Consider the following 223,996-nt stretch of genomic DNA (forward strand, 5'->3'; position numbering starts at 1 on the left):
AACTCACTCACAAACGATGATCGCGCAAAAACACCCCCGAAAGGCGGTCGCGCAAACCAAGTGTCGCGGGATGGAGCAGCCCGGTAGCTCGTCAGGCTCATAACCTGAAGGTCACAGGTTCAAATCCTGTTCCCGCAACCAATCCCCCGCAGCCCGTCTCCCGTCTGACGTATAAACAGCCCACTCGACTGTTTGCTTGACGGTTGAACCTCGTCAGCCTCATAGTCTGAAGGCTCGAGGTACACGTCGACGGTCCAAACCCTGCCCCCGAAACGAAAAAAGCCACCGAAAACCGCGCTAAAGCAGCTGCTTGATGGGGTTTTGTTTTCCCGCTCCGCACCTGCGTCGACAACATCGATGACCCGGAATCGCAGGCTCAAATCGGGTGTCCCGAAGCTCGCGGCCAGAGGCGACGCGAAGCAGTGGATAGAACGACGGCCCAAGGACAGCCGCAGGTGTCATCGCAGACCGTGAATCTGGGCGTTCAGACGGTGTAGCCGGTTGCCGCTCGGTCTGATCGTGGACAGTTGGCTTTTGCCGGGACCACCGGATGATAGCTTTGATGCGGCACTAGGTCCCTTACGCCACTTCAAGATGAGCAGAATGAAGGGTGCGAGGCGCACGGCAATGGGAAAGCCCTTCTTTACATTCGACAGTGCTTCTTTGCAGACAGGACGAAGCCGATGGGCGACATTCGGTCAAATTTTCTCTTGCCGGAAAAGCCCATGAGCCAATCCCGTCTCAATCTGATCGCCGGTTGCTGCGCCCAGGGGATGAAGAAGGTCCAGCTGGAGATGGGTGGCAAGAACCCGATGGTGGTCACGGCCAGGGCGGACATCGATCTCGCGGTCGGGGTCTGCCTGAACGGAAACTTCTTCTCGACCGGGCAGCGCTGCACCGCCTCGTCTCGACGGATCGTCGACGAGCGGGTCCAGCCGGAATTCACCGACAGGCTTGTCGCAGCGATGGGCACGCTGCGGATCGGCGACCCGCTGGACCCGGTTACGCAGATTGATCCGGTGGTTTCGGAAGTGCGGCTTTCGGGCAATCTGGACTATGTCCGGCTGGCGGGAGAGGAGGGATGCGAGGTCATCGGCGGGCGACACCTGAACCGCCCCGGCAGCTTCCAGGCGCCTGCCCTGTTTCTGGGGGCGCGCAACGATTTGCGCGTCGCGCGCGAGGAAAGACGGCCTGCACGTTCGCGGGACAGGTGATGGAAGATTTCGCCTTTCTGGGCCCGAAGGGCTGGCTGACGGGGACGGATGCGCTGCCGTATCAGCGGGATTGGCTGAACCGCTATGGCACAGCCCCTATCGGGGTGGCGCGCCCGGTCTCGACCGCCGAGGTCGCGCGAGTCATCGCGCTGGCACGAGCACATGGCCTGGCAGTGGTGCCTCAGGGCGGGAACACCGGGCTTTGCGGGGCGGCGGTGACAGAGGGCCGGGCGCTGATCCTGTCGCTGAACCGGATGGCGGCGATTGGGGCGGTCGATCTGGACGGCGGCGCGGTCGAGGTCGAGGCCGGGCTGGTGCTGGCCGACCTGCACGCACGGCTCGAAGGGTCAGGGCTGGTGTTTCCGTTGCATCTGGGGGCCGAAGGCTCGGCGCGGATCGGTGGGCTGATCGCCACCAACGCCGGGGGCTCGCAAGCCTTCCGCCACGGCACGATGGCCGATCTGGTGCTGGGGCTTCAGGTGGTGCTGCCTGACGGTACGATCTGGGACGGCAGGCGCGCGGTGCAGAAGGACAATGCGGGCTATGCGCTGCGGCGGCTCTTCGCCGGGTCAGAGGGGACGCTGGGCGTCATCACCCGCGCCGTCCTGCGGCTTGCCCCGGCGCCGCGCGACGAAGCGACGGCGCTGCTGGCGCTGCCTGACGCCGAGGCGCTGGTCGCCTTCGGTCGCCATCTGCGCGCGACGGCGGGCGAGTTCCTTGCCGCCGCCGAGTTCCTTTCCGATCAGGGCCTGGACTGGGTGTTGAAGCACCTGGCGCTGGACTGGCCGCTGGACAGCCGCGCGCCCTTCTATCTGCTCGTCGCGCTTTCCACGACCTCGGCGCAGGTCGCGCTGGACGACATCTTTGCCGAGGCGCTGGAGACCGGGATGGCGCAGGGGCTGGTGCTGGACGGGGCGATTGCCGCCTCGCTGGCGCAGCGGGCGGCCTTCTGGCGCCTGCGCGAAGAGCAGCCCGAGGGGCAGCGTCTGGAAGGTGTGCAGATCAAGCACGACATCTCGGTGCCGGTGGCGCGCATCCCGGACTTCCTGGCCCAAGGCGCGGCGCTCTGTGCGGCGCATCAGGCGGGCATCCGGATCAACCCGTTCGGCCATCTGGGCGACGGGAACATCCACTACAACATCTCGCCGCCGGAGGGCGCGGGCTTTGCGGGCGACATCGGCCAGCTCAGCCTGCACCTTTGCGCGCTGGCGCAGGACATGGGCGGCTCCTTCGCGGCTGAACACGGGCTGGGACGATCCAAGGTGGCGCTGGCCGACCGGCTTCGCAGCCCCGTAGAGCGGCGGTTGATGGCCGGGATCAAGGCAGCGCTGGACCCGGAAGCCCTGTTCAATCCGGGCGTGATCCTGCGCGATGCGAAAGAAAAACTTTCCTGAAGATCGACGATCTTTGTTTCAGCGGCTTCGGGTTGTCGGCCATACTCTGCAAGGCGCTCGCGGCAGCGCTGGAAGGAAAGAAGACCAAGATGACACGAAACGGCGGACAGCTTCTGGTGAAAAGCCTGCTGGCGCTCGGGGCCCGCAAAGGGTTCGGCGTGCCGGGGGAAAGCTATCTTGCGGTGCTGGACGCCCTGCATGACACGCAAGGTCGGCTCGACTTCGTGAACTGCCGGAACGAGGGTGGGGCGGCCTTCATGGCCGCGGCCTGGGGCAAGCTGACGGGCGAACCGGGGCTTTGCTTTGTCACACGGGGGCCAGGCGTCACCAATGCCTCGATCGGCATTCACACCGCGATGCAGGATTCGGCGCCGATGATCGTCTTCGTCGGTCAGGTCGGCACCGACATGAAGGGGCGCGAGGCCTTCCAGGAAATCGACTACCGCGCCGTGTTCGGCACGATGGCGAAATGGGCGGCCGAGATCGATCAGGTGGACCGCATTCCCGAGATCCTCGCCCGGGCCTGGGTGACGGCCACGACGGGCCGCCCCGGTCCGGTCGTCATCGCTCTTCCCGAGGACATGCTGACCAGCCCGACCGATGCCGCGCCCCTGACCGGACCGGCACGGATCGCCGAGGCGGCGGCCAAGCCCGAGGCGCTGGAGGACGCGCTGGGGGTACTGGCTGGAGCTCGGCGCCCGCTGATCCTGATGGGCGGCTGCAACTGGACCGCAGCAGGCCGGATCGCCTTGCAACGCTTTGCCGAGGCCTCAGACATTCCGGTGGTCGCGGCCTTCCGCTATCAGGACCAGGTGGACAACCACTCCCCCGTCTATGCCGGAGAGGCGGGGGTGGGCATGACCGCCAATGTGAAGCGGCTGATCCGCGAAGCGGACGTGATCCTTGCGGTCAATGTTCGCTTCGGCGAGATGACAACGGACGGCTACACGCTCCTGTCGGTCCCGGTTCCCTCGCAAAAGTTGATCCATGTGCATGGGTCGGACCGCGAGATCGGCAAGGTCTATCAACCGACTCTGGGCATCCATGCCGGGCCGAACGCCTTTGCGGCGGCGCTGCGTCCGGTGACCGGCAAGTGGAGCGCGTGGCGGGCAAAGGCGCGGACAGAATGGGAGGCGGGGTTCGATCTGGGCCCGCTGCCCTCGCCGGTGGACATGGGCGTGGTGACGGCCCATCTGCGCGATCTCCTGCCCGAGGACGTGATCCTGACCAACGGGGCGGGCAACTTCACCGTCTGGCCGAACAAGTTCTTCAAGTTTGGCCCCAAGGCCCGGCTCCTGGCGCCGCAGTCCGGGGCGATGGGCTATGGCCTGCCCGCTGCCGTGGCCGCCAGGATCGCCGATCCCGCGCGGACCGTGGTCTGCTTTGCGGGCGACGGCGATTTCCAGATGAACTGTCAGGAACTGGCGACCGCCGCCCAATATGGCGCGCAGCCCATCATCCTGCTCTTGAACAATGGCATCTACGGCACGATCCGCGCCCATCAGGAACGCGAGTTTCCCGGCCGCGTATCGGGCACCGACATGATCAACCCGGACTTCGTTGCCCTGGCCCGCGCCTACGGTTTCCATGCCGAGCGGGTGGAGACCACCGATGCCTTCCCGGCGGCGATGGCGCGCGCTTTGGCCTCGACCACGGGCGCGGTTCTTGAGTTGACCATCTCGCCCGAGGCGCTGACGCCACGGCAGACCCTTTCGCAGATGCGTGCCGCAGCCCTTTTCAGGAAAGACGCCAAATGACCCTTTCCATCCGCCTGGGGGCCGATATCGGCGGCACCTTCACCGACATTGCGCTGGAAGTCGGCGACCGGATCTTCTCGACCAAGGTCCTGACCAACTATTCGGCCCCCGAACAGGCGATTCTTGACGGGATGGATGCCGTCCTGGCCGAGGCAGGGCTTGGCTATGGCGAGCTTCAGATCGTCATCCACGGCACGACGCTGGCCACGAACGCGCTGATCGAACGGCGTGGCGCGAAGGTGGCTTTCCTCACCACCGAGGGGTTCCGTGACGTGATCGAGATGCGGACCGAAAGCCGGTTCGACCAATACGACCTGAACCTGCGTCTCCCGGCGCCGCTGGTTCCGCGCGAGGACCGCTTCCCGATCGGCGGCCGGATCGGGGCCTCGGGCGCCGAACTGGCCCCGCTTGACGAAGCCGCGCTGCGGGCGCTGGTCTCGGTCGTTTCGCAAGGCGGCTACGGGGCTGTGGCCATCGGCTTCATCCATTCCTATCTGAACCCCGACCACGAACGGCGCGCGCGCGATTTCCTGGCCACCTGCGGGCTACCGATCTCGATCTCGTCCGAGGTCTCGCCGCAGATGCGGGAGTATGAGCGCTTCAACACGGTCTGTGCCAATGCCTATGTCCGGCCGCAGATGGCGTCATATCTGGATCGGCTTCAGGAGCGGCTGAAAGAGCGGGGCGCACGATGCCCGGTCTTCATGATCCACTCCGGCGGTGGCCTGGTCAGCGTAGACACCGCTGCCGAGTTCCCGGTCCGGCTGGTGGAATCCGGCCCGGCGGGCGGGGCGATCTTTGCCGCCGACGTCGCCCGTCGTTTCGGGCTGGACAAGGTCGTGAGCTACGACATGGGTGGCACCACGGCGAAGATCTGCCTGATCGAGGATTACGCGCCGAAGACCGCCCGCAGCTTCGAGGTCGCGCGCACGACGCGATTTGCCAAGGGGTCGGGGATGCCGATTTCCATCCCGGTGATCGAGATGATCGAGATCGGCGCGGGGGGCGGCTCCCTCGCCTGGGTCGATCCGATGGGGCGCATCCAGACCGGGCCGGAATCGGCGGCGTCGGAACCGGGACCGGCCTGCTACCAGCGCGGCGGCACGCGGCCCGCGATCACCGACGCCGACCTGATCCTGTCGAAGCTCGACCCCGACAATTTCGCGGGCGGAGCGATCAAGCTCTCCACCGCCAACGCGGCTTCAGCCATCGCCGCCCATGTCGGCGACCGTCTGGGCCTTTCGCCGCAGTCTGCCGCCTTCGGCATCTGCGAGGTGGTGGACGAGAACATGGCCAACGCCGCCCGCGTCCACGCGGTCGAGAACGGCAAGAACATCTCGGACAACATCATGGTGGCCTTTGGCGGCGCGGCCCCGCTGCACGCGGCGCGGCTGTGCGAGAAGCTCGGGATCGACCAGTGCCTGGTGCCCCCCGGCGCAGGCGTTGGTTCGGCCATCGGCTTCCTGAAGGCGCCGTTCGGCTACGAGGCGCTGGCATCGCGGATCATCGGGCTGTCGGCCTTCGATCCGGCGGCGTTCAACGGGCTGGTCGACGGGCTGAAGGAAACCGCCAGGCGGTTCGTGGCGCAGGGCACTTCCGGCACCATCCTGTGCGAGACGGTCGCCTTCATGCGCTATCGCGGCCAGGGCTGGGAGATCCCGGTGCCGCTGCCCGACCGGCCGCTGACGGCGGCGGATGCCGGATTGATCCGCGACAGGTTCCGCACCGCCTATGCCCGCTTCTTCGGCCGCGCCATCGACGGTCTGGACGGCCAGGGCGCGGGGCTGGAGATCGAGATCGTCACTCTTTCGGTCAAGGCCGCCGACGAACGCTCCGCGCCGACCCCGGTCACGCTGACGACCGGCACCCGCTCGGCTCCCGCCGCGCAACTGCGTGACGTCTTCGACCCCGCCACTGGGGCCGATTTGCCGACCGCCATCGTCACGCGCGACAGTCTTGCAGCGGGCGACCGCGTTGCCGGACCGGCGATCGTCGTGGAGCGGGAAACCTCCACTGTCGTCACTTCGCCCTTCGACGTGGTCAAACAACCGGACGGCTCGCTGCTGATCCTGCGGAAAGGAGCGTGAGATGACCGACCAGACCCAGGAAATCCGGATGCAGGTGATGTGGAACCGCCTGATCTCGGTCGTCGAGGAACAGGCGATGACGCTCTTGCGCACCGCCTTCTCGACCTCCGTCCGCGAGGCGGGCGATCTATCGGCAGGCGTTTTCGATCCGCAGGGCCGGATGCTGGCGCAGGCCGTGACCGGCACCCCGGGACACGTCAACACCATGGCCGAGGCGGTCCTGCACTTCATCGCCGAGATCGGGCGGCAGAATATGTTCCCCGGCGACACCTATGTGACGAACGATCCCTGGAAGGGCACCGGCCACCTGCACGACATCACCATGGTCTCGCCCAGCTTCAAGGGCGACCGGCTCGTCGGCTTCTTCGCCTGCACCGCGCATGTCGTCGATGTGGGGGGCAGGGGCTTCGGGGCCGACGGCAAGTCGGTCTACGAGGAAGGCATCCAGATTCCGATCATGAAGTTCGCCGAGCGGGGCGTGGTGAATGCCGACCTGATCCGCATCCTGCGCGCCAACGTGCGCGAGGCGAACCAGGTGGTCGGCGACTTCTACTCGCTGGCCGCCTGCAATGACGTGGGGCACCAGCGCCTGATCGCGATGATGGAGGAGATCGGCCTGCCGAACCTCAATCAGTTGGGCGACTTCATCTTCTCGCGCACCCGTGCCGCCACGCTGGAGCGGATCGCCGCCCTGCCGCGCGGAGCCTGGGTCAATACCATGATCACCGACGGCTATGATCAGCCGGTGAAGCTGCAAGCGACGGTCGAGACCCGCGACGGCACGGTCAACGTGGACCTGACCGGCACCGACGGCATCAGCCGCTGGGGCATCAACGTACCGATCATCTACACCAAGGCCTATGCCTGCTATGCGATGAAATGTGTCGTGGCGCCGGATATCCCGAACAACTGGGCCTCCCTTGAGCCCTTCACCGTCTCGTCGCCAGAGAACATCCTGAACGCCCCGTTCCCGGCCCCGGTGTCACTGCGCCATGTCTTCGGCCACATGGTCCCCGACCTGGTGCTTGGGGCATTGGCGCAGGCGCTGCCGGGAAAGATCCTGGCAGAGGGTGCGGGGGCGCTCTGGAACATCCACATGTCGGTGAAGCCCACCACGCCCGGCGGGCAGCGGGCCGAGATCCTGATGTTCAACTCGGGCGGGATGGGCGCGCGGCCCGAGGCGGACGGACTGTCCGCGACCGCCTTCCCCTCGGGCGTGATGACCATGCCGATCGAGGCGACCGAGCACACCGGCCCGGTGGTGATCTGGCGCAAGGAACTGCGGCCCGACTCTGGCGGCGATGGCCAGTATCGCGGTGGGCTGGGCCAGATCATCGAGATCGAACCGGCGAAGGGCCACATGATGGACTTCTCGGCGATGTTCGACCGGATCGGCCCGGCCCCGCGCGGACGCGACGGCGGGCAGGCCGGGGCGAATGGCGTCGCCATGCTGGACGATGGCACGAAGCTGCGTCCGAAGGGCTGGCAGCACCTTCCCGAAGGCCGGCGGCTGGTGTTGCACCTGCCGGGCGGCGGTGGCTATGGCGATCCCGAAAACCGCAGCCCGGAGGCACGGGCCGACGATCTCTCGAAAGGCTATGTGACGAAATGAGCTATCTTGCATCCCGACTTGCCGCGGTGAAACCCTCGGCATCCATGGCGGCCTCGATGGCGGCCAAGGCCTTGCGCGCCAAGGGCTTCGACGTGATCGACCTTGGCCTCGGCGAACCTGATTTCCCGACGCCACCACATATCGCCGAGGCCGCGCACAAGGCGGCGCTGGCGGGCGAGACGCTCTATACCGCTGCCGCCGGAACCCCGGCCCTGCGCGCCGCAGTGGCCGAGAAGTTCCGCCGCGAGAACGGGCTGGACTATACGGCGGACGAGATCGTGGTGGCCAACGGCGCCAAGCAGATCATCTTCAACGCCCTGATGGCCACGGTGAACGAGGGCGACGAGTCGATCCTTCCCGCCCCCTATTTCGTCTCCTATCCCGAGATGGTGAAACTCTTCGGCGGGGTGCCGGTCAGCCCGGTCTGCGGGGCCGACACCGGGTTCCGGCTGACACCAGAGGTGCTGGGGGCCGCGATCACCCCGCGCACGAAATGGCTGTTCCTGAACACGCCGGGCAATCCCTCTGGCGCAGTCTATTCCAAAGCACAGTTGCAGGCGCTGGGGGCTGTGCTGGCCCGGCATCCGCAGGTGCTGATCCTGTCGGATGAAATCTACGAGCATATCCTGTTCGACGGGCGCGACTTCGTCAGCTTCGGCGCTGCCTGCCCCGAGTTGCGCGATCGCACGCTGATCGTGAACGGTGTCGCCAAGGCCTATGCGATGACCGGCTGGCGCGTGGGTTATGCGGCGGGGCCTGCGGCGCTCCTGAAAGCAATGTCCACGGTGCAAAGCCAGTCCGTCACCTCGGTCGCGGCGCCGATGCAGGCGGCGGCACTGGCCGCGCTGACCGGCCCGCAGGACTGCATTTCCCGTTTCCGCGAGGCTTTCGAACGGCGGCGCGATCTGGTGGTCGCGGGGGTGGCGAAGATTCCGGGTCTCAGCCTGCCTCCGCCGGAAGGGGCTTTCTACGCCTACATCGGCTGCGCCGGTCTGATCGGCAAGGTGACGCCCGATGGCAGGACGCTGGCGAATGACGCCGATGTCTCGGACTACCTGCTGAACCACGCCCATGTCGGATCGGTCCCCGGCGCGGCCTATGGCGTCTCGCCGTTCTTCCGCATCTCGACCGCGACTGCAGACGAAGTCCTGACCGAGGCCCTGTCCCGCATCGCCAAAGCCGTCGCCAATCTGAAGGACCCGACATGAGCCCGCGCTACGACACGATCCTCCTGACCGGCGCTGCCGGACGGCTTGGCACCGAACTTCGCCGGGCGCTGGCCCCGCTCTGCCGCCGCCTGCGCCTTGCAAGCCGTAACGGTATCGCCGACCTCGCCCCGAACGAGGAGTCGGTGGCCTTCGATCTGGCCGACATGGAGGCCGTCCTTGCCGCCTGCGAGGGCGTCGATGCCATCGTCCACTACGGCGGCGTACCGTTGGAGCGGCCCTGGCAGGACATTCTCGACAGCAATATCCGTGGCAGCTACCACATCTACGAAGGTGCGCGGAAACACGGGGTCAAGCGCGTCGTCTACGCCAGCTCGGTCCACGCGATCGGCTATCACAAGCTGGAAGACCACATCGACACCAACGCCCCCCACCGCCCCGACGGCCTCTATGGCCTGTCGAAATGCTTCGTCGAGGATCTGGGGCGGCTTTACTGGGACAAGTTCGGGATCGAGACGGTGGCCCTGCGCATCTTCTCCTCCTTTCCCGAACCGGCAGACCGGCGGCATCTGTGGTCCTGGCTGTCGTTTGAAGACTGCAACCGGCTGACCGTGGCCGCCCTGACCGCGCCGCGCGTGGGGTTCACCGTGTCCTTCGGCATATCGGACAATGCCATGAAGCCGGTCGACAACCGGCTGGCCGGACATCTGGGCTACGTGCCGCAGGACAATACCGAAGCGTTCCGCGCCGCGGTCGAGGCGAAGTTCCCGACCCCCGACCCGAAGGCTCCGGCGGTCCTGCACCTGGGCGGCTTCTTCGTCGAAATTGGGCACCCGGATGACGAGCCCGCGAAATGAAACCGTCCTATGACGTGGTGATCGTCGGCGGGGCCGTCATCGGCTCGTCTGTGGCCTATTTCCTGACGGCCAATCCGGATTTCACCGGATCCGTGCTGGTCGTCGAACGCGATCCGACCTATCGCTTCGCCTCGACCTCGCTGTCCTCCTCCTCGATCCGGGTGCAGTTCTCGAACCCGATCAACGTGAAGATCAGCCAGTTCGGCAGCGCCTTCATCAGGGACTTCGCCCGGACCATGCAGGTCGCGGACGAGGCGCCGCCGGACCTCAACTTCCACCAGGGTGGCTATCTGTTCCTTGCCGGAACCGAGGCGCAGGAACAGACCCTGCGCGAGAACCATGCGGTCCAGCGCGCCTGCGGGGCGGATGTGGTGCTCTGGGGGCAGGAAGAACTGGCCCGCGCCTTCCCGCACCTGAACGTGGATGACATCCGCCTCGCCAGCTATGGCCGCTCCGGCGAGGGTTGGTTCTCCAACACCGGGCTGATGAACGGCTTCAAGGCCAAGGCCCGCGAACTTGGCGCGGATTACGTCACCGACGAAGTCGTGGCCATCACCCGCGCGGGCGCGCGCGTCACCTCGGTCATGCTCAAATCCGGGGCGGTGATCGCGGCGGGCACGGTGGTCAACGCCTCCGGCCCCCGCGCCGGGCTGACCGCACGGATGGCGGGGCTCGATGTGCCGGTGGAACCCCGCAAGCGCACGCTCTTCGTCTTTGACTGCGCCGCGACGCCCGAGGGCAGCGCCGCGGTCAACCGGGGCCGCCTGCCGCTGATGATCGACCCCACGGGCGTCTTCTGCCGCCCCGAAGGACGCTTCTTCCTGTCGGGCGCCGCGCCCGAGGAGGACCCCGCGGTGGACTTTGATGATTTCGAGCCGCGCTGGGAGGAATTCGAGAACCTGGTCTGGCCCGCCCTCGCCATGCGCTCCCCCGCCTTCGAGGCGATCAAGGTGGTGAACCAGTGGGCGGGCCACTACGACTTCAACGCCTTCGACCACAACCTGATTGTCGGCCGTCACCCCGAGGTGCCGAACTTCGTCTACGCGAACGGTTTCTCCGGCCATGGCTTGCAGCAGGGTCCCGCCGCCGGGCGCGGCGTTGCCGAGCTGATCACCTACGGCCGCTACCGCACGCTCGACCTGTCCGAGGTCGGCTACGAGCGGGTCCTCGCGGGCCGTCCCTTCCTGGAAAAGGCAGTGATCTAGATCACCGCTTCCTCAAGGAAGGGTTTCCCGGCTGGGATGCGTTCATAGGCGAAGGGCGACAGGTCCAGCGTCTGGAACGCGCCATGCACGATCAGCTCGGCCACCGCGCGGCCCGTGGCGGGGGACTGCTGCAAGCCATGGCCGGAAAACCCGTTGGCGAACATGAAGTTGGTGACCTCCGGGTGGAAGCCGACGATGCCGTTGTGGTCGAGCATGTTCATCTCGTAGTGCCCGGTCCAACGGTTCACCACCTTCAGCGCGTCGAAATCCGGGATGCGGTGGTAGAGCGCGGGCCAGATCACATCGTCGAACTCCTGGTCGCGGGGGCCGAAATCCTCGTAATCCGCCGGACCATCGTCGCCGGGCGTGTTGCCACTCAGGAACAGCGGGCCTTCCGGACGGACGAAGGTGCCCGACAGGTCGATGACATTCGGCATCCGGCCGGGGATCGGGTTGGCGCTGGCGAAGACGAAGCTGTAGCGTTTGAACGGCGCCACCGGGATCGACAGGCCCGCCATCGCCGCCACCTGCTGCGCGCGCGGCCCCGCCGCATTGACCAGCACCCCGCAGGCGATCTCTTCCCCCGTCTCCAGCCGCACGCCCGCGACCCTGCCGCCCGCCAGCGTCAGTCCGGTCACGCGGTTGTCGATGTAGTCCACCCCCATCGCCCGCGCCGCCCGGCGGAAGCCGGTCAGAAGGCCCATCGAATCGAACCAGCCTTCCGCCCCGGCCCCCCAGGACCCTCCACCAAGATCGTCCACGTTCAGCCAGGGAAACCGCTCTTTCAAGGCGCCCGGCTCCAGGAACACCGTCTCGGCCCCCAGGTTGCGCTGCATCTCGACCCGGGCTTTCGCGGCCTCCACCCCTTCGGGCGAACAGCAGTAGAGATAGCCATGTTCCTTGAAGCCCAGGTCGGGCGCAGCCTCGCCCGGGAAGTAGGGCGCCATCCGTTCGGCGAAGCTGCGGATGACCTCCACCCCGAACTGGCTGATCTTCACGTTGATCGGGTTGGAATATTGCTGCCGGATCGCGCTGGTCGACAGCGCGGTCGACGAGAATTCGTAACTCGAATCACGCTCCACCACCAGGACCGACAGTCCCGACGGCCCCAGCCAGTAGGCCGTCGAGGACCCCACCGCCGCCCCGCCGACGATGACCACGTCATACGAGCGTCTCTTCGGCGCGAAATAGGGAGGGATCGGCATGACGGCTCTCGATTTCAGTTGTCAGTTGTATGATGACTGATAAGATGCCCCCGTGCAAGATACCAAAGAGGATGCAGATGCGGGGAACGGGGAAGGCGGATGTGTTCGCAATGCTGGCCCATCCGGTTGGCCATGCCAAAAGCCCGGGGGCGGTAAACCAGATGTTCGAGGATCGGGGGCTCGACAGCCTTATGGTCCCCGTCACCTGCGCGCCAGAGCGGTTCGACGCCCTCTGGGAAGGTCTGGACGCGATGCAGAACCTGCGCGGGGTTATCGTCTCGATCCCCTACAAGAGCCGTGTGATGGATAAGGTGGCGAAGGCCCATCCGCGCGCTGCGCGCGTCGGTGCCGCCAACGTGCTGCGCCGCCTGCCCGAGGGTGGTTGGGAGGCGGACAACTTCGACGGCTACGGCTTCATCATGGCGATGAAGGCAGCGGGTCATGTCATGGCGGGTAAAAGGGCGCTTCTGGTGGGCGGCGGCGGGGGAGGGTCCTCCATCGCGCATTGCCTTGCCGAAGAGGGGATAGCGGAGCTGACCATCGCCGACACCGACGGCCCGCGCGTCGCGGCGCTCGTGGCGGCTGTGCAGGCGAACTTTCCGGGCTGCCGGGCGAAGGTCGGCTCGGCCGATCCCGCCGGCATGGACATCGCAGTGAACGCCACGCCCATGGGCATGAAGCCCGACGACCCGCTTCCCATGCCGGTCGAAGCCATCGGCCCAGGCATGGTGATCTACGACATCATCATGGAGCCCGCCGAGACCCGACTGATGGCCGAGGCCCGGGCGCGCGGCGCCCATGCCCATGGCGGTCGCCCGATGATGGATGCCCAGATGCAGGCCTGGTCCGACTTCTTCGACTTCGAAAGGAAACACCGTGGCTGACACGCTGGCCCTGATCATCGGCGGCACCTCCGGCATCGGCCGCGCCATCGCCTTGCGCTTTGCCACCGAAGGGATGCGCGTGGTCGTCACCGGCCGCGATGCGGCGCGGGGCCGGGCGACCGCCGACGCCTGCCGCGCCGCCGGTGCGCCCGAGGCCACCTTCCTGCCGGTCGATGTCTCCGAGGAAGCCAGCGTCAAGGCCCTGTCCGCCGCCCTGCCCGAGGCCCCCGGCATCCTGGTGAACTGCGCAGGCATCCTGCAAAGCGGCAAGCGCGTGCTCGATCAACCGCTGGACGAGGACGAACGGCTCTGGCGCATCAACTATCGCGGCACGCTGATCGGCGCGCAGGTCTTTGGCCGCCGGATGGGCGAGGGTGGCGCTATCCTGAACATCGGTTCGCTGGCCTCTTTCGCGCCGCTGTCGCTCCCGGCCTATACTCCCGGCAAGCAGGCCGTGAAGGCCTTGACCGAAATCCTCGCCTGCGAACTTGGCCCGCGCGGCATCCGGGTCAATGCGCTCGCCCCCGGCTACACGCTGTCCGATGGCCTCAAGGCCCGGATCGCCGCCGGGGAACGCAACCCCGAGGCCATCGTTGCGACCACCGCGCTGCGCCGCTTCGTCCAGCCCGACGACGTGGCCGAGGCAGCACTGTTCCTCTGCTCGCCGCGCGCGGGCGCGATCACCGGCGTCACCCTACCCGTCGACGCCGGTTGGCTGGTCCAGGCCCCTTACGCGCAATATCTGCGCGGCAACCCGATCAAGGAACTGGCATGATTAAGCGCTTCGCCTTCGACACCCGCATCCATCACGGCGTGATCCACAACGGCACTATCTATCTGACCGGACAGGTCGGCACTCCCGGCACCTCCGCCGAGGCGCAGATGGCCGAGGTTCTGGCAAAGATCGATGGCCTGCTCGCCAAGGCCGGGACCGACAAGAGAAGGATTCTGCATGTGCAGATGTGGCTCGACGACATCCGCGACTTCGACGCGGTCAACCGGGTCTGGGATGCCTGGATGCCGATGGACCATGCCCCCGCCCGCTCCAGCGGTGAGGGGCGGATGGCCAAGCCGGGGATGCTGGTGGAGTTGATTGTGACGGCGGCCGTCTGATACACCCGCAGGAAGCAATGGAAGCCCTGCGATGAAGCGCCCCTCTCTCTCGACCGTGGTTTCTGAAAGCCTTCTGGGCAGCATCAGGGCCGGAGAACTGGCGCCGGGGGCGCAGCTGCCGACTGAATCCGAGTTGTGTGCGGTTTATTCGGTTAGCCGCACCGTCGTGCGCGAGGCAATCGCGCGGCTGCGTTCCGAAGGACTGGTGATCCCGCGGCAGGGCAAGGGGGTCTTCGTCTCGGAAGCGCCTCTGGCAAGCTTCTCCATTCCGACTTCCGACCTCGAGGCCTTGCCCCAGACCATCGCGCTTCTGGAATTGCGGTTGGGCGTCGAAGTCGAATCCGCCGGGCTTTGCGCCTTGCGCCGCAGCGACGCGGAAGCCGCGGCGATCCGGGTCGAGATGGAGCGGACGGACTCCGCCCGCCCCGACCCGGACGCCACCCGCGTCCACTATGACTACGACTTCCACCTCTCCATCGCCAAGGCCTGTGGCAACGAGCAAATCTTTGGTTTCCTTGGCTATCTGCGCGGACAGATCGCGCCGCGCCTGGCTTTGGGGTATCTTCTGGCCGCCGGGGTGAAGGACGACTACTTCGACCGTATCCATGGCGAGCATGAAGCCATCGTCGTGGCGATCGAAGCCCGGGACGAGGCCGCCGCCCGAGCCGCGATGCGCGCACATCTGTCAAACAGCCTTGAACGGTTGCGGGCATTGGCGCGTGCTGCAGGCCAGTTGGACGGAACGAAACGCCACCCGCATCGAGCCGCGTCCGAACCTGTCTGATCTCTTGCCCGCTGAGCGATTAGCGCCCGCCAGGCCTCCGGTCCGATCCGGATCGGATCCGTGCGTTACGAAAGCCAAGCTTTCGCTTGCCCGACATTTCTTCCTTTTTTGAATCCCCCCGCCAAGACATCCTCGCCACGAAGGAGAGACCATGACCGAAGTTCTCGTCACCGGAGCGACCAGCGGCATCGGCCGCGCAATGGCCCGGACGCTGCACGCGGCGGGCTATCGGGTCTTGGCGCTCGGGCGGAATGCGAAAGCCCTGGCCGAACTGGCGGCCGAAGGGATCGAGATCCTGGCGCTGGACCTTGCCGATCTCCGGGCGCTGTCCGCGTTGCAGGGCCGCCCGATCGACGTCCTGGTGAACAACGCCGGGATCATGCCGAAACCCGGTCCTTTTGCCGAAATGTCCGCTGTCGAGATCGACCAGACCCTCGCGGTCAATCTGGCTTCGGTCCTGCATCTGACGCAGGCGATCGTGCCCGGCATGATTGCGCGGGGCGCGGGGCATGTCGTCTTCACCGGCTCCACCGCAGCCCATGCGCCGGGCGCAAATTTCGCCGCCTATGCCGCCAGCAAGGCCGGCATTGCGGCTTTTGCCACGGCACTGCGCGCGGAAATCTCGCCCCATGGCATCCGCGTGACCGAACTGGTTCCCGGTCGGGTCGAAACCGGCCTTTACAGCGCCGTCCTTCCCGATTCCGCCCGGGGCGACATGTATGCCAATGGAAACTCCCTGCAACCGCAGGACCTGGCCGACGCGTTGCTGGCCGTCCTGTCGCTTCCGCCGCGCGCGACAGTCACCCGGCTGGACATCCTGCCGACCCGCCCCGTTCCCGCCATCCGGCTGAAGTGAGACCAAGATGAAAGACCTCAACATCGTTATCGTCGGCGGCGCGATGGGCTTCGGCGCGCTCATCGCGGAGATGGCCGTCGAGGCAGGCGCCAGGGGCGTTGGCATCATCGACATCGCCGATGCGACCGATGCCCTGGCCCCCGCCCGCGCCGGGGGGCTGAAGACCGCGCAGACACTGTGCGACATCCGCACCGCGCCTGCCTGCCAGGCCGCCTTCGACCGGATCGTGGCCGAACTGGGCCGCGTCGACACCCTGGTCAACTGCGCCGCGATCTATCCGCGCAAGCCGACGCTGGGCGTCACCGACGAGGAATGGGATGCCTCGAACGCGATCAACATCAAGGGCACCTATCACATGATGGTCGCGGCCATCGCCCATATGAGGACGCTGGATCCGGTGGCCCATGTCCGCGGACGCATCGTCAACATCACCTCGGTCGATGCCTTCAAGGCGCATCCGAAGAACATCCACTACGCCGCCACCAAGGCCGCAGTCGTGAGCCTTACCAAGTCCGTCGCCGACTATGTCGCGCCCGACGGCATCCTGGTCAACTCAGTCGCACCCGCCGGAATGGCCACCGAGAAGGCCCGGCAGTCGGGCTTCCTGGACGAGCTGGCCAAGGCAAGCCCCTTGGGCCGGGGCGCTCTGCCGCGTGAGATCGCCGAATGGGTCATCATGGCCGGCAGCCCGAAGAACACCTACATGACCGGAGAAAACATCATCGTTTCCGGTGGTTACATCTACGCCTGACCCAACCTCCTGACCCCGGCGGCAGACCGGGGCAAAGCCCGAACCGGCGCGGCAGGCCCGGATCGGGGTGGCCGACTGTTGCCTGCCATCACGCCAACCAGGGAGTGGCACCCATGAATTTCAAGACGACGACCGCCTTCGGGCTGGGGATGCTGGCGCTGTCGGCCGTTGCGGTCCAGGCCGATACCGGCGACACGCTGAAGACGGTGCAGGCCCGCGGCACGCTGAACTGCCCCGGCGACATCGGGTCCTACATGGGCTTTGCCGAAGTGGACGACCAGGGCAACTGGAAGGGCCTCGACATCGAGCTGTGCCGCGCGATGACCACGGCGATCTTCGGCGATCCGGCCAAGGCCAACATCGTCCCGATCGACTGGGCGCAGCGCTGGCCGTCCTTGCAGTCGGGCGACATCGACATCGTGATCAAGGCCTCCGGCGGCACCCGATCGCGCGACACCGAACTCGGGCTGCAATTCTCGATGTCCTACTACCTCGGGACCACCAAGGTCATGGCGCACAAGGAGCTGAACCTGGCCTCGCTGAAGGATGCCGAGGGCGGTTCGATCTGCGTGCCCGCCTCGACCTCGACCGAGCGGCAGGTCGCGTCCTATCTGGAAGCCAAGGGCATCAAGATGGAGATCGTCGCCATCGAGAAGAACGAAGAGGTGGAGGCCGCCTATTTCTCGGGCCGCTGCGACACCTATGCCCAGTGGGGGCCGGTCCTGGCTATCGCCGCCTCGCAGTCCGAGGCGCCCGACAGCCATGTCCTGCTGCCCGACGTTCTGGCACTGGAGCCGGAAGTGATGATCACCCGTCAGGGCGATGACAACTGGGTGGACATCGCCAACTGGACGCTGACCGCGCTGATCTATGCCGAACAGGAAGGCATCACCTCGGCCAATGTCGACGAGATCAAGGCCGCGCCGCCCTCGGCCGAAATCGGCAAGTTCCTCGGCGCGACGCCCGGCATGGGTGCGGGTCTCGGACTGGGCGACGACTGGGCCTACAACGTGATCAAGCAGGTCGGCAACTACTCGGAAATCTTCGAGCGCAGCCTTGGACAGGGCTCCCCCTACAAGATGCCGCGCGAGATGACCGCCCTGTGGAAGGACGGCGGCGTGCTGTTCCCGCTGGTGGTCGACTGATCAAGGTCGGGCCCGTGGCGGGTTGTGCCGCCGCGGGCCTCCCCAATCCCCGCTCCCCGTTCTTCGTCCAAGGGCAGACCGATGGCAGGATCAACCTTCTGGCGCAGCAAGTCCGTCCGGGGCATCGTCCTCCAGGGCGGCTTCCTGGCGCTGATCGCCGCCGTCGTGATCGGTGCCACCCTGACCGCGCGCGACACTCTGGCCGCGCAGGGGCTGACGTCGGGCTTCGGCTTCCTGCGGAAGGCGACAGGATGGGAGATGAACTTTTCCCTCCTCCCGACGACCACCAGCGATCCCTATTGGTGGTATCTGCTGATGGGCCTCATGAACACGCTCTTCATGGGGCTGGTCGGCTTGACCGGGGCCTCGGTCCTTGGCCTGATCGTGGGACTCATGCGGTCGGGCCGCAACCCCGCCGCCCGGCTCCTGGGCACGCTCTATATCGAGCTGTTCCGCAACCTGCCGCTGATCCTGCAACTCTTCTTCTGGTATGCGATGGCGAATGCGCTGCCTGCGCCCCGCCAGTCGCTGGAAATCGGCGGCGCGCTGGTCAATGCGCGGGGCATTTATCTGCCGGGTCTGGCCATCGGGCCGGGAACCGTCGCGCTTGCCCTACTGGCCGTGGCCTCGGGGGCCTGCCTTGCCGTCTGGGTTCTTGCCGCCCGCCGGTTCCGCCGGATGGAGCCGCAGGGCCAGCGCCGCCTCTCACTGGCCGCGCTGGGCGCCGGACTGGCCCTTGCCGCCGTAACGGTCCTTGCCGGACACGAACCCGGCACCGCCTGGACCTCCTGGCCCGCGCTCGCAGGGCTGAAGGTCGACGGCGGCTTCCGCATCCAGCCCGAGGTCTATGCCCTGGCCATCGCGATCATGACCTATGGCGCCGCCTATGTCGGAGAGATCGTCCGGGGCGGCTTCAAGGCGGTGGGTCGCGGCCAGATGGAAGCCGCCGCCGCCCTGGGCCTGTCGCCGTGGCAGGTCTTCTCCCGCGTGCGGATGCCGCTCGCCTTCCGCGCCATGCTGCCGATCCTGATCAACCAGTATGTCTGGCTGATCAAGGCTACCACGCTCGGCATCGCGGTCGGCTTCTCGGATTTCTTCATGGTGATCGCCTCGTCGATCAACCATTCCGGCCAGACCTTCGAATTCATCGCCATCCTGATGGGCGGCTTCCTTCTGATCAACTTCTCGCTGGCCGCGGTGCTGAACCGTCTGAACCGGGCCATCGCGCTGAAGGGCCATCAGACGACGGGTGTGCAATGACCAGTGCGGCGCGCTCCAGAACCGGACTCAAGCGCTGGCGCAAGGACTATTTCGGTTCACCCGGTGCCGCGCTGATGACGCTCTTCAGCCTCGCAGCGCTTGGGGCGATCCTGTGGGTACTGGTCGACTGGGGCCTGATCCGCGCCACCTTTGGCGCCGAGGGCAATCAGGAAACCTGCGCCGCCGGCGGCGGGGCCTGCTGGTCGGTGATTGCCGTGCGTTGGCGGGTGATCCTGTTCGGCATCTACCCATTCGAGGAACAGTGGCGCGCAGCCCTCGCCTGCGGCACCGTCGCGCTGGTGATCCTTCTGTCCTGCATCCCGAGGCTCTGGAGCTTCGGCCGCCTGGCCCTGATCTGGACCTTGGGGACGGCGCTCTTCTACGCGCTTATGCGCGGTGGCGTGCTGGGGCTGGCGCCAGTCAATGAACAGCAATGGGGCGGGCTGCCGCTGACGCTCTTCGTCTTCGTCGCCACCGGCGTGATCGGGATGCCGCTCGCCATCGGTCTCGCGCTGCTCAGGCGGTCGGACTATCCGGTCATCGCCCGCGTCTCCGGCTGGATCATCGACACGATCCGTTCGCTCCCCCTGCTCTCGATCCTCTTCACCTGCGCCATCGTGTTGCCGTTCATGCTGCCGGGCTTCCTGATCGGCGAGAAGCTCTACCGCGTTGTCTTCGGCGCCGCCCTGTTCTTCGCCGCCTATCAGGCCGAGATCATCCGTGGCGGCTTCCAGGGCATTCCGTCCGGCCAGGAAGAGGCGGCGAAGGCGCTGGGCCTGTCCTACTGGCAGCGCATGGGCCGCATCGTCCTGCCGCAGGCCTTCCGGCTGGCGCTTCCGGCCACGATCAACCAGTTCGTCATCGCCTTCATGGAAACCTCGCTGATCGTCGTCGTCGGCTTCATGGAACTGCTGGCGGCGGGTAACACCGCCTTCAAGACCGGCGACTGGAAGTTCGCCTATGCCGAGGTCTACGTCTTCATCGCCGCCATCTACTTCACCTTCGTCTTCGGCCTGTCGCGCTATGGTGCCTATCTCGAGGCCCGGATGAACACTGGCCACGCCAAGGACTGACCCATGGACCTGACCGCCCCCGCCATCGAGATCACGGGACTCGACAAGTTCTATGGCAGCTTCCACGCCCTGAAGGGCATCGACCTCTGCGTCGCGAAAGGCGAGAAGGTGGTGATCTGCGGCCCTTCGGGCTCGGGCAAGTCAACCCTCATCCGCTGCATCAACCAGCTTGAGGAACATGACAGCGGCGCGATCCGCGTCTTCGGCACCGCGCTGGACGACAGTCTCGCCTCGCTGGACGAGATCCGCCGCGAAGTCGGCATGGTCTTCCAGCAGTTCAACCTTTTCCCGCACATGACGGTGCTGGAAAACTGCACGCTGGCGCCGATGCTGGTGCGCAAGACCGCGCGGGCCGAGGCCGAGGCCATCGCCATGCGCTATCTGGAAAAGGTCCGCATCCCCGATCAGGCGCAGAAATATCCCGGCCAGCTGTCCGGCGGCCAGCAGCAGCGTGTGGCCATCGCCCGCGCCTTGTGCATGCAGCCCGAAATCCTGCTCTTCGACGAGCCCACCTCGGCGCTCGACCCCGAGATGATCGCCGAGGTGCTGGATGTCATGGTGACCCTGGCGCAGGAAGGCATGACCATGGTCTGCGTCACGCATGAGATGGGCTTCGCCCGCAAGGTCGCCGACCGGGTCATCTTCATGGACAAGGGCGAGATCGTCGAGGAGGCCGCGCCCGAGGCCTTCTTCACCGCCCCGAGAAGCGAACGGACACGACTTTTCCTGTCGCAGGTGCTGGGGCACTGACTTTTGCAGCGGGGGCCGGAATGCTAACGTCGGCGCGCCGACCTGTTCACGGATACCGAATGGCCCCGCGCGTCAAACTGCCGCCCTTGAACTCTCTGCGCGTGTTCCACGCGGTCGTGCGGCACCGCTCCCTGCGCGAGGCGGCTGACGAATTGCTCGTCTCGCCGCAGGCCATCGGCCAGCAGGTCCGCCTGCTGGAAGAAGCGCTCGGTGTCGTGCTGATGGAGCGCGACGGTCGCTCGATCCGCTTCACCGAAAAGGCGATCACCCTGTCCCACTACATCCAGGCCGGGTTCGAGGAGTTCGAGGAAGGCGTCCGCCGGGTGACCGCACCCCGCGAACGCGCCCGGATCAACCTCAACGTCAGCCCCTACTTCGGCACGCGCTACCTGATGCCGCGCCTTGCCGAATTCCGGACCGCCGTGCCCGAGGCCGAGATCGGCCTGACCACGATGATCGACCTGGTCGACCTCGAACGCGACCAGATCGACCTCGCCGTGCAATGGGGCTACGGCGACCGCAAGGACGCGCTGTCGCATCTCTTGCTGCGTGACCCCAAGGTCGTCTGCTGTCGCCCCGATATGGCCGAGAAGATCGCGTCGCCGTCCGATCTTCTGCGCTTCAACCTTTTGCAGCCGGCGCGATCCAAGCGCCTCTGGCCCGACATTCTTGCCTTTCTCGGTGTCGATATGCCTGAACTGGACCGCAGCCTGACCTTCGATGATGCCGCGACCATGCGGCGCGCGGCGCATCAGGGGCTGGGCATCGGTCTGATCTCGCGGCTGGATGCCGAAGAGGATATCGCCGCCGGAAAGCTGATCGCGCCGATCGGAATCGACGCGCTGGCAGAGATGCCGCCGGAAACCGTTCCCGGCTTCTATGTCATCACCACGAAAGCACGGCTCAGGGCGCGGCATGTCGCGGCGCTGCACCGTTGGCTTTTGGAACAGGACTGGCAGGCCTGAAACCCGCCAGTCCCGGCGTCACCCCAGTCGGTGAGAGGCGAGAGCTTCGAGAGCCTTCACCAGGCTGGAGTGATCCTGTTCGCGATCACAGGCGCTCATCAATTCCTGCGCCGTCGCGGTATTGGGCAGTGCGACCCCCAGCGACTTCGCGCTGTCCAGCGCAAGGGTAAGGTCCTTCTGATGCAACTTCAGCCGGAACCCCGGCGCGAAGCTTCGCTTGATCATGCGCTCCCCATGTACTTCAAGCACCCGGCTGGCGGCAAATCCTCCCATCAGGGCCTGCCGCACCCGTGCCGGATCGCAACCCGCTTTCGACGCAAAGACGAGGGCTTCCGAAACGGCCTCGATGGTCAACGCCACGATGATCTGGTTCGCCAGCTTGCAGGTCTGTCCCGCGCCGGTTGCACCCACCAGGGTGATGTTCTTTCCCATGATCTGAAACAGCGGCAGCGCCCGGTCGAAATCGGCCTCCGCACCGCCGACCATGATGGTCAGCGTTGCGTTTTCGGCGCCGACCTGTCCGCCGGACACCGGCGCATCGAGGTAGGAACCACCTTTTTGACCCACCGTATCGGCGAAGCGGCGCGTGGCGATCGGGCTGATCGTGCTCATGTCGATCACCAGGCTTCCGGGCCGAAGCCCGGCGAGAACGCCCCTGTCCCCCAGAAGGACCCGTTCCACATCCGGCGTGTCGGGCAGCATCAGGATGACGATCTCCGAAGCCTCCGCCACCTCTGCCGGAGCAGGCAGGACACGGGCTGCAATTCCCTCGGGAAGGGGGGAGCGGTTGAGCGTCGTTGCGATCTCATGCCCCGCGTTTGCAAGATGCCGGGCCATGGGTGATCCCATTACGCCCAGGCCGATAAAGCCGATCTTCATCTGTCCTCCGCTTGCGAGCGATAATCATATGATGTATGACAACTGATAGGTCAAAAGGAACGATCATGCAAGAACGAGAGAATGTCCTGAAGTCGATGGTCGCAGGGGGTCGGGCCGCCATTGGCCTCTGGTGCTCGCTCGGTTCCGCTCTGACGACCGAGATCGTGGCGGGATCGGGCGCCGACTGGATTCTGATCGACGGCGAGCATAGCCCGAATGATCTGCGGTCCGTCGTGGCCCAACTTCAGGCCGCAGCGGCGTTCCGCTGCGAGGCAGCCGTGCGCCTGCCGTCGGATGACCTTAACCTCATCAAACAGTTCATGGACGGCGGGGCCCGCAGCCTGATGATCCCGAACGTGAAAACCGCCGATCAGGCCCGTGGCATCGTCTCCGCGATGACTTACGCCCCGGGCGGCATCCGTGGCTTCTCTGTCGGCCATCGGGCGAATGCCTTTGGTCGGATCAAGGGCTACCACGCGAATGCCCGGAACCAGCAGCTTCTGGCCGCCCAGATCGAATGTGCGACCGGGGTGGCCAATGCTGCCGAGATTGCTGCGGTCGAAGGCGTCGATGTCCTGTTCGTCGGACCGGGCGATCTTTCCGCCAACCTTGGTGTGATGGGCAATCCGTCCGCGCCGCATGTGCAAGAGGCGATTGCTTCCGTCCTGGCTGCTGCAAAGGCGGCCGGCAAGGCAGCAGGCATACTCGCCCCCAATCCTGCGGATGCAGATCGGTATCTCGCGGCAGGCTTCACGATGGTGGCGGTTGGCTCCGACCTCGGCCTCCTGGCGCGCGGTTCGGATGACCTCGTGTCGCGTTTCAGAACATGGACGGGCCGCACCCTGCAAGCGCCCTTGGGATGAGCGCACTCCTGCCTGCGGGTCGCTCGCGCTGTTTCAACCTGCTCGGCACGGGCAGGGCATCGCGCCCGGCAGGTGGTCCAGGACGCATTCGGTCGGGGAATGCATGGATGGGTGGCAAGGTCAGAGCAACGTCAGGGGATCGTGCTCACGAAACTCTTACAAGGCCCGGCGGATTGGTGACAGCCCGCGCGATTCGCGGGAAATCCCCACTCGCGCGGCGAATGCAAAAGGCGCATGATCCGCCCCATGCGCAGCCTCGTCCTCCTCCTTGCGGTCCTGGCTTCCCCGGTCCTTGCCGGGTCCGAACCCTCGCGCCTGACCGCCGCCGCGCGGGATCAGGTCGGGGTGACGGTGACCTATGACCCGGCCTATGCGAAGCTGGGCTTTCCCGGCGGCGATGTGCCGCGCGACCGCGGTGTCTGCACCGACGTGGTGATCCGCGCCCTGCGCGACGGCTGGGGGATCGACCTGCAACTGGCGGTGAACCGCGACATGAAGGCCGACTTCGCGGCCTATCCTGCACTCTGGGGCCTGACGCAGACTGACCGCAACATCGACCACCGCCGGGTGCCGAACCTTGCCACGCTCTTTGCCCGCGTCGGTGCCGAGGTGCCGCTCCAGGAAGATCCCGCGCCCTATCTCCCCGGCGACATCGTCACCTGGAAGCTGCCCGGCAACCTCGACCATATCGGGATCGTTTCCGACCGCCGGGCTACCGACGGCACACCCCTGATCCTGCACAACATCGGTCGCGGCGCGCAGGAGGAAGACATCCTCTTCGCCTATCCGATGACCGGCCACTACCGGATCGGCAAGGAACAGGCGGACCGGCTGAAGGCGCTGCAGTAGCGCGCCCGACCCCTAAAATTGTCTAAAATCGTGCTTGCTCCTTGCGAAATACTCTCTGGGGGTCCGGGGGGGGAAGCGCCCCCGGCGGCTGGTCACAGGGCTTCGCGGTCACAGGTTAAGAAATCCTTTCCGCCCACGGGCAAGCCTTTGATATTGAGCATTTTTCCAGAAATGTCCACCGTGGACACCCTGCCCTAGAACCCCTCCTCCAGCCGCCCGACCAGCGCCGCCAGCATCCCCCGGCACCGCTCCACCTGCTCGACCGCAACGAATTCGTCCGGTTTGTGCCCCTGGGCCATCGACCCCGGCCCGCAGATCACCGTTGGCACCCCGAGCCGGGCGTCGAACAGCCCGCCCTCCGTCCCGAAGGCCACCTTGATCGTCCCGTTCGCCCCGGTCAGCCCCTTCACGAAGCGGACCACCCCGGCATCCGAGGGCGTCCCCAGCCCGGGGTAATCCCAGAGCCGCTCCACCCGGATCGCCGCCTCCGGGAACTCCCCCCGCAAGGGCGCGACGATGGCCTCCGCCTCCCCTTCCAGCCGCCGGATCAGCCCCGCCACGTCCTCCCCCGCGAGGCTGCGGATCTCGAAATCCAGCACCGCATGGTTCGGCACGATGTTGACCTGCACCCCGCCGGACATCTTCCCCACATGCAGGGTCGAATAGGGCACATCATAGTCCCCGTCCTTCAACCCGCTCGCCGCCACCTCGGCCTGCACCCGCCGCACCGCTCCCAGGAAATCCGCCCCCAGATGCAGGGCGTTCAAGGCCAGCGGAGCCAGCGCGGAATGACCCTCCCGCCCCACACAGGTCGCGCGCAGCGCCACCTTCCCCTTGTGCCCGGTCGCGACCTGCATGCCCGTCGGTTCTCCCACGATGCAGAAGCGCGGCTTCACCGGGGCGGCAGCGAGGAGGTCGATCAGCGACCGCACCCCCATGCAGCCGATCTCCTCGTCATAGGACAGCGCGAGGTGGAGCGGGACCTTCAAGGGGCGGCGGGCGGCATCCAGCATCGCCTCCACCGCGCAGGCGACGAAGCCCTTCATGTCCGCCGCCCCCCGGCCGTAGTAGCGCCCGTCCTCTTCAGTCAGGGCGAAGGGGGGCTTCGTCCAGGCCTGGCCCTCCACCGGTACCACGTCGGTATGGCCGGAGAGCATGACGCCCCCCGCCCCCTCCGGCCCGGTCGAAGCGAAGAGGTTCGCCTTGCCGCCCGCGGCATCGGGGACAAGCGTCACGGTAAGCCCCACGCCTTCCAGGAGGCCCTTCACATAGTCCATCAGGGCGATGTTCGGCTTGGAGCTGACGGTGTCGAAGGCCAGAAGCCGGTCCAGAATGTCGCGCATGTGTCACCTCTTTTCCCCCTGCTAGCGCGAAACCGGCGGGGCGGGAAGCTTTCCCGGCTTGTCGCTGGCACCGGGCTTTGCGATGGTCACGCGAGTTTTCCGAAAGCCCACCCATGCCCCGCCGCCTTGCCCTCATCCTTGCCCTTGGCCTGACCCCCGCCCAGGCGCAGGAGCCGAACCTCTCGCCTGAACTGCGGGCCTTGCCGGGCGGCGCGGCGAGCCAGCTTGTGCTGGCGCAGCGGTTGTTCCGCACCGCGACCGGAACCGGCGATCCGGTGCTGCTTCTCGCGGCGATCCGGCTGGCGCGGGGGGTGACGGTGCGCCCGGCGGTGGGCTGGGAGCGGGCGGCGGGTGACGAGGGAGAGGCGCCGCAGGTCGGCGGCCCGCCCGACCCGGGAAGCGCGGCTGCGCTGGCGATGCTGCAAGGCCTGGCGGTCGACGACCCGGATTTGCAGGACCTCGTCTACGATCTGGATGCGCAGCTGCCGCATGGCAGGCTGCCGGTGGCCACGGTCGCGAAGTCCGGCCTTGGCGGAGGGGCCGGGGAGGAGTGGCGGCTGCCCCTGTCTGGATCGGTCTCCGCCGAGATCGCGGTGATCGGCGATGACGGTTCCAAGCTGGGGCTAAGCGTGACCGACGAGAGCGGTGCGGTGGCCTGCGCCCGGCCCGCGACGACCGACCCGGCGCTGTGTCGCTTTACGCCTGCTCGAAACGGGTTCTTCCGGGTGCGGGTCAGAAACGAAGGTGCGGAGGCCACCGGCTACATGCTGATCGGAAACTGAAGCGGATGACTGCATTTGTCACATTTTACCACCTTCTCAAGCGCATGATCGCCTGCAATGATCCTGCCATTCCGGCCCAATCCGGGCTGGCCAACCGTTAGAGGCCCAGATGTCGCTCAAATCCCTTTCCCTGATCCTTGCCACCACTGCCGTCGCCGCGCTGACCCTTCCTGCCCTTGCCCAGGACAAGACCGGCACGAACGTCGGCGCTGCTGCCGAGGGCGCTGCCCCCGGTGCTGCCTCGACCATGGGGCTGGCGCAGGAGCTTTATGCGCTGGGAGTCGCCCAGGGCGATGCCGTCACGGTGCTGGCCGCCGCGAAGCTCGCCGCCTCGGTCGAGGTCACCTCGGCGGAAGCCGCCGCGCTGGACCCGGCGAAGGTGACGTTCGAGGAGGGGACGGATCAGACGACATTCCGCAAGAAGGCTGCCCCCGGCGCGCCGGCCGCCCCGGCACCGATGATGAATGACGGCAGCCCGCGTACTGCGTCGAAGGCCACCTTCTTCAACGCCGCGAACGAGGATGAGGGTGCCGCGGATGCCCCGGTCACGGCCGATGCGATGTTCGCCAAGGCCAAGGAACTGGCCGCGGACGACGAGGCCCTGCTGGGCCTGATCGACGATGCGATGGCCGAGACTGGCCGGGGCCGGATCGGCGGGGCGGTCGAGTGGTTGTCGCGCCTGCCCGCAGGCCAGACCGATGTCTGGGAAATCCCCTACTACGGCAATTCCTATGCCGAGATCGCCATTGTGGGCGACGGCGACGCGAACCTGGACGTGGCGGTGACGGACGAGAACGGCAACGTGATCTGCTATGATGTCAGCTGGTCGGACAAGCTGTACTGTGACTGGACCCCCGCCTGGGACGGGTATTTCTACGTTACTGTGCAAAACATGGGCGGGTCGCGGAACAGCTACTACCTGATGACGAATTGACCCGGCAGACGGGTCCATATCTGGGGGCCAGCGGCGAAAGTTGCTGGTCCCTGTCTTTCGGACGGCGCCCGGCATGACGCAGCGCATCGTGATCATGGGCGTTTCGGGCTGCGGAAAGTCCTCGGTCGGGGCGGCCCTGTCGGGCGCTCTGGGCATTCCCTACCGCGACGGCGACGACCTGCATCCGCCCGCCAATGTCGCTAAGATGCGCGTCGGCGAGGCGCTGACCGATGCCGACCGCTGGCCCTGGCTGGACCGCGTTGCGGGCGAGTTGGCCAGCGGGGCGCCGCTCATCATCGGCTGCTCGGCGCTGCGCCGATCCTATCGCGACCGGATCAGGGCGGGGGTGGGCGGGCCGGTCTGCTTTGTCCACCTGGCAGGCAGCCGCAATGTGATCTCGGCCCGGATGGCAGCGCGGTCGGGTCATTTCATGCCCGCGTCGCTTTTGGATAGCCAGTTCGCCACGCTGGAGCCGCCCGACCCCGATGAAGCGGCGATCACTGTCGACATCGACAAGTCGCTCGACCGGCTGGTGACAGATATCCTGCACCGGATGGGGCCGCGCAGCTCGGGCTGAACCTAGGGGGCGGCGAGCATCCGGTCGGCCGAAGCCTCGAACAGGCTGCGGGCGTAGGACGTGGTCATGCGGGCGGCGGCGAGGTCTGCGCGGGCCAGTTCCTCGACCGCCTTGCCATGCTGCATGACGAGGATGCGGTCGCACATATGGTCGATGACCGAAAGGTCGTGGCTGACCATCAGGAAGGTCAGGCCCCGTTCGGCCCGCAGGCGGTTCAGGAGATTCAGCACCTCGGCCTGGACCGAGGCATCCAGCGCGCTGGTCGGTTCGTCCAGCAGCAGGATCTTCGGTTGCAGCATCAGGGCGCGGGCGATGGCGACACGCTGGCGCTGGCCGCCCGACAGCTGGTGCGGGTAGCGGAAGCGGAAGCCGGGGGGCAGGCCCACGTCGACCAAAGCCTGCACCACGCGGGCGTCGCTGTCGCGCAACCCGTGGATCGCCAGCGGTTCCGAGAGGGTGCGGTCGATGGTGTGTCGGGGATGCAGGCTGGCGTAGGGGTCCTGGAAGACCATCTGCACCTGCGCGGCGAAGCCGGGCCCTCGCGGACTGGGAAGCGGCTGGCCAGCGATCCGGATCGTCCCTCCGGTGACGGGCGCGAGCCCGCAGATCGCGCGCAGGATGGTGGACTTGCCGGATCCGCTTTCGCCGACGAGGCCGTAGCTTTCGCATTCCTCCACCTTGAGGCTGACGCCCTCGACTGCGTGGACGAGGCGGCCCTGGGCGCGGAAGGTGACGGAGAGGTTGTCGATCTCGATCAGGCTCATTCCGCCCATGCCCCTGTTCGATCGAGCCCCGGCAACGGTTCCCGCGGGCCGCCGATGCGAGGCAGGCAGTTCAGCAGGCCGCGGGTATAGGGATGCTGGGCTTCCAGCAGCTTGCCTGCGGCGACTTCCTCGACGATGCGGCCCTTGTACATGACCAGCACCCGGTCGCAGAAGCGGGCGACAAGGCGCAGGTCGTGGCTGATGAAGATCAGGCTCATGTTGCGGTCGCGGACCAAGTTGTCGAGGATCGAGAGCACCTCGGCCTGCACGGTGACGTCAAGCGCGGAGGTCGGTTCGTCGGCGATCAGGAGGTCGGGTTCCGGGATCAGCATCATCGCGATCATCACCCGCTGGCCCATCCCGCCGGAAAGCTCGTGCGGATAGGCGCCCATCACCCGCTCGGGGTCGCGGATCTGCACGGCCTTCAGCGCGGCGAGCGCCTTGGCAGAGGCATCGGCCCGGCCCAGCCCGTCGCGCAGGCGCAGGCCCTCGGTCAGCTGGCGGCCCACGGTCATGACGGGATTCAGCGAGAACTTCGGGTCCTGCATGATCATGCCGATGCGCTTGCCGCGCAGGGCGCGCATGTCGCGCTCGGAGGCGGCCATCAGGTCCTGACCGTCGAAGGTCATCCGGTCGGCCTCGATGCGGCCCGGCGGGCGGATTAGGCGCAGGACGGCGCGGCCGGTCATCGTCTTGCCCGAGCCGCTTTCGCCGACGATCCCCAGCCGTTCGCGGTTCAGGGAGAAGGAGACGCCGCGCACGGCCTGGACGGGGCCGGTCTCGGTGTCGAAAGTCACGCGGAGGTTCTTGATGTCTAGAAGGCTCATCGCGAGGCACTCCTCGGATCAAGCACATCGCGGAGCCCGTCGCCGAGGAGGTTGAAGCCCAGCGAGACGATGAAGATGGCGAGGCCGGGCATGGTGGCGACCCACCATTGCTCGAACAGGAACTTGCGGCCGGAGGAGATCATCAGTCCCCATTCCGGCAGGGGCGGCTGCACGCCGAGGCCGAGGAAGCCGAGGCCCGCCGCGATCAGGATCACCCCCGCCATGTCCAGCGTGACGCGGATGATGACCGACGGCAGGCACATCGGCACGACATGACCCGCGATGATCCGCGGGGCAGAGGCGCCTTGCAGGCGGATGGCGGCGATGTAGTCGGAGTTGCGCACTGTCAGCGTCTCGGCCCGCGCGATCCGGGCATAGGGCGGCCAAGCGGTCAGCGCGATGGCGAGGACGGCGTTCTCGATGCCCGGGCCCAGGACGGCGACGAGGGCGAGGGCCAGGATCAGCCGGGGGAAGGCGAGGAAGATGTCGGTCAGGCGCATGAGCACCGCGTCGATCCAGCCGCCGAAATAGCCCGAGACGGTGCCGACCAGAAGACCGAGGACCGGGGCGGTCACGGCGACGAGTGCGATGATGTAAAGCGTGATCCGCGCGCCGTGGATGATCCGGCTCAGGATGTCGCGCCCGAAATCGTCGGTGCCAAGCAGGTAGCCGGGAGTGCCGGGCGGCTTCAGCCGGTTGCCGAGGTTCTGCACGAAGGGATCATGCGGCGCGATCCAGGGGGCGAGCAGCGCGACAACCAACAGCAGCCCCACGATGACCAGCCCCGCCATCGCCAGCCGGTTCCTGCGGATGCGCAGCGCGGCTAGCCAGAGCTGCCCCAGTCTGGCTTGCCGCCGCGATGCGGGGTTCGGGTCGGAGAGCCAGGCGCGCAGCGTCGTCATGTCCGCGCCCTGGGGTCGACAAGGCGGTAGAGGAGGTCGGAGGCCATGTTCAGTGTGACGAAGGCCACGCCCACGACCACGGTGCCACCCAGCACGGCAGGCATGTCGGCGGCGAAGAGCGCATCGGTGATGTAGCTGCCAAGGCCGGGCCAGGCGAAGATCGTCTCGGTCAGGACTGACCCCTCCAGCAGGTAGGCGTAGGACAGGGCGATGACGGTGATCAGCGGCACCAGCACGTTCTTCATGGCATGGACCCAGATCACCCGGCTTTCCGGCATCCCCTTCACCCGGGCGGTGGTGATGTATTCCTGCCCAAGCTCGTTCATCATGAAGCTGCGGGTCATCCGGCTGATGTAGGCCATCGAGACATAGCCCAGAAGGCCCGCAGGCAGGATGATGTGGCTGAGAGCGTTGGCGAAGACATCCCAGGCACCGTTCAGCGCAGAATCGATCAGGATCATGCCGGTGTAGGGTTTCAGGGTGAACTCCATCATCATGTCGTAGGTCGGGTCCAGCCGACCGGGACCGGCAACCCAGTCGAGCTGGCCGTAGAAGACCAGAAGCCCGATCAGCCCCAGCCAGAAGACCGGCATCGAATAGCCCATCAGGCCGACGACGCGGACGATCTGGTCGGCGATGCTGCCGGGGCGCGTGGCGGCGAGGACTCCGGCCGGGACGCCGACAAGGGTGCCGAAGATCGTGCCCAGTGTCGCAAGCTCCAGCGTCGCGGGGAAATAGCGCGCGATTTCGCTGGCGATATCCTGGCCGGTGCGGATCGACCGGCCGAGATCGCCCTGCACGGCGTCGCGGACATAGATCAGGAACTGCTGCCACATCGGCAGGTCGAGGCCCAGCTTGTCACGGACCGCCTGTATCTGCGCCTCGGTCGCGCGTTCGCCGACGATGCTGAGCACCGGGTCGATGGGCACGACGCGGCCGATCAGGAAGGTAACAAGAAGCAGGCCCAGAAGGGTGATGGCAAGCGTCAGAAGGCCAAGCCCGATCTGGCCCGACAGGGTCAGCAGGCGGTTCTTACGCGCGGGGGAGGGGAGACCGGACATGCGGTAAAGGGCCGCCCCCGAAGGGACGGCCCAATCGCCTACTTGGTCACGGTCCAGTAGGAGGCAGAGTCGGTCGCGCCACCGGCGTAGAAGCCCGAGACATTGGCGCGCATCCCGTCCTGCCGGGCCTGCTGGAACATCAGCACGAAGGCGGAATTGTCACGCACCTTGCGCTGAATGTCGCCATACATCTCTGCCCGTTTGGCGCTGTCCTTCTCGACCACGGCGGCCTCGGTCTCGGCGTTCAGCTCGGCACCCGGGTCCCAGGCGGTCCGCCAGGCGAGGTAGCCCGTGGCATTCGCCTCGTCGCTGTTGTCGGGGTTCAGCGCGAAGGTCGAGGCGTTGGTATGCGGGTCGGGATAGTCAGGCCCCCAGGTCTGCAGCGTGATGTCATGCAGACGCCCGCGATAGGTGGCAAGACCCTGCGCCCCGTCGCCCACGTCGAGAACCAGGTTGATGCCGATCTGGGCGAAGGTGTTCTGGATCGAGGTGGCGATGTCCATCCGTTCCTGGTTGTTGCGGACGGTGAAGCCGATCTCGATAGGAAGCGTCAGCCCGGATTCGGCCATCAGCGCCTTGGCCTTCTCGATATCGAGCGAGTAGGGGTTCTCGTCGATGGAGCCGAGGAAGCCCTTGGGCAGGAAGTTCTGGTGCACGACCCAGAGGCCCTTGAGGATGCTGTCCTGCATGCCCGTGTAGTCTATGGCCCAGCGCATCGCTTCCTGGACCTTCGGGTTCGCCAGTTCCGCTTTCTTCTGGTTCAGCGCGAGATAATAGACCTGCCCGCCCACGTCGGACTGGATCTTCACGTCGGCATTGCCCGAAAGGCCTTCGAGGTCGGTCGGCGTCAGCTCGCGCGCGATGTCGATGTCGCCCTTTTCCAGCAGCAGGCGTTCGGTCGCGCCTTCGGGGATATGCTGCATGAAGACGTTCTTGATCTTGGCGTCGCCGCGCCAGTGGCCCTGACGGGCTTCCAGCACATAGCCTTCGTTCGGCTTGAACGACTTCAGCACATAGGCCCCGGTCCCGGCGCTGTTGGCCTTCAGCCAGGCATTGCCCATGTCGCCGTCGACCTCGTTCGCCATGACGGTCTTCATGTCGACGATATTCGCCACGCCCGCCGTCAGGCAGTTGTAGACGAAGGAGGGCGCATAAGCCTTGTCGGTCTTCAGTGTGACGGTGTCGCCCTCGAAGGTGATCATCTGGTCGACGTTTTCCGGCGTCAGCCCGAACTGGGTCAGGATGAAGGCCGGGGTCTTGTTCAGCTTGACGACGCGGCGCAGCGAGCCCGCAGCATCCTCGGCGGTCAGGGGGTTTCCGGACGAGAAGGTGATCCCGGACTTGATCTTGAACGTGTAGGTCATGCCGTCATCGGCCACCGACCAGCTTTCGGCGAGACCCGGCACCAGCTCTCCCGGCTTGGCGGGGTCAAGCTCGACCAGCGTGTCATAGGTATTGTTGTTCAGGTCCACGCCCGAGAACTCGAAGGCCTCGTGCGGGTCGATCGACACGATGTCGTCGATGGCATCGGCGACAACCAGCGTGTCGGCCGGAGTCTCTGCCATCAGCGCCATCGGCGAGGTGCCCATCATCAGCACCGCCAAGGCCGCGGCACGGGCAAATCCTTGCTTCAGCTGCATAATCCATCTCCCTGTTCTTTTGTGATCGCGGAGTCGGTCTCACCGCTTCCTTGACCAACAGGACAAATCTGCCGCACGACTGTCAACCGAAATCCCCTCGGCCTGCGGGAAAGCTTGATCCGGCGGCAGACGGGCCTGGCAGCCCGGGTTTCCGGGCCGGTTCGATACTGCCGTGGCCATGCCCTGCCGCAGAGGCTTGCAAGAGCGCGAGACCGTCGCGAGGACGGTGCGCGTGATCGCTGTCTAGATCAGGCCTTCCTTGCGGAACAACGCCTTGAGGTCGGTCTCGGGGCGCGCGCCGAAATGGGAAATCACCTCGGCGGCGGCGACGCAGCCCATGCGGCCCGCGGTAGCAAGCGGCTGGCCGGTCGCGAGGCCATAAAGGAACCCCGCGGCGAACTGGTCGCCCGCGCCGGTGGCATCCACCGGCACGACGCGGCGGACGGGGACCACGGCCTGTTCCTCGCCCCGTACGACGATCACGTCATGGCCCGACCGGGTGCAGACCACCAGCCCCGCATCCGCCGCCGCCTGCTCCAGCGCGGCGGAAAGGTCGGTCTGGTAGAGCGAGGCCCATTCGTGTTCGTTGCCGATCACATAGTCCAGCGACTTCACCAGCCGCCGGAAATCGCCCCGGTGCCGGTCGACGCAGAACGGATCGGAAAGCGCGATCCCGGCCTTGCCGCCCGCCTTGTGGCACAGGTCGACCGCGCGTTCGAAGGCCTGCATCCCTTTCGACTTGTCGTAAAGATAACCTTCCAGGAACAGGATCTCGGCGCTGCCGGCGACGCTGTCGGACACGTCATCGGGGCCAAGCTCGGAGGAAATGCCGAGGTAGGTGTTCATCGACCGCTCCCCGTCCGGCGAGACGAAGATCATCGACCGCGAGGTCGGCAGCTCGCCCCCCGGCACCGGCGGGTTGACGAAATCGGTGCCCTCCTGCGCCATGGTCTGCGCGTAAAACCGCCCAAGCGCATCATCGTGCACCCGGCCGATGAAGGCGGTCGTCAGGCCCAGATTGCCCAGCCCCGCCAGCGTGTTCGCCACCGATCCGCCCGGGGCCTGCTGACGGTTGGTCATCGCGCCGTACAGCAACTCGCCCCGCTCACGTTCGACCAGCTGCATGATGCCCTTCTGGATGCCCATCAGGTCCAGGAAACTGTCGTCGGCGGACGAGAACACGTCGACGATGGCATTGCCGATGCCGACGACCTGGTAGGACTTCATGCGGTCTTCTCCGGGTAAAGGCACCAGTCCCGGATCGGGCAGATGCCGCATTTGGGTTTGCGCGCGACGCAGATATACCGGCCATGCAGGATAAGCCAGTGATGCGCATGGCCCTGGTATTCGACCGGCACGTTGTCCTCGATCGCGCGCTCCACCGCCACCTCGTCACGGCCCGGGCAGATGCCGGTGCGGTTGCCGACGCGGAAGATATGGGTGTCCACCGCCTGCGCCGGATGGTGGAACCACATGTTCAGTACCACGTTCGCCGTCTTGCGCCCCACCCCCGGCAGCGTCACCAGCGCCGCACGGGAGGACGGTACCTCGCCCCCGAAGTCCTCGATCAGCAGGCGCGACAGCTTGATGACGTTCTTCGCCTTGTTGCGATAGAGACCGATGGTGCGGATGTGCTCGATCAGGCCCTCCTCGCCCAGGGCCAGCATCTTCTCCGGCGTGTCGGCGATCTGGAACAGCTTGCGGGTCGCCTTGTTCACCCCCGCATCGGTGGCCTGCGCCGACAGCGCCACCGCGACCAGCAGGGTGAAGGCATTCACATGCTCCAGTTCACCTTTCGGATGCGGCTCGATCTCGGCGAACCGGGCGAAGATCTGTTTCAGCGTGGCATAGGGAAGCTGCGCGGTCATCCGGCCTTTGCAGCACGAAACCGGCGAAGCGACAAGCCGCAGGAAACGGGTCGCGGACGCGACGAGGGGCGGCTACATCGGAACGGACGCTCGACGAGCAGCCCCGAGGATACCCAGATGACCGATCTTTCCCCCGCCTACCACTACCAGGTGATCGCCCGCGCCCTGGCCGTCATCGACAGCGAGGGCCCGGCGCTCACGCTGGATGATCTGGCGCAGCGGATGAACATGAGCCCGGCGCATTTCCAGCGCATCTTCAGTCAATGGGTCGGTGTCAGCCCGAAGCGCTATCAGCAGTATCTGACCCTGGGCCATGCCCGGCGGCTCTTGTCCGAGCGCCACACGATGCTTGGCACGGCGCTGGAGACGGGCCTGTCCGGCACAGGTCGGCTGCACGACCTGTTCCTGACCTGGGAGGCAATGTCTCCCGGCGACTATGCCAGGGGTGGGGCGGGGCTGGAAATCAGATGGGGCTGGTTCGAAAGCCCCTTCGGCCCGACCCTTGTGATGGCGACCGAGAAGGGCATCTGCGGCATGGGGTTTGCCGACGAAATGGGGGCCGATGCCGCGATGGAAGACCTCGTGAGCCGGTGGCCAAAAGCGTCCTTTGTCGAGGACCCGGTGGCGATCCGGCCCATGGTTGACGCGGCTTTCGGCGGGCAGACCGCCCACCTGCACCTGATCGGAGCCCCGTTCCAGATCAAGGTCTGGGAGGCCCTGCTCACGATCCCGACCGGCCATGTCACCACCTATTCCGACATCGCGGGGGCCATCGGCCACGCCTCGGCGCATCGTGCGGTGGGAACGGCCGTTGGCCGCAACCCGATATCATTCCTGATCCCCTGTCATCGGGCGCTCCGCCGCGACGGCGGCCTCGGCGGCTATCACTGGGGCCTGCCCAGAAAGCGCGCCATGCTGGCCTGGGAGGCCGCTCGCACGGAAGTGTAGTGCGCGGAACCCTGCCGAAGCCTTGGGGAACCCGCAGCCTCTCGACGACGTTCATGTATTGTGGCACGGGTCTGAGCGCGAGGCCCGAACGGGCGAACTTTTGAGGCGAGAGCAAACATGATGATGAAGACCCCCCTTATTCTGGCTGCGACCGGAACGCTGTTCCTCACCGCCTGTGTCGATCCCAATGCCTATCCGAACGACCCGAACGCGCGCCAGCGCAATGGCGCAGTGATCGGCGGGCTGGTGGGTGCGGTGACGGGTGCCGCAGTGTCGGGCGACGGCGACGAGCTGAAGGGCGCCATCATCGGTGGCGCGCTGGGTGCGGGCACCGGCGCAATCATCGGTGCCGACCTTGACCGTCAGGCCGCCGAACTGCGCGGTTCGCTCAGCTCGAACATCTCGGTCACGAACACCGGCGAATACCTGATCGTGAACATGCCGCAGGATCTGCTTTTCGCGACCGACAGCGCCTCGGTCCGGCCCGATCTGCGCGCCGACCTGAACACCGTCGCCTCCAGCCTGCTGAAATATCCGAACAGCCGGATCGAGGTGATCGGCCATACCGACAACACCGGCTCCGCCGCCTACAACCAGGACCTGTCGCAGCGCCGCGCCGTGTCGGTGGCCAGCGTGCTCCGCGAAAGCGGCGTGCCGGGCGGCCGCATCGCGGCCTATGGCCGGGGCGAGGACCAACCGATCGCGTCGAACCTGACGGCGGAGGGCCGCGCCAAGAACCGCCGTGTCGAGATCATCATCCGCCCGATCAAGTAATCGCTTTCACATTCCGGAAGGGGCCAGCCGCGGCTGGCCCTTTTTCATTGTGATCCCCGCCAGATCGGTCATATTTCCAGACCAATAGCGGGGTTGTCATGCCGTTCCTGAAAGTCACGCCCGAAAAACTGTCGAACTCCGTCGTCCGTCAGATCGAGCAGCTGATCCTGCGCGGCGTCCTGCGTCCGGGCGAGAGGCTGCCCTCGGAGCGCGACCTCGCCGACAAGCTGGGCGTCTCGCGCCCCTCCTTGCGCGATGCCATCGCCGACCTTGCCGAGCGTGGCCTGCTGGTCAGCCGGGCGGGGTCCGGCATCTTCGTGGCCGAAGTGCTGGGCTCGGCCTTCTCCCCCGCGCTGACGCAGCTTTTCTCCACTCACGATGAGGCGGTCTTCGACTACATCAGCTTCCGGCGCGACATCGAGGGGCTAGCGGCGGAACGGGCGGCGAGCTTCGGGTCCGAAACCGACCTGAAGCTGATCGACACCATCTTCGGCAAGATGGAACTGGCGCACCAGAAGCGCGACCCCTCGGACGAGGCGCAGCTGGATGCGGAATTCCACATGGCGATCATCGAGGCGAGCCATAACGTCATCATGCTGCACATGCTGCGGTCGATGTTCGAGCTGCTGCGGCAGGGGGTGTTCTACAACCGGCAGGTCATGTTCAGGAACCGGATGACCCGCGACCAGCTTCTTGACCAGCACCGGGCGATCAACGCCACGATCCAAACGCGCGACCCGGCGGCGGCACGGGCGGCGGTGGGCGCGCATATGGCCTATGTGGAGCAGGCCTTCCACGACCAGATGCGCGCCGAAAAGCACGAATCCATTGCCCGGCAGCGGCTGGAGCAGGAGGCGAGCCGCTAGCCTTTCAGCGGAAGGTGCAGTTCGGTGATCAGGTCTTCGGGCGCGGTGTCCATCGGCGTGTTCAGATAGACCTCGAAGGAGGGAGCGTCGGCCGGTTCCTCTCCCGACTGAGGCAGCCAGAGGCCGAACAGCTCGTCATAGGCGGCGGGCAGGCCGGCATAGGGGCCCTTGTAGGTCAGCACCGCCTGCCGTCCTCCGGGCAGCGTGACCTCCTCCAGCGGTGCGGACAGGTCGGCCTGGCCCCTGATCTCGAACCCGGCATGGCTGCGCAAGTCCGGTTCGGCCACCGACTGCGGATCGTCGTAAAAGACGGCGATCATCCGGCCCGCGCTGCCGACCAAGTCGCGGCTGGCCATGACGGCAGACAGCTTCTCGAAGGCGCGCGCGATCTCGAAATAGGCGCCCTTGTGCGGCAGGGCGGCAAGGCGGGTCGGGGCTTCGGTGCGGATGGCGATGGGGTGCATGGGGTCTCTCCTCGGTGGGATGTTGCGGACGAAGGGGCGAAGCTCGCCCCGCTTGCGGAAGGCGGTGGGCGACATGAGGAACGCTTCCGCAAAGCAGCGCTTGAAGCTTGGCACGCTCTCCATCCCGACCGAGGCGGCGATGGCGGCCAGCGGCTGGTCGGTCATCGCCAGCAGGTAGGACGCCCGCTGCATCCTGATCCGGCGCACGGCCTGGGCCAACGTCTCGCCCGTCATCGCGCGGAACACCCGGTGCCAGTGGAACCGGCTCATCGCCGCCACATCGGACAGCGCGTCCAGCGACAGGTCCCCGGCGGGGTTGTCGTGGATGTGGTCAAGCACCCGCAAGAGCCGCTTTTCGTTCGCATTCGTCATGTGCCTTTCCCTTCGCCGGGCCACCCTTGCACGACCCCGCCACACAAATCTTGCCGAGTTGCATCACGCTCTGCCCACGGGCATATAAGGGCGGTCCCGTAAAGGAAGCGCCATGCAATACCTCGAATTCGAAAAACCCCTCGCCGACATAGAAGGCAAGGCGGAAGAGCTTCGCGCCATGGCGAAGACCGGCGGCGGCGTGGATATGTCCAAGGAGGCCGAGGCGCTGGACCGCAAGGCGGATGCGGCGCTGCGCGATCTCTACAAGAACCTGACGGCCTGGCAGAAATGCCAGGTGGCCCGCCACCCGGACCGGCCGCATTGCCAGGATTACATCGAGGCGCTTTTTACCGAATACACTGCTCTGGCGGGGGATCGCGCCTTTGCCGACGACCATGCGGTGATGGGGGGCCTCGCGCGGTTCAACGACCATCCGGTGATGGTGATCGGGCACGAGAAGGGCAACGACACCAAGTCCCGCATCCAGCGCAATTTCGGCATGGCGCGGCCCGAGGGGTACAGGAAGGCGATCCGGCTGATGGACATGGCCGACCGCTTCCGTCTGCCGGTGATCACCCTGATCGACACGGCAGGCGCCTATCCCGGCAAGGGCGCCGAGGAGCGCGGCCAGGCCGAGGCCATCGCCCGGTCGACCGAGAAATGCCTCGCCATCGGGGTGCCGCTGATCAGCGTCGTGATCGGCGAGGGCGGGTCGGGCGGGGCTGTCGCCTTCGCGACAGCGAACCGGGTCGCGATGCTGGAGCATTCGATCTATTCGGTGATCAGCCCCGAAGGCTGCGCCTCGATCCTGTGGAAGGACGCCGAGAAGATGCGCGAGGCGGCCGAGGCCCTGCGGCTGACGGCGCAGGACCTGCAGAAGCTGGGCGTGATCGACCGGATCGTGAAGGAACCCCTCGGTGGGGCGCAGCGGTCCCCTCGCGAGGCGGTCGAGGCGGTGGGCAAGGCGATCGAGGCGATGCTGGGCGAACTGTCGGGCAAGAAGCCCGAGGCGCTGGTCAGGGACCGGCGGCAGAAGTTCCTCGACATGGGATCGAAGGGGCTGGCGGCGTGAACCCTTGGGCGATCGTCGCCATCGCCGGGCTGATGGAAACCGGCTGGGCGCTGGGGTTGAAATATTCCGACGGGTTCACGAAGCTGATGCCTTCGGTGGTGACGGTCGTGCTGGCGCTGGGGTCGTTCTACCTGCTCGCGGTCGCGATGAAGTCCTTGCCCGTCGGCACCGCCTATGCGGTCTGGGTCGGGATCGGGGCCATCGGCACGGCGGTCGCGGCGGTGTTCCTGTTTCAGGAGCCGGTCAACCTGATGCGCGTCGCAGGCGTGCTCCTGATCCTCGCCGGGATCGTGGCGCTGAAATTCGCATGATGCGCTGGCTTGCCCTGGCCGTGACGCTGGCCGCTCCGGTCCAGGCGGGGACGCTGGAGGGGCGGCTCGTCACCTTCACGGTGGAAACCTGGGACGACCGCGAGGCCCCCCTGCTGGTCGCGCGGGGGCGGACGGTGGTGGTGGGCAAGGGCGTCGAGTTCGGGCTGGGGCCGGAGGGGTTCACCGGGGGTCTCGACGTGGTGCCGGTCGCGGTGGAGATCGGGCCGACGCGGATCGAGCTGAGCTATCCGCAGGGCATCGGGCGGTTCTACGAGGCGAAGTTCAACGGCTACGTCCTGAGGTTCGAGACTGACTGTGCGCTGTTCGAGAAGGTCGCCATCGACCCGGCGGGGACGACGATGCAGGGGGTCGAGGTCTGGGCGGAGACCGGGGCGCTTTATATCGACGTCGCGGGGCTGGGCTATGGGCCGGACTCGACGCTCGCGCTGGAGCTTCAGGTCGCCGACTGTCCGCTGAGCTGATCTGTCCACGGTGGACAAATCCTGGAAATCAAGCAAAAACAATTAGTTATCTGATTTCATTAGGGATTTGGAAACCTTCGCCCCGCCCTGACCGATCCCTCCTCGTTCGACTTCGTCTTCTCGTCCGTGGCGAGGAAGCAACGAAGTCTGCGACGAGCCTCCGCTTCACCACATCGTCTGCGCCGCCCGGCCCGGCCAGTCGGCGTCGTAGGCCTTGCCGTCGATCCGGCCCTCGGTGATCTCGCGCAGCATGTCGCCCACCGTGGGCAGGCCCGCCGACTGGTCTCCGCCGGTCCAGAGCGCCGAGCGGATCAGCGCGCGGGCGCATTGGGAATAGACCTCGGCGATGTCGATCACGATCACCGTGCGCGGTTCCTTGCCATCGCGGGCGAAGCGCGCGCGCAGGGCGGCATCGGCGGTCAGGCGCGCGGTGCCATTGACGCGCAGTGCATTCAGCGCGCCGGGGATCAGGAACATCAGGCTGACCCGCCCGTCGCGGAGGATGTTGCGCAGCGAGTCGATGCGGTTGTTGCCGAGCCAGTCGGGCAACGCCAGCGTCTGCGGATCGAGCACCGCGGCCACCGACCCCTCGTCGCCGCGCGGGCTGCCGTCGGTGCCTTCCGGGCCGACCGTCGACAGGACGCAGAAGCGGGACCTGTCCACCCAGGCGCGATAGGCCGGGGTGAGGCGGTTCGTGACCTTGACGGTCGCAGCCTCGCCCGGCTGGCCGTACTGCGCGTGAAGGTCTTCGAGCGTGGTGATCCAGTCCATGCGGTGCCCCCTTTGTCGGCCGCGGGGATATAAGGAACGTTTCGGGTCAGGCTTTCGGCTTCCTTGGCTTCTTCGGTTTCGGGGCCGGAAGGTCCGCGGCGATGGCGCGGAGGGCGGGGATCAGGCGGTCGGGCTCGTCCAGCAGGCTGTCGGCGGCAATCCAGTCCTTCGCGCCGGGGAAGGGCGCCTCGCGCGGGCAGTCGGGCAGGGCGGCCAGCCCGCCGGGCGTGGGCTTCAGCCAGAGCCGGTCGTCGCCGATGACCGCCACCACCTTGCCGTCGAGGTAGAGGACATATTCCCCCATCATCCGGCGGTGCGTCAGCGGCAGGGCCGACAGGCAGTCGAGCACAGGGGCAAGGCTTTCGGCGCGACTGCCCATCAGGCCTTGAACCCGGCCTCGGCCATCAGTCGGTTGGAGTGGTCTTCGACCTTGGATTCCAGACGAGTCATGAACTCGGCCACCGGCAGGCCGGGCGCGATGGGATCCAGGAATTCCACCACCGCAAGGCCGGGTTTGCGCAGGATGCCGCGCTTGGGCCAGAACAGCCCGACGTTGGCGGCAACGGGATGGCAGGGCTGGGCGAGCTGTTCGTAAAGCAGCCCGGTGCCCACCTTGTAGGCCTTTGTCGCGCCGGGGGCGACGCGCGTGCCTTGCGGATAGATGATCAGCTGTCCCGGTTCCGCGGCGCCCGCCGCCACGTCGGCCTTCATCCGGGCGATGGCCGCGCCGCGCTTGCCCCGGTCAACGGGGACGCAGCCGATCCGCAGCGCGTATTGGCCGAGGAAGGGGGCAAACATCAGCTCGCGCTTCATGATGAACTTGCCCGCCGGGACGGCGTTGAAGATCAGGATGATGTCGAGGAAGCTCTGGTGCTTGGCGGCGATCAGCGCCTCGCCAGCCGGGGGGGTGCCGCGAACCTCGGATTTCAGGCCGGTCAGGACGCGGAGCGAGAAGATCACCCAACGGCAGAAGGTCTTGCAGGCGACGCGCGCGCCGTGGCGGGACACGAGCGCCCAGGGGGCGAAGACCACGGCGATGACGGCCATCGCCAGATACATCTGGATGATGAACACCAGCGACAGAAACCAGCGGATCGGGGTCATGTCAGCTCTTTGAGTTTCTGGAAGGCGGCGCGGCGGGTGGCGAGGAAGGCCACGATAGCAGCGAGGGGGGGCAGGGCAAAGGGCCAGAGCCAGCCGGTGCCGGAAAACCCGAGGCCGGTCAGGAACCCCCCGGCGGCATCGGCGGCGGGTAGTGCGGCGACGCCGACCAGCCCGGCGGCGGCGCCCACGGCGGCCCCGGTCAGGGTGCGCAGCGTGAAGCGGCGGACGAAGGCGCGGGCGATGTAGCTGTCCTTGGCGCCGACAAGGCGCAGGACGCGGATCACCTCGGCATTGGTCGCCAGCGCGGCACGGGCGGCAAGGGTGATCATCGCGGCCATCGTCGCCCCGATCAGCGCGATGGAGAGGACGCCGAGCAGGCGGATGCGGGAGGCCGCTTCGGCCAAGGGGCGGCGCCAGCGGGTGTGGTCGTCGAGGACCGCGCCGGGGGCCTCGGCCGTCAGGCGCTGTTTCAGGCCTTCGGCATCATAGGGCGGGTCGGCCTCGACCACCTCGATCAGGCGGGGGATCGGCAGGGCCTCGATGGGCAGGCCGGGGCCGAACCAGGGTTCGAGAAGCTTCTTCGTCTCGGCATCGTCGATCAGCCGGTAGCTGGCGATGCCGGGGGTGGTGGCGAGCGTGGCGAGGATCGCGTCGGTCTGGATCTGCACCTGTTCCACCGGGGCCGACAGCCGGATGGTGGCGGTCTTCGCCAGTGCCTCGGACCAGCGGGTCGCCAGGCGGCCGGAGGCGAGGGAGAGGGCAAGCGCGAAGACGCAGAGGAAGGTCATCGCGCCGGCGGTGAAGGTGGTGAGCCAGGCGGTGGGGCCGGAGGGCGGGACGACTTCAAGCGCGCGGGTGGCGGGGCTGGCGGGTTTGGCCTTGGGGAACTTCACAGGTCAGCCCCCGCAAGCTGGACGCGGTGTTTGGCGATGCGCAGCACACGCGCCTGAATCTGCGCCTTGGCCTGGCGGATCAGGTTCAGGTCGTGGGTGGCAACGAGGATGGTCTTGCCCATCTTGTTCAGCTCGACCAGCAGGGTGAGGATGCGGAGCGACATCTCCCAGTCGACGTTGCCGGTGGGCTCGTCCGCGAGGATCACGTCGGGGTCGACGATGACGGCGCGGGCCAGGGCGGCGCGCTGGCGTTCGCCGCCCGACATCTGCGGCGGCAGCGCGTCGGCGAGGTGCTTCAGGCCGACCCAGGACAGAAGATCGTCCATGTCCTGCGCATCGCTCTCGCGGTCGGAGACGGTGAAGGGCAGCGCCATGTTGGCGGCCAGCGTCATGTGGTCGAGGAACTTGCAGTCCTGGTGCACGATGCCGATCCGGCGGCGGGTGCGGGCCACGTCATCGCGGGAAAGCTTCGTCACGTCGTTGTCGAAGAGGGTGACGCGGCCTGAGCTGGGAAGCAGCTCGGCATAGGCGAGCTTCAGGAAGGTCGACTTGCCCGCGCCCGAGGGGCCGGTCAGGAAGTGGAACGACCCCGGCGCCAGCTTGAGCGAGACATCCGACAGAAGCTCGCCCCCGCCATAGCTGTAGGCCACGTTTTCAAAGCTGATCACGCTCATTCCTCGCTGCCCCGGCCCGATGGTACGGTCGGCGCACTGCCGCCGCCACTGCGCTTTCCATCGCACAGGGTGAAACGATTGCACAAGGGCACGCGACAAACCCTTGGAACGACTGGAATTTGGGATTACAACTTGGCCGAGCAGCCGGAAAACAGGCGTTGAGGGACGAAAATGCGGTTGGTTTGCCCGAACTGTGAGGCGAAATACGAGGTCCCCGAGGACGCGATCCCGGAAACCGGGCGCGACGTGCAATGCGCGAATTGCGGCCATGCCTGGTATCAGATGCGCCCGCGCGCCGGGGGGGCGGAACCGGCGGTGCCGCCGGTCGTACCACCTGCGGCGGTTGAAGAGAGTGTGCCGGAGCCCGCGCCCGTGATCGAGCCGGAGCCCGTGATCGAGCCGGAGCCTGAGCCCGCTGCCGAGGTGGTGGCCGAGGTTGTTGCGGAAGTCCCGGTCGTGGCTGAGGACGTGGTGGCTGAGGTGGCAAGCGAACCATCGGTCGCGGCGGAGGAGGTTGCGCCGGAGACGGTCGAGGCGGCGGCGGAAGAAAGCGCGGCGGTGGTCGAAGCGGCTGTGGAAACGGTCGCCGAGGCGGAAGCCCCGGCCGTGGAGGCCGAAGTCGCGGCGGCGGTAAGCGAGACAGTCGAAGGGGCGGATGCCGAGGAGGTATCCGAGGACGGGCAGGCCGAAGTCGGGGCACCGGTCCTGGGCGCTGCGGCCGCGCCTGCGGCCTATGCGGTGGACGAATCCGTGCTTGCCATCCTGCGCGAGGAGGCCGAGCGCGAAGCCCGGGCCCGACGCGCGGAAGCGGCGAAACCGCTGGAAACCCAGACCGACCTTGGCATCGAGGCGGCTATTCCGGCCGCGGTGAAGGCGCCCATGCCTGCTGTCCCGGCTGCCGTCGATACGGAGAGCGAGGACAAGCTGGCCGCCCGGCGCACGCGGCTGCCGGATGTCGAGGAGATCAACTCGACCCTGCGCCCGGCAGAGGCGGCGGCAGAAGAGAGCGAGGGCGCCGATCCGCTGCCCGTCGTCGCCGAGCGGCGGAGCAGTTTCCGCAGCGGCTTCCTTCTGGTGCTGACGGTCGCGATCCTGGGCTCGGCGATCTATGGTGCGGCGGATTCGCTGGCGCAGGCCGTGCCCGCGCTGGCCGGGCCGCTGAAGGCCTATGTCGGCTTCGTCGACAGCCTGCGCCTGCATCTGGACGGGCTGATGCAGAGCGCGACCGTCGCGATCAACGGCGACTGACGGCCCAAATCGGCTTGCCCCTGACCGGGCGGGCCTTTATCCCTTGCGGCCAAGCCAATTCCCGCAAGGAGCCGCCATGACCAACCAGCGTTTCGACAAGTCGAAGCTTCCCAGCCGCCATGTCACCGAAGGCCCGGCGCGCGCCCCGCATCGCAGCTATTTCTACGCGATGGGGATCACCGAGGAAGAGATCCACCAGCCCTGGGTGGGCGTGGCGACCTGCTGGAACGAGGCGGCCCCCTGCAACATCGCGCTGAACCGTCAGGCGCAGATCGTGAAGCAGGGCGTGAAGAAGGGCGGCGGCACCCCGCGTGAGTTCACGACGATCACCGTGACCGACGGCATCGCGATGGGACATGAGGGGATGCGCTCGTCCCTGGCGTCGCGGGATGCCATCGCCGACACGGTGGAGCTGACGATGCGCGGGCATTGCTATGACGCCATCGTCGGGCTGGCGGGCTGCGACAAGTCGCTGCCGGGGATGATGATGGCGATGGTGCGGCTGAACGTGCCGTCAGTCTTCATCTATGGCGGGTCGATCCTGCCGGGTCGCTACAACGGCCAGGACCTGACTGTGCAGGATATGTTCGAGGCAGTGGGCAAGCACCAGGCCGGGAACCTGTCGGATGCGGAACTGGAGATCATGGAGCGTGTCGCCTGCCCGTCCTCTGGCGCCTGCGGTGCGCAGTATACGGCGAACACCATGGCCTGCGTGTCCGAGGCGATCGGGCTGGCGCTGCTGAATTCCTCCTCTGCCCCCGCACCCTATGAAAGCCGCGACCAGTATGGCGAGGCGTCGGGTGTGGCGGTGATGAACCTGATCGAGAAGAACATCCGTGCGCGGGATATCGTGACGCTGAAGGCGCTGGAGAACGCGGCGCGGGTTGTAGGCTGCACCGGCGGGTCGACCAATGCTGCCTTGCACCTGCCGGCGCTGGCGAACGAGGCGGGGATCGACTTTGACCTGTTCGACGTGGCCAAGATCATGAAGGATACGCCCTATTTCGTCGACCTGCGACCCGGCGGGAAATACGTCGCCAAGGACCTGCATGAGGTGGGCGGCGTGGCTGTCGTGATGAAGGAACTGGCGCGCGAGGGGCTTTTGCACCTCGACTGCATCACCGCGAGTGGCAAGACCCTGGGCGAAAGCCTGGACGAAATCCGCGGTGAGGCGGATGGCCGGGTGATCTACCACATCAACTCGCCCATCACCAAGACCGGCGGCGTCGTCAGCCTGAAGGGCAACCTCGCGCCCGACGGGGCCATCGTGAAGGTCGCCGGGATGACCGAGGCCGAGCAGGTGTTCTCCGGCCCCGCCCGCGTCTTCGAATGCGAGGAAGACGCGTTCGAGGCGGTGAAGAGCCGCGGCTACAAGGAAGGCGAGGTCATCGTCATCCGCAACGAGGGCCCGGCGGGAGGGCCCGGAATGCGCGAGATGCTGGCGACCACGGCGGCCCTCTCTGGTCAGGGCATGGGCAAGAAGGTGGCGCTGATCACCGATGGCCGCTTCTCTGGCGCGACGCGGGGCTTCTGCGTCGGCCACGTCGGGCCGGAGGCGGCGCATGGCGGGCCGATTGCTCTTCTCAAGAACGGCGACGTGATCAGCCTGAACGCGCTGACCGGCGAGCTGTCGGTGGCGCTGTCGGACGAGGAACTGGCCAGGCGCAAGGCCGAATGGAAAGGGCCGCGCAGGACTCAATACACCTCTGGCGCGGTGCACAAGTTCGCGAAACTGGTCGGCGGCGCGCGCTGGGGGGCGGTGACGCATCCGGGGGCGAAGGCGGAAAGCCACGTCTACATGGACCAGTAAGGCCGATGGCCAGCCGCATCGCCCGCGCCGTGCAGGGCTGGCATCAACGCCGGACCGAAGCGCGCTGGGCACGGCTGGCCGAGACGGCGCCGGAGCTGGAAAGCCATGAGCTGCGCGCCTTGCGGTCCGAGGCGCGGGGGATGCGGCGGCAGCTGGACCGGGTGATGCAGGCGGCGGATGCGCGACTGGCGGTGCCACCCTTGAGCGCGGGCCTGGCGCAGATGCCGCTGGGCACCGACTGGTCCTGGCGCCCCGACCTCTGGCGCGGGGCGCTGCCCGACCCCGGTGCTGTGGCCTCCACCGATCGCACGGCGCTGGGGGAAGGCGTGGCGCTTTATCACGACTGCCCGCTGGGCGAGGTGGTGGTACGGCAGGTCAGGAACGACCGTCCCGAGGATCGTGCGCCCTACGGGTTGGCCATCGACGTCTTCGGCTTCAAGGGCAGCTTCCTGTCGCTGGCGCTGAACCTGCCCGAGGCGGCGGTCGAGGGGCTGAAGGCGCGGCATCTGCTGCGGGCCGAGCTGGTCATAGACTGCGACCGCCCGGCGAAGGCCTTCACCCGGCTGAACATCAAGCATGGGCCCAACCTGGCGCAGCCTGTCAGCAGCCTGCCGGAGCAGGGCCGCGAGAAGCTGGCGGAGTTCGACCTGGCCTATGCCGGGCTGAACGACAGGCGGATCGAGCGCGCCTGGCTGGACCTGATCCTGAACGATGCGGGCATGAGCCGGATCGTGATCCGCGATCTGGTGGTCAGCCGCCGCCCGCGCGCCGAGCTTTGAGGGGAAGACGATGACCGCAGGGTTGAAGATCGAGCAGGGCCGGATCGCGGGCGGGGTCTGGGAAGCGGTTGCGACCGGCTCTGGCGCGGCCCCGGTGATCGAGGCGCTGCATGCGGGCCGGGCGGTCGAGGGCGTGGAGGTCCGGCCCGTGACCGGCAAGGCGGGGCGTTTTGCGGTGCGGGTGCCGATCCCGGACTGGGCGTTGAACGAAGGCGTGCAGACGATCCTGGTGCAGTCCGGCGGGGAGACGCTGGCGCAGGTCACTCTGGTCGCCGGACAGGTGCTGGACGAAGACATCCGCGCCGAGCTGAGCCTCTTGCGGGCCGAGCTGGACCTGTTGAAGCGGGCCTTTCAGCGGCACGCGCGGGAGGGGTGAACTCGGGCCTCGCCGTGCGACTTCGTCTTCTCCTCGGAGGGGCTTTCCCAGCGAGGAGCGGCGAAGCCGACGACGAGCCTCCCGTCAGAGCTGCGACAGAAGGTGTTCGCCCGCCGAAATCTCGCAGCCCGAGCCGGTTTCCGGGTTGAACCGCGTCACCATGCCGTCCTCGGCCAGAAGCGAATAGCGTTTCGACCGACCGAAGAAGCCCAGGTGCTGCACGTCGAAGCTCAGGCCGAGCGCCTTGGTGAAGCTTCCGTCGGCATCGCCCAGCATCGTGATTCCGGCGGCGGTGGCCCCGGTCGCCTCGCCCCAGGCCTTCATCACGAAGGGATCGTTGACCGAGACGCAGATGATCTCGTCCACGCCCTTGTCGGCGAAGGCCTTTGCGGTGCGCATGAAGCTTGGCACATGCGCGGTGGAGCAGGTGCCGGTATAGGCGCCTGGCAGGCCGAAGATCACCACCTTGCGGCCCTTCAGCCGGTCGGCCAGCGTCACCGCTTCGGCGCCGTTCTCGCCCATCTTCAGGAGGGTGGCTTCGGGCAGTCGGGAGCCGGTTGCGATCGTCATTGAGGGAATTCCTTCTTCATCGCGCGTTGCGCCTTGCTTTGAAAGGGTTATAGGGTCCCACGCGAAACATGCCAGAGGGGGATGCGGAATGCGGGTGGTGATCGTGGGTGCCGGGCAGGCAGGTGCGGCCCTGGCCGCGAAGCTGCGGACCCTCGGCCATGCGGGCGACATCGTGATACTGGGCGACGAACCGGCACCGCCCTACCAGCGCCCGCCGCTGTCGAAGGCTTATCTCCTGGGCGATATGGAGGAAGACCGGCTCTGGCTGCGCGCGCCAGAGTTCTGGGCGGAGCACGGCGTGGAGCTGCGGCTGGGGCAGGCGGTGACGGACCTCGATCCGGTGGCGAAGACCGTGACCGTGGGCGGCGAGGTGCTGGAGTACGACCATCTGGCGCTGACCACGGGATCGACCCCGCGGCGGTTGCCTGCGGCCATCGGTGGGTCGCTGGACGGCGTCTATACGGTGCGGACGCTGGCGGATGTCGATGCGATGCGGGCCGAGTTCCGGCCGGGTCGCCGGGTGATCATCGTCGGCGGCGGCTATATCGGGCTGGAGGCGGCGGCGGTGGCTGCGAAGCTGGGGCTGGACGTGACGGTGCTGGAAATGGCGCCGCGCATCCTGCAACGGGTGGCCTCGCCCGAGACCTCGGACTATGTCCGCGCGCTGCACCAGTCGCATGGGGTGAAGGTGCTGGAGTCCACGGGCCTTGACCGGCTGGTGGGCGACGACCGGGTGGAGGGCGTGGCGCTCAAGGACGGGCGGATGCTGCCGGCGGATTTCGTGATCGTGGGCGTGGGGATCACTCCGAACACCCACCTGGCCGAGGCGGCGGGGCTGGCCCTGGACAACGGCATCGCCACCGATGAGTTGGGCCGGACCTCGGACCCGGCGATCTGGTCGGCGGGGGACTGCGCGTCCTTCCCCTGGAAGGGCGGGCGCATCCGGCTGGAATCGGTCGGCAATGCCATCGACCAGGCCGAGGCGGTGGCGGCGAACATCATGGGGGCCGGGGAGCCCTATCGGGCGAAGCCCTGGTTCTGGTCGGACCAGTATGACCTGAAGCTCCAGATCGCCGGGCTGAACAGCGGCTACGACCGGATCGTGACGCGCAAGGGCGAGGGCGATGCGGCGAGCTTCTGGTACTACCGGGGGGCTGACCTGCTGGCGGTGGATGCGATGAACGACAGCCGCGCCTATATGGTGGGCAAGCGGCTGATCGAGATGGGCAAGAGCCCCGCTCCGGATGTGATCGAGACGGCGGCCGACCTGAAGGCACTGCTGAAGGGATGAGGATCATCGGCGGCGCGCGCCGGGGGCTGAAGCTGGCGGAGGTGGGCGAGGGCGACGTGGCGGCGCATCTGCGCCCCACCTCGGACCGGGTGCGCGAGGCGATCTTCAACCTGTTGATCAATGCCCATGGCAACCCGGTCGCGGGCGCGCGGGTGCTGGACCTTTTCGCCGGGACCGGGGCGCTGGGGCTGGAGGCGCTGAGCCGGGGGGCGGCGCAGGCGACCTTCGTCGAGGACGGCGCGAAGGCGCTGGCGCTGATCCGGGCGAACATCGCGAAGATGCGGGTCGAAGGCGAGACGCAGGTGCTCCGGCAGGATGCGACCCGGTTGGGGGGGAATCCGGGGGCAGGTTATGGGCTTGTTTTTCTTGATCCGCCATATGCGAAGGGGCTGGGGGAGATTGCGCTGGCGACAGCGCTGAAGGGTGGATGGCTTGCCCCGGAGGCGGTGGTGATCTGGGAGGAAAGCGCTGCCCTGGCTGTGCCGGAGGGGTTCAGTCAGGTCGACCAGCGCAGGTATGGCGATACCGTCGTGACCCTGCTGAGGGCCCCGAAATGACCCCCCCGGACGCCGTGCTGTTCGACTGCGACGGGGTGGTGGTGGACAGTGAAGGGCCAACATTTGCCCTGTTCCTGCAAGATCTGGCGGCGCACGGCCTGCCGATGTCTCTGGAGCGGTTCGAGGCGGAGTTCCTGGGCGGCACGGTCGAGATGGTGGCGGCGCGGGCGCGGGCGGCGGGGGCGCGGCTGCCGGGGGACTGGGTCGCGGATTTCTATCGGCGGATGTATGCGATGCTGGCCGAAGGCGTGCCGCTGATCGAGGGGGTGACGGGGGCGCTGGACCGGCTGGACCGGGCGGGGATTCCCTATGCCATGGGGTCGAACGGGTCGCTGGAGAAGATGGAGATCACCCTGGGCCAGCATGGGCTGCCGGGCCGGTTCAAGGCGGTTCTGTCCGGGCAGGAGATGGGCGCACCGAAGCCTGCGCCGGATGTCTATCTCGCGGCGGCGCGGGCCTGCGGGGCGCGGCCCGAGGCCTGCGTGGTGATCGAGGACAGCGCCTCGGGAGCGAGGGCGGGGCTGGCGGCGGGAATGCGGGTCATGGGCTTCGCGGCGCATGGGCCGGACACCGTGACTGCCCGGCAACTGAAGGCCCTGGGGGTGCCGCTGTTCCACAGGATGGCGGATTTGCCGGAGCTGCTGGGGCTGTAGCGGAAGCCTCCTCGTGCGACTTTATCTTCTCGTCGGGAGTGACCCCCGCGAGGAATGACGAAGTCATCGACGAGCAAGGCCGTTACAGCCTGCGCCGGGCCCGAAGTGCCGCACCGATGGTGCCGTCGTCGAGATAGTCCAGCTCGCCGCCGATGGGGACGCCCTGGGCCAGCGTAGTGATCTGAGCCTGCGACCCGGAGAGCGCGTCGGCGATGTAATGCGCGGTGGTCTGGCCGTCGACGGTGGCGTTCAGGGCCAGGATGACCTCTCGGGTGGCTTCCTCGCCCACGCGGGCCACGAGGCGGGGAATGCCCAGTTCCTCGGGACCGATGGCGTCGAGCGCGGAGAGGGTGCCGCCCAGAACATGATACCGGCCGCGGAAGACCTGGCCGCGCTCCATGGCCCAGAGGTCGGCCACGTCTTCCACCACGCAGATCTCGCCGGTGGCGCGAGCAGGGTCGGCGCAGATGCCGCAGACCTCGGCGGTGGAGATGTTGCCGCAGATGCGGCAGTCCTTGGCCGCCAGCGCCACTTCGGCCAGCGCCTGCGCCAGCGGGGCCATCAGTTGCGCGCGTTTCTTCAGCAGCACCAGCACCGCCCGGCGGGCCGAGCGCGGTCCGAGGCCGGGCAACCGGGCCATCAGTTCGATCAGCGCCTCGATGCCGGTCTCGTCGGCGGCACGCGGGGGCATGTCAGCCGGGCAGGCTCATGCCGGGGGGCAGGCCCATTTCCTCGGCGATGCGGGCCATTTCGGCCTGGGCGCGGTCATTGCCGCGAATTTGCCCATCGCGGATCGCGGCGAGGATCAGGTCCTCGACCACTTCCTTCTGCGCGGGGTCGAGCAGGCTGGGGTCGATGTCGAGCCCGGTGACACCCCCCTTGGCCGTCACCCGCGCCTTGACGACGCCGCCACCGGCCTCGCCCAACACGACGATGCGGCCAAGTTCTTCCTGGAGGGCGGCAAGCTTGCCCTGCATTTCCTGCGCGGTCTTCATCATCTTGGCCATATCGCCAAGGGCACCCAGGCCTTTCAGCATGTCGTTCTCCCTCTGTTTCGGATCAGATACGGCTTGCATGCGCCGGGCGCAAGCTTACGGCACGGCGCGGAACAGCATTCGGCGGGGTTCGAACCCGTTGGCGCGGAAGAAGGCATGGGCGTCGCGGTTCGCTTCCCAGGTGTCGAGGAGAATTTCATCGGCCTGAAGGTCGCGGGCAAGCTGGCGGGCGGCGGCGAGGAGGGCGCGGCCCTGGCCCCGGCGGCGGGCTTCGGGGGCGACGGCGATGTGGTCGATCATCAGGCGGCGGTAGCCGGGGGAGAAGACCGAGGTCTCGCGGGTCTGGAGGGTGCAGAGCGCATAGCCGGTGGCGGGGTCGCCGGTGAGGAAGGCGGTGCAGGCCGGGTCCGACAGGCGGTCCCTGAAGTGGTCTGTCAGCGCCGTCAGGTCGGGGTCCGGGAAGAAGGCTTCGGGGTAGTGCGCGGCGTGCCAGCCCTGCACATGGGCGTTGAGCCGCGCAAGAGTGGCGGCATCCGTCGGCGTGGCCCGGCGCGGGATCATTCCTCGAACGGGTCCCAGTCGTCGTCGGCCTCGGGCTCGGCCTGGGGCAGCGCGGCTTCGGCAGCCTCGGCGGTGATGGCCTCGGGTGAGCGGACGTCGCTGATCCTGGCGCCGGGGAAGGCAGTGAGGATGGCCTGGACGAGCGGGTTCTCGGCGGCCTCGGCGCGAACTTCGGAAAGGGTGTTGTCGCGGGTCTCGGCGATGGTGGGCGCCCCGCCAGAGGCAACGACCGAGACCCCCCAGCGCGCGCCAGTCCAGCCTTGCAGGCGCTGGCCAAGGCGGGCGGCGAGGTCTGCCTTTGCGCCGGGGGCGGGCTCGAATTCGATCCGGCCGGGGGCGTAGCGGGCGAGGCGGAGGCCGGTTTCCACCTCGTTCAAAAGGAGCATGTCGCGTTTGGCGCGGATCAGCTCGATGACGGAGGCGAAGCTGGCATAGACCTGAAGCTGGCCCTCGGCGAGGGCCGGGGCGGTGGCGGTCATGGTAGGGCCACGGGTGGGGGCAGAATGGACGGGGGCGAGGCGGGGGGCGTGGACGGTGCCGCCACCGGCGGGCGCACCTCCGGCGATGCCGCCTCCGTCGGGCGGGCGGGGGTTGTCCTGGAGTTTCTTCACCAGCGTTTCCGGGTCCGGCAGGTCGGCGACATGGGTCAGGCGGATCACCGCCATCTCGGCGGCCATCATCGCGTTGGGGGCCAGCGCCACCTCCTCGATGGCTTTCAGCAGCATCTGCCACATCCGGGTCAGCGCCCGCATCGGCAGGCGGCTGGCCATGTCCTGCCCGCGGGTCTGTTCGTCCGGCGGGGTGGTCGGGTCCTCGGCGGCGGCGGGGTTGATCTTGATGACCGAAATCCAGTGCGTGATCTCGGCCAGGTCGCGCAGGACGGCCATCGGGTCGGCGCCATCGGCATACTGGGCGCTGAGTTCCGAAAGCGCGGTCGCCGCGTCGCCCTGCATGATCAGGTTGAAGAGGTCGAGCGTGCGGCCCCGGTCGGCGAGGCCCAGCATGGCGCGGACCTGATCGCCGGTCGTCTCGCCCGCACCATGGGCGATGGCCTGGTCCATCAGGCTCATCGCGTCGCGGACCGAGCCTTCGGCGGCGCGGGTGATCAGGGCGAAAGCGTCGGGAGCGAGCTTGGCGCCTTCCAGGTCGGCCACTTTCGCGAGGTGGGCCATCATGACTTCCGGCTCGATCCGTTTCAGGTCGAAGCGCTGGCAGCGGGACAGGACGGTGACGGGAACCTTGCGGATTTCGGTGGTGGCGAAGATGAACTTCACATGCGCCGGGGGTTCCTCCAGCGTCTTCAGGAGCGCGTTGAATGCGGCGGTCGACAGCATGTGGACTTCGTCGATGATGTAGACCTTGAAGCGTGCGGAGGCCGCCCGGTAGTGGACCGAGTCGATGATCTCGCGGATGTCGCCGACCCCGGTGCGCGAGGCTGCGTCCATCTCCAGCACGTCGACGTGGCGGCCTTCGGCGATGGCGCGGCAGGGTTCGCATTGGCCGCAGGGTTCGGTCGTCGGCCCGCCGGTGCCGTCGGGCCCGACGCAGTTCAGCCCCTTGGCGATGATCCGGGCGGTGGTGGTCTTGCCCACCCCGCGGACGCCGGTCATCACGAAGGCATGGGCGATCCGGTCGGCGGCAAAGGCGTTCTTCAGGGTGCGGACCATTGCCTCTTGCCCGATCAGGTCGGCAAAGGTCTGCGGGCGGTACTTGCGGGCAAGGACCTGGTAGGCTTTCTCGTCGGACATGGAACCCTCGTGACTCGGGGGCCAGAGTAGGGTGCGGGGGGCGGAAGGTCCACCGGGAAGGGTGTGGGACGGTGATGGTGGAATTGGCGGTCGGCGGGGGAATGCTGGGGATCGGGCCGATGCCGGGGCGGGGCGGGGCCTATGCCCGCGATCTGGCGGAGGTGCTGGACTGGGGGCCGGGGTTGGTGCTGACGATGACGACGGCGGAGGAACTGGAGGCGAAGGGGGCCGAGGGGTTGCCGGGTGACCTGGCGGCGGCCGGGGTGGAGTGGCTGCATTTGCCGATTGCCGACTATGGCGCGCCATCCGGGGAGACGCTGTTGGCATGGCCGGGGGCGGCGGCGCAGGTGCGCGGGGTGCTGGCCGCGGGCGGCAAGGTCTGGGTGCATTGCATGGGCGGTTGCGGGCGGTCGGGGACGGTGGCCTTGCGGCTGATGGTCGAGGCGGGAGAGGAGCCTCGGGCCGCGTTGGAGCGGTTGCGGCAGGTGCGGCCCTGCGCGGTGGAGACGCCGGAGCAGTTCGCGTGGGCGGCGGGCGGATGGTAAAGGCCTTGCCGCAGATCAGTTCGCGGCTTCCTTGACTTCGGGGAGACTACATCGGCAAATTTTGCCCCGAATGTGGGGTGGGAAAGAAGCGATGCGTGTTATCCAGCCGGCGGGGCAGAGGGGGAGTCTGAAGTGGATACAGCAGGCGGTGCAGCGGTGCCCCGACCTACTTCAGCCACCGAAGCTGCCCCCGATCCGGTGGCTGTCACCGCGCCGCGACGATGACTTTGCGGAGTATCGGGATAGCGCTTTTCTGGAACGTCTTGGTCTGCCGCATCTGTCCGAGGCGCTGAAGGGCTTCTGGCCGAAACGGGGGCCGCAGTGGGACGCGCTTGGCCTGACCGAGCGAGGGCCGGTGCTGGTGGAAGCGAAGGCGCATGTGCCGGAAATCTTCTCGCCGGGAACCAAGGCCAGCTGGGTCTCAAGGAGGATGATCGAAGCTGCCTTTCGAGCAGTGCAGGAAGATTTGGGTGTCAGGCCGTCAACGAACTGGGCGGAAGTCTACTTCCAGTATGCCAACCGGCTGGCGTTTCTGTGGTGGCTGCGAAAGCACGGCGTCGAGGCCGACCTACTGTTCGTGAGCTTTCTGAACGATGACGATATCGGCGGGCCAAGCAGCGCCGAGGCTTGGCATGCAGCATTCGCGGGGGCGGACTATGCGCTTGGCCTGCCTGCGCGGCACAGGCTTGCGGCGAATGTCCACCATGTCACGCCGGACGTGCGGCAGATACTGGACGCAGGGCCGGGATCCGGGATCGAGCCGGATGGTTACGACGGCAGCGGTCCGTAAAGCCGGGCGGGCAGGCCGCGCAGGACGTCGGATTTGCGGCGGGTGCGGGCGAGGGTCCAGCTGCCCTGGAAGCCGATGATGAAGGTCTCGGCGGCTTCATGCGCGGCTTCGGCGGTGATGCCGAGCGCCTGACCATGGCTGGCGGCAGCGGTGATGATGCGGTCGAAGGAGCGTTCGGCCTGGGCGCGGAAGCGGTCCTGGTCGGGGCCTTCGAAGAGAAGGCCGAAGATCGGGCAGGCGTCGGCGCTGTCCAGGATGTCGAACAGCTTGGCCATCTTGTAGCAGAAGGTGGTGACCCCCTGTCGCCAGTCCGGCGCGGCGCGGAAGCTGTCGTCGATCACCCGGATGATCTCGGAGGCGGTCCAGTCGGCGGCGGCACAGGCGAGGTCGGCCTTGCCGTCGGGAAAGTGATGGTAGAGCGAGCCCTTCGGCACCCCCGCCTCGGACAGGATCTCTGCCAGGCCGGTGCCGTCATAGCCCCGCTGCCGGAAAAGGCGCGTGGCTGCGGTCACGAGGCGGTCGCGGGTGGTGGGTTCGTCGGTCATGGCGGTCAACATAGGCGCTGGAGCCCTGCCGGAAAAGACTAGACCGATTGGTCTAATCATGTTACTGGACCAATCGGTCTAATGGACGGAGCACGCGATGCTGGATGCAACGATCCCGGTGGGCGTCAGCGGTGAGGACCTGGACATCCGCAGCGACGGCGCGGTCTTGCGCGGGCGGTTGGTGCGGCCGATGGGCACCCAGCGCGCGGCGCTGGTTCTGCATGGGGCGACCGGGGCACCCGCCCGCTACTATCGGGGCTTCGCCGAATGGGCGGCGCGGGAGCGGGACCTGGCGGTGCTGACCTATGACTACCGGGATTTCGGGGCCTCGCTTCGGGGACCGATGCGGGCCTCGCGGGCGACGCTGGCCGACTGGGGGCGGCTTGACCAGGGCGCTGCGCTGGCGGCGCTGGCCCGGATCTATCCTGACACGCCGCTCTGGGTGCTGGGGCATTCGGTGGGGGGCCTGTGGATGGGCTGGCATCCGGCAATGGGCCGGGTCAGCCGCGCGATCACCATCGGGGCCGGGCTGACCCATGTGTCCGACCATCCCTGGCGCTATCAGTGGAAGGCGCGGGTCTTCTGGTCGCCGCCGGTCCGGGCTCTGGCGCGAGTCGCGGGCTATCTGCCCGGTGGGCTCGTGGGCCTTGGCGCCGACCTGCCGCGCGGGGTCTATGAGGACTGGCGGCGCTGGTGCACCACGCGGGGCTGGCACCTGTCGGACGTCGGCAGGACCCTGCCCCTGCCTGACCCGGCGCGGGTGACGGCGCGGCTGCGGATGATCGCGGTGGCCGACGACGATCTCGTCCCGCCGGACGCCGTCTGGCGCGCGCGGGCGCTGTACCCGGAAGCGATGAAGGAGCAGAAGGTCCTGCGGCCCGGCGATTTCGGGCTGGAGCGGATCGGGCATATCCCTCCCTTCACCAGACGCAACGCGGTCTTGTGGCCGGCGATCCTCGACTAGCCCTGCCTGCGTCGCGCAGAGGTTGCAATGCAGCGAAAGCTGCATTGCAACACAATTGACAAGAATTGCTGCGGCATGCTGGAGTGACGGGATCGCGCCCGCCGGACAGGACACATGGCAAGTTACCAGCCGCCCGAAACCTACGAAGACCTGATCAAGCTGATCCATGACCGGTATGACGATATGTCGAAGTCGTACCAGAAGATCGCCCTTTACCTGACACAGAACCCGAACGACGTGGCGGTGCTGTCGGTCAATGCCATCGGGGCGAGATGCGGGATTCACGCGTCAAGCTTCGTGCGTTATGCACAATCTCTGGGCTACAGGGGGTTCAAGGAGCTTCAGGCGGTGTTCCAGCGCCGGTTGTCGACAGCTGCTCCCGGGTTCGATGCCAGGGTGCGCGCGCTTGAGGCCGAACTGGGCGGCACGCGCGAGGGCGACCTCGGCTTCCTCTCCGATCTCGTCGCGCGGGACGTGGCCTCGTTGCAGGAGCTTCTGGCCAGCATCGATGCCGCGGGTCTGGCCAGGGCAGCCGAACTTCTGGAAGCCGCCGACACGGTCTATCTGCTGGGGCAGTTGCGCTCGGCGCCGGTGGTCGATCTCTTGCGCTACGTCCTGACCATGCTGGGAAAGCGGACGGTGCTTCTGGATGCCAGCGGCGGGCTTGCCACCCACATGGCCAAGGTGGCGCGACCGACCGACCTTCTTTTCGTGGTGTCATTCCGCTTCTATGCGACCGAGGTGGTGAATGTCGCCGAGGAGACGGCGGCTCGGGGTGTGCCGATCCTGGCGATCACCGACAGCACGCTCTCGCCATACGCCAAGCTGGCGCAGGTTCTGTTCGCCGTGCCGGAACACGAATACACCTTCTCCCGCAGCCTCGCCGCGCCGATGTGCCTGGCGCAGGCCCTGTGCGTGGCCCTGGCGGCGCGATTGCAGACCGACGCCACAGCCCCGCGGATTCCGGTGGTGACCGGGCCCTAAAGCCGCATCGGCCCCTCCGGAACCGGCATCCCGCCCGCCACCGCGCCCCAGACCGACTGGTCGAAGTTGACGATAGCCCCGGTCATCAGCCCGGCGTCGTCGGAGACGAGGAAATTCACCGCCCGGGCCGCTTCATTCGGGTCGACAAGGCGACCGAAAGGCAGGGCAGCGGCGGCCTTGGCTTCCCAGTCGGGATCGCCGCCTTCCGCCTGGATCTCGCGCTCGTGGTCCGAGGCCATCCAGCCGACGTTCAGCTGGTTCACCCGGATGCGGTTGGCCATGACTGAAAAGGCGGTGTTCGCGGTCAGGACCGTCAGCGCGCCTTTCGACCCGCAATAGGCGTTGATGAAGGGCTGGCCCGCCAGCGCGGAAATCGAGCCTATGTTGCAGATTGCGCCCTCGATGCCTTTCGCGATCATCAGTTTGATGGCCTCCTGCATCAGGAAATAGGGGCCGCGGACGTTGGTGGCGAAGAGCGCGTCGAAGGTGTCGGGCGAGGTGTCCAGGATCGTGCCGCGCGCGGTGGAGGCCCCGGCGTTCACCAGCACGTCAAGGCGGCCGAACAGGCGGTCGGTTTCGGCCACGACTATGCGGCAGTCCTCGACCTTCGAGAAATCGGCCTGCAGGAAATGCGCCCAGATGCCATGCGCCTCGGCGATCTCGCGGGCGACATGCGCGCCGCGCTCGGCGTTGCGGCCGGTGATGACCACGCCCTTCGCGCCCGCCGCCGCCAGCCTGCGGGCGATGGCCGCGCCCAGACCTTGAGTCGCCCCGGTGACGACGCAGACCTTGCCGTCCATGCGGTTCATTGCGCCACCTCATACCCGGCGGCGGCCATCACGCGCAGGAGTTCCTTGTGACCCTTCTTCGCCATCTCCAGCGGAGGAGATACTTTCGGGTCCTGCTCCGCCTCGACCACGAACCAGCCTTCATAGCCCTTCGCGGCCAGCGCCTTGACGATGGATTCGAAATCCAGCGATCCGTCGCCCGGCACGGTGAAAGCACCTTTCACCACCGCGTCGAGGAAGCTTTCCTTCGTGCGGTCCAGCCCGTTGATCACTGGCATCCGGACGTCCTTGGTATGGACATGGGTGATGCGTCTCCAGTGGTTGTCGATGACCCGCAGGTTGTCGCCACCGGCAAAGGCCATGTGGCCCGCGTCGAAGAGCAGTGGCACGGTGGAATGCTTCATCAAGAGGTCCAGTTCCGCCTCGGTCTCGATGGCGGCGGCCATGTGGTGATGGTAGCTGAGCGGCATGCCGTTCGCAGCGCACCAGTCGGCGAAGTCGCTGATCTTGCGGCCATAGGCGGCGATCTCGGCCTCGGTCAGCTTGGGCTTGGTCGCCAGGGGAGCGGACTTCACGCCCTGCACCGACCGCGCGGTTTCGCCATAGACGATGCAGGGGGCGCCCGCCGCCTTGAAGAAAGCGTGCTGCTGCGCGATCCGCTCTTTCTCCACCTCGATGTCGCCGTCGAGAAGCAGGCCCGAGAACCAGCCGCCGCAGACCGAGATGCCGTATTTCGCCAGGATCGGGCCAAGCTCGGCCATGTCCATCGGGAAGCGGCGGCCGGTTTCCATCCCGGTGAAGCCCGCGACCGCGGCCTGGCGCAGGCATTCCTCCAGGCTCACGTCGTCGCTGAGTTCCGCCAGGTCATCGTTCCACCAGGCGATCGGGGCAATTCCGAGTTTCGCTTTCATCTCATTCGACCCTGTTCTTCAAATACCAACGCGCTGCTTGCTGCGGATTTCGACCTGGCTTTCGCGGGCCTTGTTCACCGTCTCACGGTCCGAGACCTCGGGCACGCCCACGTCCCAGTCGGCATCGCCGGGCACCCAGGCATAGGCGTCGGTCACGATGCTGATCACGGTGGTGCGGTCGTTGCCCTTGGCCCAGTCCAGCGCGGCCTCCAGGTCGGCGAGGCTTTCGCACCGGCGCGCGGCGGCGCCCATGCTTTCGGCGTGCTTGGCGAAGTCGACATGCAGCGGGTTGGTCTTGTCGGTGATCCGGCAGTCCTTCAACAGGTTGTTGAAACCGGGTACGCCCTTGAACTGCTGGAGGCGGCTGATCACCGCATAGCCGCCGTTGTCGCAGACGATCACGATCATCTTGTGGCCGGACAGCACCGTAGAATAGATGTCCGAGTTCATCATCATATAGGTGCCGTCGCCCAGCATGACGATGGGGGTCCCTCCCAGCGCCCCCGGCCCGGATTGCGCCATCGCGCAGCCCCAGCCGGCGGCGATCTCGTAGCCCATGCAGGAGAAGCCGAATTCCAGGTCGAAGCTGTTCGGGGTCTTGACCCGCCAGCCCTTCGCCACCTCGCCCGGCAGGCCGCCCGCAGCGGAGATCAGGGTATCGTTTTCACCGGCGGCCTTGTTCACGACATTGACGACCTGCGCATAGGTCGGGACCGGGGCGTTGGTCGGGGTCTGGTGGTCGTCGAGGAGCGCGTCCCAGTCCTTGAACAAAGCCTGGGCATGGGGCAGGTGCCCGGCGGGGGCCTTCCAGCCGCCAAGTGCAGCGTCCAGCTCGGCCACGCCTTCCAGCGCATCGCCGACCACGGCCAGCGCCCGGTGCTTCAGGGCGTCGAAGCGGGCGGCGTTCAGGCTGATGAAACGGGCGTCGCGGGAGAAGGCGGTCCAGGACCCGGTGGTGAAGTCCTGCAACCTTGTGCCGATGGCGAGGATCACGTCGGCCTCCGCCGCCAAAGCATTGGCGGAGGTGGAGCCGATGATGCCGATGGGACCGGCATGGACCGGGTGGTAATGCGTGAGCCCGCCCTTCCCGGCGATGGTTTCCACCACCGGAATGCCGCGCTCGGCGGCGAATTTGGCCACCGCCTCCTCGGCCCCGGAATAGCGCACGCCGCCGCCCGAGATGATCAGCGGTGTCTTCGCGGTCTTCAGCAGCGCGGCGGCATCCGCCACCGACTTGCGATCGGGGCGCGGGCGCGGGATGGTCCAGAGCCGTTCCTCGAAGAACTCCGCCGGGTAGTCGAAGGCCAGCTCCTGCGTGTCCTGCGGCAGGGCGATGAAGGCCGGGCCGCAATCGGCGGGGTCCAGCATCGCCCCCACCGCCTGCGGCAGGGACTGGAGGATCTGTGCGGGATGGCTGATCCGGTCCCAGTAGCGGGTGACAGCCTTGAAGGCGTCGTTCACCGTGATCGAGGGATTGCCGTAATGCTCCACCTGTTGCAGCACCGGGTCGGGCAGGCGGTTGGTGAAGGTATCCCCGGCGATCAGGAGGACCGGCAGCCGGTTGGCATGCGCCGTCCCCGCCGCCGTCACCATGTTCAAGGCCCCCGGCCCGATGGAGGAGGTCGCGACCATGATCTGCCGCCGCCGCTTGGCCTTGGCGAAGCCCACCGCCGCCAGCGCCATCGACTGTTCGTTCTGCCCGCGCCAGGTGGGAAGCCGGTCCTGCACCGCTTCCAGCGCTTCAGACAGGCAGGTGACATTGCCATGGCCGAAGATGCCGAACACGCCCGCGAACAAGGGCACGCGCTGGCCGTCGATCTCGGTCATCTGCGCGGCCAGCCAGCGCACCAGCGCCTGCGCCATGGTCAGGCGAATCGTCGAGTGTTCCATAGGCCTCTCCTCCCTCGGCTTGGCCCATGCAACATAGTCTCACGCATTGATGGTTGACAATAGGCGATATTCGCAACGAGTATTGCGAAGATGAATCGGGAGGGTCCAGATGAACCGGATCGTTGCGGCAGTGCCAGTGGGCGGGGCAATCCTCCCCTGCCGTTTTTGGCACGGAGGCAGGTAATGTACGCCGGGTATGGTTTTTTCATCGCAGGCGGTTGGCGGAACAGCGCCTCGGGCGCCACGGCCCCTGTGTTCAGCCCGGTGACGGAGCAACCGTTGGGCGATTGCCCGGTAGCCTCGGTCGCCGATACCGAGGCGGCACTGGCCGCGGCGGAATCGGGGTTCAAGGCCTGGGCGGCGACCCCGGCCTTCGACCGCGCCGATGCGCTGCACCGGATCGCCGACGAAATGCTGCGCCGTGCGGATGAGGCGGCGCGGATGATCAGCCTGGAGACCGGCAAGCCCATCGCGCAGGCGGGGCGGGAATGGGGCCTCAGCATCGACCAGTTCCGCTGGTATGCCGAGGAAGCCCGCCGCATCTATGGCCGGATCGTCGAAAGCCGGGTCCCCGGCGGGCGGTTCGAGATCCACCACGAGCCGGTGGGCATCGTCGCCGCCTTCACCGCCTGGAATTTTCCCGCAGCCCTGATCGCGCGCAAGGTCGCTCCCGCCCTTGCCGCAGGCTGCGCCACCATCCTCCGCCCCTCGTCGCAGACGCCGGGCGTGGCGATGGTGATGGTTGACTGCTGCCGGGCGGGCGGCCTGCCCCCCGGCGCGGTCAACCTGGTTGTCGGGCCGACGGCGGCGACCTATGCGCCGCTGATGGCCTCGAAAGCGGTGCGGAAGGTCAGCCTCACCGGCTCTACCCGCGTCGGCCAGCAGATGATCCGCGATGCCGCCGCCACGCTGAAAAAGGTTTCCATGGAGCTGGGCGGCAATGCCCCGGTGATCGTTTATGACGACGCCGATCTGGAGGCCTGCCTGAACGTGGCGGTGCCGACCAAGTTCGCCAATGCGGGGCAGGTCTGCGTGACGGGCGACCGCTTCTATGTGCATGACCGGCTGCACGACGCCTTCGTGGACGGGTTCGTGAAGCGCACGCAGGGGATCAAGCTGGGCGACGGGCTGGACCCCTCGGTCGGCATGGGGCCGCTTATCAACGGCGCACGTCTGGCCGAGATGGAGAGGATCGTCGCCGGAGCCGTCCAGGCGGGGGCGAAACTCGCCACCGGTGGCAAGCGGGCGCAAGGCTTCAATGCCGGGCATTTCTATGAGCCGACCGTGCTGACCCGATGCACCGACGACATGGCCGTGATGGCCGAGGAGAACTTCGGCCCCATCGCCGCGATCACCCGCTTTACTTCGGAAGACGAGGTGCTGGCCCGCGCCAATGCCTCCGACATGGGCCTTTCGGCCTACGCCTTCACGACTAGTCCCGCCCGCGCCCGGCGCACGGTCAGCGCGCTGAAGGCGGGGATGGTCGGCATCAACTCTTTCGCCATGGCGGCTTCGGAGGCGCCTTTCGGTGGCACGAACCATTCCGGCATGGGCCGTGAGGGCGGCACCGAAGGCATCCGCGACTATCTCGACGTCAAATCCAGCCAGATGGTGTGGTCATGATCCCGAACCGCCTCAAGCAACTCTGGGCCGAGGGCAGGCCTTCGATCAACGGCTGGTGCAGCATCGGCAATCCCTTCACCGCCGAGATCATGGCGGCACAGGGTTTCGACAGCGTGACCGTTGACATGCAGCACGGTGCGCTGGACTACAGCCACCTGTTGCCGATGTTCCAGACGATGCGGGCTTCCGGCGCCACGCTGATGGCACGGGTTCCCTGGCTGGAGCCCGGCATCATCATGAAGGCGCTGGATGCCGGGGCCTATGGCATCATCTGCCCGATGGTGAACAGCGCGGAGGAGGCCGCGCGCTTCGTCAGCTACCTGCGCTATCCGCCGCATGGGCAGCGCAGCTTTGGCCCGACGCGGGTGTCCTTTGCGGCCGGGGCGAATTACGCGGGCGAGGCGAACGACAACATCCTCGGCTTCGCGATGATCGAGACGGCGGAGGGGATGGCCAACCTCGACGCCATCGCCGCGACCCCGGGGCTGGACGGGATCTATGTCGGCCCGGCGGACCTGACGCTGTCCTTGCATCAGGGCCGCCTGCCGCCCGGCTTTGACCGGGAAGAGCCGGAGATGATCGCCGCGCTGCAAACCATCGTTGCGGCCTGCAAGCGGAACGGCTTGCGCGCCGCGCTGCATTGCGGGACGCCGGATTATGCCGCCCGCGCAATCGGCTGGGGCTTCGACATGACCACGGTCGGAGGCGACTCCCGCTTCCTCGCGGCGGCGGCCGGGGCTGCCGTGGCGGGCTTCCGCAAGCTGACCGATGGGGTTGCGGCGAAGACCGAGAAGGGGGGCTACTGATGCCGCATCTTCTGGTGGCCGGGAAGCTGCACCCCTCGGGGCTGGAGCTGCTGCGACAGGCCCCCGTGACCTTCGACTATGTCGTGGAAATCTCGGAACCCTCATATCAGGCGTTCCTTCCCAAGGCCGACGCGCTGGTGATCCGCACCCAGCCCCTCTCGGCGGGGTCCATCGCCAAGGCCCGTCGCCTGAAGATCGTCTCGCGCCACGGAGTCGGCTACGACGCGGTGGACGTGCCCGCCTTGAACGCGCGGGGGGTTCCGCTCTGCATCGTCGGCGACGTGAACTCTTCTGGAGTGGCCGAACACGCGATGATGCTGATCCTGGCGGCCACCCACCGGCTGATCGCCGCCGACCGGGCGACGCGGGCCGGAGACTGGGGCTGGCGCAATGGCCTTCAGACGCGCGAGGTGGCGGGCAAGCGGCTCTTGATCCTGGGTTTCGGGCGGATCGGGCAGAAGCTGGCTGGCCTCGCCCGTGCCTTCGGGATGGAGGTCCATGCCCATGACCCGTACATCCCCGCCAAACACTGGCCGGAAGGAGCGCTCTGCGCCACCGATCTTGCCGCTGCGCTGGCGGTGGCGGATGCCGTCTCGCTGCACCTGCCCCGTGCTGACCGCGCGGTGATCGGGGCTGCGGAACTGGCCGTGATGAAGCCGACAGCCGTGGTGGTGAACACCGCACGGGGCGGGCTGGTCGACGAGGTCGCCCTGGCTGATGCCTTGCGGGCGGGCCGGTTGGGCGGGGCGGGGATCGAGGTCTTTTCCGCTGAACCTCCTGGCCCGGAGCATCCGCTTTTCGGGCTGGATCAGGCCGTTCTGACACCCCACAACGCCGCCTTGACCGTGGAATGCGCCGAACGGATGGCCATCGCCTCGGTGCGGAACGTGCTGGATTTCTTTGCCGGGAAACTCGACCCCGCGCTGATCGTCAACAAGGACCATCTGAAATGACCAAACCGAAACTCCGCATCGGCCTGATCGGCACCGGCTTCATGGGCAAGGCCCATGTCTTCGGCTTCACCTCGGCCCCCCGCGTGTTCGAGATGCCCTATGATCTGGAACTGCACACCGTCGCCGACATCACGCCCGAAGCCGCCGAGCGCGCCCGGCAAACGCTGGGCTTCGCCCATGGGACGGCGCGCTGGCAGGATATCGTTGAGAACCCCGAGATCGACCTTGTCTCGATCACCGCGCCGAACGCGCTGCACAAGGAAATGTCGCTTGCCGCGATTGCCGCCGGAAAGCATGTCTACTGCGAGAAGCCGCTGGCCCCGCTTGCGCAAGACGCGCTGGAGATGACGCTGGCGGCGGAGGCTGCCGGGGTGAAGACGCAGGTCGGCTTCAACTACCTGTGCAACCCGATGCTGGCCACCGCCCGCGAGATGATCCAGGCGGGCGAACTGGGGGAAATCCGCGGCTACCGGGGTCTGCATGCCGAGGACTACATGGCCGACGCCAGCGGCCCCTTCACCTTCCGCCATGATCCGGCGGGGGGCGGGGCGCTGGCGGATATCGGGTCTCATGCTCTGGCGACGGCGGAGTTCCTGTGCGGGCCGATCTCGAAGGTGATGGGCGACTGCGTGACGATGATCGGCAAAAGGCCGGACGGGAAGGGCGGCTCCCGCGGGGTCGAAGTGGACGACGTGGGCCGCGCCTTCCTGCGGTTTGACAGCGGGGCGACGGGGAGCATCGAGGGCAACTGGATCGCGACGGGGCGGAAGATGCAGCACGACTTCGAGGTCTACGGGACCAAGGGGGCGCTGGCCTTCAGTCAGGAGCATTTCAACGTGCTCCATTATTTCTCGACCTCGGATGCGAAGGGGCGGCAGGGGTTCCGGCGGATCGAGGCGGGGCCGGATCATGCGCCCTATGGGCTCTTCTGTGTCGCGGCGGGGCATCAGATCGGGTTCAACGACCTGAAGGCGATCGAGGTGGCGGGCTATGTGAACGCGATCGCGGGGAAGGGGGCGGAGCCGTTCAACTTCCGCAAGGGGCTGCGCATCCAGACGCTGGTGGAGACGATCCAGACCTCCTCGCGCGAGGGGCGCTGGCTGACGGTGGGCTGAGCCTGTCCACGGTGGACAGAATTTTGGAGCCTTGAATATCAGAGGCTTGGTCGCGGACATTCAGGATTTTTTAACCTCTGCCCGCGACTGACCGGCACAATCATGGAGACGGGGATGATCCGATATGCGGTGGTCGGGGCGGGCTGGATTTCGCAGGAAGCCTTCCTGCCGGGCGTCGCGCAGTCCGGCAATTCGGTGATTTCGGCCATCGTCACCGGCGACCTTGCCAAGGGCCAAAAGCTTGCCGACTTTCATGGCGTGCCCCGGGTGGTGCCCTATGAAGCCTATGATGCCCTGCTGGCCGAGGACACGGTGGATGCGGTCTATATCGCACTGCCGAACTCGCTGCATGCCGATTATGCGATCCGGGCGGCGCGGGCGGGTAAGCATATCCTTGTGGAGAAACCGCTGGCCACGACCGAGGCGGAAGCCCTTGCGATGATCGAGGCCGCGCGGCAGGCAGGCGTGTTCCTGATGACGGCTTACCGGCTTCACAACGAGCCGGGAACGCTGGCGGTGCTGGACCATCTGCGCAAGGGCAGCATCGGCACGCCCTTGCTGTTCCAGTCGATCTTCAGCTTCCAGATGGCGGCGGGGAACCATCGCCTGCGCGCCGAACATTGGGGCGGGCCGTTGCAGGACGTGGGCGTCTATTGCGTCAATGCCGCGCGGCATGTCTTCGCCGAGGAGCCTTTCGAGGCGACGGCCACCCTGACCCAGCCGCAGGACGATCCGCGCTTTGCCGAGGTGGAGGCGACGATTGCCGCGACCCTGCGCTTCCCCTCGGGGGGCATCGCGCAGTTCATCGGCAGCTTCGGGGCCGGGGCGGTGGACAATTACCGGGTCGTCGGGTCGCTGGGCGATATCGAGCTGGACCCGGGCTTCAAGTTCGAGACGGCGATGAAGATGCGCCTGCGCCGCAACGGCGTGACCGAGGAGACCAGCTTCCCGCAGATCGACCATTTCGGCGCGCAATGCGCCTATTTCTCGGATTGCATTGCCGCCGGTGTGCCGCCCGAGGCCGATGGTGAGGAGGGTCTGGCCGATATGCGGGCGCTGCTGGCCATCGAGGCCGCCGCGCGCACGGGGCAGCCGCAAGCCATCGCCTCGCCGCCCAGGCCGCGCCATCCGACGCCGGACATGGCGCGTCTGGCGCCGGTCACCACCCACCGCCTGCTGCTTTGAAACAAGGTCCCGACATGAGCCTTTCCTTTGCCCTGAACCGCACCTGCGCGCCGCAGCTTGCCTTGCCGGAGTTCATCGCGCTTGCGACGCGAGTGGGCGTCTCCGCCGTGGAAATCCGCAACGACATCGAGGGGCGCGAGTTCCACGACGGCACCCCGGCAGCGGAGGTCAGGGCGCGGTTGACGGAGGCCGGGCTGGCGGTCGCCTCGGTCAATGCGCTGCAACGGTTCAACGAGTGGACGCCCGAACGGGCGCGGGAGGCGGAGGCGATCATCGCCTATGCGGCGGCGCTGGGCGCGCCGGGCGTGGTGCTGTGCCCGGTCCACAATGAAGACCACGGCTGGAGCGAGGCCGAGGCGGAACGGAACCTGCGCGAGGGGCTGCGGCAGTTGCGACCCATTCTGCAAGCGCATGGTGTGACGGGCTATGTCGAGCCGCTGGGGATGAAGGGCTCGACGATGAAACGTCAGGAGATGGCGGTGGGGGCGGTCGGCGACATCGACGGCTGGGACACCTATCGGCTGTGTTACGATACGTTCCAGTTCTTCCGTTGTGGCGATACGCGGCTGTTCCCCGAACGGATCGGGCTGGCGCATATGTCGGGGATCGCGCGCTTCGACCTTGGCCCCGGCGAGCTGACCGAACCCGACCGGGGGCTGATCTTCGTCGGCGACCGGGTCGGCAATGTCGCGCAGTTGCGGGCGTTGCAGGCGGCGGGCTACCGGGGCTTCGTCTCGATGGAGCCGTTCAGCCCCGAGGTCCAGCATGACCCGCGATTGCCCCAGCACCTGCGCGCGAGCCTTGACTATGTGGCGACGCTCTTGTCCCCGGCATGATCCGTGCTGGGCTCAGAGGTCGTGCTTGCGGATGTTCGCCAGCATCTTCTGAAGCGTGCCGACGAAGGCCCGCCGCTCCTCCGGCGGAATGCCGCGGAACATGCGGTCATGCGTCTCGGCCATATGGGGCCAGAGCGTCTCGAACAGCGCGCGGCCCGCTTCGGTGATATGGACCCGCGTCGCACGGCTGTCGGAGGCGTCGGTCTCGCGGCGGATCAGGCCTTCGGTGCCAAGTTGGTCGAGCGCGCGGGAAAGAGTGGATTGTTCGACCACGGAATAGACCGCGAGCTCGCGGATCAGCGGCCCTTCGATCACGGACAGGACGGCCAGTGCCCGCATCTTCGGCGTGGTCAGCCCCAGACCGGCCATTTCGTCCCGGAGCGAGGCGTTGTAGCGGCCCATGATGCGGTTCATCAGATAGGGCGCATAGTTCGCGAGCCCGATCTCGCCCAGGCGGGGAAGGGTTGCGGGCGGGCGGTCGGGGGGCGACTGGTCGGTCATGCGCCGAGCCTTTTCGCCGCGAGGAAACCCGACCCGCCGCCGAGGCCGGGGCCGGGATGGGTGGAGGCGCCGATATGGATGAGGCCACGCACCAGCCCGGTGCCGTTGGTGGACTGCGGGTAGGGCCGGAACAGGAAGAACTGGTCGATGGTGCAGAACCCGCCATAAGGATCGCCGCCGACGAGGTTGACGTTCATCGCCTGAAGGTCCGCCGGGCTGTAGGCGCGCCGGGCCAGCTTGATCGCGTCGAAGTCCTTGATGTGGCGGCCGAGAATGGCTTCGATCCGGTCGGCGAAGGCCTCGCAGGTGGCTTCGGACCAGGTGCCATCGGTGGCGATCTGGCCCGCCGCGTCGCCCTTCACGATGCGCGGCGCGTCGGGGATTTGCAGCCAGAGGATCGCCTTGCCCTCCGGCACCCGCGACGGGTCGAGCCGGTGCGGCTGGCCGACGCAGATCGTGGGGATGGAGGGGAGCATCCCGCGTTCGGCCTCGTTCGCGGATTTGGAGACGGAGTCGATGCCGTCGGCCAGATGGATCAGCGCCACGTCGTCGAGGCCGGGGGTCAGCCAGTCCGGCGGGCGGTCCAGCGCATAATGCAGCTGGAAATTGCCGCGCCCGTGGCGGAAGGCTTTTGCGGCGGCCCTGTCCTCGGGCAGGTTCACCTCGCGCAGGAGACGGTCCTGCAACTGGCCCGGCGCGACCGAGGCGAGGACGGATGGGCAGGCGATTTCCTCGCCGTTGGCGAGCGCCACTCCGCGGACCTTGCCGTCGCGGACAAGGATGCGGTCGACATCGGCGTTGCAGCGGATTTCGCCGCCGTTCTCCTCGATCAGTGCGCGGAAGGCGGCGACGGCTGCGCCTGAGCCGCCCTTGACGATGGGGGCGCCTGCCGCCTCCAGCGCGAAGGCGATGACCTTGCCCATCTGGCCGGAGTAGGTGGATTCGGGGGTCAGCCCGCAATGCAGCACCCAAGGCGCGTAAAGGGCCTGGACGGTGGGCGAGGCATAGGTCGTTTCCAGCCAGCCGCGCGCGGGGACCAGGGCGCGGCCGAACCAGGCGGCCAGTCCGCGCAGGCCGCGCTTTCGGACCTGGCCCCAGAGGAGCCTTGCCGTGGACCAGGACCAGAGCGATCCGCCGAGGAGGGCGAAGAGGAAGGGTGCGTCAGCCTCGACCGCGCCCACGTCGCGGGCATGGGCGGCACCGTCGCCCTGCGAAAGCGCGTCGAAGGCGGCGACGTTCTTCGTCCGATCGGTCGTCAGCACCACCGCCTGACCGTCGGGGCGCAGCACGGCAGTCGGGTGCGGGCTGTGGCAGTAGTCGAAGCCATGCCGGGCGAGATGAGGCCCGAGCGCGGCACCTGCGGGCGAGGTCATGAACAGGACCCAGGTTGCGGCCATCACGTCATGGCGGAAGCCGGGCAGGGTGATCTCCTCGGTCCTGAGGCAGCCGCCGGGAACCGGCTCGCGTTCCAGCAGGAGCACACGGTCGCCCTTCAGCGCCAGCATCGCGCCCGCGACCAGCGCGTTGATCCCGCTGCCGATGATGACGTGATCGGTCCGCATCCTGCTCTCCCCCCTCCATCATCAAATACGCTAGACAGAATTAAATGTATTTGCAATTATCCATCCGTCAATCCGGCGGGGGAGCATGGCTGACACCTTTGACGCAGTGCTGATCGGGGCGGGCCACAATACGCTTGCTGCCGCCCTTCATCTGGCCGCGAAGGGCTGGCGCGTCGGGGTGTTCGAGCAGGCCGCGACGGCGGGCGGCGCGGTGAAGACCGGCGACTACACGCTGCCGGGTTTCCGGCACGACTGGGCGGCGATGAATCTGTCGCTGTTCGCGGGAAGCCCGTTTTTCAAGGCCTATGGTGCCGAGCTGGGGCGGCACGGCTGCGAGTTCGTGTCAGTGGACCGGCCCTTCGCCTCGTCGTTTTCCGATGGAAGCTGGGCGGGTGTGTCGACGGTGCGCGGTGAGACCCTGGCGGCGTTCAGCGCGCTGGACGAAGCCGACGCACGGACCTGGCAGGAGCTGACCGGCCGCTTCGGGCAAGAGGCGCCGCATCTCTTCGGGCTTCTCGGCTCGAAGATGCGAATTCGTGCGCTTGCATATTTTGGGTTTAAAACACTGCGTGCCAAGGGTCTGGGCGGTACACTGGATTTCACCCGGTTCCTGCTCTCCTCGCCCCGCGCCTGGCTGGAGGAAACGTTCCGCCACCCGCACATCCGCGCCCTGCTGGGCGCCTGGGGGATGCACCTGGACTTCGCTCCCGATGTCGCGGGCGGCGCGATGTTCCCCTATCTGGAGGGGATGGCGGGTCAGGCCTTTGGCATGGCGATCGGCAAGGGCGGAGCGGATACCATCGTCAAGGCGCTGACCGCCGCCATCACCGCGCGGGGCGGCAGGGTGGAGACGGGGACACCCGTTGCCCGCATCCTGCGCGACGGGAGCCGCGCGACCGGGATCGAGCTGGCGGATGGTCGCCGGATCACCGCGACGAAAGCCGTCATCGCAGGCACCTCGCCCAAGGGCCTGCGCAAGCTGACCGGCGACACCACCCCCGCCTTCGACCGCGCGATGGACGGCTACCGTCACGCGCCGGGGACGATGATGATCCACCTGGCGATGGACGGCCTGCCCGACTGGCGTGCGGGAGACCAGTTGAAACGCTTCGCCTATGTCCACCTTGCCCCCAGCCTGGACCAGATGGCGCGGACCTACTGCCAAGCGCAGGCCGGGCTGCTGCCGGATGAGCCAATCCTCGTTGTCGGCCAGCCCACCGTCTTTGACCCGACCCGTGCGCCGGAGGGCAAGCATGTGTTGTGGGTTCAGGTCCGCATGGCCCCCGGCACCATCGCGGGTGACGCGAAGGGCGAGATCGCCGCGGGTGACTGGACAGAGGCGGCGGAGCCTTTCGCGGAACGGGCGCTGGCGATCCTGGAGGCCCATGCCCCCGGCACAAGCGCGATGATCCTTGCCCGCCGCATCGTGACGCCGGTGGAGCTGGAGGCGGACAACCCCAACCTCGTCGGCGGCGATCAGGTCTGCGGCAGCCACCACCTGTCGCAGCACTTCCTGTTCCGCCCCGCGCGCGGCCATGCCGACGGCGCGACCCCGCTTGCCAACCTGCACCTCACCGGCGCCGCCGTCTGGCCCGGCGCCGGGACGGGGGCGGGACCCGGATTCCTTCTGGCGCGGAAACTCGCCGGAAACTGACGACCACCACCAAGAACAACCAACAGGGAAAACGACCATGAACCTCAACCGCCGCAGCCTTCTGATGCTGTCAGCCGCCACGGTGGCCGCAACCAGCATTGGCCTGCCCAGCCTTGCGCAACAGATCGACGAGCTGGTCATCGCCTACAACGTCAACCTGCCGTCATGGGACCCGACCACCGGCCCCAGCGCGGTGAACCCGACGATCCAGGGCATCTACCAGTCGGTCTTCGACCAGTTCATCCTGCAACAGCCCGACCTGTCGCCTGCCCCCGGCCTTCTGACCGAATGGGGCTGGAGCGACGACAAGAAGCAGGTCTGGATGACGGTGCGCGAGGGCGTGACCTGGCATGACGGGTCGCCCTTCACCGCCGAGGACGTGGCCTGGAACCTGGCCCGCGTCGCCAAGCCCGAGACGGGCAGCCCGATCCAGTTCGTCTGGGGCACGCTGGCGAACCACCGGGTCGAGGGCAACAAGGTCATCGCCGACGTGGCCCAGTTCGACCCGACGATCTTCAAATGGATGTATTTCCTGACCGGATATGTCCTGCCCAAGGCCTATTTCGAGAAGGTCGGCGCCGAGGGCTTCGAGGCCGCCCCCATCGGCACTGGCCCCTACATGGTCGAGAAGTTTGAGCGCAACGCCTTCGTCCGGCTGAAGGCGAACGCGAATTACTGGGGCGGCAAGCCCGATTTCGACACGGTGACGATCAAGTTCGTCCCCGATGCGGCCGCAAGGGTGGCCGAGGTGGAATCGGGCAATTCCCATGTCACGCTGGAAATGCCCTATGAGGAATACGACCGGCTGAAGGGCGGGCCCCTCGCCGGCGTCGCAACGCCGATCAGCGACATCGGGATGATCTTCCTGAACGACATCGACGTGATGCTGGACCCGAATGTCCGCAAGGCCGCCGCTCATGCCATCGACAAGCAGGCGATCATCGACCGGCTGCTGTCAGGCTATGGGGTGAAGATCGACACGCTGCAAACCCCGGAATACGCGGCCTATGACGCCTCGATCACCGTGCCCTATGACGAGGCGAAGGCGGTTGAGCTGCTGGCGGCCTCGGGCTTCGGGCCGGACAATCCGGTGAAGTTCAAGATCCAGACCACCAAGGGCTTCAAGCCCAAGGATTACGAGATGGTGCAGGCCATCGTCGGGTTGTGGCGCAAGGTCGGGATCGAGGCGGAGATCGAGGTCTACGAGATCGCCAAGCACTACGAGTTGCGCGCTGCCGACCAGCTGGCCCCGGCGGCCTTCTACAACTGGGGTAATTCGGTGGGCGATCCGACCACCTCGACCGGCTTCGCGATGTTCGGGCCAAGCCCACATTCGGTCTGGGACGGGCAGGACCTGATCGACATGATCGGCCCCCTCTGGGGCGAGGCGGACGAGGCCAAGCGGATCGAGGGCTGGAAGGCGGTGGACCGCTACATCGCCGAGAACGCGCTGGTGATCCCGCTGCTGCAATATGTCCAGCCGATCCTGCACGCGCCGGGCGTGGTGGTGACGCCACATGCCTCGGGTGCGTTGTTGCCGCATCTGATGAAGCGGGCGTAAGCTGGCGGAACCCCGGGGGGTTTCACACCCCCCGGACCCTCCGTGGGATATTTGAAGACAGAAAATGAAGGGGCGACTGTCCCCTCCCGGTGCCCATGCCCTTCCTGCGCATCCTTCTGCTGCGGCTTCTGACCACCGCCATCACTCTGGCCGGTGTCGCGGTGATCGTGTTCTTCGTCATCCGCGTGGTGCCGGGGAACCCGATCGCCATGATGCTGCCCCCCGGCGCGACCGAGGCGGATATTGCCCGGCTCTCGGCGCTTTACGGGCTGGACAAGCCCCTGGTCGCCCAGTTCGGCATCTGGATCGCGGGGGTGGTGCAGGGCGATTTCGGCACCTCGATCACCACGCGCCAGCCGGTGCTGGACCTGGTGCTGGGGCGGCTGCCCGCGACGCTGGAACTGTCGATCATGGCGCTGGTCATGGCCTGCCTGCTGGGCGGGGCGGCGGCCTTGACCGGCACCCGCTATCGCGGCGGGCGGACGGAAGGGGCGATCGACGTGGCCAACGGCATGGCGCTGTCGGTGCCGGATTTCCTGTGGGGGCTGGTGCTGATCCTGCTGTTTGGCGTGCTGGTACCGGTCTTCCACATCTCGGGCCGGGTCACGCCCTCGCTGGACCTGCCCTTCGCCACCAACTTCTACCTGTTCGAGAGCCTGATCCGGCTGCGCTTCGACCTCTGGGCCGACATCGTCGCGCATATGTTCATGCCGGCCCTGGCGCTGGCGATCCCGCTGGCGGCGATCATCGGGCAGCTGTTGAAGCAGAGCCTGAAGGAGACGATGAACCTGGATTACGTCACCCTCGCCCGGACCAAGGGCTATGGCGAGACGCGGGTCATCCTGCGTGAGGCCTTGCGCAACGCCGCCCTGCCGACGCTGACGCTGGTGGGCGTGCAGTTCACCTTCCTGATCGGCGGGACGGTGATCATCGAGCGGCTCTTCTCCTATGAAGGCCTTGGCAACATGGCCATCGACGCGGTGATCAACCGCGACCTGCCGCTGATCCAGGGCATCGTGATCCTGTTCGCGGTGATCTTCACGGGTGTGAACCTGATCGTCGACCTGCTCTATACCGTCCTGAACCCGAGGCTGCGGCATGGCTGAGGCAAAGCCCATCGACGGTCGTTCGCTTGTCCGCCGCCGCGCGGGCCTCCGGCTCTGGCTCTCTGCCGGGTGGCTGACGCTCCTCTGCGCCGTAGCCCTCTTCGCCCCCTGGATCGCGCCGAAGGATCCGCTGGCGCAGGACCTGTTCCTCGGCCGGCTGCCGCCCTTCTGGGTCCAGGGGTCGGAATCCGGCTACTGGCTCGGCACCGACTCGCTCGGCCGCGACGTGCTGTCGCGTATCATCTACGGCGCACGGCTGGCGCTGATCGTCGCGCTGGTGGCCGGGTCCGTGACCTGCGTCATCGGGGCCATGTTTGGACTGCTGGCCGGGTTCCTGCGCGGCTGGGTCGACATGGTGATCAGCCGCCTGATCGACATATGGATGGCCTTCCCGCCGGTGCTGTTCTCGATCCTCCTCATCGCCGTCCTTGGCCCCGGCCTCTGGTCGATCATCATCGCCATCGTCGTCATCGACTGGACCCGCTTCGCCCGCGTCGTCCGCGCCGAGGCGATGGCGCAGGGCGCGATGGATTATGTCGCCTCGGCCCGCGTCGCCGGGCGCGGGCGGCTGGGCACGATGCTGCGGGAAATCCTGCCGAACGTGCTGCCGACCATCGTGGTGCTGCTGACGCTGGAGATGGGCATCGCCGTCATCGTCGAGGCAATCCTGAGTTTCGTGAACCTCTCGATCTCCACCGACGATCCCACCTGGGGCGGCATGATCGCCGAGGGCCGCACCTCGGTCCACCAGGCCTGGTGGGTGCTGGTCTTCCCGCTGGTCACGCTGTTCCTCACCGTCCTGTCCTTCTCCCAACTGGGCGAAGGCCTGAAGGACCGCTTCGATCCGGTGCTGCGATGAGCTTCCTGTCGGTCCGCAACCTTTCGGTCCGGCTGAAGAAGGGGCCGCCGCTTCTCCGCCGCGTGTCACTGGAGGTGGCGGCGGGCGAGGTGCGCGGGCTGGTGGGGGAATCCGGCGCGGGCAAGTCGATGATCGGCAAGGCGGTGCTGGGCATCCTGCCGCCCTCGGTCGAGGTGACGGAGGGGGAGATCGTGCTGGACGGCGTGGACCTGCTGCGCTTGACTCTGACGGAACGGCGACGGCGGATCGGGGCGATGGCGGCGCTGATCCCGCAGGACCCGCTGACCGCGCTGAACCCCAGCCACCGGATCGGGCCGCAGATCACCGACCGGCTGGTCGACATCCTGGGCTGGACCCGCGCCGATGCCGCGGCCCGCGCGCGCGAGCTCTTGGCCGAGGTGCAGATCCCCGACCCCGACCGGGTGCTGCGATCGTATCCGCACGAGCTGTCGGGCGGCATGCGCCAGCGCATCCTGATCGCGTCCGCCTTCGCCGCCGAGCCGAAGCTGATCGTGGCCGACGAGCCGACCACGGCGCTGGATGTGACGGTTCAGAAGCAGATATTGAAGCTGATCGCCGGGATGCAGGCCCGCCACGGCACGGCGCTTCTGTTCGTGACGCATGATCTGGGGGTCGTCTCCAAGGTCTGCCAGCGGCTTTCGGTGCTCTATGCCGGGATGGTGGTCGAGGATACTTCGGTCGCCGATTTCTTCGCCGCGCCGCGCCATGCCTATTCGGCCGCGCTGCTGGCCGCGACGCCGAAATACACCGATCCCTCCGCCGGATTGAATCCGGTGCCCGAGGCCGTGATCGCCGCGGTGCAGGCCGAGGTGGCCGCCTTCGACAGGGGTCGTGCGCATGGCTGATCTTTACAGAGTTGACAGCCTGCGCCTGTCGCTGGCGGACATGACGGCGAAACAGCTTTTCGGCGCTGCCCCGCATATCGAGATCCTGCATGGCCTGAGCTTCACCATCCCGAAGGGCGCCGTGGTGGGGATCGTTGGCGGCTCGGGCTCCGGCAAGTCCACGCTGGGCCGCGCGCTGGTGCGGCTGCTGGAGCCTTCCGCCGGTTCGATCCACTTCGACGGCACCGACGTCACCCATCTGCCGGAACCCGCGCTCCGGCCGCTGCGGCGGCGGTTTCAGATGATCTTCCAAGACCCGATGTCCTCGCTGAACCCGCGCCATCGCGTCGGCACGATCATCGCCGAACCGCTGCGCCTGCACCGTTTCGACGCCGTCGCCGACCGCGTGGCCCGCGCGCTGGATCAGGTCGGCCTGCCCCGCGCCTTCGCCAGCCGCTATCCGCACGAACTGTCCGGCGGTCAGCGACAGCGCGTCGGCATCGCCCGCGCCATCGCGCTGGAACCCGATTTCATCCTTGCCGACGAGATCGTCTCGGGCCTCGACGTCTCCTCTCAGGCTCAGGTGCTGAACCTGCTGGAGCAACTGGTGCGCGACCTGGGCCTGACGCTGGCCTTCATCAGCCACGACCTTTCCGTCATCCGCCGCCTGTGCCAGCGCACCATCGTCCTGCATCGCGGCGAAATCGCCGAGGATCGCCCCACCGCCGAGCTTTTCGCCGACCCGCAGGCCAGCTACACGCGCGAACTTCTGGATGCGATCCCGCTGCCCGATCCGGGGCAGGTCTGGGCATAACCGGAGCCAGGTCGCCTTGTCCGGCTGGCTGCCATCCACAGGGGCCTCCAGCGATGACAGAACGGGATTCCATCTTCCCCGCGCAGGCCCTAGCCTCGCGTGATCCGGGAGCCGGGGGAGGGGATATGGCACAGGGAAGCTTTGTCGGGCGTGTGTGGCGGGATGCGGTGGAGGGACCCTCTGTGGTCACGTTCCGCGCCGGGCGGGTGATCGACGTCACGTCGCGCGAAACTCCTACGATGCGCGATCTGCTGGAGCGGGATGATCCGGCTGGATGGGTCGCAAGCGCAGCCGGTCCCGATATCGGGGCCTCGGAGGCGCTGCTGGACGGGACCATTCCCGGCGTCCGCCTTCTTGCCCCGATCGACTTGCAGGCGGTCAAGGCCTGCGGCGTGACCTTTGCGCGGTCGATGATCGAACGGGTGATCGAAGAACGCGCGGCGGGGGATGCCTCGCGCGCCGCGGCGATCCGGGACCGGGTGGGCGCGATCATCGGCGACAGCCTGAAGAACCTGAAGGCCGGATCGGAGAAGGCGGCTGAGGTCAAGGCCGCGCTGATCGAAGAGGGGCTCTGGAGTCAGTATCTGGAAGTCGGCATCGGGCCGGACGCCGAGGTCTTCACCAAGGCGCAGGTCCTGTCCTCGGTCGGGCATGGCGCGGATGTCGGGCTGCACCCGGTCTCGAAATGGAACAACCCCGAGCCGGAGATGGTGCTGGCGGTGGACAGCCGGGGCAGGGTCAAGGGCGCGACGCTGGGTAACGACGTGAACCTGCGCGATTTCGAAGGGCGCTCGGCGCTGCTTCTGGGCAAGGCCAAGGACAACAACGCCTCCTCCGCCATTGGGCCGATGATCCGGCTGTTCGATGCGGGCTTCGGCATCGAGGATGTGCGCAAGGCCGAACTGACGCTGACGGTGACAGGCGAGGACGGGTTCCGGCTGGACGGCAGGTCCGACCTGTCGCTGATCAGCCGCGACCCGCTGGACCTGGTGGCGCAGACGCTGGGGCGGCATCACCAGTATCCCGACGGGCTGGCGCTGTTCCTTGGCACCTCCTTCGCGCCGATCATGGACCGCGATGCGCCGGGGCAGGGCTTCACCCATCACCTCGGCGATGTGGTGACGATCTCCAGCCCGCTCATCGGCACGCTGCGCAACCGGGTGCGGCTGTCGACCGAATGCGAACCCTGGACCTTCGGCGCGGCGCAGCTGATGCGGAACCTGGCCCGGCGCGGGCTTTTGTGAGGCGGGTACTTTACGCGTCTGGCGCTTCCAGGAATCTGTAGCCGATCCCTGGTTCGGTCGCGATGAAGCGGGGATTGGTGGCATCGTCACCGAGCTTTTGCCTGAGCTGACGGATGTAGACCCGCAGATATTGGCTGTCGTCGGCATGGGCGGGCCCCCAGATCGCCCGTAAGATCATTTCCTGGGTCACCAGACGACCGCGATGGCTGACAAGCATCCACAGCAGGTCAAACTCGCGCCGGGTCAGGTGGAGGGAAAGCCCGTCAAGCGTGGCCGAGTGGTCGGCTGCGTCGATCCTCAGCGAGCCAGTTGTCAGGACCGAGGGAATGGCTTCGGACCCCCGGTCCCGCAGGAGACCCCGGACACGGGCCAGAAACTCCTTCACTCCGAACGGTTTGACCACATAGTCCTGTGCGCCCGCGTCCAGCGCCGCGACCTTGCCGGCCTCGTCGGCCCGGACCGAAAGGATGAGGACGGGCACATGGCTCCAGCCCCGAAGGTCGCGCAGGACGGACAGGCCATCGGCATCGGGAAGGCCCAGATCAAGCACAACCAGCGCCGGAGTTTCGCGTGCCGCCGCGGCCAGCCCCGCGCGCGCGGTCGCCGCTTCGAGAACGCCATATCCCTCGGCCTCGAGCGCCACGCGCAGCAGGCGACGGATCGGGGCTTCGTCATCGATGATCAGGATACGGGCATCGGGCGTCACGCGGCCACCTCTGGATTGTGGAGCGGGAGTGCCGTCACGATGCGGGTGCCGGTGCCGTCGGATGAACCGGCCTCGGCCCAGATCGAGCCGCCCATCGCCTCGATCAGACCCTTGCCGATGGCAAGGCCAAGGCCGGTGCCCGCGCGCTGGCGGTCGCCTCCGGCCACGCGGTGGAACATATCGAAGACCCGCGCCAGGTCAGCTGGCGGGATGCCGGGACCGCGGTCGGTGATCGAGATATCGACCCGAAGTCCCTTCTGTTCCGCCTGCACCCTGATCTCGGATCCCTCCGGCGCATATTTGGCGGCGTTGTCCAGGATGTTGACGAGGACTTGCTCCAATAGCACTCCGTCGGCCAGGATCAGCGGCAGGTTCGGCGCAAGGTCGACCTGCAGGTGATGGCCGCGCAGCACCCCTTTCATCCGGGCGCGCGCGCCGCCGACGACTTCGGCAACCTCTTGCGGCGACAGACGCGGCTTAAGGGCGCCGTGGCCAAGGCGGGTCATGTCGAGAAGGTTCTGGACGTAGCGATCCAGCCGCTCACCTTCTTCGCGGATGTTCTCGGCGAGGTCTCGGCGTGCGGCGACCGGAAGGTCGTTGTCAGCGAGATGTCCCGCCGCCCCGATGATGGTCACGAGCGGCGTGCGCAGGTCGTGGCTGACGCTGTTCAGAAGCGCAGTGCGCAGGCGTTCGGTTTCAGAGGCAAGCTGGGTGGCTGCCAGATCTTCCGTCAGGCGCAGCCGTTCCAGCGCCAGCGCGATCTGGTCGACCAGCGCGTCCAGAAGCCGCCGGTCGGTGCGGGCGAGCTGGCGGTCGTCCTCATAGGCGATGCCCAGAACGCCAAGCCGCCTTTCCGCCGCGACCAGCGGCAGGAAGAACCAGCGCGCAGTCGGCAGGGTGTCGGATCCCCGGCCTGCTGGCTCGCCTTTCTCCCAGGCGAACAGGGCTGCGGACTGGTCGCGGACCTCGAGCGTGTCTTCGGGCGGGAACCCACCGACGACCTGTAGTTCGGTGCCGCGCGGCATCAGGAGGACGGCTTCGCAGCGCAGCGTCGTCGCGACGTGACTGACCGAGGCCCAGACCACGTCATCCGCCGTCGCCGCCGAAGCGACACGGCGGCTGAAGTCGTAAAGCTTGTTGGTCCGGTCCGAGATGGCCGACTGCGCCTCGATCCGGGCACGCAGCCGGGCGGCCAGGTTGCCGGTGATCGACGAGGCGACAAGAAAGAGGCCCAAGGTCAGAAGCTCGCCCTGCTGCGAGACCTGGAAAGTGAAGCGCGGCTCGGTGAAGAGAAAGTTGTAGGCCATGAAGCCAACGACCGCTGCGGCGAGTGCGGGGCCGAGGCCACGGCGGCTTGCCACGAAGACCACCGCCGTCATGTAGATGACGCTGAGGCTGGCGATGGGAAAGAGCTGATCCGCGGCGAAGGAACAGGCCGAGGCGAAGGCGACGGCAAACAATGCCTCGATCCAGCCTTTCGTGTCGGACCGGAGAAACGGCATCCGCAGTTTCCGGGCCGTGGGCCGATCTTCTGGCTCGGAAGCGAGGGTGATCTCGAACGGCCCTGATCGGCGCAGCAGATCGGAAGCCACGTCTTCGCCGGCAAGCCGCAGCCAGAACGGGCGCGGACGGGGGCGACCGATGACGATGCGCCGAACATTGCGGCTTTTGGCGTAGTCGAGGATCGCCTTGGCCACGTCATGTTCGGATTCCAGCGTGGCAAGCTCGGCCCCCAGCCGCTCGGCCAGCCGCAGGCTTCCGGCCAGCCGGTCCTTGTCCGCCTCGGGCAGGGTCTCGGCCCGGGCCTGCACCACATTCAGCGCGATCCAGTCGGCGCGGGCCCGATCGGCGCTGCGCTTGGCGACCCGGATCGCCTCGCGCGCGGCGGGGCTTTCGTTGAGGCAGACGAGCACCCGTTCCTGCGTGGGCCAGGGTCCGGCGATCGCGTTCGCGGCCATGTGTTCGCGCAGTTGCGCATCCACCCGGTCGGCAGCAGTGCGCATGGCCAGCTCGCGGAGCGCCGTCAGGTTGCCTTTCACGAAGAAAGACCCCAAGGCGCGCGAGGCCTGGTCGGCCGGATAGATCTTGCCCTGCTTCAGCCGCTCGACCAGCTCGTCCGGCGGGAGGTCGATCAACTCGATCTCGTCGGCCATTTCCAGCGCCCCGTCGGGCACGGTCTCGCGGACGCGGACGCCGGTGATTCGCGCCACGGTCTCGTTCAGCGTCTCGATATGCTGGATGTTGAGCGTGGCGTAGACATCAATCCCGGCCGCCAGCACCTCTTCGACATCCTGCCAGCGTTTTTCGTGGCGGCTGCCTTCGGCGTTGGTGTGGGCCAGCTCGTCGATCAGGGCAAGTCGAGGCTTGCGTGCGAGAAGCGCGTCAAGGTCCATCTCCGTCAACGCGCGACCCTGATAGAGCACCGGCTTGCGTGGCAGTTGCGTCACGCCCGCAAGCTTGGCCTGGGTCTCGGCCCGGCCGTGGGTTTCGATCAGAGCGGCCACGACGTCGACGCCTTCGGCCTGCTTGCGGTGGGCCTCATCCAGCATCGCCCAAGTCTTGCCGACCCCGGGTGCCGCACCAAGGAAGACCTTCAGGCGACCCCGCCCCTCTCGCGATGCCTGCGAAAGAAGTGCTTCGGGAGAGGGGCGGATGTCGGTGTCTGCGCTCATCAATTGCCAGCGGGCGCCATCGGAAAAGCCTCGTCAAGGGCGATGTTGGTCAGAAGGACATTGACACTGGGCTCGCCGTAGAGGCCGAGGGTGCGACCCTGAACGGCGCCCTCGATCAGGGCGCGAATGGCTGCCGGGTCGGCCCCGCGCGCGGCGGCGATCCGGTCGGCCTGCGCCAGCGCTGTCGCCGGGCTGATGTCGGGGTCGAGGCCCGAGCCCGACATCGTCACGGCGTCGATGGGCGCGGCTGCGCCGTTCTCGGCTTCCCAGGTCGCGCGGCGCTCGGCTACCGCTACGATCAGTGCAGCAGAGGTCGGACCAAGGTTCGACGCCCCGGTCCCTGCGGCATTCCAGTCGGAGGCGGAGGGCCGCGGATGGAGCCACGCCGCGCCCGCAAAGGGCTGGGCGATGAGTGCAGAGCCGATGACGGTTCCATCACGCTCGATGAGGCTGCCATTGGCAGCGGCAGGGAAGGCCAGTTGCGCGATCCCGGTCATGGCAAGCGGATATGCGACGCCGGTCAGGAGCGTGAAGAGAACCGTCAGCGAAATGGCAGGGCGAAGATGGGTCAGCATTTCGGTCTCCTCAGGCAAGATTCAGGGCGACAAGGGTCAGGTCGATGGCCTTGATCCCGACGAAGGGCACGATCAGGCCACCCAGCCCGTAGATCAGCAGATTCCGCCGCAACAGCGCCGCAGCGGTCGACGGGCGATACCGCACGCCACGCAGGGCGAGCGGCACGAGAGCCACCAGGATCAGCGCGTTGAAGATCACCGCCGACAGGATGGCCGAGCTGGGCGAGGCGAGGCCCATGATGTTCAGCGCCCCAAGTCCCGGATAGGCCGCCACGAAGATCGCAGGCAGGATCGCGAAGTATTTCGCGACGTCATTGGCGATGCTGAAGGTGGTCAGCGCCCCGCGCGAGATGAGGAGCTGCTTGCCCACCAGCACAACCTCGATGAGCTTCGTGGGGTCGCTGTCGAGGTCGATCAGGTTCGCCGCCTCCTTCGCCGCCGGGGTGCCCACGTTCATCGCCACCCCCACGTCGGCCTGCGCCAGCGCCGGCGCATCGTTCGAGCCGTCGCCGCACATGGCAACCAGCCGTCCACCGGCCTGTTCACGGCGGATCAGGTCCAGCTTCATCTCGGGCGTGGCCTCGGCGAGGAAGTCGTCCACCCCCGCCTCGGCGGCGATGGCGGCGGCGGTCAGGGGGTTGTCGCCGGTGATCATCACCGTGCGGATGCCCATGGCGCGCAGCTCGGCAAAGCGCTCGCGCACGCCGGGCTTGACGATGTCCTTCAGATGGACGGCGCCCAGTATCCTGCCGCCCTCGGCGACGAGCAGCGGCGTGCCGCCCGACCGCGCGATGGCATCCACCTGCGCGCCCAGAGCCTGTGGCGGGGTCTGCCCGGTCAGCCGGATCACTGCATCGGTGGCCCCCTTGCGGAAGCCGCGACCGTCCGCCAGGTCCAGCCCCGACAGCCGGGTCTGCGCCGTGAAGGCCACAGCCTCGGCACCCTCGGGCATCACCGGCACCGACCCCAGCAGCTCGCGCGCCTTGTCGACGATGGACTTGCCCTCGGGCGTCTCGTCGGCAAGCGAAGCCAAAGCCGCGGCTTCTGCGAGCCGCCGCATGTCGACCCCCGGTGCCGGGATCAGCGCATCGGCCATGCGGTTGCCGAATGTGATCGTCCCGGTCTTGTCGAGCAGCAGCGTATCGACGTCGCCCGCCGCCTCGACCGCACGGCCCGATTTGGCGATGACGTTCGCCTTCACCAGCCGGTCCATTCCCGCGATGCCGATGGCGCTGAGAAGCCCGCCGATGGTGGTGGGGATCAGGGTCACGAACAGCGCGCCCAGCACAATCACAGGGATCGTCGTGCCGGAATAGCTGGCGAAGGCGGGCAGCGTGACGACGACGAACAGGAAGATCAGCGTGAGACCCACGAGCAGGATATTCAGTGCGATCTCGTTCGGGGTCTTCTGCCGCTCGGCGCCTTCCACCAGAGCGATCATCCGGTCGAGGAAGCTTTTCCCCGGCTCCGCCGTCACCCGGATCACCAGCCAGTCCGAGACGATGGTCGTCCCGCCCGTGACGCCCGACCGGTCGCCACCCGACTCGCGGATGACCGGGGCGGATTCGCCGGTGATCGCGCTTTCGTTGACCGAGGCGACACCCCGGACCGCCTCGCCATCGGTGGGGATGATCTCGCCAGCCGCGACATGGACATATTGGCCGGGCCGCAGCGCGGTGGACAGAACCTCGGCCGCGTGCCCGGGGCTTTCATCCGGCTCGGAAAGCAGCCGGACCCTGGTTTCGGACTTGGTCGCCCGCAGCGTGTCGGCCCGGGCCTTGCCGCGCCCTTCGGCCAGCGCCTCGGCGAAATTGGCGAAAAGGACGCAGAGCCAGAGCCAGGCCGAGACGTGCAGGCTGGTCCCCGCGCCCGTGGTCCCGGCCAGAAGGTCGCGCAGGCCAAGGACCGTGGTCATCGCGGCCGCCACGGCGGTCACGAAGATGACCGGATTCCTCCACAGCGCCCGCGGCTTGAGCTTGACGAAGCTTTCCCGGATCGCGGCGGGGTAAAGGCCGGACAGGTCGGCCGTCTTTGCATGTTTCGACATCGGATGCCTCAGAAGCTCTGCCCGGCCAGGCGCGCGGTTTCTTCCGCGATCGGGCCAAGGGCAAGGACAGGGAAGAAGGTCAGCGCGCCAAGGATGACGACGGTCAGGATAAGGAGGATGACGAACAGCGGCCCGTGCGTCGGGAAGGTGCCCGAGGTGACCGGGGCCTGCGGTTTTCGCACCATCGACCCGGCGATGGCCAGGAGCGGCACGATGATCGCATAGCGACCGAGCAGCATGACGATCCCGAGCGCGGTGGTCTGCCAAGGCAGCGCCGCGCCCCAGCCGCCGAAGGCCGAGCCGTTGTTGCCGGTCGCCGACGAATAGGCGTAGAGGATCTCGCTCAGCCCGTGGGGTCCGGAATCCTGCACCGAGGCAAGCGCCGCCGGGACCGTCGCGGCAATCGCGCCGCCGACCAGGATGCCGAGAGGCATCGACAGGAATGCGAGCACCGCCAGCGTCACCTCGCGCCCTTCGATCTTGCGGCCAAGATATTCCGGCGTCCGGCCCACCATCAGCCCCGCGAGGAACACGGCGAGGACGACATAGAGCAGGATCCCGTAAAACCCCGCGCCGACGCCGCCGAAGATCACTTCGCCCACTGCCATGTTGATCAGCATCACGAGGCCAGAGAGCGGCATGAACGAGTCATGCATCGCGTTGACCGACCCGTTCGACGCGGCCGTGGTGGACGCAGCCCAAAGTGAAGATAGCATGGCGCCGAAGCGCTGTTCCTTGCCCTCCATGTTCGCGCCGATGCCGATCGCGGGGTTGCCCGTCACCTCATAGGCATGGATCACCGCCAGCCCGGCCAGGAACATCACCGCCATTGCGGCAAAGATCGCCCGCCCCTGCCGCCGGTCCCCCGCCATGCGTCCGAAGAGGAAGCAGAAGGCCACGGGGATCAGCAGGATCGCCAGCGACTGCGCCAGGTTCGAGGCAATCGTCGGGTTCTCGAACGGATGGGCCGAGTTCACGCCGAAGAAGCCGCCGCCATTGGTGCCGAGCTGCTTGATCGCGATCTGCGCGGCGGCGGGACCGCGGGCGATGATCTGCTCCTGCCCCTCGACGCCGGTGGCTGTCACCGCGCCCTGGAGGGTCTGCGGCACGCCCTGCCAAGCAAGGAACAGAGCCAGGATGATTGAAATCGGCAAGAGCACCCACAGCACCGACCGGGTAAGGTCGACCCAGAAATTGCCGAGCGCAGACCCCTTGGCGGCGACAAAGCCCCGAATCACCGCCACCGCCACCGCCATGCCGGTGCCTGCGCTGACGAAATTCTGCACCGTCAGCCCGGCCATCTGTGACAGGTAGGACAGTTGCGCCTCGCCCGAATAGGCCTGCCAGTTGGTGTTGGTGACGAAGCTGACGGCAGTGTTGAACGCAAGGTCGGGGGCCATGCCGCCGATCCCGTCGGGATTCAGGGCCAACGCCCCCTGAGCGCGCAGAATCGCGTAGAGAAGCAGGAATCCCACCGCGTTGAACGCCAGGACCGCCAACGCATAGGCCGTCCAGCCCATGCTGCGGTCAGGTGCGGCACCACAAAGTTGCAAGAGCGCGCCTTCGACCCGCAGAAGCGGCGCGGGCAATGTGCGCGTGTAGACGCGGGCCATCCAGGCGGCCAGCGCCCAAGCCAGTCCGACAAGCACCGCGAAATAGACCGCGTAGGCAAGCAAGGTCATCGCGTGCCTCCCTCAGAAGCGATCGGGGCGCAGGAGAGCTGCGCCGAGATAGATGAAAAGGCCCGTTGCGATGGCAAGGCCCAGAATGATGTCGAACATCGTGCCCTCACATCCGTTCTGCGGCGTGGACGCCCAGGATGAAGGCCGCGAAACAGACGAGACCTAGCGCGAGGTAGACAACGTCTAGCATGGTGAATCTCCAGGTGATCTGGCCCCGAAGTTCGCCCAAGCATGCGTAAGGGCTCTATGTGGGATGTCGACCTTGCCCGTAAGGAATCCGTAAGGACAGCTGTCCAGCCCGCCATCGGACAGCCCATCGGGCGTTCGCCCCCGGGCGGCTGGCGGTGTTCCAAGCATCAGCGGGACAATCGGCTTCAGTCGTCAGGGCACCATCCCCCGCCTTGGAAGCGCAGGAGCCAAACAGATGTGCCGCAAAGATGGTCACGCTTTCGCAGCCTCCTTCGCCGCCACGTTCATGGTTTCGATCGACGTCTTCAAGGGAGGGATGGAACGCGGATTGTCGGGACACCTAACGGATGCGCCCGAGCAAAGTCACCCGGCATCAACCACCTGCTCGACTGCTCAACAGACCGATCACCACCGCAGAAACCGATGGCCGAGCCAAGCGCCGATACTGCCAGTCAAGGCGATCGCAAGCCCATACCAACTCACGAAGAATAGTGGCGAATCCTCAGTGCAGTGCAGCGCATAGCCCGCCGCCACCCCCGCCCCGGTCGCGACGCCGAGCAGTGCCCCGGTCAGCACGGGCCGCGTCGGCGCTGCCCGGCGCAGCAGGAAGACCCCAAGTGCCAGCGGAAGCGCCGACAGCATCCCGATGGAGCCGAGGCAGGCCAGGGCAGTGCTCCCCGCCGCTTCTGACAATAGCGGACCCTCCGCCGTCGCCATGCGATACGCAGCCATCGCGATGGCCAGCGTCACAGGCACGAACACAGGCCACAGGACGACCCGCCCCTCCGGTCGCGCCGAACCAAGGGTCAACCAGACCGCGATGACCGACAACAAGCCCGGCAGCACCGTCTTCGCCTGCACCGGCAGATGCGCCCAAGCTGTGACCAGATCTGACCGAAGGCCGAACTCCGCTGAATAGAGAACCAGTCCCGCCACCGCCAGCCCCACCATGCCGCCCAGCAGGACCGCAGGCGAAAACCGCGCGGGCACGGGGGCCTGCGCGAGATGGCGGATCAGGTCATCCGTGCTTTGCGGATCGCTCATTTCATCATCCTCTCGGCCAGACCAGACAGCCGCCGCATCGCCCGGTGCAGCGCCACCCGCGCCGCGCCGGCAGTCATCCCGACCGTCTCTCCTGCTTCTTCGGCCGTCTTGCCATCCAGCGCCACCGCCCGGACCAGCATCGCCGACCGTGCGTCGATCATGCCCAGCATCATTTCGGTATCCCGCCCCGACAGCGGAACCACCGAACTCTCCTCGGGCAGCACTTCCGCGAATTCCTCGATGGGCAGCGTCACGGACGTCCCGCGCCGCCGGAAGGCATCCACCACCTTGTAACGGGCCAACGCATAAAGCCACGGTCGTACCGGCGCATCCCGCCGCCATGTCTTCCGCTTCAGGTGAATCGCCAGCAGCACCTCCTGCAGGATGTCCTCGTGCTGATCGGGGGGCAGCGCGTCCCCGCGCCGCCGGATCACCGTGCGCAGGGTCGGCGTCACAGCCTGCAGGAACCGCGCGAAAGCCGCGCCATCTCCGTCATTCGCGCGGGCGAGCAGAACCTCCCAGACCTCGTCCTGCGGCACCCGACCCTCCACCCGCGCTGAGAGCACGGTAACCGAGGCGGGCAGCTCCGCACAGTCACGCCTCGGTGAAAGGGCGAAGGCAGCGGTCATGCCACGGCCAGCGCCGCGTCGAAGAGTGCCTTGATCTCGGCCTTGCCGGTCCCCGCAACGATTCGCGCGATCTCCTCCCGCCCCTTAAGCGCGACAAGCGTCGACCGCCGCGGGATCTTCAGCGCACGTGACAGCTCGCCTTCGCCATGCTCGTCCCAATCCACCACGATGAAGCGTATCTTGCGCTCGTAGTCCGGGTTCTCGGCCATCAGCGCGGCGATCACCCTCTCCTGCGCCTGACAGGTGCTGCACCAGCTGGCCCAGAAATCCAGCAGCACAACCTCGCCCGCATCCATCGCCGCCTCGGCCAGACCGGGGGTATAGAAGGTGCGGTCATCCGCCCGCGACGGGCTGGCAAGCAGCAGGGCGGCAGTGGACAGAAGCAACGCGCGACGGTTCATGGGATACCTCTCTGGTTTCAAATGCTGACGGAAAGATCGACGAGCCATGCGGGCAGGATGCGCAACGCGGCCTCGTCAAGGATGTGGTTCAGGCCAAGGAACAGCGCCGCCCCGACGGCAATGAAGACCCAGCCCATCGCGGGCCGCGCACGGGCCGAAAGCGCGACCGCGCGGCCCATGTTGTGCCTCAGCCAGCCGCGAAGCCCATAGGCGGCGGAGAGGATCAGCGTCGCCACGCCGGCGGCAAATGCCGCCATGGTGGCGGCGGCATGACCAAGGCCCTGCCCCGTGCTGGCCAATGCAATGGCCGCGCCCAGTGTCGGGCCGATGCAGGGGCTCCAAACCGCGCCCAACAGCGCGCCGCCCGCGAACTCTGCCCCGATCCCGCGAGGGCTGGAGGAGATGCGGGCATCCGCCGCGGCCGCAATTCCCGCCGAGGCCATGGAAAACCGCCGCCCCAGCGCGGGCAGGACCATGACCAGCCCGAAGCCGACCATGACCACCGCCGCGATGCGCGTGACATCCTCCGGATAGATCCCGAAAGCCGGACCGATGGCCGCCACAACCGTACCGACCACGACGAAGGACAAGCCCATCCCCACCGCAAGCGCCATGGGCGCACGCGGATCGGTTTGCAGACTGCTCGCCACCACGATGGGCAAGACCGGCAGGACGCAAGGATTGATCAGGGTCAGCAATCCCGCGAGATAGGCGAAGACCAGTTCCATCAGCCCCCCGTCCCCCGGTCGATCCCCACCAGACGGTCGAGCGACCACCGTCCCGGTCCCCGCGCCACCACCGCCAGCAGCGGCGCGGCCCAGAGGCCATGCGTCATCCACGCATCGGGATAGACGAAGACCTGTATCACCGCCGTCATCATCAGCAGACCCAGCGCGGAAAGCCGTGTCAACAGGCCGAGGATCAGCAGGACGGGCAGCAGATGTTCAGCCACCGTCGCCATCACCGCCGCCAGCTCCGGCGGGATCAGCGGCAGGGCGTATTCGTTCTCGAACAGGAACCATGTGGAGTCCTTGATCGCGAACCCCTCCACCTTCGTCTGCCCAGACTGCCAGAAGACCAGCGCCGGAAACACCCGCAGCATCAATGCGACCGGCGCGTCGGGGATGGCGGCAAAGCCAAGGTTCAACTTCTGCAGCACCGTCTCACTCCCTTGCATCGACAATCGCCCCCGCCCGCATCAGCACAATCAGCAGCGGTTGCGGATCATGCCCAGCCTCCGCCGCCTGCCCCGCGGACGCTGCAAGCGACAGGCGCTCCCCCGACAGGATCGCCCTCAGCATCGCGGCATCCCCTTGACCCACCGACCGCACCGGCACCTGAAACCCCGCATCCCGCAGGATCAGCGCGAATTCCGGTCCTGCCACAAGCGGCACATCCTCTCTGCCCGGCTGATTGCGCGCCCAGATGGATACCGCCGGACAAGCCAGCGTCAGCAGCGTGACGGAGGGATGCAGCATCAGCCGCACCCGCTCTGGATCAGCCCCCGCAAGGACAGCCGGATCGACAGGCCGCGCATCCGCTGCATGGAACGCCCGCCCACGGGCGAACTCGATCCGCGCCACATCCCCCAGATAGGGATAGGCGGCCAGCGGCGGGAACCCCTCCAGGAACCCCGCGAACCCCGCGCCCCATTCGGCCAGCACGGGCGATTTCGGACGGTCCGTTTCGGCGTAAAGCCGAGCAAGCGGCGCGAAGAACACCTCGCCCACCAGACGCCGGATCACCGGAAACCGCGCGGCCAGCGCCTCGGCCAGGCTGACCGCCACGTTGTTGCGATAGACGGCAAAGCGCCGCTCCACCTCCTCCGGATGACGTGCCACCATCCCCTTTGGGACGGGCGCACCCCGCAGCGCGGCATCGAAGGCAGCGACGAACTCAGGATGCGCGTGCAAAGCCCACACCTCCCGCCGCCAGGATCTCTCCCGCCCGCGCGGCCTCCGCCACCAGGACGGGCCAATCGGGCAGGTCATTGTCCCATTCGACCAGAGTGGGCAAAGGCCCCACCTGCGCGATCACCTCGGCGAACAGCGCCCAGACCGGATTGGCCACCGCGGTCCCATGGCTGTCGATCAGCAGCGGACCGGACGGCAACTCTTCCGCATCATGCCCGCCCAGATGCACCTCCCCCACCTGATGCAGCGGAAAGGCCGCCAGCCATGCGCGGGGATCGGTGCCATGGTTGGTGCAGGAAACGAAGACGTTGTTCACGTCGAGCAGCAGCCCGCACCCCGTCCGACGCGCCACTTCGGCCAGAAACTCCGTCTCCGGGATCGTCGACTGCGCGAAACGCAGATAGGTTGCCGGGTTCTCCAGCAGCATCCGTCGCCCCAGCGCCGCCTGCACCTGATCCACATGGTTGCAGACCAGACGCAGCGTCTCGTCCGTGTAGGGCAGCGGCAACAGGTCGTTCAGATACTCCGCCCCGTGGCTGGACCATGCCAGATGCTCGGAAAAACTTTCCGGCTCGTAGCTGTCGCACAGCCTGCGCAGTCGCGTCAGATGCGCCGTGTCCAACCCTCGCGCGCCGCCGATGGACAGACCCACCCCATGCACCGACAGCGCATGATCCGCCCGGATCGCCCCGAGTTGTGCATGGGGCAACCCGCCCGCACCCATGTAATTCTCGGCATGCACCTCGAAAAAGCCGATCCCCGCCGCACCATGGCGGATCGCGGTGAAATGCTCGGGCTTGAAGCCCACTCCGGGCAGATTGGGAAGCGTCGCTGTCATGGTGCCTCCGCTGGATGGAAGAAAGGGCGCGCGGACCACCCGCGCGCCCCTCTGCATCAGGCCTTGGGAATGTCGCGCTCCAGCGCCTCGAGCGACCCGTTCCGGGCCATGCCATCCTCGGCCGCCGGCAGTTCCATCGTCATGCAAGTTCCCGCCGGAACCAGCTTCCACGAATTGCCCTGAAAATCGACCTTGGAGGTGCCGGCGCAGGTCGTCCCCGGCCCCGCCGCGCAGTCGTTCTGCCCGGCTAGTGCCACGCCGAAGCACTTCTCCATATCTTCCGCCATCACGGGTGTCACAGCCATCGCGCCGAGCGCGCAGGTCAGCGAGGCACCAAGAACGAAACGGGACGTCATCGCAGTCATGTCAAAACTCCCTGTCAAACCGGAAAGGCCATCTGCCCTTCACCCAGCAGTTCGCAGAGAGGATCGGCACCGTTACAGCGATCGCGGTTTCGTGATCCAGAAGATGTCGGCCGACAATTCTTGATTCAACCAAAGCCGATCGGCCGTCCGCTTGGGGCCGGGTGCGACGACGACGTCGCAAGGGGCGGAGAGCGGACCGCCAACCGCCCTGCATCGGGTACGATCAGAGAACCCGTCCGCTTCCATCGAACCACTTTGCCCGGGTCCAATCGACCATGAGCCCGACCCGGTTGCCGGGGCCGTACGGGGTATGGCCCGGCAATCTGACCGTCAGATCCGAGGGCTGCCCCGGCACACGGATATAGGCATAGGTTTCGGCACCCAGACGTTCAATGAGTTCGATCTCGCCAATCAGATCGGCACCGGATTCGGTCGCAATCGCCAAATGCTCGGGCCGCATACCCAGTTCCGTGACGGTCTCCTTGCCAGAAAGAACCGGAACCGGCCTCATGCCGGGCTTTCGATCTGCACGCCAGTCACGCGCACAGGAAGGAAGTTCATCGACGGCGCCCCGATGAACCCAGCGACGAAGCGGTTCGCCGGATGCTCGTACAGTTCCATCGGAGAGCCGACCTGTTCGATCCGCCCTTCATTGAACACCACGATCCGGTCGGCAAGTGTCATCGCCTCGACCTGGTCGTGTGTCACATAGACCATGGTCGCGCCCAGCCGCTGGTGCAGGCGGGCGATCTCAAGCCGCATCTGCACACGCAGGGCGGCATCAAGGTTGGAAAGGGGCTCGTCGAACAGAAAGACCCTGGGATTGCGGATGATCGCCCGGCCAATGGCGACCCGCTGGCGCTGGCCGCCCGACAATTCTCGGGGGTAGCGCGCCAGAAGGGGGGTCAGTTGCAGCGTCTCGGCCACTTCGGCGACGCGCTTTGAGATCATGGCGCGGTCCTGCTTCCTTAGCTGCAAGCCGAAGCCGATGTTGTCGGCGACCGTCATGTGCGGGAACAGCGCGTAGGACTGGAAGACCATCGCGATGCCCCTGTCGGCGGGGCGGGTGCGCGTCACGTCGTGGCTGTCCAGCCGGATCGTGCCGGAGGTCGCATCCTCGAGCCCCGCGATCATGCGCAGCGTGGTGGACTTGCCGCAGCCCGAGGGGCCGACGAAGACGACGAACTCGCCATCGGCGATGTCGAGGTCGAGGCCCTTGATCACCTCGACGGGACCGAAGGATTTGCGAAGGTCGGAAAGTTGAAGCTGTGCCATGGGTTATCCTTTGACCGCGCCCATGGTCATGCCCTTGATGAAGAAGCGCTGGAAGAACAGGAAGACGAGGAGCGTGGGCAAGCTGGCGACCAGCGACAGGGCGCCCTGCACGCCCCAGGCGACGGAATACTGGCCCTTGAGGTTGACGATGCCGATCATGATCGTCCGCTTGTCATCGGACTGGGTGAAGATGAGCGGCCAGAGGAAATCGTTCCAGATCCAGGTGAACTGCAGCGTGGCCAGCACCGCAAGCGCGGGCAGCGACAAAGGCAGGACCACGCGGGTCAGGACCTGCCATTCGCTCGCGCCCTCCATGATGGCGGCTTCGCGCAGCGCGTTCGGGACGGTGGCGAAGAAGTTGCGCATCATCAGGACGCAGATCGGCAGGCCAAGGGCCGAGTGGACGATGATCACCGGCCAGAGCGTGTCGATCAGGCCAATTCCGTTGAAGAGCCGGAAGAGCGGCACCAGGATCACCTGCGGCGGGAAGAACATGCCCGCCACGATCCCCAGGAACAGCACATTCGACCCGCGGAACGGCAGCTTGGCGAAGACATAGCCGGCAAGCGCCCCCAGCGTGATCGACACGGCCGTCGCGGGCAGAGTCACGAGGAGCGTGTTCAGGAAATACTGGTGGACAGCGGGGTTGCCCAGCACCTCGGCGAAGTTGCCGAGGTAGAGGCTGGCGGGCAGCGACCAGAGCTCTCCCATCGAAATCTCGCGCGTGGTCTTGATCGAGGAGAGGAGCACTCCGACGGTGGGCAACAGGAACAGCACTGCCAGCACGCAGAGGATGGTGAAGATCGTCGCGGGCCAGGGGTTGAAGCGGGTGGCGGGCAAGGTGTCAGCCATAGATCCGGTCCACCTTGCGCAGCTGGCGGAAGTAGAGCCCGATGATCGCCAGCGCGATCAGGAACAGCACCACGGAAATCGCAGATCCATAGCCCATCAGGTATTTCTTGAAGCTTTCGTTGTACATGTGCATGGCCAGCGTGTCCGACGAATTGAACGGCCCGCCGCCGGTCATGATGTACAGGATGTCGAACCCTTTCAGCGAGTTGATGACCGAGAGCGCCACCACGACCACCGTCGATGGCGCCAGCAGCGGCAGGACCACGCGGCGGAAGCGTTGCCAGGGCGAGGCGCCTTCGATCTCGCACACCTCGAGCAGGTCGCCGGGAATGGCTGTCAGGCCGGCGAGGTAGATCACCATGGACAGCCCCGTCTGCTGCCAGGACCAGGCCACGATCACCGACCACAGGGCCGAGTCGGGCTTGGCAAGCCAGGCATACTTGAACGTCTCGCCCGTGACCTGGGCGATGATGGTGTTCAGAAGCCCCCAGTCCGGCTGGTAGATCCAGGTCCAGATCTGCCCGACGATCACGGCGGACAGGCAGATCGGCAGGTAGAAGATGCTCTTGAACACCCGCGCGCCGGTCACTCGGGCATCCAGAAGAAGCGCCAGCATCAGGCCAAGCGCCGTGGGCAGCACGATGGCCGCGACCATCCAGATCGTCGTGTTGATCGCCGCCTGCAGGAAAAGCCGGTCCGTGGCGATCTTGGCGAAGTTGTCGAAGCCGACGAAGCTGTAATCGGGGTCGAACCCGTTCCAGTTCGTGAAGCTGTAGTAGAACGAGCTGAGAAGCGGCCAGACCACGAACAGTCCGAAGACCGCCAGGGGCAGGGACAGAAGCGCGATGCGCCAGAAGCGGTTGTGCTGTTCCATCTGTCCTGCGTCCTGCGGTCAGCCCGGGCCGCCCGGATCGGGGCGGCCCGAAGCATGTGTCATTCCTTGAAGGCGGCTTCGGCGTCTGTCGCCACCTGTGCCAGAATGGCTTCGGCTTGCGAAGGGTCGTCGATGAAACGGGCGAACATCGACAGCCCGACTTCCGCCACCGGGGGCGGCGTTGCAAGGTCGTAGTTGAAGGCGAAGGCCTCGGCCGCAGCCACGGTTGCGGCGGCCTTCTGCATGACCGCATTGTAGCTGGCCGGGTCCACGTTCACGTTTGCCGACAAGGCCCCCTGCGCATTCGCCCAGGCCGCCTGAACGCCTGCGTCCGAGACCATGAAGGACAGGAACTTCTCGGCCCCCGCCACGTTTGCGGCATTCGCGGCGATCACCAGACCATCGACCGGGCCGACGGCCGCGTTCGGCACGCCATCCTTGACCTTCGGGAACTCGAAGAAGTCGTAGTCCTGCCCCGGGACCAGCCCGTTGCCGTTCCAGTAGCCGGTGATCCAGGTTCCCATCAGCGTCATCGCCGCCTCGCCCCGCGCCACCTTGTCGGAGGCGTCGGTCCAGTCGTCGGCATTGGCGTTCTCGACGAAATAACCCTTGTCGAACAGGTCCTTCCACATCGCGAGCGCAGCGGCGACCTCGGCGTCGGAATACTTGGCCTCGCCCGACATGAGCTTCGCGCGATAGTCCGGCCCGGCGGTGCGCAGAAGCAGGTAGTCGAACCAGAACTGCGCCGGCCAGCGGTTTTTGGACCCCAGCGCAATCGGCGCAACACCCTTGCCCTTCAGCGCCTCGCAGAGGGCAAGGAACTCCTCCCAGGTCGCGGGCGGCGCGGTCATCCCGGCGTCAGCCAGCACCTTCACGTTGTAGAACATGCCCGCATAGTGGTAGTTCATCGGCACCAGATAGCGCTTGCCGTTGTAGAGCGTGGCACTGTCGGCCACGGGTTTTGCGATCACCGCATCCAAGCCGTTCGTAGCCCACATCTCGTCGATGGGGTGCAGGGCGTTCGAATCGACGATGAACTGCACCCGCGCGCCGGCCCAGTAGCTGAACACGTCGGGCAGGCTGTTGCCCGCAGCGCGGACCAGGATGTCGGTCTTGAAGTCCTCGTGCCCGACCGGGCTTTCCTTCATGGCGATTCCGGTCGCTTCGGTGAACTTCGCGACCTGTTCGTTGAAGGCCTTCAGGCCCAGCTCGCCGGTGAAATAGTGGCTGATCGTGACTTCGCCCGACTGCGCCCAGGCCAGGCGCGCCATGCCCAGCATCGGAATCGCAAGCGACCCCATCAGCAGCCCGCGCCGACTGATCTCTTTCATCTCTTCCTCCCAAGAAGTTGAAATATGCGGCACTTTATTCCGCCGTCTCGTCGTTGATCGCCAAGAATTGCCGCCATGTCAACAAAAAGTGTTGCATAGCGCGCTGGAATGCGAGAAATAGCGGTAACGGGAACCAAAAGCAGGAGAAAGTTGCGCTATGTCAAACTATCAGTTTAGCATAGCGCAAATTCAGTCCCATCTGATCGGAGCCCGTCCCATGCGCCTGCTGCAATCCCTGTCCCGTGGCCTCGAAGCCCTGAGCTTCATGTCCGCCCAGCCCGGGCCCGTCCGGCTGACCGATGTGGCCGAGGCGTTGGGGGTCGACAAGTCGAACGCGGCGCATCTGCTCAAGACGCTGGTCGCGATGGGCTATGCGGTGCAGGACGACAGCCGCCGCTACCGGCCCAGCGACAGGCTGGCCAGCCGTGCGCGCACCGAGCATACGTTGGAGGAGATCGTCGCCGTCAAGGAAGCCTGGCGCGCCACATTGGAGGCGCTGGTGGCGGAGACCGGCGAATGTGCGCATCTGGCGGCGCTGGTGGGGCAGAGGGTCTGGTATATCGACAAGGTGGACAGCCCCTTGCCCCTGAAGGTGGATCACCCGATCGGCGCGCTGTCGCCGCTCCACTGCACTGCGCTTGGCAAGGCTTTCCTGACCTTCGGGCAGGCGCAGATGCCGGACGCGCAACCCTCCTTCACCCCACGCACCCTGACAACGCGCCGCGCGCTGGCAGAGGAGATCGAGCGCACCCGGGCGCGGGGCTATTCGATCGACGACGAGGAATTCGCTCCGGGCATCCGCTGCGTTGCCCGGCCAATCTATGACGAAGCGGGGGCGATGATCGCAGCCATCGGCGTCTCGGGCCCCTCGGTCCGGGTCACCGATGCCCGGTTGCACGAACTTGGCCGCTTCGTGGCCGCCGCCGGACAGGGCGGATTGCAGAAGGAACCACCCAAATGACCACCTCGCCGCTGCGTGTCGGACTGATCGGCACGGGCCGGATCTCGGATCTCCACGCGATCGAATACCTGCAGAATCCCGATGCGCGGATCGTCGCGCTGTGCGACCGCGATACGGCGCAGGCGAAGTCGAAGGCGGCGGCCTGGGGTATCCGGGATGTGGCGGTGGACGATGACATCGACGCCTTCCTTGCACGGCCCGACCTCGACCTGGTGGAAATCCTGCTGCCCCACCACCTGCACCTGCCGGTGGCGCTGAAGGCGATGGCGGCGGGCAAGATCGTGTCTTTGCAAAAGCCGATGTGTCTGAACCTGGAGGAGGCGGACCAGCTGGTCGCGGCGGCCGAGGCGCACGACCGGCCGGTGAAGATCTTCGAGAATTTCATCTTCTATCCGCCGGTGATGAAGGCGCGCGCGTTGATCGATGAAGGCGCCATCGGCACGCCGCTGTCGATCCGCATCAAGTCGAACCCGGCCCGCAGCGCGACCGCCTGGGAGGTTCCCGCCGCGGCGAACGCCTGGCGGCAGGAGACGGGCCATGCCGGCGGCGGGCCGCTGGTCTTTGACGACGGGCACCACAAATTCGCGCTGGCCTGGCACTTCATGGGCAACCCGTCCGAGGTCCATGCCTTCATCGGGGATTGCGAAGGCCCGGGCGGGATCCGGTTCGACGCCCAGTCGATGGTGTCGTTCCGCTTCCCCGGCAACCGCGTCGGCAACCTGGAGATCGTCTATTCGCCCGGGATGGAGCTGATGACCCAGCACTACGCCCAGGACGACCGGGTGGAGATCACCGGAACCGCCGGGGTGATCTTCATCAACGGCGGCCATGGGCGGCTGGGGGCGACGCCCCCGGTCACGCTATACCGCGACGGGGCGCTGACGACCTATGACGTGCCCTCGGGCTGGGAGCACAGCTTCATCCAGTCGACGCGCCACTACATCAACGCCCTGAAGACCGGCGGCGCCCCGGTTCTGACCGCGGCCGAGGGTCGGCAGGTGCTGCGCTTTGCCCTTGCCGCCGAACAGTCCGCCCGCGAGGGCCGGACGATCCGGCTGGACGTCTGACCGGGGGCGCGATCATGCAGGCAGAGTCGCATCGTTTCGCCGATCTTGCTTCGTCCGAGGCACGCGCGCGCTTCCTGGCCAAGGCGGGCGGCCTGCAGGCCTTGCTGGCAGCCGAGGGGGCCGGGCCGACCGTCACGCTGCCCCTGGTCGAGGCGCTGGTCCTGGGTCTGATGCGGCAGGGCGTGACCAAGTATCTGGCGATCTTCGGTCATGGCTCCACCGCGCTTGCGGACGTATTGCGCGTCTACGAGGCGGCCGGGCTGGTGCGCTGCTGGCAGTTCCGCAATGAGGTGGAAATGGCCCATGCGGCCACGGCGCTGAGCTGGGTCTATGGCGAGGTGCCAGCGGTCGTGACCTCGATCGGGCCGGGGGCGTTGCAGGCGATGGCGGCCTCGCTGGCGGCAAGCTCGAACGGGGTGGGCGTCTATCATCTCTACGGCGACGAGACGACGCACGGCGAAGGCTACAACATGCAGCAGGTGCCGAAACCGGCACAGGGGGTCTTTTCCCAGATCTCCTCCCTGATGGGGGCCTCCTACACGCTGCATAGCCCGGGTGCGCTGCGCGATGGATTGCGGAAGGGTGCGTCTTCCGTGTTCCATCCGTGGCGGCCCGGGCCCTTCTACCTGAACCTGCCGCTGAACACGCAGGAATCGCCGGTCATGCTGCGGCTGGACGCCCTGCCGGAGCGGCCGTCCTTCCCGACCCTGGCCCCCGCCGATGACCTGGCGTTGAACCTGGCAGCGCAGGCCATCGCCGGGGCGGGGCGGGTGGCAATCAAGGCCGGTGGCGGGGCGCGCCAGGCGGCGGCGGCTGTCCGGAGGCTGGCCGAAGCGGCAGGGGCGGCGGTGGTCCTGTCGCCCGGGTCCGTCGGTGTGCTGCCCGACGCCCATCCGCAGAACCTGCATGTCGGGGGTTCGAAGGGCTCGATCAGCGGCAACTGGGCGATGGAAGAGGCCGAGCTTCTGGTGGTCATCGGCAGCCGCGCGGTCTGTCAGGCGGATTGCTCGGGCATCGGCTGGCCCAAGGTGCGGCAGGTGGTGAACCTGAACGCCGATCCGGTGGATGTGCAGCACTACAACGCGACTCTCGCCTTGCCGGGCGACGCCGCTGTGGTCGCCGACCGGCTGGCGGCCTTGCTTGAGGGGCGGGAGCGTAACCCGGCCAAGTCCGGCTGGCTGGCCGAGGCGGCGGCGAAGAAGGCCGAATGGCAGGCGTTCCGGGCCGACCGCGCCTCTGGTCCGGCACTGGCCGATCCGTTGTGGCCGCGTCCAGTGATGACCCAGACCCAGGCCATTGCCGCGGCGGATGCGTGGTGCTGCAAGGCGGGAGCGCTGAAGTTCTTCGATGCGGGCGATGTGCAGGCCAACGGCTTTCAGATCGTGAAGGATGACGCGCCGTTCCAGACCTTCACCGAAAGCGGCGCATCCTACATGGGCTTCGCCGTCTCGGCGCTGCTGTCGCAGGGGCTGGCCGACATGGGACGATATGGCGTGGCATTCACCGGCGACGGGTCCTTCATGATGAACCCGCAGGTGCTGATCGATGCGGTGGCGCATCGGGTGCATGGCACGATCCTGCTCTTCGACAACCGCCGCATGGCCGCGATCTCCAGCCTGCAAGAGGCGCAATACGGTGTGAACTGGCGGACCCATGACGGGGTGGAGGTCGACTACCTCGCCCTTGCCCAGGCGGTGAAGGGTGTGGTGGCCTTCGACGGCGGCACCTCGCCCGAGGAACTGACTGCGGCGCTGACCCGCGCCCGGGCTCACCGGGGTCTCAGTCTGGTACACGTTCCCGTCTACTTCGGCCCCGATCCGGCCGGTGGCATGGGAGCATACGGGCAATGGAACGTCGGCAACTGGTGTGCGGCGGTGCAGGCTCGTTATGCCGAAACCCTGATCTGACGGAGCGCGCGATGTATTCGACCCAAGGCCTCTTCATCGCGGGCGCGTGGCGCAGCGCCTCGGACGGTGCGACGATGCCAGTCCATAGCCCGGTGACCGAGGCCGTCATCGGCACGATCCCCGTCGCGACCGAGGCCGATCAGGACGCGGCCCTTGCCGCCGCCGCGCGCAGCTTTCCCCTCTGGGCCGCCACCTCGGCCTGGGACCGCGCGGGCGTCCTGCGCCGCGCGGCCGACCATCTGCGCGCGAATGCCGATGCGCTGGCCAGCGTCATGTCCACCGAGACCGGCAAACCCCTGGCCGAGGCGAGGGCCGAGGTCATGGCTTCGGCCGACCAGTTCGAATGGCAGGGAGAAGAGGCCAAGCGGATCTACGGCCAGACCATCCCGGGCCGGAACCCGCATGAGCGGCTGTCCGTCAGCTACCAGCCGGTCGGCCCGTGCCTTGCGCTTTCGGCCTGGAACTTCCCCATGCTGCTGCCCGCACGCAAGATCACCGCTGCGCTCGCTGCCGGATGCAGCGTCGTCGCCCGCCCGGCCAGCGAGGCGCCGGGTAGCTGCTTTGCCCTGGCCGAGGCGCTGACTTCGGCGGGGTTGCCTGAAGGAGTGCTGTCGATCCTGACCGGGCCTGCCGTGCCGATGGTGGAACGGCTGATCCGGTCGCCGGTGATCCGCAAGGTGTCGCTTACCGGGTCGGTCCCCGTGGGCAGGCAGGTGCTGCGGATCGCGGCCGATGACGTGAAGAAGGTGACGATGGAGCTGGGCGGCCATGCCCCGGTGATCGTCCACTCTGACACGGATCCCGTGGCCGCCGCCCGCAAGCTGGCCGCGACCAAGTTCCGCAACTGCGGACAGGTCTGCATCTCGCCTTCGCGCTTCTATGTCCATCGGGCGATCATCCCGGCCTTCGAGACCGCCTTTGCCGAGGTGGCGCGGTCGATCCGCCCCGGTAACGGCCTTGACCCCGCCACCACGATGGGCCCGATGATCCGGGCGCGGGCCGTCGACGCCGCGCTGTCCCTGATCGCCGACGCCGAGGGCAAGGGTGCGCGGCTTCTGGCCGGGGGCGGACGCCCGGCGCATCTGAACCACGGGCATTTCCTGGAACCGACGGTGCTGGCCGATGTCCCGGACGCGGCCCGCATCATGCACGAGGAGCCCTTTGCCCCCGTGGCCCCGATTGCCGCCTGGGAGGACTTCGACGAGGTCATCGCCCGCGCCAATTCCACCGACTTCGGCCTTGCGGCTTACGTTTTCACCGAAAGCGCGGCGCTTGCCGCCCGCACCGCCGAGGCGCTGGAGGCGGGCATGGTGGGGATCAACGAAACGCTTCTTGCGACCGCCGAGGCCCCGTTCGGCGGAACCAAGCAGTCCGGTTTCGGGCGCGAGGGGGGAAGCCTTGGCATCCTTGACTACCTGACGCCCAAATACACCCGCCACCGCCTGAGCCTTGCGTGAAAGGACCCGACCATGACCAAACCCAGGGGCCTTGAAAACGGGCTGACCAACTACGGCGACCGCGACTTCGCCCGCTACCTGCGCCGGTCCTTCGCCAAGTCGATGGGCTATACCGGTGAAGCGCTGGACAAGCCCATTGTCGGCATCTGTACATCCGAGTCCGGCTTCAACAACTGCCACCGCCATTTCCCCGAGATGATCGAAGCGGTGAAGCGCGGCGTCCTTGCGGCGGGCGCGCTGCCCGTCACCTTTCCGGTGATCTCACTTGGCGAGGTCTTCCTGTCGCCCACGTCGATGGTCTACCGCAACCTGATGGCCATGGCGGTCGAAGAGATGATCCGGGCACAGCCGATGGATGCCGTGGTGCTGATGGGCGGCTGCGACAAGACCGTGCCCGCCATGCTGATGGGCGCGATCTCTGCCGACAAGCCCGCCGCGATGGTCGTCGCCGGGCCGATGATGACCGGGCGGCACCGGGGCGAACGCCTGGGCGCCTGCACCGACTGCCGCCGGTTCTGGGGCAGCTTCCGCGCTGGCAAGGTCCCGGCAGAGGAGATCGACCAGGTCGAAGGCCGTCTTGCCGTGACCTCTGGCACCTGTGCGGTGATGGGGACCGCCTCGACCATGGCGCTGATGGCGGAAACGATCGGCATGATGCTGCCCGGCTCGGCCGCGATCCCGGCGGTTCATGCCGATCGGCTGCGCAACTGCGAGGAAACCGGAAAGCTGGCCGCGCAGATGGCGTTCACCGGGGGGCCCCGCCCGACCGAGGTCGTCACCCCGGTCGCGATCCGCAATGCGCAGCGCGTGCTGCTGGCGGTTTCGGGTTCGACCAACGCAGTCATCCACATGGCCGCCGTCGCAGGGCGGATCGGGATGAAGCTGGACCTCGACGATTTCAACCTGCTGTCCGACGAAACCCCGGTTCTGGTCGACCTCAAACCCGTCGGCGCGGGATACATGGAGGATTTCCACTACGCAGGCGGGCTGGAGGGCGTGTTGCGCGAGATCGCACCGCAGCTGGAGACTGGAACCCGCAGCATCACGGGAGAGACCCTTGCCGACCGCCTGGCGCGTCCTTTGGCCGATCCGATCGACCGCGCGGTGATCCGCGAGGCAAGCAGCCCGATTTCCCCGGTGGGCGGCCTGATCGCTCTGAGGGGCAGCCTCGCGCCCGAAGGCGCGATCCTGAAGCGCGCCGCCGCGACCGAGGCGCTGCTTGAGCATGAGGGGCGGGCGGTGGTCTTCACCTCACTCGAGGACCTCGCCGCCCGGATCGACGATCCCGATCTGGACGTGACCGCCGAAGACATCCTCGTCCTGCAGAATGCCGGACCGAAAAGCGCCAGCGGCATGCCCGAGGCCGGTTACCTGCCGATCCCGAAGAAACTGGCGCAGGCCGGGGTGAAGGACATGGTCCGCGTCTCGGACGCGCGGATGTCGGGAACCGCATTCGGCACGATCGTCCTGCATGTCTCGCCCGAGGCTTCGGTGGGTGGTCCGCTGTCTCTGGTCAGGAATGGCGACCGGATCCGCCTGTCCGCCAGCAGGAAGCGGATCGACCTGCTGGTGGATGCGGCGACCCTGTCCGAACGGGCGACCGAAACCGTGGGATCAGGCTACAGACCGGCGCGCGGATACGCACGGCTGTATCATGAGCATGTCACATCGGCGACAGAGGGCTGCGATTTCGATTTCCTCGAGCCGATGGAGTGAACGCCAGCGGGAACAAGTCTGTCGGAACTTGAGGATGCGGCAGAGAACCGGCAGACGGACCGCATTTGGCCGGGTGTGTCGGCCTCGGGCGCGGTGCGCAGCGCCATCGAGGCGGCGATTGCGACCATAGCTCCGCCGAACAGCAAGGCCAGGACGATGCCCGGTATCGCCAGCCCGGCCAGCCATGCCTCGCGCAGCGCGGCGGCTCGGCCCGGCCTACACCAGCCACAGGCGCAGCACGCCCGCGACAAGCGCCAGGGCCAGCACGCTTGTGGACCAGATCAGGGCCAGCCAGCCAAGCCGCCGCAGCAAGGTTGGTGCGCTCAATGATAACCCCCCTTGGTGCTGGTCTTGCCGCGGAACACCCAATAGGCCCAGCCGGTATAGGCCAGGATCAGGGGTATGACGATGACGGCTCCGACCAGAAGGAACCAAAGGCTTTCCGGCGGTGCGGCGGCGGCCTGGATCGTCAGCGAAGGCGGAAGCATGTCGGGATAGATGCTGATCGCAAGCCCGGCATAGCCCATGGCGAAAAGGGCCAGCGCCATGACGAACGGCATATGATCGGGCGAACGGTCAATTCCGGTCAACAGCCGCAGCCCCGCCAGCGCGGCGAGCACCGGCACCGGCGCGGCGAGCAGAATGCGCGGGAAGGACAGCCAGCGTTCCCAATAGGCGCCCTGCACGAACAATGTCGCGAAGCTGACCAGCGCGACGAGCCCCAGCACGATGACGGTCAACCCGAAGGTCCAGGTCCGCGCCCGGTTCTGCAAGCGCCCGTCCGTGCGCCAGACCAGCCAGCCGGCCCCAAGCAGCGCATAACCCGCGACCACGCCAAGGCCGGTCAGCAGCGTATACGGCGTCAGCCAGTCGAAGAGCCCGCCCGCATAGGCGTTGTCGGCGATCTTGATCCCCTGAATGATCGCTCCAAGGATCATGCCCTGCGCCATCGCCGCCAGCCCTGATCCAACAAAGAACGCCTGGTCCCAGAGCGCCTTGTGCCGTTTGTCGCGCCAGCGGAACTCGAACGCGACGCCGCGAAGAATAAGGCCCACAAGCATGGCGATGATCAGCGGATAGGTGGCCGGCAGAAGAACCGCATAGACTGTCGGGAAGACGGCCAGCAGACCGCCGCCACCCATGACCAGCCAGGTTTCGTTGCCGTCCCAATAGGGGGCGATCGCGTTCATGGCCTGATCGCGGTCCTCGTCAGACTGAATGCGCGGAAACAGGATGCCGATGCCCAGATCGAACCCGTCCATGACGACGTAGACAAAGACCGCAAAGCCGATAATTCCTGCCCAGATCAGCGCCAGATCCATGGCTCAGCCCTCCTTGCCGGTCAGAGATTTGTGGCCGGCCGCCGGCGTGATCCCTGCCGCCCGCTCAGGCGCTTCGATCATCTCCGATGCGCTGCCGGGCGGTGCTGCCATCAGACGCAGGATGTACCAGATGCCCGCACCGAATGCGGCAAAATAGACGACGATAAAGATCAACAGCGAGGTCGCGACCGCCGAGGCCTGGATCGGTGCGACCGCTTCGACGGTTCGCATCTGACCATAGATCACCCAGGGCTGGCGCCCGGTCTCGGTGGTGACCCAGCCGGCGATCACGGTCACAAACCCGGTTGGCGATGCCACCAGCGCCGCACGTTGCAGCCATGGCGCGTCGTAAAGTCGGCCGCGGAATCTTTGGTAAAGGCTCCACCAGCCGACCGTAAGCATGATCATCGCCATGCCGACCATGATGCGGAAGGACCAGAAAGGTATGTAGACGGGCGGCCAATCCTCTTTCGGGTAGTCCTTCAGGCCGGGCAGCGGAGCCGTCGCGTCATGTTTGAGAATCAACGACCCCAGCTTCGGGATCGCGATCTGGAAGTGGACCCGTTCGTCTTCATTGCTGGGAAAGCCGAACAGGACCAGATGCGCTCCATTCGGGCTCGGGTCAAAATCGCCCTCGATCGCCAGCAGCTTGACGGGCTGATGCTCCAGAGTGTTGCGGCCATGCTCGTCGCCGACGAAAATCTGCACAGGCGTGACCAGAGCCGCCATCCACATCGCCATCGAGAACATCGTTCGCACGGGCGCGGAACTGCGACCCTTCAACAGATGCCACGCCCCGACGCCGCCGACCGCAAAGGCGGTCGTCAGATATGCGGCGAGGACGGTATGGACAAGGCGGTATGGAAAACTGGGCGTCCAGATGATCGCCCACCAATCGGCCGGAACATATTGACCGGCGTCGTTGAACACCGTGCCCTGTGGCGTCTGCATCCAGGAATTCACCGCAATGATCCATGTGGCCGAGACGAGCGTGCCAAGGGCAACCATGCAGGTTGCAAAGAAATGGATGCCCGGACCCACCTTCTCGCGCCCGAACAGCATGACACCCAGGAATCCGGCCTCGAGAAAGAAGGCCGTCATCACCTCATAGGCCATGAGTGGCCCAATGACCGGCCCGGCCTTGTGGGAAAAGGCCGACCAGTTGGTGCCAAATTGGTAGGACATCACCACGCCGGACACGACCCCCATGCCGAAGACCATGGCAAATATCTTTGACCAATAGGCGTAGACCGTTGCGTAGGGCTCGCCCTTCCAGAGCCACAGTCCGTTCAGCACGGCCAGAAAGCTTGCCAGCCCGATGGTGAAGGATGGAAAGATGAAGTGGAACGACAGGGTGAAGGCAAACTGCAGCCGCGCAAGCACCACTGCGTCGAAGAAATCGCTCATGCTTTCCTCCTGTCAGCCCGTTATGTTGGCCTGTCCCCAGAACAGCGCCAAGACTTTTCGCAGGAGCGCACGCCAACCGCTACATTCCGCGATCTAAGCGGCCGCCATGCCTGACGAGGCGACCGCAAGGGCCAGGAACCCTCCTGCCATGGCGACATGCGACAAGAACTGGTTCACATCCTTCCGATGGCCGACATAGCCCGTGACAAGGCACCAGATGCCCAGGAGGACGCTGAACAGGACGACCGGAAACCCGATCACCACACCGATACCGCCGACAAGTTCACAAAGACCGACAAGGTAGGCGAGGGCGGTTGCATCCGGCAGCCCCAGCCCGGCGAGCACCGGGACAAGCTTGGCCTCGCCCCCACGCAGCTTCATCACGCCCCAGATGATGAACGGAATACCAAGCATCAGGCGCGCGATGATGAGTGCAATCCCGGTCATGGAACATCCTTTTCACTTTAGGTGTGACAGTTGATCGATCATTCCCGCGACGTGCCGCATCAAACGATAGGTCGTTGCCGGGGCCGCCATGGTCATGGCACGACCCGAACCGGAATCGACTTTCCTGCCAGAGTGCCGCTGATGCCGTCGTGATAGCCGTTGGGGATCAGCGAATTCAACTCCGGATAATATCCAGCCACGCAGCCCTTTGTCAGCGGATAATCCAGCACTGTCAGCCCGGTGACCCGGCGGGTAAAGCCATCGTCATAAATCGTCTCAAGCCCGATGACCTGTTCGTTCCGCAATCCGCGTGCCGAGCGATCCTCGGGGTTCATGAACAGCACCATCCGGTTGCCCCAGACCCCGCGATAGCGGTCGTTGTCGCTGTAGATCGTGGTGTTGAACTGATCCTGCGACCGGACCGTCAGCAGGCGCAGCATCCCGGGATCGTCCACCGGATCGTCGGCATGCAGGCCGTCGAGGACAAGGAAATTGGCTTTGCCACTGTCGGTATGGAATTCGCGCCGACGCGGCGGCACATCAAGGTAGAACCCTTCGGGCGCCTTCAGCCGATCGTTGAAGCCGACGTAGATGTCACTGAACACCTCGGCGATCTTGTCCCGGATCAGGTCGTAGTCCGCGGCAAAGGCGGCCCAGGTCGTGCGGGTTTCAGACAGCGCGGCCATCGCGATGCGACAGACGATTTCGACCTCGGCCATGCAATCGTCGCTTGGCGGTTCCAGTACCCCGCGCGAGGCGGTGACCTTGGCGATCATGTCCTCGATCGTCAGCGTCTGGGGGCCCTTGGCGGTACGGATCACCTCGGACCGCGCGATCACCGGCAGGATCAGCGCCTCGCGTCCGTGGATCAGATGTCCGCGGTTGAGCTTGGTGTTGATGCCGACTGTCAGGTCAAGCTTGCCCATCGCCGCATAGGTGCGATCCGTGTCCGGGACCGCGCGGGCGAAATTGCCGCCCATGCCGATGAAGACACGCGCCTGACCGGCATACATCGCCTCGACGGCCTTCTGGACGTTGTGGCCATCCTCGCGCGGCGCATCGAACCCGAAGACACGCTGATAGGCGTCAAGCAACTCGGGCGTGGGTCGGTCATTGATACCGCAGGTGCGGTCGCCCTGCACGTTGGAATGGCCGCGCACCGGAACGATGCCGGCACCGGGCTTGCCGATGTTGCCGCGCAGGAACAGCAGGTTGCACAGCTGCTGCAAAAGCTGCGAGCCGCGCTGGTGCTGCGTCAGCCCCATGCCGAAACAGGCCATTGTGGCGTTGGACCGGACATAGACATCGGTGATCCGGCGGATCTGATCCTCGGTCACGCCGGAATGGGCGACGATCTCGGCCCAGTCCTGAGCGGATATGTCTGCACGCACTGCGTCGATCCCGACCGTATGCTGGTCGATGAAAGCCTGATCCAGCGCATCCTCGCCCGCCGAGGCGCGTTCGAAGATAGCCTTCATCATGCCCTTGATCAGCGCCAGATCGCCCCCCGCCCGGACGCGGACGAATTCGCTGGCGATGACGTCATGGCGGAAGGTCGCCATCTGAACCAAATCCTGCGGGCCGGTATATTGCTCCATCGCGCGTTCCGGCATCGGATTGATCGCGATGATCGGGATGCCGCGACGGCGCGCCTCGGTCAGATTGGTCATCATGCGCGGCGAATTGCTGCCGGTGTTCTGGCCGAATATGAAGATCGCCTCGGTGCTGTCGAAGTCTTCCATCCGGCAAGTGCCCTTGCCAATCCCGATCGAAGGCGGAAGCCCCCGGCTGGTCGGTTCGTGACACATGTTGGAACAGTCTGGGAAGTTGTTGGTGCCGAATTCGCGCACCATCACCGACCACAGGAAGGCAACTTCGTTCGGGGTGCGGCCCGACGTGTAAAACTCGGCCTGATGTGGCGTGTCGAGGCCGCGCAGGTGCCGCCCGATCAGCGCGAAAGCGTCGTCCCAACTGATCGGAACGTAGTGATCGGTCGCGGCGTCATAGCGCATCGGCTCGGTCAGGCGGCCCTGCATTTCCAGCCAGTGATCAGTCTGCGCGCGCAACGCGGTCACGCTGTGCTGAGCAAAGAAGGCGCGCGTCACACGTTGCTTCGTGGCTTCGAACGCCAAAGCCTTTGCGCCCTGTTCGCAGAATTCCAGCGTTTGGCGCTTGCAAGGATCGGGAAAGGCGCAACTGGGGCATTTGAACCCGCCCGGCTGGTTCATCGACAAAAGCGCTCGCGACCCCTTGGTCAGCGCACTTTGCTGCATCAGGGCCCTGGCGGTCGCCCCCGCTGCCCCCCAACCCCCCGCCGGATGCGCGTACGTGCGGTATCTGGGTTTGTCTGGCGGCATCTCTAACTACCTATTACTGCACGCACTGGGGTGAGCTTATCCGATCAAGCAAGATGATCAACCGTCAGTCTCAGCTCGAGAACGGGCCAAGCGGGCGAAGCGACCATCCTTGACCTTCAGGTGTGTGACCTGCCCCGCCACGTTCAACCTCATTCTGGCACGGAAAACGGCACCAATCCCTTGAGTTCAAGGGGGTTATTGCACATCAATACCATAAGGGGTGCTTTGGTGAGAGGCTGGACAACGACCCAAGCGGGGCTCGTTACGGCTGCTTCCTTCCGGACCTGACCGGGTTGGCGAGGCGCCTGCCCGCGCCAACCTCTCGCCGGGTGATATAGGCGGCGGCGGCGGGATTGGCAAGGAAGCTCTGGCTTGCATCGGCGTTGCATCGGAGTGGTCCGCTGGTCCAGTCTCATCAAGATGAAGGGGAGGGCAGGGGATGACACGGTTGCAACGCCTGGACTGGCCGGACCAGGGAACGCCGGACCTGCCGCCCGCCTTCTCGCTGGAGGAGGCCGAGGCGCGGCTTTCGGCGGTGCGTGCGGCGATGGCGCGGGCGGGGTATCAGGCGCTGGTGGTGTATGGCGACCGGGAGCATGCGGCGAACCTGCACTGGTTGACGGGGTTTGATCCGCGTTTCGAGGAGGTGGTGCTGGTCGTCACCCAAGGCGACGCGCTGCTGATCGCGGGGAACGAGTGTCTGGCCTATACGGTGGTCTCGCCGCTGGTCGCGGCGGGGCAGGTGCGGACCGGGCTTTGCGCCTCGCTGTCCTTGCCGAGCCAGCCGCGGGGGTCGCGGCGGCTGTGGGAGTGGCTGGAGGAGGTTATTCCTGCGGGGGCCAAGGTCGGCGCGGCGGGGTGGAAGTGGTACGGCTCGGATGAGCTGCCGCCAGGGGCCGACCCGGCGCTGGCGCTGGACATCCCGGCCTTCCTGGCCGATCCGCTGCGCCAGCACGCCGGGCGGATGGAGAATGCGACTGCACTTTTCATGCATCCGGGCTACGGTCTGCGGGCGCGGGTGGGCGTCGACGACATTGCCCGGCTGGAGTTTTCCAACCACATGGCAGCTTCTGCGCTGAAGCGGATGGTCTTCACGCTGCAAGAGGGGATGACCGATTTCGCCGCGGTCGAGGCGGCGCGGATCGGGGGGCTGCCGCTGGGCTGCCATGTCACCTTTGCGATGGGCGAGACGCCGGGCCTGTCGGGGCCGGTGGGCGACCGGATCCGGCGCGGCATTCCCGCCAGCTTCAACATCGCGCATTGGGGGTCGAACATCTGCCGCGCGGGCTGGATGGCGCGCGGCGAGGGCGACCTGCCGCCGGGTGCGGCGGGCTATCTGGAGGAGTTCGTCTTTCCCTATGCCCGCGCGATGTCCAACTGGTGTGCGATGATGCGGCCCGGCGTGACCGGGGGGGCGGTCTGGGCGATGATCGACGACCGCCTGCCGGAGCGCTTCGGCATCACGCTGAACCCCGGCCACCTGATCGGGCTGGACGAATGGATGTCCTCACCCATCATGCCGGGGTCGGGGATTCCGCTCGCCTCGGGCATGGCGATGCAGATGGACGTGATCCCGGCGCATCCGGGCTGGGGCTCGACGCGGATGGAGGACGGCTATGTCATCTCCGACGAGGGCTTGCGCCGGGCGCTGGCGCGGACGCATCCGAACGTGGCCCGGCGCTGCGCGGCACGGGCCGAGTTCATGCGGCGGGTGATCGGGATGGAGGTGCCGGAAAGCCTGCTGCCCTTGGCTGACACCTGCGGGATCATCGCGCCCTGGCTGCTGGATCCGGCGCAAGTCGTGGTGCTGTGACGCGGCGTTCCGGGTGACGAGGCGCGCGGGCTTCGCCATTCTCTGCCTGCGAGGGAGACCGCCATGACCAGCTATCCGCACCTTCTGTCGCCGATCACCCTGGGCGGTGTGACGCTGAGGAACCGCAGCCTGATGGGCTCGATGCACACCGGGCTGGAGGAGACCGGCGACTGGGGCCGGGTCGCGGCCTTCTATGCGGCGCGGGCGCGGGGCGGAGCGGGGCTGATCGTGACGGGCGGCATAGCGCCGAACCGGGAAGGCGGGGTGTTTCCCGGCGCGGCGGGGCTGTTCTCGGCCGAGGATATCGCCAACCACCGGCGGGTGACGGAGGCCGTCCATGTCGAGGGCGGGCATATCGCGATGCAGATCCTGCATGCCGGGCGCTATGCCTATGGCAAGGAGTGCGTGGCGCCGTCCGCGATCAAGTCGCCGATTTCCCCGTTTCCCCCGCGCGAGCTGGACGAGGCGGGGATCGAGACGCAGATCGCCGACATCGCCACGGCGGCGGCGCGGGCCATCGAGGCGGGCTATGACGGCGTGGAGGTGATGGGGTCGGAGGGCTATTTCCTGAACCAGTTCCTTGTTACCCATACAAACCGCCGCACGGATCGCTGGGGTGGGGCTTACGAGAATCGGATGCGCCTGCCGGTCGAGGTTGTGCGGCGGGTGCGCGCCGCGATGGGGCCGGGAGCGGTGCTGGTCTACCGCATCTCGCTGATCGACCTCGTTCCGGATGGATCGACCTGGGACGAGGTGGTGCAACTGGCGAAGGCCATCGAGGCGGCGGGGGCGTCGGTGCTGAATACCGGGATCGGCTGGCACGAGGCGCGGGTGCCGACGATCGCGACCTCGGTTCCCCGTGCGGGCTTTGCCCATCTGACGGCGCGGCTGCGGCCGGAGGTTTCGATCCCGGTCATCACCTCGAACCGGATCAACACGCCGGAGGTGGCCGAGCGGCTGTTGGCCGAAGGCGCGGCGGACATGGTGTCGATGGCGCGGCCCTGGCTTGCGGATGCAGAGTTCATCGCCAAGGCCGCGGCGGGCCGGGCGGCCGAGATCGCGCCCTGCATCGCCTGCAACCAGGCCTGCCTGGACCATACGTTCAGCGGCAAGCTGACCTCCTGCCTGGTGAACCCCCGGGCCTGTCATGAGACGGAGCTGGTCTATGAAGCGGCGACCGCTCCGAAACGAGTGGCCGTGGTCGGCGCGGGGCCGGCGGGGATGATGGCCGCCATCGTCGCCAGCCAGCGGGGGCATCGGGTCACGCTCTTCGACAGGGCGACCGAAGTCGGCGGGCAGTTGAACCTGGCAAAGCGGGTGCCGGGGAAGGAAGAGTTTCACGGGCTGCTCGACTGGTTCGCCACGATGCTGCATGCGCCGGGGGTCGAATTGCGGCTGGGGCATGAGGTGAAGGCCGACGATCTGGCGGGTTTCGATGAGGTGGTGATCGCCACCGGCGTCACCCCGCGCGATCCGGGGATTCCGGCGGAGCCGGGGGCGAAGGTCATGTCCTATATCGACGTGCTGAAGGGCGCGCCGGTGGGCCGCCGGGTGGCCGTGGTGGGCGCGGGCGGGATCGGCTTCGACGTGGCCGAGACGCTGGTGGAGGGCGGCGCCAGCCCGACATTGGATGCGGGCCTCTGGCGGCGGGAATGGGGGGTCAGTGCGCCTTGGAAGGACCGCGGCGGGTTGGACCCGGCGGGGCCGCAGCCGCACCCTCCGGCGCGGGAGGTGCACCTGTTGCAGCGCAAGGCGGAGAAGCCGGGGCGTCATCTGGGCAAGACGACCGGATGGATTCACCGGGCGAACCTGGCGATGAAGCGGGTCAGGATGCAGGGCGGGGCGAACTACGAGCGGATCGTGCCCGAGGGGCTGTGGATTTCGCACGGGCCGAACCGTGACCAGCCGGAACTGCTTGCCGTCGATGCCGTGGTGCTGTGTGCGGGGCAGGAGCCGGACCGGGGATTGTCGGCGGAGCTGGAGCGGCGCGGCATCCCCCACCACCGGATCGGCGGGGCGGATGTGGCCGCCGAACTGGATGCCAAGCGCGCGATCAATCAGGCCGCGCGCCTGGCGGCAGGGCTTTAGAGAAGCTCGTCGAGGACTTCATCCTTCCTTGCGAGGAGAACGAAGTCGCACGACGAGGCTTGCGTCAGCCGTTGGTGGCAGGCGCGGTGATCACGCCACCGTCCAGAGCCGCCTGCAACTCGGTTGCATCGACGTTGCCGTCGGCACTGGTGTCGATTGCCTTGAAACTGTCCTCGGTCAGATCGGTCCAGACTGCCTGAAGCTCGACCAGCGACCAGCTGCCGTTGCCATCGGTGTCCGGCACGTCCGGCAGGGTGGCCTGCGCGAGGGCGGCCGAAGCCAGGGCGAACGGGGCGAGCACGAGTGCGATGCGTTTCATGGAAGTCTCCTTTTTCTATCCACGATTGCGAGGCCCGGGTTTCCCCGGCCCGGCACCGACCTAATCGGAGGAGGAAGGACATTCCATACATTGACGACAAAGGCGAAATCGGACGGCGCTCACCCGCCGGATCGTACATAAAACCGGGACAATATCCCGCCGACCGGTCGGATCCAAACCTTTCCCCGCGCATGGAACCCAGGGCTTTTGGCGGGAGTGTGCCGAGCCCGTGACCCGGTGCAACGTTTCGCTGCCATGAACGATCCCCCACAATACCCCGGATCAACCGCTCGATTGCCACCTTCCTGCCCGATTTCCCGGTGAAACCTGTCTGCAACAAACCGGCGTGACTGTTCCCGAAGAGGACAAGATGGATCGACTGACAGAGATGGAGGCCTTTGCCACGGTTGTGGACCAGGGTGGCTTCACCGATGCAGCCAAGAAGATGGGGATTTCCAAATCCGCCGTCTCGAAACATGTGTCCGCCCTGGAGGCACGGCTGGGCGCCCGGCTTCTGAACCGCACCACGCGCCGCGTCTCTCCCACTGAAATCGGCCTGGCCTACTATGACCGCGCCCGCCGCGTGCTGAATGACGCAGGCGAGGCCGATGCGCTGGTGACGTCGATGCAGTCCGCGCCCTCGGGCCTCTTGCGGGTGTCGGTGGCCACCGATTTCGGCGTGAATCTCCTGTCGCCGATCCTGGGGGACTTCCTGCTGGAATACCCGGATATCACCGTGAACATGGTCCTGAACAACCGCTATGTCGAACTGATCAGCGAGGGCTTCGACATGGCGATTCGGGTGGGTGAGCTGGAGGATTCCTCGCTCCGCGCCCGCAAGCTGACCGAGACGACGAAGCGCATGATCGGGGCGCCGGGCTATTTCCAGAAATTCGGGCGGCCGCAGAAGATCGACGATCTGAACGACCACAAGCTTCTGCACTATTCCAACCAGGCGAATGGCAACGTCTGGAAGATCACCGCCCCTTCTGGCGAGAAGCGGCAGGTCCGCTCGGTCGGCTGGCTGACGGTGAACGACGGGCAGTCGCTGCTCAACGCCGCGATTTCCGGCCTTGGCATCGCCTATCTGCCAAGCTTCCTTTACGCCGATGCGATGCGGCAGGGTCTGGTGGAAGAGGCGATTCCCGGCCTTCCGGTCGAGGTTCTGGGCATCTACGCAGTCTATCCGCCGGGGCGGTTCACCCAGCCCAAGGTGCGGGCCTTCATCGATTTTCTGGCGCGGCGCTATACCGACAAGGGCCCCGACAACTGGTAAGAAACCTTCGGTTCGGGGCCTCTCTCCCCTGGCCGGTCAACGGGTCGAGGTGACGATCACCTCGACCCGTCTGTTTTTCTGCCGCCCCTCCTCGGTCTGATTCGTCGCGCGCGGGGCGAGAAAGCCCACGCCCTTGGCCTCGACCCGGGCGGGGTCCACGGCAAAGCGGTTGATCAGCACTTCGGCCACGGCTTCGGCACGGCGTTCGGACAGCGCCGTGTTCGCGGCGAGGCTGCCCGAAGCGTCGGTGTGCCCGACCAGCGCGATGGTGCCGTCCGGGTTCGCTTGCAGCCACCCGGCCACGGCGGCGAGCGAGGGGTAGTCGCCATCGGCCAGGCTTGCGGCGCCGCTGGCAAAGACCAGATCGTCCAGCACCGCCGAGCCGACCGCGTCCAGTGCGGCGGCGATGTCCGATGCGGGCTGGGCCGCCTCGACACCGCGCGGGGTGGCATCGTCTTCCAGCGTCACCGGGGTTTCGACCGGCGTCACCGGCTCTGGCGCATCCGAGACGCGGGTGATCTGCACATAACCGGCGCCCGCGCTGCGGCTGACCAGGATCGACACCGCCTCGTCCCCGGACTGCGCCGACAGGAAGCGGAAGTCGCCCAGGTCGACATGCATGTCGGGTTCCGGCATCACCTCGGTGTGGAAGCGGAAGTCGAAGCCGCCGCAGGCGCGGGCATCGCATTCGAAGACGACCTCGTAGCCCGCGGCAAGCACCTGGTCGCGCAGGGGGGCGATCAGGGCCAGCGTCGTCATCCCGGCTGCGTCGAGGCGGAAGGCCCGCTGATCCAGCGACCCTTCCACCTGGCGCGCGGGCACGCTGGTGCCGTCGAAGGCGGCGGTCGGAAGGGCATAGCTGCCCGGAAGCTCGCTGCGGGTCTCTTCGGCGAGCACCTTGGCAGGCAGCTCCAGCGTCAGGGCGACGGCAGGCTGGGCCAGGGCGGCCAGGAGAGGGAAAAGGAAGATGGCCTTCGGCACTGCCCGGGTCGCTTTCCGCGATCACTTCATTCGGTAGTGATACTGTCCCACAACTTGCATCCCAAGGCGAGCGTAGAGCGCGCGGGCGGCGGTGTTCTGCCGGGTGACGACCAGCGACAGCCGGGTGGCGCCCTGCCCGGCGGCCCAGTTGGCCGCAGCCTGGAGAAGGTGCCGCCCCAACCCCTGACGACGGCTGCTCTGGCGCACGTCGAGCGCATGGACCATCGCCTCGGCCCCGTGGCAGGCGACGAAGGCCACCCCGGCGGGGCGGTCGCCGGTGCGGCCGAGAAGCGCGGTCTTCGGTCCCGTGACCCGCTCCATGGCGGCAATCCGGGCGGGGCCGATCCCGCCCTCGGCCCAGAGCGAGCGGGCGACCTCCAGCGGCGGCCAGTGCGGGAAGGCGGTGAGGAAGGGAAGCTCGGCGGAGAGCCGGGCGACGGGGGCGGCATAGGCGACGACCGGGTCGATGATGCGCCAGCCACGGGTGTCGAGGGCGTTGTCCAGCGCTTCGTCGCCGTCGCGGATCAGGACCAGCGGTTCGGCCATCGCGGACTCAAGCGCGGAAAGGTCTGAATCGGTGAAGGGACCGTCACAGGTGGCGGCGGATACGCGCTTGCCGCCCCCCGCCCCGTCGCGCAGGGTGAAGGGGCCGAGTGGGCGGCGGCCAGCCGGAGGCCATGTCGCCTCCATCACCTCGGCAAGAAGATCGGGCGTCATGCGAACATCCGCGTCAGCTTGACCATCGCCTGATCCAGCCGGGCGGCATCGGTGCCCCGGATCACCAGGTTCGTGCCATGAGCGCCGTTCTGGATGAAGGGATAGGAGCCCATCGACAGGTCCGGGAACTCGGCCGCCAGCGCGCCGAACGGTCCGGCGATCTCGCCCTCGCCCCGGTCGACGCGCAGCGATTGCGACAGCAGCGGTGGCCCGCCGGTGAGCTTCGGCAGCACGCTCGCGACCATGGCCTGGAAGATGTTCGGCACCCCGGCCATCACATGCACGTTGCCAAGGGTGAAGCCCGGCGCGATGGACACCGGATTGTCGATCAGCGTCGCCCCGTCGGGGATGCGCGCCATGCGTTGCCGGGCTTCGTTGAAGGGCAGGCCCTGGCGGTCGTAATGCGCCTGGAGAAGCGCCAACGCGTCGGCACGGGGACCGATCATTGCGCCCATCGCCTCGGCCACCGCATCGGCGGTGATGTCGTCATGGGTGGGGCCGATGCCGCCGGAGGTGAAGACATGGGTGTATTTGCCGGACAGCGCACGGACCGCCGCGACGATCTCGGGGTGGATGTCGGCGACGATCCGCGCCTCGCGCAGGGTGATGCCGCTGCGGGTCAGTTCCCCGGCCAGGAAATGCAGGTTCGAATCGCGGGTGCGGCCGGACAGGATCTCGTCGCCGATCACCAGAATCGCCGCGGTCGGGTTGGTCATGGCCGGATTCTCCTGATCACATCTGCGGGTATAGCCGCGGCGCACGGGCTTTCAAACCCCGGCCTCTGGCCAATCCGGCGCAAGGCTCTTATGTAGGGCCAAGGAGACTGGCCTTGGACGACATTCGCGCGCGCATCACGAAAGACGGCATCCGCATCTATGAGGACGCGGATTTCGCGGGCATGCGGACGGCGGGCCGCGTGGCGGCAGAGATTCTCGATGCGGTGGCGCCGCTGGTGGTGCCCGGCGCCACGACCGGGGTGATTGACGACTTCATCACCGCCGAGATCGCCCGGCGCGGAGTCACCTCGGCGACCGTCGGCTACAAGGGCTACAAGCATGCCTCCTGCATCAGCGTGAACCATGTGGTCTGCCACGGGATTCCGGGCCCGAAGGTGCTGGTGGACGGCGACATCCTGAACGTCGACGTCACGGTGATCGTCGACGGCTGGTACGGCGACACCAGCCGGATGTATGTGGCGGGCCAGCTGGCGCGGAAGGCCGAGCGGCTGATCGACGTCACGCATGAGGGCCTGATGCGCGGCATCGCCGCAGTGAAGCCCGGCAACACGTTCGGCGACATTGGCCATGCGATCCAGGCCTATGTCGAGGCGCAAAGGATGAGCGTCGTGCGCGACTTCTGCGGTCACGGACTTGGCCGGGTGTTCCACGCGCCGCCGAACGTGCTGCACTATGGCCGCGCGGGATCGGGTCCGGTCTTGGAGGAAGGCATGTTCTTCACCATCGAGCCGATGGTGAACCTTGGCCGCCCCGAGACCAAGGTTCTGGCCGACGACTGGACCGCCGTCACCCGCGACAAGTCGCTTTCCGCGCAGTTCGAGCATTCGGTGGGGGTTACTGCCACGGGCTGCGAGATCTTCACTTTGTCGCCTGCGGGCAAGTTTCACCCGACCTGGGGGTAGCGACCAAAATCCTTGCGGAAGGATTTTGACAAGTTTCTTGCTCAAGAAACTTGGGGCTTAGATCCCCGCGTACCACTCGTATCCCCGATCCGCCCAATAGCTGCCCTTGCCGAAACCCAGGGTGGCGAGGCTGTCCACCAGCTCGATGGTGTGGACATATTTCGCCATCTTGTAGCCGAGCTGCCGTTCCACCCTGAGGCGCAGAGGCGCCCCGTTCGCGACCGGCAGCGGCGCCCCGTTCATCGCATAGGCAAGGATGGTCTGGGGGTGGAAGGCGTCGATCAGGTCGATGCTTTCATAATAGAACACCTCGCCCGAGAGGCTGCGTTCGATGGCGTCGAAGCAGTGGAAGACGGCATAGCGCGCCGTCACTTTCGGCGTTGCGAGGGTCAGGACCGTGCCGAGCGGTACGCCCTGCCATTTGGCGATGCAGCTCCACCCCTCCACACAGTCGTGCCGGGTGATCTGGCTGCGCGACGGGAGCGCGGTGAGGTCGGCGAACGACAGGCTCTGCGGGCTGTCGACCAACCCGGTGACAGTCAGGCGATAGTCGCGGAAGCCGGTCTCGGCCATCCGACGGTACTCGGCGCCGGTGGGGTCGGTCGATCCGTTCGGGCGCTGGCCCTGCCGGATGTCGGCCTCGGAGAACTCGGGCGCGAGCCGGTCGCCGATCAGGGCGCGCTGGGTGGTGCGGGTCAGGCCCTCATGGCTGGCAAAAAGCTTGCGGAGGGCGCTGTCACTGCCCGAGGCGCTGTCGAAGACCTTGCAGCCGGAAAGGGCGAGCGCGGCACTGCCGAGCAGAAGGTGGCGGCGGTCAATCATGGGTTTCATCCGTGCGATACCAGCCGGTCAGGATCGACCGCATCTCGTTCAGGGGACCGGCGAGGAGGATCATCGCCATATGGACGGCGAAGAAGCCCAAAAGTGCCAGCATGGTCAGGAAGTGGATCGTCCTGGCGGTCTGGCGGCCCTGGAAAAGGTCAAGAAGCCAGGGCGCGGCGGCATTGAAGCCTGGCGACATGGAAAGCCCGGTCAGGATCATCAGCGGCAAGGCGAGGAAGAGAACCGAGGCATAGGCGAGCTTCTGCAAGACATTGTATCCGGCGGAATGATGGAAGCGCAGCCGCGCATGGTCGGCGATGTCGCGGGGCAGGGCACGAAGATCGGCGAGCGTCGGCACAAGCTGGCGGAGGTGGCCGTTCAGGGCCGAGGCCGCCAGCCAGAGTGCCAGGGTGCCGACCAGCGTCCAGGCAAAGAAGAAATGGATCACGCGACCCGTCGCGAGGCTTTGGTAGGAGGGGATGGTCAGCGCCGCCGGGATCGCCCGCGCCTCGCCGCCCGAGACGCCGAGGAGGCCGGTCGTGTCGAACTCGGCCCCGAAAAGGCGCGTCATCCCGCGCAAGGTGTCGCCGTCCTGCCGCGCCCCGATTTCAAGGATGGCATTGTCGTACTGGAACCCGGCTTCCTTGCCGATGTGCAGGCTGGGATGGGCGTTGAAGATCTGAAGGCCCGTCAGCATCAGGAAGAAGAGCGATACCGCCCAGACCCAGTGCGCGATCCGGGTGATCAAGCGCTGGCGATAGACGAGGGGACCTTGGGGCATTGCAATTCTCCGCTTTCGCGAAGGAACGGGACCACCCCGCGAAAGTTTCACCCCGCCGACGCGGATTGCCGCCGATTGCAATTCGCGGGTCCCCGGACTATCTCGGAGGCTGACCCGAGGGGCAGGATCGAAGCCGCATGAACTGGATCACAAATTACGTCCGTCCGAAGATCAACTCGCTTTTCTCGCGTCGCGAGGTGCCCGAGAACCTTTGGACCAAATGCCCGGAATGCGGGACGATGCTGTTCCACCGGGAACTTGCGGCGAACCTGAACGTCTGCACCAACTGCGAACACCACATGGCGATCAGCCCGCGCGAGCGGTTCGAGGCTTTGTTCGACGGTGGCATCTATACCGAGGTGAAGGTGCCCGAGGCGGTGGTCGACCCGCTGCATTTCCGCGACCAGAAGAAATACACCGACCGGATCAAGGCGGCGCAGAAGGCGTCGGGCGAGAAGGATGCGATGCTGGTGGCGGAAGGCGAGATCAACCGCACCCCGATCGTCGCCGCCGCCCAGGATTTCGCCTTCATGGCGGGGTCGATGGGCATGTATGTCGGCAACGCGATCATTGCGGCGGCGGAACGCGCGGTGAAGCTGAAGCGCCCGCTGGTGCTGTTCAGCGCCTCGGGCGGGGCGCGGATGCAGGAGGGGATGCTGTCGCTGATGCAGATGCCGCGCACCACGGTCGCGGTACAGATGCTGAAGGAAGCGGGGCTGCCCTATATCGTCGTCCTGACCCATCCGACGACGGGGGGCGTGACGGCCAGCTATGCCATGCTGGGTGACGTCCAGATCGCCGAACCCAACGCCCAGATCGGCTTTGCGGGTGCCCGGGTGATCGAGCAGACCATCCGCGAGAAGCTGCCGGAAGGCTTCCAGCGCGCGGAATACCTCTTGGACCACGGGATGCTGGACCGGGTGGTGCATCGCAAGGCGATGAAGGACGAGCTGGTGACGCTGGTCCGCATGCTGACCGGCCAGCCCCCGGCGATCAAGGGCGACCTGCCCGCGCCGGTCGAGGCCAAGGCCGAAGCGGGCGCCTAAATCATGGCGCAAGGTTCCGACGTCATCCTGGAACGGATGATGACGCTGCACCCGAAGGTCATCGACCTGACCATGGGCCGGGTAGAACGGCTACTGGCGGCTTTGGGGCACCCGGAGCGGTCGATTCCCCCGGTGATCCATATTGCCGGGACGAACGGCAAAGGGTCCACGCAGGCGATGATCCGCGCGGGGCTTGAGGCGGGCGGCGACAAGGTCCACGCCTATACCTCGCCGCATCTGGCGCGGTTCCATGAACGGATCCGACTGGCGGGCGAGCTGATTTCCGAACCCGCACTGACGTCGCTGCTGGACGAATGCATGACTGCCAATGGCTCGGATGAAATCACGTTCTTCGAGATCACGACCTGCGCCGCGTTTCTGGCTTTTGCCCGCACCCCGGCGGACTGGACATTGCTGGAAGTGGGCCTTGGCGGCCGCCTCGATTGCACGAATGTGGTCGATCATCCGCGCCTGACGATCATCACCCCGGTGTCCATCGACCACCAGCAGTATCTGGGCGAGACGCTGGCCGAGATCGCGGGCGAGAAGGCCGGGATCATCAAGCGCGGGGTGCCGGTGATCGTCGGGCCACAGCTTCCCGACGGGCTGGCCGTGATCGAGGCGAAGGCCGCGCGGCTGGGGGCTCCGGTCCTTGCCTTCGGTCAGCACTGGAACGCGTTCGAGGATCGCGGGCGGCTGGTCTTTCAGGACGAGAACGGCCTGCTGGACCTGCCCTTGCCGAACCTGTCCGGCCCGCATCAGGTGCAGAACGCCGGGGCGGCGATTGCCGCGCTGCGTGCCCTTGGCCGCGATGAAGCGGCCTGCGAGGCAGCCGTCACCCGCGCTTTCTGGCCCGCCCGGATGCAGCGCCTGCGGCACGGCCCGCTGGTCGAGGCCGCGCCGAAGGTGGCGCTTTGGCTCGACGGCGGCCACAATCCGGCGGGGGGAGAGGCGGTGGCGGCAACGCTGGCGCGGATGCCTGCGCGCGAGACGCACCTGATTTGCGGGATGCTGAACACCAAGGACGTGACCGGCTACATGGTCCCGCTGGCCCCGCATGTCACCCGGCTGCATGCGGTCTCGATCCCCGGCGAGAAGAACACCCTGCCTGCCGAGGCCACCCGCGACGCGGCCCAAGCGGCGGGGATCGACGCGGTGACGGCGGGCTCGGTCGCCGAGGCGCTGGCAGAGATCGCCGCCACGTCACCGGAGGCGCGGGTGCTGATCTGTGGTTCGCTCTATCTCGCGGGAACAGTGTTGCGCGAGAACGGGTGAATGCCCTTAAACTGTCTAAATCTCGGGCAAAACTCGATCAATCGAATCCTGCCCGAGCGCCCGTCGTGGACCTGTCACCTGCCCCCAGCCCGATCTCGCGTGTCGCCCTTCTGATCGATGGCGACAACTTTCCCCGCTCCGGCCTGCCCGAAGTCGAATTCAGGGCGGCGCGTCTGGGCGAGATCACGATTCGCCGGGTGTTCGGCGACATGGCGCTGCACAAGGACTGGGCACAGGAAACCGCCTATACTGCAATGCATTGCGCGACACTGGCGGGAAAGAACCGGGCGGATATGGCGCTTGTCATCGCGGCGATGGACTTCCTTCATCGCGGACTGGCGTCGACCTTTGTCATCGTATCGGACGACCGGGATTTCGACCCGCTGGTAAGCCACATGCGCGAGCAGGGTTGCAGGGCCGAACGGATTGGCAAAGAGTCCGCGCACTCGACCGAGAAGACCAGTCCCTCGGCCAAACCAAAATCACCGACCGGCGTCGATGCGACGCTCAGAAAGGTTCGCGCCATGGTCGCCGGATCCGGCGCGGCCGGGTATCCGATCCAGCAGCTTGGAATTGCGCTTCATCAGCAGGGTATCTGTATCACGGACACGCCGCAAAAATCGCTGCGCGCCTGGCTGACCTCTTACCCGCAGGTATTCGACTGCGACCCGCGCGGACCAACGGCCCGCGTCCGCCTCAAACCCTAACCCCTCTCACCCCATACCTTGCCAGGAACATGTCCACGGCGCCATGGACGCTGCGGTGGGCAAGCTCGGGGGTGATCGTCTCGGTCATGCCGAAGATCAGCTTCTCGTGGATCGTCGCCTTGCAGAGCTGGGCGAACTGGTCGGCGGCGAGGTCGAGGTCATCGACCGCAAGTTGCCCGTTCTGCACATAGCAGCGCAGGTGGTGGACCAGCCGCGCATGGATCAGGCCCGGCCCGAAGTCGTAGAACTGGCGGCCAAGGCCGGGGAAACGCTCGCCCTCGCCCACCACGATGCGGAACATGCGCTGGCCGAAGTCCGACAACTGGAAGGCCACGATCCGCTCGGCCGCAATGGTCAGGGCCGCCCGCACCGGCAGGTCGCCCTCGACCATCGCCTCGGCCTCATCGGTCTGGCGGTGGCATTCGCAGCGCGCGACTTCCAGAAACAGGAGCTGCTTGTCGGGGAAATAAGCGTAGATCGTCGCCTTCGACACCCCGGCTTCGCGCGCGATGTCATCGACCGAGGCACGCTCGAACCCGTCGCGCATGAAGATCTTTCGGGCGCCTTCCAGCACCTGATCGAACTTCCTGCCGCGCCGGACTCCGTGATCATGGATGACGTTCATCGGCTCCTCCGGACGGGACCATAAACCATCGCGATCCCGTGCGGCAAGCGAGGCGGTCACTTGGTGAGCTGGCAAGTCGCGACTGTGCTGTCGCAGCCTTTGGTGGAGGTCGTCACAGTCTCGGTCGGGAAGGTCAGCGACGGCAGGAGCACGTTGAGCGAGTCGGCAGCGACCGGGGCGGCGAGGGCCAGGCTGGCGGCAAAGGCGTAGGCAAGACGGGTCATGATGATCTCCATTCTGAACTCTTCGGTTCAGAATCGTATCTAAACCGGACAGTTCATTTCCGCAAGCAGAAAATGAACTCTCAAGTTCAAAATCTGGCATTGCCCTATCTGCGCCCAAGCATACATTGGAATCATTCCAAACTAAGGTGTCCCTCCGTGCTGTCCGCCCTTACCTTCCGCCGCCGTTTCGCCGACCTTTCCGAACAGGAGGTTCTGGCGCTGGCCATCTCGTCCGAGGAGGACGACGCCCGCATCTACCGCAGCTTTGCCGAGCGCCTGCGCGGGGACTTTCCAGCCTCGGCGGCAGTGTTCGACGGCATGGCGGTCGAGGAGGACAACCACCGCCAACGGCTGATCGACCTGCACCGCACCCGCTTCGGCGAGGTGATCCCGCTTATCCGCCGCGAGCATGTCGCCGGCTTCTATGCCCGCCGTCCGGTCTGGCTGTCGCAATCGCTCTCGCTCGACACCATGCGCGGCGAGGCGGCGGCGATGGAGAAGACCGCGCAGGACTTCTACAGCCGCGCGGCGGCCCGCACGCAGGATGCGGCGACGCGGAAACTGCTGGGCGATCTCGCAGCGGCTGAAGCCGGACACGAACGTCATGCGCAGCGGCTGGAGGAGACCCACCTGCCGCAGGACGCGCGCGAGGAAGAGGACCGGACCGCGCGGCGCCAGTTCATCCTGACCTGGGTGCAGCCGGGGCTGGCCGGGCTGATGGATGGCTCGGTCTCGACGCTTGCGCCGATCTTCGCCACGGCCTTCGCGACGCAGGACACCTGGACCACCTTCCTCGTCGGCGCGGCGGCGTCAGTCGGCGCGGGCATCTCGATGGGCTTCACCGAGGCGGCGCATGACGACGGCGTCTTGTCGGGCCGCGGCTCGCCCCTGAAACGCGGCCTTGCCTCGGGGGTGATGACGGCGGTGGGCGGCCTTGGCCATGCGCTGCCCTATCTGATCCCGGATTTCTGGACCGCGACCACGCTTGCGATGATCGTGGTCTTCGTCGAGCTTTGGGCGATTGCCTGGATCCAGAACCGCTTCATGGAGACACCCTTCCTGCGCGCGGCCTTGCAGGTCGTGGTCGGGGGTGCTTTGGTCTTTGCCGCCGGGGTTTTGATCGGGGGCGGATGATGTATCGCAAGGGTGAGGTGAGCTACCAGCCGCTGCCGTTGCCGGACCGGGTGCAACTGGACGACGCGCGTTCGCTGGCGGCGGCCGAGGCCTTCCTCGCCTACATGAGGAAGCGCCATTCGGTGCGCGACTATTCGACAAGGCCGGTGCCCGAGGCGGTGATCGCGGCCTGCATCGCGGCGGCCGGCACGGCGCCGTCGGGGGCGAACCATCAGCCATGGCATTTCGTGGCGATCGGCGATCCGGCGATGAAGGCCCGCATTCGCGAAGGGGCGGAGGAAGAGGAGAGCGCCTTCTACGCCGGCGGGGCGGGCGACGAATGGCTGGCCGCGCTGGAGCCGATCGGGACGGGAGTGTCGAAGCCGCACCTGACCGAGGCGCCCTGGCTGATCGTCGTCTTCGCGCAGCGCTATGGCATGACCGGGGACGGCGCGCGCTACAAGAACTACTATGTGCCGGAAAGCGTGGGGATCGCCGTGGGGCTCCTGATCGCGGCGATCCATCATGCCGGGCTGGTCTGCCTGGAGCACACGCCGAACCCGATGAAATTCCTGGGCCCGATGTGCGACCGACCGGAGCATGAGAAGCCGGTGATGATCCTGCCGGTCGGCTATCCGGCGGACGGGGCCACGGTTCCGGCAGTGGCCAAGCGGAAGAAGCCGCTCGACGAGATCATGAGCATCTTCCGCGGCTGACGCCCGGTCCCGCTGCCCCGCTTGCGCCTACCCCAGCGCCGCGAACCGCCGCGGCACCACCGGCGCGGGCGCGCCATCCTCGGCGGCGGCGAGGGCCGCTTCCAGCGCGGACGGCTCTGCCGCAACCGGGTCGGCCGGGGCGGCAATCCCGGCTGCTGCCGGAGCCTCATCGGCGGCGGGCTGTTCCTGCGGTCCGGGCAGGGGCACAAGGACCGGCTCGGTCACCACCATCGTCAGCCCGCGCGGACGGTTCACGGCCAGGGATTGCCGGGGAGGCCGGTTCTGCTTCGGGCGGACCGAGGCATCGTTGACCTTGATCACGGTGAAGCTGATGTTGTCCTGGTCGGGATCGCCCAGCCGGGCCAGTTCCTCCAGCAGACGTTCGGCAATCTCGGTCGAGCGGGTCTTGCGGTATTTCGCCAGCACCTTCTCGATCTGGAGATTGGTCAGGAACTGCAACCCGTCCGAGGAGCAGATCACGATGTCGCCCGCCTTCAGCTCATAGGGCTGCGCCGGGCAGTCGATCTTGGCGATCTTCGACCCCATCAGCACCGACACCAGGCAATTGCGGTCGGGATGGTTCACCGCCGCTTCGGCGTCGAGGAGCCCCGCCTGGACCATGAAGTCGATCTGCGGCGCCATCGAATGATCTTCGTTCAGCTGGCTCAGCCTGCCGTTGCGATACAGGAACAGCGGCGAATCGCCGATGGAGATCCACCACAGGCGGTTTTCCACCAGCGCGGGCACCACCAGCGTCGCGCCCATCCCGTCGGTTTCCGGATGGGTCTCTGCGTGCTGGCGCAGGGTTTCGTTCGCCAGATTCGCCACGCTGCGCAGGATTTCCGGTGCCCGTGCCTCGAAGGCCTCGACATCGGCATAGTGGAACTTCAGCTCTGAATAGACCTCGGTCAGCACCACCTTCGAGGCGACATCGCCCGCTGCATGTCCGCCCATCCCGTCGGCGAGGACGACAAAGCCCGCTTCCGCCCCGACGGGGAAGTCGGCGGTGATGGCATCCTCCTGATAGTCACGTGCACCTTGGCTGATGCCCGAGGCGACGTCATAGCGTGGCTCACGCGATCGCCATATCATGCCCGTCTCCTTCCGCCTCGAAGGTGGACCAGTTGAACGCGGGCGTACACAACACTTTCAGGACCAGCGTCGTCTCGCCGATCTGGATTTCATCACCATCTCCTGCAGGTTCGGTGGACAGAAGCGGATGGCCGTTCAGCCGCACCAGGTTCGACTTGCCGCCGTGGCCGACGTGGAACTGGTGCGAGGCCGGGTCATAGGCGATGGCGGCATGGTTCTGCCGCGAGATCGCCATGTCGCCGAAGTCGAGCGCAACCGTCTGGTCGTTGCCGCGCCCGATCTGCGACACGCCCTGCGACAGCGCGAAGGAGGCGCCTTTGCCCGGACCGTCCTTGACCACCAGCCAGCCGGCCGGGAACATCACATAGCCCTTGCCGGGCGAGGGGGGAACCGTCGGGATCGGCACGCCGTCCTGCCCCTCGAACAGCGGCACCACCTCTGCCGGCTGCGCCTCGAATCCAAGGACACGAGTCTTGGTCCGGGTCGGGCGACGCGGCGCGGCTTCCGCCCGTGCGGGCGCAGGCTCGGGCTTCGGCTCTTCGTCCTCGAGATCCCAGATGCTGCGGGCGGCGGGCGCGATGCCCTCGGGCAGCGGCGCCTTCGCCTTGACCACCCGATGCGGCCGGGCGACCGGCGCCTCTGGTTCCACTTCGGTCTCGATGGTCGCGACCGGGGCAGGGGCCGCAGCGGCGGCCAGAGCCTCGCGCAGGCGTTTCACTTCCAGTTCCGCAAGCGCGGTCATCACGGGATCGGGTCCGGCATCGACCGTGCCGCCGGGATGGCCCGGCTCGTCGGACTCGCCAAAGATAGAGCGAAGGAACTTCAAGGCTTTCTCTCCCCGTCCTCGTGTTTCGGCAAATGCAGGCCTAGCCGGTCACCCCAAGCCGGAATTCCGCATTCAGTGTACTTGCACCTCGACGAATACCAAAACTGTAAGTTGTGACACCGTTCGCGAATTCACGCGTCAGTATGTCCCGCAGGGCGGTTGCGGTTCCCAGGCTCTCGCCCGTGGGCGTGTAGACCAGGAGCACATCGCCCACCGCCAGTGATCCCGCGGCCTCGGGCGGCACTTCCGAAACCACCGTCTCGGTTCCGGTCGCGGTCTCGGCCATCTCGAAGGTCAGCCCGCCGGGCAGGCGCAGCATGTTCGTCACCAGCACCAGCCTGTCTGCCGCCGATGCGGACGCTGCCGCAGGCGTCGCTGCATTGGCCTCACGTTCGGTGCCCCCGGGCTGAAGCAGCCCCGGCAAGGACAGCAGCCCGACCAAGAGCAGTACCGCCGCCGCCGAGGAGACCAGCAGATCGCGCGATCCCCCCGCCGCGGGGGCCGGCTGCACGACCGCCCCGACGTCGGACGCCGTTGCAACGGGTGCGGTACGGACGGGCTGAGGCGCGGTCGCCGCCTCGGATTGCGTTGGCGAATGCGCCGTCACCGGATGCCGCCCGCCTGCGCCATCCAGCATCATGCGCCATTCGGCCACCGATTGCAGGCGGTCGCGCGGGAAGATCTCCATCGCCTTGTCGATGGCTTGCAGGAATTCGTGCGGATAGGCGCGGAACCGGCCGGCCAGAGGGCGCAGCGGGTCGCCCTCGCGGCCGGCGATCGAGGAGAGCCGTTCCTGCGAGGTCCTCGGCGTCTCGCCCGAGATCAGGTGGTAGAAGCTGGCCGCCAGCGCATAGAGGTCGCTCGATGGGGTCTGCTTGCTGCCGTGAACGTAGAATTCCTGCGGCGAGTAGCCGTCCTTGACCACGCGAAGGCCGGACACCGCCCGGCTCTTGCGCGTCACTTCCTTCCGCGAGGCGCCGAAGTCGATCAGGATCGGTTGCCCGGTCGTCTTGTCCAGGAGGATGTTGTCCGGCGAGATGTCGCGATGCAGCAGGCCTTGCCCATGCACATGGTCCAGCGCATCCAGCATCGCGGTCAGGTGCGCGATGATTTCCTTGGGTGTCAGCGGCCGGGCGCTGCCTTCCACCGTCTGCAAGAGGTCGGGACCATCTATATAGTCCATCGCCATATAGGCGGTATCGTTCTCCTCGAAGACGTGCTGGACCTTGACGATATTCGGATGGTCAAGCTTCGACAGCGTCACCGCTTCTTGCAGGAAGCTCTGGACCGCGGCCTGGAAGCCTTCCTGCTGCTGGCGCGACCGCGCGCCGACCGTGGCGCCGATGCGGCGGCAGAAGGCCGACGGATAGCATTCCTTGATCACGACCCGGCGGTCCAGCGAATCGCGCGCCAGATAGACGATGCCGAAGCCGCCGCTGTTCAGGAAGGATTCGATGGTGAACTGACCGAACAGCAACCGCGACCCCGGCGGAAGCTCGTCATTGGTTCCGAATTCGATGTGGTCGATCTTGCGCGCGGCAGCCGTCATTCCGATACCCATTCCATCGCCTCTGCATGCCCCCATCAGAAGCGCGGTGTCTCATCGTCTAACCAATGAGTTGGGCCAAAACGTGAAGCCATTTCGTTCCTTTTTCGCCACAATCCCGCAACTGGAAGCTGAGGCGGCCTTGGTTCCATGCAGCGTAAAGGCTTTCAATTCTGCTGCAAGTTGTGCGGTTTTGCCCGCATAGCGCCGAAACGGCCGGGTTTCGGTGCAACAATGCGCGATTCCAGGCTTGCCAAGCTTTTGCCACAACCTCGGGATGGTCGGCGCAGTCCGCGCCCGCCTGCTTCCGGTGCCGCGCTTGCGTTGACGCCCGATTCCCGGGGCGCGGCCTTGCCCTTTCGAGCGATGCGTGACACCACGGGACCATGCTGGCGATCTTCCTGAAAACCCTGCCGTTCTTCGCGCTGATCGGTGTCGGCTATGTCGCGGGCCGCACCCGCTTCTTCAGCGAGGAAGCGACAGCCTACCTCACCCGCTTCGTCTTCTACTTCGCGCTCTCGGCCATGCTGTTCGGCTTTGCCGCCAATCTTGACGTGGCAGCGATCTTCAACTGGCCTTTCGTCTTTGCCTACACGCTGGGGACCGGGCTTGTCTGGCTTCTGGTCGCCACCGCGGCCCTTGGGCGCGGCACCAGCCGGGAAGAGGCGGTCTTCGAGGCGCATACCGGGGTGATCGGCAATGTGGGCTTCCTGGGGATTCCCATGCTGTCGCTGCTTCTCGGCCCGCAGGCTGTCGGGCCGGTGCTCCTGGTTCTGGCGGTCGATCTCATCATATTCTCCTCGATCCTGACCATGGCGATCACCGGATTGCGCGCCGGAAGGGTCAGTGTGCAGACCTTCGGCATCCTCGCGGTCGGGCTTGCCAAGAACCCGATGATCGTGTCCGTCATCCTTGGCATCGCCTGGGGCGCGACCGGCCTTGCGCTGCCCGGCCCGGTGGGCGAATTCATGACGCTCCTCGGCGCCGCAGCCACGCCCTGCGCGCTGTTTGCCATCGGCGCCTCGCTGGCCGGAAGGTCGGCGGAACGGATCGAGGTCGCGGCCTGGCTATCCCTGTCCAAGCTGGCCCTGCACCCCGCCGCCGTGGCAGCGGCCTGCTGGCTCTTCGGGGTTGGCGGCTATCCGGCAGGCGTGATGATCGCCGCGGCTTCCTTGCCGGTGGCGGGCAACGTCTTCATCCTTGCGCAGCACTACCGCGTTGCGCCACAACGGGTTTCCACCGCGATCCTTCTGTCGACCGCCGCGTCGGTCCTGACCGTGACGGCCGTGATCGCTCTGATCAGCCAGGGGGGCTACACATGAAAACCGTCTCGGAAAACCGGGCTTTCGGCGGCGTTCAGGGCGTCTATACCCATGCCTCGCAGGCGACCGGAGGCGATATGACCTTCGGTCTCTTCCTGCCAGAACAGGCCGAGGACGGGCCGGTGCCGCTCTTGTGGTTCCTCTCCGGCCTGACCTGCACGCACGAGAACGCGATGATCAAGGCCGGGGCGCAGCGCTGGGCGGCCGAGGCCGGGATCGCGCTCTGTTTCCCCGATACCTCGCCGCGTGGCGAAGGGGTGGCGAACGATCCGGACTTCGCGCTGGGCCAGGGGGCGGGCTTCTACGTCAACGCCACGCAAAAGCCTTGGACCCCGCATTTCCGCATGTGGGATTACGTGACGGACGAGCTGCCACGCCTGCTCTTCAACGCCTTCCCGCTGGCCGAGGAGGCGCAGGGGATCACCGGGCATTCGATGGGCGGCCACGGTGCGCTGACCATCGCGATGAGCTTTCCGGGCCGGTTCAAATCCGTCTCGGCCTTCGCGCCGATCTGCAACCCCACGGCGAGCGATTGGGGCCGTCCGCAATTTTCTGCCTATCTCGGGAAAGACGAGTCGTCCTGGGCGGCGCATGATGCCACGCTTCTGATGCGGCGCCGGGGATTCGACGGGCCGATGCTGGTCGACCAGGGGACGTCGGACCAGTTCCTCGACAAGCTCCGCCCCGAGGCGCTGGCCGAAGCGATGGCCCAGGCGCGGCAGGGGGGGACGTTCCGGATGCAGAAGGGCTATGACCACAGCTATTTCTTCGTTTCGACCTTCATGGAAGACCATGTGTCGTTCCATGCACAGGCTTTCCTGGCTTAGCGCGACCCTTCTGGCCCTGTCGCTGGTGTCGCCGGTTGCTGCCGGACCGGCCGAATCGGTCCTGAGTGCGATCAACTCGGCGCGGGCCAAGGCGGGATGCGGGCCGTTGCGGCTGAACGGCAAGCTGGTGGCGGCGGCGAAGGCCCATGCCCGGGCGATGGCCGAGCAGAACTTCTTCGGGCATGCAGGGAAGGACGGCAGCCGGTTCTCGAACCGGATCAAGCGGCAGGGCTACAGCTACAGCACGGCGGCCGAGAATATCGCGGCGGGGCAGAAGTCGGCGTCGCAGGTCGTCGCCAGCTGGATGAAAAGCTCGGGCCACCGGAGAAACATCCTGAACTGCCGGATGACCGAAACCGGGATCGCCGTGGTCTACCAGGCCGAGGACAGGCCGATCCGGGGCAATCCGGCCCCGCTGCGATATTACTGGGTACAAGTGTTCGCCGCGCCGGGGTGACGGGCTGTCCACCGTGGGCACTTTATCGCGCCAATGAAATCAATATCCTGTCTGTGGGCGTTTACGAACGGCTAACCAGGCTGCGGCGGAAACACCCATCCCTCGGGCAAGCCTTCGCTGTTGTGCGGTGGGCAGAATTGCGGGTAGCCTTTCGCCAAACGGAGGGGGTGACGCGATGCGCAACTTGGCTACGATTGCACTGGTCGTGGTGGCTGTGATCCTGGGGTTCTTCGCCTACCAGTCCAGCCAGAAGGGCAATGCCGTCCAGGCCGATCTTGCGGCCAAGTCCGAGGCGGTCACGGCGCTGGAAGCCGAAAAGGCGACACTGACCGACGAGATCGCCAAGCTGAAGGCCGAGGGCGAAGCGGCGGCCAAGGCGGCCGGCGATGCTGCTGCGGCGGTCGAGGTCGAGGCGAAGGGGCTGCTGGACAAGGTGACGGCGCTTGAGGCCGACAAGGCGAAGCTGAACGAGATGGCCGCGACCCTGGAGGGCGAGCGGACCGGCCTGTCCGAGAAGGTGATGGCCTTGGAAACCGAGAAGGCGCAGCTGAGCGAGCAGATCGCCGCACTTGCCGCAGAAAAGGCGGCGCTGACCGAACAGGCGGCGGCCTTGCAGGCCAAGGTCGACGAGTTGACGGCTGCGGCAGGCGCGACGACCAGCCCGTGAGGCCAGCCTGCCCGCGTCAAGCGATGTCGCGGGCAGGACAGACGGAACCGGGCGGCGCGGATCATCTGCCCGCATGGCCCGTTCCCCCGCCCTGACCGGCATCCTTTTCGCCATCGGCGGCACGCTGATCTTTTCGGTCAACGACGTCTCGATCAAGTTCCTGTCCGGCGGTTATGCGCTGCACCAGGTGATCCTGATCCGCGCCTTCGTGGCGATGACCTTCATCCTGGTGGTGATCGGCCAGTCGGCACGCGGCTTCGGCCAGTTGGCAACCAGTCGCCCCCTCACGCATCTGGTGCGGGTCTGCATCGTGATGGTTTCCAACCTGACCTATTTCACCGGGCTTGCCGCTCTGCCCTTGGCCGATGCGGCGGCGGTGGCCTATGTGAGCCCGATCGTCATCACGCTGCTGTCGATCATCTTCCTGGGCGAGAAGGTCGGGCCGCGCCGCTGGGCGGCGGTGATCGTGGGGATGCTGGGAGTGATCGTCATGCTGCGGCCGGGGGCCGGGGTGATCCAGCCTGCCGCGCTGCTGGTGCTGATCTCGGCGGTGCTTTATGCCGGTGGCAACCTGCTCGCCCGGCACATGGGCGACACGGAAAGCGCCATGACGCTGGGCTTCTATGTGCAGGCGGGCTTCATCGTTGTCAGCCTCTCGATGGGACTTTGGGTCGGCGACGGGCATCTGGCGACCGACAACAAGCTGTGGGCCTTCCTGTTCCGGCCCTGGATATGGCCACCCCTGGCCGACTGGCCGGTATTCCTGGCCACCGGGCTTGCGGTGGGGCTTGGCGGGATGATGGTGACGCAGGCCTATCGCACCACCGAGGCCGGGCTGATCGCACCTTTTGAGTATGTGGGGATGCCGCTCGCCATTCTTTGGGGGTTGGTGGTCTTCGGCACCTTCCCGGATGCGGTCTCCTGGGTGGGGATTGCGCTGATCTGCGGCTCCGGCCTTTATGTGATCTGGCGGGAAACGGTGCTGAGACGGGAAAGCGATGCAGCCTGAGGCAGTGATCTTCGATATCGGCAACGTTCTTACGCGCTGGCAGCCCGAGGCGTTCTATGACCGGGTGATCGGCGAGGACCGGCGGCGCGCGCTGTTTCAGGCCGTCGACCTGCACGGGATGAACGCGCTGGTCGATGACGGGGCGCTGTTCCGCGAGACGATCTATGGCTGGGCCGACCGTCACCCGGACTGGGCTCCGGAAATCCGGATGTGGTATGATCGCTGGATCGAGTTGGCCTCGCCCCGGATCGAGGGCTCCATCGCGCTGCTGCGCGCTTTGCGGGGCAAGGGCGTGCCGGTGTTCTGCCTGACCAATTTCGGCAGCTACTCCTATGAGGAAGCCCGCGACAAGCTGGATTTTCTGGGCGAGTTCGACCGGGAATACGTCTCGGGGCGGCTGAAGGTGTCGAAGCCCGACCCGCGCATCTATCAGGCGGTGGAGGAGGAGTGCGGCATCACGCCGGACCGGCTGCTCTTCACCGACGACCGCGCCGACAATATCACCGCCGCCGCCCGAAGGGGCTGGCGGACGCATCAGTTCGAAAGCTGGCAGGGCTGGGCCGCGCGGCTGGTGGCCGAGGGGCTTTTGACCGCAGAGGAAGCAGGCATATGACCGAGATCGTTCCGAAGGAAGCCGAGGCGCTGCTGTCCTGGCAGGGGCTGCTGGCGGCGTTCGAGGCCGGGCACAAGCTGCCGCTGTCGGACATCAAGGATATGTTCCTGTACCGCGACAAGGACACGATCCTGAACCGCGGAGCCTGGATCGACGGGCTGGGAGCGCTGGTCAAGGCCGCGACGGTCTATCCAGGCAATGCGGCCAGGGGCCTGCCGACGATCTTCGGCGTGGTGTCGCTGTTCGATGACGTGACGGGCGAGTTGAATGCGATCCTCGACTTCCATCTGGTGACCAAGTGGAAGACGGCGGGGGACAGCCTGCTTTCCGCCTCGCGGCTGGCGCGGAAGGATGCGCGGGAGTTCCTGCTGGTCGGCGCCGGGGCGGTGGCGCGCAGCATGGTCGAGGCCTATTCCTCGGTCTTTCCCGAGGCGCGCTTCACGGTCTGGAGCCGGACGCGGGAAAGTGCTGCGGCGATGGGTCTGCCGGTGGCCGACGATCTGGAGGCGGCAGTGCGCAAGGCCGACGTGATCTGTTCGGCGACAATGGCGACCAGCCCGCTGATCAAGGGCGACTGGTTGCGGCCCGGCCAGCACATCGACCTGATCGGGGCCTACAAGCCGGGAATGCGCGAAGTGGACGACCGGGCGATGCAACGGGCGCGGATCTTCGTGGATTCGCGCGCCACGACGATCCACCATATCGGCGAGCTGATCGACCCCATCGCCTCGGGCGCGATCACGGAAGCCGACGTGGTGGCCGATTTCTATGACGATCCCGCGCTGTATGCGCGCCGGTCCGATGACGAGATAACCCTCGCCAAGAACGGCGGCGGGGCGCATCTGGACCTGATGACGGCGAGCTACATCGCCGAGCGCTGGCGGACGCGCTGACCCGGTCGCCGTCTCACGCCCGGGCCGGTCGCCGCAGGATCAGCGCCAGCGGCATGGCGAGCAGCGTGACCCACATCATCAGCTGGAAGTCGTCGACGTAGGAAATCATCGCCGCCTGCACATTCACCAGACCGTCCAGCATTTGCAGGGTGGTCGGGTCCCCCGCGACAGCCGCCGGGTAGGCCTGCGCCACGGCCGGGTTGTAGGGCTGGATGAAGCTGCCAAGCTCGGCATGGTTGGTCTGGACGTTGCGCGCCAGCGCCGCGGTCACGATGGAGATCCCGATGGAAGAGCCGATGTTGCGCACCAGGCTGAACAGGCTGGTCGCATCGGCGCGGAAGCGGGGTTCCAGCGTGGCGAAGGCGATGGTGGACAGGGGCACGAAGACAAGGCCGAGGCCAAGGCCCTGCACCACCCCGCTGCGGATGATCGGCCAGCTGTCCATCTGCGGCGTGAAGCCCGTCATCTCGTAAAGCGACAGCGCGGTCAGCGAGAGGCCGGCCAGCACCAGCGCGCGCGGGTCGACCACGCGCACAAGGCGGCCGACGATCAGCATCGAGATCATCGTCCCCACCCCGCGCGGGGCCATGACCCAGCCGGTGGTGATCACCGGATAGCCCAGGATGCGCGACAGCATCGGCGGCAGCAGCGCGAGGCTGGCAAGGAGGATGATCCCCACCACGAAGATGAAGATCAGGCCGATGCGGAAGTTGCTGTCGCGGAACATCTGGGGGTCGAGGAAGGGATGCTCGCGGGTCAGGATGTGGACGCAGAACATCCAGAAGCCCGAGATCGAGACCATCAGGTAGACCCAGGTTTCGGCGGCCGAGAACCAGTCGACCTCGCCGCCGCGGTCGAGCATCAGCTGCAAGGAGCCGATGGCCAGCGACAGAAGCGCGAAGCCCGCCATGTCGAAGCTGCGCCGCTTGCGGGGCAGCTTGGGCAGGTAGGCAAGGCAGCCCAGAAGCGCCAGCGCGCCGACCGGCAGGTTGATCAGGAAGACCCAGCGCCAGTTGTAGCTTTCGGTCAGCCAGCCGCCCAGCGTGGGGCCGATGATCGGGCCGACCATGATCCCCGCGCCCCACATCGCCATCGCCTGTCCCGCCTTCTCGCGCGGGTTGATGTCAAGGAGGAAGGTCTGCGACAGGGGCACGATGGCGGCGCCGAAGACGCCCTGCAACAGGCGGAAGGCGACCATGGAAGGCAGGCTCCAGGCGATGCCGCAGGCCAGCGAGGAGGCGACGAAGCCGACGATGGAGATCAGGAACAGCTCGCGCTTGCCCAGCCGGTCGGCGAGCCAGCCGGTGACGGGGGTCATGATCGCCGAGGCGACGATATAGCTGGTCAAGACCCAGGTGATCGTGTCCTGCGAGGCGCCGAGGTCGCCGGTCATCGAGGGCAGGGCGACGTTGGCGATGGTGGTGTCCAGCACCTGCATGATCGTCGCGGCCATGATCGACAGCGTGATCAGGCCGCGATGCTTGACTTCGATGGCCGGGGCCGCCCCCGCCCCCGCAGGAGCGGCGGGTGCCGCTTCCGGGATGTCGGACATGGCCGCCTACTCCTTCGCGGCCAGCCGCGTGTCGGCAGAGCCGGAGGTGTCGACCGTCACTTCCGCGCTGAGGCCCGAGGCCAGCATCGCCGCGCCCTCGGCATCGTCCAGCTTGATCCGTACCGGCACCCGCTGGGTGACCTTCACCCAGTTGCCGGTCGCGTTCTGCGCGGGCAAGAGCGAGAACTCGGCCCCGGTTCCGGCACCGATCGCCTCGACCGTGCCGCTGAAGGTCTTGCCGGGGGCCGCATCGAAGACCACCTCGGCGGGCTGTCCCTGCGCCAGATCGGCCAGCTGGGTTTCCTTGAAATTGGCGTCGACCCAGGCCTCGCCGGTTTCGACGAGCGCAAAGACCGGCTGGCCAGCCGCCAGCATCACGCCTTCGTGGAACGAGGAGGCCTGATAGATCACGCCGTCCGCAGGCGCGGTGACGCGGGTGACGGAGAGGTTGTAGCGGGCGCGGTCCAGCTCGACCAAAGCGGCGCGGACGGCGGGATGGTCATCGGTCGCGGCCTTCGGATCGCCGCCGAGCGCGGCGCGGGCGGTGTCGGCGGTCAGTCGCGCCACTTCGGCCTTCTCGCGCGCCTGGCGGCTGGTATGGCGCACCTCGTCCAGCGCGCTGGTCGAGGTCACGCCCTTGCCCGAAAGCGCCTCCTGCCGGGCCAGCTCGTCGGCCTGATAGCTCGCGTCATCCTCGGCCAGCGCGGCCTGAGCTTCGGCCTGCGCCAGCGCCGCCTTCATCTGCTCGACCTGCAACCGCGCGGCATTGACTGCCGCTTCGGCCTGGGCGACGGCCAGTTCATAGGGCTGCGGATCGACCTGGAACAACAGGTCGCCGGCCTTCACCACCTGCAATTCGTGCAGGTTCACCGCGACGACACGGCCCCCGACCGTCGGCGCGATGGAGATGCGCGCCTGGTGCAGATAGGCGTTCTCGGTGCTTTCCCGGTCCGCGCCGGTCAGCCACCAGCCGCCGACGCCGGCGATCAGCAGCGCGGGAACCGACAGCATCAGCAGGGCCTTGCGCAGGGGGCGGGCGGGTTTGCCCACGGGGCCCGGCGCAGCGGCAGGGGCCGTCACGGCGGCGGCAGGTTCGACGGGGGTGGTGGTGCGGGCGTTCATGTCTGGGTCTCGAATGGGGTGGGAAGCGCCTCGGACTCCTTGCTCGGGTCGGGGGCCTTCAGGTTTTCGCTGATCTTCACCAGCGCGGCTTGCAGCACGCACCGGTCGTCGTCGCTCAGTCCGGCCAGCGCCTCGTCGTATAGCGCGTTGACGATGGCTTTCGCCTCGGGGCCGATCCGGCGGGCCTTGTCGGTCGCCACCACGATGCGCGCCCGGCGGTCGTCGGGATGCGCCTCGCGGTGCAGCCAGCCGCCCTGCTCCATCCGGTCGATCAGGCGCGAGACGCTGATCGGCTCCACCTCCAGCAATGCCGCAAGCGCGGTCTGGGTCGAGGGGCCTTCGCGCAGGAGATGGCCCAGCAGCCGCCATTGCGCCGCCGACAGCCCGTATGAGGCGGTCCGCTGTTCGAAGCGGCTCCATATCTTGCGGCTGGCGTCCTGCAGCAGCGGCCCGAGTTTTTCGATGCGGTAATTCATTAAGCGTGCTTACTATAAGCGTTGCTAGCTTACAAGCGTCGTGACCGCGCCAGGCTGCATGGCTGCCCTGCGCGCATTGCATGGCATCTGTGCAGCGCTGCCCCTTCCAAAGCGGAAAGCTTGCCGTCACACTGCCCGCCGAGGGCGGCGCGCTGGTGCCGAGGGGCAGGAGAGCTAAAGATGACGACGATGACCGCCCGGTCCGGGGGCGCCAGCTTCCTGCCGCTTCTGGTGGTGCTGGGGATCACGCATCTGCTGAATGACCTGATCCAGGCGTTGATCCCGGCGATCTATCCGATCCTGAAGGCGGAATTCGCGCTGGACCTGGTGCAGATCGGGATGATCACCCTGACCTTCCAGATCGCCGGATCGCTGTTTCAGCCGCTGGTGGGGCTTTACACCGACAGGCATCCGCTGCCCTATTCCTCGGCGGTGGGCATGGGCTTCACGCTGACGGGGATCACCGCGCTCGCCTTCGCGCCGAGCTATGCGATGATCCTCGCCTCGGTCGCCTGCATCGGCATCGGTTCGTCGATCTTCCATCCCGAGGCGACGCGGATGGCGCGCTACGCTGCACAAGGAAGGGCCGGGCTGGCGCAGGGCATCTTCCAGGTCGGCGGGCAGATCGGCGGGGCGGTGGCGCCGCTGGTTGCGGCCCTGATCATCGTGCCCTGGGGGCAGCAAAGCCTTGCGGGTTTTGCCGTGGCACCGATCATCGCCATGCTTCTTCTGATCCGCATCGCGGGCCAGCACGACCGCCTGCGCGAGGCGTTCCACGCGGCGGCAAAGGTGGCGCAGTCGCGAACGACAGCGGCCCTGAGCCGCGGCCAGGTCCGGCTGGGCCTTCTGATCCTGGTCCTGCTGATGGCCTCGAAGCTGGCCTATCTGGAAAGCTTCCGGTCCTTCTACACCTTCTATGTCATCGAGACCTTCGGCGTCTCGATCCCGCAGTCGCAGGTGCTGCTCTTCGTGATCTTCATCTCCTCGGCCATCGGCGTGCTGCTGGGCGGCATGGTGGGCGACCGGATCGGGCGGCACCGGATCATCTGGATCTCGATCCTCGGCCCGCTGCCGCTGACGCTGCTTCTGCCGCATGTCGGGCTGGCGGGGACGGTCGCGCTGACCGTGCTGATCAACCTGATCATGGCCAGCGCCTTCGCCTCGATCATGCTCTACGCGATGGAGCTGATGCCGGGCCGGATCGGGTTGATCGGCGGGGTGTTCTACGGGTTGAACTTCGCGCTGGGCGGGCTGGCGGCGGCCTTTCTGGGCGCGCTTGCCGACAGGATCGGCCTGCACGAGGTCTATGTGATCTGCTCGTTCCTGCCGGCGGTCGGGCTGGTGACTTGGTTCCTGCCGAAGACCGGGGCCTAGTGCCGGGCAGAGTCGGGCGTCGCCGATCTGTCGGCCATCGGCGCGACCCCATCCCGGGCGGCGAGATTTCGCAGGGCTCCGCTCGACCGGCCCCGGTATCGGCCCGAGCATGTACGGTTGTTCGGGCTTCCTCTAGCCGTTACACTCGGGGCATCTGACAGCGCGGATCGGAGGCAGTCATGTATAGCACGATCGTTCTGGCTTACGATGGGTCTCTCGAGGGTCGCCTCGCGCTTCGCGAGGGAGCCCGTCTTGCCCAGATATGTCACGCCCGGGTGGTTCTGGTGGCCGTGGTCGAGCCGTTCTCGGAGGCCTTCGTCGGAGATTTTGGATCGATCCATATCCCCGTCGACAAGACCGACGACGTGCAGACCATCCTCGACGAGGGTATCGCGCGTCTGAAGCGCATGGGTCTTGTCCCCGAGGCGAGACTGGAACGTGGGCAGCCATCAGAACGGATCAAAAGCGTCGCGGAGGACGTCGGTGCCGATCTGGTCGTCGTTGGACACCACAAGCAGGGCGCGCTGGCCCGGTGGCTGGTGGGATCGGTCACCGCATCCCTCAGCGACACGCTGTCGTGCAGCCTGTTGGTGGCGCGGATGGACATTGCCGAGGACGTGCTGTTCGAGACGGCTGCCTCGCCAGGGTAAACGGCCAGCGCGCGCCCGATCTTATGCGCGTCGAGCGTGAACGGGCGCTCCCCGGCCAGGAACCTGAGCTTTGCGGTCGATCTGATCGGGGTGGTCGCGCTGCTGGTCGGCAGCGCGTGTCTACCTAAGCCACTCGCCGTCCCTGGACCCAGACTCCGCGCACGGCTCCGGCACTCCCGATCCTGGAAACCCGGACGAGGTCGGCTCGCGCGCCCAGTTCGATCTTTCCGCGATCCGACAGCCCCACGGCGTTGGCGGGGGCGGCGGTGACGGTGGAAATCCCGCGGGCGGTGTCTCCCCACAGATCGCCGAGCATCAGGGCGGCCGAGAGGAGCGATGATGGCACGTAATCGGAGGAGATGATGTCCAGAAGCGCGGCTTCGGCCAGATCGGCGGCAGCAACATTTCCGGAATGACTGCCGCCGCGAATAAGGTTGGGCGCACCCATCATGACCTTGATGCCGTGATCATTGCAGGCGCGGGCTGCCTCGACGGTCGTGGGAAATTCGGCGAAGTGTACGCCGTGTTCGGCCGAGCGGGCGACATGGGAAACGTCGGTGTCGTCATGACTTGCAAGGACAGCGCCGTAGCGGCGCGCGGCAGCAACGGCGGCTGCTTCGTGGTCGGCACCGTGGCGGGCCGACAGCGCCTTCTGGGTGGCGACATGCGTCTCGAACTCGGCTTCGCTGATACCGTGCTTGCCCATGACATACTTGCGCAGCTGGGCAATGTCGCGGAACTGCCGCTCGCCCGGCGTGTGGTCCATGAGGCTGACGATCCCGATGCGATCGTCCGGGCCAAACTTGTCCAGTTCCTCGACCAGTGTCTCGGAGCAGACCTCGGCCCGCAGGTGCAGGAAATGACTGATCTTCAGCGCGCCTTCGGTCCGCAGACCCAGGATCTCGTCGGCCAGCGACCGGGCATATTCACCGTAGTTCGCCTTCGCATTCGACACGACGGACCCCACGCGGAGGGCGTCGAAAACCGTGGTGATCCCGACGCTTGCAAGTTCCGCATCATGCGCGATGATCGCGGCGGCGTGCGGCCAGTCGACCTTGGGGCGCGGTTCGATGTGGCGTTCGAGGTTGTCGGTATGCAGCTCGATCAGACCCGGCATGATCAGGTCGCCACCGCAATCCTCGGCCCCGGGCGGAAGGTCCGAGCCGCAAGCGATGTCAGAAATCCTCCCCTCGACGATCCGCACCTGCCCGCGCAGGGTCTCGCGCGGCAGGACCAGGGTGGCATTGGCAAGGATGGTTTCGCGGGTCATCTGGTCCTCTGAGGTCATGCGGTCCGAAGGTCGTTCGCTTCTGGTGACATGGCCCTGTCACACCGGTGTGACAAAGCTGGTCTACCGGGGCTCACATGGACCAGATGAAGCGCTATGCGGTCTACTACGCCCCGCGCGAGGGGGCCTTCGCCTTCCGCGCGAACGAATGGTTGGGGCGCGAACCTGGCAAGGGACGCGACCTGCCGCAGCCGGTTCTGGCAGGCATCGGCGATCCCCGCGGCATCACCGCCGAGCCGCGACGCTATGGCTTTCATGGGACGCTCCGTGCGCCGTTCCGGTTGGCGGAAGGGATGACGGAAGCCACTGTGCGCGACTGCGTGACCAGGCTTGCCAGCCGCCTTCCCCCGGTGGTCTGCGACGGGCTTCACCTGGAGACGCTGCGCGGCTTCGTCGCCCTGACGCCGATGGGCTGCGAGGCGGCGCTTCTGGACCTCGGCGCCGCAGTTGTCGAGGGAACGGATGCCCTGCGCGCGCCCTTGACCGAGGCCGAGATCGCCCGTCGTCGGCCGGATCACCTGTCCCGCCGACAGCGGCAACTGCTGGAGCGCTGGGGCTATCCCTTCGTGATGGAGGAGTTCCGCTTTCATCTGACGCTCACCGACCGGCTGGAGGCGCCCGATCCCGTCCGCGCCGCGCTGGAGGCCTTCTTCGCCCCGGTCCTGCCGCGCCCCTTCGTGATCGAGGACCTGTGTCTCTTCGGTGAAGACCAGTCGGGCCGGTTCCATCTCCTGCACCGCTACGCCCTCGCTGGCTGAAGCGCCGCCAGCAACCGCGCTACCCCGATCTCGGGGCTGGTGTCGTTGATCACCGTCTGGAAGGCGATCCCGTCGGGCATCCGGAAAGTGGCGCGGGCCAGGCGGGCGCGGATATCCTCGGCGGATTCGCGGCCTCGGGCGGCAAGCCGGGCGGACAGCACGATGTCCGGCGCCGTGACGAGGATCACGCGGAGGCCGGGGAAGGTGCGGACGGCCAGAGGCAGGGCCCCGCGGCTGCCGTTGAAGATCACGTCCCCGGGTCCCGGAACCTGGGCCTTCGGGATGCCATAGGACAGGCCATGCGCCTGCCAGGTCAGGGCAAAGTCGCCGCGCGCCTGGCGGTGGGCGAAGTCCTCGGGGGTAACGCCCTCGAAATCCTCGCTCCCGGCCTCGGTCGGGCGGGTGATGACGCGGCGGATGAGGCGGAGGTCGGGGCGGGCGGCCAGTGCCCCCCGGATCAGCGTGTCCTTTCCGGCGCCCGAGGGGCCGACGATGGCCAGGATCATGCGGCAGCCTTCGGGGTGAAGCCGGTCACGTCGACCAGCCGGTCGCAGACCCGCGCCCGCGCGCCTTCGTCATGGAAGATGCCCAGGATCGCCGCACCGCGCGCCTTGGCCTCTTCGATCAGGGTCAGCACGACCTCGCGATTGGCGGCGTCAAGGCTGGCGGTGGGCTCGTCCAGAAGCAGGGCCGGATAGGCATGGGCAAAGCCGCGCGCGATATTCACCCGCTGCTGCTCGCCGCCCGAGAAGGTGGTCGGCGAAAGGGCCCAGAGCCTGTCGGGGATGTTCAGGCGCTTGAGGAGGCTCGCCGCCCGGCCCCGCGCCTCGGTTGCCGGGGTGCCAAGCGCCAAGAGCGGCTCGGCCACCACGTCCAGCGTCGGGACGCGGGGGACGACGCGCAGGAACTGGCTGACGTAGCCGAGGGTATGGCGGCGCAGCGCGATGATCTGGCGCGGCTCGGCACTGGCAACGTCGGTGTCGCCCACGACAAGCCGGCCCCCGGCGGTCAGGTAGTTACCATAGACCATCCGCATCAGGGTGGATTTGCCCGCACCCGACTGGCCGGTAAGGCCGACGCATTCGCCAGCCGACACGGTCAGCGCCACCCCGGTCATCACCGGGATCACTGCGCCGCCCTGGTTGTGCAGCGTGAAGGACTTCGACAGGTTCTCGATACGGATCATGGGCTTACACCTGCAGGACGGAGGATACGAGAAGCTGCGTATAGGCGTGCTGCGGATCGTCGAGCACCTGATCGGTCAGGCCCTGCTCCACCACCCGGCCGGATTTCATCACCATCAGCCGGTGCGCCAGAAGCCGCACGACGGCAAGGTCATGGGTCACGATGATCACCGATAGGCCCAGGTCCCGGACCAGCCCGCGCAGGAGGTCCAGAAGGCGTGCCTGCACGCTGACATCGAGGCCGCCTGTGGGTTCATCCATGCACACCAGCCGCGGCGAGGTGACGAGATTCCGCGCGATCTGGAGCCGCTGCTGCATGCCCCCTGAAAATGCCGAAGGCCGGTCATCCACCCGGTCGGCGGCAATCTCGACCCGGCCCAGCCAGTCCAACGCCTTGCCCCGGATCTCGCCATAGTGCCGGGCCCCCACGGCCATCAGCCGCTCGCCCACGTTACCGCCCGCGCTGACGCCCATCCGCAGCCCGTCGCGCGGGTTCTGGTGGACATAGGCCCAGTCGGTGCGAGAAAGCCGTCGGCGCTCGGTTTCTGACATCGCGAGCACGTCGCGCCCGTCGTAGCTGACGCGACCAAGGTCCGCGCGCTGATGCCCCGCCAGGCAGGAGAGCAGCGTCGACTTGCCCGAGCCGCTTTCGCCGACAATCCCCAGCACCTCGCCCGGCCAAAGGTCGAAGGACACATCCGCACAGCCGATCCGCGGCCCATAGCGCTTGGTCAGCCCCTCGACCTTCAGCAAGGGCTGCTCGGTGGCAACCACCTTCCCCATCACCGTCATGCCGCGCCCTCCGGCTCGGGCGCCCAGAGACGCCCCTTCATGCCCCGCGCCCGTCGCCCCGCGCAGTAGTCGGTGTCCGAGCAGACGAACATCCGCCCGCCCTGATCGTCGGTGATCACCTCGTCCAGGTAGCTGTCCTTTGCCCCGCACAGATCGCAATCATGCGGCGCCTTCGAGGTCTCGAACGGGTGGTCGTCGAAATCGAGGCTCACGGCCTGGGTCCAGGGCGGCAGTGCATAGATCCGCTGCTCGCGCCCCGCGCCGAAGAGCTGGATCGCCGGATTGCCCGACAGTTTCGGATTGTCGAACTTCGGGATCGGCGAAGGGTCCATCACATAGCGCCCCTCGACCCTCACCGGATAGGCGTAGGAGGTCGCGATCTGGCCGTGCCTCGCGATGTCCTCGTAAAGCTTCACATGCATCAGCCCGTATTCCTCCAGCTCGTGCATCTTCCGCGTCTCGGTTTCGCGCGGTTCCAGAAAACGCAGGGGTTCCGGGATCGGGACCTGATAGACAAGGATCTGTCCCTGTTTCAGCGCGGACTCGGGAATGCGGTGGCGGGTCTGGATCACCGTCGCCTGGCCCGTGGCTTCCGTCACCGCGACCCCGGCCGTGCGCTGGAAGAAGCGGCGGATACTGACGGCGTTCGTCGTATCGTCCGCCCCCTGGTCGATGACCTTGAGCCGGTCCTCGGGGACAAGGCAGGCCGCCGTCACCTGCACCCCGCCGGTCCCCCAACCGTAGGGCATCGGCATCTCGCGGCTGGCAAAGGGTACCTGATAGCCCGGCACCGCGATCCCCTTCAGGATCGCGCGGCGGATCATCCGCTTGGTCTGCTCGTCGAGGTAGGCGAAGTTGTAGGCCCCGGCTGCAAGATGTTCGGTCATTCCGCAGCCTCCTGCATTGCCCCGGCCTCGGCCCGCAGCTTGCGGACCAGCTCCAGCTCGGCCTGGAAGTCGACGTAGTGCGGCAGCTTGATATGTTCGAGGAACCCGGTGGCCTGGATGTTGTCGCAGTGCATCAGGACGAACTCCTCATCCTGCGCGGGCGCGCCGGTGAAGTCCTCGCCCAGCTCCTGCCAGCGCAGGGCCCGGTCGACGAGGGACATGGCGATGGCCTTGCGCTCCGACTGGCCGAAGACCAGGCCGTAGCCGCGAGTGAACTGTGGCGGCTCGGTGCGGCTGCCCTTGAACTGGTTCACCGTCTCGCATTCGGTCAGCTCGACCTCGCCGACCTCGACCGCGAAGCCCAGCTCGGGGATGTCGACCTCGACCGCGACTGTTCCGATCCGCAACTCGCCGACGAAGGCATGGGTCCGACCATAGCCGCGCTGGGTGGAATAGGCCATCGAGAGCACGAAGCCCTCGTCGCCCCGCGTCAGGGCCTGAAGGCGCAGCGCGCGGCTGGCGGGCAGCTCCATCGGCTCGCGCGTCAGGTCGGGTGGCATCGTGTCGGAAGGCGTCGCTTCTTCGATAAGCCCGTCCTGGTTCAGGAAGCCGGTCACATGCGGGGCGCGGGTTTCATCTTCACAGCGGCCCTGCCCCTTGAGGGGAGAGGGCGACCCTTGGTCAGGCGTCGCGCCTTCGGCCATCAGCGTGAAATCCAGAAGCCGGTGCGTATAGTCGAAGGTCGGCCCCAGCACCTGCCCGCCCGGCAGGTCCTTGAAGGTGGCCGAGATGCGCCGGTCCACCGCCATCGCACCCGTATCCACCGGACGCGAGGACGCCAGCCGAGGCAGGGTCGTCCGATAGGCACGGATCAGGAAGACCGCCTCGATCAGGTCGCCGCGCGCCTGCTTGATCGCGAGCGCGGCGAGGTCGGGGTCGTAGAGCGAGCCCTCGGCCATCACCCGGTTCACCGCCAGCTTCATCTGCTCGCGGATCTGGGGGATGGTCAGCTCGGGCACCGCCGGATTCCCCCGGCGCTCCTCGGCCAACCACTCATGCGCATTGTCGATGGCGCGTTCGCCACCCTTCACGGCCACATACATCAGATCGCCTCCACGCGGGTGGACCGGGGCAGACCGGCGATGCGGTCGCCGGCGGTGAAAAGCGTGTCGAAGCCCAGGGGGAACAGCGCACGGTTGGCACGGAAGGCCGCCGTCTCGGGCAGGTTCAGCCAGGTTGCCGTCTCGATCCCCGGGCCGGTCAGACAGGCGCCGTGGTTCACCAGCCGGTCGCATTCGACGATCAGCGTGGCCGAACGGTCGGGATAGTCGGGCTGGCCGATCCGGAAGCGGAGGGACGGTTGCAGCGCCTCCCAGGTGCCGACCGCAAAGTCTGCGTCTTCGGCGACAGCCAGCGGCGCGCCGATGTGGAAGGCCACCCAGTCGCGCACCGCAGGGCAGTCGGCCTCGCCCGCCAGATGCAGGCGTGTCGTCGGGTCGGCAAGGACCAGAAGCGCCACGCCCGCCGCAATGGACAAGGGGGCGGGCGGGGTCGCTCCCTGGACGCGCCGGATCGTGCCCGGACGCGCCATTGCCTCCAGAATCTCGCGGAAGGCCCGGGCGGACTGGACGGGGGCCTCGGTGAAGCCGCCCTCAAGCGCGTCGGTGATCATTTGTCCTCTCCCCGGACCATGGTGAAGAAATCGACCCTGGTGCCTGCGGCCTTCGCAGCTCGGGTGGCCCGGGCGGCCCGGGCTTCGGCCTCCAGCGGCTGCACAACCCGCGACATCAGCTCGGCGGCCTGGCCGGTCTGCATCAACGCATCCACCGCCGCCGCCCGCAGCGCATGGCCCTTGTCGCGGCCCTGCACCCAGGCATGCCCGACCTCACCGGTCGCAAGCCGGACCGACGCGCGTGTGACTGTCATCTCGCCAAGATTGAAGGCCGAGCCGGTGGCCCCGACCCGACCCCGCACCATCACCGCGCCGATCTCGGGCTGGCGAAGGACGGTATGCGCCGGAAGGTGCGGCACAAGTGCCACCAGACGGGCGGGCGGAGCCTTGGCAAGCGTGGCCATCCAGGTCTTGCGGGCCAGAGGCGAGGCGTCGGTCATTTTCATCTCGACAGGTTGAGGGGGTTGTCTAGTATCCTATACAACTATACAAATCATAACTGACGGTCGGCCCCCGGCCAACCGGAGAGTTGTGAATTTTTCATGACGGGATAAGCCCTTGAAGGAATCCATCTGGTCCGCCATCGCGGCCGCGCTGACCGAAGAGATCGCGGCGGGTCATTACCGCCCCGGCGACCGGCTGCCCACCGAGGCGGCGCTGGCGGCGCGTTTCGGGGTGAACCGTCACACCGTCCGCCATGCGCTTTCCGCGCTGGCCGAGCGTGGCCTCGTCCACTCCCGCCAGGGGGCGGGGGTCTTCGTGGCACAGCGGCCGACCGATTATCCGCTGGGTCGGCGGGTGCGGTTCCATCAGAACGTGCTTGCCGCGGGGCAGACCCCCTCGCGCCGGATCAGCCGGACCGAGACGCGACCCTGCGATCCCGAGGAAGCCCGTATCCTCCGTTTGAAGCCGGGCGATGCGGTGCATGTGGTCGAGGGAATCTCGCTGGCCGACGGGCAGCCCATTGCGACCTTCCGGTCGATCTTTCCGGCCGCCCGGTTTCCGGGCCTGCTGGCCTCGATCCGCGAGACGGGCTCGATCACCCGCTCGCTCGCAGCTTCAGGTCTCACCGACTACACCCGCGCCGAGACGCGGCTGACGGCGCAGCTGGCGGACCCGGTGCTGGCCGTGGCGCTGGCGGTGCGGCCCGGCGCGCCGGTGATGCGGACGGTGGCGGTGAACGTCGACCCCGGCGGGGTTCCGATTGAGCTTGGAACCACCTGGTTCGCGGGAGAGCGGGTCACGCTGACGGTGGCGGATCAGCCCTGATACTTCTCCAGGAACGCCTCGGCCTTCAGCGAGCGGAAGTCGAGAAGGGCGGCGCGAAGCCGGTCGTGGCTCCAGTCCCACCAGGCGAGCGCCATGAGACGGTCGGCGATGCCGGTGGCGAAACGGGGCCGGAGAGGCTGGGCGGGGATGCCGGCCATGATCATGTAGGGCGGCACATCCTTGGTGACGACCGCCCCCGAGGCGATGATCGCACCGGCGCCAATCGTGACCTCGGGCTTCACGATGACGCCGTGGCCAAGCCAGGTATCGGGGCCGATCACCGTGCGGCGGCTGGCGCGATGCGTCATGAACTCCGCGTCATCCGGCACATCGTCCCAATAAGAGGTCGAGCGGTAGAGGAAATGGTGGAGGCTGGCGTTCGCCATCGGATGATCGGTCGGGCCGATCCGGGTCATCGCGGCGATGTTGGCGAACTTTCCCAAGGTGGCATTGGCGATGTCCGAAAGGCGATCGCAGTAGGCATAATCCTCGAATGTCGAATTGAGGACGCGCGAGCCCTCGCCCACCTCGCACCAGGCGCCGAAGGTCGAACCGATGATCATGCATCCGGGGTGGACGAAGGGTTCGGTGGCCGAAAGCTTGGGCATCTTACGTCCCCTTGATCAGCTTGCGGCGGAGCCAGCCCGACAAGCTGTCCATCAGCATCACCATCAGGACGATGAGGACCATGTAATAGGCCACTTCCTCCCAGTCCTTCTGTGTGATGATCGCCTGGGTGAGAAGAAGGCCGATCCCGCCGCCGACGATCGCGCCGATCACGGTCGCGCTGCGGGTGTTGGATTCCAGATAATACAGCACCTGCGACAGCAGCACCGGTGTGATCTGCGGGATCACCCCGAACCGGGCGCGTTGCAGGGCGCCGGCACCGGTGGAGCGGATGCCCTCGACCTGCCTCTCGTCGATGTTCTCCAGCGCTTCCGAGAAGGTCTTTCCGAAGGTGCCGGTATCGGTGATCGCGATGGCGATGGCGCCGGTCATCGGGCCGGGACCGAAGGCGCGCGAGAGGATGATCGTCCAGATCAGGCCGTCGACGCCGCGGATGAAGTCGAATATGCGGCGCGCGGCAAAGCGCAGGGGGCCAAGCGGGTTGAAATTCCGTGCCGCGAGGAAGCCCAGCGGCAGGGCGACCAGCGCGGAAGACATCGTGCCGAGGAAGGCCATCAGAACCGTCTCGAACATCGCCCAGGCCACGTCGCCGTGACGCCACATCCGGTTGGTCCAGAAGTCATGCGCCATGTGGACAAGGTTCGACTGCGCCGGGTCGATCCGGTCAGCGCTGGCGGCCAACCTCACCAGTTCGCCGAAGGACTTGCCGTAGAACGGGCTGTCGAGGGTAAAGAACCACAGCTCCCAGCCAGGTTCATACTTGAAGGTCTCGACCTTGGAGCGAGAATAGCTGAAACGGCCGTGGTCGGTGGTGACAGAGACCTTGTTCTCGGACACGCTGATCCAGTCGGGGATCGGCTGCGGCGCGGTCAGGACCGGCTTGCCGCCTTCGGGCCGGATGTCGATGGTGCCGTAAGCGGGGACGACGTAGCGTGCGCCCTGGTCGTCGTAGGTGATCACGTGACCGTCACCAAGGTCGATCGTCGTGGTGGTGCCGTTGATCGTGACCCAGTCGGGCAGCATGCCGTCGGGGTAGGTGCCCTTGGCCTCGCCCTCGATGGCGACGGTGACGCGGTCTGTCCGGTTGTCGCGGGTGACATGGGTCTTGTGCGACCAGAAGTCGCCCAGAAGAATCGCGGCATTGTCGAGGCGGGCGCGCTGCACGAGGCCAACGATGTCGAAGCTGATCGCAGCGTAGACGAGATAGGCCAGGATCGCGGCGGGGATGGCGAAGGCCAGCCGGGTCCTGGCCGCGAAGCGACGGGTCACCGTGTCGGCGAGACTGGCGGCGGGCGTTGCGGTCATTGGGTCGCCCCTTGCGCTGGCATTGGCGTCGCCCCTCGCCATTCCTCCCCCCTGGTCGGCGGGCGATGGGTTTGGGGGGCTGCGGTGCAGATGAGGTGCATGACTCAGGTCCCTTGGACCAGCTTCTGCCGGTAGCGGTCGGAAATCTGGTCGATCACGACGATGGTCACGAACAGAAGCGCGAAGATGGCGACGACTTCGTCATATCGGCCCTGGCCCCATTGCATCGCGATCTTGAGGTCATGCCCGATGCCGCCCTCGCCGACGAAGCCGAGGATTGCGCTGGCGCGGACGTTGATCTCGAACCGCAGGAGCGCGTAGCTGAGCCAGTTCGGCGCGACTTGCGGCAGGACAGCCAGCCACATGCGCTGGCCCCAGGTGGCACCGACGGAGGCCAGCCCTTCGACCGGTTTCAGGTCGGCGTTCTCGGCCACTTCGGAGAAGAGCTTGCCCAAGGCGCCGCCGGTGTGAAGCGCGATGGCAATCACGGCGGGAACCGGACCGCCGCCGAGCATGAAGATCAGCACAAGCGCGATGACGATTTCAGGGATCGCGCGCAGGGCGTCCATGAGGCGGCGAAAGAGCGGGATCAGGGCGGGCCAGCGGGCAAGGCCGCGCGTCGCAAGAAGCGAAAGCGTCATTGCGGCCAGCCCGCCGAGGAGGGTGGCGACGGCGGCGATGTTCAGTGTCTCGATCAGGGCGGGGATGTGGTCCAGGAAGATGCCGGGCAGAACCGCGCGCTTTTCCCAGGCTTCGGACAGGACTTCCAACGGGAAGGCGAAGATCTGGTGCAATCCGTCAAGAAAGCCGCCCGCGTTGCGGTCCTCGGCCAGCCGCCAGCCTGAAGCCATGAGCGCCACGAAGACCACCAGCAGGATGCCGCCATACATCCGCTTGCGGCGGATCATGTCGAGATAGGCCTCGCGCGGGTCGGCAAGGTTCGGGCGGCGGCCCGGTTCGGGCCCGAAGGCGGCGTCAACCATGGAGCGGTCCGGGAAAAGGGAAAGGCCGGACCCCGGGAAGCGTCGGGGTCCGGCCGGGCAAGGCTCAGGTGCCTTCCTGCATCCGGCGGGCGGCAAGGATGCCGTCATAGGCGGAATGTTCGACCGGGACGAAGTCCTTGGCCTCGCCCGCAGCGACGGCATAGGCGCATTCGGGGTCGGTCTCCCAGAGGTCGGCGGTGAGCTGGGTCACCTTGTCCTTCACGTCCTGCGGGAGCGCCTTGCGGACCACCATCGGGCCTTCCGGGATCAGCGCCGAGCGCCAGATTTCCACCAGGTTCGACATATCGACCAGCCCTGCGTCGGCGGCCTTGCGGAAGGCGCCGGAATTGTAGCCGTCCTCCCAGTTGCCGAGGCCATCGGCCCAGGACACGCCCGCATCGAAATCGCCGTTCGCGACGCCGACGATGGTCTGCTCATGCCCGCCCGACATCTTCACTTCGCCGAAGTAGGACTTCAGGTCACCGTATTTCGCGGCCAGTTCGGCGCCGGGGACAAGGTAGCCGGAGGTGGAGTTCGGATCGGCGAAAGCGAAGACCTTGCCCTTGGCCTCGTCCATCGAGGTGATGCCGGTGTCCTTGCGGGTGAAGCCGATCGAGTAATAGCCGGTCGAGCCGTCCATGTTCTGCTTGGTAAGCTTGACCTCCACCGCTTCCGGGTCGGTCAGGTAGATCTTGGCATACCCCGAGGCACCCAGCCAGGCATAGTCGAGCGTGCCGCCCAGAAGGCCCTGGATCACCCCGTCATAGTCGGCGGGCGTGAAGAGCTTCACGGGGACACCCAGGGCTTCTTCGACCTTGGCGCGGAAGCATTCGTTCGAGGTCAGGCGGTCCTGGGCGTTCTCGCCGCCGAGGATGCCGATGTTGAACCCGGTGATTTCCTGCGCGCTCGCGGCAGAGGCGAGGATCGCGGTCAGGGCGGTTGCGGTCAGCAGCTTGTGCATGGGGTCTCCATGAAGGTTGAGGCCAGGGTGGCCAGGGAAGTCACGACAGCATGAGATCCGCGTAGCTGCGGTCTGCCGTGGTGTCTGCGGGGATCGCGGTGGAGGTCGCGGCCTCGTTGAAGCTCGCATCCGCGCCGTAGATGTCGCGGGCGACGCCGGTGGACAGTTGGTCGGGCGTGCCGTCAAAGACGATGCGGCCGTCGCGCATGCCGATCACCCGGTCGCAATAGCGGCGGGCGGTGTCGAGCGTGTGGAGGTTGGCGATGACCATCCGCCCGTCCTCGACGTTGATGCGCTTCAGCGCGTCCATGACCACCTGGGCGTTCATCGGGTCGAGCGAGGCGATGGGTTCGTCGGCGAGGATGATCTTCGGGTCCTGCATCAGGGCGCGGGCGATGGCAACGCGCTGCTGCTGGCCGCCGGACAGGGCCTCGGCGCGTTTCGGGGCCTGTTCGGCGATGCCGAGGCGATCGAGGATCTCCAGCGCGCGCAGGATGTCCGCGCGGGGCCAGAGGTTGAACATCGTCTGAAGCGTGGAGCGGCGGTTGAGGATGCCGTGCAGCACGTTGGAGGCGACGTCCATCCGGGGCACCAGGTTGAACTGCTGGAAGATCATCGCGCAGTGCGATTGCCAGGCGCGGGCCTCGGCGCCCTTCAGGGCGAGGACGTTGCGGCCGTTCACCCGGATCTCGCCCGAGGTGGCGTCGAGGAGCCGGTTCATCATGCGCAGGAAGGTGGATTTCCCGGCGCCCGAGCGGCCGATGATGCCCACGAAGGCCGGGCGGTCGATCTGGAAGCTGATGCCGTCGACGGCTGCCTTCTGGCCGAACATCCGTGTCACGCTCCGCACATCCAGCATCGGTCATCCCTTCGCTTTGGTCTGGCACGGTCGTAGCGGGCGGATATGACAGTCGTCCGAAGGGTGGGTGAAGCTTGTGTGACTTCTACCACCTGATGTGGCTGGGCCAGACGAAGACCTCGTCGGGGTCCGCCAGCGCGGGAACGGCCAGCGCCATGCAACGGCGGCGAAGCTCGGTCGCCACCCGGTTGCGGTCGATCTGTGCGAGTTCGGAGGCCGAGATCGGCGCGCCGATCCGCAGGTTGACCGGCTGGCCGATACGGCGCCGGGTTTCGTGGAAGATCAGCGCGACGCGCAGCGGATAGGCGGTATGGCTTGCGATCTGGAAGAGGCGCGAGTTCTGGCCGGAGAAATGCACCGGCAGCGTGGTCACGCCGGGAATCGTCGCCAGCCGCCCGACGAAGGGATGCCAGGGCGAATCCACCGCGCGGCCCGTAAGCGGCCGGTTCGCGGTCGCCACGCCCCCGGCCGGGAACACCGCAACGACCTTGCCCGCCTGGAGAAGCGCCGCCGCCCGCCGCCGGGTCTCGGCCGTCAGCCGTCGCGCCTCGGGCGTGCCGGAGAAATCGACGGGGAGCAGATAGGGGTCGACCTCGGGCACCCGGCAGAGCAGGCTGTTGGTCAGAATGCGGACGTTGCCGCGAAGCTGCATCCCCAGGTGGCCGATGGTCAACCCGTCGACGACGCCGAAGGGATGGTTCGCCACCAGAAGAAGACCGCCCGAGGCCGGAAGGGCATTCAGGTGGTCTTCCCCCGTGAGGATACGCGGCTGGATATCCAACTGGCGCAGCGCGGCAGAGAAGACGGGCACGCCGGGCATTCCGTCGCTCCACACCCAGTCGAGGTAGAGCCTTCGCAGCTTAGGCTGGCCGGTCAGCATTTCGACCGCCCGGATCAGGCCGCGTCGAAAGCGGGACTGGCCGGGGTGGGAATAGGTGAAATCGACCTGGGGCGCGACCGGGAGACTGTCGAAGTTGGCAAGCGCGTCGAACATCTTGGCTCTCCTCAGAGGGCAGGTTCGGGTTGGGGGAGTGAGGGCAAGGCGGAATAGCCGGGACGACCGGAAACCCAGGTTCGCAGAGGGGCCGGGGCATGGCCTTCGGGCCAGTCGAGAAGAAGGAGGTCCGCCCGCTGACCGGGCGCGATGCGGCCCCGGTCGGCAAGGCCCATGGCACGGGCGGGATTCAGCGAGACGAGTTTCCAGAGCGCGGGAAGCGGAGCCACCCGGTCGGTATGCAGGCGGACCATCGCTCCCAGCATGGCCGGGTAGAAATAGTCCGAGGCGAGGATGTCGCAGAGTCCTCGCGCGATCATCTGCGCGGCGCCGGGGCTGCCAAGGTGACTGCCGCCGCGCATGGCGTTCGGCGCGCCGAGGACGATGGCATCGCCTGCCTCGCGTGCGGCATGGAAGACCCGGTCATGCATCGGAAACTCGGCTACGGTGGCACCGAGGCTGCGGTAGTAGCCGCGCGTCTCGGCCTGGCTGTCGTCGTGGGAGAGCATCGGGGCCCTGTGCGACCGGGCCAGTGCGGCCATCCGGGCGATATGGGCGGGGACTTCGCCACGCCGGGTCCAGACGCCGGTCAGGAGGGCCACGTAGTCTTCGGGCAGGACATGGGCGCGACGGGCCTGGTCGGCCATCTTCTTCAGGAAGCGCGGGGCGTCGAAGGGCGTCACCGGATAGGGATCGGCCTGGTCGAAGGGCCGGTCCTGCACGGCCACGTCGGGGTGCAGAAGCATCGAGGTCGTATGGTCGTTGAACGCCAGCGCCGGGCGGTCGGGGCCAGAGAGGACATGGGCGATCAGCGGCTCCGCCTCATGGCAGAAGGTCTCCCACCGCAGTTGCAGGCGGTTCTCGGCGGTAAGACGGGGGCGAAGGCGTTCCAGCGCGCGAACAATCTGCCAGCCGGTATCCACGCTGCGCAGGCCCGGCTCCCAGGACAGGGTAAGGGCATGGTAGGCGGTCGCGATGCCGTTCGAGGCAAGCTGGCGGTCGGTTTCCAGAAGCGCGGTTTCCACCGGCACCATGACGCCGGGGCGCGGCATGACTTGCCGCTCGAAAGCGTCGCCATGGATGTCGACGAAGGCCGGCGCCAGCAGGCGCCCCCGGGCAGGAACAAGGCTTGCCCCGTCGGGGGCCACATCGATGCCGGTGATCCGCCCGCCCTCGATGCGGACCGAGGCGGTCTCGACCCGGTCTTCCAGGATGACACGGGCGCCTTCGATCAGTTCCGCGGTCATGTCAGACGCTCCGCCAGAAGATGCCAATGCCAGGAGCCGGGCTTGACATGGGGCCGGTCGAACAGCGTGAAGACCTCGAACCCCCAGAGCAGCGACAGAAGGTCGGTGCCGGTACAGAAGTAATGCGGGTGAACCTTGTCGCCCTCGCCCTCGAAGACCCAGGTGTTGCGGCTGATCTCCCGGCCCCTGGCCTTGGCCTGTTCGACCGGCAGGCGGCGGGCGGACAGCATTGTCGCCATGAACGTACCGCCGGGCCGCAGGACGCGGGCGATCTCGGCAAGGGTGCGGCGGACGACGGATTCGTCGCCATGGTAGACGACGTTCCAGGCGAGCACGTGGTCGAAGCTGGCGGTCTCGAAGGGCAGGTCGGTCATCGGGGCCTGTACGGTGTCGATGGTCAATCCCTTGGTGAAGGCCGCAGCGGCAACGGCGGCCGTTGCGGCCTCGGATGCGTCAAGCGCGGTGACGTGGTGCCCGTCTGCCGCAAAGGCCAGCGCATGACGGCCGATCCCCGCGCCAAGGTCCAGTATGTGCGAACCGGGGGGAAGCGTGCTGACATGATCGATGGCCCATGGCTCGGGCATCGCCCAGGGCGAGGTGCCGTCGGCCTTCTGCCACTCGGCGTTCCAGTAGAGATGCGCGGTGTCGGTGAGCATGTGGTTCATATCAGCTTCCTGCGGATCCAGCCCGAGCCCTGCTCGACGGCGATGACGAGGGCGAGCATCATCAGGATGATCGCGAGGGCCTCGTCGTAGTTGAACAGGTCGAAGGCGACCTTGAGGTCCACCCCGATGCCACCCGCGCCGACAAGGCCCAGGGCGGCGGAACCGCGCACGGATTTCTCCAGCGCGAACAGAGACGTGGCGGTGAACGAGGGCAGGCAGGCCGGGATGACGGCGGAGCCGATGATCCCCAGCCGGGACGCCCCGATGGCACGAAGCGCGTCCTGTGGGCCGGGGTCGGTTTCCTCCATCGCTTCTGCGAAGAAGCGCCCCGCGAAGCCGATCTTGTCGACCATGATCGCCATCACCCCGGCGGCGGGGCCGAGACCGACGATGATGATGAAGATGATGGCCCAGACCAGGTCTGGCACCGTGCGGAAAAGCGCGATGAGGGCGCGCGCGGCGTGGCGGACCAGCGGGTGCGGCGACAGCCGGTCGGTGGCGAGGATCGCGAAGGGAAGTGCGAGGATCAGCCCCAGAAAGCAGCCGGCGACGGCCATCTGCAGGGTCTCCAGAAGCTTCCAGCCGATGGGCACGATGCGGGTGAAGTCGGGCGGGAACATCTGGGTCAAAAGGCCCGAGGGCGCGAAGAGCCGCGCGATGCCGCTGCCCAGCTTGCCGGGCGCCGGGGCGGTGGCCGCGAGCGAAGCTGCGACCAGCGCCAGCACGGCCAGAAGCGCGGCATATTCCACCAGGCTGCGGTGCTGGAAGCGGGCGGGGGCGAGGGTGGTCATGCGGCCTCCGCCTGATCGAAGAACTGCCGCAGGCTGGCGGCATTGGCGCGCCGGGTGGGAAGGTCCAGCGCGATCCGGCCGTTGGCAAGGCCGAGGATGCGGTCGGAAAAGCGCAAGGTGTGTTCCAGCCGGTGCGAGATGACCAGAAGCGACAGCCCCTCTTCACGCACCAGGCCGAGGAGCAGGGACATCACCTCTTCCCCGGTCTGCGGGTCCAGACTCGCGTCCGGCTCGTCGGCCAGGATGAAGGTAGGGCGCTGCATCAGCATTCGGGCGATGGCGATACGCTGCTGCTGGCCGCCCGACAGGCTGTCGACCCGCACGAGCGCGCGATCGGCAAGGCCCACGCGGGCCAGACAGGCCATCGCCTCGTCCCGGACTGCCGCCGGGGCCAGCGATTGCGTCCAGGCGCGGGGGCCGGTCATCCGCGCCTGCACGCCGTGGATCACGTTCGACAGGGCCGAGAGGCGGGGCACGAGGTTGTGGCGCTGCCAGACGATGCCGACCTCGGCCCGCAGGCGGCGGAGCGCGCGGGGCGGAAGGGCGCGGATGTCCCGCCCGAGCATGCGGATCTCGCCACCCGAGGGTTCGATCAGCCGGACGAGGCAGCGCAGGAGCGTGGACTTGCCCGACCCGTTGGCCCCGATCAGCGCCGTCGCCTGGCCGGGGGCCAGCGTGAAGCTCAGGTCCTGAAGCACGGTGCGGCCTGGGAAGTCCTTGGTCAGCCCCCGGACGGCAAGGACCGGCTCTGCCAGGGCAGAACCGGCCAGCGTCCGCGGCGGAAGCGGTGCGTTCACCGGGTCACTCGCCGACGAATTCGGTGAACTCGGTGATGCCGATGTTCTCGAACATCTTGCGCACCACATCGTAGTCGGCGTCGGTCACGGTCGGGTTGAACGTGCCGCCGATGTATTTGGCGTTCTCTTCGGTCGAGGTCAGCGCCTCCAGGATTTCGGCGCCGTGATCGGCGAAGGTCCGGCGGACGGTCTCCACCACCTCGGGCGGGACCTTCTCCGAGGCGAGGAGGATGTCGTCGGGAAGCTGGTCGCCCTTTGCGAGAACCCGGAACTTCTGGTCGGGGAACTTGCCGGTGATGCTGTCGAGATGGGTGCGGTTCAGGCCGATCCCGGCGATCTCGCCCTTGATCAGCGCCTCGACCGCGACATTGCGGTTCAGGAAGACGGGCTGGTAATCTACCGCATAGGTCAGCCCCGCCTTGGCCAGCAGGTCGACCGGGCCGAGGTGCTGCGAGGTCGAGCCGATCTCGCCGAACGAGATGATCTGGCCCTTCAGGTCGGCGGGCGTCTTGACCGGGCTGTCCTCCAGCACGACGACGGTGGAGTAATAGTCCGGGCGCACCCAGGTCACGACCGGCTGCGCATCGAGCCGGGCGTTGAAGACCACATATTCCGCCGGGCCGGTCAGCACGAAGTCGATCTGGTCCGCCGCCATCGCCTCGACGGCCACCGTGCGGCCCGAGACCGGGAAGAACTCGACCTTCAGGCCCGAGGCGACCTCGAACGCCTCCTTGAACGGCCCCATCTCGCGCTGAAGCGCTTCCATCCCGTCGATGTCGGTGACGGCGAAGCGGATGGTCTCCTGAGCGGCGCAGGCGGTTGCCGAGACGATTGCAGCGGCGAGCAGGCCGGGGGCAAGAAGGTGTTTCATGGGGGGCGTCCTTTCAGTGATCTGACGGACGGCTAGCAATCAAAGACTACAGTGACGCGACGGAGAGGTCACAGGACTGCGACAGTCCCTGAATGGACCGAACAAGGTGCCGATCGACCGGGTGAGGTCCATCGCGAAGGCTCCGGAAGTGGGCCGCGCATATCTGCGCCTGGACCCGGCACGAGGCATCGACGCGCAGGGCGAGCCGGTTCCCGGACTCGAATCGGAAAACTCCGATCTTCGCGGATAGCTCCAACACCTCCAGGCGACTTTGCGGCGCGATGCGAAGCCGCCAGACAGCCCCGCTTTCCCGTCTGGAAAACCGTACCGGTCGCGAAATCTGCGCTGCTCGAAACTATCGCGATTCCGGGATTTTTTCTATTGGTCGGAGCGAGAGGATTCGAACCTCCGACCCCCTGCTCCCGAAGCAGGTGCGCTACCAGACTGCGCTACGCTCCGACCGATGACGCGGGGGTTATCCCGTCTGTCCGGCTTTGGCAAGGGGCCTCACGCCTGATCGCCGCCCCTTTCGAAGCGCTTCAGCCAGCTGGAAATCCGGGGAAAGGTTCCGATCTCCCAGCGCGAGCGGTTCTCCAGCACGGGGCGGTTCTGGCTGACCGAGGGGGTGCCTTCGCGCAGGACGATATAGATACCGGACAGGATGATCACACCCGAGCCGATGGCGGTGTAGACATCGACCCCTTCGCGGAAGAACAGCCAGCCGTAGATTGCCGCCCAGATGATCTGGGAATACTGCATCGGCGCGACGATCACCGCCGGGGCGACACGGTAGGCGGCGATGCTGCCAAGCGCGCCCAGCGTGCCGAGCAGCGCCATCACGGCGGTCAGCGCGAGATGGGTCACCGGCATCGGCTGGTAGACGAGCGGCATCAGCGCGCCGGTGGCGACGAAGGTCAGCACCATCGGATACAGCATCAGCACGACCGAGCGTTCGTCGCGCCCGATCTTGCGCACGATGATCGAAGAGAGCGAGCCGGTGGTCGCCGCCCCCAGCGCCGCCAGGTGCCCGAGTGAAAAGCCGTCGCCGCTGCCGGGGCGCAGGACGATGATCACGCCGACGAGTCCCACGATGACCGCAATACCGCGCCGGAGGCCGACCTTCTCGCCCAGCATGGGGATCGCCATCAGGGTGATGAGGAGAGGCATGGCGAAGAAGATCGCATAGCATGTGGCCATCGGCAGGACCGAGAAGGCGTAGAAGCCCATCGCCCCCGTGACCACCGCGCTGACGGTGCGGATCGCGGTCCACCAGGGATGCCGGGGAATCAGCGTCCCGTCGCGCCGGTCGCTGAGCAGCAGGATCGTTACCAGCGGAAAGCCCATCAGGCCGGCGAAGAACATGGTCTGGAACGAGGAGTAATGCCCGCCGAGATATTTCACCACGACATCATGCGTGGCGTAGGCGGAGAAAGCGGCAAGCGACAGGAGGGCGCCGCGCAGGGTGGGGGACATCGCGAAAATTCCGGGGGCGGCGGGTGCCTTGTATGGCACCCCGTTGGCGGCAACACTTTCGCGCGAAACGGGGGCAGGCGCAAGGGCCGGAGCCCCGGTTGCGGCGCGGCTATTCGGCTGCGGCGGGCCGGGCCCTGTCCTGCCGCGCGATGACGAGCATCCCGGCGGCAGCGATGATCGCCATTCCGATCGCCATACCTGCCGTCATCGGCTCGGCGAAGAACAGCGCGCCGAACAGCGCCGCCCAGGCGATCTGCGAATATTGCGTGGGCGCCACCACGACGGGTGGTGCGGCGCGGTAGGCGGCAAGCATCATCAGCGTGCCGCCGAACCCTCCCAGCGCCAGGGCGGCCATGGCGGCAAGGTCATGGAGCGGCATCGGCGCATAGCGCCCGGGCAGCAGCAGGAAGGCGGTCATCGTCTGGCCCAGTACGGGGTAAAGCAGCATCGGCACCGCCGCCTCGGCACCGCCGGTCTTGCGCACGATCAGATAGTGCACAGCGGCCAGAAGCATCCCCAGCACTGCCGCGAGGTGGCCCATGCCGAACTCGACCCGGCCGGGGTTCAGCGCCACGATCACGCCTATGAGCCCAAGCACCACCGCCATCCCGCCCGTCGCATCCACCCGGTCCCCCAGCAGGGGCCAGGCCATCAGGGTCAGGACCAGGGGCAGGGTGAAGAAGATCGCATAGGCCTGCGCCAGCGGCAGCGCGGTGAAGGCATAAGTGACGAGAAGGCCGTTGCCGACCACCGCCAGGGTGCGGATCGCCATCAGCCAGGGATGCACCGGCTTCAGCGGGACCGGCGATTGCAGCCAGAGAAGCCCGATCAGGGGCAGGGTGAACAGGTTCATGAAGGCCACGATCTGTACCGGGTGATAGCTGCCACCCAGGAACTTGATCGTGGCATCCGCCATCGAGAAGAGGCCGAACCCCGCCAGACCCAGCAGCGCGCCTTTCAGGGAGGGGGACATCGGCGGCTCCTGCCGGGGTGGGCCGGGGCGGTCGGCCCCGGCATCTGGTGTCAGAGGCTGGCGTCCAGCGCGGCGAGCACGGCATCGCCCATCTGGCTGGTCGAGACCGGCGTACCGCCTTCAGGGCCCATCAGGTCGGTGGTGCGAACGCCGTCGGCCAGCACCTTCTCCACCGCCTTCTCGACCCGCGTGGCTTCCTCGCCCAGGTCGAACGAATAGCGCAGCGCCATGGCGAAGCTCAGGATGCAGGCGATCGGGTTGGCCTTGCCCTGGCCCGAGATATCGGGCGCGCTGCCGTGGACAGGTTCATACAGCGCCTTCGGACGGCCATTCGCCATCGGCGCGCCAAGGCTGGCCGAGGGCAGCATCCCGAGGCTGCCCGTCAGCATCGCCGCGCAATCCGACAGCACGTCGCCGAACAGGTTGTCGGTCACGATCACGTCGAACTGCTTGGGCCACCGCACCAACTGCATCGCGCCGTTGTCGGCATACATATGGCTAAGCTCCACATCCGGATAGTCGCGGTCGTGCACCTCCTGCACCACGTCGCGCCACAGGATGCCCGATTCCATCACATTGGCCTTCTCCATCGAGCAGACCTTGTTGCCCCGCTTCCGCGCCAGTTCGAAAGCCGATTTCGCCACCCGGGTGATCTCGCTTTCGGTATAGCGCTGGGTGTTGATGCCCACGCGTTCGTTGCCTTCCTTGAAAATCCCGCGCGGCTCGCCGAAATAGACGCCCGAGGTCAGCTCGCGCACGATCACGATGTCGAGGCCCGCCACCACCTCGCGCTTCAGCGACGAGAAATCGGCCAGCGCGTCGAAGCACTGCGCCGGGCGGAGGTTCGAAAACAGGTCCATCTCCTTGCGCAGGCGCAACAGTCCCCGCTCCGGTTTGACGGAAAAGTCCAGCTTGTCGTATTTCGGCCCGCCCACGGCGCCCAGGAGGACCGCGTCCACTTCCTGCGCCTTGGCCATCGTCGCGTCCGTCAGGGGCGTGCCATGCGCATCATAGGCGCAGCCGCCCACCAGGTCCTCGTTGACGTCGAACCGGATGCCACGTTTCGCGCCCATCCAGCCGATGATCTTCTTCACCTCGGCCATGACTTCCGGGCCGATGCCGTCGCCGGCGAGGATAAGGAGGGAAGGATTTGCCACGCGCTTGCTCCTGGGAAAACTGTCGCGGAGGGCCTAGCTTTTCGCCGCGAAAACTTCAAGCGGCGAGCGTCAGGGCATGGCGATGTCGACCCAGACCGGGAAGTGGTGCGAGGCGGCGGCGAGGTCGGTGAGCAGCGGGTCGCCCTTGGCGGGCCAGAGCACGCCCGCAGCAGTGACCGCCAGCCCGGCCGAAGGCAGCACATAGTCCAGCCGCAGCCCGCCAAGGTCGGGGTAGAGCACCGTATCAAGCCGCGGGTCGCCGCTCTGGCCGGGGTCCGTCCGGTCTTCTCGCCCCTTCGGCGCGGGGTCCTGCACGGCGGGATGCGCAAGCAGCCCCGCGATCCCCTCGCGCAGGCCATCGCCATCGGAGGGGTCGAGGTTGCCGTCGCCCAGCAGGACGAACGCCCCCTCCGGCGGGGCCATCGGCAGGGCGCCCTTCAGGAACAGCCGCCAGAACGCCGCCTCGTCATGGTTGCGGCGGCCGTTCCTGTCCTCCGGCCCGTCGAAGACCGGCGGGGTGGCGTGCCAGGCCAGAAGGTGCAGCGGGCCGGAGGCTGCCTCCACCGGCACGTCCCAGAATCCGGTCGTCGCCAGCCGCTGCACCGCGGCCAGTTCCGGCGGGTCGTCCGAAAGCCCGCCCGGCAGGTCGCGCCAGAGGAAGCCCGAGAAATCCCGCGCCCCCGCCTCGTCCACCGGCAGCCGCGACAGGATTGCCATCCCGCCCTGCCCGGAGAACAGCCCGAACCCCTGCGCATCGCGCGGATCGCCGGGCCGCCCGTTGCCATCGAGATCGAAGCCGGTCTGCGTGCCGGTGTTCGGGCGGAAGGCGAAGCGATGCGGATAGTCCGCTCCCGCCGCCGCCAGTCTTTCCGCCAGCAGCCGCAGCGCCACCCCGCCGCGGTCATAATCGACCGAAGTCAGCAGGATCACGTCGGCGTCAAGCTGCGCCAGCACCCGGACGATGGCTGCGATCTGCGGGTCCTCGCCCCGGTCCAGATCCCGCACCAGGAGCCCCGGCCCCTTGCGGTCCAGCCCCAGGTTCCAGGTCGCCACCCGCAGCGTCTCGGCGGCGGCGGGCGTGCCAAGCAGCGCAGTCAGAAGGAGGAGCCGCCTAAAGATCGTCGTCCTCGTCTTCGTCGTGATCCAGCTGCGAAGGCTCGATCGCGCCCAGCACCGCCAGCTTCGCCGCCCGCTTGATGCGGATCATGTCGGCGATCCGCGCCATGGCGACCGCCCGCATGATCAGCGCCGCCGGCATGTAGGCCCAAAGCGCCATGGTCCAGATCAGCGTCTGCGGCGAGGTCAGGGTATCCGCCGGAATACCGGAGGTCAGCACTGCGACGACGGCCGGGATCACGAAGGGCAGCAGGAACCCCACCGCCAGGTTGGCATGGGAATCGCGCACCAGCCGGTCGACCACATCGCCGCCCGCGGTCGGCTCGAAGGTGGGCAGGTTCACCCAGACGTTGAACGCGGCTTTCGTCGAGGGCCAGCCGACCAGCTTCAGCACGATCACGAAAAGCGCGAGCGAAAAGAGCGAGATCAGGTAGGCGGTCCCCGCCGCCACCTTGACCTGCACGATCTGCGCGGCGGTGGCGGTGTCGTCCAGCATGTAGCTGGCCAGGCGGACCGGCGAATAGGGAAAGTCGAGCGAGGCGCCGATCAGCAGCCCGAGCGCATGGAAGAAGCGCGAGACCGTGGTCGACGCCTCCATGTCCGCGACGATGGAGGAGAGCACGACCACTATGGTCAGCATCATCAGATAGCGGATGCGGTTGTAGGGCGCGCCGTCGCGGAACTCGATCAGGCTGGGGTAGACGGCGTTGTATTCGAAGAAGACCAGCGCCCCGCCGAACAGCGACAGCAGGGCGACGATCTGCTTGGTGTCGGTGCCGATCCCCGGCAGGATCACCGAAGGAGCGACGATCAGGATCATCACCAGGAAGGCGCGCACCGCCGCCGCGATCGCCCGCGAGGCCCAGGTTCGCGCCCAGCCGTCCGTCGAGGTTACGGCGGTCAGCCGCAGCTTGCTGCGCAGCGCCTCGATCCATGCGGTTCCGTTTGCCACAATTCCGCCCAATTCCGCACCGATTCCCGTAGTCACGCTCTGGTTGTGAGCATCTAGCCCAAGCTTTGTGGCCATTTAAGGGTCAGTCTTGGCCCAATGGGCGGCGTCGTGCAGAATCCCCGCACAATCCTGCGACCTCCCCCCGTCAGCTTTCGCGGAAGGCATGGGCGAAGTAATCGGTGAAGGGCTTCACCAGATAGGCCAGTGGCGTGCGGCGCCCGGTCTGCAGGAAGACCTCGACCGGCATTCCCGGCACCAGCGCCCGGTCGCCCAGTCGCGCGCGTTCGCCCTCGGCCAGTTGCAACTCGGCGGTGTAATAGGTTGCGCCCGATTGCGGGTCGCTCAGCGCATCGGCCGAGACCCGCGTCACCCGGCCCGTCAGATGCGGGGTGTCGCGGGCCGAAAAGGCCGGGAAGACCAGTTCCGCCGCCTGCCCGACCGACACCTCGTCGATATGGATCGGCGCGATTCGCGCCGTGATGACCAGCGGGCGGTCCTGCGGGATGACATAGAGCACAGGTTCCGCCGGGCGCAGCACCGCTTGCGGCGTGGTGACCTGAAGGCCAAGTACGATGCCGGCGACCGGCGCGCGAATCTCCAGCCGGTCGATCCTTTCGCGGAGCGCGCGGCGGCGTTCGGCAAGCTCCAGCAGCATCGGCCCGACCTGGCGCAGCTCGGTCGTGGCCTCCTCGCGCCGGGCGGTGTCGAGGCTCGACATCTCGATCTCGATCTCGGTCACCTGGCCCTCGGTCCGCGCGAGTTCGGCCTGAAGCTCGCCGATCTGGCCCTCCAGCCGGGCCTCTTCGCGTTGCAGCGCCAGCACCGCCCCGGCTTGGGCCAGCCCCTTGTCGAGCAGGCTTTGCTGCGAGGCGAGCTCCTGTTCGATCAGGGCAAGCTGGCGGGTCAGCGCCGCGCTTTGCGCCGAGATTCCGTTCGATTGTGCGGCGATCTGGTCGATCCGCCGGGCCAGCAGCTCGCGTTGTTCGGCCAGCGTCGCAGCGCGGGCCTCGAACAGGCGGCGCTGGCCTTCAAGCTGGGCGGCAACCTCCTGCGAGGTTTCGGCGAGGCTCAGGATCTCGGCGGGAAACGCAAGCTCGGCCAGCCCGTCGCGCTCGGCGGTCAGCCGCGCCGCGCGTCCGGTCAGTTCCGAAAGCTGTCCCTCGACGATGGTCAGTTCCGACCGCAGGGCGGCGCCGTCCAGCCGCAGGAGAACCTGCCCCGCCTCGACCCGCGCCCCCTCGCTGACCAGGATTTCCGCGACGACGCCGCCATCGGGGTGCTGGACGACCTGGCGGTCGCGCTCCACCTCGATCTGCCCCTGGGCGACGATCGCACCCGAGATATGGGTCAGCGTAGCCCAGAGGCCGAAGCCCGCGACCAGCGCCAGCGTGGCAGCCAGCCCCAGAAGCGCCGGGCGGCGGATGGAAAGGGCAGGGTTCATGCCACCCCCCCGGGCGCGGCGGAGCGGACGAGTTCTGTCGCATTCCGCACGGTTTCGCGCAGGACGGCGTCGCGCGGGCCGAAGGCGGCAACGGCCCCCTCGTTCAGCACCAGAAGCATGTCGCATTCCTGGATCGCCGCCGGGCGGTGCGCCATGATAAGGACCGAGGCCCCCCCCGCCTTGGCGGTGCGGATCGCCTGGTTCAGCGCGTGCGAGCCGTCGTTGTCGAGGTTGGAGTTCGGCTCGTCCAGGATCAGCAGGACCGGGTCGCCGTAGAGCGCGCGTGCCAGGCCGATGCGCTGGACCTGCCCACCCGACAACCGGCTGCCGATGCTGGCGACCTGGGTGTCATAGCCATCCGGCAGGCGCAGGATCATCTCATGCGCGGCGGCGGCCTTGGCGGCGGCGATGATCTGCGCCGGATCGGCCTCCGATTGCAGGCGCGCGATGTTGTCGGCGATGGTGCCGTCGAACAGCGTCACCCGTTGCGGCAGGTAGCCGATATAGCCACCAAGCGTATCGGGATCGTATTGGTCGAGCGTCGCGCCATCCAGCCGGATGCGCCCCGCCGCGGGCCGCCAGACGGCGGTCAGGGCGCGGGCGAGCGAGGATTTCCCCGACCCCGAAGGCCCGATCACCCCCAGCGCCTGCCCCGGCGGCAGCTGGAAGGTCAGCCCGCGCAGCACCGGGGTGGCACCGCCGGGCGGGACGACGGCCACGCCCTGCACGTCCAGGATCGCCCTGGGACGCGGAAGCTCGGTCCGGGGCGGTGGCGGCGGGGTCTGGGCCAGGAGCCCGGAAAGTCGATCCCGGGCCTGCCGCGCGCGGGTGACGACCGGCCACTGGCCCACCGCCTGCTCCACCGGCTGCAAGGCGCGGCCCATCAGGATCGAGGCGGCGATCATCGCGCCCGCCGACAGTTCCTGCCGCAGCACCAGCCAGGCGGCAAGGCCGAGCATCGCCGATTGCAGGAACAGCCGGAAGGTCCGGATCGCGACCGCGTAGCGCCCCGAGATGTCCGAGGCGGCAAGCCCCGCCGCCAGCGCCCGGTCGCGGCCAAGCTTCAGCCGGGCAAAGGCGGCCCCTGACATCCCCAGCGCCTGGATCAGCTCGGAATCGGATTTCAGGTTCTCGGCCTGCCGGTCCGCCGCCAGGGTGGCAAGGTTCGCGCCCTTGAGCGGCGCCTCGGTGCCCTGCTGGTTCAGCCAGCTGAGGCCCACGATTACCAGCCCGCCGAAAATGGCCAGCCAGCCCAGCCAGGGGTGAAAGACGAAGATCGCCGCGACGAAGACCGGGGCCCAGGGCGCGTCGAACAGCGCCAGAAGCACGGGCGAAGCCCAGAAGCGGGCGATGGCGTCGAGATCTTTCTGCGCCGCCAGCGCGGCGGTGTCCTGTGGTGCCACAGTCAGGCGGCGGAAGGCTGCCGTCAGCACCCGCCCGTCCAGCCGATCCTGCAACCGCGCACCGACCCGCGCCATGATCCGGCCCCGCGCATGGTCCAGAATCCCCATCATCAGGAACAGGAATCCCATCAACAGCGTCAGCGCGAGAAGCGTCTCTTCCGAGCGCGAGACGAGCACCCGGTCATAGACCTGCAGCATGTAGAGCGGCGCGGTCAGCATCAGCAGGTTGACCAGCGCCGAGAAGAGGAAGGCGAGCGCCAACGCCCGGCGCGAGGCGGCGCGCGCGACGGCAATCTCGGACAGGCCGGCCGGGACTTCGGTGGACTGCTTCGCGGGCGCTGCCATCGTTCCTTCCTTGGCGTCTTCCTGCCATGCGCGGCGCATCTGCCACGCTTGCCGGTTGTCTTGGGCAAGTCGGGGTTCTATGCCTTGCCAACGCCCGCGCAAGACTGTCGTTGGCGGCGTGGTGGCCGGACAGTAGGGACATGGGTCTGAACATTCCATTTATTTTCAGAAGCGGGACACGAATTTCGGCGCTTGTGGTGGCGGCGGGACTGCTGGCCGCCTGTGGCCCGGCCCCGGTTGCGAACGGGATCAACGACCCGTTCGAGCCTGCAAACCGCAAGGTCCATGCCTTCAACAAGGGGGTGGACCGTGCTTTGGTCGGCCCGGCCTCCAAGGGCTACGGCGTGGTGCCCGAGCCGGTGAAGCGCGCCGTGGGCAATGTGGCCGACACGCTGGACCTGCCCGGCGACATCGCCAACAACCTGCTCCAGTTCCGTCTGGCCGATGCTGGCGAAAACTCTGTCCGCCTGTTGGCAAACCTGACCTTCGGCGTCTTCGGCCTGGTCGACTTCGCCTCCTACGCCGGGGTCGAGGGCAAGCCGACCGATTTCGGCGAGACGCTGCATGTCTGGGGCGTGGGCGAGGGCCCCTACATGGAACTTCCGCTCGCCGGTCCCTCGACCGCGCGCGACACGGTGGGCATGCTTGCCGACCTCGCGCTGAACCCGGTGCGTCTGGCCCTGCCGACGAAAGAGGCGAATGCCGCGACGATCCTCAAGCTCTTCTCACGGCTTGGTGATCGCGACCGCTTCTCGGCGACAGTGGATTCGCTCCTATATGAAAGCGCGGACAGCTATGCTCAGGCGCGGCTCCTCTACCTGCAAAACCGGCGCTTCCAGCTGGGCAAGGGCGGTGGAGCGGCAGGTGGCACCGGCGACGACGGTTTCATCGACCCCTATGCGGACGCCGCGAGCGATACGGCTGCCCCGAATGACGACGGCTTCATCGACCCCTACGAGGACCCCTATGCCCAATGACCTGATCCTCTCGCGCCGCGGTTTCGTGACCGGCCTGGCCACCACCGGCGCGCTGGCCGCGCTGCCGCTGCCCGCCCTTGCCCTGACCGCCGATGCCGCGAAGACGCTGGTCGACAAGACGGTGGGCGACATCAACGGGATCATCAACTCGGGCAAGTCCGAAGGCGCGATGCTGAAGGATTTCGAGAAGCTCTTCGCGCGCTACGCCGATGTGCCGGCCATTGCCCGCTCCGTCCTCGGCACCGCGGCGCGCTCGGCCTCCAAGGCTCAGCTCTCGGCCTATACCAAGGCCTTTCAGGGCTACATCAGCCGCAAATACGGCCGCCGCTTCCGCGAATTCATCGGCGGGCGGATCGAGGTGTCGGATGCCCGCGCGCTGAAAAGCTACTTCGAGGTGATCTCGACCGCCTACATGACCGGCGAATCCCCGTTCGAGGTGCGCTGGCATGTGTCCGACAAGTCGGGCAAGAGCCTGTTCTTCAACATCATCATCGAGGGCGTGAACATGCTGGCCTCCGAGCGCACCGAGATGGGCGCGCTCCTCGACCAGCGCGGCGGCGACCTGGACCGGCTGATCGGCGATCTCGCCAAGCTCTGACCAGCGGCTCCTCGTTCGGCTTCGCCTTCTCATCGCGAGAGCCCAGATCGGCCAACTCGCGTGACCTGTCATCCCCGCGAAAGCGGGGACCCATCGCGCCATCTGGCCCCCCCCGGCTTCCGCGGGGGTGACAGGTTGAACTTGCCGCCGCGCTTGCACTCATACTAGCGCGGCAGCTTGACCCCCAGCTTCTCCAGCGCGGCGGCGACTGCTGCCGTCTGGTCGCCCGTCAGATCGGAAAGTCCCGTCATCCGTGGCCCGAGCCAACCATTGATTGCCTCGACCGTCCGCGATGGTCCCGGGCCGCTGGTCGAATAGGGCGTCACCGGCACCTGCCCCGTCATGCCGGAGAAATGCATCACAGCCCGATAAGTGGTGCCGGAATTCCCGGACCGGCTCGCCGCCAGCGAGGCCCCTTGCAGATCGGCCAGCGGATAGGCCGCCTCGTTCCGGCCCAGCACGCCCCGGCTGACGACTGTCACCTTGCCGGAGGGGCGGTCAAAACTCAGCCGCCGGGTCTTGATCAGGAACACCCCGACCAGAAGCGGGATGACCGAAGCATAGCCCAGAAGATTCATCCCCGGCGCGCGGGGCAGGGCGGACAGGCCCATGTCGGACATCCCCATCAACCCGGCGATGGCGGGCAGGAACAGCCGCATCCCGAATCCGAGGACGAAGAACAACAGGAACAGCCCCACGCACAACACCATCAGCGCGACGGGGCGGATCTCCAGCACCAGACGGTCAGGGGTCTGTTCCACGATGCGCATGGCGCTCTCCGGTCAAGGCGGACCTGTCCGGAAGGCTATGCCCGGCGCGGCTGTCCGGCAAGCGCGGCGTCAGTTGTTCCCGCCCAGCATGCCATCCAGCAGTTGTTCGACGAGGTCGCCCCTGCGGGGCGCTTCGGTCACTGGCCCTTCCAGCACCGCGCCGTCCGGGGGCGGGCCGTCATAGACCGGGATGGATTCGCCGGTCGCCGGGTCGACGTAGACCTCGTCATAGGTCGGGGCGTTCGGATCGTCGAAATAGGGCACGTCCTCGGCTGCGATGGCACCCTCGCCGGTCCCGGTCCCGACCGGGGCATAGGTCGACTCGGGGATTTCCTTGATCAGCGGCTTCGCGGGCAGGCCCTCGTTGACCCGTACCATGACCTCGTGCCAGATCTCGGCCGGCAGTCCGCCACCGGTGACCCCGGTCAAGGGGCTGTTGTCGTCATAGCCCATCCAGACGCCGACCACGTAATCCGCCGTGAAGCCCACGAACCAGGCATCCCGCGCGCTTTGCGTGGTGCCGGTCTTGCCCGCGGCTTCGCGGTCCTTCAGCCGTGCCCGGCCCCCGGTACCGGAGTTCAGCACCTCGGTCATCATGTAGGTCAGCGCATGCGCCGCCTTCTCGCTGATCACCCGCTCGCCGATCCCGCCGCCCGCGCCGAACAGGGGCTCGTCCATCCCCTTCAGCTTCAGCGCGTTGAGCCCGTAGGGCGTCACCGAAGACCCCCCGTTCAGAATGCCCGCAAAGGCCCCGGTCATGTCGATCAGCGTCGATTCCGACACCCCGAGCGCCAGCGCCGGCCCGTCGGCAAAGTTCTGCGCCAGGCCGAAATCGGTCGCCACCTGCTTCACCAGATCGCGGCCCACGGCTTCCGAGACCCGCACCGCCGGGATGTTCCGGCTTTCGGCCAGGGCCTGCGTCAGGGTGATCTGGCCCTTGAAGGTCTTGTCATAGTTCTGCGGACACCAGTCGCCCGACCCTGCCGTGTAGATGCAGAGCGGCGTATCCTCGACATAGTCCATCGGGCTGTAGCCCAGATCCATCGCCACGGCATAGATGAAGGGCTTGAAGGTAGACCCGGTCTGCCGCAGTGCCTGGGTCGCGCGGTTGAAGTCGCCGGCGTTCGGCAGGTTCCGCCCGCCCACCATCGCCCTGACCGCGCCATCCGCGCTCATCACCACTATGGCGGCCTGCGCCTTGGAGCCGGACTTGACCTTGTTCTCGAAGACCCAGGCCAGCGCCTCCTCGGCCTTCTTCTGCAAATCCTGGTCCAGCGTCGTCTCGATGATCACGTCTTCCGTCGTGTCGCGCGCCAGATAGTCCGGCGTCGTCTCCATCACCCAGTCGGCGAAGTAGCCGCCCGATTTCTGCTTCGCAGCCTTCGACAGCACCGCCGGATTGGCCCGCGCCTCGTCGGCCTCGGCCTTGGTGAGGTAGCCCTGCTCCTCCATCAGCCCGATGACCACCGCCGCCCGGTTCCGTGCGCGTTCCATGCTTGCGGTCGGCGCATAAGTGGAAGGCGCCTTCAGCAGTCCCGCCAGCATCGCCGCTTCCGCCGCCGAGACATCCTTCGCCGATTTGCCGAAATAGCGCTGCGCCGCCGCCTCGAATCCCCGCGCGCCCGCGCCCAGATAGGCCCGGTTGAAATAGATCGTCAGGATCTCTTCCTTGGAATACTTCGCCTCCATCGCCATGGCGAAGGGCACTTCCTTGATCTTCCGCCACATCCCGCCCTTGCGGCAGTCCTTCTCGTAGTCGGCTTCCGACTTCCACTGCTTCGGGTCCCACTCGACCCCCAGGCACAGAAGCTTGGCCGTCTGCTGGGTGATCGTGGACCCGCCGTTGCCTTCGAACGCGCCCCGGCCTTCCGACAGGTTGATCCGGATCGCGCTGGCGATGCCGCGCGGCGAGATGCCGAAATGCCAGTAGAACCGCTTGTCCTCCGTCGCCACCACGGCGTCGTGCAGATAGGGCGACACGCTTTCCGCCGTCACCATGCCCCCGAAGGTCTCGCCCCGCCAGGCGAAGACCTCGCCGTTGCGGTCCAGCATGGTGACCGACCCCCGCGCGCGCCCGTCGATCAGGTCGGTCACTTCGGGCAGCTGCGCGTAGAAATACCAGACGATCCCGCCATAGATCAGCGCGCCGATCGCCGCTCCCCGCCAGGCGATGCCCCACAGGACGCGCCAGATCGCCGCGATCAGCCCGATCACCAGCCCGTGCTGCCGCCGGGGCCGGGGCGTCCGGCTGCGCTTCGGCTTGGCCGCTTTCGGAGGCGCAGGCTTCTTCGGCCCGCCGCCCGACGGGGCCGCGCGCGAGGAGGAATACCGTCTGTCCGCCACAAGGGGGCCGCGCCCCCGGTCTTTCGCTGCCATGCCTGCTCTGCCAACTCGTGACCTGGGCCTGTTCCAGCCCGTTTGGCGGCGACCATATCCCGGATTTGCCGGAAAGCGAAGTCAGGCCGACCACGATTCGCATCGCTTTGCCGCTCAAGAATTGGGCATCTGCCCCGAGAAGTGCAGAAATTGTGCACTTAACGACCTCTCCGCCACCTCCACCCCCGTCCATTTCTTGTGCAGGTGCAGCATTCGACCGCCTCATTCCCCACGAAGGGTTCGCCCTGATGCAACGGAACGAGGGGACAGAAGGTGAAGCTCATCATTGCAGCAATCAAGCCGTTCAAGCTCGACGAGGTCCGCGAGGCGCTGACCGCCATCGGGGTGCGCGGCATGATGGTGACCGAGATCAAGGGGTTCGGCAGCCAGTCGGGCCACACCGAGATCTACCGCGGCGCCGAATATGCCGTGAACTTCGTGCCGAAGGTCCGGCTGGAGATCGTGGTGGCCGATGCCCTGGCCGACCAGGTCGTCACCACGATCCAGACCACGGCCCGAACCGACAAGATCGGCGACGGAAAGATCTTCGTCCTGGACGTTGAACATGCCGTGCGGGTGCGCACCGGCGAAACCGATGACGACGCGCTTTAAGGGGCGGGAAGAGGGGAACACCTGAGATGAAACTGCAATCCAAACTTGCCGGACTTGGCGCGCTGTCTGCCGCGCTCCTGTCCAGCCTGCCCGCCTGGGCACAGGAAGCCACGGCCGAAGTTGCCGAAACCGTGACCGAGGAAGTCGTCCCGGTCATGGACAAGGGCGATGTCAGCTGGATGATGATCTCGACCGTGCTGGTCCTGTTCATGACCATCCCGGGCCTTGCCCTGTTCTACGGCGGGCTCGTGCGGTCGAAGAACATGCTGTCGGTGCTGATGCAGACCACCGTCATCGCCTGCGTGATGATGATCGTCTGGGTGATCTACGGCTATTCCTTCGCCTTCGGCGGCTCGACCAGCGCCTGGTGGGGCGGCACGGCCAAGCTCTTCCTGTCCGGCGTCACCGCCGACAGCATGGCTGCGACCTTCTCGGCGGGTTACGTGATCCCGGAATACCTGTTCATCGTCTTCCAGATGACCTTCGCCGCGATCACCCCCGCGCTGATCATCGGCGCCTTTGCCGAGCGGGTGAAGTTCACCGCCGTCCTCGCCTTCTCGGTCCTCTGGGGCACATTCTCGTACTTCCCCATCGCCCACATGGTCTGGGATGCGAACGGCTATCTCTTCGTCAAGGGCGCCATCGACTTCGCCGGCGGCACGGTCGTCCACATCAACGCCGGGATCGCGGCGCTGGTCGGCTGCATGGTGATCGGCAAGCGTGTCGGCTTCGGCAAGGACAACATGGCCCCGCATTCGATGGTCATGACCATGATCGGTGCCTCGATGCTCTGGGTCGGCTGGTTCGGCTTCAACGTCGGCTCGAACCTGGAAGCCAACGGCGGCGCGACGCTCGCGATGATCAACACCTTCATCGCAACCGCAGCGGCGACGCTGACCTGGTGCGCCATCGAAGGCATGGCGCGGGGCAAGGCCTCGATGCTGGGTGCGGCCTCGGGCATGGTGGCGGGGCTTGTCGCCGTCACCCCGGCCTGCGGCACCATCGGCCCGATGGGGGCGATCCTGCTCGGCGTGATCGTCTCGCTGGTCTGCTACTTCTTCGTGACCACGGTGAAGCACAAGATGGGCTATGACGACAGCCTCGACGTCTTCGGCATCCATGGCATCGGCGGCATCATCGGTGCCGTCCTGACCGGGGTCCTGTCGGCGGCAGCCTTCGGCGGGGTCAAGGGCGACGACTATGCGATGATGTCCCAGCTCTGGGTCCAGATCGAGGGCGTGCTGATCACGATCGTCTGGTCCGGCGTGGTGTCCTTCGTCGCCTACAAGCTGGTCGACCTGACCATCGGCCTGCGCGTCGACAGCGACACCGAGCGTCAGGGTCTCGACCTCATCAGCCACGGCGAACAGGCCTACCATAGCTGAGGGCATGGCCTGCCACTGAACCGGAACGGCCCGCGGAAACTCGCCGCGGGCCGTTTGCCTTTGCGGGACCCCGATGGCACCGCATGGCCTTCCCCAAGCCAAGGGTGCGGTCTAGGCTGGCGCTGTAGGAAGGGGACCGACATGATGACAACCACCTGGCAGTTCTGGGCCTTCCTTTCGGCCATCTTTGCCGCCCTGACCGCGATCTTCGCCAAGATCGGCGTCAGCGGCCTTCCCTCCGACTATGTCACCCTGCTGCGCACCTGCGTCGTGCTGGCCGTCCTGGCCCTGATCGTCGCCGGGACCGGCCAGTGGCAGAACCCCGCCCGGGTCTCCTGGACGACACTGGGGGCGATCGTCCTGTCCGGCCTTGCGACCGGCGCGTCCTGGCTCTGCTATTTCCGGGCGCTGAAGCTTGGCGATGCCTCGCGCGTGGCGCCGGTCGACAAGCTCAGCGTCGTGCTGGTCGCGATCTTCGCCGCCGTCTTCCTGGGCGAACGGATGTCGGCGGCGAACTGGACCGGAGTCGTGCTGATCGCGGCCGGGGCGGTCCTGGTGGCGCTGAAGGTCTAGGCAGGGCAGGGCGGCTCCGACCATGCATCCCGAAGGCAATCCCCTGAAAGGCGTGGCGCTGGTCGTGGCCGCGACCCTGCTTTTCGCCGGGGGCGATACGCTCGGCAAGCATCTCTCCATGCTCTATGCCGCGCCGCTGATCCTGTCGGCGCGCTACATCATCAATGTAGCCCTTGTCCTCGTCACCATGTGGCCCCGCCACCGCAGCGTCGTCTGGCGAACACAGCGCACCGGCCTCGTGATCCTGCGCGGTGTCCTCCTCGCCTTCGCGACCATCACCATGCTTCTCGCGCTCCGGGTGATGCCGGTGGCCGAGACGGTGGCGATCATCTACATCACCCCGGTCCTCCTCATGCTCGCCTCCGGTCCGATCCTGGGTGAAAGGGTCAGCCCGCTCGGCTGGCTCTGTGCGGCGCTGGGCTTCGCTGGTGTCCTCCTCATCGCCCGGCCCGGTTCCGGGCTCGACCCCTGGGGCGTGGCGCTCTGCCTCCTGAACGCCGTCCTCGGCAGCGGCTACCATCTGCTGACCCGCATCCTGACCCGGACCGAGACGACGATGGCGCTCCTCTTCCACACCGCGCTGGTCGGCTCGGTCCTGTCGGTCGGCATGGTGCTGGTCCTTGGCGTCCCACGCTGGCCCGATGCCCCGGATGCCGGGTTGGTGCTGGTCTACGCCACCTGCGCGACCCTCGGGCACCTGCTTTTGACCTCCGCCTACCGCGAGGCCCCGGCCTCCACCCTTGCGCCGGTGAACTACATGCACATCGCCTTCGCGACAGCTCTGGGCTGGCTGGTCTTCCACCAGCTTCCCGACGTCCTGGCCTTCACCGGCATGGCGCTGATCGCCGTCTCGGGTCTCTTGGCGGCATGGCGGGCCAGCCGGTAGGCCCGCATCGCCTATGCGCCTCGACCCGAAATCCTCGACTTTCCTTTCACATTTGCCCAAGTATCCCCGCCGGAGGCCCATCCGAGCCGGCTTGTGTCCTTCACACAAGCCGGCGAGACAAGGAGTCTTCGCGCCGCAGGCGCTCGATTTGACAGGCGCCCCCAACTCGCGAGTCATTAAGAAATCCTGAATGAAAAATGCCAAGATATTGAATCTAATGCACTAACAGATTTTGTCCACCGTGGACACTCTCAGAAGAATCCCCGCGGGATCAGCCGATGCTCGTAGGCCTCCCGTTCCAGCTCCTCCCGGAAATCCGGGTGGGCGATGGAAATCAGGGCCCGCGCCCGCTCGGCGATCGACCGCCCCTTCAGGTTCGCCATCCCGTATTCCGTCACCACATACATGATGTCCGTCCGGGGCGTCGTCACCACGTTGCCCCTTGTCAGCGCCGTCACGATCCGGCTCCGCCGCTCCCCCTTCTTCTCGTAGGTCGAGGCGAGGCACATGAAGCTTTTCCCGCCCTTCGACCCATAGGCCCCCCGCACGAACTGGAGCTGCCCCCCGGTCCCCGAGATATGCCGGAACCCGTCCGACTCCGACGCCGCCTGCCCCTGCAAATCGACCTGGGTCGTGTTGTTGATCGACACCACCTTGTCGTTCCGCATGATCATGTGCGGCAGGTTGGTATAGTCGACCGGATGGAACTCCACCTCCGGATTGCGGTGCAGGAAGTCGTACAGATACTGCGCCCCGAGCGCGAAGGTGCAGACCATCTTGCCCGCGTTCATCTGCTTCCGCGCCCCGGTGATCCGTCCGGCGCGATACAGGTCGACGATCCCGTCGGTCAGCATCTCGGTGTGGATGCCAAGGTCCTTCACCGGGCTCTCCGCCAGCAGCGAGCAGACCGCGTTCGGCATCCCCCCGATGCCGATCTGCAGGCAGGCGCCGTCCTCCACCTCTGCCGCGATGAGCCGGGCGACGGCCTTGTCGACTTCGGTCGCCGGGGCCTTCGGCAGCTCTGCCATCGGGCGGTCATGGCCGGGGATGATGTAGTCGACTTCAGAGACGTGGACCCCGGTTCCCTGGCCCATGACGTAGGGCAGGGTCGGCGTCTCCTCGACGATCACCACCTTCCCCCGCTCGACCAGCGCCCGCATCCACAGCACGTTGGGGCCGAAGTTGAAGAAGCCCTTCTCGTCCATCGGGGCGGTCTTGAAGACCACGATGTCCGGCGGGTCGATGAAGCGGCGGTAGTAGTCCGGCACCTCGCCCAGATTCACCGGCAGGTAATGCGCCATCCCGGCGTCATGCTTCCTTCGGTCGTAGCCGGAAAAATGGGTGGAGAACCAGTGGATGTGCTTCCCCTCCGGGTCCGCCTCCAGCACGGCGCGGGGGCGGGCGGTCAGGACCGACCGGAAGCGGATGTTCGTGAGGGGGCCAAGCCGGGCGGCCAGCGCCTCGTCGAAGGCGTCGGGCTGGCCCAGCACCGCCCCGTAGTCGAGCCACATGCCCGGCTGGACCAGCGCCGCCGCTTCCTCCGCCGTGATCCTGCGCGCCGCGCGTCCCATCGCCGCCCCCCGGTTTCGGGCCAGTCAAGCACGGGCAGGGGGTTCTGCCAAGCCTCAGGTGGAAAGGCTGATCAACGCGGTTCCGACGACTGCCAGTACCGCCCCGACCCAGGCGAGCAGGCCGGGCATCCGGCCATGCAGGACCCAGACCATCGGCAGGATCAGGATGGGCATCGTCGAGGAAAGCGTGGTCACGATTCCGACGTTGCCGCGCGCAAGGGCCGCCATCAGCAGCGACATGCCAAGCACCATGCCGGCGACGGAGGACAGGCCGATCCGCCGGATCGCGGGCAAGGACGGCAGCGCGGCAGGCCGAAGCCCCGGAAGCGCCAGAAGAAGGATGAAGAACAGGGCACCCGTTCCCGACCGCACCGCCATCGCCGCGACCGGATCGGCCCCGGCAAGCATCGCCGGGCGGGCCAGCAGGCTTCCGGTTGCCTGGGCAAGCGAGGTCAGGAGGCCGAGCCCGATCCCGATCCACAGGGGCTTTGGCACCCGTGCGCCCTCATCCCGCTTCGGGCCGATGACCGCCAGCATGATCCCGGCGACGATCAGCCCGACGCCGGCCGCCTGCTCAAGGCTGACGGTTTCGCCCCGGAACAGGAAGCCCAAAGCCAGGGCGAAGGGCGAGGCGGTGGTGAAAAGCAGCGCCGAAATGCGCGGGCCGGTGAACTGGATGGTCGCGATGAAGGTCAGCGAGCCCAGCATGATGCCCGATACGGACGAGGCGGCAAGCCAGAGGATCATCGACCCGTCCATCGTCCGCCAGCCGCCCGTCACAAGGACGATCGCGCCGGTCATCAGGAAGGCAAGGCCCATCTGCCAGCGGGACAGTTGCAACGGCCCGACCCGGCCCGAAACCGAGTTGATGAACATCGCGGAAGCAGCGAAGCAGACCGCCGCCCCAAGTGACAGGACGATGGCCAGCATGATGCGTCAGAGGACCTGCGCGATGGCGGCGGCCAGCACAGGAACGGTCCTCGCGTTCAGGCCCGCGATGTTGATCCGGCTGTCGCCGACCATGTAGATGCCGTGCTCTTCCCGCAGCCGGTTGACCTGCGCTTCGGTCAGGCCAAGGCGGCTGAACATGCCGCGATGGCTGGCGACGAAGTCGAAGCGGTCGGTGTTGGTCGCGCGGCGGAGTTCATCGGCCAGCTGTTTGCGCAAGGAAAGCATGTTCTGGCGGACGTCTTCCAGCTCCGCCTTCCAGTCTGCGGTCAGCGCGGCGTCTTCCAGTATCATCGTCACCAGCCGCGCGCCGTGGTCGGGCGGGAAGCTGTAGTTCTGCCGGTTGAGGAAGTTCAGGTTGCCCTGCACCACGGCTTTCCGGTCGGGGGAGGTCAGGGCGATCAGGATACCCGTCCGCTCGCGGTAGATGCCGAAGTTCTTGCTGCACGAGGCGGCAATCAGCACCTCGGGGAAGGCGGCTGCAATCTTGCGGGTGGCAGCCGCGTCTTCGTCCAGCCCGTCGCCGAAGCCCTGGTAGGCGAGGTCGACGAATGGGATGGCGCCCTTCTTCTTCAGAAGCGCGATCACCTGATCCCATTGCGAGCCGTCAAGGTTCGCCCCTGTCGGGTTGTGGCAACAGCCATGCAACAGCACGGCATCCCCGGCGCTGACGCCTTCCAGGTCGGCCATCAGGCCGGGAAAGTCGATGCCCGAGGTGGCGACGTTGAAGTAGCGATACTCGACCCCGGTCATGCCGAGGTACTTCACGATCGACGGGTGGTTCGGCCAGGTCGGTGCCGACATCCAGACGCGAGCCTTGGGGTTGGCCATCCGGATCAGCTCCAGCGCCTGTCGGATCGCCCCGGTCCCGCCGGGCGTCGCCACCGAGGCGGCGCGGTCGGCATAGCCCTCGCCCAGGATCATTCCCACCAGCGCGGCGTTGAAGGCGGGCTCGCCTGCAAGGCCGGTGTAGGTCTTCGTCGTCTCCGTCTCCCACAGTTTGTGCTCGGCCGCCTTCACCGCGCGCATGACCGGGGTCAGGCCGGTCGCGTCCTTGTAGACGCCGACGCCAAGGTCGATCTTCGTGGTCCTGGGATCGTCGCGGAACATCGCGATGAGTTGCAGGATCTTGTCCTGCGGCTGGGGGTTCAGGGTCTCAAGCATCATGTCCTCTGGCCGTCACGGCCCGGTTGCGACCCGCAGGTCGTCGTACATGCCCCATTCGGCCCAGGAGCCGTCATAGAGCGCATGGTTGCGGTGGCCGATCCGTTCCAGCGCAAGACTGAGGACGGCCGCCGTCACGCCCGATCCGCAAGAGGTGATCGCCGGCTTCTTCAGGTCCACCCCGGTCGCCTCGAATACTGCCTTCAGCGCGGCGGGCGGTTTCATCGTGCCATCGGGGTTCAGCACCTCGGCGAAGGGAATGTTCTTCGACCCCGGGATGTGACCCGAGCGCAGACCGGCGCGGGGTTCCGGCGCCTCGCCACGGAAGCGGGGTGCGGCGCGGGCGTCGAGGATCTCGGCCTCGCCCAGCTTGGCCGCATGGGCGACCTGGGTCACGTCCTTCACCAGATGGTTCTGGCGGGAGACGGTCATGTGCCGGTCGCGGATCACCGGCGGCATGTCCTCGATCTCGCGGTTCTCGGCCTGCCATTTCGGGAAACCGCCGTCCAGCACCGCCACGTCGGTCTTGCCCATCAGCCGGAAGGTCCACCAGACCCGCGCGGCCGAGAAGATCCCGGCGCCGTCGTAGACCACCACCTGATGCCCGTCGCCCACGCCCATCGCCCGCATCCGGCTGATGAACTTCTCGGGCGGCGGGGCCATGTGCGGCAGGCTGGAGCGCTGGTCGGAAATCTCGTCGATGTCGAAGAAACGCGCGCCGGGGATATGGGCGGCGGCATATTCCGCCTTCGCGTCGCGGTTCTGCGCCGGTAGATACCAGCTGGCATCCAGCACCCGCAGGTCGGGGTCGCGCAGGTGCCTCGCCAGCCAGTCGGTCGAGACCAGGGTCTTGGGGTCGTCCTGCGGCGAAGGGGTCATGGCGCATCTCCCGGGATCACCGGGATATATCCGCGCCTTTGCGCCGGGCGCAAGCGGCCTCGGCCGTGGTCAGGTCGCGCGGGGGCTCGCCTTCGCGCGACCTGTCGTATCGTGTTACTTCACCAGCGCCTTTTTCAGCATCCCGAGGATCGCCGTCAAAATGGCACCGCCGGCACCGCCGCCGACGACCGACTGGATGATCGAGCCGATGTCGAGGCTGGCAGCCGCATCCGCTGCCGCGCCCGCGTCACCGCCGAGCATGCCCATGAGCAAACCACCAAGGCCACCACCAACTGCACCCGCGACGGAATTGCCCGCCGTCCCGAGGCTCAGATTCTTCAGTCCCGCGCCTGCGGCGTTGCCGCCAAGCAGACCCGCGATGATCTGGATGATCAGGTCCATACCCATGACATTACCTTTCCCTACTGTCGCCGGTTCCCTGTCCGGTTGACCCGGCTTATGCCCCGGACTTTCTGTCCGGTATGGGAAATTCTGCCAGATGAACGCAATTCCGGCAAGAAATGTATGATTTGTGCAAATTCAGTCGCGGCTGTTCTGCTTCAAAAGCCGCGCCTTCTGCCGGTCCCAGTCGCGCTTGGCGCTGGTTTCCCGCTTGTCGGCCAGCTTCTTGCCCTTGGCGATGCCAAGCTTCAGCTTCACGATGCCGCGGTCGTTGAAATACATCTTCATCGGCACGATGGTCATGCCTTCGCGCCCCACGGCGGACCAGAGCCGCGACAGTTCCTTCTTTGACACCAAGAGCTTGCGCCGCCGCCGCTCCTCATGCCCGAAGGTCTTGGCCTGGAGATAGGGCGCGATGTAGCCGTTGATCAGCCACAGCTCGCCCCCTTCGACCGAGGCATAGCTTTCCGCGATGTTCGATCCGCCCTGGCGCAGGCTCTTCACCTCTGACCCCAGCAGCATGATGCCGGCCTCCAGATCGCTTTCGATGTGGTAATCGAAACGCGCCCGCCGGTTTTCGGCGATGAGTTTGGAGTTGGGATCGGACTTGGCCACCATGATCGCCGTGAGATAAGGTCTGGGACGGGCTTAGTCCAGAAGGTTCACATGCTTCTCCAAATCCTCCTGGGCTCCGGCCTTCTGGTCCTGAACGTGCTGGTGATGGCGCTGGCCGCGCTGGTGCTGGAGATCGCCTTTCGCGCCACGCACCCGTGGCTTGTCCGGCCGCCACAGCGCCCCAAGCTGGTGCTGATGCTGGTGGCCGTCGGCCTCTGGGTGCTGGCGGTGCTGACGCTGGGCATCTGGACCTGGGCCTGGGTCCTGTTCGAGACCGGCGTTTTCAAGTCGCTGGAGGAATCGCTCTACTTCGCCATCGAGGCCTTCTCGACGCTGGGACTGGGCGACGTGGTGCCGCACAAGGACTGGCGTATCCTGGCGGCGATGGCGGCGGTCAATGGCCTGTTGAGTTTCGGCCTCATGACCGCGCTTCTGGTCGAGGCGCTGCGGCAGGTGCGGCTGGCGCAACTGGAACGACGGCACAAGCCTTAGCCCTTGAGTTCCTCGGTGATCCTGACCGGCCCGACCGCGCCCTTCAGTTTGGCGCGGTAGATCACCACGCCTTCGGCCACCCGCATGACGTAGGTGCGTGTCTCGGCGAAGGGGATCGTCTCGATCCAGTCGACCACATCCACATCGGCGCGGCGCGGGTCGCCGAATTCGGTCATCCAGCGTTCCGGGCGGCGGGGGCCGGCGTTGTAGCCCGAGGCAACAAGCGCGATGGAGGGACCGAATTTTCCGACCATCTCGGCCAGATAGGCCGATCCCATGGTGACGTTGTAGGCCGGGTCCGAGATCAGCTTCGCCGCATCGAAGGGCTTGCCCAGCTTCTCGGCCATATGCTTCGCGGTGCCGGGCAGCACCTGCATCAACCCGCGCGCATCGGCCGAGGACCGCGCGGCAGGGTCGAACTCGCTTTCCCGGCGCGAGATCGACAGTGCCAGCGCGCGGCTGACCTGCAAGCCATCGGGCACGAAGTCCGGCACCGGGTAATAGGCATGCGGCAGGATCAGCCCGCGTTCGGCGGCCTGCTTGGCGATCAGCACGGCCAGATGCGGCTCGCCCCAGTCCAGCACCATGTCGGCCATCTGCGCCAGCCCGATCTCGTCCTGACTTTCGGCAAGATGCAGCAGGAACCGCTTGGCCAGCGTCCGGTCCCCCGCCTTCAGTAGCAGTTGCGTCGCCGCCAGCACCGAGGATTGCGCGTAACCCGCATCGCGCCAGTCCGGTGCCTTTGGCTTTGCCAAAAGCCGTTCGTCCAGCGACAGGCCCAGTCGTTCCGCCGCCAGAAGCCCGTAGAAGGCCGTCTGGTGTTTCGCCGCGGCCTTGTAGCTGGCGCTGCCGTCCTGCCCTGCGGCCTCTTCCGCGCGGCCGATCCAGTACTGCGCGCGGGCCAGGCTGATCGGGGTCGTCACCCCCGCCAGCAGGTGCTTGAAATGCTTCAGCGCCACCGCCGGGTCGTTGAGCCGCCGCAAGGCGATGAAGCCCGACAGGAACTCCAGGTCGGCATAGGCCGAGGCGCCGCTGTCGGTTTGCAGATGGTGGTTGGCGGCGATCCGGTAGGCCTCTTTCGCCCGGCCGTTCCGCATCAGATAGCGGGCCAGCACCGCGCGCCGTTCGGCCCAGGCTTCCGGGCGGCCCAGGCTTTCGGCGGATTTCGACCGTTCCAGGATCAGCTCGGCTGCCTCGTCATACAGGTCCTTCTTCATCCGCCAGATGAAACGGTCATAGGCAAGGCCCGCATCCGAGGTCTTCGCCTTCGGCACCGCCTCGATCAATCCGGTGACGCCCTTGCTTTGCGCCTGCAAGGCCAGCCGCGCCCGGGCCAGCGCGCGCAGGTCCTCGGGCACCCGCTTCAGCATCCGCTCGGCTTCCTTCGACCGGCCTTCCCACAGAAGGTTCTCCAGACGTAATTCATGCACGAAACCCACCGCTTCCGGGGCAAGGTCGATCAGCGCCTGCTCTTCGTCAGCCGCGAAGGGCAGGGTGGACCAGGCCCGCATCGCCTCGGTCTCGGCATCCGCCGCCCGGCCCGCGGCCAGAAGCGCCGTGACATAGGCGATGGCGCCCTTTCCCGTTTCCGGCGGACCGGCGTCGAACCAGGCGATGACTCGCGCCGGATCGGTCGACCGCGCCACGGCTTGCTCGCCCTTTTCGCGTAGCAGCGGCAGGCCGGGCCAGTCCGGGCGGCGCGAGAGGAACTCCTCATACTCCCCCAGCCGCCCCTCGCCCGCCCGCAGGCGCTGCCATTCGATCACGTCGCGCCCGACGCCCGAGGGGGCGACCGACAAGGCGCCCGCCCAATCCTTCTTCGCGGCCAGCTCCAGCGCCGTCCGCATCGATTGTGTGGTATCTGCCGCGCCCGGGTTCGCAAGGATGGCCAAGGCCACCGCCAGCGCCCGGATCATCTTTGTCCTGCCTGTCATGGCCATGAATCTGCCTGACACGACGCCCCTTCACAACCCACGAGTGCGTTAGCGGCAAGACTTGGCTTTGTGCCGGTCTGCCGCTATGAGAGGCGCGCTTTGCTCGGGCAATTTCGCCCCATCACGATAGGAGAAGCGTCATGATCAGAGGGTCCCTTCCTGCCCTGGTGACGCCGTTCAAGAACGGCGAGCTGGATCTGGTGACGCTGAAGAAACTTGTCGACTGGCACATCGCCGAAGGCTCGCACGGGCTGGTGCCGGTGGGCACCACGGGCGAAAGCCCGACGCTGAGCCACGCCGAGCACCAGAAGGTGATCGAGGAAGTCGTCGCTGCCGCCGCGGGCCGGGTGCCGGTTATTGCCGGGGCGGGGTCGAACAACACGGTCGAGGGCATTTCCCTCATGCGCCATGCCGAAAAGGTGGGGGCCACCGCCGCGCTGGTCGTGACCCCCTATTACAACAAGCCGACGCAGGCGGGCCTGATCGCCCATTTCACCGCGCTGCACGACTGCTGCGCGCTGCCGATCGTGATCTACAACATCCCGGGCCGGTCGGTGATCGACATGACGCCCGAGACGATGGGGACGCTGGCCAAGCTGCCCCGGATCATCGGGGTCAAGGACGCCACCGGCAAGATCGAGCGCGTCAGCCAGCAGCGCGCCTCTTGCGGGGCCGATTTCATCCAGCTTTCGGGTGAGGATGCGACTGCTCTTGGCTTCAATGCCCATGGCGGTGTCGGCTGCATCTCGGTGACGGCCAACGTCGCGCCTCGCCTCTGTGCCGAATTCCAGGAGGCGACGCTGGCGGGCGACTACGCCAAGGCGCTGGAGTATCAGGACAGGCTGATGCCGCTGCACGAGGCGATCTTCATCGAGCCCGGCCTCGTCGGCGCCAAATACGCGCTCTCGATGCTGGGTTTGTGCAGCGAGGAGGTCCGCCTGCCGCTGGTCGGGCTGACCGACGGGACCAAGGCGAAGATCAAGGCGGCGATGAAGCACGCCGGGCTGATCTGAGACAAGCTGCCTCGCGTCTGACCGCATCACGGCCGGCCAAGCGCAAGCGCGGCCGAAATCCTACAGCGGCCAGACGATCAGCAGCAGCGGCAGGCTGACCGCAAGCAGCACGATTTCCAGCGGCAGGCCCAGGCGCCAGTAATCGCCAAAGCCAAAACCCCCTGGGCCCAGGATGAGCGTGTTGTTCTGGTGCCCGATCGGCGTCAGGAAGGCGCAGGACGCGCCGATGGCCACGGCCATCAGGAAGCTGTCGGGATTGACGCCCAGCGCTGCGGAGATGCCGATGGCGATGGGGCAGAGGACGGCGGCGGTGGCGGCGTTGTTCATCACGTCGGACAGGAACATCGTCGTGACCAGCACGACAGCGAGGGCCGCAACCGCATTGTCGCGCGCGATCGTGTCGACCAGAAACCGCGACAGGACATCTGCGGTGCCGGTCGATTGCATCGCCTCGGCCACCGGGATCAGGGCGGCGAGAAGCACGATCACCGACCAGTCGATCGCCCGGTAGACCTGCTCCAGCGGCAGGGTCCGCGCCAGCATGGACGCGATCATCCCAAGGGTGAAGGCCACGGCGGCGGGCAGAAGGCCGAAGGTCACCAGACCCACCGAACCCAGCATGATCGCCCCGGCAATCAGTGCCTTGCGCCTGTCGGGGATGCGCAACTCACGTTCGCCCAGGGGCACGCAGCCGGTGTCGCCGATGAAATCCGCGATCACTTCTGTCGGCCCCTGCATCAGCAGAAGATCACCCGCCTTGAGCTTCAGCGTCCGCAATCGTGCCCGGGGCAAAGTGCCCTGACGCGAGACGGCCAGAAGGTTCAACCCATAGCGCGTGCGCAGGTGAAGGTCGCTGGCCGACGACCCGGCAATGCTTGAACCGGGCAAGACGACCAGTTCGCGCAGGACAATGTCCTCGGTGGCTCTTGCCTTGTCGGTCCCATCCTCGCCAGCTTCGGTCGTTGTCCCCGGATGGGCGCTGCCTTTGCCGGTTGGGCTGTCCTTGCCGGATGACGATCCCTGCTCCTCCAGCTTGATGCCGTAGACCGACAGAGCCTTGCCGACCGTATTCACATCCGCCTCCAGCACCAGGATGTCATCGGCACCGATGCGACGTCCGCCATGCGGCGCGTTGATGCGCACGTCGTTCGAAACGAGGCCGACGATCTGCGCGCCGCTGTTCTCGATCCCGCGCTCGAAGGCCCGGAGCGTCAGGCCGATGGCCTTGCTGCCCTTCGGCACCCGGACTTCGGTCAGATACTGGGCGGTCTCGAACTCGCCGCCCGAGATCGACTTGCGCGCCGGCACAAGGCGCCAGCCGAAAAGCGCGATGAAGGCGACGCCTGCCAGGGCGACCGCCACGCCGACCGGGGCAAAGTCGAACATGCTGAACGCGGCCCCGCCGGCCTCGACCCGGAAGCCCGAGACGATCAGGTTCGGCGGCGTGCCGATCAGCGTGGTCATGCCACCCAGGATCGTGCCGAAGGCCAGCGGCATCAGCACCTGTCCCGGGGCCAGGCCAAGTTGTCCCGCCAGCCGCACGGCAATCGGCATCAACAACGCCATCGCGCCGACGTTGTTCATGAACCCCGACAGAAGCGCGCCCAGACCCATGAGGGCGGTCATGCTCCTGAACCTCCCGGCCTTCTGCGGCAGGACCTTGCGCGCCAGCCAGTCGACCGTGCCCGAATATTGCAGCCCCTGGCTCAGGACCAGAACGCAGGCCACGGTGATGACGGCGGGGTGACCGAATCCCGCAAAGGCGTCGGAGGCCGGCACCAGCCCGCCGATCACGCAGGCCATCAGAGCGATCAGCGCGACGATATCGTGCCGGAACCGTCCCCAGAGAAACAGCACCATCGTCCCGGCTAGGATCGCCAGCAGCAGGATCTGGGGGGCCGTCATCCCGACACTTTCGCAGGGGCGGACGGGGCGACGGCAAGGCGGGGCGGATGCACGTTCTTGGGCCTTCTTCTGGGGGACAGGGCGGCGTCGGCACGGCGAAGGATGATCGGCACCACCGGCCCGGATGCCGACAGGATCGATCCATCGGCGCGCAAGATCAAGACCTTGAGCCGACGGGCGGGCGGGTCGCCTTGGCCGGTCCTTGCCATTCCCGCGCTGCTGGCACAGGTTGGCCGCCAGGCCCGGAGGCGTTCCATGCGCAGTTCGAAGACCATCCATGTCATCTCGGCCCATGCCGAGGGTGAGGTTGGCGATGTCATCGTCGGCGGCGTCGCGCCACCTTCCGGCACAACGCTCTGGGAAATGCGCGAGGCACTCTGGCGCGACCAGACCTTGCGCAACTTCGTCCTGAACGAACCGCGCGGCGGCGTCTTCCGGCATGTGAACCTCCTCGTCCCGCCCAAGGACCCCCGCGCGCAGATGGGCTTCGTCATCATGGAGCCCGAGGACAATCCGCCGATGTCCGGCTCGAACTCGATCTGCGTCGCGACCGTGCTCCTCGACAGCGGGATTCTCCCGATGACCGAACCCGTCACCGAAGTGCTGCTGGAAGCCCCCGGCGGGCTTGTGGCCGTCCGCGCCGACTGCAAGGACGGCAAGGCCGAGCGCATCCATGTACGGAACCTCCCCTCATTTGCCGACAGGCTTTCCGTGCCGTTGGACGTGCCCGGCCTCGGCAGGATCACCGTCGACACCGCCTATGGCGCCGACAGTTTCGTTGTCGTGGACGCCGAGGTGCTGGGCTTCACCCATTCGCCCGAAGACGCGCATGAAATGGCGAAGCTCGGCGTGCAGATCACCACCGCCGCCGATGAACAGCTTGGCTTCAGCCACCCCGAAAACCCCGACTGGCGGCATTTCTCCTTCTGTCTCTTCGCCGGCCCCCTGACCAAGGTGGCTGACGGCTGGGAGACGAAGCACGCGGTTTCCATCCGTCCCGGCAAGATCGACCGCTCGCCCACCGGCACCGCCGTTTCCGCCCGCCTCGCGATCCTCGCGGCGCGTGGCCAGATCGGACCGGGCGAGGTGCTGCGCGCCCGCTCGCTGATCGGCGGCCAGTTCGAGGGGCGGATCGTGGGTGCCACCAGGGTCGGGGACCTGCCCGCGATCCTGCCGGAAATCTCGGGCCGCGCCTGGATCACCGGCACGCACCAGCACATGCTCGATCCCGCCGATCCGTGGCCCGAGGGTTATCGGCTGAGCGACACCTGGGGCGCGCGGTGATCCTTTCCGGCCCGCTCGCCGAACCCTTCGTACCCGCCTCGCCGTGGGCCGCCGAGCGGCGCGCGATGTGCTTGAGGAGGGTGCAGCGATGACCGACAACCACCGCGGCGCGCTCTACATGACCGCTTCGATGGCGGGGTTCGCGGTCGAGGATGTCTTCGTCAAGGCGGCCGCGCGGGGCCTCCCCCTCGGCCAGGTTCTGCTGACCATCGGCCTGAGCGGGATGCTGATCTTCGCCGCCATGGCCGCCCGCCGGGGCGAGGCGCTCCTGCCACCCGCCTTCCTGTCCCGTCCCATGCTGGTCCGCTCTGCCTTCGAGGTGACGGGCCGCCTCTTCTATGGCCTCGCCATCACGCTGACCGCGCTGTCCACCACCTCGGCGATCCTGCAAGCCACGCCCCTCGTCGTCGTCGCCGGGGCGGCGCTGGTCTTCGGCGAAAGGGTCAGACCGCATCGCTGGCTGGCCGTGGTGCTGGGCCTCATTGGTGTGCTGGTGATCCTGCGACCGGGATCGGATTTCTCCGCCCTCTCGCTCCTCGCCGTCGTTGGCCTCCTCGGCTTCGCGGGACGCGACCTTGCGACCCGCGCCGCGCCAAAGGGCCTGTCGAACCGCCAGCTCGGCGCGCTCGGCTTCGCGATGCTCGCCAGCGCCGGGGCGATCCTGCTGGTCGTCACCGGTGGCGCGACGATGCCGACCGGACTCGGGCTGCTCTACCTGGCAGGCGGCACGGTCTTCGCGGTGGCGGGCTATCACGCCCTCACCTATGCCATGCGGACAGGCGAGGTCTCGGCCGTCACGCCTTTCCGCTACACCCGGCTCATCTTCGCCATGGTCCTGGCGATGGCGCTCTTCGGCGAACGCCCCGACCTCACCACCTGGATCGGCGCCGCGCTGGTCGTGGGCTCCGGGATATTCGCCCTGAAACGGTAGGGTGGGTGAAACCCACCAGACGCCGGGTTCAGCCCGATCCGATCCCTCAGAACTCCACCTCCGCCACCACGGCCCGGTGATCCGACGGCCAGGGCATGACCACGATGTCGCTCCTCGGCCCGTCCTCGCCGACGATGGCGGCGTCCCTCACCCGCAAGCCGTCGCCCTTTGCCAGCACGAAGTCGATCCGGTCGGGATGGTCGTCGGTCGCCGCCTCGTCATAGCTCGGCGTCCAGGTATAGGCCGGTTTCGCCACCGGGTCGGCATGGACGGCCCGGTAGGCATCGACGAACCCGGCCGCCACCAGTCGCCCCGTCGTGGGCCATTTCACCGCCACCGGGTGATGCCCCGCAGCAACCGCCTCGGGCGTCCAGTCATGCACCGAAGGCTCGTTGAAATCCCCCGTGACGAAAACCGCCGCAGCCCCCTCGGCAACCGCCATCTCCGCCTCCAGCAGGTCCAGCGCCGGCCCGCGGGTCTCGGTCGCAAACTTCAGCGCTTCGGCCTCGGTGGTGATGAAGGGTGCCGGGCCATATTCGATGCCCAGAAGCTGGTACGGCTGATAGGGTTCGTCGTCGAGATGGACGTTGAACAGCCAGACCGTCCTGCCGTTCACGTCCAGTGGCACCCCCAGCCCGTTCGGCGACTGCGCCCCGATCGGATAGCGCGAGATCACCGCATTGGCCCAGAGCGCGACATTGTCCCCGGTCTGGTCCACCACATGCCAGCCCAGCGCCTGCGCCAACGCCGGGGCGACGCTTTCGCCCACCGCCGGACAATGCTCCGCCGTGCAGGGATCGCTTTCCAGCCGGGTCTCCTGCAGGCCCACCACGTCGGCCCCGGCCGCCTTGATCGCGGCGACCGTTTCCTCGATCCCCTTGCCCTCGTTCGCGCCGCCGCCCCAGACGTTGAAGCTCATCACCCGCAACGTCTCGGCCCCCACCGGGCCCGCGCACAGCGCCAGAAGTCCTGCCAGTCGGATCATCATCCTTCCCTTCCCCCAAGGTTCCCCTTGCGGTCAGGCTAGCGCAAAGCGCCGCAACGGTCGACGGTTCCGACTACCCGCGCCGGAACCCCGCAATCGCCTCGCCCTGGTGGCGAAGCTTCTTGCCCAGTCCCATCTGGTCGATCCAGGCCTGCATCGCGGGCGAGATCGGGCCATAAAGATCCGTCCGCGCCAGCCGCGCCGCCGCGCGCAAGGCCACCATCTCCTGCCAGCCCATGATCAGGTCATGATGCCCGACCCAGGCTTCCGGCCCCTCGTAGATCGCCACCAGCCGCCGCTCCTTCGGGCCGGACCCGAAGAAACGGTAGCTGCGCAACCCCTCATGCCCTTGCAGCCGTACCCTGGGCACCAGCGCCCGCAACGCGCGGTCGAAGCCCGCAGCATCGCGCAGGGCGTAGAAATTGACGACGACGATCTCAGGCGTCATCGCGGAAGCGGTTCACGATGGGATAGCGTCGGTCCAGCCAGAACGCCTTCTGCGTGAGGCGCACCCCCGGCGCGGACTGGAAGCGCTTGTATTCCGCCAGATAGAGGAGGTGTTCCACCTTCTTCACCACGGCCCGCTCAAATCCCAGTGCGACGATCTCGGCAACCGCCATCTCCTTCTCCACCAGACACTCCAGGATCGCATCCAGCACCTCATAGGGCGGCAGGCTGTCGTCGTCGCGCTGGTTCGCCCGCAGCTCGGCGGACGGCGGGCGCGCGATGATCCTCTCCGGAATGACCTCGCCCGCCGGGCCTTTCATCCAGGCCCGGTGGTTCTCGTTCCGCCAGCGCGCGGTCAGGAACATCCGGGTCTTGTACATGTCCTTGACCGGGTTGTAGCCGCCGTTCATGTCGCCATAGATCGTGCAGTAGCCGACCGCCATTTCCGACTTGTTCCCGGTGGTCAGCAGCATCTCGCCGAACTTGTTCGATAGCGCCATCAGCATCAGCCCGCGCAGGCGCGACTGGATGTTCTCCTCCGTTATTCCGGCTTGCGTCCCCGCAAACAGGGGCGCCAAAGCCTCCCCTACCGCCCCCTGCGCGCCCGAGATCGGCACCGTGTCATAGCGGCATCCCAGCGCCTTCGCCGCTGCCGTGGCAAGCTCCAGCGACTCCGCACTGGTGAACTCCGACGGCAGCATCACGCAGCGCACGTTCTCCGGTCCCAGCGCATCCACCGCCATCGCCGCGACGATCGCGCTGTCGATCCCGCCCGACAGGCCAAGAAGCGCCTTCTTGAACCCACATTTCCGCATGTAGTCGCCCAGCGCCAGCACGCAGGCCCGGTAATCCGCCTCGCCAATCGGCGGGATTTCAGAAATCTCCCCCGGATCGGCCCGCCATCCCTCCGCCCCACGACGGAAGGTCACCATCACCTCCGCCTCGTCGAACTGCGGCAGCTGCGCCATCAGCCGACCGCCGGGGTTCAGCACCATCGAAGAGCCGTCGAACACCTGGTCATCCTGCCCACCCACCATGTTCAGGTAACAGAGCGGCAACCCCGTCTCGATCACACGGGCCACCATCAGGTTCAGCCGCAAATTCGGCTTGCCCCGGTGGTACGGAGACCCATTGGGGATCAGCAAAATCTCCGCCCCGGTCTCGGCCAGCGTCTCGGCCACGTCCGGGTGCCAGGCATCCTCGCAGATCGGGGTTCCGATCCGCACCCCCTTCACCACATAGGGCCCATGCACATCGGCCGAGGCGAACACCCGCTTCTCGTCGAACACCGCGTCATTCGGCAGGTGATGCTTCAACACCCGCGCATGTACCCGCCCGCCGTCCAGCACATAGTACCCGTTGTAAAGCCTGCCCCCCACCGGCACCGGCCCACCGATCCCCAGCGCCGGGCCATCGGCACAGCCCACCGCCAAGGCCTCCACCGCCGCAATCGCCGCGCTGACGAAGGCGGGCTTCAGGATCAGGTCCTGCGTCTGGTAGCCGGTCACGAACATCTCGGTCAGCGCGACCATGTCCGCCCCCGCCGCCCGGCCCTTGTCCCAGGCCGCCTTGGCCCGCGCGATATTCCCCGCAATGTCCCCCACCACCGGGTTCAGCTGCGCCAGCATCAGGTTGAACGTGTCGGTCATGCACCTGCCCCCACTAGATACACCATTTCTAGCAGACTGAGGCCCAAGGGAAAGTGGTTCCGGTCCGCTCCTCCAGCCGTGACCGCCAAATCCTTGTCACCTTGGAAACCGCCCCTTACCCTGCCTCCGATCACCGCCCGAAGGATTCGTCCATGCGCCTTCCGACCGCCTTCTTCCTCGCCCTCCTCGCCACGCAAGTGCAGGCCCAGGACGGCGAAATCATCACCAAGCAATACGACGACGGCTCGGTCTACGAAGGCACCTTCCTGAACGGCCGCCAGCACGGGACCGGCACCTACCGCCTTCCCTCCGGCTTCGAATACACCGGCGACTGGGTCGAGGGTGAGATCACCGGCCAGGGCACCGCCCGCTATCCGAACGGTTCGGTCTACGAAGGCACGTTCGAGCAAGGTCAGCCCGACGGCATCGGCAAGATCACAGCCCCCGACGGCCGCACCTATGAGGGTGACTGGGTCGAGGGCCAGATGACCGGCGAAGGGAAGGCCATCTATGCCAACGGCTCGGTCTACGAAGGCAGCTTCGTGAAGGGCACGCACAACGGCAAGGGCAAGCTGACCAACCCCTCCGGCTATACCTACGAGGGCGACTGGGTGCTGGGCGTCAAGGAAGGCACCGGCAAGATTACCTACCCCGACGGCACCGTCTACGAAGGCACCCTCGTCAAGGGCCAGCGCTCGGGCAAGGGCAAGCTCACCATGCCCGACGGGCTGACCTATCAGGGCGATTGGGCCGACGGCCAGATCAACGGCAAGGGCCTCCTGACCCAACCCAACGGCGACCTCTACGAGGGCAGCTTCAAGGACGGTTTGCGCGAGGGGCAGGGGAAGCTCACCCACAAGAACGGCGACATCTACTTCGGCAGCTGGGCCAAGGACCACCGCCAGGGGCAGGGCAGCTTCACCAGTGCCGACGGCTTCAAATACGAAGGCGCCTGGGTCGCGGGCCGGATGGAGGGCACCGGTTCGATCACCTACCCGGACGGCTCGGTCTACATCGGCGCGATGAAGGCCGACCAGCCGAACGGGCAGGGCGCGATCACCTACCCCGACGGGTCCACCTACCAGGGCAACTGGGTGGCCGGAGTGATCGAGGGCCAGGGCCGTGCCACCTACAAGGACGGCCGCGTCTACGAAGGCGCGTTCAAGCAGGCCAAACCCGAGGGCAAGGGCCTGATGACCTATCCCGACGGCTACCGCTACGAAGGCGACTGGGTCGGCGGTGAACGCCAAGGCATCGGCGCCGCGGTCTACCCCGACGAAAGCCTGTACAAAGGCGAGTTCAAGGCCGGTTTGCGGCACGGCCAGGGCGAGTTCTCCACCACCGACGGGTTCAAATATGTGGGCGCCTGGGTCGCAGGCCAGATCGAGGGACAAGGCGTGGCGACCTACCCCGAGGGGGATATCTACGAGGGGATGTTCAAGGCGGGGAAACGCGCGGGGCAGGGCAAGCTGACCTACAAGTCAGGCGAGGTGGCCGAGGGGGTCTGGCAGAACGGGATACTGACCGCGCCGCCCGAAGCCCCCGCAGAAGCGGCTCCGGTGGAAGGCGAGACCCCGGCAGCCCCCGCCGAAGGCACCACCCCGGCAGAACCCGCTACCAACCCGTAGGTCGGGCTTCAGCCCGACTCCGGTAGGGTGCGCTACGGCGCACCGATCATGCGCAACTTGACGCCCAACTGAACTTAGTTCCGTAGACTACTCAGCAGGTGGCGATTCCTTTTTCAGCTATCTCTTTCCACTTTTCGCCCAGCACGCCCTTAGCATCGACTCCGCGCTCATATCCCGCATCCCCGCGCTTCAAGAGCAGCACCCCAAGCGACGCGTCATGCGTACCGTAAACGATGGTATTTCCGCCTCCAAACTGAGTGTTGGAATATCCGTAGCCAGTGTTGCCGTAGGTGTTCAGCGTAGTCGTCGTGGTCGCGTAAGTTGGCGCAGTCTGGAATACCCCGGTATTGTTCTGCTGCGCAGCTCCGGTGATGATGAAACGATCGTAACCTCGGCGCAGGGCTTCCACGGCAGCCATCTTTACGGCGACGTTTTGCGCACCAGTTCCGCGGCAGATCGGTGCGGCGCTCGTATTGATTATGATCTGGTTTCTTGCGACGGGAACCACAGAGGTCTCGACACAAGCCGACAAAGTCAGAAATGCACCTAGTGAAATCTCTTTGTACATGACTTCCACCTTCGTGAGATGACTCGTTGCGATTCGAGCTACAGGCACTTCTTGACAACCACGAGTAGATTTTCCGGCGAATTTTGGACGTTTTCCCGCTGTCATCCCCGCGAAAGCGGGTACCCAGTTTTTCAAAGCCAACCGCCCGGCCCATCTGGGTTCCCGCTTTCGCGGGAATGACAACCAGCGCGAATCGACCCCGGTTAACCCCACCCTACCACCCAAACCCAACCCCTTGAAATCCCACACCTCCCCCTCCCTGTCCTGCGTGGACAGCCAGTCCCCCTTGCGGCCCCCGCCCCCGCCCCGCTACTCCTTCCCCATGCGCCAGACCCTGACCGAGATCTACGAGGCCCGCGTCGCCCAGGGCACCCTCAGGGCCGACCCCGCCCAGCACGCCCTCCTCCCCCGGATGGAGGACCTGCGCGCCTGGCTGGAGGCGAACGCGACCCGCAAGGTCGGCCTCTTCGCCGGCCTCTTCGCCAAGCCGATCCAGCCCCCGAAGGGCCTTTACCTCTGGGGTGGCGTCGGGCGGGGCAAGTCGATGCTGATGGACCTCTTCACCGAAGCCACGGACATCACCCAGAAACGCCGCGTCCACTTCCACGCCTTCATGCAGGGGGTCCACAAGGGAATGCATGCGGCCCGGCAACGCGGGGTGGAGGACCCGCTGGTCCCCGTCGCCGACGAGATCATCCGCGACCTCCGCCTCCTCGCCTTCGACGAGATGCAGATCACCGACATCACCGACGCGATGCTGGTGGGGCGGCTCTTCGAGAAGCTCTTCGCCGCCGGGATCGTGATCGTCACCACCTCGAACCGGCCCCCGCAGGACCTTTACAAAGACGGGCTCAACCGCGGCATCTTCCTGCCCTTCATCGCCATGCTGGAGGAGCGGCTGGAGGTGGTAGAACTGGAAAGCCCGACCGACTACCGCCAGCACCGGCTGCAAGGCGCGCAGGTCTACTTCCACCCGGCCCGCTCCGCCACCACCCAGATCGCCGCGATCTGGTCCGATCTCACCGGCGGCGCACCCGAAGCCCCCCTGACGCTGGAGGTGAACGGGCGGCAGGTCTCTGTTCCGCGCTTCGCGAGCGGGGTCGGGCGGGCGAGCTTCTGGGACCTCTGCTCGAAACCCCTCGGCCCGGCCGACTACCTTGCTATCGCACGCGCCGTGCGGGTGCTGATCCTGGAGGACATCCCACAGCTCTCCTCGGCCAACTACAACGAAGCGAAGCGCTTCGTCACCCTGATCGACGCGCTCTATGAAGCGAAGGTCCGCCTCATCGCCTCAGCCGCCGAGACACCAGAACGACTCTATATCGAGGGCGAGGGCAGTTTCGAATTCGAACGCACCGCCAGCCGCCTGCGCGAGATGCAGGGGGCAGACTGGGGCATCTAGCCCAAAGCCTGCCACAAGAGCCGCAGCGCCATCGCGGTCGAGACGAAGACCAGCAGCGGCTTGATCAGCCGCGCCCCCACTCGCATCGCGACGCGGGCCCCCAGCGCGGCCCCGGCGATCTGCCCCAAGGCCATCGCCAGCCCCACGCCCCACCAGGTCGCGCCGGAAAAGACGAAGACCACAAGCGAGCCGATGTTCGAGGCGAAGTTCAGCATCTTGGTATGCGCGGTCGCCTTCAGCACGCCGTAGCCCGCCAGAAGCACAAAACCCATCATGAAGAACGATCCCGTGCCCGGCCCGAAGAACCCGTCATAGGCCGCGACCAGCGGCACCACCGTGGCCCCGAAGACCGGCAGCGGAATCCGCGCGGCGCGGGCGTCGTCGGAAAGACCCGGCTTCAGCGCGAAGAAGGCGGCGACCCCGATCAGCACCACCGGCATGATGATCCGCAGTACCTCCGCCGGGATCAGATGCGCGACCATCGCCCCTGCGGCCCCGGCGCCTGCGCTGACCGCCGCCATCCCCAGCTGATCCGCCAGCCGCACATGCCCCGCCCTGGCATAGGCCAGCATCGCCGTCCCCGACCCGAAAGTCCCTTGCAGCTTGTTGGTCGCCAGCGCCTCGACCGGAGAGGCTCCGGCCAAAAGCAGCGCAGGCACCGAGACCAGCCCGCCCCCGCCCGCGATGCTGTCGATGAACCCGGCGCAGAAGGCGACAAGGACCAGAAGCAGGGCAAGATGGGTCGCGATCTCGAACATGCCCGGCTTGTCGCCGGTTCGGCGGGCCGGGGCAAGGGCCGTGCAGATGTCAGACGCGGGCGAACTCGTCGCGGGAATAGCCCTGCAGGTAGAGAAGCGCGGTCAGGTCGCCGTGGTTGACCCGGACCTCGCATTCCGCCTGCACCCGCGGCTTGGCGTGGAGCGCGACGCCAGTGCCCGCCGCCAGAAGCATCGGCAGGTCGTTCGCCCCGTCGCCCACCGCGATCGCCTCCGCGGGCGAGATGCCCAGCCGCGCGGTGATCTCTTTCAGCGCCAGAAGCTTGGCCTCCTTGCCGAGGATCGGCTCGGCCACCGTCCCCGCCAGCAGCCCATCGGCGACATGCAGCGCGTTGGCGCGGTTCTCGTCGAAGCCCAGCTGCTCCGCCACCGCCGCAGTGAAGGCGGTGAACCCGCCCGAGACCAGCGCCGCATGGGCGCCGTTCGCCTTCATCGTCGCCAGCAGCACCTCGCCTCCCGGCATCAGCGTGATCCGGTCGCGCAGGACCCGGGCGATGACCCCTTCCGGCAGGCCCTTCAGAAGCCCCACCCGCTCGCGCAGCGCGGTCTCGAAGTCCAGCTCGCCGTTCATCGCCCGCGCGGTGATCCCGGCCACATGCGCGCCGACCCCCGCCTCGTCGGCCAGCTCGTCGATGCATTCCTGCCGGATCATCGTCGAATCCATGTCGGCGATCAGGAGCCGCTTCCTGCGACCCTCGGCCCGCTGCACCGCCATGTCGACGCGCAGGCCTTGCAACCCCTCCCAGACCTGCCAGCGGTTCTCCGGCACCCTCTCCACCTCGAACTCCGCCGCCACCCCGGGGTCGAGCCAGCGCGCCGCCCCGCCGCCCCAGGCATCGCGCAGGGATTCGACCGTCACCCGTTCCAGCACCGGGGTTTCGGGGTTGGTCAGCAGGGTGACGACATGCATGGGCAGGTTTCCGATAGTGAACAGGCCTGTCGCTTTTTCGCGACCAGGCGGCGGATTAGCGCGATTTTTCCGCTTGCGCCAGAGCGGCTGCGTCTTTAGCCAAGGCGTCGGGACACCCTTCCCCAACGAAGGGCTTTTAGCTGGAAGGCTACCATGACTGACCTGACTCCGCCGGCCAAGCGCCCGGCCAATCCGCGCTTCTCCTCCGGCCCCTGCGCCAAGATCCCCGGTTATTCCCTCGACATGATCGCCGACGCCCCCCTCGGGCGGTCGCATCGTGCTGCCGTCGGCAAGGCGAAGCTGAAAGAGGCCATCGACCTTACCCGCGAGATCCTCGGCGTTCCTGCCGACTACCGCATCGGCATCGTCCCCGCCTCCGACACCGGCGCGGTGGAAATGGCGCTGTGGTCGCTGCTCGGCGCCCGCCCGGTGGAGATGCTGGCCTGGGAAAGCTTCGGCGAGGGCTGGGTCACGGATGTGGTCAAGCAGCTGAAACTCGACGCCACCGTGCGCAAGGCACCCTACGGGCAGATCGTGGATTTCGCGCAGGTCGACTTCGACAAGGACGTGGTCTTCACCTGGAACGGCACCACCTCCGGCGTCCGCCTGCCGAACGGCGATGCAATCCCGGCGGATCGCGCTGGCCTGACGATCTGTGACGCGACCTCGGCCGCCTTCGCGATGGACCTGCCCTGGGACAAGCTCGACGTGACCACCTTCTCCTGGCAGAAGGTGCTGGGCGGCGAGGGCGCGCATGGGATGCTGGTCCTCAGCCCCCGCGCCGTCGAACGGCTGGAAAGCTACACCCCCGCCTGGCCGCTGCCAAAGATCTTCCGGCTGACCGCGAAGGGCAAGCTGATCGAGGGCATCTTCCAGGGCGAGACGATCAATACGCCCTCGATGCTGGCGAACGAGGATTACCTTGTCGCCCTGAAATGGGCGAAATCTGTCGGTGGGCTGAACGGCCTGATCGCCCGCGCGAATGCCAACGCGCAGGCGGTTCATGACTTCTGCGCCGCGAATCCCTGGATCGCGAACCTCGCCGAAGACCCGGCGACCGCCTCCACCACCTCCGTCTGCCTGAAGTTCACCGATCCCCGCATCACCGACGGCGAGGCTTTCGCCAAGGCGGTGGCGAAACGGATCGAGAAGGCCGGCGCGGGCTTCGACCTCGGCGCCTACCGCGACGCCCCTCCGGGGTTGCGCATCTGGTGCGGGTCCACCGTGGAAACGGCGGACGTGCAGGCGCTGATGCCCTGGATCGCCCACGCCTTCCACGCCGAGATCGCCGCGCTGGCCCAGGCCGCGTGACCATGTGCCGGGGCACGCCCCGGCCTACGTAGGTCGGGGCGTGCCCCGACTCTCTCCCAAAATATCCAAGGACCATCCCATGCCCAAAGTCCTCGTTTCCGACGATCTCTCCGAAACCGCCGTCCAGATCTTCCGCGACCGCGGGCTGGAGGTCGACTACCTGCCGAAGCTCGGCAAGGACAAGGACGCCCTCCTTGCCGCTATCGGCCAGTATGACGGCCTTGCCATCCGCTCCGCCACCAAGGTCACCGAGAAACTCCTGGAGCAGGCCACCAACCTCAAGGTCGTCGGCCGCGCCGGGATCGGGGTCGACAATGTCGATATCCCGGCGGCCTCGAAAAAGGGCGTCATCGTGATGAACACGCCCTTCGGCAACTCGATCACCACGGCCGAGCATGCCATCGCCATGATGTTCGCTGTCGCCCGGCAAATCCCCGAAGCAAACGCCTCGACCCATGCCGGAAAGTGGGAAAAGTCCAAGTTCATGGGGGTCGAACTCTTCAACAAGACCCTCGGCGTGATCGGCGCGGGCAACATCGGCGGCATCGTCTGCGACCGCGCGGTGGGGCTGCACATGAAGGTGGTGGCCTACGATCCCTTCCTGTCCGAGGAGCGCGCCAAGGCGATGGGCGTCCACAAGGTCGAGCTGGACGAGCTTCTGGCCAAGGCCGATTTCATCACGCTGCACGTGCCCCTCACCGACAAGACCCGCAACATCCTGTCGCGCGAGAACCTTGCCAAGACGAAGAAGGGCGTCCGCATCATCAACTGCGCCCGGGGCGGGTTGATCGACGAAGCCGCATTGCTCGACGCGCTGAACGCGGGCCATGTCGCCGGCGCGGCGCTGGACGTGTTCGAGGTGGAGCCCGCCACCGACAGCCCGCTCTTCAACCACCCGAACGTCGTCTGCACCCCGCATCTCGGCGCCTCCACCACCGAGGCGCAGGAGAACGTGGCCCTGCAAGTGGCCGAGCAGATGTCGGACTACCTGCTGACCGGCGCGGTGCAGAACGCGCTCAACATGCCCAACGTCACCGCTGAAGAGGCCGCGGTGATGGGGCCGTGGATCAAGCTTGCTTCCCATCTCGGCAGCTTCATCGGCCAGATGACGGACGAGCCGATCAAGGCGATCAACATCCTCTACGACGGCACCGTCGCCACGATGAACCTCGCCGCGCTGAACCAGGCCGTCATCGCGGGCGTCCTGAAGGCGCAGAACCCGGACGTGAACCTCGTCTCCGCACCCGTGGTGGCGAAGGAAAAGGGCATCCAGATCTCCACCACACGGCAGGAGAAGACCGGGGTCTTCGACGCCTACATCAAGGTCACGATGGTGACGGACAAGCGCGAACGGTCCGTGGCGGGCACATGCTTCAGCGACGGCAAGCCGCGCTTCATCCAGATCAAGGGCATCAACATCGACGCCGAGATCGGCCGCCACATGCTCTACACCACCAACGAGGACGTGCCCGGCATCATCGGCCTTCTCGGCATGACGATGGGCAAGAACAACGTCAACATCGCCAACTTCACCCTCGGCCGGTCGGGCGTGGGGCAGGACGCGATCGCGATCCTCTACCTGGACCAGCCGATCGACCCGAAGGTGATCGAGACGCTGGAAGGAACCGGCATGTTCCAGCAGGTGAAGGCCCTGCAATTCGAGGTCGCCTGATCTTGCCCTTTCATACTGGGACAAATATCCCACGGGGGTCCGGGGGTGTGAAACCCCCGGCGCTCTCCATCTGGACCTGACCCATGCACATCTATGCCATCGGCGACATCCACGGGCATCTCGGCCTCTTGAAGGCCGCTCATGACCTGATCGCCGCCGACATGGGCCGTCACGGCAAGGGCCAGGTCATCCATATCGGCGACCTCGTCGACCGCGGCCCCGACAGCCGGGGGGTGATCGACCACCTGATGCAAGGCCAGGCGCGGGGCGAGGACTGGGTGGTCCTGAAAGGCAACCACGACCGGATGTTCACCCGCTTCCTCAACGATCCCGGCGAACCGGAGCCGGGCCTGCGGTCGGAATATTCCTGGCTGCACCCCAGGCTTGGCGGCACCACCACGCTGGCCTCCTACGGCGTCGGCAAGGCCGCCGACCGCCCGGTCCCCAAGGTTCATGCCGATGCGCTGGCCGCTGTCCCACAAACGCATCGCGACTATCTCTCCGCCTTGCCCGCGCTGCACCAGGCGGGCGAATGCGTCTTCGTCCATGCCGGTATCCGTCCCGGCGTGGCGTTGGACCAGCAGACCGAGACCGACCTGATCTGGATCCGCGACGCCTTCCTGATCGAGGCCGTGAGCTTCGGCCCCCTGATCGTCCACGGCCACACCGCCATCGACCATGCCACGCACTACGGCAACCGCATCAACCTCGACAGCGGCGCGGCTTACGGCGGGCCGCTCTCCGCCGTGGTGATCGAGGGGCGCGAGGCCGCCCTTCTGACCCCCGAGGGCCGCAGAAAGCTTCCCGGCCCCGCACCGATGCTGTTCCAGCGCGCCTGACGCAAGATCGCGCTGGACGGCAAGCCCCCGGCGTGATTCCTTCCGCAGCATGACAGACCGCAGCGCCCCGAACCGCCTTGTCCCGATCCTGATCACCGCCGGGATCATCCTCCTCACCGCCGCCTGGCTCCTCTGGATCGGGCGTGAGCCCTGGTGCAAATGCGGCTATGTCAAGCTCTGGCACGGGCAGGTGGTCAGTTCGGAGAATTCGCAACACATCTCCGACTGGTACACCCCCAGCCACATCATCCACGGCTTCCTGTTCTTCGGCGCGCTCTGGCTGGTCGCGCGCAGGCTTTCCTTCGGCTGGCGGCTCGTCCTCGCGACGCTGGTCGAATGTGCCTGGGAGATCGTCGAGAATTCCGACGCAGTGATTGAACGCTACCGCAGCGTCACCATCTCGCTGGATTATTACGGCGATTCCGTCCTGAACACGGTCTGCGACGTGCTGGCGATGGTGCTGGGCTTCTGGCTGGCCGCGAAGCTGCCGGTCTGGGCCACGGTCGCGCTGATCGTGATCTTCGAGGGAGTGACGATGTGGATCATCCGCGACGGCTTGGCGCTGAACGTGCTGATGCTGCTTTACCCGCTCGACTGGGTGGCGGAATGGCAAGCCGGACGCTGAGCGAGCCTGAGAATCTTCTAGAAAGTTCTCAGACTTTCATCCGCCGCAGCGACAGCACCGCCGCCGCCGTTAGCACCAGCGTCACCCCGGCAACGACCCAGAAGAACCCGCGATCCCCCATCCCCGCCATCATCGGCGCCAGCACCAGCGGCGCGCCGATCCCTCCCACCAGGCCTGAGGCGATGATCGTTGGCGGCACCCTGATGTCCTCGCCCATCTTGCCGCTCGCGGTCACGTAGAAACCGGGGAAGAACAGTCCCGCCGAGGCCCCCATCGCGACGAAGAAGATCGAGGGCGAGACGAAGACCGCCCCCAGCGCACAAGCCGCCGCCGCCCCGACCGCAAGCGTATACAGCAGGAACGGCGCGATCCGGTGCGCGAAGAAGATCAGCACAACCCGCGCGGCCAGGAAGACCACGAAGAACGCGCTGAGAAGCTCCGCCGCCGTCTTCTCGGCCACGCCCGCGCGGATCAGCGCGGTGGGGCCAAGGCCGATCAGGCTGGCTTCAAGCCCGATCGCCACCGCGCCGAAGGCCATGATCCCCCAATGCGGCCGGAAGGTCCGCACCTCGGCCTGCTGTGCCACGCCCTCGCGCCCCGCAGGTCCGGCAAACAGCCAGATCGCCGCCGCGAAAGCCGCCGTCAGCCCGAAGGAGAGCCGCGGATCGCTGCCGAGCGCCACGAAGATCAGGGGCGCGGCAATCGCCCCCACCCCGAAGGTCGCGTTCAACAGGCTCAGCATCGACGGCCCGCGCCGCCCGAAGGCGCGCAGCACGCGCGGGTTGAAGACCGCGGTCGAGAGGCCATAGCCCAAGCCGAAGATCACCGCGCCCGTGATCGTCGCCCACCACCCTGCCAGCGCTGCCACCGCGGCCGCCCCCAGCGCCATCGCCGCCAGTGCATGCCTTGGCGTGATCCCCGCCCCGCGCAGATACATGATCGCCACGCCCAGGAAGCAGCCCACCCAATGCGCCGACACCAGGACACCCGCCTGCGCCTCGCTGACCGCGAAGATGCGCGAGAAGGCGGGAAGCGCCGGGCCATACAGCGACTGCCCCGCGCCCATCATGACAAAGGTCGCCACCCCGGCAATGAGAAGCCCGGCGTGGGCCCGGATCAGGTCTTTCACGATATGCTCCCGCTGACCCGTCTGATCTCCCCTGCCTGTCAGCCGCTGTCAATGGCGCCCGTGACGCGACGTCCTCTCTGCAATCGCCGCCGGATGGTGCAGAGTGTCGCGAAACCCCGGAGGCCCCCATGACCGAAATCCACATCCTCTCCGCCGCCCGCACCGCCATCGGCGGATTCGGCGGTTCGCTTGCCGCGATGCCGGCCATCGACATCGCCACCCACGCCGCGAAAGCCGCTCTGGACCGTGCCGGGGTAGAAGGCGGGCAGATCGGCCAGGTGGTCATGGGCCATGTCATCAACACCGAACCGCGCGACATGTATCTTTCCCGCGTCATGGCGATGAACTCAGGGATTCCCGAAACCACCCCGGCGATGAACGTCAACCGCCTCTGCGGCTCCGGCGCGCAGGCCGTGGTCTCCGCCGTCCAGGCCCTGATGCTGGGCGACGCCGACATGGCGCTGGCGGGCGGGGCCGAATGCATGAGCCGCTCGCCCTACATACTTCCCGCCGCCCGCTTCGGGCAGAAGATGGGCGACACCCGCGCACTCGACATGATGACCGGCGCGCTGACCTGCCCCTTCCGCACCGGCCACATGGGCGTGACCGCCGAGAACGTCGCCGCCGAATATGGCATCACCCGTGCCGACCAGGATGCCTTCGCGCTGGAAAGCCAGACCCGCGCCGCCCGCGCCATCGCCGAGGGGCGGTTTGCCGACCAGATCGTCCCGGTTGAGATCAGCGGCAGGAAGGGTCCCGTCATCTTTGCCGTGGACGAACACCCGAAGACCACCAGCCCGGAGGCGCTGGCGGGCCTGCGCCCTGCCTTCCAGAAGGACGGCACGGTGACGGCGGGCAATGCCTCTGGCATCAACGACGGTGCCGCCGCACTCGTCCTGTCGCGCAACGCCAAGAACAGTCGCGCCCGGATCATGGGCTATGCGCTGGCCGGGGTGGACCCGAAGGTGATGGGGATCGGGCCGATCCCCGCCGTGCAGGCGCTGTGCAAGAAACTCGGGGTCACGCCGCAAAGCTTCGACGTAGTCGAATCGAACGAAGCCTTTGCCGCCCAGGCCCTCGCCGTTTCCCGCGCGCTGGACCTTGATCCGACGAAGGTGAACCCCAACGGCGGCGCCATCGCGCTTGGCCACCCGGTCGGCGCGACCGGCGCGATCCTCATCGTCAAGGCGCTGCACGAGCTGGAGCGGACGGGCGGCAAGACCGCCGTGATCACCATGTGCATCGGCGGCGGACAGGGGATCGCCTTGGCCATCGAGCGGACATAGGCGATTTCTTCGAAGAAATCGTCGCGGAGCCTTCAAGGGCTCCGGTCCGGAGTTTTCGAGAACTCCGGAGCCCGGCCTTACGGCTCCAGCGCGTCGATCATCCCGACCCGCAGGGCGTGGCGACCGCCCTCGAACCCGGCGAAGAGGAAGGCGTCGACGATCTCCAGCGCCAGCCCTTCGCCCACCACGCGCGCGCCGAGCGCCAGCATGTTGGCGTCGTTGTGCATCCGGATCATCCGGGCCGAGAATGTGTCCGAACAGACCCCGCAGCGGATGCCCCGCACCTTGTTCGCGGCCATCATGATCCCCTGCCCGGTGCCGCAAAGCACGATCCCCAGGCCGCAATCGCCCGAGGCGACCCGCCGCGCGGCCGCCGCGCCATGTTCCGGGTAATGCGTGCTTTCCGGCGTGGCCGGGCCGATGTCCACCACCTCCCAGCCCTAGGCGGCGATATGGGCGGCAATGGCGCGGCGCAGCGGAATGGCGGCGTGGTCACTGGACAGGACGATACGTCTGGCGGCGGTCATCGGGGCCTCTTGCGGTTTCAGCGGTCGCGCCCCGGTACGCCAAACCGGCCCCGGTCTCAACGCCCCGCCGCTACCTGACCCGCACCTGCACCCGATCCGACCGGCCTTCCGCGTCGATCACGCTCAGCGTCACGAAGCCCGCCCCCGGCATCGCCAGCATCGCCTCGCGCGCGTCGGACCCCACCACCACCGGCACCCCGTCCGCCAGCCAGGTGAAGGGCGCTGTCCCGCCCGCGACCTTGACCTTCAGACCTGATGCCAGCAGCTCCACCTCGGCCCCGTCCGGCGGGAAGGCCACCGCCGGAGCGTCCTCCGCCGCCTCGAACACCGCCGAGCGAGACTTGAACCTTTGCAAGGGCAGCGGCAGTTCAGCATTCGCCACCAGAAGCGTCGATGCCGGGGCCGCAGGCTGCGGGTCAAGCTTGCCCTTCAGTCGGTTGAAGGCCTGGAACAGCACGGGCGCCGCCACCTCCGCTCCGAAGGCCCCCGGCACCGGCGTTCCATCCGCCCGGCCCATCCAGACGCCGATCACATGCCTGCCGTCGAAGCCGATGGCCCAGGCATCGCGGTGTCCGTAGGAGGTGCCGGTCTTGTAGGCCAGCCGGTTCGATGGCGCCCCCGGCGGCGGGGCCAGTCCAGCAAGGATATCCCCCACCTCCCAGGCCGCAACTTCCGAGACCACCCGCTGCCCTTCCGGCACCTCGGCATCCTGACGCCATGACAGGGGTCGCACCACGCCTCCTCGCGCGATGGCTGCGTAAAGCTGCACCATGTCGGAAAGCGTCACCCCGACGCCCCCCAGCGCAATCGCCAGCCCCGGCTTGTCGCCCGGAAAGACCGGCTTCATCCCCGCCTTCTCCATCGCCGAAACCAGCTTGGCGGGCCCCAGCGCCTCGGTCAGCGCCACCACGGGGATGTTGCGCGACAGCTGCAAGGCCTCACGCATCCGGATCGTGCCCAGGTGGAGCTTGTCGAAATTCTGCGGCGCATAGGTGCCGAAGCTCATCGGCTTGTCGTCGATCATCGTCTCCGGATGGCCCAGCCCCTCATCGAAGGCCAAAGCATAGACCAGCGGTTTCAGCGTCGACCCCGGGCTTCGCAGGGCCTGCGTCATGTCGACGAACCCCTGCCGCAGATCGGCCTGATACCCCGCCGAGCCGACGCTGGCGAGGATCTCGCCCGAGGCATGGTCCGCCACCAGAATCGCCACCTGCAACTGCTCGCCCTTGCCCGCCACCGCCTCCTGCGCAAGCGTCTCCAGCTTCTTCTGCAACTTGCCGTCGATGGTCAGGCGATGCGCCAGGGCGAGCGGCTCCTCCTCCCGCGCGCAGTCTGCCAGATGCGGCGACAGCGCCGGGAAGGGCTTGCGCAACCCCGGCACCGCCTCACGCAGCGCCGCCCCGGCCTCCTCGGCGTCGATCACGCCCTCCCCGACCGCGCGGGTCAGCACCCGGTTCCGCGCCGCCTCGGCCCGGTCGGCAGCGCGGTCCGGGCGACGGGTCTCCGGCGATTGGGGAATGGCCACCAAGAGCGCCGCCTCCGCCGGGGTCAACCGCGCCGGTTCTTTCCCGAAATAGGAAATCGAGGCCGCCCGCACCCCCTCCAGGTTTCCCCCGAACGGCGCAAGGTGCAGGTAAAGCTGCAAGATCTGGTCCTTCGTCAGCCGCCGCTCCAGCGCCAGCGCCACCCGCATCTGCCGGAGCTTGCCGCCAACCTGGCCGGTCGTGCCTTCCTCCAGCAGCCGCGCCACCTGCATCGTCAGGGTCGAGCCGCCCGAGACGACGCGCCCGTTCCACGCCGCCTGCAACCCCGCCCGCAGGACCGACCGCCAGTCCACCCCGGAATGCACACGGAACCGCTTGTCCTCATAGGCCAAGAGCATCCGCAGATAGAGCGGGTCCACCCGGTCCACCGGCAGCGCCAGCCGCCAGCGGCCATCGGCGACGGTATAGGCGCGGAGGAGGTCGCCGTCACGGTCCAGCACCTCGACCGACATCTCCAGCGCCAAGGGGGGCAGGATGGTCGCGTCGATCCATTGGTCGAAACGGTCGCGGCCAAGGGCTGCAAGCCAGAGGGCCAAGGCCAGGCAGATGATCCACCGCGCGCGCATCAGCCACCCCACGCGACGGTGGGTCGGTCAGCGCTTCCCTCCCCCCCTGTGGGGGAGGGGGATGGTGGGGGGGCTTCGCCACATGGTCCGGAGGCCCCCCACCCCCATCCCCTCCCCACAAGGGGGAGGGGAGGCGCGTATGCCTGCCCGTGACTCACTTCGTGATCGTGATCTCGCCCGTCTCGCTCCGCGCCCGGAAGTCCGGTCGATACATGTCCTCGACCGAGGCCGCGGCATGGTGGAACGTGCCGGGGCTGACCGCGCGGACCACGTAGGCCAGCTTGAAGGGTTGGTCCGAGGACCAGTCCACCGCCGTCAGGAACCGGTCCTGCCGGAACTCGGAATGCGCCACCTCGTTCAGCGTGTCCAGCCAGCCGAGTTCCGAGGTCGAGCCCGCCGACATCAGGTTCGGGTTGTCGATCTCGAACCCGGCCGGAAGCGGATCGCTGACCATCAGCCGCGCTTCGCCATAACCGAACGGAGTAATCTCCAGCACCGTCACCAGCCGCGTCCCCGCCGCCACGCTGTCCAGCGTCACAGGCTCGCCCGCCATGGTGTAGTAGGTCCGGGTGATGGCATAGCCGTTGCCCCCCGCCGGTTCCGGCTCGGACGGCACGCCATAGGTGGTGACGGTGACGGTCGTGTCCGCGCCATCGTTTTTCACCACCACAGGCGTCACCGCGCCTGCATCCAGCACCCGCACCAGCGGCCCGTCCGCAGGCTTGCCGTCGATGGTGATGCCTTCCGCCCCCGGCCGGTCGATCAGCGCATTCGTCGCCAGCAAGGCCCAGGTCGCCTCCTGCGTGGACAGGTTCTGCCCCTGCACGGCGATCCGGTCGGTCAGCGCCTCACGGTCCACCGCCTGGCTCCCGGCCTCCACCGCCAGCGTCAGCAGAGCTGCCGCATCGCGGTAGCGGGTGCCATAGTCCACCCGCCAGATCTGGCCCTGCTCCGGCTCCTGTGCCTCCATCTTCGCCACGGCCTTGCGGAACATCGCATCCGCCCGCGCCTGGTCGCCATAAGAGGCCAGGGCCGCCCCCAGCTGCGCCTGCGCGATGGGGGTGGAGAAGTCGTCCCCCTTCACGTCAGCATAATAGCGCAGGTCGCCGATCGCCGCCGCGCCTTCCCGCGCCAGCACCATCAGCGCATAGGCAAGCGCCTCGCCGCCGCCGTTGACCTGGTCCGAGAAGTCCGGCGCATAGTTCACCTGGTTGCGCAGGTTCGCCAACGCGTTCCTGAACGCCAGGTCGGGCACCTGATACCCCTGCGCCTTCGCCCGGCTCAGGAAGTCGGTGACATAGGCGTCCAGCCAGAAGTCGCCTTCATATGGCCCCCAGAGCCCGAAGCCGCCGGTCGCCGACTGGTTGGACAGGATCTCCACCACCGCCTCGTCGATCCGCTTCTGGATGTCCTCCGCGCCCTTCAGGTCCATCACCTGCGCCACCTCGTCGAAGTAGAGGAGCGGCAGCGCGCGCGAGGTCATCTGCTCGGTGCAGCCATAGGGATAGCGGTCCAAGGCCGCGAGCAGCCCCGGCGCGTTCAGCCGCGCCAGCGGGCCCACCGCCATCGTCGCCTTGCCCGAGCCCGGCACCAGCCCGGCGAAGACATTCTCGTCGAAGGTGAAGGTCTGCCCGCTGGCGAGTTCCAGCCGCGAAATCCTCGCAACCTCGGGATCATTCACCTGCACCGGCACGGTCAGCGTCTTCTTCAGGATCTTCCCGTCCGGCGTGGTCAGGCTCACGTCGATGGTCTGGATCCCCACCGCCCCCGCCGTGACCGGCACCTCGAACACCGCCTTGGCCTTGTCGCCGAGGTCGAAGCCCGAAGGCACCTCGCCCAGGGTCAGCCCGGTCGCCGTCACGTCCAGCCCCATCCGGCCCGAGGGCCCGGTGGCATGGACCACCTCCAGCAGCAGCCGCGAGGTATCCCCCGGCGACAGGAAGCGCGGCACCGAAGCCGTCACCACCACCGGATCGCGCACCAGCACATCGGCGCTGGCCTGCCCGACCCCGGTCTTCGACCAGGCCACGGCCATCACCTTCACCGTCCCGTTGAAGCTTGGCAGGTCGAAGGACGCACGGGCATAGCCATCCGCCCCCACTTCCACCGGCCCGGTGAAATAGGCCACCAGCTCCTCTGTGGGCGGCGGCGCCTGCAGCCGCGCCTGCGCGCCCGCGTCTCCGCCGGAGCGGACCTCGCCGGTCGCCCCGTTCAGCCCGTCGATCAACCGGCCATAGATGTCGCGGATGCCCACGCCCAGCCGCCGCTGGCCGAAGTAATAGTCGCTCGGGTCGGGGGCCTCGAACCCGGTCAGGTTCAGGATGCCCACGTCCACGGCCGCGATGGTGACATAGGCGGTTTCGCCCGCCGTCACGCCATCCACCTTCACCGCCACGTCCAAGGGCGCGCGCGGCGCTGCCTCGGCGGGAACTTCCACCGTGGCCGCAAGCGCCCGTGCGCCGGGGTCGATGCTGGCATGGGTCAGCCCCAGCGCCCGCGCCGGGTTGCGGCCCGCCGCCACGTCCATCGGCCGCAGGACCGAGGCCGTCACATAGACGCCCGCGCCCCATTCGTCCGTGACCGGCAACTGGATCAGGTTCTCGCCTTCCTTCACCTCGACCGCCTGCATCGCCACCAGCCGGTTCGACAGCACCGTCACCAGCGCCGTCCCTGCCGCACGCGGCACGATCCGCAGCGTCGCCGTCTCACCCGGCTTGTAGGCCGGTTTGTCCAGCGACAGTTCCAGCGTGTCGGGCGTGGCCGAGGCATCCGCAGGCGCATACCAGCCCGCGTAGAACTCGGTCGAGGTCGCGGCCTTGCCGCCGTCCACCCGCTCGACCAGCAGCTCATAGGTGCCCCAGTCCACATCCGCCGCGATCTCCACCGGGGCCGTGCCCAGCGTCGCCTCGCCCTCGGCCACGATGGACCGGCTCACCACCGGCTCCCAGCTCCAGTTGCCGTAGCTCTGGTACCACTGGTAGTCATAGTCCACGCGGCTGACCGTCCACTTCACCGGCAACGCAACCGCCGTCTCGCCATCCACCGCGATGATCTGGAACCTGGCCTCGCCGCCTTCCGGGGCCACTCCGTCGAACAGCGGCTTCACCCCGATCATCGGATCGGCGGAAGAAACCACCTTCGTCACCTGCCGCTCCACCGGGCGGCCCGAGCCTTCGGCGACGCGGATCGTCACCCGCGCTTCCAGCGGGCGATGCGGGTCCTCGATCATCGGCAGGTAGACCGGCAGCACGGCATTGCCCGCCTCGTCCGTCTCCGCCCCGTTCAGCGATTCCATCTGCGCGCTGAACGGCTGGTCATGCCGCCCGAAGACATACCCGGGGAAAGCCTCCAGCCCCGCCGCCGCCCGCAGCAGCACCTCGCCCTCGATGGCAAGCCCGGCACCGGGCGCCCCGAACAGATAGCGCGCAGCCACCGTCAGGTCGACCGCCGAGTCCTGGCCCACGAACAGCGGCTCATCCGCCAGCGTCAGGTCGAAGTCGATCCGTTCCGGCAGGAAATCCTCGACCAGGAAGGTCTTCGACGCCAAAGCCGGGGCTTCCAGATCGGCATACATCTCCAGCCGCCAGACGCCCCGCGGCGCCGACCCGGCGATGGGGAGCGAGAACACATGCCCGCCCGCGCCCTGATCCTCGACCAGTTGCCGGGAATATTCCACGCCATCGGGCCGCGACAGGACCGCCGTCAGCGGCAGCCCCTCGACCGCCGCCTGCTCCGCATCCCGGGCAAGTGCTGTTACATAGACCGTCTCGCCAGCGCGATAGGCGCCCCGGTCGGTCGTCACGAACACATCCACCGGCGGCGCGGCCTCGCGGCCTTCCACGCCCCGGTCGGACAGGTCGAACTCCGGGTCGGTCAGCGACAGGAAGGCGATGTCCTCCGCCCCCTCCTTCACCACCACCATCGCCGGGGCCGAGCCGCCCGTGCCGCGCGTCAGCCCGGCATCGAAGCGGGCATAGCCCTGCTCATCCGTCGTCGCCGTCCCCAGCACCGTATTGGCCCGGTTCAGCAATTCCACCGTCACCCCCGCCTTCGCCCCCGCCGTTCCCAGCGAGCGGACGAAGACATGCAGCCCATCGACCCCCGACATCGTCGTGACCCCGAGGTCCGAGACGACGAACCACTGCCAGCCCGGCGGAATGGTATAGGGGTCCACCCCCGGCACTTCCGCCTTCAGCGCATAGATCCCCGCTGGAAGCCCCTCCAGCGCCTCGCCCAGCGGCAGGCGGGTGGTGACGTCCTTGTTCACCTCCTGCGCCACCGTGGCCGTCCCGGTCCACAGCTCCTCGCCCACCGTGTCGGCGAAATATTCCTCGGAATAGACGTTGATCGGCGCGCCGAAGTAATAGTCCTGGATCGACCGCAGCAGGTTGCGGTCGGTCACGCGATAAAGCTTCAGGTCCAGCTTCTCGGTGTTCACCGTTTCCACCGGCAGCGCGGGCTCCCCCGCCTTCGGCAGCACATAGCCCCGACCGGGGAACTTCACCCCAGGCGCGCGGTCGCGGATATATTGCGTCACCTCGACCGACTTGGCCATGACCTGCCCGTCGGCGGCGGGAAGCCCCTCGCGGAAGGTCACCGTATAGCGCTTGCCATGCTCCAGCCCGCTGACGCACAACTGACGCCAGCCGCCGTTCTCCACCACCATCCCGGCTTCGGGCAGCTGCACGAAGGTGGAATAATCCACGCCCGAGGCCACCAGATCCTCGCTGAACGTCGCGCAGATGCGGGGCCGCGCGAGGTCGGATTGCACCAGCGTCTCGGCAATGCGGAAGCCATACTTCCCGATTGCCGCATCCAGCAGCGCCGCCGTATCCACCCGCTCCTGCAAGCTTTGCGCCAGCCGCAACGCCTGCACCGTGTCGCGGCCCCGCCCGTTCCGCTCCAGCACATCGCCCATCGTCAGGAGGATCGTGTGCCGCAGCGCCGGACTGTCGGCCCTGAGATAGGCGTTGATCGACGACAGGAACGCCTGGTTGAAGAAATAGCCCGACTGGTTCTGGTCCGCGATCCCCGCCTGCAACTGCCGCCGCGCGAATTCGCCCCAGGTCGCCGCGTCATCCGTCAGGTTCAGTGCCGCGCCCGTATAGGCCGCCGCCGCCGCCCAGTCGCCCCGCGCCTCGGCCTCGGACGCCGCCGCCAGATGCTCCTCGGCTGACCACGGCCCCGTGGTGTGCTGCCGCCCCAGCCCCTGCGCCTGGTCGAAGGCGGGCTGGATGTCCCAGTCCGGCAGGAAGGCCAGTTCCCCCCGCCGCACCTTCGCCGCCTCGCGTGAGCTTTTGTCCGCCTCGATCACCGTGGCCGAGAAGGCCCCCGCGAAATAACTCCCCTCGCCGGGGGAGTTCTTCACGAAGCACGCCCCGTTCCGGGTGTTGTAGACATAGGCTTCGCAGCGCGCATTGGTAACGCAGGCGCGCTCGCAGGCCTCGATGGTGGTGTCGAAGATCGACGCGATATCCCCGCCCGGCAGGTCCTGGTCCTGCGTCACGACGAATCGCCGCTCGGGGATCAGGTCCTGCGCCAGGGCCATCCCGGACCCGCCCAGAACCACAGAAGCAATCGCCGCCTTCAGAAACCACCGCATCGAAAATGCCTCCCTTTGGATTGGCGGAACTGTCGCATGGCCCGCCCCGTGGTGGCAAGCGCACCCCAATTCCTTTCGGCGTTAAGGCTTGGTTCATCTTGGCTTGCGAGGCTAGTCGCGAAAACCGGATGTTGCGGTCCCCCGCGCCGCCGGACACAGGCAGAATGTCGGCTGGAAAGCGATGGATCTTTCGGAACGTCTGGTCAGGGAACGGCGCGCGCGGCTGGCGGCCGAACGCCTTCTCGAACAGAAAAGCCGGGAACTTTTCGCCGCCAACGAAAAGCTCGCCATCCACGCCCGCGCCCTCTCCGACCAGATCGTCGAGCAGCGCCAGGTCGTGAAGTCGGCGCTTTCGCAGGCCGAGGTGCTGAAGGACCAGAACCTCCGCTTCGTCGAAGACCTCGACCGCGCCCATACCGCCGCCGTCATGGCCGAACGCCGCCTCTGGGACGCGCTCGAAACCATAAACGACGGTTTCGCCGTCTTCGACAGCGCCAAGCGGTTGGTCAGCGCCAATGCCGCCTGGTTCGGTCCCTTTGGCCAGGTCATCGCCCCCGGCTGCCCCTATGGTGACATCATCCGCCAGTCCGCCGAGACCATCATCGACCTCGGCGAGGAGACGGCCGATGCCTTCACCGCCCGGATGCTCGCCCGGGTCGAGGGCGACCCGATCGAACCCGCCACCCTGAAACTGCGCGACGGCACCTGGATCAAGATCCAGGAACGCCGCGCCCGCGATGGCGATCTCGTCTGCCTTGCCATCGACATCACCGAACAGATGCGCATCTGGGCCGCCATCGACGTGCTGCCCGACGCCTTCGTCCTTTTTGACCGGGAGGAACGTCTTTTGGCCTGCAATCAACGTTATCGCGAAATGTTTCCCGACTCTGCCCCCCTCATGCAGCCGGGCACCACCTTCGAGGACCTGCTTCGACACGGGTTGAAGCACGGCCATGTGCCGCAGGCCGTGGGGCGCGAAGAAGACTGGCTCGCCGACCGGCTCGCCCATTTCCGCGCCGCCGACACCATCGCCGAGAACACGCTCGCCAACGGAAGGGTGGTGCTGGAATCCGACCATGTCACCCCGGACGGTGGCCGCGTCGGCCTGCGCACCGACATCACCGCGATCCGCGAGCAGCAGGCACAACTCGAAGCCGCCCGCCAGGCCGCCGAGGCGGCGAACCGCGCCAAATCCGCCTTCCTCGCCAACATGAGCCATGAGATCCGCACGCCGATGAACGGCGTCGTCGGCATGGCGGAACTCCTGTGCGACACCGCTCTGTCCGAGGAACAGCGACTCTTCGCGGAAACCATTCGCTCCTCGGGCGAGGCGCTTCTGGTCATCATCAATGACATCCTCGACTATTCCAAGATCGAGGCGGAGCGGCTCACGCTCCGCCCCGAGCCTTTCGACCTCGAACGCACCATCCACGAGGTGACGATGCTCCTCCAGCCCCGCGCGCGGGAAAAGGGCATCGACCTGATGATCGACTTCGACATGTTCCTGCCCACCCGTTTCGTCGGCGATCCGGGCCGCCTGCGGCAGGTGCTGACCAACCTGATCGGCAATGCGGTCAAGTTCACCGAAAAGGGCCATGTGCTGACCCGTGTCGTCGGGGTCGACTCGGAAGACGGCAGCCAGACCCTGCATGTCACGGTGGAAGACACCGGCATCGGCATCGCGCCGGACTATCTCGACCACATCTTCGGCGAGTTCAACCAGGTCGAGGATGAGCGGAACCGCAAGTTCGAGGGTACCGGGCTTGGCCTTGCCATCACCCGCCGCCTGATCGAGCATATGGGCGGCGCGGTCTGGGTCGACAGCGATCCCGGCCAGGGCTCCAGCTTCGGCTTCCGCGTGACGCTCCCGGTGGCCGAGGATGCCGCCCCCGTGCAGGTCCCGGTCGCCGTGAAGCGCGTTATCGCCGTCGACGACCAGTTCATCAACCGCACCATCCTGGAACGCCAGCTCGCCCCCTGCGGGATCGAGGTGACGCTCTGCCGCTCGGGCGTCGAGGTGCTGGAAAGGCTCACCGCCGACCCGGCCTATGACGTGGTGCTGACCGACCATGCCATGCCCGAGATGGACGGGGTCCAGCTCCTCGACCACATCCGCGTCGCCGGGCATACGCTGCCGGTGATGCTGCTCTCTTCCAACCCCACGGGCCTGGGCAATCTCGCGCATGACTTCGCCGCGATCCTGCAAAAGCCGATCCTGCGCTCCGACCTCTACCGCCACCTCCAGGGCCTGACCGCCCCGGCGCTGGCAGAGACCCCGCCCGAAGCCCCACCTGCGCCGTCGGACCTGCGCCAGATGCGGGTGCTGGCCGCCGAGGACAACCGCACCAACCAGCTCGTCTTCCAGAAGATGGTCCGCGACATGGATATCGACCTGCGCTTCGCCGACAACGGCCGCATTGCGGTGGAGATGTTTGCAAGCTTCCAGCCTGACCTGATCTTCATGGACATCTCGATGCCCGAGATGGACGGCAAGGAAGCGGCCCGCACCATCCGGTCGTTGGGCTCCACTGTCCCCATCGTGGCGCTGACCGCGCACGCGATGGAGGGCGACGCCGAGGCGATCCTCGCCGCCGGGATCGACCGCTACCTGACCAAACCCCTGCGCAAGACCGCCATCGAGGGTGCGCTGACCGAGTACACTCCGCGCGAGGCCCGCCCTCCGGTCGCAACCCCCGCAGAGAACGCTGCCTAAACGTAGGTCGGGGTTCACCCCGACTCTGCCCGCCAACCTGCATCCGTCGCCTCAGCGCCGAGACCGCCGCACCTGGCCAACCCGTAGGTCGGGCTTCAGCCTGACTCTTCCACGCACCCAAGGCGCGGCAATACCGCGCCGAAAGAAAACCAGAACATTACCAAACGCCTAACACCCGCAACCAACCCATTGAAATCATTCACGCCAAAATTCTGTCCACCGTGGACAGCCCCGGCCTCACCCCTCCCGCAGCACCGCCAGAAACGCCTCCCCGAACCGCTCCACCTTGGCCTCCCCCATCCCGCCGATCCCCATCAGCTCCCCCAGCGTCGAGGGCCGCCGCTCCACCACGGCCCGCAGCACCGCCTGAGAGCAGGCCATGTATTTCCCCGTCCCGTCCTCCCCCCGGGCCAGCGAAAGCTGCACCTCCGCCAGCCGGTCGAAGACCACCCCCTCCGGTCGCCCGACGAGCCGCATCCGCGCCGGATGCAGCCCCTCCGCCGCCCCGGTGATCACCTCCAGGAAGGCCGCTCCGTAGCTTTCCAGCTTCTTCGCCCCGACCCCGGTGATCCCCGCCATCCGATCCAGCGTCGCGGGCTTCCTCTCCGCCATCTCGATCAGCGTCTTGTCCGGGAAGACCACATAGGCCGGGACATTCTGTGCCTCCGCCAGCGCCCGCCGCCTGGCCTTCAGCAGGGCCAGCAGCCCGGCATCCTCCTCCGCCACCTGCGCGCGGACCACCGGCTCCCGCTCCCCCGCCGCCGCCACCGTGTCGCGGCGCAGCGTCACCGAGGCCTCGCCCCGCAAGACTGGCCGGGCCGCATCGGTCATCCGCAGCGCGCCGTGGCGGTCGGGGTCGGGGCGGACAAGGTCGCGCCCCATCATCTGCCGGAACACCGCGCCCCAGGCGGGTTTCGACAGGTCGCGCCCCACCGCGAAGGTCGGCAGCTGGTCATGTCCCCGCTCGCGGACCTTGTCGGTGGCGGTGCCGGTCAGGATGTCGATCAGATGCCCCGCCCCGAACCACTCGCCGGTCCGCAGGATCGCCGACAGCGCCTTCCTGACCGCCTCGGTCGCGTCGAACAGAAGGGCAGGGCGGTCGCAGAGGTCGCAGTTCCCGCAGGGTTCCGCCGCCTCGCCGAAATAGCCCAGCAGCACCTGCCTCCGGCAGCCCAAGGCCTCGGCCAGCCCCAGCAGGGCATTCAGCCGGGCATGATCGGCAGCCTTGCGGTCGGGCGGGGCTGCTCCCTCGTCGATCTGGCTCCGCCGCAGCCGGATGTCGTCCGGGCCGTAGAGCGTCATCGTCTCGGCGGGAGACCCGTCCCGCCCGGCGCGGCCGATTTCCTGATAGTAGGCCTCGATCGACTTCGGTAGGTCGGCATGCGCCACCCAGCGGATGTCGGGCTTGTCGATCCCCATTCCGAAGGCGATGGTCGCCACCACGATCAAGCCATCCTCGCGCTGGAAGCGGGTCTCGACCCGGCGGCGCTCGTCGGCCTCCATGCCCCCATGATAGGCCACCGCCTCATGCCGCGCCTCGCGTAAGGCGCGGGCCAGCGTCTCGGTCTTGGCCCGTGTGGCGCAGTAGACGATGCCGGACTGCCCCCGCCGGGCGGCGGCGAAGCGCAGGATCTGCTCGCGCGGCTTGTCCTTGACCGCGAAGGCGAGATGGATGTTCGGCCGGTCGAAGCCGCGCAGGAAGGTGACGGGCGGTTCGCCGTCGAACAGACGGGTGACGATTTCCGCCCGCGTCTCCTCGTCTGCCGTCGCGGTGAAAGCGGCCAAGGGCACCCGCAAGCTGCGGCGCAATTCACCGATCCGAAGATAGTCGGGGCGGAAGTCATGGCCCCACTGGCTGACGCAATGCGCCTCGTCCACCGCGATCAGGCTGCACTTCGCTCGCCGCAGAAGCGCCAGCGCCCCGCCGGAGGCCAACCGCTCCGGCGCCATGTAGAGGAGCTTCAACCGCCCCGCGTCGATGGAGGCGAAGACCTCTTCCGTCTCCTCCTCCGTATTGCCCGAGGTCAGCGCCCCGGCCTCCACCCCCGCCGCGCGCAAGGCCCGGACCTGATCCCGCATCAGTGCGATCAGCGGCGAGATGACGACCGTCACCCCGTCGCGGCACAAGGCGGGCAGCTGGAAGCACAAGGATTTCCCGCCGCCGGTCGGCATGATCGCCAGCGTGTTGCGCCCCTCCAGCACCGATTGCACGATCTCGGCCTGGCCGGGGCGGAAGTCCGGGAAGCCGAAGACCGAATGCAGAAGCCGGGAAGCGCCGTCCACGCCGCGCCTCAGAGGAAGGCGGCGATGTTGTTCCGCAGGATGATCTGCAAGGCGTAGATCGCGATCAGCACCACCAGCGGCGCGAGGTCGAGCCCGCCCATCGGCGGCAGGATGCGGCGGACCGGGGCGTAGATCGGCTCCAAGAGCCGGTTCAGCCCGTCCCAAATCTGGCGGACCAGCGGTTGCCGAATGTTCAGCACCTGGAAATTGACCAGCCAGCTCATGATGACCTGCGCCAGGATCAGGAACTGCGCGATCTGCAGGATCAGCATCAGGATCTGGTAGAGCGAGGTCATCGGGCACTCCATCGGGATTTCGTCACAGGTATCCGCAGGGGCAGCCAAGGGCAATGGCTTCCGCAGCGTTCTGCTTGACGAAGCGTTGATGCCGCGCCAGTCCGGGGGTAACAGCCGGAGGCCCCGATGTACCCTTTCCTGCGCATGTTCAAGGAACTGGCCCGTGCCCGGCGGATGCCGCCGCTCGGCCTGTTCGACACCCATGTCAGCCATCACCTCTGCTGGCCCTGGGACCTGGACCCCTGGGTCGAGTTGAACAACGGCCGCACGCTGACGCTTTACGACCTGGGCCGCCTGCCGCTTGGGGCGCGGACCGGCATCCACCGGATGCTGAAGGCGAAAGGCTGGGGGATGACGGTGGCGGGGTCTTCCGTGCGCTACCGGAAGCGGGTGACGATGTTCTCACGCCTGACGACCTACAGTCGCTGCCTTGGGTGGGACGACCGCTTCCTCTACATGGAACAATCAATGTGGAAGGGCGATGACTGCACCTCGCAGGCGCTGATCCGCTCGGCCATGGTGTCGAAGGCAGGGATCGTACCGCCCTCGGAACTGGCGAAGGCGGCGGGGGTTTCGACAACCAGCCCCGAGTTGCCAGACTGGGTCAAGGCCTGGATCGTCGCGGATGCGACCCGGCCCTGGCCGCCGCAGCGCTGATCGGCGGGCGAAGGCGCCCCGCATAGCCTTCCCTTGCGCCGCCCCGCTTTTCCGGCTTCACTTCGCGGAAAACAGGGGGCGGGAATGGCAAGCGCGCGGCAGCGGATCTGGGGCTGGTATTTCTTCGACTGGGCCAGCCAGCCCTACAACACGCTGCTTCTCACCTTCATCTTCGGTCCCTATTTCACGGAAATCGCCATCGGCTACTACATGGGCGAAGGTCTTGACCCCGACGCGGCCGCAGCCGCGGCGCAGGGCTTCTGGGGCTGGGGGATCGCCGCGAGTTCCGTGCTGATCGCCATCTTTGCGCCGATCCTGGGCGCCATGGCCGACAGCACCGGGCGGCGGCTGGTCTGGGTCTGGTTCTTTTCCGCCTTCTATGTGGTGGGGTCCTGGGCGCTTTGGTGGGTCGCGCCCGGCGGCGGGATCGACGTGCTTTACTGGGCGGTTTTTTTCTTCGGCCTCGGTTTCATCGGGATGGAGTTCGCCACGATCTTCACCAATGCCCTGATGCCCAGCCTGTCGGCGCATGACGAGCTTGGGGCGATCTCCGGCTCGGGATTTGCCTTCGGCTATCTTGGCGGGCTGGTCGCTTTGGTTATCATGCTGGGATTCTTCGTCTCGAAACCCGAAGATGGCCTGACCTATCTGGGCCTGCCCCCCCTTCTGGGCGAGGATGCCGAGACCCAGGTCGGCACCCGGATCGTCGGCCCCTTCACCGCCGTCTGGTATATCCTGTTCATGGTGCCGTTCTTCCTCTGGGTGAAAGAGCCGCGCACGACGGCGGCGCATATCGGCCTTGGCCGGGCCATCGGGCAGGTCAGGGAGATGTTGGCCTCGCTGCGATTCCGCAACAGCCTCAAGGCCTATCTGGTGTCGTCGCTGCTGTATCGCGACGCGCTGAACGCGCTTTATGCCTTTGGCGGCGTCTACGCGAAGGGCGTACTGGGGTGGAGCATCGGGCAGATCGGCATCTTCGGGATCGTCGGTGCCGCGGCGGCCGTCCTCGCCTCGTGGATCGGCGGCAAGCTGGACCGTGCCTTCGGTCCAAGGCCGGTGATCGCCGTCAGCATCCTGGTGCTGATCCTCGTCTGCGCGGTGCTGGTCGGCATGACGCGCGAACAGGTCTGGGGCATCGCGCTTGACCCGGCCAGCAAGGCCTCGGACGACATCCTCTTCTTCTGCGGTGCACTGATCGGGGCGGCGGGCGGCACGGTGCAGGCGGCAAGCCGCACGATGATGGTGCGCCACACGACGCCCGAGCGCGCGACCGAGGCCTTCGGCCTGTTCGCCCTGTCGGGCAAGGTGGCAAGCTTCATCGCGCCGGCGCTGATCGCGATTGTTACAGGGATCAGCGGATCGCAGCGCATCGGCTTTTCGCCGCTGATCCTGCTGTTTCTCCTCGGCCTGATCCTGCTAGTTTGGGTCAATCCCAAAGGTGAGCAGCCGAGATGATCCCCCGTTTCCTCGCCAGCGCGCTGTTGTGCGCGGCCCTCCTGTCCCCCGCCCCCGCCCAGGCCGAGAAGCTGGCCAACAAGCTTTTCGGCGCGATGGCGGCCCCTTCGGCGCAGGATGCGATGCCCATCGGTTCCTACGCCAAGGGTTGCGGGGCCGGGCTGGTGGAGCTGCCGGAAACGGGGCCGACCTGGCAGGCGATGCGGCTTTCGCGGCACCGCAACTTCGGCCAGCCGGTGATGATCCAGTTCCTGATGGACCTTTCGGCCACGGCGCGCGAGATCGGCTTCGGCAAGGGCCTCTACATCGGCGACATCAGCCAGCCGCGCGGCGGGCCGATGACCAGCGGTCACGCCAGCCACCAGATCGGGCTCGACGCCGATATCTGGATGCTGCCGCCGCGCAGCCTGACCCTGACCGAAGCGGAACGCGAGGCGATCAGCTCGATCCCGGTGCGGTCGGCGGACCAGCGCTCGGTGACGGAGAACTGGACAAAGGTCCACCGCGAGCTGCTGAAGCAGGCCGCGCTCGACCCGCGCGTCGACCGCATCTTCGTGGCCGCGGCGGTCAAGATCGAGATGTGCCGCACCGCCAAGGCCCGCGACAAGAAATGGCTGCAGAAGATCAGGCCCATCGCCGGGCATGACACCCATTTCCACGTCCGGCTGAAATGCCCCAAGGGCGCGCGGCTGTGTGAAACCCAAAGCCCGACGGTCGCCGAGCTGTCGAAAGGCGGCGACGGCTGTGACGAGACGCTGATGTGGTGGGTGACGGATTACCTGAACCCGCCCAAGGCCGACCCGAAGAAGCCGAAGGACGAGGATGCGCCGAAGAAGAAAGGGCCGCGCGAATTCACCATGGCCGACCTGCCCAAGCAGTGCAAAGGCGTGCTGGCCTCGGATTAGGTTGACTTGGGCCTTCCGTCGGCATAGATCGCGCCCGCTCCCGCCCCGATGGTGGGGGCCAAGTCTCCGCGACCTTGCCAAAACGGAACAGCACATGCGCATCTTTCTGCCCGGCGTCATCGCCATGGCGATCATCGTCGTCGCCTCCAACATCCTTGTCCAATACCCGCTCGGGGCTTTTCTGACCTGGGGGGCCTTCACCTATCCTTTCGCTTTCCTGGTGAACGAGATCGTCAACCGCTTCGAAGGCTCCGCCGCCGCCCGCAAGGTGGTGCTTGTGGGGTTCGTCACCGGGATCGTCTGCTCCTTCATCGGCACGCAGGTGCAGGGCGAGTTCGGCCCGCTTGTCACCTTCCGCATCGCCCTCGGCTCTGGCGCGGCATTCCTGTCGGCGCAGCTTCTGGACATCACCATCTTCAACCGCTTCCGCCGGGGCCTGTGGTGGAAGGCGCCGCTGATCTCGCCGGTGATCTCCTCCACCCTCGACACGGCGATCTTCTTCACCATCGCCTTCTCGGCGGCGTTCACCTTCCTGGAACCCGGCGTCGACGTGTCCTGGGCGACGCAACCCGCCCCGCTTCTCGGCATTGGTCCCGAGGCGCCGTTCTGGGTTTCGCTGGCGGTTGGTGACTGGCTGGTGAAGCTTCTGCTTGCCGGGGTGGCATTGTTGCCATTTCGATTGGCACTGGCAAAGCTCGCCACAAGGGTTGCGTGATTTGTTTTGACAAACACAAAATCTGTGTCACCCTCCCCCTATCGGCAACCATTTGAAAGGAGGTGATCCAGTGTCTAGAGTGATATTGGAGAGAGGTGTCGGGACAGTCGGAGGGCGTATTTTCTAAGGGCAGCCCCTGGGAAATAAACCACCGATTGGATTTGGATGCCTAACTGGCCCATCTCCTTGGATCTCGGAAAGGGTTGCCTGAGCAGGGCAACCCTTTCTCTATTTCTCCTGGCCGATACAAAATTCTTCTGCGAAGAATTCCGGCCCGCAATTCTTCGCAGAAGAATTGTGCCCGCGCCCCGCAACCAAGACCTGACCCATGCTGCACGTCACCGAAACCCTTACCATCGCCGAATGGGAACTCACCGAAAGCTTCATGCGGGCCTCCGGCCCCGGCGGCCAGAACGTCAACAAGGTCTCGACCGCCGTCGAACTGCGCTTCGAGGCGGAGCGGTCGCCGCATCTGGCGCCCGGCGTGAAGGCGCGGCTGAGGAAGCTGGCCGGGCGGCGCTGGACCACCGAAGGCGCCATCGTGATCCAGGTCGATGAAACCCGCAGCCAGGCCCGCAATCGCGACATCGCACGGGAGCGGCTGGTGGAGATGATCCGTGCCGCACTGGTCGCGCCGAAGCGGCGGATCGCCACCAAGCCAACGCTCGGCAGCCAGCGCCGTCGCATCGCGGCCAAGACCCAGCGCGGCGAGGTCAAGGCCCTGCGCGGCAAGGTGGGGGACGAGGAATGACCGCAGCCGAAATCGCAGCAGAGGCCTGGGGCGCCCGCATCCTCCGCACCCTGCGCGACCGCGAGAACCACGTCTGTGAATGCGTCCTGCCCTCGGGCGACCGCGCCGCGCTGCGCCTGCACCGCGCGGGCTACCAGTCGCCCGCCGCCATCCGGTCCGAGCTTTGGTGGTGCGCCGAACTGGCCCGCGCGGGCCTGCCCGTCCCCGCGGCCCTGCCGGCCCGCGACGGACAGCTCCTCGTCAGCCTGCCGGATGGCCGCCATGCGTCGGTCATCGCCTGGATCGAGGGCGAGGCCCTGGGCGAGGCGGCGAAGCCTTTCAGCCGCCCGTTGCCGCAGGTGCTGGACCTCTACCACAGCCTCGGCGCGCTGCTGGCCCGCGTGCACCGGGCGACGGATTGGATGACCCTGCCCGAAGGCTTCACCCGCCCCCTCTGGGACCTCGATGGCCTTGTCGGCGAAACCCCGTTCTGGGGCCGCTTCTGGGACCATCCCGCCGCCACCCCGGATCAGCGCGGGGTGCTGATCCGCGCCCGCGACGCCCTGCGCGAGCGACTGTCGGGCGAGCTCGGCCTGATCCATGCCGACGTGCTGCGCGAGAATGTGCTGGTGAACGGCCGTTCGGTATCGCTGATCGACTTTGACGATTCAGGCTTCGGCTTCCGGCTATACGACCTCGGCACCGCTCTGGTGCAAACGGTCTTCCACCCGCAGCAGCCGCAGTTGCGCGAGGCGCTGATGGCGGGCTACGGCACGACCGACGAAGCGATGGTCCGGACGTTCACCCTTGCCCGCACGCTCGCCTCGGTCGGCTGGACCATGCCGCGCCTCCAGCCCGATGACCCTATCCACAAAAGTCACCTTGCGCGGGCGGTCATGGTCGCGGAACAGGTCCTCGGACCCGTGTGACACTCATGTAACGGATTGCGGAAACTTTTGTGAACGGCTAGTCGGAGCGCCGGAACGCAGGCCCACGCCCGGAGAGTCGCCATGTTCAAGCTCATCAAGGCCATCATGCCGCGGTCGGACAATTTCTTCGACCTGTTCGAGGCCCAGGCCCACAAGGCGCAAGAGGCGGCGCAGACCCTGCGGGCCATCCTGGACGGCGGCCCCGATACGGCGGACAAGTGCACGCGCCTCTCCACGCAGGAGGAAGAGGCCGACCAGATCAGCTACGAGGTGATGCAGTCGATCCGCCGCAGCTTCATCACCCCCTTCGACCGGTCCGACATCAAGGCGCTGTCGACCTCGCTGGACGATGCCATCGACCAGATGAACAAGACGGGCAAGACGGTGATGCTGTATGACGTGGCCGCCTTCCAGCCCAACATGCGGGCGATGGGCGACCGGATCATCCTCTTGGCCAATATCGTTGCCGACGCCCTGCCGCTGATGCGCAACATCGGCGCGCATTCCAGCCAGTTGCACCAGATGGTCGGCGAGATCAGCCGGATCGAGGAACAGTCGGACCAGATGTATGACACGGGGCTGAAAGAGCTGTTCAAGGCCACCCCGAAGGATCAGGCGCTGGACTTCGTGATCGGGGCCGAGCTTTTCGACCGGCTGGAAAAGGTCTGCGACCGCTTCGAGGACGTGGCTCACGTCATGAGCGACATTGTCATCGAGCACGTATAGGGCGCGCCATGGACGCCGGTTCCGTCACCTTCCTGCTGGTCTTCCTGATCGGCATCGCCTTCCTGTTCGACCTTCTGAACGGGATGCACGATGCGGCGAACTCCATCGCCACCATCGTTTCGACGCGGGTATTGTCGCCCTTCCTGGCGGTCCTCTGGGCCGCCTTCTTCAACTTCGCCGCCTATTTCATCGGCCACCATTTCGGCTTCGAGGCCAAGGTCGCCTCGACCATCGGCAAGGGGCTGATCGACCCTGACATGGTCACGAACGCGGTGATCTTCGGCGCGCTGATGGGCGCGATTGTCTGGAACGTCATCACCTGGCGGCTGGGGATCCCCTCATCCTCCTCGCATGCTCTGGTCGGCGGCATCATCGGGGCAGGCGTCGCCAAGGCGGGCTTCCCGGCGATCCAGTGGGCGGGTCTGTCGAAGACGCTGGTCGCCATCGTGCTGTCGCCGGTGACGGGCTTCGTCCTCGGCATCCTTCTGGTGGTGCTGATCAGCTGGCTTTTCGTCCGCGCCAATCCGGCCCGCACCGACGGCATCTTCCGCAAGCTCCAGCTTCTGACCTCGGCGCTCTATTCCATCGGCCACGGCTCGAACGACGCGCAGAAGACCGCCGGGATCATCGCCGTGCTCCTCTACGCCAACGGCTACTACACGGAATTCACCGTCCCGGCCTGGGTCGTCCTGTCCTGCTTCACCATCATGGGCATCGGCACCATGCTGGGCGGCTGGCGCATCGTGCATACGATGGGGTCGAAGATCACCCGGCTGACCCCGATGCAGGGTGCCTGCGCCGAAAGCGCCGGGGCGTTGACCCTGTTCGCGGCGACCTATATGGGCATCCCGGTCTCGACCACCCACACGATCACCTCCTCCATCGTCGGCGTGGGTGCCGCCCGCAGGGTCCATGCCGTGCGCTGGGGGTTGGCGAGCCGTATCGTCTGGGCCTGGGTCATCACCATTCCCGCCGCCGCAATCATGGGCGCGGTGTTCTACGGGATCGGCGAGTTGTTCATCGGCACCTGACGTCGGTCAGACCAGCACTTCCTGCGCCTCCTGCTGGCCCACACCGAAGACGCGTTTGTAGCGTTCGATCTCGTCCTTCGGGCCCATGGCCTTGGCCGGGTTGTCCGACAGTTTCACCGTGGGCCGACCGTTCGCCGACAGCGCCTTGCAGACCAGGCTGAACGGCGCCAGCGCATCGCCTGCGACCAGCCCGCGAAAGTCGTTGGTCAGCATGGTGCCCCAGCCGAAGGAGACCTTCACCCGTCCGTGGAACTGCGCGTAGAGCTGTTCGATGGTATCGACGTCCAGCCCGTCCGAGAAGATGACCAGCTTCTGCCGCGGATCCTCGCCGCGCTCCTGCCACCAGCGGATCGCGATCTCCGCCCCCTTCGCCGGATCGCCGGAATCGATGCGGATGCCGGTCCAGCCCGCCAGCCAGTCAGGCGCGTTCTTCAGGAAGCCCTCGGTGCCATAGGTGTCGGGCAGGATGATCCGCAGGTTGCCCTCATGCTCTTCCTGCCAGTCGGCCAGAACGCGATACGGGGCCTGGCGCAGCTCCTCATCTGAATTGGCCAGGGCACTGTAAACCATCGGCAATTCATGCGCATTGGTCCCGA

The 223,996-nt window shown here is 67.0% G+C and carries 215 protein-coding genes, 2 tRNA genes, 1 other RNA gene and 3 pseudogenes (1 of these 221 cut by a window edge); 106 read left to right on the forward strand and 115 right to left on the reverse strand.

Annotated elements, in window-relative coordinates:
- The first annotated feature begins 64 nt into the window (after positions 1-64).
- From JNJ68_RS17455 to JNJ68_RS17495, 9 genes and pseudogenes are all read left to right on the forward strand, one after another.
- A tRNA-Met gene (locus JNJ68_RS17455) sits at positions 65-141 on the forward strand.
- Between the two features lie 584 nt (positions 142-725).
- Positions 726-1,214 (forward strand): aldehyde dehydrogenase family protein, encoded by a 489-nt coding sequence (locus JNJ68_RS17460; RefSeq protein ID WP_294984421.1) that lies wholly within the window; start codon positions 726-728, stop codon positions 1,212-1,214.
- The gene (locus tag JNJ68_RS17465) at positions 1,214-2,608 is read left to right on the forward strand and encodes an FAD-binding oxidoreductase (RefSeq protein ID WP_294984424.1); all 1,395 of its coding nucleotides are present in this window, start codon (positions 1,214-1,216) and stop codon (positions 2,606-2,608) included. The genes JNJ68_RS17460 and JNJ68_RS17465 overlap by 1 nt, the downstream gene beginning before the upstream one ends.
- A gap of 89 nt (positions 2,609-2,697) precedes the next feature.
- A complete protein-coding gene (locus JNJ68_RS17470; RefSeq protein ID WP_294984427.1) occupies positions 2,698-4,365 on the forward strand; it encodes a thiamine pyrophosphate-binding protein in 1,668 nt (555 codons plus the stop codon).
- The gene (locus tag JNJ68_RS17475) at positions 4,362-6,452 is read left to right on the forward strand and encodes a hydantoinase/oxoprolinase family protein (protein WP_294984429.1); all 2,091 of its coding nucleotides are present in this window, start codon (positions 4,362-4,364) and stop codon (positions 6,450-6,452) included. The genes JNJ68_RS17470 and JNJ68_RS17475 overlap by 4 nt, the downstream gene beginning before the upstream one ends.
- Position 6,453: 1 nt before the next feature.
- Positions 6,454-8,058 (forward strand): annotated as a pseudogene (locus JNJ68_RS17480) (hydantoinase B/oxoprolinase family protein); the annotation flags it as partial.
- Positions 8,059-8,060: 2 nt separating this feature from the next.
- The gene (locus JNJ68_RS17485) at positions 8,061-9,272 is read left to right on the forward strand and encodes a pyridoxal phosphate-dependent aminotransferase (RefSeq protein ID WP_294984432.1); all 1,212 of its coding nucleotides are present in this window, start codon (positions 8,061-8,063) and stop codon (positions 9,270-9,272) included.
- Positions 9,269-10,087 carry an NAD(P)-dependent oxidoreductase gene (locus JNJ68_RS17490; RefSeq protein WP_294984435.1) on the forward strand — a complete coding sequence of 273 codons (819 nt, stop codon included), beginning with the start codon at positions 9,269-9,271 and terminating at the stop codon, positions 10,085-10,087. Before JNJ68_RS17485 ends, JNJ68_RS17490 begins: the two co-directional genes overlap by 4 nt.
- The gene (locus JNJ68_RS17495; RefSeq protein ID WP_294984437.1) at positions 10,084-11,292 is read left to right on the forward strand and encodes an FAD-binding oxidoreductase; all 1,209 of its coding nucleotides are present in this window, start codon (positions 10,084-10,086) and stop codon (positions 11,290-11,292) included. The genes JNJ68_RS17490 and JNJ68_RS17495 overlap by 4 nt, the downstream gene beginning before the upstream one ends.
- Here JNJ68_RS17495 and JNJ68_RS17500 read toward each other — a convergent pair.
- Positions 11,289-12,497 carry an FAD-dependent oxidoreductase gene (locus JNJ68_RS17500; protein ID WP_294984439.1) on the reverse strand — a complete coding sequence of 403 codons (1,209 nt, stop codon included), beginning with the start codon at positions 12,495-12,497 and terminating at the stop codon, positions 11,289-11,291. The two genes, JNJ68_RS17495 and JNJ68_RS17500, sit on opposite strands and share 4 nt — an antisense overlap.
- 77 nt (positions 12,498-12,574) lie before the next feature.
- Here JNJ68_RS17500 and JNJ68_RS17505 point away from each other — a divergent pair, with 77 nt between their 5' ends.
- The 11 genes from JNJ68_RS17505 to JNJ68_RS17555 all read left to right on the forward strand — a co-directional run bounded on the left by JNJ68_RS17505 (position 12,575) and on the right by JNJ68_RS17555 (position 22,078).
- Entirely contained in the window at positions 12,575-13,381 is an 807-nt protein-coding gene (locus JNJ68_RS17505) for a shikimate dehydrogenase (protein WP_294984441.1), read from the forward strand.
- Entirely contained in the window at positions 13,374-14,156 is a 783-nt protein-coding gene (locus JNJ68_RS17510) for an SDR family oxidoreductase (RefSeq protein ID WP_294984443.1), read from the forward strand. Before JNJ68_RS17505 ends, JNJ68_RS17510 begins: the two co-directional genes overlap by 8 nt.
- Positions 14,153-14,494 (forward strand): RidA family protein, encoded by a 342-nt coding sequence (locus JNJ68_RS17515; RefSeq protein ID WP_294984445.1) that lies wholly within the window; start codon positions 14,153-14,155, stop codon positions 14,492-14,494. The genes JNJ68_RS17510 and JNJ68_RS17515 overlap by 4 nt, the downstream gene beginning before the upstream one ends.
- Positions 14,495-14,525: 31 nt before the next feature.
- On the forward strand, positions 14,526-15,278 hold the full coding sequence (locus tag JNJ68_RS17520; RefSeq protein ID WP_294984448.1) for an FCD domain-containing protein: 753 nt from the start codon (positions 14,526-14,528) through the stop codon (positions 15,276-15,278).
- A gap of 151 nt (positions 15,279-15,429) precedes the next feature.
- Positions 15,430-16,134 (forward strand): SDR family oxidoreductase, encoded by a 705-nt coding sequence (locus JNJ68_RS17525; protein WP_294984451.1) that lies wholly within the window; start codon positions 15,430-15,432, stop codon positions 16,132-16,134.
- A 7-nt stretch (positions 16,135-16,141) separates the two neighbouring features.
- Entirely contained in the window at positions 16,142-16,885 is a 744-nt protein-coding gene (locus tag JNJ68_RS17530) for an SDR family oxidoreductase (RefSeq protein ID WP_294984453.1), read from the forward strand.
- A 113-nt stretch (positions 16,886-16,998) separates the two neighbouring features.
- A complete protein-coding gene (locus tag JNJ68_RS17535) occupies positions 16,999-18,030 on the forward strand; it encodes an amino acid ABC transporter substrate-binding protein (RefSeq protein WP_294984456.1) in 1,032 nt (343 codons plus the stop codon).
- A gap of 81 nt (positions 18,031-18,111) precedes the next feature.
- Entirely contained in the window at positions 18,112-19,290 is a 1,179-nt protein-coding gene (locus JNJ68_RS17540) for an ABC transporter permease subunit (RefSeq protein WP_294984460.1), read from the forward strand.
- Positions 19,287-20,363: an amino acid ABC transporter permease gene (locus JNJ68_RS17545; protein WP_294984463.1), complete on the forward strand. Its 1,077-nt coding sequence runs from the start codon at positions 19,287-19,289 to the stop codon at positions 20,361-20,363. The genes JNJ68_RS17540 and JNJ68_RS17545 overlap by 4 nt, the downstream gene beginning before the upstream one ends.
- Positions 20,364-20,366: 3 nt before the next feature.
- Complete coding sequence (locus tag JNJ68_RS17550; RefSeq protein ID WP_294984465.1) at positions 20,367-21,113, forward strand: amino acid ABC transporter ATP-binding protein; 747 nt, start codon at positions 20,367-20,369, stop codon at positions 21,111-21,113.
- A 59-nt stretch (positions 21,114-21,172) separates the two neighbouring features.
- Positions 21,173-22,078 (forward strand): LysR substrate-binding domain-containing protein, encoded by a 906-nt coding sequence (locus JNJ68_RS17555; protein WP_294984468.1) that lies wholly within the window; start codon positions 21,173-21,175, stop codon positions 22,076-22,078.
- Positions 22,079-22,096: 18 nt separating this feature from the next.
- Here the strand turns inward: JNJ68_RS17555 and JNJ68_RS17560 are convergent, their stop codons facing one another.
- The gene (locus JNJ68_RS17560) at positions 22,097-22,957 is read right to left on the reverse strand and encodes a 2-hydroxy-3-oxopropionate reductase (RefSeq protein WP_294984471.1); all 861 of its coding nucleotides are present in this window, start codon (positions 22,955-22,957) and stop codon (positions 22,097-22,099) included.
- A 65-nt stretch (positions 22,958-23,022) separates the two neighbouring features.
- On the opposite strand from JNJ68_RS17560, the gene JNJ68_RS17565 reads away from it, so the two are divergent.
- Positions 23,023-23,820: an aldolase/citrate lyase family protein gene (locus JNJ68_RS17565; protein WP_294984475.1), complete on the forward strand. Its 798-nt coding sequence runs from the start codon at positions 23,023-23,025 to the stop codon at positions 23,818-23,820.
- A gap of 234 nt (positions 23,821-24,054) precedes the next feature.
- Positions 24,055-24,669, forward strand: coding sequence for a DUF1287 domain-containing protein (locus tag JNJ68_RS17570; RefSeq protein WP_294984477.1), 615 nt, complete (start codon positions 24,055-24,057; stop codon positions 24,667-24,669).
- Positions 24,670-24,863: 194 nt separating this feature from the next.
- Here JNJ68_RS17570 and argE read toward each other — a convergent pair whose 3' ends face one another.
- Entirely contained in the window at positions 24,864-26,012 is a 1,149-nt protein-coding gene (gene argE / locus JNJ68_RS17575) for an acetylornithine deacetylase (protein ID WP_294984480.1), read from the reverse strand.
- Positions 26,013-26,125: 113 nt separating this feature from the next.
- Here argE and JNJ68_RS17580 point away from each other — a divergent pair, with 113 nt between their 5' ends.
- The 3 genes from JNJ68_RS17580 (at position 26,126) to JNJ68_RS17590 (ending at position 28,305) form a co-directional block, all read left to right on the forward strand.
- Positions 26,126-26,794, forward strand: coding sequence for a hypothetical protein (locus JNJ68_RS17580; RefSeq protein ID WP_294984482.1), 669 nt, complete (start codon positions 26,126-26,128; stop codon positions 26,792-26,794).
- Between the two features lie 109 nt (positions 26,795-26,903).
- A complete protein-coding gene (locus tag JNJ68_RS17585; protein ID WP_294984485.1) occupies positions 26,904-27,728 on the forward strand; it encodes a hypothetical protein in 825 nt (274 codons plus the stop codon).
- A 73-nt stretch (positions 27,729-27,801) separates the two neighbouring features.
- Complete coding sequence (locus JNJ68_RS17590) at positions 27,802-28,305, forward strand: gluconokinase (RefSeq protein ID WP_294984487.1); 504 nt, start codon at positions 27,802-27,804, stop codon at positions 28,303-28,305.
- A 2-nt stretch (positions 28,306-28,307) separates the two neighbouring features.
- Here the strand turns inward: JNJ68_RS17590 and JNJ68_RS17595 are convergent, their stop codons facing one another.
- From JNJ68_RS17595 to nth, 7 genes are all read right to left on the reverse strand, one after another.
- Positions 28,308-29,069 carry an ABC transporter ATP-binding protein gene (locus JNJ68_RS17595; RefSeq protein WP_294984490.1) on the reverse strand — a complete coding sequence of 254 codons (762 nt, stop codon included), beginning with the start codon at positions 29,067-29,069 and terminating at the stop codon, positions 28,308-28,310.
- Complete coding sequence (locus JNJ68_RS17600) at positions 29,066-29,896, reverse strand: ABC transporter ATP-binding protein (protein ID WP_294984493.1); 831 nt, start codon at positions 29,894-29,896, stop codon at positions 29,066-29,068. The genes JNJ68_RS17595 and JNJ68_RS17600 overlap by 4 nt, the downstream gene beginning before the upstream one ends.
- Entirely contained in the window at positions 29,893-30,798 is a 906-nt protein-coding gene (nikC, locus tag JNJ68_RS17605; RefSeq protein ID WP_294984496.1) for a nickel transporter permease, read from the reverse strand. The genes JNJ68_RS17600 and nikC overlap by 4 nt, the downstream gene beginning before the upstream one ends.
- Positions 30,795-31,859, reverse strand: a complete 1,065-nt coding sequence (locus JNJ68_RS17610; protein WP_294984499.1) for an ABC transporter permease — start codon at positions 31,857-31,859, stop codon at positions 30,795-30,797. Before JNJ68_RS17610 ends, nikC begins: the two co-directional genes overlap by 4 nt.
- A gap of 38 nt (positions 31,860-31,897) precedes the next feature.
- The gene (locus tag JNJ68_RS17615; RefSeq protein ID WP_294984502.1) at positions 31,898-33,499 is read right to left on the reverse strand and encodes an ABC transporter substrate-binding protein; all 1,602 of its coding nucleotides are present in this window, start codon (positions 33,497-33,499) and stop codon (positions 31,898-31,900) included.
- Between the two features lie 243 nt (positions 33,500-33,742).
- Positions 33,743-34,726 carry an adenosine kinase gene (locus tag JNJ68_RS17620; RefSeq protein ID WP_294984505.1) on the reverse strand — a complete coding sequence of 328 codons (984 nt, stop codon included), beginning with the start codon at positions 34,724-34,726 and terminating at the stop codon, positions 33,743-33,745.
- Entirely contained in the window at positions 34,723-35,367 is a 645-nt protein-coding gene (gene nth / locus JNJ68_RS17625) for an endonuclease III (protein WP_294984508.1), read from the reverse strand. Before nth ends, JNJ68_RS17620 begins: the two co-directional genes overlap by 4 nt.
- Before the next feature lie 117 nt (positions 35,368-35,484).
- Between nth and JNJ68_RS17630 the strand changes: the two genes are divergently transcribed.
- The 3 genes from JNJ68_RS17630 to JNJ68_RS17640 all read left to right on the forward strand — a co-directional run bounded on the left by JNJ68_RS17630 (position 35,485) and on the right by JNJ68_RS17640 (position 37,955).
- Positions 35,485-36,315, forward strand: coding sequence for a methylated-DNA--[protein]-cysteine S-methyltransferase (locus JNJ68_RS17630; protein WP_294984511.1), 831 nt, complete (start codon positions 35,485-35,487; stop codon positions 36,313-36,315).
- Positions 36,316-36,432: 117 nt separating this feature from the next.
- Positions 36,433-37,089: an OmpA family protein gene (locus JNJ68_RS17635; protein WP_294984514.1), complete on the forward strand. Its 657-nt coding sequence runs from the start codon at positions 36,433-36,435 to the stop codon at positions 37,087-37,089.
- 98 nt (positions 37,090-37,187) lie between these two features.
- Positions 37,188-37,955 (forward strand): FCD domain-containing protein, encoded by a 768-nt coding sequence (locus JNJ68_RS17640; protein ID WP_294984517.1) that lies wholly within the window; start codon positions 37,188-37,190, stop codon positions 37,953-37,955.
- Here the strand turns inward: JNJ68_RS17640 and JNJ68_RS17645 are convergent.
- Complete coding sequence (locus JNJ68_RS17645) at positions 37,952-38,791, reverse strand: AraC family transcriptional regulator (protein ID WP_294984520.1); 840 nt, start codon at positions 38,789-38,791, stop codon at positions 37,952-37,954. The two genes, JNJ68_RS17640 and JNJ68_RS17645, sit on opposite strands and share 4 nt — an antisense overlap.
- 112 nt (positions 38,792-38,903) lie before the next feature.
- Between JNJ68_RS17645 and JNJ68_RS17650 the strand changes: the two genes are divergently transcribed.
- From JNJ68_RS17650 to JNJ68_RS17660, 3 genes are read left to right on the forward strand one after another with little or no spacing between them, the layout of a single operon-like run.
- A complete protein-coding gene (locus JNJ68_RS17650; RefSeq protein WP_294984522.1) occupies positions 38,904-39,863 on the forward strand; it encodes an acetyl-CoA carboxylase carboxyltransferase subunit alpha in 960 nt (319 codons plus the stop codon).
- Positions 39,860-40,174 carry a multidrug efflux SMR transporter gene (locus JNJ68_RS17655; protein WP_294984525.1) on the forward strand — a complete coding sequence of 105 codons (315 nt, stop codon included), beginning with the start codon at positions 39,860-39,862 and terminating at the stop codon, positions 40,172-40,174. The genes JNJ68_RS17650 and JNJ68_RS17655 overlap by 4 nt, the downstream gene beginning before the upstream one ends.
- Positions 40,171-40,656, forward strand: coding sequence for a hypothetical protein (locus JNJ68_RS17660; RefSeq protein WP_294984528.1), 486 nt, complete (start codon positions 40,171-40,173; stop codon positions 40,654-40,656). Before JNJ68_RS17655 ends, JNJ68_RS17660 begins: the two co-directional genes overlap by 4 nt.
- Positions 40,657-40,821: 165 nt before the next feature.
- Here JNJ68_RS17660 and JNJ68_RS17665 read toward each other — a convergent pair whose 3' ends face one another.
- From JNJ68_RS17665 to JNJ68_RS17685, 5 genes are read right to left on the reverse strand one after another with little or no spacing between them, the layout of a single operon-like run.
- Positions 40,822-41,427: a pyridoxamine 5'-phosphate oxidase family protein gene (locus JNJ68_RS17665; protein ID WP_294984530.1), complete on the reverse strand. Its 606-nt coding sequence runs from the start codon at positions 41,425-41,427 to the stop codon at positions 40,822-40,824.
- Positions 41,428-41,473: 46 nt separating this feature from the next.
- Positions 41,474-41,806: a TfoX/Sxy family protein gene (locus tag JNJ68_RS17670; protein WP_294984532.1), complete on the reverse strand. Its 333-nt coding sequence runs from the start codon at positions 41,804-41,806 to the stop codon at positions 41,474-41,476.
- Positions 41,806-42,531, reverse strand: coding sequence for a 1-acyl-sn-glycerol-3-phosphate acyltransferase (locus JNJ68_RS17675; RefSeq protein ID WP_294984534.1), 726 nt, complete (start codon positions 42,529-42,531; stop codon positions 41,806-41,808). Before JNJ68_RS17675 ends, JNJ68_RS17670 begins: the two co-directional genes overlap by 1 nt.
- Complete coding sequence (locus tag JNJ68_RS17680) at positions 42,528-43,424, reverse strand: cell division protein FtsX (protein ID WP_294984538.1); 897 nt, start codon at positions 43,422-43,424, stop codon at positions 42,528-42,530. The genes JNJ68_RS17675 and JNJ68_RS17680 overlap by 4 nt, the downstream gene beginning before the upstream one ends.
- A complete protein-coding gene (locus JNJ68_RS17685; RefSeq protein ID WP_294985187.1) occupies positions 43,421-44,092 on the reverse strand; it encodes an ATP-binding cassette domain-containing protein in 672 nt (223 codons plus the stop codon). The genes JNJ68_RS17680 and JNJ68_RS17685 overlap by 4 nt, the downstream gene beginning before the upstream one ends.
- Positions 44,093-44,269: 177 nt before the next feature.
- Here JNJ68_RS17685 and JNJ68_RS17690 point away from each other — a divergent pair, with 177 nt between their 5' ends.
- From JNJ68_RS17690 to JNJ68_RS17705, 4 genes are all read left to right on the forward strand, one after another.
- On the forward strand, positions 44,270-45,346 hold the full coding sequence (locus JNJ68_RS17690) for a zinc-ribbon domain-containing protein (RefSeq protein WP_294984539.1): 1,077 nt from the start codon (positions 44,270-44,272) through the stop codon (positions 45,344-45,346).
- A gap of 76 nt (positions 45,347-45,422) precedes the next feature.
- On the forward strand, positions 45,423-47,156 hold the full coding sequence (gene ilvD, locus JNJ68_RS17695) for a dihydroxy-acid dehydratase (protein ID WP_294984541.1): 1,734 nt from the start codon (positions 45,423-45,425) through the stop codon (positions 47,154-47,156).
- 5 nt (positions 47,157-47,161) lie between these two features.
- A complete protein-coding gene (locus JNJ68_RS17700) occupies positions 47,162-47,935 on the forward strand; it encodes a DUF6478 family protein (RefSeq protein WP_294984543.1) in 774 nt (257 codons plus the stop codon).
- Between the two features lie 10 nt (positions 47,936-47,945).
- A complete protein-coding gene (locus JNJ68_RS17705) occupies positions 47,946-48,311 on the forward strand; it encodes a hypothetical protein (protein WP_294984546.1) in 366 nt (121 codons plus the stop codon).
- A gap of 84 nt (positions 48,312-48,395) precedes the next feature.
- On the opposite strand, the gene JNJ68_RS17710 is transcribed toward JNJ68_RS17705, so the two are convergent.
- Positions 48,396-48,881: a peroxiredoxin gene (locus JNJ68_RS17710; RefSeq protein ID WP_294984548.1), complete on the reverse strand. Its 486-nt coding sequence runs from the start codon at positions 48,879-48,881 to the stop codon at positions 48,396-48,398.
- An 88-nt stretch (positions 48,882-48,969) separates the two neighbouring features.
- Between JNJ68_RS17710 and JNJ68_RS17715 the strand changes: the two genes are divergently transcribed.
- From JNJ68_RS17715 to JNJ68_RS17725, 3 genes are read left to right on the forward strand one after another with little or no spacing between them, the layout of a single operon-like run.
- Entirely contained in the window at positions 48,970-50,172 is a 1,203-nt protein-coding gene (locus JNJ68_RS17715) for an FAD-dependent oxidoreductase (RefSeq protein ID WP_294984550.1), read from the forward strand.
- The gene (gene rsmD, locus JNJ68_RS17720) at positions 50,169-50,729 is read left to right on the forward strand and encodes a 16S rRNA (guanine(966)-N(2))-methyltransferase RsmD (protein ID WP_294984551.1); all 561 of its coding nucleotides are present in this window, start codon (positions 50,169-50,171) and stop codon (positions 50,727-50,729) included. The genes JNJ68_RS17715 and rsmD overlap by 4 nt, the downstream gene beginning before the upstream one ends.
- Positions 50,726-51,382, forward strand: a complete 657-nt coding sequence (locus JNJ68_RS17725; RefSeq protein ID WP_294984553.1) for an HAD family phosphatase — start codon at positions 50,726-50,728, stop codon at positions 51,380-51,382. Before rsmD ends, JNJ68_RS17725 begins: the two co-directional genes overlap by 4 nt.
- Positions 51,383-51,464: 82 nt before the next feature.
- Here JNJ68_RS17725 and recR read toward each other — a convergent pair whose 3' ends face one another.
- From recR to JNJ68_RS17745, 4 genes are read right to left on the reverse strand one after another with little or no spacing between them, the layout of a single operon-like run.
- Positions 51,465-52,073, reverse strand: a complete 609-nt coding sequence (recR, locus tag JNJ68_RS17730; RefSeq protein WP_294984555.1) for a recombination mediator RecR — start codon at positions 52,071-52,073, stop codon at positions 51,465-51,467.
- Position 52,074: 1 nt separating this feature from the next.
- Positions 52,075-52,419: a YbaB/EbfC family nucleoid-associated protein gene (locus tag JNJ68_RS17735; protein ID WP_294984557.1), complete on the reverse strand. Its 345-nt coding sequence runs from the start codon at positions 52,417-52,419 to the stop codon at positions 52,075-52,077.
- A gap of 54 nt (positions 52,420-52,473) precedes the next feature.
- On the reverse strand, positions 52,474-52,938 hold the full coding sequence (locus JNJ68_RS17740; protein WP_294984559.1) for a GNAT family N-acetyltransferase: 465 nt from the start codon (positions 52,936-52,938) through the stop codon (positions 52,474-52,476).
- On the reverse strand, positions 52,935-54,686 hold the full coding sequence (locus JNJ68_RS17745; RefSeq protein ID WP_294984561.1) for a DNA polymerase III subunit gamma/tau: 1,752 nt from the start codon (positions 54,684-54,686) through the stop codon (positions 52,935-52,937). Before JNJ68_RS17745 ends, JNJ68_RS17740 begins: the two co-directional genes overlap by 4 nt.
- A 74-nt stretch (positions 54,687-54,760) precedes the next feature.
- Between JNJ68_RS17745 and JNJ68_RS17750 the strand changes: the two genes are divergently transcribed.
- Positions 54,761-55,231: a protein-tyrosine phosphatase family protein gene (locus JNJ68_RS17750; RefSeq protein WP_294984564.1), complete on the forward strand. Its 471-nt coding sequence runs from the start codon at positions 54,761-54,763 to the stop codon at positions 55,229-55,231.
- Positions 55,232-55,322: 91 nt separating this feature from the next.
- On the forward strand, positions 55,323-56,021 hold the full coding sequence (locus JNJ68_RS17755; protein ID WP_294984566.1) for a hypothetical protein: 699 nt from the start codon (positions 55,323-55,325) through the stop codon (positions 56,019-56,021).
- On the opposite strand, the gene JNJ68_RS17760 is transcribed toward JNJ68_RS17755, so the two are convergent.
- Positions 56,000-56,566: a TetR/AcrR family transcriptional regulator gene (locus JNJ68_RS17760; protein WP_294984568.1), complete on the reverse strand. Its 567-nt coding sequence runs from the start codon at positions 56,564-56,566 to the stop codon at positions 56,000-56,002. The two genes, JNJ68_RS17755 and JNJ68_RS17760, sit on opposite strands and share 22 nt — an antisense overlap.
- Positions 56,567-56,663: 97 nt before the next feature.
- On the opposite strand from JNJ68_RS17760, the gene JNJ68_RS17765 reads away from it, so the two are divergent.
- Both JNJ68_RS17765 and JNJ68_RS17770 read left to right on the forward strand, forming a co-directional pair.
- Positions 56,664-57,530: a hypothetical protein gene (locus JNJ68_RS17765; RefSeq protein WP_294984571.1), complete on the forward strand. Its 867-nt coding sequence runs from the start codon at positions 56,664-56,666 to the stop codon at positions 57,528-57,530.
- Between the two features lie 114 nt (positions 57,531-57,644).
- Positions 57,645-58,514: a MurR/RpiR family transcriptional regulator gene (locus JNJ68_RS17770; protein WP_294984573.1), complete on the forward strand. Its 870-nt coding sequence runs from the start codon at positions 57,645-57,647 to the stop codon at positions 58,512-58,514.
- Here JNJ68_RS17770 and JNJ68_RS17775 read toward each other — a convergent pair.
- Genes JNJ68_RS17775 through iolD form a run of 3 tightly spaced genes read right to left on the reverse strand, consistent with a single transcriptional unit; the run spans position 58,511 to position 62,103 of the window.
- Complete coding sequence (locus tag JNJ68_RS17775) at positions 58,511-59,323, reverse strand: SDR family oxidoreductase (protein ID WP_294984575.1); 813 nt, start codon at positions 59,321-59,323, stop codon at positions 58,511-58,513. The two genes, JNJ68_RS17770 and JNJ68_RS17775, sit on opposite strands and share 4 nt — an antisense overlap.
- Positions 59,320-60,213: a myo-inosose-2 dehydratase gene (iolE, locus tag JNJ68_RS17780; protein ID WP_294984578.1), complete on the reverse strand. Its 894-nt coding sequence runs from the start codon at positions 60,211-60,213 to the stop codon at positions 59,320-59,322. The genes JNJ68_RS17775 and iolE overlap by 4 nt, the downstream gene beginning before the upstream one ends.
- Before the next feature lie 18 nt (positions 60,214-60,231).
- Positions 60,232-62,103 carry a 3D-(3,5/4)-trihydroxycyclohexane-1,2-dione acylhydrolase (decyclizing) gene (iolD, locus tag JNJ68_RS17785; RefSeq protein WP_294984580.1) on the reverse strand — a complete coding sequence of 624 codons (1,872 nt, stop codon included), beginning with the start codon at positions 62,101-62,103 and terminating at the stop codon, positions 60,232-60,234.
- A gap of 183 nt (positions 62,104-62,286) precedes the next feature.
- Between iolD and JNJ68_RS17790 the strand changes: the two genes are divergently transcribed.
- The 6 genes from JNJ68_RS17790 (at position 62,287) to JNJ68_RS17815 (ending at position 68,621) form a co-directional block, all read left to right on the forward strand.
- The gene (locus JNJ68_RS17790; protein ID WP_294984582.1) at positions 62,287-63,726 is read left to right on the forward strand and encodes an NAD-dependent succinate-semialdehyde dehydrogenase; all 1,440 of its coding nucleotides are present in this window, start codon (positions 62,287-62,289) and stop codon (positions 63,724-63,726) included.
- Positions 63,723-64,532 carry an aldolase/citrate lyase family protein gene (locus tag JNJ68_RS17795; protein WP_294984585.1) on the forward strand — a complete coding sequence of 270 codons (810 nt, stop codon included), beginning with the start codon at positions 63,723-63,725 and terminating at the stop codon, positions 64,530-64,532. The genes JNJ68_RS17790 and JNJ68_RS17795 overlap by 4 nt, the downstream gene beginning before the upstream one ends.
- Entirely contained in the window at positions 64,532-65,485 is a 954-nt protein-coding gene (locus JNJ68_RS17800; protein ID WP_294984588.1) for a hydroxyacid dehydrogenase, read from the forward strand. The genes JNJ68_RS17795 and JNJ68_RS17800 overlap by 1 nt, the downstream gene beginning before the upstream one ends.
- Positions 65,482-66,600, forward strand: coding sequence for a Gfo/Idh/MocA family oxidoreductase (locus JNJ68_RS17805; RefSeq protein ID WP_294984591.1), 1,119 nt, complete (start codon positions 65,482-65,484; stop codon positions 66,598-66,600). The genes JNJ68_RS17800 and JNJ68_RS17805 overlap by 4 nt, the downstream gene beginning before the upstream one ends.
- Positions 66,601-66,714: 114 nt before the next feature.
- Positions 66,715-67,785 carry a Gfo/Idh/MocA family oxidoreductase gene (locus JNJ68_RS17810; RefSeq protein WP_294984594.1) on the forward strand — a complete coding sequence of 357 codons (1,071 nt, stop codon included), beginning with the start codon at positions 66,715-66,717 and terminating at the stop codon, positions 67,783-67,785.
- 14 nt (positions 67,786-67,799) lie between these two features.
- Positions 67,800-68,621, forward strand: coding sequence for a TIM barrel protein (locus JNJ68_RS17815; protein WP_294984596.1), 822 nt, complete (start codon positions 67,800-67,802; stop codon positions 68,619-68,621).
- Positions 68,622-68,633: 12 nt separating this feature from the next.
- Here JNJ68_RS17815 and JNJ68_RS17820 read toward each other — a convergent pair whose 3' ends face one another.
- Both JNJ68_RS17820 and JNJ68_RS17825 read right to left on the reverse strand, forming a co-directional pair.
- Positions 68,634-69,122: a MarR family transcriptional regulator gene (locus JNJ68_RS17820; protein WP_294984598.1), complete on the reverse strand. Its 489-nt coding sequence runs from the start codon at positions 69,120-69,122 to the stop codon at positions 68,634-68,636.
- Positions 69,119-70,684: an NAD(P)/FAD-dependent oxidoreductase gene (locus JNJ68_RS17825; protein WP_294984601.1), complete on the reverse strand. Its 1,566-nt coding sequence runs from the start codon at positions 70,682-70,684 to the stop codon at positions 69,119-69,121. The genes JNJ68_RS17820 and JNJ68_RS17825 overlap by 4 nt, the downstream gene beginning before the upstream one ends.
- Before the next feature lie 85 nt (positions 70,685-70,769).
- On the opposite strand from JNJ68_RS17825, the gene JNJ68_RS17830 reads away from it, so the two are divergent.
- From JNJ68_RS17830 to JNJ68_RS17860, 7 genes are all read left to right on the forward strand, one after another.
- Positions 70,770-72,338: an NAD(P)/FAD-dependent oxidoreductase gene (locus JNJ68_RS17830; RefSeq protein ID WP_294984603.1), complete on the forward strand. Its 1,569-nt coding sequence runs from the start codon at positions 70,770-70,772 to the stop codon at positions 72,336-72,338.
- Between the two features lie 37 nt (positions 72,339-72,375).
- The gene (locus JNJ68_RS17835) at positions 72,376-73,899 is read left to right on the forward strand and encodes an ABC transporter substrate-binding protein (protein ID WP_294984605.1); all 1,524 of its coding nucleotides are present in this window, start codon (positions 72,376-72,378) and stop codon (positions 73,897-73,899) included.
- Between the two features lie 95 nt (positions 73,900-73,994).
- The gene (locus JNJ68_RS17840; protein WP_294984608.1) at positions 73,995-75,005 is read left to right on the forward strand and encodes an ABC transporter permease; all 1,011 of its coding nucleotides are present in this window, start codon (positions 73,995-73,997) and stop codon (positions 75,003-75,005) included.
- Entirely contained in the window at positions 74,998-75,864 is an 867-nt protein-coding gene (locus JNJ68_RS17845) for an ABC transporter permease (RefSeq protein ID WP_294984611.1), read from the forward strand. The genes JNJ68_RS17840 and JNJ68_RS17845 overlap by 8 nt, the downstream gene beginning before the upstream one ends.
- The gene (locus tag JNJ68_RS17850; RefSeq protein WP_294984614.1) at positions 75,861-76,730 is read left to right on the forward strand and encodes an ABC transporter ATP-binding protein; all 870 of its coding nucleotides are present in this window, start codon (positions 75,861-75,863) and stop codon (positions 76,728-76,730) included. The genes JNJ68_RS17845 and JNJ68_RS17850 overlap by 4 nt, the downstream gene beginning before the upstream one ends.
- Positions 76,723-77,523 carry an ATP-binding cassette domain-containing protein gene (locus JNJ68_RS17855; protein WP_294984616.1) on the forward strand — a complete coding sequence of 267 codons (801 nt, stop codon included), beginning with the start codon at positions 76,723-76,725 and terminating at the stop codon, positions 77,521-77,523. The genes JNJ68_RS17850 and JNJ68_RS17855 overlap by 8 nt, the downstream gene beginning before the upstream one ends.
- Before the next feature lie 125 nt (positions 77,524-77,648).
- Entirely contained in the window at positions 77,649-78,767 is a 1,119-nt protein-coding gene (locus JNJ68_RS17860; protein ID WP_294984618.1) for a fumarylacetoacetate hydrolase family protein, read from the forward strand.
- A gap of 10 nt (positions 78,768-78,777) precedes the next feature.
- Here the strand turns inward: JNJ68_RS17860 and JNJ68_RS17865 are convergent, their stop codons facing one another.
- The 18 genes and pseudogenes from JNJ68_RS17865 to JNJ68_RS17945 form a co-directional block, all read right to left on the reverse strand.
- A complete protein-coding gene (locus tag JNJ68_RS17865; protein ID WP_294984620.1) occupies positions 78,778-79,473 on the reverse strand; it encodes a response regulator transcription factor in 696 nt (231 codons plus the stop codon).
- Positions 79,470-82,145, reverse strand: a complete 2,676-nt coding sequence (locus JNJ68_RS17870) for a sensor histidine kinase KdpD (protein ID WP_294984622.1) — start codon at positions 82,143-82,145, stop codon at positions 79,470-79,472. The genes JNJ68_RS17865 and JNJ68_RS17870 overlap by 4 nt, the downstream gene beginning before the upstream one ends.
- Entirely contained in the window at positions 82,145-82,720 is a 576-nt protein-coding gene (gene kdpC, locus JNJ68_RS17875; protein WP_294984624.1) for a potassium-transporting ATPase subunit KdpC, read from the reverse strand. Before kdpC ends, JNJ68_RS17870 begins: the two co-directional genes overlap by 1 nt.
- Before the next feature lie 10 nt (positions 82,721-82,730).
- The gene (gene kdpB, locus JNJ68_RS17880; protein WP_294984626.1) at positions 82,731-84,767 is read right to left on the reverse strand and encodes a potassium-transporting ATPase subunit KdpB; all 2,037 of its coding nucleotides are present in this window, start codon (positions 84,765-84,767) and stop codon (positions 82,731-82,733) included.
- A gap of 8 nt (positions 84,768-84,775) precedes the next feature.
- Positions 84,776-86,449 (reverse strand): potassium-transporting ATPase subunit KdpA, encoded by a 1,674-nt coding sequence (gene kdpA / locus JNJ68_RS17885; protein WP_294984629.1) that lies wholly within the window; start codon positions 86,447-86,449, stop codon positions 84,776-84,778.
- Positions 86,450-86,461: 12 nt separating this feature from the next.
- Positions 86,462-86,548, reverse strand: coding sequence for a K(+)-transporting ATPase subunit F (gene kdpF / locus JNJ68_RS19475; RefSeq protein WP_363166038.1), 87 nt, complete (start codon positions 86,546-86,548; stop codon positions 86,462-86,464).
- 495 nt (positions 86,549-87,043) lie between these two features.
- Positions 87,044-87,682 (reverse strand): DUF1109 domain-containing protein, encoded by a 639-nt coding sequence (locus JNJ68_RS17890; protein WP_294984631.1) that lies wholly within the window; start codon positions 87,680-87,682, stop codon positions 87,044-87,046.
- Positions 87,679-88,311, reverse strand: coding sequence for a sigma factor (locus tag JNJ68_RS17895; protein WP_294984633.1), 633 nt, complete (start codon positions 88,309-88,311; stop codon positions 87,679-87,681). Before JNJ68_RS17895 ends, JNJ68_RS17890 begins: the two co-directional genes overlap by 4 nt.
- Complete coding sequence (locus tag JNJ68_RS17900) at positions 88,308-88,712, reverse strand: thioredoxin family protein (protein ID WP_294984636.1); 405 nt, start codon at positions 88,710-88,712, stop codon at positions 88,308-88,310. Before JNJ68_RS17900 ends, JNJ68_RS17895 begins: the two co-directional genes overlap by 4 nt.
- A gap of 17 nt (positions 88,713-88,729) precedes the next feature.
- Positions 88,730-89,440, reverse strand: a complete 711-nt coding sequence (locus tag JNJ68_RS17905) for a cytochrome c biogenesis protein CcdA (protein WP_294984638.1) — start codon at positions 89,438-89,440, stop codon at positions 88,730-88,732.
- A complete protein-coding gene (locus JNJ68_RS17910; RefSeq protein WP_294984640.1) occupies positions 89,440-89,871 on the reverse strand; it encodes a DoxX family protein in 432 nt (143 codons plus the stop codon). Before JNJ68_RS17910 ends, JNJ68_RS17905 begins: the two co-directional genes overlap by 1 nt.
- 4 nt (positions 89,872-89,875) lie before the next feature.
- A complete protein-coding gene (locus tag JNJ68_RS17915) occupies positions 89,876-90,703 on the reverse strand; it encodes a DNA-binding domain-containing protein (RefSeq protein WP_294984642.1) in 828 nt (275 codons plus the stop codon).
- Entirely contained in the window at positions 90,609-91,463 is an 855-nt protein-coding gene (locus JNJ68_RS17920) for a DUF692 domain-containing protein (RefSeq protein ID WP_294984645.1), read from the reverse strand. The genes JNJ68_RS17915 and JNJ68_RS17920 overlap by 95 nt, the downstream gene beginning before the upstream one ends.
- Before the next feature lie 56 nt (positions 91,464-91,519).
- On the reverse strand, positions 91,520-91,768 hold the full coding sequence (locus tag JNJ68_RS17925; protein WP_294985189.1) for a DUF2282 domain-containing protein: 249 nt from the start codon (positions 91,766-91,768) through the stop codon (positions 91,520-91,522).
- Positions 91,769-92,051: 283 nt separating this feature from the next.
- Positions 92,052-93,103: pseudogene (gene ugpC / locus JNJ68_RS17930) on the reverse strand (sn-glycerol-3-phosphate ABC transporter ATP-binding protein UgpC).
- A 3-nt stretch (positions 93,104-93,106) separates the two neighbouring features.
- The gene (locus tag JNJ68_RS17935) at positions 93,107-93,955 is read right to left on the reverse strand and encodes a carbohydrate ABC transporter permease (protein WP_294984647.1); all 849 of its coding nucleotides are present in this window, start codon (positions 93,953-93,955) and stop codon (positions 93,107-93,109) included.
- Positions 93,948-94,829: a sugar ABC transporter permease gene (locus JNJ68_RS17940; RefSeq protein ID WP_294984650.1), complete on the reverse strand. Its 882-nt coding sequence runs from the start codon at positions 94,827-94,829 to the stop codon at positions 93,948-93,950. Before JNJ68_RS17940 ends, JNJ68_RS17935 begins: the two co-directional genes overlap by 8 nt.
- Before the next feature lie 59 nt (positions 94,830-94,888).
- Positions 94,889-96,160 carry an extracellular solute-binding protein gene (locus tag JNJ68_RS17945; RefSeq protein ID WP_294984653.1) on the reverse strand — a complete coding sequence of 424 codons (1,272 nt, stop codon included), beginning with the start codon at positions 96,158-96,160 and terminating at the stop codon, positions 94,889-94,891.
- A 217-nt stretch (positions 96,161-96,377) separates the two neighbouring features.
- Between JNJ68_RS17945 and JNJ68_RS17950 the strand changes: the two genes are divergently transcribed.
- The 5 genes from JNJ68_RS17950 to JNJ68_RS17970 are packed head-to-tail and all read left to right on the forward strand — an operon-like array spanning position 96,378 to position 103,268.
- Positions 96,378-97,121 (forward strand): IclR family transcriptional regulator, encoded by a 744-nt coding sequence (locus JNJ68_RS17950; RefSeq protein ID WP_294984656.1) that lies wholly within the window; start codon positions 96,378-96,380, stop codon positions 97,119-97,121.
- Complete coding sequence (locus tag JNJ68_RS17955; protein ID WP_294984658.1) at positions 97,118-98,188, forward strand: Gfo/Idh/MocA family oxidoreductase; 1,071 nt, start codon at positions 97,118-97,120, stop codon at positions 98,186-98,188. Before JNJ68_RS17950 ends, JNJ68_RS17955 begins: the two co-directional genes overlap by 4 nt.
- A 14-nt stretch (positions 98,189-98,202) precedes the next feature.
- The gene (locus tag JNJ68_RS17960) at positions 98,203-100,095 is read left to right on the forward strand and encodes a thiamine pyrophosphate-dependent enzyme (RefSeq protein ID WP_294984661.1); all 1,893 of its coding nucleotides are present in this window, start codon (positions 98,203-98,205) and stop codon (positions 100,093-100,095) included.
- Positions 100,096-100,106: 11 nt separating this feature from the next.
- Complete coding sequence (locus JNJ68_RS17965) at positions 100,107-101,552, forward strand: NAD-dependent succinate-semialdehyde dehydrogenase (protein WP_294984663.1); 1,446 nt, start codon at positions 100,107-100,109, stop codon at positions 101,550-101,552.
- A gap of 12 nt (positions 101,553-101,564) precedes the next feature.
- The gene (locus JNJ68_RS17970; protein ID WP_294984665.1) at positions 101,565-103,268 is read left to right on the forward strand and encodes a dihydroxy-acid dehydratase; all 1,704 of its coding nucleotides are present in this window, start codon (positions 101,565-101,567) and stop codon (positions 103,266-103,268) included.
- Between the two features lie 216 nt (positions 103,269-103,484).
- Here the strand turns inward: JNJ68_RS17970 and JNJ68_RS17975 are convergent, their stop codons facing one another.
- From JNJ68_RS17975 to ffs, 6 genes are all read right to left on the reverse strand, one after another.
- Entirely contained in the window at positions 103,485-103,595 is a 111-nt protein-coding gene (locus JNJ68_RS17975) for a DUF2474 family protein (protein WP_294984668.1), read from the reverse strand.
- Complete coding sequence (cydB, locus tag JNJ68_RS17980) at positions 103,592-104,590, reverse strand: cytochrome d ubiquinol oxidase subunit II (protein ID WP_294984671.1); 999 nt, start codon at positions 104,588-104,590, stop codon at positions 103,592-103,594. Before cydB ends, JNJ68_RS17975 begins: the two co-directional genes overlap by 4 nt.
- 3 nt (positions 104,591-104,593) lie before the next feature.
- The gene (locus tag JNJ68_RS17985; RefSeq protein ID WP_294984673.1) at positions 104,594-105,997 is read right to left on the reverse strand and encodes a cytochrome ubiquinol oxidase subunit I; all 1,404 of its coding nucleotides are present in this window, start codon (positions 105,995-105,997) and stop codon (positions 104,594-104,596) included.
- A 93-nt stretch (positions 105,998-106,090) separates the two neighbouring features.
- Positions 106,091-106,444: a DoxX family protein gene (locus JNJ68_RS17990; RefSeq protein ID WP_294984676.1), complete on the reverse strand. Its 354-nt coding sequence runs from the start codon at positions 106,442-106,444 to the stop codon at positions 106,091-106,093.
- A 92-nt stretch (positions 106,445-106,536) separates the two neighbouring features.
- A complete protein-coding gene (locus tag JNJ68_RS17995) occupies positions 106,537-108,801 on the reverse strand; it encodes an FdhF/YdeP family oxidoreductase (RefSeq protein ID WP_294984679.1) in 2,265 nt (754 codons plus the stop codon).
- Positions 108,802-109,027: 226 nt separating this feature from the next.
- Positions 109,028-109,126: signal recognition particle sRNA small type (ffs, locus tag JNJ68_RS18000), an RNA gene on the reverse strand.
- A gap of 114 nt (positions 109,127-109,240) precedes the next feature.
- Between ffs and JNJ68_RS18005 the strand changes: the two genes are divergently transcribed.
- Entirely contained in the window at positions 109,241-110,614 is a 1,374-nt protein-coding gene (locus tag JNJ68_RS18005) for a M24 family metallopeptidase (RefSeq protein ID WP_294984682.1), read from the forward strand.
- Positions 110,615-110,677: 63 nt separating this feature from the next.
- Positions 110,678-112,702, forward strand: a complete 2,025-nt coding sequence (locus JNJ68_RS18010; RefSeq protein ID WP_294984684.1) for an NADPH-dependent 2,4-dienoyl-CoA reductase — start codon at positions 110,678-110,680, stop codon at positions 112,700-112,702.
- 64 nt (positions 112,703-112,766) lie between these two features.
- Here the strand turns inward: JNJ68_RS18010 and JNJ68_RS18015 are convergent, their stop codons facing one another.
- Positions 112,767-113,021: an EF-hand domain-containing protein gene (locus tag JNJ68_RS18015; protein ID WP_294984687.1), complete on the reverse strand. Its 255-nt coding sequence runs from the start codon at positions 113,019-113,021 to the stop codon at positions 112,767-112,769.
- Positions 113,022-113,391: 370 nt separating this feature from the next.
- Between JNJ68_RS18015 and JNJ68_RS18020 the strand changes: the two genes are divergently transcribed.
- The gene (locus tag JNJ68_RS18020) at positions 113,392-114,297 is read left to right on the forward strand and encodes a LysR family transcriptional regulator (RefSeq protein WP_294972586.1); all 906 of its coding nucleotides are present in this window, start codon (positions 113,392-113,394) and stop codon (positions 114,295-114,297) included.
- A gap of 36 nt (positions 114,298-114,333) precedes the next feature.
- On the opposite strand, the gene JNJ68_RS18025 is transcribed toward JNJ68_RS18020, so the two are convergent.
- Genes JNJ68_RS18025 through JNJ68_RS18035 form a run of 3 tightly spaced genes read right to left on the reverse strand, consistent with a single transcriptional unit; the run spans position 114,334 to position 116,711 of the window.
- A complete protein-coding gene (locus JNJ68_RS18025) occupies positions 114,334-115,278 on the reverse strand; it encodes an OmpA family protein (protein WP_294984690.1) in 945 nt (314 codons plus the stop codon).
- Positions 115,279-115,299: 21 nt separating this feature from the next.
- Positions 115,300-115,995, reverse strand: a complete 696-nt coding sequence (locus JNJ68_RS18030) for a GNAT family N-acetyltransferase (protein WP_294984693.1) — start codon at positions 115,993-115,995, stop codon at positions 115,300-115,302.
- Positions 115,992-116,711, reverse strand: a complete 720-nt coding sequence (locus tag JNJ68_RS18035) for a molybdopterin-binding protein (protein ID WP_294984696.1) — start codon at positions 116,709-116,711, stop codon at positions 115,992-115,994. Before JNJ68_RS18035 ends, JNJ68_RS18030 begins: the two co-directional genes overlap by 4 nt.
- Positions 116,712-116,824: 113 nt before the next feature.
- Between JNJ68_RS18035 and map the strand changes: the two genes are divergently transcribed.
- Complete coding sequence (gene map / locus JNJ68_RS18040) at positions 116,825-117,634, forward strand: type I methionyl aminopeptidase (RefSeq protein WP_294984699.1); 810 nt, start codon at positions 116,825-116,827, stop codon at positions 117,632-117,634.
- Positions 117,635-117,691: 57 nt separating this feature from the next.
- Here the strand turns inward: map and JNJ68_RS18045 are convergent, their stop codons facing one another.
- Both JNJ68_RS18045 and JNJ68_RS18050 read right to left on the reverse strand, forming a co-directional pair.
- A complete protein-coding gene (locus tag JNJ68_RS18045) occupies positions 117,692-118,456 on the reverse strand; it encodes a molybdopterin-dependent oxidoreductase (RefSeq protein ID WP_294984701.1) in 765 nt (254 codons plus the stop codon).
- On the reverse strand, positions 118,449-119,237 hold the full coding sequence (locus JNJ68_RS18050) for a cytochrome b/b6 domain-containing protein (RefSeq protein WP_294984704.1): 789 nt from the start codon (positions 119,235-119,237) through the stop codon (positions 118,449-118,451). The genes JNJ68_RS18045 and JNJ68_RS18050 overlap by 8 nt, the downstream gene beginning before the upstream one ends.
- Positions 119,238-119,374: 137 nt before the next feature.
- Between JNJ68_RS18050 and accD the strand changes: the two genes are divergently transcribed.
- The 3 genes from accD to JNJ68_RS18065 all read left to right on the forward strand — a co-directional run bounded on the left by accD (position 119,375) and on the right by JNJ68_RS18065 (position 122,265).
- Positions 119,375-120,283: an acetyl-CoA carboxylase, carboxyltransferase subunit beta gene (accD, locus tag JNJ68_RS18055; protein WP_294984707.1), complete on the forward strand. Its 909-nt coding sequence runs from the start codon at positions 119,375-119,377 to the stop codon at positions 120,281-120,283.
- A 3-nt stretch (positions 120,284-120,286) separates the two neighbouring features.
- Positions 120,287-121,558 (forward strand): folylpolyglutamate synthase/dihydrofolate synthase family protein, encoded by a 1,272-nt coding sequence (locus tag JNJ68_RS18060; RefSeq protein ID WP_294984709.1) that lies wholly within the window; start codon positions 120,287-120,289, stop codon positions 121,556-121,558.
- Between the two features lie 65 nt (positions 121,559-121,623).
- Positions 121,624-122,265: an NYN domain-containing protein gene (locus JNJ68_RS18065; protein WP_294984712.1), complete on the forward strand. Its 642-nt coding sequence runs from the start codon at positions 121,624-121,626 to the stop codon at positions 122,263-122,265.
- On the opposite strand, the gene JNJ68_RS18070 is transcribed toward JNJ68_RS18065, so the two are convergent.
- Complete coding sequence (locus tag JNJ68_RS18070) at positions 122,255-122,890, reverse strand: TetR/AcrR family transcriptional regulator (protein ID WP_294984715.1); 636 nt, start codon at positions 122,888-122,890, stop codon at positions 122,255-122,257. The genes JNJ68_RS18065 and JNJ68_RS18070 overlap by 11 nt on opposite strands.
- Before the next feature lie 56 nt (positions 122,891-122,946).
- Positions 122,947-123,114 (reverse strand): hypothetical protein, encoded by a 168-nt coding sequence (locus JNJ68_RS18075; RefSeq protein ID WP_294984718.1) that lies wholly within the window; start codon positions 123,112-123,114, stop codon positions 122,947-122,949.
- A 156-nt stretch (positions 123,115-123,270) separates the two neighbouring features.
- On the opposite strand from JNJ68_RS18075, the gene mbfA reads away from it, so the two are divergent.
- Positions 123,271-124,248 (forward strand): iron exporter MbfA, encoded by a 978-nt coding sequence (gene mbfA, locus JNJ68_RS18080; protein ID WP_294984721.1) that lies wholly within the window; start codon positions 123,271-123,273, stop codon positions 124,246-124,248.
- Positions 124,248-124,943: a nitroreductase family protein gene (locus JNJ68_RS18085; RefSeq protein ID WP_294984724.1), complete on the forward strand. Its 696-nt coding sequence runs from the start codon at positions 124,248-124,250 to the stop codon at positions 124,941-124,943. The genes mbfA and JNJ68_RS18085 overlap by 1 nt, the downstream gene beginning before the upstream one ends.
- 27 nt (positions 124,944-124,970) lie before the next feature.
- Here JNJ68_RS18085 and JNJ68_RS18090 read toward each other — a convergent pair whose 3' ends face one another.
- Genes JNJ68_RS18090 through JNJ68_RS18100 form a run of 3 tightly spaced genes read right to left on the reverse strand, consistent with a single transcriptional unit; the run spans position 124,971 to position 128,422 of the window.
- Complete coding sequence (locus JNJ68_RS18090) at positions 124,971-126,035, reverse strand: protein phosphatase 2C domain-containing protein (RefSeq protein WP_294984726.1); 1,065 nt, start codon at positions 126,033-126,035, stop codon at positions 124,971-124,973.
- Complete coding sequence (locus tag JNJ68_RS18095) at positions 126,016-126,861, reverse strand: FHA domain-containing protein (RefSeq protein ID WP_294984729.1); 846 nt, start codon at positions 126,859-126,861, stop codon at positions 126,016-126,018. Before JNJ68_RS18095 ends, JNJ68_RS18090 begins: the two co-directional genes overlap by 20 nt.
- A 40-nt stretch (positions 126,862-126,901) precedes the next feature.
- Positions 126,902-128,422, reverse strand: a complete 1,521-nt coding sequence (locus tag JNJ68_RS18100) for a serine/threonine-protein kinase (RefSeq protein ID WP_294984761.1) — start codon at positions 128,420-128,422, stop codon at positions 126,902-126,904.
- 371 nt (positions 128,423-128,793) lie between these two features.
- Here JNJ68_RS18100 and JNJ68_RS18105 point away from each other — a divergent pair, with 371 nt between their 5' ends.
- From JNJ68_RS18105 to JNJ68_RS18135, 7 genes are all read left to right on the forward strand, one after another.
- Complete coding sequence (locus JNJ68_RS18105; RefSeq protein WP_294984764.1) at positions 128,794-129,729, forward strand: AEC family transporter; 936 nt, start codon at positions 128,794-128,796, stop codon at positions 129,727-129,729.
- Positions 129,726-130,556, forward strand: a complete 831-nt coding sequence (gene fghA, locus JNJ68_RS18110; protein WP_294984766.1) for an S-formylglutathione hydrolase — start codon at positions 129,726-129,728, stop codon at positions 130,554-130,556. The genes JNJ68_RS18105 and fghA overlap by 4 nt, the downstream gene beginning before the upstream one ends.
- A complete protein-coding gene (locus JNJ68_RS18115) occupies positions 130,534-131,013 on the forward strand; it encodes a CAP domain-containing protein (RefSeq protein WP_294984770.1) in 480 nt (159 codons plus the stop codon). The genes fghA and JNJ68_RS18115 overlap by 23 nt, the downstream gene beginning before the upstream one ends.
- A 175-nt stretch (positions 131,014-131,188) precedes the next feature.
- Entirely contained in the window at positions 131,189-131,680 is a 492-nt protein-coding gene (locus tag JNJ68_RS18120; RefSeq protein WP_294984773.1) for a hypothetical protein, read from the forward strand.
- 73 nt (positions 131,681-131,753) lie between these two features.
- Entirely contained in the window at positions 131,754-132,689 is a 936-nt protein-coding gene (locus tag JNJ68_RS18125) for a DMT family transporter (RefSeq protein WP_294984776.1), read from the forward strand.
- Entirely contained in the window at positions 132,679-133,302 is a 624-nt protein-coding gene (locus tag JNJ68_RS18130) for an HAD family phosphatase (RefSeq protein ID WP_294984778.1), read from the forward strand. Before JNJ68_RS18125 ends, JNJ68_RS18130 begins: the two co-directional genes overlap by 11 nt.
- Positions 133,299-134,195 (forward strand): ornithine cyclodeaminase, encoded by an 897-nt coding sequence (locus JNJ68_RS18135; RefSeq protein WP_294984782.1) that lies wholly within the window; start codon positions 133,299-133,301, stop codon positions 134,193-134,195. Before JNJ68_RS18130 ends, JNJ68_RS18135 begins: the two co-directional genes overlap by 4 nt.
- A 13-nt stretch (positions 134,196-134,208) precedes the next feature.
- Here JNJ68_RS18135 and JNJ68_RS18140 read toward each other — a convergent pair whose 3' ends face one another.
- Genes JNJ68_RS18140 through JNJ68_RS18150 form a run of 3 tightly spaced genes read right to left on the reverse strand, consistent with a single transcriptional unit; the run spans position 134,209 to position 137,345 of the window.
- Positions 134,209-135,747 (reverse strand): DHA2 family efflux MFS transporter permease subunit, encoded by a 1,539-nt coding sequence (locus JNJ68_RS18140; protein ID WP_294984785.1) that lies wholly within the window; start codon positions 135,745-135,747, stop codon positions 134,209-134,211.
- 6 nt (positions 135,748-135,753) lie between these two features.
- The gene (locus tag JNJ68_RS18145) at positions 135,754-136,869 is read right to left on the reverse strand and encodes an HlyD family secretion protein (protein ID WP_294984788.1); all 1,116 of its coding nucleotides are present in this window, start codon (positions 136,867-136,869) and stop codon (positions 135,754-135,756) included.
- A complete protein-coding gene (locus tag JNJ68_RS18150) occupies positions 136,866-137,345 on the reverse strand; it encodes a MarR family transcriptional regulator (RefSeq protein ID WP_294984791.1) in 480 nt (159 codons plus the stop codon). Before JNJ68_RS18150 ends, JNJ68_RS18145 begins: the two co-directional genes overlap by 4 nt.
- A 180-nt stretch (positions 137,346-137,525) precedes the next feature.
- Between JNJ68_RS18150 and JNJ68_RS18155 the strand changes: the two genes are divergently transcribed.
- Together JNJ68_RS18155 and JNJ68_RS18160 are read left to right on the forward strand one after the other, a co-directional pair.
- On the forward strand, positions 137,526-138,719 hold the full coding sequence (locus JNJ68_RS18155; RefSeq protein ID WP_294984794.1) for an MFS transporter: 1,194 nt from the start codon (positions 137,526-137,528) through the stop codon (positions 138,717-138,719).
- A 179-nt stretch (positions 138,720-138,898) separates the two neighbouring features.
- On the forward strand, positions 138,899-139,369 hold the full coding sequence (locus JNJ68_RS18160; RefSeq protein WP_294984795.1) for a universal stress protein: 471 nt from the start codon (positions 138,899-138,901) through the stop codon (positions 139,367-139,369).
- A 124-nt stretch (positions 139,370-139,493) separates the two neighbouring features.
- Here the strand turns inward: JNJ68_RS18160 and JNJ68_RS18165 are convergent, their stop codons facing one another.
- Positions 139,494-140,639, reverse strand: coding sequence for an alpha-D-ribose 1-methylphosphonate 5-triphosphate diphosphatase (locus JNJ68_RS18165; protein ID WP_294984797.1), 1,146 nt, complete (start codon positions 140,637-140,639; stop codon positions 139,494-139,496).
- Positions 140,640-140,734: 95 nt separating this feature from the next.
- Between JNJ68_RS18165 and JNJ68_RS18170 the strand changes: the two genes are divergently transcribed.
- Positions 140,735-141,415, forward strand: a complete 681-nt coding sequence (locus JNJ68_RS18170; protein WP_294984799.1) for a DUF1045 domain-containing protein — start codon at positions 140,735-140,737, stop codon at positions 141,413-141,415.
- Here the strand turns inward: JNJ68_RS18170 and phnN are convergent.
- Genes phnN through phnG form a run of 7 tightly spaced genes read right to left on the reverse strand, consistent with a single transcriptional unit; the run spans position 141,397 to position 146,390 of the window.
- On the reverse strand, positions 141,397-141,921 hold the full coding sequence (phnN, locus tag JNJ68_RS18175) for a phosphonate metabolism protein/1,5-bisphosphokinase (PRPP-forming) PhnN (protein WP_294984802.1): 525 nt from the start codon (positions 141,919-141,921) through the stop codon (positions 141,397-141,399). The genes JNJ68_RS18170 and phnN overlap by 19 nt on opposite strands.
- Positions 141,918-142,601 carry a phosphonate C-P lyase system protein PhnL gene (gene phnL / locus JNJ68_RS18180; protein ID WP_294984805.1) on the reverse strand — a complete coding sequence of 228 codons (684 nt, stop codon included), beginning with the start codon at positions 142,599-142,601 and terminating at the stop codon, positions 141,918-141,920. The genes phnN and phnL overlap by 4 nt, the downstream gene beginning before the upstream one ends.
- A gap of 4 nt (positions 142,602-142,605) precedes the next feature.
- Positions 142,606-143,391 carry a phosphonate C-P lyase system protein PhnK gene (gene phnK / locus JNJ68_RS18185; protein WP_294984808.1) on the reverse strand — a complete coding sequence of 262 codons (786 nt, stop codon included), beginning with the start codon at positions 143,389-143,391 and terminating at the stop codon, positions 142,606-142,608.
- Positions 143,388-144,278, reverse strand: coding sequence for an alpha-D-ribose 1-methylphosphonate 5-phosphate C-P-lyase PhnJ (locus tag JNJ68_RS18190; protein ID WP_294984811.1), 891 nt, complete (start codon positions 144,276-144,278; stop codon positions 143,388-143,390). The genes phnK and JNJ68_RS18190 overlap by 4 nt, the downstream gene beginning before the upstream one ends.
- A complete protein-coding gene (locus JNJ68_RS18195) occupies positions 144,275-145,381 on the reverse strand; it encodes a carbon-phosphorus lyase complex subunit PhnI (protein WP_294984814.1) in 1,107 nt (368 codons plus the stop codon). Before JNJ68_RS18195 ends, JNJ68_RS18190 begins: the two co-directional genes overlap by 4 nt.
- Positions 145,381-145,950 (reverse strand): phosphonate C-P lyase system protein PhnH, encoded by a 570-nt coding sequence (gene phnH, locus JNJ68_RS18200; RefSeq protein WP_294984817.1) that lies wholly within the window; start codon positions 145,948-145,950, stop codon positions 145,381-145,383. Before phnH ends, JNJ68_RS18195 begins: the two co-directional genes overlap by 1 nt.
- Complete coding sequence (gene phnG / locus JNJ68_RS18205) at positions 145,947-146,390, reverse strand: phosphonate C-P lyase system protein PhnG (protein ID WP_294985192.1); 444 nt, start codon at positions 146,388-146,390, stop codon at positions 145,947-145,949. The genes phnH and phnG overlap by 4 nt, the downstream gene beginning before the upstream one ends.
- Before the next feature lie 118 nt (positions 146,391-146,508).
- Here phnG and phnF point away from each other — a divergent pair, with 118 nt between their 5' ends.
- A complete protein-coding gene (gene phnF, locus JNJ68_RS18210) occupies positions 146,509-147,219 on the forward strand; it encodes a phosphonate metabolism transcriptional regulator PhnF (RefSeq protein ID WP_294984819.1) in 711 nt (236 codons plus the stop codon).
- Here phnF and JNJ68_RS18215 read toward each other — a convergent pair.
- The 19 genes from JNJ68_RS18215 to JNJ68_RS18305 form a co-directional block, all read right to left on the reverse strand.
- Positions 147,210-147,827, reverse strand: a complete 618-nt coding sequence (locus tag JNJ68_RS18215; RefSeq protein ID WP_294984822.1) for a chloramphenicol acetyltransferase — start codon at positions 147,825-147,827, stop codon at positions 147,210-147,212. The genes phnF and JNJ68_RS18215 overlap by 10 nt on opposite strands.
- 1 nt (position 147,828) lies before the next feature.
- Entirely contained in the window at positions 147,829-149,151 is a 1,323-nt protein-coding gene (gene phnE / locus JNJ68_RS18220) for a phosphonate ABC transporter, permease protein PhnE (RefSeq protein ID WP_294984824.1), read from the reverse strand.
- 104 nt (positions 149,152-149,255) lie between these two features.
- A complete protein-coding gene (gene phnE, locus JNJ68_RS18225) occupies positions 149,256-150,134 on the reverse strand; it encodes a phosphonate ABC transporter, permease protein PhnE (protein ID WP_294984826.1) in 879 nt (292 codons plus the stop codon).
- Between the two features lie 64 nt (positions 150,135-150,198).
- Entirely contained in the window at positions 150,199-151,095 is an 897-nt protein-coding gene (gene phnD / locus JNJ68_RS18230; RefSeq protein ID WP_294984829.1) for a phosphonate ABC transporter substrate-binding protein, read from the reverse strand.
- A gap of 40 nt (positions 151,096-151,135) precedes the next feature.
- Entirely contained in the window at positions 151,136-151,954 is an 819-nt protein-coding gene (phnC, locus tag JNJ68_RS18235) for a phosphonate ABC transporter ATP-binding protein (RefSeq protein WP_294984831.1), read from the reverse strand.
- A gap of 85 nt (positions 151,955-152,039) precedes the next feature.
- Positions 152,040-152,948 (reverse strand): lysophospholipid acyltransferase family protein, encoded by a 909-nt coding sequence (locus JNJ68_RS18240; RefSeq protein ID WP_294984834.1) that lies wholly within the window; start codon positions 152,946-152,948, stop codon positions 152,040-152,042.
- A gap of 11 nt (positions 152,949-152,959) precedes the next feature.
- Positions 152,960-154,195 (reverse strand): alpha-D-ribose 1-methylphosphonate 5-triphosphate diphosphatase, encoded by a 1,236-nt coding sequence (locus JNJ68_RS18245; protein ID WP_294984836.1) that lies wholly within the window; start codon positions 154,193-154,195, stop codon positions 152,960-152,962.
- On the reverse strand, positions 154,192-154,860 hold the full coding sequence (locus JNJ68_RS18250; protein ID WP_294984837.1) for a class I SAM-dependent methyltransferase: 669 nt from the start codon (positions 154,858-154,860) through the stop codon (positions 154,192-154,194). Before JNJ68_RS18250 ends, JNJ68_RS18245 begins: the two co-directional genes overlap by 4 nt.
- On the reverse strand, positions 154,857-155,651 hold the full coding sequence (gene phnE / locus JNJ68_RS18255; protein WP_294984840.1) for a phosphonate ABC transporter, permease protein PhnE: 795 nt from the start codon (positions 155,649-155,651) through the stop codon (positions 154,857-154,859). The genes JNJ68_RS18250 and phnE (JNJ68_RS18255) overlap by 4 nt, the downstream gene beginning before the upstream one ends.
- Complete coding sequence (locus JNJ68_RS18260) at positions 155,648-156,448, reverse strand: ATP-binding cassette domain-containing protein (RefSeq protein ID WP_294984843.1); 801 nt, start codon at positions 156,446-156,448, stop codon at positions 155,648-155,650. The genes phnE (JNJ68_RS18255) and JNJ68_RS18260 overlap by 4 nt, the downstream gene beginning before the upstream one ends.
- A gap of 4 nt (positions 156,449-156,452) precedes the next feature.
- Positions 156,453-157,319, reverse strand: a complete 867-nt coding sequence (locus JNJ68_RS18265; RefSeq protein ID WP_294984846.1) for a PhnD/SsuA/transferrin family substrate-binding protein — start codon at positions 157,317-157,319, stop codon at positions 156,453-156,455.
- Positions 157,320-157,701: 382 nt separating this feature from the next.
- A tRNA-Pro gene (locus JNJ68_RS18270) sits at positions 157,702-157,778 on the reverse strand.
- A gap of 48 nt (positions 157,779-157,826) precedes the next feature.
- Entirely contained in the window at positions 157,827-158,792 is a 966-nt protein-coding gene (locus JNJ68_RS18275; RefSeq protein ID WP_294984847.1) for a DMT family transporter, read from the reverse strand.
- Between the two features lie 109 nt (positions 158,793-158,901).
- Positions 158,902-159,765 (reverse strand): DMT family transporter, encoded by an 864-nt coding sequence (locus JNJ68_RS18280; protein ID WP_294984851.1) that lies wholly within the window; start codon positions 159,763-159,765, stop codon positions 158,902-158,904.
- Positions 159,766-159,815: 50 nt separating this feature from the next.
- The gene (gene leuB, locus JNJ68_RS18285) at positions 159,816-160,922 is read right to left on the reverse strand and encodes a 3-isopropylmalate dehydrogenase (protein WP_294984854.1); all 1,107 of its coding nucleotides are present in this window, start codon (positions 160,920-160,922) and stop codon (positions 159,816-159,818) included.
- Positions 160,923-160,991: 69 nt separating this feature from the next.
- Complete coding sequence (locus JNJ68_RS18290; protein WP_294985195.1) at positions 160,992-161,960, reverse strand: endonuclease/exonuclease/phosphatase family protein; 969 nt, start codon at positions 161,958-161,960, stop codon at positions 160,992-160,994.
- A 73-nt stretch (positions 161,961-162,033) separates the two neighbouring features.
- Positions 162,034-162,990 (reverse strand): hypothetical protein, encoded by a 957-nt coding sequence (locus JNJ68_RS18295; protein ID WP_294984856.1) that lies wholly within the window; start codon positions 162,988-162,990, stop codon positions 162,034-162,036.
- 145 nt (positions 162,991-163,135) lie between these two features.
- Positions 163,136-164,431 carry an HlyD family type I secretion periplasmic adaptor subunit gene (locus JNJ68_RS18300; RefSeq protein ID WP_294984859.1) on the reverse strand — a complete coding sequence of 432 codons (1,296 nt, stop codon included), beginning with the start codon at positions 164,429-164,431 and terminating at the stop codon, positions 163,136-163,138.
- Positions 164,428-166,218 (reverse strand): type I secretion system permease/ATPase, encoded by a 1,791-nt coding sequence (locus tag JNJ68_RS18305; RefSeq protein ID WP_294984862.1) that lies wholly within the window; start codon positions 166,216-166,218, stop codon positions 164,428-164,430. The genes JNJ68_RS18300 and JNJ68_RS18305 overlap by 4 nt, the downstream gene beginning before the upstream one ends.
- A gap of 158 nt (positions 166,219-166,376) precedes the next feature.
- On the opposite strand from JNJ68_RS18305, the gene JNJ68_RS18310 reads away from it, so the two are divergent.
- Together JNJ68_RS18310 and JNJ68_RS18315 are read left to right on the forward strand one after the other, a co-directional pair.
- Entirely contained in the window at positions 166,377-167,156 is a 780-nt protein-coding gene (locus JNJ68_RS18310) for a VacJ family lipoprotein (RefSeq protein ID WP_294984865.1), read from the forward strand.
- Positions 167,146-167,754, forward strand: coding sequence for an ABC transporter substrate-binding protein (locus JNJ68_RS18315; protein WP_294984868.1), 609 nt, complete (start codon positions 167,146-167,148; stop codon positions 167,752-167,754). The genes JNJ68_RS18310 and JNJ68_RS18315 overlap by 11 nt, the downstream gene beginning before the upstream one ends.
- 164 nt (positions 167,755-167,918) lie before the next feature.
- Here the strand turns inward: JNJ68_RS18315 and JNJ68_RS18320 are convergent, their stop codons facing one another.
- Together JNJ68_RS18320 and JNJ68_RS18325 are read right to left on the reverse strand one after the other, a co-directional pair.
- Complete coding sequence (locus JNJ68_RS18320; RefSeq protein ID WP_294984870.1) at positions 167,919-168,524, reverse strand: hypothetical protein; 606 nt, start codon at positions 168,522-168,524, stop codon at positions 167,919-167,921.
- Positions 168,525-168,593: 69 nt separating this feature from the next.
- On the reverse strand, positions 168,594-170,900 hold the full coding sequence (locus tag JNJ68_RS18325; RefSeq protein ID WP_294984873.1) for a transglycosylase domain-containing protein: 2,307 nt from the start codon (positions 170,898-170,900) through the stop codon (positions 168,594-168,596).
- A 273-nt stretch (positions 170,901-171,173) separates the two neighbouring features.
- On the opposite strand from JNJ68_RS18325, the gene JNJ68_RS18330 reads away from it, so the two are divergent.
- From JNJ68_RS18330 to JNJ68_RS18345, 4 genes are all read left to right on the forward strand, one after another.
- The gene (locus tag JNJ68_RS18330; RefSeq protein ID WP_294984875.1) at positions 171,174-171,512 is read left to right on the forward strand and encodes a P-II family nitrogen regulator; all 339 of its coding nucleotides are present in this window, start codon (positions 171,174-171,176) and stop codon (positions 171,510-171,512) included.
- A gap of 26 nt (positions 171,513-171,538) precedes the next feature.
- Positions 171,539-172,897, forward strand: coding sequence for an ammonium transporter (locus JNJ68_RS18335; protein WP_294984878.1), 1,359 nt, complete (start codon positions 171,539-171,541; stop codon positions 172,895-172,897).
- A 141-nt stretch (positions 172,898-173,038) separates the two neighbouring features.
- Positions 173,039-173,470 carry an EamA family transporter gene (locus tag JNJ68_RS18340; protein ID WP_294984881.1) on the forward strand — a complete coding sequence of 144 codons (432 nt, stop codon included), beginning with the start codon at positions 173,039-173,041 and terminating at the stop codon, positions 173,468-173,470.
- A 22-nt stretch (positions 173,471-173,492) separates the two neighbouring features.
- Positions 173,493-174,356 (forward strand): DMT family transporter, encoded by an 864-nt coding sequence (locus tag JNJ68_RS18345; RefSeq protein ID WP_294984885.1) that lies wholly within the window; start codon positions 173,493-173,495, stop codon positions 174,354-174,356.
- A gap of 251 nt (positions 174,357-174,607) precedes the next feature.
- Here JNJ68_RS18345 and JNJ68_RS18350 read toward each other — a convergent pair whose 3' ends face one another.
- The 6 genes from JNJ68_RS18350 to smpB all read right to left on the reverse strand — a co-directional run bounded on the left by JNJ68_RS18350 (position 174,608) and on the right by smpB (position 179,938).
- The gene (locus JNJ68_RS18350; protein WP_294984888.1) at positions 174,608-175,927 is read right to left on the reverse strand and encodes an acetyl-CoA hydrolase/transferase C-terminal domain-containing protein; all 1,320 of its coding nucleotides are present in this window, start codon (positions 175,925-175,927) and stop codon (positions 174,608-174,610) included.
- A gap of 54 nt (positions 175,928-175,981) precedes the next feature.
- Positions 175,982-176,857 carry a DMT family transporter gene (locus tag JNJ68_RS18355; protein ID WP_294984890.1) on the reverse strand — a complete coding sequence of 292 codons (876 nt, stop codon included), beginning with the start codon at positions 176,855-176,857 and terminating at the stop codon, positions 175,982-175,984.
- A 6-nt stretch (positions 176,858-176,863) separates the two neighbouring features.
- Positions 176,864-178,039 carry an amino acid aminotransferase gene (locus JNJ68_RS18360; protein WP_294985198.1) on the reverse strand — a complete coding sequence of 392 codons (1,176 nt, stop codon included), beginning with the start codon at positions 178,037-178,039 and terminating at the stop codon, positions 176,864-176,866.
- Positions 178,040-178,054: 15 nt separating this feature from the next.
- Positions 178,055-178,918, reverse strand: coding sequence for a 3-mercaptopyruvate sulfurtransferase (sseA, locus tag JNJ68_RS18365; protein ID WP_294984892.1), 864 nt, complete (start codon positions 178,916-178,918; stop codon positions 178,055-178,057).
- Between the two features lie 114 nt (positions 178,919-179,032).
- Positions 179,033-179,320 (reverse strand): hypothetical protein, encoded by a 288-nt coding sequence (locus JNJ68_RS18370; RefSeq protein WP_294984895.1) that lies wholly within the window; start codon positions 179,318-179,320, stop codon positions 179,033-179,035.
- A gap of 138 nt (positions 179,321-179,458) precedes the next feature.
- Positions 179,459-179,938, reverse strand: coding sequence for an SsrA-binding protein SmpB (gene smpB / locus JNJ68_RS18375; protein WP_294984896.1), 480 nt, complete (start codon positions 179,936-179,938; stop codon positions 179,459-179,461).
- Positions 179,939-179,986: 48 nt separating this feature from the next.
- On the opposite strand from smpB, the gene JNJ68_RS18380 reads away from it, so the two are divergent.
- Positions 179,987-180,427 carry a potassium channel family protein gene (locus JNJ68_RS18380; RefSeq protein WP_294984899.1) on the forward strand — a complete coding sequence of 147 codons (441 nt, stop codon included), beginning with the start codon at positions 179,987-179,989 and terminating at the stop codon, positions 180,425-180,427.
- Here JNJ68_RS18380 and JNJ68_RS18385 read toward each other — a convergent pair.
- Positions 180,424-182,361, reverse strand: coding sequence for a lytic transglycosylase domain-containing protein (locus JNJ68_RS18385; RefSeq protein ID WP_294984901.1), 1,938 nt, complete (start codon positions 182,359-182,361; stop codon positions 180,424-180,426). The genes JNJ68_RS18380 and JNJ68_RS18385 overlap by 4 nt on opposite strands.
- Before the next feature lie 140 nt (positions 182,362-182,501).
- Between JNJ68_RS18385 and dapA the strand changes: the two genes are divergently transcribed.
- Complete coding sequence (gene dapA, locus JNJ68_RS18390; protein ID WP_294984904.1) at positions 182,502-183,374, forward strand: 4-hydroxy-tetrahydrodipicolinate synthase; 873 nt, start codon at positions 182,502-182,504, stop codon at positions 183,372-183,374.
- A 60-nt stretch (positions 183,375-183,434) separates the two neighbouring features.
- On the opposite strand, the gene JNJ68_RS18395 is transcribed toward dapA, so the two are convergent.
- Complete coding sequence (locus tag JNJ68_RS18395; RefSeq protein ID WP_294984907.1) at positions 183,435-185,279, reverse strand: SLC13 family permease; 1,845 nt, start codon at positions 185,277-185,279, stop codon at positions 183,435-183,437.
- 255 nt (positions 185,280-185,534) lie between these two features.
- Here JNJ68_RS18395 and JNJ68_RS18400 point away from each other — a divergent pair, with 255 nt between their 5' ends.
- Together JNJ68_RS18400 and JNJ68_RS18405 are read left to right on the forward strand one after the other, a co-directional pair.
- A complete protein-coding gene (locus tag JNJ68_RS18400) occupies positions 185,535-186,563 on the forward strand; it encodes a proline racemase family protein (protein WP_294984909.1) in 1,029 nt (342 codons plus the stop codon).
- Positions 186,564-186,651: 88 nt separating this feature from the next.
- On the forward strand, positions 186,652-187,494 hold the full coding sequence (locus JNJ68_RS18405) for a DMT family transporter (protein WP_294984912.1): 843 nt from the start codon (positions 186,652-186,654) through the stop codon (positions 187,492-187,494).
- A 46-nt stretch (positions 187,495-187,540) separates the two neighbouring features.
- Here JNJ68_RS18405 and JNJ68_RS18410 read toward each other — a convergent pair whose 3' ends face one another.
- From JNJ68_RS18410 to JNJ68_RS18420, 3 genes are all read right to left on the reverse strand, one after another.
- Positions 187,541-188,479, reverse strand: a complete 939-nt coding sequence (locus tag JNJ68_RS18410) for an endonuclease/exonuclease/phosphatase family protein (protein WP_294984915.1) — start codon at positions 188,477-188,479, stop codon at positions 187,541-187,543.
- A 73-nt stretch (positions 188,480-188,552) separates the two neighbouring features.
- On the reverse strand, positions 188,553-188,927 hold the full coding sequence (locus JNJ68_RS18415; RefSeq protein WP_294984917.1) for a hypothetical protein: 375 nt from the start codon (positions 188,925-188,927) through the stop codon (positions 188,553-188,555).
- On the reverse strand, positions 188,917-190,575 hold the full coding sequence (locus tag JNJ68_RS18420; protein WP_294984920.1) for an NAD+ synthase: 1,659 nt from the start codon (positions 190,573-190,575) through the stop codon (positions 188,917-188,919). The genes JNJ68_RS18415 and JNJ68_RS18420 overlap by 11 nt, the downstream gene beginning before the upstream one ends.
- A gap of 152 nt (positions 190,576-190,727) precedes the next feature.
- Here JNJ68_RS18420 and JNJ68_RS18425 point away from each other — a divergent pair, with 152 nt between their 5' ends.
- Positions 190,728-192,203, forward strand: coding sequence for a 2-isopropylmalate synthase (locus tag JNJ68_RS18425; RefSeq protein ID WP_294984923.1), 1,476 nt, complete (start codon positions 190,728-190,730; stop codon positions 192,201-192,203).
- A 91-nt stretch (positions 192,204-192,294) separates the two neighbouring features.
- Here JNJ68_RS18425 and JNJ68_RS18430 read toward each other — a convergent pair whose 3' ends face one another.
- On the reverse strand, positions 192,295-192,771 hold the full coding sequence (locus JNJ68_RS18430; RefSeq protein ID WP_294984926.1) for a hypothetical protein: 477 nt from the start codon (positions 192,769-192,771) through the stop codon (positions 192,295-192,297).
- Positions 192,772-193,093: 322 nt separating this feature from the next.
- Here JNJ68_RS18430 and zapE point away from each other — a divergent pair, with 322 nt between their 5' ends.
- The gene (gene zapE, locus JNJ68_RS18435) at positions 193,094-194,173 is read left to right on the forward strand and encodes a cell division protein ZapE (RefSeq protein WP_294984928.1); all 1,080 of its coding nucleotides are present in this window, start codon (positions 193,094-193,096) and stop codon (positions 194,171-194,173) included.
- Here zapE and JNJ68_RS18440 read toward each other — a convergent pair.
- Together JNJ68_RS18440 and serB are read right to left on the reverse strand one after the other, a co-directional pair.
- Entirely contained in the window at positions 194,170-194,931 is a 762-nt protein-coding gene (locus JNJ68_RS18440) for a TSUP family transporter (RefSeq protein ID WP_294984931.1), read from the reverse strand. The genes zapE and JNJ68_RS18440 overlap by 4 nt on opposite strands.
- Positions 194,932-194,980: 49 nt before the next feature.
- Entirely contained in the window at positions 194,981-195,859 is an 879-nt protein-coding gene (gene serB, locus JNJ68_RS18445; protein WP_294984934.1) for a phosphoserine phosphatase SerB, read from the reverse strand.
- Between the two features lie 153 nt (positions 195,860-196,012).
- Here serB and JNJ68_RS18450 point away from each other — a divergent pair, with 153 nt between their 5' ends.
- The 4 genes from JNJ68_RS18450 to JNJ68_RS18465 all read left to right on the forward strand — a co-directional run bounded on the left by JNJ68_RS18450 (position 196,013) and on the right by JNJ68_RS18465 (position 200,306).
- On the forward strand, positions 196,013-197,170 hold the full coding sequence (locus JNJ68_RS18450; protein ID WP_294984936.1) for a phosphoserine transaminase: 1,158 nt from the start codon (positions 196,013-196,015) through the stop codon (positions 197,168-197,170).
- A 79-nt stretch (positions 197,171-197,249) separates the two neighbouring features.
- Positions 197,250-198,842, forward strand: a complete 1,593-nt coding sequence (serA, locus tag JNJ68_RS18455; RefSeq protein WP_294984938.1) for a phosphoglycerate dehydrogenase — start codon at positions 197,250-197,252, stop codon at positions 198,840-198,842.
- 83 nt (positions 198,843-198,925) lie between these two features.
- On the forward strand, positions 198,926-199,681 hold the full coding sequence (locus JNJ68_RS18460; protein ID WP_294984940.1) for a metallophosphoesterase family protein: 756 nt from the start codon (positions 198,926-198,928) through the stop codon (positions 199,679-199,681).
- Between the two features lie 49 nt (positions 199,682-199,730).
- Positions 199,731-200,306, forward strand: coding sequence for a DUF2585 domain-containing protein (locus tag JNJ68_RS18465; RefSeq protein WP_294984943.1), 576 nt, complete (start codon positions 199,731-199,733; stop codon positions 200,304-200,306).
- Between the two features lie 28 nt (positions 200,307-200,334).
- Here JNJ68_RS18465 and JNJ68_RS18470 read toward each other — a convergent pair whose 3' ends face one another.
- Entirely contained in the window at positions 200,335-201,435 is a 1,101-nt protein-coding gene (locus JNJ68_RS18470) for an MFS transporter (RefSeq protein WP_294984946.1), read from the reverse strand.
- A 128-nt stretch (positions 201,436-201,563) separates the two neighbouring features.
- On the opposite strand from JNJ68_RS18470, the gene bktB reads away from it, so the two are divergent.
- On the forward strand, positions 201,564-202,721 hold the full coding sequence (bktB, locus tag JNJ68_RS18475) for a beta-ketothiolase BktB (RefSeq protein ID WP_294984949.1): 1,158 nt from the start codon (positions 201,564-201,566) through the stop codon (positions 202,719-202,721).
- Positions 202,722-202,798: 77 nt separating this feature from the next.
- Here bktB and rpiB read toward each other — a convergent pair.
- From rpiB to JNJ68_RS18490, 3 genes and pseudogenes are all read right to left on the reverse strand, one after another.
- Positions 202,799-203,248, reverse strand: a pseudogene (gene rpiB, locus JNJ68_RS18480) (ribose 5-phosphate isomerase B).
- A 70-nt stretch (positions 203,249-203,318) separates the two neighbouring features.
- On the reverse strand, positions 203,319-205,361 hold the full coding sequence (pbpC, locus tag JNJ68_RS18485; protein ID WP_294985201.1) for a penicillin-binding protein 1C: 2,043 nt from the start codon (positions 205,359-205,361) through the stop codon (positions 203,319-203,321).
- A gap of 151 nt (positions 205,362-205,512) precedes the next feature.
- A complete protein-coding gene (locus JNJ68_RS18490; protein WP_294984952.1) occupies positions 205,513-210,960 on the reverse strand; it encodes an alpha-2-macroglobulin family protein in 5,448 nt (1,815 codons plus the stop codon).
- A gap of 181 nt (positions 210,961-211,141) precedes the next feature.
- On the opposite strand from JNJ68_RS18490, the gene JNJ68_RS18495 reads away from it, so the two are divergent.
- Complete coding sequence (locus JNJ68_RS18495; protein WP_294984955.1) at positions 211,142-213,673, forward strand: response regulator; 2,532 nt, start codon at positions 211,142-211,144, stop codon at positions 213,671-213,673.
- Between the two features lie 237 nt (positions 213,674-213,910).
- Here the strand turns inward: JNJ68_RS18495 and recQ are convergent, their stop codons facing one another.
- A complete protein-coding gene (gene recQ, locus JNJ68_RS18500; protein ID WP_294984958.1) occupies positions 213,911-215,956 on the reverse strand; it encodes a DNA helicase RecQ in 2,046 nt (681 codons plus the stop codon).
- Between the two features lie 8 nt (positions 215,957-215,964).
- Positions 215,965-216,252 (reverse strand): YggT family protein, encoded by a 288-nt coding sequence (locus tag JNJ68_RS18505; RefSeq protein WP_294984961.1) that lies wholly within the window; start codon positions 216,250-216,252, stop codon positions 215,965-215,967.
- Between the two features lie 126 nt (positions 216,253-216,378).
- Here JNJ68_RS18505 and JNJ68_RS18510 point away from each other — a divergent pair, with 126 nt between their 5' ends.
- From JNJ68_RS18510 to JNJ68_RS18545, 8 genes are all read left to right on the forward strand, one after another.
- Positions 216,379-216,909, forward strand: coding sequence for an acyl-CoA thioesterase (locus JNJ68_RS18510; RefSeq protein WP_294984964.1), 531 nt, complete (start codon positions 216,379-216,381; stop codon positions 216,907-216,909).
- An 84-nt stretch (positions 216,910-216,993) separates the two neighbouring features.
- Complete coding sequence (locus JNJ68_RS18515) at positions 216,994-218,364, forward strand: MFS transporter (protein WP_294984967.1); 1,371 nt, start codon at positions 216,994-216,996, stop codon at positions 218,362-218,364.
- Positions 218,361-219,269 carry a penicillin-insensitive murein endopeptidase gene (gene mepA, locus JNJ68_RS18520; RefSeq protein WP_294984969.1) on the forward strand — a complete coding sequence of 303 codons (909 nt, stop codon included), beginning with the start codon at positions 218,361-218,363 and terminating at the stop codon, positions 219,267-219,269. Before JNJ68_RS18515 ends, mepA begins: the two co-directional genes overlap by 4 nt.
- Positions 219,270-219,363: 94 nt before the next feature.
- A complete protein-coding gene (locus tag JNJ68_RS18525; protein ID WP_294984971.1) occupies positions 219,364-219,984 on the forward strand; it encodes a queuosine precursor transporter in 621 nt (206 codons plus the stop codon).
- A 328-nt stretch (positions 219,985-220,312) separates the two neighbouring features.
- Positions 220,313-220,735, forward strand: a complete 423-nt coding sequence (gene arfB / locus JNJ68_RS18530; RefSeq protein WP_294984974.1) for an alternative ribosome rescue aminoacyl-tRNA hydrolase ArfB — start codon at positions 220,313-220,315, stop codon at positions 220,733-220,735.
- Positions 220,732-221,643 carry a phosphotransferase gene (locus JNJ68_RS18535; RefSeq protein WP_294984977.1) on the forward strand — a complete coding sequence of 304 codons (912 nt, stop codon included), beginning with the start codon at positions 220,732-220,734 and terminating at the stop codon, positions 221,641-221,643. The genes arfB and JNJ68_RS18535 overlap by 4 nt, the downstream gene beginning before the upstream one ends.
- Before the next feature lie 81 nt (positions 221,644-221,724).
- Positions 221,725-222,369, forward strand: coding sequence for a DUF47 family protein (locus JNJ68_RS18540; protein WP_294984978.1), 645 nt, complete (start codon positions 221,725-221,727; stop codon positions 222,367-222,369).
- 8 nt (positions 222,370-222,377) lie between these two features.
- Positions 222,378-223,400 carry an inorganic phosphate transporter gene (locus tag JNJ68_RS18545; RefSeq protein WP_294984981.1) on the forward strand — a complete coding sequence of 341 codons (1,023 nt, stop codon included), beginning with the start codon at positions 222,378-222,380 and terminating at the stop codon, positions 223,398-223,400.
- Positions 223,401-223,406: 6 nt separating this feature from the next.
- Here the strand turns inward: JNJ68_RS18545 and pncB are convergent, their stop codons facing one another.
- Positions 223,407-223,996: the 3' portion of a nicotinate phosphoribosyltransferase gene (gene pncB, locus JNJ68_RS18550; RefSeq protein ID WP_294984984.1), read on the reverse strand. Its footprint extends 703 nt past the window's final position; only the last 590 of its 1,293 coding nucleotides appear in the window; its start codon lies off the right edge, out of view; the stop codon is at positions 223,407-223,409.

It is taken from the genome of Tabrizicola sp., assembly GCF_016793705.1.
Classification (GTDB): Bacteria; Pseudomonadota; Alphaproteobacteria; order Rhodobacterales; family Rhodobacteraceae; genus Tabrizicola.

Bases quoted from the DNA above. Each gene is read 5' to 3' on its own strand.
- JNJ68_RS17460 (WP_294984421.1), top strand. From the start codon at position 726: ATGAGCCAATCCCGTCTCAATCTGATCGCCGGTTGCTGCGCCCAGGGG.
- JNJ68_RS17465 (WP_294984424.1), top strand. From the start codon at position 1,214: ATGGAAGATTTCGCCTTTCTGGGCCCGAAGGGCTGGCTGACGGGGACG.
- JNJ68_RS17470 (WP_294984427.1), top strand. From the start codon at position 2,698: ATGACACGAAACGGCGGACAGCTTCTGGTGAAAAGCCTGCTGGCGCTC.
- JNJ68_RS17475 (WP_294984429.1), top strand. From the start codon at position 4,362: ATGACCCTTTCCATCCGCCTGGGGGCCGATATCGGCGGCACCTTCACC.
- JNJ68_RS17485 (WP_294984432.1), top strand. From the start codon at position 8,061: ATGAGCTATCTTGCATCCCGACTTGCCGCGGTGAAACCCTCGGCATCC.
- JNJ68_RS17490 (WP_294984435.1), top strand. From the start codon at position 9,269: ATGAGCCCGCGCTACGACACGATCCTCCTGACCGGCGCTGCCGGACGG.
- JNJ68_RS17495 (WP_294984437.1), top strand. From the start codon at position 10,084: ATGAAACCGTCCTATGACGTGGTGATCGTCGGCGGGGCCGTCATCGGC.
- JNJ68_RS17500 (WP_294984439.1), bottom strand. From the start codon at position 12,497: ATGCCGATCCCTCCCTATTTCGCGCCGAAGAGACGCTCGTATGACGTG.
- JNJ68_RS17505 (WP_294984441.1), top strand. From the start codon at position 12,575: ATGCGGGGAACGGGGAAGGCGGATGTGTTCGCAATGCTGGCCCATCCG.
- JNJ68_RS17515 (WP_294984445.1), top strand. From the start codon at position 14,153: ATGATTAAGCGCTTCGCCTTCGACACCCGCATCCATCACGGCGTGATC.
- JNJ68_RS17520 (WP_294984448.1), top strand. From the start codon at position 14,526: ATGAAGCGCCCCTCTCTCTCGACCGTGGTTTCTGAAAGCCTTCTGGGC.
- JNJ68_RS17525 (WP_294984451.1), top strand. From the start codon at position 15,430: ATGACCGAAGTTCTCGTCACCGGAGCGACCAGCGGCATCGGCCGCGCA.
- JNJ68_RS17530 (WP_294984453.1), top strand. From the start codon at position 16,142: ATGAAAGACCTCAACATCGTTATCGTCGGCGGCGCGATGGGCTTCGGC.
- JNJ68_RS17535 (WP_294984456.1), top strand. From the start codon at position 16,999: ATGAATTTCAAGACGACGACCGCCTTCGGGCTGGGGATGCTGGCGCTG.
- JNJ68_RS17540 (WP_294984460.1), top strand. From the start codon at position 18,112: ATGGCAGGATCAACCTTCTGGCGCAGCAAGTCCGTCCGGGGCATCGTC.
- JNJ68_RS17545 (WP_294984463.1), top strand. From the start codon at position 19,287: ATGACCAGTGCGGCGCGCTCCAGAACCGGACTCAAGCGCTGGCGCAAG.
- JNJ68_RS17550 (WP_294984465.1), top strand. From the start codon at position 20,367: ATGGACCTGACCGCCCCCGCCATCGAGATCACGGGACTCGACAAGTTC.
- JNJ68_RS17555 (WP_294984468.1), top strand. From the start codon at position 21,173: ATGGCCCCGCGCGTCAAACTGCCGCCCTTGAACTCTCTGCGCGTGTTC.
- JNJ68_RS17560 (WP_294984471.1), bottom strand. From the start codon at position 22,957: ATGAAGATCGGCTTTATCGGCCTGGGCGTAATGGGATCACCCATGGCC.
- JNJ68_RS17565 (WP_294984475.1), top strand. From the start codon at position 23,023: ATGCAAGAACGAGAGAATGTCCTGAAGTCGATGGTCGCAGGGGGTCGG.
- JNJ68_RS17570 (WP_294984477.1), top strand. From the start codon at position 24,055: ATGATCCGCCCCATGCGCAGCCTCGTCCTCCTCCTTGCGGTCCTGGCT.
- argE (WP_294984480.1), bottom strand. From the start codon at position 26,012: ATGCGCGACATTCTGGACCGGCTTCTGGCCTTCGACACCGTCAGCTCC.
- JNJ68_RS17580 (WP_294984482.1), top strand. From the start codon at position 26,126: ATGCCCCGCCGCCTTGCCCTCATCCTTGCCCTTGGCCTGACCCCCGCC.
- JNJ68_RS17585 (WP_294984485.1), top strand. From the start codon at position 26,904: ATGTCGCTCAAATCCCTTTCCCTGATCCTTGCCACCACTGCCGTCGCC.
- JNJ68_RS17590 (WP_294984487.1), top strand. From the start codon at position 27,802: ATGACGCAGCGCATCGTGATCATGGGCGTTTCGGGCTGCGGAAAGTCC.
- JNJ68_RS17595 (WP_294984490.1), bottom strand. From the start codon at position 29,069: ATGAGCCTGATCGAGATCGACAACCTCTCCGTCACCTTCCGCGCCCAG.
- JNJ68_RS17600 (WP_294984493.1), bottom strand. From the start codon at position 29,896: ATGAGCCTTCTAGACATCAAGAACCTCCGCGTGACTTTCGACACCGAG.
- nikC (WP_294984496.1), bottom strand. From the start codon at position 30,798: ATGACGACGCTGCGCGCCTGGCTCTCCGACCCGAACCCCGCATCGCGG.
- JNJ68_RS17610 (WP_294984499.1), bottom strand. From the start codon at position 31,859: ATGTCCGGTCTCCCCTCCCCCGCGCGTAAGAACCGCCTGCTGACCCTG.
- JNJ68_RS17615 (WP_294984502.1), bottom strand. From the start codon at position 33,499: ATGCAGCTGAAGCAAGGATTTGCCCGTGCCGCGGCCTTGGCGGTGCTG.
- JNJ68_RS17620 (WP_294984505.1), bottom strand. From the start codon at position 34,726: ATGAAGTCCTACCAGGTCGTCGGCATCGGCAATGCCATCGTCGACGTG.
- nth (WP_294984508.1), bottom strand. From the start codon at position 35,367: ATGACCGCGCAGCTTCCCTATGCCACGCTGAAACAGATCTTCGCCCGG.
- JNJ68_RS17630 (WP_294984511.1), top strand. From the start codon at position 35,485: ATGACCGATCTTTCCCCCGCCTACCACTACCAGGTGATCGCCCGCGCC.
- JNJ68_RS17635 (WP_294984514.1), top strand. From the start codon at position 36,433: ATGATGATGAAGACCCCCCTTATTCTGGCTGCGACCGGAACGCTGTTC.
- JNJ68_RS17640 (WP_294984517.1), top strand. From the start codon at position 37,188: ATGCCGTTCCTGAAAGTCACGCCCGAAAAACTGTCGAACTCCGTCGTC.
- JNJ68_RS17645 (WP_294984520.1), bottom strand. From the start codon at position 38,791: ATGACGAATGCGAACGAAAAGCGGCTCTTGCGGGTGCTTGACCACATC.
- JNJ68_RS17650 (WP_294984522.1), top strand. From the start codon at position 38,904: ATGCAATACCTCGAATTCGAAAAACCCCTCGCCGACATAGAAGGCAAG.
- JNJ68_RS17660 (WP_294984528.1), top strand. From the start codon at position 40,171: ATGATGCGCTGGCTTGCCCTGGCCGTGACGCTGGCCGCTCCGGTCCAG.
- JNJ68_RS17665 (WP_294984530.1), bottom strand. From the start codon at position 41,427: ATGGACTGGATCACCACGCTCGAAGACCTTCACGCGCAGTACGGCCAG.
- JNJ68_RS17670 (WP_294984532.1), bottom strand. From the start codon at position 41,806: ATGGGCAGTCGCGCCGAAAGCCTTGCCCCTGTGCTCGACTGCCTGTCG.
- JNJ68_RS17675 (WP_294984534.1), bottom strand. From the start codon at position 42,531: ATGACCCCGATCCGCTGGTTTCTGTCGCTGGTGTTCATCATCCAGATG.
- JNJ68_RS17690 (WP_294984539.1), top strand. From the start codon at position 44,270: ATGCGGTTGGTTTGCCCGAACTGTGAGGCGAAATACGAGGTCCCCGAG.
- ilvD (WP_294984541.1), top strand. From the start codon at position 45,423: ATGACCAACCAGCGTTTCGACAAGTCGAAGCTTCCCAGCCGCCATGTC.
- JNJ68_RS17700 (WP_294984543.1), top strand. From the start codon at position 47,162: ATGGCCAGCCGCATCGCCCGCGCCGTGCAGGGCTGGCATCAACGCCGG.
- JNJ68_RS17705 (WP_294984546.1), top strand. From the start codon at position 47,946: ATGACCGCAGGGTTGAAGATCGAGCAGGGCCGGATCGCGGGCGGGGTC.
- JNJ68_RS17710 (WP_294984548.1), bottom strand. From the start codon at position 48,881: ATGACGATCGCAACCGGCTCCCGACTGCCCGAAGCCACCCTCCTGAAG.
- JNJ68_RS17715 (WP_294984550.1), top strand. From the start codon at position 48,970: ATGCGGGTGGTGATCGTGGGTGCCGGGCAGGCAGGTGCGGCCCTGGCC.
- rsmD (WP_294984551.1), top strand. From the start codon at position 50,169: ATGAGGATCATCGGCGGCGCGCGCCGGGGGCTGAAGCTGGCGGAGGTG.
- JNJ68_RS17725 (WP_294984553.1), top strand. From the start codon at position 50,726: ATGACCCCCCCGGACGCCGTGCTGTTCGACTGCGACGGGGTGGTGGTG.
- recR (WP_294984555.1), bottom strand. From the start codon at position 52,073: ATGCCCCCGCGTGCCGCCGACGAGACCGGCATCGAGGCGCTGATCGAA.
- JNJ68_RS17735 (WP_294984557.1), bottom strand. From the start codon at position 52,419: ATGCTGAAAGGCCTGGGTGCCCTTGGCGATATGGCCAAGATGATGAAG.
- JNJ68_RS17740 (WP_294984559.1), bottom strand. From the start codon at position 52,938: ATGATCCCGCGCCGGGCCACGCCGACGGATGCCGCCACTCTTGCGCGG.
- JNJ68_RS17745 (WP_294984561.1), bottom strand. From the start codon at position 54,686: ATGTCCGACGAGAAAGCCTACCAGGTCCTTGCCCGCAAGTACCGCCCG.
- JNJ68_RS17750 (WP_294984564.1), top strand. From the start codon at position 54,761: ATGGTGGAATTGGCGGTCGGCGGGGGAATGCTGGGGATCGGGCCGATG.
- JNJ68_RS17755 (WP_294984566.1), top strand. From the start codon at position 55,323: ATGCGTGTTATCCAGCCGGCGGGGCAGAGGGGGAGTCTGAAGTGGATA.
- JNJ68_RS17760 (WP_294984568.1), bottom strand. From the start codon at position 56,566: ATGACCGACGAACCCACCACCCGCGACCGCCTCGTGACCGCAGCCACG.
- JNJ68_RS17765 (WP_294984571.1), top strand. From the start codon at position 56,664: ATGCTGGATGCAACGATCCCGGTGGGCGTCAGCGGTGAGGACCTGGAC.
- JNJ68_RS17770 (WP_294984573.1), top strand. From the start codon at position 57,645: ATGGCAAGTTACCAGCCGCCCGAAACCTACGAAGACCTGATCAAGCTG.
- JNJ68_RS17775 (WP_294984575.1), bottom strand. From the start codon at position 59,323: ATGAACCGCATGGACGGCAAGGTCTGCGTCGTCACCGGGGCGACTCAA.
- iolE (WP_294984578.1), bottom strand. From the start codon at position 60,213: ATGAAAGCGAAACTCGGAATTGCCCCGATCGCCTGGTGGAACGATGAC.
- iolD (WP_294984580.1), bottom strand. From the start codon at position 62,103: ATGGAACACTCGACGATTCGCCTGACCATGGCGCAGGCGCTGGTGCGC.
- JNJ68_RS17790 (WP_294984582.1), top strand. From the start codon at position 62,287: ATGTACGCCGGGTATGGTTTTTTCATCGCAGGCGGTTGGCGGAACAGC.
- JNJ68_RS17795 (WP_294984585.1), top strand. From the start codon at position 63,723: ATGATCCCGAACCGCCTCAAGCAACTCTGGGCCGAGGGCAGGCCTTCG.
- JNJ68_RS17800 (WP_294984588.1), top strand. From the start codon at position 64,532: ATGCCGCATCTTCTGGTGGCCGGGAAGCTGCACCCCTCGGGGCTGGAG.
- JNJ68_RS17805 (WP_294984591.1), top strand. From the start codon at position 65,482: ATGACCAAACCGAAACTCCGCATCGGCCTGATCGGCACCGGCTTCATG.
- JNJ68_RS17810 (WP_294984594.1), top strand. From the start codon at position 66,715: ATGATCCGATATGCGGTGGTCGGGGCGGGCTGGATTTCGCAGGAAGCC.
- JNJ68_RS17815 (WP_294984596.1), top strand. From the start codon at position 67,800: ATGAGCCTTTCCTTTGCCCTGAACCGCACCTGCGCGCCGCAGCTTGCC.
- JNJ68_RS17820 (WP_294984598.1), bottom strand. From the start codon at position 69,122: ATGACCGACCAGTCGCCCCCCGACCGCCCGCCCGCAACCCTTCCCCGC.
- JNJ68_RS17825 (WP_294984601.1), bottom strand. From the start codon at position 70,684: ATGCGGACCGATCACGTCATCATCGGCAGCGGGATCAACGCGCTGGTC.
- JNJ68_RS17830 (WP_294984603.1), top strand. From the start codon at position 70,770: ATGGCTGACACCTTTGACGCAGTGCTGATCGGGGCGGGCCACAATACG.
- JNJ68_RS17835 (WP_294984605.1), top strand. From the start codon at position 72,376: ATGAACCTCAACCGCCGCAGCCTTCTGATGCTGTCAGCCGCCACGGTG.
- JNJ68_RS17840 (WP_294984608.1), top strand. From the start codon at position 73,995: ATGCCCTTCCTGCGCATCCTTCTGCTGCGGCTTCTGACCACCGCCATC.
- JNJ68_RS17845 (WP_294984611.1), top strand. From the start codon at position 74,998: ATGGCTGAGGCAAAGCCCATCGACGGTCGTTCGCTTGTCCGCCGCCGC.
- JNJ68_RS17850 (WP_294984614.1), top strand. From the start codon at position 75,861: ATGAGCTTCCTGTCGGTCCGCAACCTTTCGGTCCGGCTGAAGAAGGGG.
- JNJ68_RS17855 (WP_294984616.1), top strand. From the start codon at position 76,723: ATGGCTGATCTTTACAGAGTTGACAGCCTGCGCCTGTCGCTGGCGGAC.
- JNJ68_RS17860 (WP_294984618.1), top strand. From the start codon at position 77,649: ATGGCACAGGGAAGCTTTGTCGGGCGTGTGTGGCGGGATGCGGTGGAG.
- JNJ68_RS17870 (WP_294984622.1), bottom strand. From the start codon at position 82,145: ATGAGCGCAGACACCGACATCCGCCCCTCTCCCGAAGCACTTCTTTCG.
- kdpC (WP_294984624.1), bottom strand. From the start codon at position 82,720: ATGCTGACCCATCTTCGCCCTGCCATTTCGCTGACGGTTCTCTTCACG.
- kdpB (WP_294984626.1), bottom strand. From the start codon at position 84,767: ATGTCGAAACATGCAAAGACGGCCGACCTGTCCGGCCTTTACCCCGCC.
- kdpA (WP_294984629.1), bottom strand. From the start codon at position 86,449: ATGACCTTGCTTGCCTACGCGGTCTATTTCGCGGTGCTTGTCGGACTG.
- kdpF (WP_363166038.1), bottom strand. From the start codon at position 86,548: ATGTTCGACATCATTCTGGGCCTTGCCATCGCAACGGGCCTTTTCATC.
- JNJ68_RS17890 (WP_294984631.1), bottom strand. From the start codon at position 87,682: ATGAGCGATCCGCAAAGCACGGATGACCTGATCCGCCATCTCGCGCAG.
- JNJ68_RS17895 (WP_294984633.1), bottom strand. From the start codon at position 88,311: ATGACCGCTGCCTTCGCCCTTTCACCGAGGCGTGACTGTGCGGAGCTG.
- JNJ68_RS17900 (WP_294984636.1), bottom strand. From the start codon at position 88,712: ATGAACCGTCGCGCGTTGCTTCTGTCCACTGCCGCCCTGCTGCTTGCC.
- JNJ68_RS17905 (WP_294984638.1), bottom strand. From the start codon at position 89,440: ATGGAACTGGTCTTCGCCTATCTCGCGGGATTGCTGACCCTGATCAAT.
- JNJ68_RS17915 (WP_294984642.1), bottom strand. From the start codon at position 90,703: ATGACCTGCCCGATTGGCCCGTCCTGGTGGCGGAGGCCGCGCGGGCGG.
- JNJ68_RS17920 (WP_294984645.1), bottom strand. From the start codon at position 91,463: ATGACAGCGACGCTTCCCAATCTGCCCGGAGTGGGCTTCAAGCCCGAG.
- JNJ68_RS17925 (WP_294985189.1), bottom strand. From the start codon at position 91,768: ATGGCTGTGACACCCGTGATGGCGGAAGATATGGAGAAGTGCTTCGGC.
- JNJ68_RS17935 (WP_294984647.1), bottom strand. From the start codon at position 93,955: ATGGCTGACACCTTGCCCGCCACCCGCTTCAACCCCTGGCCCGCGACG.
- JNJ68_RS17940 (WP_294984650.1), bottom strand. From the start codon at position 94,829: ATGGAACAGCACAACCGCTTCTGGCGCATCGCGCTTCTGTCCCTGCCC.
- JNJ68_RS17945 (WP_294984653.1), bottom strand. From the start codon at position 96,160: ATGAAAGAGATCAGTCGGCGCGGGCTGCTGATGGGGTCGCTTGCGATT.
- JNJ68_RS17950 (WP_294984656.1), top strand. From the start codon at position 96,378: ATGCGCCTGCTGCAATCCCTGTCCCGTGGCCTCGAAGCCCTGAGCTTC.
- JNJ68_RS17955 (WP_294984658.1), top strand. From the start codon at position 97,118: ATGACCACCTCGCCGCTGCGTGTCGGACTGATCGGCACGGGCCGGATC.
- JNJ68_RS17960 (WP_294984661.1), top strand. From the start codon at position 98,203: ATGCAGGCAGAGTCGCATCGTTTCGCCGATCTTGCTTCGTCCGAGGCA.
- JNJ68_RS17965 (WP_294984663.1), top strand. From the start codon at position 100,107: ATGTATTCGACCCAAGGCCTCTTCATCGCGGGCGCGTGGCGCAGCGCC.
- JNJ68_RS17970 (WP_294984665.1), top strand. From the start codon at position 101,565: ATGACCAAACCCAGGGGCCTTGAAAACGGGCTGACCAACTACGGCGAC.
- cydB (WP_294984671.1), bottom strand. From the start codon at position 104,590: ATGGATCTGGCGCTGATCTGGGCAGGAATTATCGGCTTTGCGGTCTTT.
- JNJ68_RS17985 (WP_294984673.1), bottom strand. From the start codon at position 105,997: ATGAGCGATTTCTTCGACGCAGTGGTGCTTGCGCGGCTGCAGTTTGCC.
- JNJ68_RS17990 (WP_294984676.1), bottom strand. From the start codon at position 106,444: ATGACCGGGATTGCACTCATCATCGCGCGCCTGATGCTTGGTATTCCG.
- JNJ68_RS17995 (WP_294984679.1), bottom strand. From the start codon at position 108,801: ATGCCGCCAGACAAACCCAGATACCGCACGTACGCGCATCCGGCGGGG.
- JNJ68_RS18005 (WP_294984682.1), top strand. From the start codon at position 109,241: ATGACACGGTTGCAACGCCTGGACTGGCCGGACCAGGGAACGCCGGAC.
- JNJ68_RS18010 (WP_294984684.1), top strand. From the start codon at position 110,678: ATGACCAGCTATCCGCACCTTCTGTCGCCGATCACCCTGGGCGGTGTG.
- JNJ68_RS18015 (WP_294984687.1), bottom strand. From the start codon at position 113,021: ATGAAACGCATCGCACTCGTGCTCGCCCCGTTCGCCCTGGCTTCGGCC.
- JNJ68_RS18020 (WP_294972586.1), top strand. From the start codon at position 113,392: ATGGATCGACTGACAGAGATGGAGGCCTTTGCCACGGTTGTGGACCAG.
- JNJ68_RS18030 (WP_294984693.1), bottom strand. From the start codon at position 115,995: ATGACGCCCGATCTTCTTGCCGAGGTGATGGAGGCGACATGGCCTCCG.
- JNJ68_RS18035 (WP_294984696.1), bottom strand. From the start codon at position 116,711: ATGACCAACCCGACCGCGGCGATTCTGGTGATCGGCGACGAGATCCTG.
- JNJ68_RS18045 (WP_294984701.1), bottom strand. From the start codon at position 118,456: ATGATTGACCGCCGCCACCTTCTGCTCGGCAGTGCCGCGCTCGCCCTT.
- JNJ68_RS18050 (WP_294984704.1), bottom strand. From the start codon at position 119,237: ATGCCCCAAGGTCCCCTCGTCTATCGCCAGCGCTTGATCACCCGGATC.
- accD (WP_294984707.1), top strand. From the start codon at position 119,375: ATGAACTGGATCACAAATTACGTCCGTCCGAAGATCAACTCGCTTTTC.
- JNJ68_RS18060 (WP_294984709.1), top strand. From the start codon at position 120,287: ATGGCGCAAGGTTCCGACGTCATCCTGGAACGGATGATGACGCTGCAC.
- JNJ68_RS18070 (WP_294984715.1), bottom strand. From the start codon at position 122,890: ATGAACGTCATCCATGATCACGGAGTCCGGCGCGGCAGGAAGTTCGAT.
- JNJ68_RS18075 (WP_294984718.1), bottom strand. From the start codon at position 123,114: ATGACCCGTCTTGCCTACGCCTTTGCCGCCAGCCTGGCCCTCGCCGCC.
- JNJ68_RS18085 (WP_294984724.1), top strand. From the start codon at position 124,248: ATGTATCGCAAGGGTGAGGTGAGCTACCAGCCGCTGCCGTTGCCGGAC.
- JNJ68_RS18090 (WP_294984726.1), bottom strand. From the start codon at position 126,035: ATGATATGGCGATCGCGTGAGCCACGCTATGACGTCGCCTCGGGCATC.
- JNJ68_RS18100 (WP_294984761.1), bottom strand. From the start codon at position 128,422: ATGGGTATCGGAATGACGGCTGCCGCGCGCAAGATCGACCACATCGAA.
- JNJ68_RS18105 (WP_294984764.1), top strand. From the start codon at position 128,794: ATGCTGGCGATCTTCCTGAAAACCCTGCCGTTCTTCGCGCTGATCGGT.
- fghA (WP_294984766.1), top strand. From the start codon at position 129,726: ATGAAAACCGTCTCGGAAAACCGGGCTTTCGGCGGCGTTCAGGGCGTC.
- JNJ68_RS18115 (WP_294984770.1), top strand. From the start codon at position 130,534: ATGCACAGGCTTTCCTGGCTTAGCGCGACCCTTCTGGCCCTGTCGCTG.
- JNJ68_RS18120 (WP_294984773.1), top strand. From the start codon at position 131,189: ATGCGCAACTTGGCTACGATTGCACTGGTCGTGGTGGCTGTGATCCTG.
- JNJ68_RS18125 (WP_294984776.1), top strand. From the start codon at position 131,754: ATGGCCCGTTCCCCCGCCCTGACCGGCATCCTTTTCGCCATCGGCGGC.
- JNJ68_RS18130 (WP_294984778.1), top strand. From the start codon at position 132,679: ATGCAGCCTGAGGCAGTGATCTTCGATATCGGCAACGTTCTTACGCGC.
- JNJ68_RS18135 (WP_294984782.1), top strand. From the start codon at position 133,299: ATGACCGAGATCGTTCCGAAGGAAGCCGAGGCGCTGCTGTCCTGGCAG.
- JNJ68_RS18140 (WP_294984785.1), bottom strand. From the start codon at position 135,747: ATGTCCGACATCCCGGAAGCGGCACCCGCCGCTCCTGCGGGGGCGGGG.
- JNJ68_RS18145 (WP_294984788.1), bottom strand. From the start codon at position 136,869: ATGAACGCCCGCACCACCACCCCCGTCGAACCTGCCGCCGCCGTGACG.
- JNJ68_RS18150 (WP_294984791.1), bottom strand. From the start codon at position 137,345: ATGAATTACCGCATCGAAAAACTCGGGCCGCTGCTGCAGGACGCCAGC.
- JNJ68_RS18155 (WP_294984794.1), top strand. From the start codon at position 137,526: ATGACGACGATGACCGCCCGGTCCGGGGGCGCCAGCTTCCTGCCGCTT.
- JNJ68_RS18160 (WP_294984795.1), top strand. From the start codon at position 138,899: ATGTATAGCACGATCGTTCTGGCTTACGATGGGTCTCTCGAGGGTCGC.
- JNJ68_RS18165 (WP_294984797.1), bottom strand. From the start codon at position 140,639: ATGACCCGCGAAACCATCCTTGCCAATGCCACCCTGGTCCTGCCGCGC.
- JNJ68_RS18170 (WP_294984799.1), top strand. From the start codon at position 140,735: ATGGACCAGATGAAGCGCTATGCGGTCTACTACGCCCCGCGCGAGGGG.
- phnN (WP_294984802.1), bottom strand. From the start codon at position 141,921: ATGATCCTGGCCATCGTCGGCCCCTCGGGCGCCGGAAAGGACACGCTG.
- phnL (WP_294984805.1), bottom strand. From the start codon at position 142,601: ATGATCCGTATCGAGAACCTGTCGAAGTCCTTCACGCTGCACAACCAG.
- phnK (WP_294984808.1), bottom strand. From the start codon at position 143,391: ATGACGGTGATGGGGAAGGTGGTTGCCACCGAGCAGCCCTTGCTGAAG.
- JNJ68_RS18190 (WP_294984811.1), bottom strand. From the start codon at position 144,278: ATGACCGAACATCTTGCAGCCGGGGCCTACAACTTCGCCTACCTCGAC.
- JNJ68_RS18195 (WP_294984814.1), bottom strand. From the start codon at position 145,381: ATGTATGTGGCCGTGAAGGGTGGCGAACGCGCCATCGACAATGCGCAT.
- phnH (WP_294984817.1), bottom strand. From the start codon at position 145,950: ATGATCACCGACGCGCTTGAGGGCGGCTTCACCGAGGCCCCCGTCCAG.
- phnG (WP_294985192.1), bottom strand. From the start codon at position 146,390: ATGACCGACGCCTCGCCTCTGGCCCGCAAGACCTGGATGGCCACGCTT.
- JNJ68_RS18215 (WP_294984822.1), bottom strand. From the start codon at position 147,827: ATGCCCAAGCTTTCGGCCACCGAACCCTTCGTCCACCCCGGATGCATG.
- phnE (WP_294984824.1), bottom strand. From the start codon at position 149,151: ATGACCGCAACGCCCGCCGCCAGTCTCGCCGACACGGTGACCCGTCGC.
- phnE (WP_294984826.1), bottom strand. From the start codon at position 150,134: ATGGTTGACGCCGCCTTCGGGCCCGAACCGGGCCGCCGCCCGAACCTT.
- phnD (WP_294984829.1), bottom strand. From the start codon at position 151,095: ATGCACAAGCTGCTGACCGCAACCGCCCTGACCGCGATCCTCGCCTCT.
- phnC (WP_294984831.1), bottom strand. From the start codon at position 151,954: ATGCTGGATGTGCGGAGCGTGACACGGATGTTCGGCCAGAAGGCAGCC.
- JNJ68_RS18240 (WP_294984834.1), bottom strand. From the start codon at position 152,948: ATGTTCGACGCGCTTGCCAACTTCGACAGTCTCCCGGTCGCGCCCCAG.
- JNJ68_RS18245 (WP_294984836.1), bottom strand. From the start codon at position 154,195: ATGACCGCGGAACTGATCGAAGGCGCCCGTGTCATCCTGGAAGACCGG.
- JNJ68_RS18250 (WP_294984837.1), bottom strand. From the start codon at position 154,860: ATGAACCACATGCTCACCGACACCGCGCATCTCTACTGGAACGCCGAG.
- phnE (WP_294984840.1), bottom strand. From the start codon at position 155,651: ATGACCACCCTCGCCCCCGCCCGCTTCCAGCACCGCAGCCTGGTGGAA.
- JNJ68_RS18265 (WP_294984846.1), bottom strand. From the start codon at position 157,319: ATGAAACACCTTCTTGCCCCCGGCCTGCTCGCCGCTGCAATCGTCTCG.
- JNJ68_RS18275 (WP_294984847.1), bottom strand. From the start codon at position 158,792: ATGTCCCCCACCCTGCGCGGCGCCCTCCTGTCGCTTGCCGCTTTCTCC.
- JNJ68_RS18280 (WP_294984851.1), bottom strand. From the start codon at position 159,765: ATGTCCCCCTCCCTGAAAGGCGCGCTGCTGGGTCTGGCGGGGTTCGGC.
- JNJ68_RS18300 (WP_294984859.1), bottom strand. From the start codon at position 164,431: ATGAACCCTGCCCTTTCCATCCGCCGCCCGGCGCTTCTGGGGCTGGCT.
- JNJ68_RS18305 (WP_294984862.1), bottom strand. From the start codon at position 166,218: ATGCGCCGCGCATGGCAGGAAGACGCCAAGGAAGGAACGATGGCAGCG.
- JNJ68_RS18315 (WP_294984868.1), top strand. From the start codon at position 167,146: ATGCCCAATGACCTGATCCTCTCGCGCCGCGGTTTCGTGACCGGCCTG.
- JNJ68_RS18320 (WP_294984870.1), bottom strand. From the start codon at position 168,524: ATGCGCATCGTGGAACAGACCCCTGACCGTCTGGTGCTGGAGATCCGC.
- JNJ68_RS18325 (WP_294984873.1), bottom strand. From the start codon at position 170,900: ATGGCAGCGAAAGACCGGGGGCGCGGCCCCCTTGTGGCGGACAGACGG.
- JNJ68_RS18335 (WP_294984878.1), top strand. From the start codon at position 171,539: ATGAAACTGCAATCCAAACTTGCCGGACTTGGCGCGCTGTCTGCCGCG.
- JNJ68_RS18340 (WP_294984881.1), top strand. From the start codon at position 173,039: ATGATGACAACCACCTGGCAGTTCTGGGCCTTCCTTTCGGCCATCTTT.
- JNJ68_RS18345 (WP_294984885.1), top strand. From the start codon at position 173,493: ATGCATCCCGAAGGCAATCCCCTGAAAGGCGTGGCGCTGGTCGTGGCC.
- JNJ68_RS18350 (WP_294984888.1), bottom strand. From the start codon at position 175,927: ATGGGACGCGCGGCGCGCAGGATCACGGCGGAGGAAGCGGCGGCGCTG.
- JNJ68_RS18355 (WP_294984890.1), bottom strand. From the start codon at position 176,857: ATGCTGGCCATCGTCCTGTCACTTGGGGCGGCGGTCTGCTTCGCTGCT.
- JNJ68_RS18360 (WP_294985198.1), bottom strand. From the start codon at position 178,039: ATGCTTGAGACCCTGAACCCCCAGCCGCAGGACAAGATCCTGCAACTC.
- sseA (WP_294984892.1), bottom strand. From the start codon at position 178,918: ATGACCCCTTCGCCGCAGGACGACCCCAAGACCCTGGTCTCGACCGAC.
- JNJ68_RS18370 (WP_294984895.1), bottom strand. From the start codon at position 179,320: ATGGACCTGATCATCCAGATCATCGCGGGTCTGCTTGGCGGCAACGCC.
- smpB (WP_294984896.1), bottom strand. From the start codon at position 179,938: ATGGTGGCCAAGTCCGATCCCAACTCCAAACTCATCGCCGAAAACCGG.
- JNJ68_RS18380 (WP_294984899.1), top strand. From the start codon at position 179,987: ATGCTTCTCCAAATCCTCCTGGGCTCCGGCCTTCTGGTCCTGAACGTG.
- JNJ68_RS18385 (WP_294984901.1), bottom strand. From the start codon at position 182,361: ATGACAGGCAGGACAAAGATGATCCGGGCGCTGGCGGTGGCCTTGGCC.
- dapA (WP_294984904.1), top strand. From the start codon at position 182,502: ATGATCAGAGGGTCCCTTCCTGCCCTGGTGACGCCGTTCAAGAACGGC.
- JNJ68_RS18395 (WP_294984907.1), bottom strand. From the start codon at position 185,279: ATGACGGCCCCCCAGATCCTGCTGCTGGCGATCCTAGCCGGGACGATG.
- JNJ68_RS18400 (WP_294984909.1), top strand. From the start codon at position 185,535: ATGCGCAGTTCGAAGACCATCCATGTCATCTCGGCCCATGCCGAGGGT.
- JNJ68_RS18405 (WP_294984912.1), top strand. From the start codon at position 186,652: ATGACCGACAACCACCGCGGCGCGCTCTACATGACCGCTTCGATGGCG.
- JNJ68_RS18410 (WP_294984915.1), bottom strand. From the start codon at position 188,479: ATGATCCGACTGGCAGGACTTCTGGCGCTGTGCGCGGGCCCGGTGGGG.
- JNJ68_RS18415 (WP_294984917.1), bottom strand. From the start codon at position 188,927: ATGACGCCTGAGATCGTCGTCGTCAATTTCTACGCCCTGCGCGATGCT.
- JNJ68_RS18420 (WP_294984920.1), bottom strand. From the start codon at position 190,575: ATGACCGACACGTTCAACCTGATGCTGGCGCAGCTGAACCCGGTGGTG.
- JNJ68_RS18425 (WP_294984923.1), top strand. From the start codon at position 190,728: ATGCGCCTTCCGACCGCCTTCTTCCTCGCCCTCCTCGCCACGCAAGTG.
- JNJ68_RS18430 (WP_294984926.1), bottom strand. From the start codon at position 192,771: ATGTACAAAGAGATTTCACTAGGTGCATTTCTGACTTTGTCGGCTTGT.
- zapE (WP_294984928.1), top strand. From the start codon at position 193,094: ATGCGCCAGACCCTGACCGAGATCTACGAGGCCCGCGTCGCCCAGGGC.
- JNJ68_RS18440 (WP_294984931.1), bottom strand. From the start codon at position 194,931: ATGTTCGAGATCGCGACCCATCTTGCCCTGCTTCTGGTCCTTGTCGCC.
- serB (WP_294984934.1), bottom strand. From the start codon at position 195,859: ATGCATGTCGTCACCCTGCTGACCAACCCCGAAACCCCGGTGCTGGAA.
- JNJ68_RS18450 (WP_294984936.1), top strand. From the start codon at position 196,013: ATGACTGACCTGACTCCGCCGGCCAAGCGCCCGGCCAATCCGCGCTTC.
- serA (WP_294984938.1), top strand. From the start codon at position 197,250: ATGCCCAAAGTCCTCGTTTCCGACGATCTCTCCGAAACCGCCGTCCAG.
- JNJ68_RS18460 (WP_294984940.1), top strand. From the start codon at position 198,926: ATGCACATCTATGCCATCGGCGACATCCACGGGCATCTCGGCCTCTTG.
- JNJ68_RS18465 (WP_294984943.1), top strand. From the start codon at position 199,731: ATGACAGACCGCAGCGCCCCGAACCGCCTTGTCCCGATCCTGATCACC.
- bktB (WP_294984949.1), top strand. From the start codon at position 201,564: ATGACCGAAATCCACATCCTCTCCGCCGCCCGCACCGCCATCGGCGGA.
- JNJ68_RS18490 (WP_294984952.1), bottom strand. From the start codon at position 210,960: ATGCGGTGGTTTCTGAAGGCGGCGATTGCTTCTGTGGTTCTGGGCGGG.
- JNJ68_RS18495 (WP_294984955.1), top strand. From the start codon at position 211,142: ATGGATCTTTCGGAACGTCTGGTCAGGGAACGGCGCGCGCGGCTGGCG.
- JNJ68_RS18505 (WP_294984961.1), bottom strand. From the start codon at position 216,252: ATGACCTCGCTCTACCAGATCCTGATGCTGATCCTGCAGATCGCGCAG.
- JNJ68_RS18510 (WP_294984964.1), top strand. From the start codon at position 216,379: ATGTACCCTTTCCTGCGCATGTTCAAGGAACTGGCCCGTGCCCGGCGG.
- JNJ68_RS18515 (WP_294984967.1), top strand. From the start codon at position 216,994: ATGGCAAGCGCGCGGCAGCGGATCTGGGGCTGGTATTTCTTCGACTGG.
- mepA (WP_294984969.1), top strand. From the start codon at position 218,361: ATGATCCCCCGTTTCCTCGCCAGCGCGCTGTTGTGCGCGGCCCTCCTG.
- JNJ68_RS18525 (WP_294984971.1), top strand. From the start codon at position 219,364: ATGCGCATCTTTCTGCCCGGCGTCATCGCCATGGCGATCATCGTCGTC.
- arfB (WP_294984974.1), top strand. From the start codon at position 220,313: ATGCTGCACGTCACCGAAACCCTTACCATCGCCGAATGGGAACTCACC.
- JNJ68_RS18535 (WP_294984977.1), top strand. From the start codon at position 220,732: ATGACCGCAGCCGAAATCGCAGCAGAGGCCTGGGGCGCCCGCATCCTC.
- JNJ68_RS18540 (WP_294984978.1), top strand. From the start codon at position 221,725: ATGTTCAAGCTCATCAAGGCCATCATGCCGCGGTCGGACAATTTCTTC.
- JNJ68_RS18545 (WP_294984981.1), top strand. From the start codon at position 222,378: ATGGACGCCGGTTCCGTCACCTTCCTGCTGGTCTTCCTGATCGGCATC.